This is a genomic window from Bradyrhizobium sp. USDA 4454 (genome assembly GCF_054822705.1).
This window is the reverse complement of sequence record NZ_JBTRCN010000001.1, coordinates 7,897,803-8,125,430: the sequence shown is the minus strand read 5'-3', so window position 1 is coordinate 8,125,430 and position 227,628 is coordinate 7,897,803. Positions and strand designations below refer to the sequence as shown.

The 227,628-nt window shown below is 64.6% G+C and carries 198 protein-coding genes, 1 tRNA gene, 1 other RNA gene, 10 pseudogenes and 1 riboswitch (2 of these 211 running past the window's edge); of the genes and pseudogenes, 109 read left to right on the top strand and 101 right to left on the bottom strand.

Features of this window, described 5'->3' with window-relative positions; genetic code table 11:
* Positions 1-717: the 3' portion of an aromatic amino acid exporter YddG gene (yddG, locus tag ACVIW0_RS37810; RefSeq protein ID WP_461356854.1), read on the top strand. Its footprint begins 150 nt before the window's first position; the window shows 717 of its 867 coding nt (coding positions 151-867); its start codon lies beyond the left edge, outside the window; the stop codon is at positions 715-717.
* Positions 718-838: 121 nt separating this feature from the next.
* On the opposite strand, the gene ACVIW0_RS37805 is transcribed toward yddG, so the two are convergent.
* Both ACVIW0_RS37805 and gloB read right to left on the bottom strand, forming a co-directional pair.
* The gene (locus ACVIW0_RS37805) at positions 839-1,270 is read right to left on the bottom strand and encodes a cupin domain-containing protein (protein ID WP_461357540.1); all 432 of its coding nucleotides are present in this window, start codon (positions 1,268-1,270) and stop codon (positions 839-841) included.
* On the bottom strand, positions 1,270-2,037 hold the full coding sequence (gene gloB / locus ACVIW0_RS37800) for a hydroxyacylglutathione hydrolase (protein ID WP_461356853.1): 768 nt from the start codon (positions 2,035-2,037) through the stop codon (positions 1,270-1,272). The genes ACVIW0_RS37805 and gloB overlap by 1 nt, the downstream gene beginning before the upstream one ends.
* A 186-nt stretch (positions 2,038-2,223) precedes the next feature.
* Here gloB and ACVIW0_RS37795 point away from each other — a divergent pair, with 186 nt between their 5' ends.
* On the top strand, positions 2,224-2,976 hold the full coding sequence (locus ACVIW0_RS37795; RefSeq protein WP_461356852.1) for a class I SAM-dependent methyltransferase: 753 nt from the start codon (positions 2,224-2,226) through the stop codon (positions 2,974-2,976).
* A gap of 65 nt (positions 2,977-3,041) precedes the next feature.
* Here ACVIW0_RS37795 and ACVIW0_RS37790 read toward each other — a convergent pair whose 3' ends face one another.
* The 5 genes from ACVIW0_RS37790 to ACVIW0_RS37770 all read right to left on the bottom strand — a co-directional run bounded on the left by ACVIW0_RS37790 (position 3,042) and on the right by ACVIW0_RS37770 (position 10,417).
* On the bottom strand, positions 3,042-3,833 hold the full coding sequence (locus tag ACVIW0_RS37790) for a DUF4167 domain-containing protein (RefSeq protein ID WP_461356851.1): 792 nt from the start codon (positions 3,831-3,833) through the stop codon (positions 3,042-3,044).
* Between the two features lie 465 nt (positions 3,834-4,298).
* Positions 4,299-5,195 (bottom strand): peptide chain release factor N(5)-glutamine methyltransferase, encoded by an 897-nt coding sequence (prmC, locus tag ACVIW0_RS37785; protein WP_461356850.1) that lies wholly within the window; start codon positions 5,193-5,195, stop codon positions 4,299-4,301.
* A 97-nt stretch (positions 5,196-5,292) separates the two neighbouring features.
* Complete coding sequence (prfA, locus tag ACVIW0_RS37780) at positions 5,293-6,372, bottom strand: peptide chain release factor 1 (protein ID WP_461356849.1); 1,080 nt, start codon at positions 6,370-6,372, stop codon at positions 5,293-5,295.
* Between the two features lie 57 nt (positions 6,373-6,429).
* Positions 6,430-8,697 carry a phosphoenolpyruvate--protein phosphotransferase gene (gene ptsP / locus ACVIW0_RS37775; protein WP_461356848.1) on the bottom strand — a complete coding sequence of 756 codons (2,268 nt, stop codon included), beginning with the start codon at positions 8,695-8,697 and terminating at the stop codon, positions 6,430-6,432.
* 463 nt (positions 8,698-9,160) lie between these two features.
* Complete coding sequence (locus ACVIW0_RS37770; protein ID WP_461356847.1) at positions 9,161-10,417, bottom strand: aspartate kinase; 1,257 nt, start codon at positions 10,415-10,417, stop codon at positions 9,161-9,163.
* A gap of 234 nt (positions 10,418-10,651) precedes the next feature.
* Here ACVIW0_RS37770 and ACVIW0_RS37765 point away from each other — a divergent pair, with 234 nt between their 5' ends.
* The 3 genes from ACVIW0_RS37765 (at position 10,652) to ACVIW0_RS37755 (ending at position 13,026) form a co-directional block, all read left to right on the top strand.
* The gene (locus ACVIW0_RS37765) at positions 10,652-11,119 is read left to right on the top strand and encodes a PH domain-containing protein (RefSeq protein WP_461356846.1); all 468 of its coding nucleotides are present in this window, start codon (positions 10,652-10,654) and stop codon (positions 11,117-11,119) included.
* 12 nt (positions 11,120-11,131) lie between these two features.
* A complete protein-coding gene (ubiG, locus tag ACVIW0_RS37760; RefSeq protein WP_461356845.1) occupies positions 11,132-11,890 on the top strand; it encodes a bifunctional 2-polyprenyl-6-hydroxyphenol methylase/3-demethylubiquinol 3-O-methyltransferase UbiG in 759 nt (252 codons plus the stop codon).
* 236 nt (positions 11,891-12,126) lie between these two features.
* A complete protein-coding gene (locus ACVIW0_RS37755) occupies positions 12,127-13,026 on the top strand; it encodes an EamA family transporter (RefSeq protein WP_461357539.1) in 900 nt (299 codons plus the stop codon).
* Here ACVIW0_RS37755 and ACVIW0_RS37750 read toward each other — a convergent pair whose 3' ends face one another.
* From ACVIW0_RS37750 to ACVIW0_RS37730, 5 genes are all read right to left on the bottom strand, one after another.
* A complete protein-coding gene (locus tag ACVIW0_RS37750; protein ID WP_461356844.1) occupies positions 13,027-13,467 on the bottom strand; it encodes an EamA family transporter in 441 nt (146 codons plus the stop codon).
* 124 nt (positions 13,468-13,591) lie between these two features.
* Positions 13,592-14,062: a DUF1178 family protein gene (locus ACVIW0_RS37745; RefSeq protein ID WP_461356843.1), complete on the bottom strand. Its 471-nt coding sequence runs from the start codon at positions 14,060-14,062 to the stop codon at positions 13,592-13,594.
* Positions 14,059-14,937, bottom strand: a complete 879-nt coding sequence (locus tag ACVIW0_RS37740) for a carbon-nitrogen hydrolase family protein (RefSeq protein WP_461356842.1) — start codon at positions 14,935-14,937, stop codon at positions 14,059-14,061. The genes ACVIW0_RS37745 and ACVIW0_RS37740 overlap by 4 nt, the downstream gene beginning before the upstream one ends.
* The gene (grxC, locus tag ACVIW0_RS37735; protein WP_212021057.1) at positions 14,937-15,209 is read right to left on the bottom strand and encodes a glutaredoxin 3; all 273 of its coding nucleotides are present in this window, start codon (positions 15,207-15,209) and stop codon (positions 14,937-14,939) included. The genes ACVIW0_RS37740 and grxC overlap by 1 nt, the downstream gene beginning before the upstream one ends.
* A 29-nt stretch (positions 15,210-15,238) precedes the next feature.
* Positions 15,239-16,048 carry a ComF family protein gene (locus tag ACVIW0_RS37730; RefSeq protein WP_461356841.1) on the bottom strand — a complete coding sequence of 270 codons (810 nt, stop codon included), beginning with the start codon at positions 16,046-16,048 and terminating at the stop codon, positions 15,239-15,241.
* Between the two features lie 79 nt (positions 16,049-16,127).
* On the opposite strand from ACVIW0_RS37730, the gene ACVIW0_RS37725 reads away from it, so the two are divergent.
* Positions 16,128-16,970: a methyltransferase domain-containing protein gene (locus ACVIW0_RS37725; RefSeq protein ID WP_461356840.1), complete on the top strand. Its 843-nt coding sequence runs from the start codon at positions 16,128-16,130 to the stop codon at positions 16,968-16,970.
* A gap of 406 nt (positions 16,971-17,376) precedes the next feature.
* Here the strand turns inward: ACVIW0_RS37725 and ACVIW0_RS37720 are convergent, their stop codons facing one another.
* Entirely contained in the window at positions 17,377-17,787 is a 411-nt protein-coding gene (locus ACVIW0_RS37720) for a (deoxy)nucleoside triphosphate pyrophosphohydrolase (protein ID WP_461356839.1), read from the bottom strand.
* 168 nt (positions 17,788-17,955) lie between these two features.
* Between ACVIW0_RS37720 and ACVIW0_RS37715 the strand changes: the two genes are divergently transcribed.
* Entirely contained in the window at positions 17,956-19,305 is a 1,350-nt protein-coding gene (locus ACVIW0_RS37715) for a TadE/TadG family type IV pilus assembly protein (RefSeq protein WP_461356838.1), read from the top strand.
* A 151-nt stretch (positions 19,306-19,456) separates the two neighbouring features.
* On the opposite strand, the gene argJ is transcribed toward ACVIW0_RS37715, so the two are convergent.
* Positions 19,457-20,701: a bifunctional glutamate N-acetyltransferase/amino-acid acetyltransferase ArgJ gene (gene argJ, locus ACVIW0_RS37710; protein WP_461356837.1), complete on the bottom strand. Its 1,245-nt coding sequence runs from the start codon at positions 20,699-20,701 to the stop codon at positions 19,457-19,459.
* A gap of 274 nt (positions 20,702-20,975) precedes the next feature.
* Positions 20,976-21,914, bottom strand: a complete 939-nt coding sequence (locus ACVIW0_RS37705) for a peptidylprolyl isomerase (RefSeq protein WP_461356836.1) — start codon at positions 21,912-21,914, stop codon at positions 20,976-20,978.
* A 366-nt stretch (positions 21,915-22,280) separates the two neighbouring features.
* Between ACVIW0_RS37705 and secA the strand changes: the two genes are divergently transcribed.
* Complete coding sequence (gene secA, locus ACVIW0_RS37700; RefSeq protein ID WP_461356835.1) at positions 22,281-25,145, top strand: preprotein translocase subunit SecA; 2,865 nt, start codon at positions 22,281-22,283, stop codon at positions 25,143-25,145.
* Positions 25,146-25,302: 157 nt separating this feature from the next.
* On the opposite strand, the gene ACVIW0_RS37695 is transcribed toward secA, so the two are convergent.
* Positions 25,303-25,737: a VOC family protein gene (locus ACVIW0_RS37695; RefSeq protein ID WP_461356834.1), complete on the bottom strand. Its 435-nt coding sequence runs from the start codon at positions 25,735-25,737 to the stop codon at positions 25,303-25,305.
* Positions 25,738-26,107: 370 nt separating this feature from the next.
* Here ACVIW0_RS37695 and ACVIW0_RS37690 point away from each other — a divergent pair, with 370 nt between their 5' ends.
* The gene (locus ACVIW0_RS37690) at positions 26,108-28,525 is read left to right on the top strand and encodes a spermidine synthase family protein (protein WP_461356833.1); all 2,418 of its coding nucleotides are present in this window, start codon (positions 26,108-26,110) and stop codon (positions 28,523-28,525) included.
* Positions 28,526-28,543: 18 nt separating this feature from the next.
* Here ACVIW0_RS37690 and ACVIW0_RS37685 read toward each other — a convergent pair whose 3' ends face one another.
* Positions 28,544-28,987, bottom strand: a complete 444-nt coding sequence (locus ACVIW0_RS37685) for a MarR family winged helix-turn-helix transcriptional regulator (protein ID WP_016847408.1) — start codon at positions 28,985-28,987, stop codon at positions 28,544-28,546.
* Between the two features lie 215 nt (positions 28,988-29,202).
* On the opposite strand from ACVIW0_RS37685, the gene ACVIW0_RS37680 reads away from it, so the two are divergent.
* The 9 genes from ACVIW0_RS37680 to ACVIW0_RS37640 all read left to right on the top strand — a co-directional run bounded on the left by ACVIW0_RS37680 (position 29,203) and on the right by ACVIW0_RS37640 (position 38,353).
* Positions 29,203-30,348 carry a substrate-binding domain-containing protein gene (locus ACVIW0_RS37680; protein ID WP_461357538.1) on the top strand — a complete coding sequence of 382 codons (1,146 nt, stop codon included), beginning with the start codon at positions 29,203-29,205 and terminating at the stop codon, positions 30,346-30,348.
* Positions 30,349-30,418: 70 nt separating this feature from the next.
* Complete coding sequence (locus ACVIW0_RS37675) at positions 30,419-31,621, top strand: substrate-binding domain-containing protein (RefSeq protein WP_461356832.1); 1,203 nt, start codon at positions 30,419-30,421, stop codon at positions 31,619-31,621.
* Between the two features lie 270 nt (positions 31,622-31,891).
* Complete coding sequence (locus ACVIW0_RS37670; RefSeq protein WP_461356831.1) at positions 31,892-33,406, top strand: amidase; 1,515 nt, start codon at positions 31,892-31,894, stop codon at positions 33,404-33,406.
* 42 nt (positions 33,407-33,448) lie between these two features.
* Positions 33,449-34,306 (top strand): branched-chain amino acid ABC transporter permease, encoded by an 858-nt coding sequence (locus ACVIW0_RS37665; RefSeq protein ID WP_461356830.1) that lies wholly within the window; start codon positions 33,449-33,451, stop codon positions 34,304-34,306.
* Between the two features lie 5 nt (positions 34,307-34,311).
* A complete protein-coding gene (locus ACVIW0_RS37660) occupies positions 34,312-35,532 on the top strand; it encodes a substrate-binding protein (RefSeq protein ID WP_461356829.1) in 1,221 nt (406 codons plus the stop codon).
* Between the two features lie 7 nt (positions 35,533-35,539).
* On the top strand, positions 35,540-36,643 hold the full coding sequence (locus ACVIW0_RS37655; RefSeq protein WP_461356828.1) for a branched-chain amino acid ABC transporter permease: 1,104 nt from the start codon (positions 35,540-35,542) through the stop codon (positions 36,641-36,643).
* Positions 36,630-37,364: an ABC transporter ATP-binding protein gene (locus tag ACVIW0_RS37650; RefSeq protein WP_461356827.1), complete on the top strand. Its 735-nt coding sequence runs from the start codon at positions 36,630-36,632 to the stop codon at positions 37,362-37,364. Before ACVIW0_RS37655 ends, ACVIW0_RS37650 begins: the two co-directional genes overlap by 14 nt.
* A complete protein-coding gene (locus ACVIW0_RS37645) occupies positions 37,357-38,058 on the top strand; it encodes a branched-chain amino acid ABC transporter ATP-binding protein (protein ID WP_461356826.1) in 702 nt (233 codons plus the stop codon). The genes ACVIW0_RS37650 and ACVIW0_RS37645 overlap by 8 nt, the downstream gene beginning before the upstream one ends.
* A gap of 64 nt (positions 38,059-38,122) precedes the next feature.
* On the top strand, positions 38,123-38,353 hold the full coding sequence (locus ACVIW0_RS37640; protein WP_461356825.1) for a cysteine rich repeat-containing protein: 231 nt from the start codon (positions 38,123-38,125) through the stop codon (positions 38,351-38,353).
* On the opposite strand, the gene ACVIW0_RS37635 is transcribed toward ACVIW0_RS37640, so the two are convergent.
* A complete protein-coding gene (locus ACVIW0_RS37635) occupies positions 38,341-38,787 on the bottom strand; it encodes a nuclear transport factor 2 family protein (RefSeq protein WP_461356824.1) in 447 nt (148 codons plus the stop codon). The genes ACVIW0_RS37640 and ACVIW0_RS37635 overlap by 13 nt on opposite strands.
* Before the next feature lie 210 nt (positions 38,788-38,997).
* Here ACVIW0_RS37635 and ACVIW0_RS37630 point away from each other — a divergent pair, with 210 nt between their 5' ends.
* Positions 38,998-39,300: a DUF6916 family protein gene (locus tag ACVIW0_RS37630; protein WP_461356823.1), complete on the top strand. Its 303-nt coding sequence runs from the start codon at positions 38,998-39,000 to the stop codon at positions 39,298-39,300.
* Here the strand turns inward: ACVIW0_RS37630 and ACVIW0_RS37625 are convergent.
* The 5 genes from ACVIW0_RS37625 to ACVIW0_RS37605 form a co-directional block, all read right to left on the bottom strand.
* Positions 39,282-39,833 carry a GNAT family N-acetyltransferase gene (locus tag ACVIW0_RS37625; protein ID WP_461356822.1) on the bottom strand — a complete coding sequence of 184 codons (552 nt, stop codon included), beginning with the start codon at positions 39,831-39,833 and terminating at the stop codon, positions 39,282-39,284. The two genes, ACVIW0_RS37630 and ACVIW0_RS37625, sit on opposite strands and share 19 nt — an antisense overlap.
* 7 nt (positions 39,834-39,840) lie before the next feature.
* Positions 39,841-40,374 carry a phage tail protein gene (locus ACVIW0_RS37620; RefSeq protein ID WP_461356821.1) on the bottom strand — a complete coding sequence of 178 codons (534 nt, stop codon included), beginning with the start codon at positions 40,372-40,374 and terminating at the stop codon, positions 39,841-39,843.
* 14 nt (positions 40,375-40,388) lie between these two features.
* The gene (locus ACVIW0_RS37615; RefSeq protein ID WP_461356820.1) at positions 40,389-40,913 is read right to left on the bottom strand and encodes a phage tail protein; all 525 of its coding nucleotides are present in this window, start codon (positions 40,911-40,913) and stop codon (positions 40,389-40,391) included.
* A 12-nt stretch (positions 40,914-40,925) separates the two neighbouring features.
* On the bottom strand, positions 40,926-41,426 hold the full coding sequence (locus tag ACVIW0_RS37610; protein WP_461356819.1) for a phage tail protein: 501 nt from the start codon (positions 41,424-41,426) through the stop codon (positions 40,926-40,928).
* A gap of 456 nt (positions 41,427-41,882) precedes the next feature.
* The gene (locus ACVIW0_RS37605) at positions 41,883-49,940 is read right to left on the bottom strand and encodes a cadherin domain-containing protein (protein ID WP_461356818.1); all 8,058 of its coding nucleotides are present in this window, start codon (positions 49,938-49,940) and stop codon (positions 41,883-41,885) included.
* A gap of 791 nt (positions 49,941-50,731) precedes the next feature.
* Here ACVIW0_RS37605 and ACVIW0_RS37600 point away from each other — a divergent pair.
* From ACVIW0_RS37600 to ACVIW0_RS37585, 4 genes are all read left to right on the top strand, one after another.
* Positions 50,732-51,961, top strand: a complete 1,230-nt coding sequence (locus ACVIW0_RS37600) for an efflux RND transporter periplasmic adaptor subunit (RefSeq protein WP_461357537.1) — start codon at positions 50,732-50,734, stop codon at positions 51,959-51,961.
* The gene (locus tag ACVIW0_RS37595) at positions 51,958-55,128 is read left to right on the top strand and encodes an efflux RND transporter permease subunit (protein WP_461356817.1); all 3,171 of its coding nucleotides are present in this window, start codon (positions 51,958-51,960) and stop codon (positions 55,126-55,128) included. The genes ACVIW0_RS37600 and ACVIW0_RS37595 overlap by 4 nt, the downstream gene beginning before the upstream one ends.
* A gap of 241 nt (positions 55,129-55,369) precedes the next feature.
* Positions 55,370-56,560, top strand: a complete 1,191-nt coding sequence (locus tag ACVIW0_RS37590) for an ABC transporter substrate-binding protein (RefSeq protein WP_461356816.1) — start codon at positions 55,370-55,372, stop codon at positions 56,558-56,560.
* 169 nt (positions 56,561-56,729) lie between these two features.
* Entirely contained in the window at positions 56,730-57,740 is a 1,011-nt protein-coding gene (locus ACVIW0_RS37585) for an IS30 family transposase (RefSeq protein ID WP_461356815.1), read from the top strand.
* A gap of 42 nt (positions 57,741-57,782) precedes the next feature.
* On the opposite strand, the gene ACVIW0_RS37580 is transcribed toward ACVIW0_RS37585, so the two are convergent.
* The 5 genes from ACVIW0_RS37580 to ACVIW0_RS37560 all read right to left on the bottom strand — a co-directional run bounded on the left by ACVIW0_RS37580 (position 57,783) and on the right by ACVIW0_RS37560 (position 63,274).
* On the bottom strand, positions 57,783-58,175 hold the full coding sequence (locus tag ACVIW0_RS37580; RefSeq protein ID WP_461356814.1) for an MAPEG family protein: 393 nt from the start codon (positions 58,173-58,175) through the stop codon (positions 57,783-57,785).
* Positions 58,176-58,290: 115 nt separating this feature from the next.
* Positions 58,291-59,376 (bottom strand): lipocalin-like domain-containing protein, encoded by a 1,086-nt coding sequence (locus tag ACVIW0_RS37575; RefSeq protein WP_461356813.1) that lies wholly within the window; start codon positions 59,374-59,376, stop codon positions 58,291-58,293.
* Entirely contained in the window at positions 59,366-61,825 is a 2,460-nt protein-coding gene (locus ACVIW0_RS37570; protein ID WP_461356812.1) for an ABC transporter permease, read from the bottom strand. The genes ACVIW0_RS37575 and ACVIW0_RS37570 overlap by 11 nt, the downstream gene beginning before the upstream one ends.
* On the bottom strand, positions 61,822-62,475 hold the full coding sequence (locus ACVIW0_RS37565; protein ID WP_461356811.1) for an ABC transporter ATP-binding protein: 654 nt from the start codon (positions 62,473-62,475) through the stop codon (positions 61,822-61,824). Before ACVIW0_RS37565 ends, ACVIW0_RS37570 begins: the two co-directional genes overlap by 4 nt.
* 40 nt (positions 62,476-62,515) lie before the next feature.
* Positions 62,516-63,274 (bottom strand): class I SAM-dependent methyltransferase, encoded by a 759-nt coding sequence (locus tag ACVIW0_RS37560; RefSeq protein WP_461356810.1) that lies wholly within the window; start codon positions 63,272-63,274, stop codon positions 62,516-62,518.
* Positions 63,275-63,507: 233 nt separating this feature from the next.
* Here ACVIW0_RS37560 and ACVIW0_RS37555 point away from each other — a divergent pair, with 233 nt between their 5' ends.
* Positions 63,508-64,821: an MFS transporter gene (locus tag ACVIW0_RS37555; RefSeq protein WP_461356809.1), complete on the top strand. Its 1,314-nt coding sequence runs from the start codon at positions 63,508-63,510 to the stop codon at positions 64,819-64,821.
* Positions 64,822-64,982: 161 nt separating this feature from the next.
* Here the strand turns inward: ACVIW0_RS37555 and ACVIW0_RS37550 are convergent, their stop codons facing one another.
* A complete protein-coding gene (locus ACVIW0_RS37550; RefSeq protein WP_461356808.1) occupies positions 64,983-66,701 on the bottom strand; it encodes an N-acyl-D-amino-acid deacylase family protein in 1,719 nt (572 codons plus the stop codon).
* Positions 66,702-67,028: 327 nt separating this feature from the next.
* Between ACVIW0_RS37550 and ACVIW0_RS37545 the strand changes: the two genes are divergently transcribed.
* A complete protein-coding gene (locus ACVIW0_RS37545; protein WP_461356807.1) occupies positions 67,029-68,618 on the top strand; it encodes a CYTH and CHAD domain-containing protein in 1,590 nt (529 codons plus the stop codon).
* A 3-nt stretch (positions 68,619-68,621) separates the two neighbouring features.
* Here the strand turns inward: ACVIW0_RS37545 and ACVIW0_RS37540 are convergent, their stop codons facing one another.
* Positions 68,622-69,854 (bottom strand): MFS transporter, encoded by a 1,233-nt coding sequence (locus tag ACVIW0_RS37540; RefSeq protein WP_461356806.1) that lies wholly within the window; start codon positions 69,852-69,854, stop codon positions 68,622-68,624.
* A gap of 173 nt (positions 69,855-70,027) precedes the next feature.
* On the opposite strand from ACVIW0_RS37540, the gene ACVIW0_RS37535 reads away from it, so the two are divergent.
* Complete coding sequence (locus tag ACVIW0_RS37535; RefSeq protein WP_461356805.1) at positions 70,028-71,275, top strand: hypothetical protein; 1,248 nt, start codon at positions 70,028-70,030, stop codon at positions 71,273-71,275.
* Positions 71,276-71,437: 162 nt separating this feature from the next.
* On the opposite strand, the gene ACVIW0_RS37530 is transcribed toward ACVIW0_RS37535, so the two are convergent.
* Both ACVIW0_RS37530 and ACVIW0_RS37525 read right to left on the bottom strand, forming a co-directional pair.
* Positions 71,438-71,611 (bottom strand): hypothetical protein, encoded by a 174-nt coding sequence (locus tag ACVIW0_RS37530; protein WP_461356804.1) that lies wholly within the window; start codon positions 71,609-71,611, stop codon positions 71,438-71,440.
* A 163-nt stretch (positions 71,612-71,774) separates the two neighbouring features.
* Positions 71,775-74,040 (bottom strand): annotated as a pseudogene (locus ACVIW0_RS37525) (TonB-dependent receptor).
* 109 nt (positions 74,041-74,149) lie between these two features.
* Positions 74,150-74,347, bottom strand: a riboswitch (cobalamin riboswitch).
* 112 nt (positions 74,348-74,459) lie between these two features.
* Here ACVIW0_RS37525 and ACVIW0_RS37520 point away from each other — a divergent pair.
* The 3 genes from ACVIW0_RS37520 to ACVIW0_RS37510 are packed head-to-tail and all read left to right on the top strand — an operon-like array spanning position 74,460 to position 77,109.
* Complete coding sequence (locus ACVIW0_RS37520; RefSeq protein ID WP_461356803.1) at positions 74,460-75,503, top strand: FecCD family ABC transporter permease; 1,044 nt, start codon at positions 74,460-74,462, stop codon at positions 75,501-75,503.
* Positions 75,500-76,273, top strand: coding sequence for an ABC transporter ATP-binding protein (locus ACVIW0_RS37515; RefSeq protein ID WP_461356802.1), 774 nt, complete (start codon positions 75,500-75,502; stop codon positions 76,271-76,273). Before ACVIW0_RS37520 ends, ACVIW0_RS37515 begins: the two co-directional genes overlap by 4 nt.
* Entirely contained in the window at positions 76,273-77,109 is an 837-nt protein-coding gene (locus ACVIW0_RS37510) for an ABC transporter substrate-binding protein (RefSeq protein ID WP_461356801.1), read from the top strand. Before ACVIW0_RS37515 ends, ACVIW0_RS37510 begins: the two co-directional genes overlap by 1 nt.
* Before the next feature lie 168 nt (positions 77,110-77,277).
* Here the strand turns inward: ACVIW0_RS37510 and ACVIW0_RS37505 are convergent, their stop codons facing one another.
* The 7 genes from ACVIW0_RS37505 to soxX form a co-directional block, all read right to left on the bottom strand.
* On the bottom strand, positions 77,278-78,318 hold the full coding sequence (locus ACVIW0_RS37505; protein ID WP_461356800.1) for an MBL fold metallo-hydrolase: 1,041 nt from the start codon (positions 78,316-78,318) through the stop codon (positions 77,278-77,280).
* Positions 78,319-78,670: 352 nt separating this feature from the next.
* The gene (soxB, locus tag ACVIW0_RS37500) at positions 78,671-80,419 is read right to left on the bottom strand and encodes a thiosulfohydrolase SoxB (protein WP_461356799.1); all 1,749 of its coding nucleotides are present in this window, start codon (positions 80,417-80,419) and stop codon (positions 78,671-78,673) included.
* Between the two features lie 33 nt (positions 80,420-80,452).
* The gene (locus tag ACVIW0_RS37495; protein ID WP_461356798.1) at positions 80,453-80,767 is read right to left on the bottom strand and encodes a hypothetical protein; all 315 of its coding nucleotides are present in this window, start codon (positions 80,765-80,767) and stop codon (positions 80,453-80,455) included.
* On the bottom strand, positions 80,764-81,585 hold the full coding sequence (gene soxA, locus ACVIW0_RS37490; RefSeq protein ID WP_461357536.1) for a sulfur oxidation c-type cytochrome SoxA: 822 nt from the start codon (positions 81,583-81,585) through the stop codon (positions 80,764-80,766). Before soxA ends, ACVIW0_RS37495 begins: the two co-directional genes overlap by 4 nt.
* Before the next feature lie 32 nt (positions 81,586-81,617).
* The gene (gene soxZ, locus ACVIW0_RS37485) at positions 81,618-81,929 is read right to left on the bottom strand and encodes a thiosulfate oxidation carrier complex protein SoxZ (protein WP_461356797.1); all 312 of its coding nucleotides are present in this window, start codon (positions 81,927-81,929) and stop codon (positions 81,618-81,620) included.
* Between the two features lie 22 nt (positions 81,930-81,951).
* Positions 81,952-82,446, bottom strand: a complete 495-nt coding sequence (gene soxY / locus ACVIW0_RS37480; RefSeq protein WP_461356796.1) for a thiosulfate oxidation carrier protein SoxY — start codon at positions 82,444-82,446, stop codon at positions 81,952-81,954.
* 28 nt (positions 82,447-82,474) lie between these two features.
* Complete coding sequence (gene soxX / locus ACVIW0_RS37475; protein ID WP_461357535.1) at positions 82,475-82,765, bottom strand: sulfur oxidation c-type cytochrome SoxX; 291 nt, start codon at positions 82,763-82,765, stop codon at positions 82,475-82,477.
* A gap of 410 nt (positions 82,766-83,175) precedes the next feature.
* Here soxX and ACVIW0_RS37470 point away from each other — a divergent pair, with 410 nt between their 5' ends.
* The 3 genes from ACVIW0_RS37470 (at position 83,176) to ACVIW0_RS37460 (ending at position 86,138) form a co-directional block, all read left to right on the top strand.
* Positions 83,176-83,850 (top strand): DUF938 domain-containing protein, encoded by a 675-nt coding sequence (locus ACVIW0_RS37470; RefSeq protein WP_461356795.1) that lies wholly within the window; start codon positions 83,176-83,178, stop codon positions 83,848-83,850.
* 209 nt (positions 83,851-84,059) lie between these two features.
* Positions 84,060-84,557, top strand: coding sequence for a type II toxin-antitoxin system HicB family antitoxin (locus ACVIW0_RS37465; RefSeq protein WP_461356794.1), 498 nt, complete (start codon positions 84,060-84,062; stop codon positions 84,555-84,557).
* 336 nt (positions 84,558-84,893) lie between these two features.
* Positions 84,894-86,138: an MFS transporter gene (locus tag ACVIW0_RS37460; RefSeq protein ID WP_461356793.1), complete on the top strand. Its 1,245-nt coding sequence runs from the start codon at positions 84,894-84,896 to the stop codon at positions 86,136-86,138.
* A 39-nt stretch (positions 86,139-86,177) separates the two neighbouring features.
* On the opposite strand, the gene ACVIW0_RS37455 is transcribed toward ACVIW0_RS37460, so the two are convergent.
* Positions 86,178-86,348 (bottom strand): hypothetical protein, encoded by a 171-nt coding sequence (locus ACVIW0_RS37455; RefSeq protein WP_461356792.1) that lies wholly within the window; start codon positions 86,346-86,348, stop codon positions 86,178-86,180.
* A gap of 208 nt (positions 86,349-86,556) precedes the next feature.
* On the opposite strand from ACVIW0_RS37455, the gene ACVIW0_RS37450 reads away from it, so the two are divergent.
* The gene (locus ACVIW0_RS37450) at positions 86,557-87,771 is read left to right on the top strand and encodes an MFS transporter (protein WP_461356791.1); all 1,215 of its coding nucleotides are present in this window, start codon (positions 86,557-86,559) and stop codon (positions 87,769-87,771) included.
* A 105-nt stretch (positions 87,772-87,876) separates the two neighbouring features.
* Here ACVIW0_RS37450 and ACVIW0_RS37445 read toward each other — a convergent pair whose 3' ends face one another.
* Both ACVIW0_RS37445 and ACVIW0_RS37440 read right to left on the bottom strand, forming a co-directional pair.
* Positions 87,877-88,371, bottom strand: coding sequence for a VOC family protein (locus tag ACVIW0_RS37445; RefSeq protein WP_461356790.1), 495 nt, complete (start codon positions 88,369-88,371; stop codon positions 87,877-87,879).
* Positions 88,372-88,534: 163 nt separating this feature from the next.
* On the bottom strand, positions 88,535-89,080 hold the full coding sequence (locus ACVIW0_RS37440) for a carboxymuconolactone decarboxylase family protein (protein ID WP_461356789.1): 546 nt from the start codon (positions 89,078-89,080) through the stop codon (positions 88,535-88,537).
* A 168-nt stretch (positions 89,081-89,248) separates the two neighbouring features.
* On the opposite strand from ACVIW0_RS37440, the gene ACVIW0_RS37435 reads away from it, so the two are divergent.
* The gene (locus tag ACVIW0_RS37435) at positions 89,249-90,433 is read left to right on the top strand and encodes an acyl-CoA dehydrogenase family protein (RefSeq protein WP_461356788.1); all 1,185 of its coding nucleotides are present in this window, start codon (positions 89,249-89,251) and stop codon (positions 90,431-90,433) included.
* 154 nt (positions 90,434-90,587) lie between these two features.
* The gene (locus tag ACVIW0_RS37430) at positions 90,588-91,727 is read left to right on the top strand and encodes an acyl-CoA dehydrogenase family protein (protein WP_461356787.1); all 1,140 of its coding nucleotides are present in this window, start codon (positions 90,588-90,590) and stop codon (positions 91,725-91,727) included.
* 116 nt (positions 91,728-91,843) lie between these two features.
* On the opposite strand, the gene ACVIW0_RS37425 is transcribed toward ACVIW0_RS37430, so the two are convergent.
* The 9 genes from ACVIW0_RS37425 to ACVIW0_RS37385 all read right to left on the bottom strand — a co-directional run bounded on the left by ACVIW0_RS37425 (position 91,844) and on the right by ACVIW0_RS37385 (position 99,974).
* Complete coding sequence (locus ACVIW0_RS37425) at positions 91,844-92,881, bottom strand: amino acid ABC transporter substrate-binding protein (protein WP_461356786.1); 1,038 nt, start codon at positions 92,879-92,881, stop codon at positions 91,844-91,846.
* Positions 92,882-92,947: 66 nt separating this feature from the next.
* Positions 92,948-93,541, bottom strand: coding sequence for a L,D-transpeptidase (locus ACVIW0_RS37420; protein ID WP_461356785.1), 594 nt, complete (start codon positions 93,539-93,541; stop codon positions 92,948-92,950).
* Between the two features lie 175 nt (positions 93,542-93,716).
* On the bottom strand, positions 93,717-93,845 hold the full coding sequence (locus ACVIW0_RS37415; protein WP_461356784.1) for a DUF2474 domain-containing protein: 129 nt from the start codon (positions 93,843-93,845) through the stop codon (positions 93,717-93,719).
* A complete protein-coding gene (gene cydB, locus ACVIW0_RS37410; protein WP_461356783.1) occupies positions 93,845-94,846 on the bottom strand; it encodes a cytochrome d ubiquinol oxidase subunit II in 1,002 nt (333 codons plus the stop codon). The genes ACVIW0_RS37415 and cydB overlap by 1 nt, the downstream gene beginning before the upstream one ends.
* A complete protein-coding gene (locus ACVIW0_RS37405; protein ID WP_461356782.1) occupies positions 94,843-96,249 on the bottom strand; it encodes a cytochrome ubiquinol oxidase subunit I in 1,407 nt (468 codons plus the stop codon). Before ACVIW0_RS37405 ends, cydB begins: the two co-directional genes overlap by 4 nt.
* A 77-nt stretch (positions 96,250-96,326) precedes the next feature.
* Positions 96,327-96,905, bottom strand: coding sequence for a thioredoxin family protein (locus ACVIW0_RS37400; RefSeq protein ID WP_461356781.1), 579 nt, complete (start codon positions 96,903-96,905; stop codon positions 96,327-96,329).
* 18 nt (positions 96,906-96,923) lie between these two features.
* Positions 96,924-97,622 carry a cytochrome c biogenesis CcdA family protein gene (locus ACVIW0_RS37395; RefSeq protein ID WP_461357534.1) on the bottom strand — a complete coding sequence of 233 codons (699 nt, stop codon included), beginning with the start codon at positions 97,620-97,622 and terminating at the stop codon, positions 96,924-96,926.
* A 413-nt stretch (positions 97,623-98,035) separates the two neighbouring features.
* Positions 98,036-98,647, bottom strand: coding sequence for a sigma-70 family RNA polymerase sigma factor (locus ACVIW0_RS37390; protein ID WP_461356780.1), 612 nt, complete (start codon positions 98,645-98,647; stop codon positions 98,036-98,038).
* A 235-nt stretch (positions 98,648-98,882) separates the two neighbouring features.
* Positions 98,883-99,974, bottom strand: coding sequence for an acyltransferase family protein (locus tag ACVIW0_RS37385; protein WP_461356779.1), 1,092 nt, complete (start codon positions 99,972-99,974; stop codon positions 98,883-98,885).
* Positions 99,975-100,216: 242 nt separating this feature from the next.
* On the opposite strand from ACVIW0_RS37385, the gene hrpB reads away from it, so the two are divergent.
* From hrpB to ACVIW0_RS37370, 3 genes are all read left to right on the top strand, one after another.
* A complete protein-coding gene (gene hrpB, locus ACVIW0_RS37380; protein WP_461356778.1) occupies positions 100,217-102,685 on the top strand; it encodes an ATP-dependent helicase HrpB in 2,469 nt (822 codons plus the stop codon).
* 177 nt (positions 102,686-102,862) lie between these two features.
* A complete protein-coding gene (locus ACVIW0_RS37375; RefSeq protein ID WP_461356777.1) occupies positions 102,863-104,329 on the top strand; it encodes an NCS1 family nucleobase:cation symporter-1 in 1,467 nt (488 codons plus the stop codon).
* Between the two features lie 323 nt (positions 104,330-104,652).
* Positions 104,653-105,165, top strand: coding sequence for a TIGR02281 family clan AA aspartic protease (locus ACVIW0_RS37370; protein ID WP_461356776.1), 513 nt, complete (start codon positions 104,653-104,655; stop codon positions 105,163-105,165).
* A gap of 234 nt (positions 105,166-105,399) precedes the next feature.
* Here ACVIW0_RS37370 and ACVIW0_RS37365 read toward each other — a convergent pair whose 3' ends face one another.
* The 3 genes and pseudogenes from ACVIW0_RS37365 to ACVIW0_RS37355 form a co-directional block, all read right to left on the bottom strand.
* Positions 105,400-105,792, bottom strand: a complete 393-nt coding sequence (locus ACVIW0_RS37365) for a hypothetical protein (RefSeq protein WP_461334026.1) — start codon at positions 105,790-105,792, stop codon at positions 105,400-105,402.
* 20 nt (positions 105,793-105,812) lie between these two features.
* Positions 105,813-105,960, bottom strand: a pseudogene (locus ACVIW0_RS37360) (IS701 family transposase); the annotation flags it as partial.
* Between the two features lie 21 nt (positions 105,961-105,981).
* Positions 105,982-106,635, bottom strand: a complete 654-nt coding sequence (locus ACVIW0_RS37355; protein ID WP_461356775.1) for a hypothetical protein — start codon at positions 106,633-106,635, stop codon at positions 105,982-105,984.
* A gap of 497 nt (positions 106,636-107,132) precedes the next feature.
* Here ACVIW0_RS37355 and ACVIW0_RS37350 point away from each other — a divergent pair, with 497 nt between their 5' ends.
* Complete coding sequence (locus tag ACVIW0_RS37350; RefSeq protein WP_461356774.1) at positions 107,133-108,632, top strand: phosphomannomutase/phosphoglucomutase; 1,500 nt, start codon at positions 107,133-107,135, stop codon at positions 108,630-108,632.
* Between the two features lie 165 nt (positions 108,633-108,797).
* Here the strand turns inward: ACVIW0_RS37350 and ACVIW0_RS37345 are convergent, their stop codons facing one another.
* From ACVIW0_RS37345 to ACVIW0_RS37320, 6 genes are all read right to left on the bottom strand, one after another.
* Positions 108,798-110,264 carry a methyl-accepting chemotaxis protein gene (locus ACVIW0_RS37345; RefSeq protein WP_461356773.1) on the bottom strand — a complete coding sequence of 489 codons (1,467 nt, stop codon included), beginning with the start codon at positions 110,262-110,264 and terminating at the stop codon, positions 108,798-108,800.
* On the bottom strand, positions 110,261-110,542 hold the full coding sequence (locus ACVIW0_RS37340) for a hypothetical protein (RefSeq protein ID WP_461356772.1): 282 nt from the start codon (positions 110,540-110,542) through the stop codon (positions 110,261-110,263). The genes ACVIW0_RS37345 and ACVIW0_RS37340 overlap by 4 nt, the downstream gene beginning before the upstream one ends.
* A 187-nt stretch (positions 110,543-110,729) precedes the next feature.
* Positions 110,730-111,230, bottom strand: a complete 501-nt coding sequence (locus ACVIW0_RS37335; protein ID WP_461356771.1) for an Lrp/AsnC family transcriptional regulator — start codon at positions 111,228-111,230, stop codon at positions 110,730-110,732.
* Between the two features lie 76 nt (positions 111,231-111,306).
* Positions 111,307-112,254, bottom strand: coding sequence for a sugar kinase (locus tag ACVIW0_RS37330; RefSeq protein WP_461356770.1), 948 nt, complete (start codon positions 112,252-112,254; stop codon positions 111,307-111,309).
* A gap of 79 nt (positions 112,255-112,333) precedes the next feature.
* A complete protein-coding gene (gene nudC, locus ACVIW0_RS37325; protein ID WP_461356769.1) occupies positions 112,334-113,284 on the bottom strand; it encodes an NAD(+) diphosphatase in 951 nt (316 codons plus the stop codon).
* A gap of 6 nt (positions 113,285-113,290) precedes the next feature.
* Positions 113,291-113,710, bottom strand: coding sequence for an HIT domain-containing protein (locus tag ACVIW0_RS37320; protein WP_212021210.1), 420 nt, complete (start codon positions 113,708-113,710; stop codon positions 113,291-113,293).
* 111 nt (positions 113,711-113,821) lie between these two features.
* Here ACVIW0_RS37320 and ffs point away from each other — a divergent pair.
* The 5 genes from ffs to ACVIW0_RS37295 all read left to right on the top strand — a co-directional run bounded on the left by ffs (position 113,822) and on the right by ACVIW0_RS37295 (position 117,431).
* Positions 113,822-113,918, top strand: an RNA gene (gene ffs / locus ACVIW0_RS37315) — signal recognition particle sRNA small type.
* Between the two features lie 109 nt (positions 113,919-114,027).
* A complete protein-coding gene (locus ACVIW0_RS37310) occupies positions 114,028-115,890 on the top strand; it encodes a DNA polymerase III subunit gamma/tau (protein ID WP_461356768.1) in 1,863 nt (620 codons plus the stop codon).
* Positions 115,891-115,913: 23 nt separating this feature from the next.
* Positions 115,914-116,234, top strand: coding sequence for a YbaB/EbfC family nucleoid-associated protein (locus ACVIW0_RS37305; RefSeq protein WP_018269493.1), 321 nt, complete (start codon positions 115,914-115,916; stop codon positions 116,232-116,234).
* Between the two features lies 1 nt (position 116,235).
* Positions 116,236-116,841: a recombination mediator RecR gene (gene recR / locus ACVIW0_RS37300; RefSeq protein WP_163160808.1), complete on the top strand. Its 606-nt coding sequence runs from the start codon at positions 116,236-116,238 to the stop codon at positions 116,839-116,841.
* Positions 116,842-116,987: 146 nt separating this feature from the next.
* Positions 116,988-117,431, top strand: coding sequence for a hypothetical protein (locus ACVIW0_RS37295; protein ID WP_461356767.1), 444 nt, complete (start codon positions 116,988-116,990; stop codon positions 117,429-117,431).
* 131 nt (positions 117,432-117,562) lie between these two features.
* Here ACVIW0_RS37295 and ACVIW0_RS37290 read toward each other — a convergent pair whose 3' ends face one another.
* The 3 genes and pseudogenes from ACVIW0_RS37290 to ACVIW0_RS37280 form a co-directional block, all read right to left on the bottom strand.
* Positions 117,563-118,930, bottom strand: coding sequence for an AmpG family muropeptide MFS transporter (locus ACVIW0_RS37290; protein WP_461356766.1), 1,368 nt, complete (start codon positions 118,928-118,930; stop codon positions 117,563-117,565).
* Positions 118,931-119,051: 121 nt separating this feature from the next.
* Positions 119,052-119,349, bottom strand: a pseudogene (locus ACVIW0_RS37285) (GIY-YIG nuclease family protein).
* An 86-nt stretch (positions 119,350-119,435) separates the two neighbouring features.
* Complete coding sequence (locus tag ACVIW0_RS37280; RefSeq protein WP_461356765.1) at positions 119,436-120,656, bottom strand: DNA recombination protein RmuC; 1,221 nt, start codon at positions 120,654-120,656, stop codon at positions 119,436-119,438.
* A gap of 170 nt (positions 120,657-120,826) precedes the next feature.
* Here ACVIW0_RS37280 and def point away from each other — a divergent pair, with 170 nt between their 5' ends.
* From def to truA, 3 genes are all read left to right on the top strand, one after another.
* Positions 120,827-121,354, top strand: coding sequence for a peptide deformylase (gene def / locus ACVIW0_RS37275; RefSeq protein WP_092122626.1), 528 nt, complete (start codon positions 120,827-120,829; stop codon positions 121,352-121,354).
* Between the two features lie 224 nt (positions 121,355-121,578).
* A complete protein-coding gene (gene fmt, locus ACVIW0_RS37270) occupies positions 121,579-122,514 on the top strand; it encodes a methionyl-tRNA formyltransferase (RefSeq protein ID WP_461356764.1) in 936 nt (311 codons plus the stop codon).
* Positions 122,514-123,254, top strand: coding sequence for a tRNA pseudouridine(38-40) synthase TruA (gene truA / locus ACVIW0_RS37265; RefSeq protein WP_461356763.1), 741 nt, complete (start codon positions 122,514-122,516; stop codon positions 123,252-123,254). Before fmt ends, truA begins: the two co-directional genes overlap by 1 nt.
* Before the next feature lie 202 nt (positions 123,255-123,456).
* On the opposite strand, the gene dapE is transcribed toward truA, so the two are convergent.
* From dapE to rpmH, 11 genes are all read right to left on the bottom strand, one after another.
* Positions 123,457-124,623 (bottom strand): succinyl-diaminopimelate desuccinylase, encoded by a 1,167-nt coding sequence (gene dapE, locus ACVIW0_RS37260; protein ID WP_461356762.1) that lies wholly within the window; start codon positions 124,621-124,623, stop codon positions 123,457-123,459.
* 17 nt (positions 124,624-124,640) lie between these two features.
* On the bottom strand, positions 124,641-125,261 hold the full coding sequence (locus ACVIW0_RS37255; protein WP_461356761.1) for a DUF805 domain-containing protein: 621 nt from the start codon (positions 125,259-125,261) through the stop codon (positions 124,641-124,643).
* A gap of 229 nt (positions 125,262-125,490) precedes the next feature.
* Complete coding sequence (dapD, locus tag ACVIW0_RS37250; protein ID WP_461356760.1) at positions 125,491-126,336, bottom strand: 2,3,4,5-tetrahydropyridine-2,6-dicarboxylate N-succinyltransferase; 846 nt, start codon at positions 126,334-126,336, stop codon at positions 125,491-125,493.
* A 157-nt stretch (positions 126,337-126,493) separates the two neighbouring features.
* Positions 126,494-127,186 carry a pyrimidine 5'-nucleotidase gene (locus ACVIW0_RS37245; RefSeq protein WP_461356759.1) on the bottom strand — a complete coding sequence of 231 codons (693 nt, stop codon included), beginning with the start codon at positions 127,184-127,186 and terminating at the stop codon, positions 126,494-126,496.
* Positions 127,187-127,369: 183 nt separating this feature from the next.
* Positions 127,370-128,356, bottom strand: a complete 987-nt coding sequence (locus tag ACVIW0_RS37240; protein WP_461356758.1) for a DUF1036 domain-containing protein — start codon at positions 128,354-128,356, stop codon at positions 127,370-127,372.
* A 59-nt stretch (positions 128,357-128,415) separates the two neighbouring features.
* Positions 128,416-129,309, bottom strand: a complete 894-nt coding sequence (argB, locus tag ACVIW0_RS37235; RefSeq protein ID WP_461356757.1) for an acetylglutamate kinase — start codon at positions 129,307-129,309, stop codon at positions 128,416-128,418.
* Between the two features lie 176 nt (positions 129,310-129,485).
* Positions 129,486-129,854 carry a DUF423 domain-containing protein gene (locus tag ACVIW0_RS37230; RefSeq protein WP_461356756.1) on the bottom strand — a complete coding sequence of 123 codons (369 nt, stop codon included), beginning with the start codon at positions 129,852-129,854 and terminating at the stop codon, positions 129,486-129,488.
* Positions 129,854-130,504, bottom strand: a complete 651-nt coding sequence (gene yihA / locus ACVIW0_RS37225; RefSeq protein WP_461356755.1) for a ribosome biogenesis GTP-binding protein YihA/YsxC — start codon at positions 130,502-130,504, stop codon at positions 129,854-129,856. The genes ACVIW0_RS37230 and yihA overlap by 1 nt, the downstream gene beginning before the upstream one ends.
* Before the next feature lie 117 nt (positions 130,505-130,621).
* Positions 130,622-132,481 (bottom strand): membrane protein insertase YidC, encoded by a 1,860-nt coding sequence (yidC, locus tag ACVIW0_RS37220; RefSeq protein ID WP_461356754.1) that lies wholly within the window; start codon positions 132,479-132,481, stop codon positions 130,622-130,624.
* A gap of 3 nt (positions 132,482-132,484) precedes the next feature.
* Complete coding sequence (rnpA, locus tag ACVIW0_RS37215; protein WP_461356753.1) at positions 132,485-132,895, bottom strand: ribonuclease P protein component; 411 nt, start codon at positions 132,893-132,895, stop codon at positions 132,485-132,487.
* A gap of 32 nt (positions 132,896-132,927) precedes the next feature.
* Positions 132,928-133,062, bottom strand: a complete 135-nt coding sequence (gene rpmH, locus ACVIW0_RS37210) for a 50S ribosomal protein L34 (protein ID WP_008542748.1) — start codon at positions 133,060-133,062, stop codon at positions 132,928-132,930.
* Positions 133,063-133,427: 365 nt separating this feature from the next.
* Between rpmH and ACVIW0_RS37205 the strand changes: the two genes are divergently transcribed.
* Positions 133,428-134,906, top strand: coding sequence for an ATP-binding protein (locus ACVIW0_RS37205; RefSeq protein ID WP_461356752.1), 1,479 nt, complete (start codon positions 133,428-133,430; stop codon positions 134,904-134,906).
* A 150-nt stretch (positions 134,907-135,056) separates the two neighbouring features.
* A tRNA-Arg gene (locus ACVIW0_RS37200) sits at positions 135,057-135,133 on the top strand.
* A 245-nt stretch (positions 135,134-135,378) separates the two neighbouring features.
* On the opposite strand, the gene ACVIW0_RS37195 is transcribed toward ACVIW0_RS37200, so the two are convergent.
* Positions 135,379-137,409: a YgiQ family radical SAM protein gene (locus tag ACVIW0_RS37195; RefSeq protein WP_461357533.1), complete on the bottom strand. Its 2,031-nt coding sequence runs from the start codon at positions 137,407-137,409 to the stop codon at positions 135,379-135,381.
* 394 nt (positions 137,410-137,803) lie between these two features.
* Here ACVIW0_RS37195 and ACVIW0_RS37190 point away from each other — a divergent pair, with 394 nt between their 5' ends.
* On the top strand, positions 137,804-138,184 hold the full coding sequence (locus ACVIW0_RS37190) for a hypothetical protein (protein WP_461356751.1): 381 nt from the start codon (positions 137,804-137,806) through the stop codon (positions 138,182-138,184).
* Between the two features lie 75 nt (positions 138,185-138,259).
* Here ACVIW0_RS37190 and ACVIW0_RS37185 read toward each other — a convergent pair whose 3' ends face one another.
* From ACVIW0_RS37185 to ACVIW0_RS37160, 6 genes are all read right to left on the bottom strand, one after another.
* Positions 138,260-139,756 carry a sugar ABC transporter ATP-binding protein gene (locus tag ACVIW0_RS37185; RefSeq protein WP_461356750.1) on the bottom strand — a complete coding sequence of 499 codons (1,497 nt, stop codon included), beginning with the start codon at positions 139,754-139,756 and terminating at the stop codon, positions 138,260-138,262.
* The gene (locus ACVIW0_RS37180; protein ID WP_461356749.1) at positions 139,753-140,850 is read right to left on the bottom strand and encodes a hypothetical protein; all 1,098 of its coding nucleotides are present in this window, start codon (positions 140,848-140,850) and stop codon (positions 139,753-139,755) included. Before ACVIW0_RS37180 ends, ACVIW0_RS37185 begins: the two co-directional genes overlap by 4 nt.
* Entirely contained in the window at positions 140,847-142,970 is a 2,124-nt protein-coding gene (locus ACVIW0_RS37175; protein ID WP_461356748.1) for an ABC transporter permease, read from the bottom strand. Before ACVIW0_RS37175 ends, ACVIW0_RS37180 begins: the two co-directional genes overlap by 4 nt.
* A 78-nt stretch (positions 142,971-143,048) precedes the next feature.
* Complete coding sequence (locus tag ACVIW0_RS37170) at positions 143,049-144,065, bottom strand: sugar ABC transporter substrate-binding protein (RefSeq protein WP_092122674.1); 1,017 nt, start codon at positions 144,063-144,065, stop codon at positions 143,049-143,051.
* Positions 144,066-144,103: 38 nt separating this feature from the next.
* Complete coding sequence (locus ACVIW0_RS37165) at positions 144,104-145,075, bottom strand: ABC transporter permease (protein ID WP_461356747.1); 972 nt, start codon at positions 145,073-145,075, stop codon at positions 144,104-144,106.
* Between the two features lie 15 nt (positions 145,076-145,090).
* Positions 145,091-145,798, bottom strand: a complete 708-nt coding sequence (locus ACVIW0_RS37160) for a TetR/AcrR family transcriptional regulator (protein ID WP_461356746.1) — start codon at positions 145,796-145,798, stop codon at positions 145,091-145,093.
* Between the two features lie 370 nt (positions 145,799-146,168).
* Between ACVIW0_RS37160 and ACVIW0_RS37155 the strand changes: the two genes are divergently transcribed.
* Positions 146,169-146,345, top strand: coding sequence for a hypothetical protein (locus tag ACVIW0_RS37155; RefSeq protein WP_461356745.1), 177 nt, complete (start codon positions 146,169-146,171; stop codon positions 146,343-146,345).
* Between the two features lie 148 nt (positions 146,346-146,493).
* Here ACVIW0_RS37155 and ACVIW0_RS37150 read toward each other — a convergent pair whose 3' ends face one another.
* From ACVIW0_RS37150 to ACVIW0_RS37130, 5 genes and pseudogenes are all read right to left on the bottom strand, one after another.
* Positions 146,494-147,756, bottom strand: coding sequence for an MFS transporter (locus ACVIW0_RS37150; protein ID WP_461356744.1), 1,263 nt, complete (start codon positions 147,754-147,756; stop codon positions 146,494-146,496).
* Entirely contained in the window at positions 147,753-148,082 is a 330-nt protein-coding gene (locus ACVIW0_RS37145; RefSeq protein ID WP_461356743.1) for a hypothetical protein, read from the bottom strand. Before ACVIW0_RS37145 ends, ACVIW0_RS37150 begins: the two co-directional genes overlap by 4 nt.
* Positions 148,069-148,644, bottom strand: coding sequence for an isochorismatase family protein (locus ACVIW0_RS37140; protein ID WP_461356742.1), 576 nt, complete (start codon positions 148,642-148,644; stop codon positions 148,069-148,071). Before ACVIW0_RS37140 ends, ACVIW0_RS37145 begins: the two co-directional genes overlap by 14 nt.
* 53 nt (positions 148,645-148,697) lie before the next feature.
* The gene (locus ACVIW0_RS37135; RefSeq protein WP_461356741.1) at positions 148,698-149,150 is read right to left on the bottom strand and encodes a MarR family winged helix-turn-helix transcriptional regulator; all 453 of its coding nucleotides are present in this window, start codon (positions 149,148-149,150) and stop codon (positions 148,698-148,700) included.
* 46 nt (positions 149,151-149,196) lie between these two features.
* A pseudogene (locus ACVIW0_RS37130) lies at positions 149,197-150,161 on the bottom strand (LysR substrate-binding domain-containing protein).
* On the opposite strand from ACVIW0_RS37130, the gene ACVIW0_RS37125 reads away from it, so the two are divergent.
* From ACVIW0_RS37125 to ACVIW0_RS37080, 10 genes and pseudogenes are all read left to right on the top strand, one after another.
* Positions 150,070-150,291, top strand: a complete 222-nt coding sequence (locus ACVIW0_RS37125; protein WP_461357566.1) for a hypothetical protein — start codon at positions 150,070-150,072, stop codon at positions 150,289-150,291. The pseudogene ACVIW0_RS37130 and the gene ACVIW0_RS37125 sit on opposite strands and share 92 nt — an antisense overlap.
* Positions 150,292-150,427: 136 nt before the next feature.
* Complete coding sequence (locus ACVIW0_RS37120) at positions 150,428-151,465, top strand: ABC transporter substrate-binding protein (protein ID WP_461356740.1); 1,038 nt, start codon at positions 150,428-150,430, stop codon at positions 151,463-151,465.
* Positions 151,466-151,534: 69 nt separating this feature from the next.
* Positions 151,535-152,579 (top strand): annotated as a pseudogene (locus tag ACVIW0_RS37115) (ABC transporter ATP-binding protein).
* A 59-nt stretch (positions 152,580-152,638) separates the two neighbouring features.
* On the top strand, positions 152,639-153,481 hold the full coding sequence (locus ACVIW0_RS37110; RefSeq protein WP_461357532.1) for an ABC transporter permease: 843 nt from the start codon (positions 152,639-152,641) through the stop codon (positions 153,479-153,481).
* Positions 153,478-154,284, top strand: coding sequence for an ABC transporter permease (locus tag ACVIW0_RS37105; protein WP_461356739.1), 807 nt, complete (start codon positions 153,478-153,480; stop codon positions 154,282-154,284). The genes ACVIW0_RS37110 and ACVIW0_RS37105 overlap by 4 nt, the downstream gene beginning before the upstream one ends.
* Before the next feature lie 8 nt (positions 154,285-154,292).
* Complete coding sequence (locus ACVIW0_RS37100; protein WP_461356738.1) at positions 154,293-155,417, top strand: NAD(P)/FAD-dependent oxidoreductase; 1,125 nt, start codon at positions 154,293-154,295, stop codon at positions 155,415-155,417.
* An 11-nt stretch (positions 155,418-155,428) separates the two neighbouring features.
* Positions 155,429-155,725: a (2Fe-2S)-binding protein gene (locus ACVIW0_RS37095; protein WP_461356737.1), complete on the top strand. Its 297-nt coding sequence runs from the start codon at positions 155,429-155,431 to the stop codon at positions 155,723-155,725.
* Positions 155,722-157,140, top strand: a complete 1,419-nt coding sequence (locus ACVIW0_RS37090) for an FAD/NAD(P)-dependent oxidoreductase (RefSeq protein WP_461356736.1) — start codon at positions 155,722-155,724, stop codon at positions 157,138-157,140. The genes ACVIW0_RS37095 and ACVIW0_RS37090 overlap by 4 nt, the downstream gene beginning before the upstream one ends.
* Positions 157,137-158,264, top strand: coding sequence for an NAD(P)/FAD-dependent oxidoreductase (locus tag ACVIW0_RS37085; RefSeq protein ID WP_461356735.1), 1,128 nt, complete (start codon positions 157,137-157,139; stop codon positions 158,262-158,264). The genes ACVIW0_RS37090 and ACVIW0_RS37085 overlap by 4 nt, the downstream gene beginning before the upstream one ends.
* A 7-nt stretch (positions 158,265-158,271) precedes the next feature.
* A complete protein-coding gene (locus tag ACVIW0_RS37080) occupies positions 158,272-158,619 on the top strand; it encodes a RidA family protein (protein ID WP_461356734.1) in 348 nt (115 codons plus the stop codon).
* 39 nt (positions 158,620-158,658) lie between these two features.
* Here the strand turns inward: ACVIW0_RS37080 and ACVIW0_RS37075 are convergent, their stop codons facing one another.
* The gene (locus ACVIW0_RS37075) at positions 158,659-159,150 is read right to left on the bottom strand and encodes a hypothetical protein (RefSeq protein WP_461356733.1); all 492 of its coding nucleotides are present in this window, start codon (positions 159,148-159,150) and stop codon (positions 158,659-158,661) included.
* 64 nt (positions 159,151-159,214) lie between these two features.
* Between ACVIW0_RS37075 and ACVIW0_RS37070 the strand changes: the two genes are divergently transcribed.
* The 10 genes from ACVIW0_RS37070 (at position 159,215) to ACVIW0_RS37025 (ending at position 168,018) form a co-directional block, all read left to right on the top strand.
* Entirely contained in the window at positions 159,215-160,285 is a 1,071-nt protein-coding gene (locus ACVIW0_RS37070; protein WP_461356732.1) for a sensor histidine kinase, read from the top strand.
* 56 nt (positions 160,286-160,341) lie between these two features.
* Entirely contained in the window at positions 160,342-160,998 is a 657-nt protein-coding gene (locus ACVIW0_RS37065; RefSeq protein ID WP_461356731.1) for a response regulator transcription factor, read from the top strand.
* 160 nt (positions 160,999-161,158) lie between these two features.
* Positions 161,159-161,521, top strand: coding sequence for a hypothetical protein (locus ACVIW0_RS37060; protein ID WP_461356730.1), 363 nt, complete (start codon positions 161,159-161,161; stop codon positions 161,519-161,521).
* A 2-nt stretch (positions 161,522-161,523) separates the two neighbouring features.
* Positions 161,524-163,266, top strand: coding sequence for an OmpA family protein (locus ACVIW0_RS37055; protein WP_461356729.1), 1,743 nt, complete (start codon positions 161,524-161,526; stop codon positions 163,264-163,266).
* Positions 163,266-163,766 carry a Rab family GTPase gene (locus ACVIW0_RS37050; protein ID WP_461356728.1) on the top strand — a complete coding sequence of 167 codons (501 nt, stop codon included), beginning with the start codon at positions 163,266-163,268 and terminating at the stop codon, positions 163,764-163,766. The genes ACVIW0_RS37055 and ACVIW0_RS37050 overlap by 1 nt, the downstream gene beginning before the upstream one ends.
* A gap of 281 nt (positions 163,767-164,047) precedes the next feature.
* Positions 164,048-164,458: a DUF3597 domain-containing protein gene (locus tag ACVIW0_RS37045; RefSeq protein WP_461356727.1), complete on the top strand. Its 411-nt coding sequence runs from the start codon at positions 164,048-164,050 to the stop codon at positions 164,456-164,458.
* 165 nt (positions 164,459-164,623) lie between these two features.
* Complete coding sequence (locus tag ACVIW0_RS37040; protein ID WP_461356726.1) at positions 164,624-164,902, top strand: hypothetical protein; 279 nt, start codon at positions 164,624-164,626, stop codon at positions 164,900-164,902.
* 73 nt (positions 164,903-164,975) lie between these two features.
* Positions 164,976-165,395: a large conductance mechanosensitive channel protein MscL gene (gene mscL / locus ACVIW0_RS37035; protein WP_461356725.1), complete on the top strand. Its 420-nt coding sequence runs from the start codon at positions 164,976-164,978 to the stop codon at positions 165,393-165,395.
* 47 nt (positions 165,396-165,442) lie between these two features.
* Entirely contained in the window at positions 165,443-165,610 is a 168-nt protein-coding gene (locus tag ACVIW0_RS37030) for a hypothetical protein (RefSeq protein ID WP_461356724.1), read from the top strand.
* Between the two features lie 317 nt (positions 165,611-165,927).
* Positions 165,928-168,018 (top strand): tetratricopeptide repeat protein, encoded by a 2,091-nt coding sequence (locus ACVIW0_RS37025; protein ID WP_461357531.1) that lies wholly within the window; start codon positions 165,928-165,930, stop codon positions 168,016-168,018.
* A gap of 7 nt (positions 168,019-168,025) precedes the next feature.
* Here ACVIW0_RS37025 and ACVIW0_RS37020 read toward each other — a convergent pair whose 3' ends face one another.
* Positions 168,026-169,756 carry an ATP-dependent Clp protease adaptor ClpS gene (locus tag ACVIW0_RS37020; RefSeq protein ID WP_461356723.1) on the bottom strand — a complete coding sequence of 577 codons (1,731 nt, stop codon included), beginning with the start codon at positions 169,754-169,756 and terminating at the stop codon, positions 168,026-168,028.
* Positions 169,757-170,080: 324 nt separating this feature from the next.
* Between ACVIW0_RS37020 and ACVIW0_RS37015 the strand changes: the two genes are divergently transcribed.
* From ACVIW0_RS37015 to ACVIW0_RS36995, 5 genes are all read left to right on the top strand, one after another.
* Positions 170,081-172,435 (top strand): mechanosensitive ion channel family protein, encoded by a 2,355-nt coding sequence (locus ACVIW0_RS37015; protein ID WP_461356722.1) that lies wholly within the window; start codon positions 170,081-170,083, stop codon positions 172,433-172,435.
* Between the two features lie 183 nt (positions 172,436-172,618).
* Positions 172,619-173,827, top strand: a complete 1,209-nt coding sequence (locus tag ACVIW0_RS37010) for a helix-turn-helix transcriptional regulator (protein ID WP_461356721.1) — start codon at positions 172,619-172,621, stop codon at positions 173,825-173,827.
* Positions 173,828-174,421: 594 nt separating this feature from the next.
* Positions 174,422-175,522 (top strand): LLM class flavin-dependent oxidoreductase, encoded by a 1,101-nt coding sequence (locus ACVIW0_RS37005; RefSeq protein WP_461356720.1) that lies wholly within the window; start codon positions 174,422-174,424, stop codon positions 175,520-175,522.
* Between the two features lie 78 nt (positions 175,523-175,600).
* On the top strand, positions 175,601-176,155 hold the full coding sequence (locus tag ACVIW0_RS37000) for a flavin reductase family protein (RefSeq protein WP_461356719.1): 555 nt from the start codon (positions 175,601-175,603) through the stop codon (positions 176,153-176,155).
* A gap of 176 nt (positions 176,156-176,331) precedes the next feature.
* The gene (locus ACVIW0_RS36995; RefSeq protein ID WP_461356718.1) at positions 176,332-177,087 is read left to right on the top strand and encodes an SDR family oxidoreductase; all 756 of its coding nucleotides are present in this window, start codon (positions 176,332-176,334) and stop codon (positions 177,085-177,087) included.
* 9 nt (positions 177,088-177,096) lie between these two features.
* On the opposite strand, the gene ACVIW0_RS36990 is transcribed toward ACVIW0_RS36995, so the two are convergent.
* From ACVIW0_RS36990 to ACVIW0_RS36965, 6 genes are all read right to left on the bottom strand, one after another.
* Positions 177,097-177,501, bottom strand: coding sequence for a hypothetical protein (locus ACVIW0_RS36990; protein WP_461356717.1), 405 nt, complete (start codon positions 177,499-177,501; stop codon positions 177,097-177,099).
* Complete coding sequence (locus ACVIW0_RS36985) at positions 177,501-179,084, bottom strand: hypothetical protein (protein WP_461356716.1); 1,584 nt, start codon at positions 179,082-179,084, stop codon at positions 177,501-177,503. Before ACVIW0_RS36985 ends, ACVIW0_RS36990 begins: the two co-directional genes overlap by 1 nt.
* 133 nt (positions 179,085-179,217) lie before the next feature.
* Positions 179,218-181,083, bottom strand: a complete 1,866-nt coding sequence (locus tag ACVIW0_RS36980; protein ID WP_461356715.1) for a sigma-54-dependent Fis family transcriptional regulator — start codon at positions 181,081-181,083, stop codon at positions 179,218-179,220.
* A gap of 242 nt (positions 181,084-181,325) precedes the next feature.
* Entirely contained in the window at positions 181,326-183,440 is a 2,115-nt protein-coding gene (gene glgX / locus ACVIW0_RS36975) for a glycogen debranching protein GlgX (protein WP_461356714.1), read from the bottom strand.
* Between the two features lie 266 nt (positions 183,441-183,706).
* A complete protein-coding gene (locus ACVIW0_RS36970; RefSeq protein WP_461356713.1) occupies positions 183,707-185,068 on the bottom strand; it encodes a tetratricopeptide repeat protein in 1,362 nt (453 codons plus the stop codon).
* Between the two features lie 53 nt (positions 185,069-185,121).
* Positions 185,122-185,340 carry a JAB domain-containing protein gene (locus tag ACVIW0_RS36965; RefSeq protein WP_461357530.1) on the bottom strand — a complete coding sequence of 73 codons (219 nt, stop codon included), beginning with the start codon at positions 185,338-185,340 and terminating at the stop codon, positions 185,122-185,124.
* 551 nt (positions 185,341-185,891) lie between these two features.
* On the opposite strand from ACVIW0_RS36965, the gene ACVIW0_RS36960 reads away from it, so the two are divergent.
* The 4 genes from ACVIW0_RS36960 to ACVIW0_RS36945 all read left to right on the top strand — a co-directional run bounded on the left by ACVIW0_RS36960 (position 185,892) and on the right by ACVIW0_RS36945 (position 189,185).
* Positions 185,892-186,290 carry a hypothetical protein gene (locus tag ACVIW0_RS36960; RefSeq protein ID WP_461356712.1) on the top strand — a complete coding sequence of 133 codons (399 nt, stop codon included), beginning with the start codon at positions 185,892-185,894 and terminating at the stop codon, positions 186,288-186,290.
* Positions 186,291-187,316: 1,026 nt separating this feature from the next.
* The gene (locus tag ACVIW0_RS36955; RefSeq protein ID WP_456854626.1) at positions 187,317-188,048 is read left to right on the top strand and encodes a reverse transcriptase domain-containing protein; all 732 of its coding nucleotides are present in this window, start codon (positions 187,317-187,319) and stop codon (positions 188,046-188,048) included.
* Positions 188,049-188,229: 181 nt separating this feature from the next.
* Positions 188,230-188,727, top strand: coding sequence for a GIY-YIG nuclease family protein (locus ACVIW0_RS36950; protein WP_456854628.1), 498 nt, complete (start codon positions 188,230-188,232; stop codon positions 188,725-188,727).
* Positions 188,724-189,185: a hypothetical protein gene (locus ACVIW0_RS36945; RefSeq protein WP_461356711.1), complete on the top strand. Its 462-nt coding sequence runs from the start codon at positions 188,724-188,726 to the stop codon at positions 189,183-189,185. Before ACVIW0_RS36950 ends, ACVIW0_RS36945 begins: the two co-directional genes overlap by 4 nt.
* A gap of 324 nt (positions 189,186-189,509) precedes the next feature.
* On the opposite strand, the gene ACVIW0_RS36940 is transcribed toward ACVIW0_RS36945, so the two are convergent.
* Both ACVIW0_RS36940 and ACVIW0_RS36935 read right to left on the bottom strand, forming a co-directional pair.
* Positions 189,510-189,725, bottom strand: a complete 216-nt coding sequence (locus ACVIW0_RS36940) for a helix-turn-helix domain-containing protein (RefSeq protein ID WP_456854631.1) — start codon at positions 189,723-189,725, stop codon at positions 189,510-189,512.
* A gap of 274 nt (positions 189,726-189,999) precedes the next feature.
* Positions 190,000-190,197 (bottom strand): hypothetical protein, encoded by a 198-nt coding sequence (locus ACVIW0_RS36935; RefSeq protein WP_461356710.1) that lies wholly within the window; start codon positions 190,195-190,197, stop codon positions 190,000-190,002.
* A gap of 365 nt (positions 190,198-190,562) precedes the next feature.
* Between ACVIW0_RS36935 and ACVIW0_RS36930 the strand changes: the two genes are divergently transcribed.
* The 9 genes and pseudogenes from ACVIW0_RS36930 to ACVIW0_RS36890 all read left to right on the top strand — a co-directional run bounded on the left by ACVIW0_RS36930 (position 190,563) and on the right by ACVIW0_RS36890 (position 203,379).
* The gene (locus ACVIW0_RS36930) at positions 190,563-191,759 is read left to right on the top strand and encodes a DUF932 domain-containing protein (RefSeq protein ID WP_456854633.1); all 1,197 of its coding nucleotides are present in this window, start codon (positions 190,563-190,565) and stop codon (positions 191,757-191,759) included.
* A gap of 172 nt (positions 191,760-191,931) precedes the next feature.
* Complete coding sequence (locus ACVIW0_RS36925) at positions 191,932-194,076, top strand: ParB/RepB/Spo0J family partition protein (protein ID WP_461356709.1); 2,145 nt, start codon at positions 191,932-191,934, stop codon at positions 194,074-194,076.
* A gap of 102 nt (positions 194,077-194,178) precedes the next feature.
* Entirely contained in the window at positions 194,179-194,592 is a 414-nt protein-coding gene (locus tag ACVIW0_RS36920; protein ID WP_456856729.1) for a hypothetical protein, read from the top strand.
* A gap of 276 nt (positions 194,593-194,868) precedes the next feature.
* A pseudogene (locus tag ACVIW0_RS36915) lies at positions 194,869-199,203 on the top strand (strawberry notch-like NTP hydrolase domain-containing protein).
* Positions 199,203-200,264, top strand: a complete 1,062-nt coding sequence (locus ACVIW0_RS36910) for a DUF7146 domain-containing protein (RefSeq protein WP_461356708.1) — start codon at positions 199,203-199,205, stop codon at positions 200,262-200,264. The pseudogene ACVIW0_RS36915 and the gene ACVIW0_RS36910 overlap by 1 nt, the downstream one beginning before the upstream one ends.
* Before the next feature lie 326 nt (positions 200,265-200,590).
* Positions 200,591-201,520 (top strand): DUF2493 domain-containing protein, encoded by a 930-nt coding sequence (locus tag ACVIW0_RS36905; protein ID WP_461356707.1) that lies wholly within the window; start codon positions 200,591-200,593, stop codon positions 201,518-201,520.
* Positions 201,521-202,087: 567 nt separating this feature from the next.
* Positions 202,088-202,384, top strand: a complete 297-nt coding sequence (locus ACVIW0_RS36900) for a hypothetical protein (protein WP_461356706.1) — start codon at positions 202,088-202,090, stop codon at positions 202,382-202,384.
* Positions 202,385-202,990: 606 nt separating this feature from the next.
* Positions 202,991-203,314 carry a P-loop NTPase family protein gene (locus ACVIW0_RS36895; RefSeq protein ID WP_461356705.1) on the top strand — a complete coding sequence of 108 codons (324 nt, stop codon included), beginning with the start codon at positions 202,991-202,993 and terminating at the stop codon, positions 203,312-203,314.
* Positions 203,278-203,379 carry a hypothetical protein gene (locus ACVIW0_RS36890; protein ID WP_461356704.1) on the top strand — a complete coding sequence of 34 codons (102 nt, stop codon included), beginning with the start codon at positions 203,278-203,280 and terminating at the stop codon, positions 203,377-203,379. The genes ACVIW0_RS36895 and ACVIW0_RS36890 overlap by 37 nt, the downstream gene beginning before the upstream one ends.
* A 298-nt stretch (positions 203,380-203,677) precedes the next feature.
* Here ACVIW0_RS36890 and ACVIW0_RS36885 read toward each other — a convergent pair whose 3' ends face one another.
* Positions 203,678-205,420, bottom strand: a complete 1,743-nt coding sequence (locus ACVIW0_RS36885) for a hypothetical protein (RefSeq protein ID WP_461356703.1) — start codon at positions 205,418-205,420, stop codon at positions 203,678-203,680.
* A 1,698-nt stretch (positions 205,421-207,118) separates the two neighbouring features.
* Between ACVIW0_RS36885 and ACVIW0_RS36880 the strand changes: the two genes are divergently transcribed.
* Complete coding sequence (locus ACVIW0_RS36880) at positions 207,119-207,445, top strand: DUF736 domain-containing protein (RefSeq protein WP_461346202.1); 327 nt, start codon at positions 207,119-207,121, stop codon at positions 207,443-207,445.
* Between the two features lie 138 nt (positions 207,446-207,583).
* On the opposite strand, the pseudogene ACVIW0_RS36875 reads toward ACVIW0_RS36880, so the two are convergent.
* Positions 207,584-208,908 (bottom strand): annotated as a pseudogene (locus tag ACVIW0_RS36875) (DUF3422 family protein).
* A 1,294-nt stretch (positions 208,909-210,202) separates the two neighbouring features.
* On the opposite strand from ACVIW0_RS36875, the gene ACVIW0_RS36870 reads away from it, so the two are divergent.
* Positions 210,203-210,529: a DUF736 domain-containing protein gene (locus ACVIW0_RS36870; RefSeq protein ID WP_461346202.1), complete on the top strand. Its 327-nt coding sequence runs from the start codon at positions 210,203-210,205 to the stop codon at positions 210,527-210,529.
* Between the two features lie 115 nt (positions 210,530-210,644).
* Here the strand turns inward: ACVIW0_RS36870 and ACVIW0_RS36865 are convergent, their stop codons facing one another.
* Both ACVIW0_RS36865 and ACVIW0_RS36860 read right to left on the bottom strand, forming a co-directional pair.
* A complete protein-coding gene (locus tag ACVIW0_RS36865) occupies positions 210,645-211,058 on the bottom strand; it encodes a hypothetical protein (protein ID WP_461346203.1) in 414 nt (137 codons plus the stop codon).
* A 154-nt stretch (positions 211,059-211,212) separates the two neighbouring features.
* On the bottom strand, positions 211,213-211,446 hold the full coding sequence (locus ACVIW0_RS36860) for a helix-turn-helix domain-containing protein (RefSeq protein ID WP_456854653.1): 234 nt from the start codon (positions 211,444-211,446) through the stop codon (positions 211,213-211,215).
* Positions 211,447-211,673: 227 nt separating this feature from the next.
* On the opposite strand from ACVIW0_RS36860, the gene ACVIW0_RS36855 reads away from it, so the two are divergent.
* From ACVIW0_RS36855 to ACVIW0_RS36785, 15 genes are all read left to right on the top strand, one after another.
* Positions 211,674-211,937 (top strand): DNA -binding domain-containing protein, encoded by a 264-nt coding sequence (locus ACVIW0_RS36855; RefSeq protein WP_456854654.1) that lies wholly within the window; start codon positions 211,674-211,676, stop codon positions 211,935-211,937.
* A gap of 135 nt (positions 211,938-212,072) precedes the next feature.
* Entirely contained in the window at positions 212,073-212,282 is a 210-nt protein-coding gene (locus tag ACVIW0_RS36850) for a transcriptional regulator domain-containing protein (protein WP_456854655.1), read from the top strand.
* Entirely contained in the window at positions 212,221-212,859 is a 639-nt protein-coding gene (locus ACVIW0_RS36845) for a DUF2285 domain-containing protein (RefSeq protein WP_456854656.1), read from the top strand. The genes ACVIW0_RS36850 and ACVIW0_RS36845 overlap by 62 nt, the downstream gene beginning before the upstream one ends.
* A 208-nt stretch (positions 212,860-213,067) precedes the next feature.
* Positions 213,068-213,319 carry a helix-turn-helix transcriptional regulator gene (locus ACVIW0_RS36840; RefSeq protein ID WP_253639140.1) on the top strand — a complete coding sequence of 84 codons (252 nt, stop codon included), beginning with the start codon at positions 213,068-213,070 and terminating at the stop codon, positions 213,317-213,319.
* A 13-nt stretch (positions 213,320-213,332) separates the two neighbouring features.
* A complete protein-coding gene (locus ACVIW0_RS36835; RefSeq protein WP_461346204.1) occupies positions 213,333-214,418 on the top strand; it encodes a replication initiator protein A in 1,086 nt (361 codons plus the stop codon).
* A complete protein-coding gene (gene parA / locus ACVIW0_RS36830) occupies positions 214,415-215,053 on the top strand; it encodes a ParA family partition ATPase (protein WP_456779635.1) in 639 nt (212 codons plus the stop codon). The genes ACVIW0_RS36835 and parA overlap by 4 nt, the downstream gene beginning before the upstream one ends.
* Positions 215,050-215,313, top strand: coding sequence for a ribbon-helix-helix protein (locus ACVIW0_RS36825; RefSeq protein ID WP_456854660.1), 264 nt, complete (start codon positions 215,050-215,052; stop codon positions 215,311-215,313). Before parA ends, ACVIW0_RS36825 begins: the two co-directional genes overlap by 4 nt.
* Positions 215,300-215,818, top strand: coding sequence for a DUF2840 domain-containing protein (locus ACVIW0_RS36820; protein WP_461346205.1), 519 nt, complete (start codon positions 215,300-215,302; stop codon positions 215,816-215,818). The genes ACVIW0_RS36825 and ACVIW0_RS36820 overlap by 14 nt, the downstream gene beginning before the upstream one ends.
* Positions 215,815-216,360, top strand: coding sequence for a S26 family signal peptidase (locus ACVIW0_RS36815; protein WP_461346206.1), 546 nt, complete (start codon positions 215,815-215,817; stop codon positions 216,358-216,360). The genes ACVIW0_RS36820 and ACVIW0_RS36815 overlap by 4 nt, the downstream gene beginning before the upstream one ends.
* 35 nt (positions 216,361-216,395) lie before the next feature.
* Positions 216,396-216,731 carry a DUF736 domain-containing protein gene (locus ACVIW0_RS36810; RefSeq protein ID WP_461346207.1) on the top strand — a complete coding sequence of 112 codons (336 nt, stop codon included), beginning with the start codon at positions 216,396-216,398 and terminating at the stop codon, positions 216,729-216,731.
* Positions 216,732-216,735: 4 nt separating this feature from the next.
* Positions 216,736-217,644, top strand: a complete 909-nt coding sequence (locus ACVIW0_RS36805; protein WP_461346208.1) for a lytic transglycosylase domain-containing protein — start codon at positions 216,736-216,738, stop codon at positions 217,642-217,644.
* Between the two features lie 354 nt (positions 217,645-217,998).
* Positions 217,999-219,738 (top strand): relaxase/mobilization nuclease domain-containing protein, encoded by a 1,740-nt coding sequence (locus ACVIW0_RS36800; protein WP_461346209.1) that lies wholly within the window; start codon positions 217,999-218,001, stop codon positions 219,736-219,738.
* Between the two features lie 41 nt (positions 219,739-219,779).
* Entirely contained in the window at positions 219,780-221,762 is a 1,983-nt protein-coding gene (locus ACVIW0_RS36795) for a conjugal transfer protein TraG (RefSeq protein ID WP_461346210.1), read from the top strand.
* A 7-nt stretch (positions 221,763-221,769) separates the two neighbouring features.
* A complete protein-coding gene (locus tag ACVIW0_RS36790) occupies positions 221,770-222,225 on the top strand; it encodes a CopG family transcriptional regulator (protein ID WP_461346211.1) in 456 nt (151 codons plus the stop codon).
* A 756-nt stretch (positions 222,226-222,981) separates the two neighbouring features.
* Positions 222,982-223,920: a class I SAM-dependent methyltransferase gene (locus ACVIW0_RS36785; RefSeq protein ID WP_461356702.1), complete on the top strand. Its 939-nt coding sequence runs from the start codon at positions 222,982-222,984 to the stop codon at positions 223,918-223,920.
* Positions 223,921-224,119: 199 nt separating this feature from the next.
* Here the strand turns inward: ACVIW0_RS36785 and ACVIW0_RS36780 are convergent.
* A pseudogene (locus tag ACVIW0_RS36780) lies at positions 224,120-224,674 on the bottom strand (IS6 family transposase); the annotation flags it as partial.
* Between the two features lie 564 nt (positions 224,675-225,238).
* Between ACVIW0_RS36780 and ACVIW0_RS36775 the strand changes: the two are divergent.
* From ACVIW0_RS36775 to trbB, 3 genes and pseudogenes are all read left to right on the top strand, one after another.
* Positions 225,239-226,120 (top strand): annotated as a pseudogene (locus ACVIW0_RS36775) (PAS domain-containing protein); the annotation flags it as partial.
* 9 nt (positions 226,121-226,129) lie between these two features.
* A pseudogene (locus ACVIW0_RS36770) lies at positions 226,130-226,504 on the top strand (IS5/IS1182 family transposase); the annotation flags it as partial.
* A 509-nt stretch (positions 226,505-227,013) separates the two neighbouring features.
* Positions 227,014-227,628: the 5' portion of a P-type conjugative transfer ATPase TrbB gene (gene trbB, locus ACVIW0_RS36765; protein ID WP_461346213.1), read on the top strand. 384 nt of this gene lie beyond the right edge of the window; the window shows 615 of its 999 coding nt (coding positions 1-615); its start codon is at positions 227,014-227,016; the stop codon falls past the right edge of the window.

Below are 227,628 nucleotides of genomic sequence, written 5' to 3'. Positions count from 1 at the left end.
TTCCTGCTGCGGCCGTCTGCCTTCGGCGCCTTGAAGCAGCCGCTGATCGCCTGGGTCGTCGGCATCGGCGGGCTGTTCGGCTATCACGCGCTGTATTTCCTCGCGCTGCGCTTCGCGCCGCCGGCCGAGGCCGGCCTGCTCAATTATCTCTGGCCGCTCTTGATCGTGCTGTTCTCCTCGCTGCTGCCGGGCGAGCGGCTGGCGATCCATCACATCGTCGGCGCGCTGCTCGGCCTTGTCGGCACCGTGCTGCTGTTTGCCGGCAACACCGGCAGCTTCACAGCAGCGCAGATTCCAGGCTTCGCGGCGGCCTTCGTCGCGGCGTTCGTCTGGGCGTCCTATTCGGTGATGTCGCGCCGGCTCAAGGCGGTGCCGACCGATGCGGTGGCGGGCTTCTGCCTTGCGACGGCGGTGCTCGCCGCGCTGGTGCACATGATGGTGGAGACCACGGTGTGGCCCGCGACACCGCTGCAATGGCTCGCCGTCGCCGCGCTCGGCGTCGGTCCGGTGGGGGCTGCGTTCTTTGCCTGGGATATCGGCATGAAGCGCGGCGACATCCGCGTGCTCGGCGCGGCCTCCTACGCCACGCCGCTGCTCTCGACCGCGTTCCTGATTCTTGCGGGCTTTGCCAGGCCGAGCGCCAACATCGCCATCGCCGCGATCCTGATTGCCGGCGGTGGGCTGATCGCGGCGAAGGACATGGTGTGGAAGCGCTGAGGGTTATCAACTCGTCATTCCGGGATGCGCCACTTGGCGCAGGCCCGGAATCCATTTCACCGCTTGCACCTGCGGCCCAATGGATTCCGGGCTCGCGCTCCGCGCGCCCCGGAATGACGAACTAAGCCGGCTCCCAGCCTTTCGGCGCCAGCTCGAACGTCGCGAACTCGAATCCCGGTGCGACGGTGCAGCCGACCAGCGTCCAGTCGCCGCTGCTCTCCGCGGCCTGCCAGGCGCCAGCCGGCACGATCACCTGCGGCTGCTCGCCGCCGATGACGTCAGGCCCGAGCGCGATCGCGTGCTGTTGCTCGCCTTCCGGCGCGATCCGCAGCGTCAGCGGCGCGCCGGCGTAATAGTGCCACGTCTCGACGGCGTCGATGCGATGCCAGTGCGAGCGCTCGCCGCGCGCCAGCAGGAAATAGATCGCGGTCGAATGCGAACGGCCATCGGCATCGCGGCGTTCGTCGCGAAACGTCTCGCGATAATGCCCGCCTTCGGGATGCGGCTTCAGGTCGAGCCGCGCGACGATGTCGGCAGCCGAGAGCTGTGACATCACGACTTGTTCTTGCGCTCGCGGAGCTCGCCGAACACCTGGGCCGGGTCGGCGCCCTTCATGTGCAGCTTGGCTGCGACAACGGGCTCGTCGGCGCGCAGGAACACGTTGGCCTTCTTCTCGTCGCCGAGCAGCACGGGGATCGTCGGCTTGTTCTCGGCTCGCAGCTTCGTGACTTCCGCCGCGCGCGCCTGTAGCGCCGGATTATCGGGCTCGATGGTCAGCGCGAACTTCACGTTGGAAGCGGTGTATTCATGGCCGCAATAGAGACGGAAGTCGTCCGGCAGCGAACGCAGCTTCAAAAGCGAATCCCACATCATCGGATAGCTGCCCTCGAACACCCGGCCGCAGCCGATCGAGAACAGCGTGTCGGCGGCGAACACCGCCTTCTCGCCGTCGAACACGTAGGAGATATGGTCGAGGGTATGGCCGGGCGTTTCGACCACGCGGGCCAGGAGGCTGCCGACCTTGATGACGTCGGCATTGGCGGCGCGCAGATCGACATTGGCGATCTTCGCCGACTGGTCGTGCGGGGCGACGACTCGGCAGCCATATTTCTGCTTCAGCTCGGCGACGCCGCCGACATGGTCGCCATGGTGATGGGTGATCAGGATGTCGGTCAGCGTCCAGCCTTCGCGCTCCAGCGCCTTGATGATCGGACCGGCCTCCGGCGCGTCGATCGACGCCGTTGCGCCGGTCGCGGGATCGTGGATCAGGTACCCGAAATTGTCGGTGAGGCAGCTGAAGGTACGAATCTCGGCGGTCATGATATCTCCACGAACAAACGGGACGGACATTTCAGGGCATGATCGTCTGGGAAAAAACCGGTCGCAACTTTCCCGGGTCATGCTCTTAACGCGCCCAATATGGGTGTGAAATATGGCGTTAACGCTCCGGCGGCAACGCAATTTTCCGCGCAGCCGGCTAGCTGCCGGCATGTTAGGCTAGCAACCATGGACGTCATCGACCTCCGCGACTTCTATTCGCAGCGCCTCGGCATCGTGGCGCGGCAGCTCATCAACCGCGGCATCCGCGCACGATGGCCGAACGCGGACGGCCAGCGTGTGCTCGGGCTCGGCTATCCAACGCCCTATCTCGGCCTGTTCCGCGAGACCTGCGAGCGCTGCATTGCCTTCATGCCGGCGGCCCAGGGCGTGCTGAAATGGCCGACCGGCCGGCCGGCGCTGGCGACCCTGATCGACGAATTCTCGATGCCGCTGCCCGATGCCGCGGTCGACCGCGTGCTGCTGGTGCATGCGCTGGAGATGTCGGATGATCCCGAGCGGCTGCTGCGCGAGGTGTGGCGGGTGCTGTCGCCGTCGGGGCGGCTGATCGCGATCATTCCGAACCGGCGCGGCGTCTGGACCCGCACCGATGCCACGCCGTTCGGCCATGGCCGGCCCTATTCGCGGGCGCAAATTACCCAGCTGTTGCGGCAGACCTGGTTCACGCCGGCGTCATGGGGCGAGGCGCTGTTCATGCCGCCGGTGCAGGGCAGCTGGTTCCTGCGCTCGGCCATGGCGTGGGAGCGCGTCGGCGCCGCGCTGTCGATGCCGTTCGCCGGCGTCCATATTGTGGAGGCCAGCAAGCAGGTCTATCGCGCGATCCCGGCGCGCCGCGAGCGCACCCAGCTGATCCCGTCATTGCGTCCGGTGCTGGTGCCGTCCTCGACGGCAACGCGCAAATCGACGCACTCGGAGTCGTAAAACGACGCAGGCGTGACACGGACCGGCCACCCTCCAGTGGAGGGTGGCCGCAAAGATGCGTTGCGTTACTCGTTGCCCGGATTGAAGTCGTCGCCGCTCGGCGCGGGCTGCGCCGCCATGTCGGGACGCGGGCCGTGCGGACGGCGGCGGCGGCGCGGGAAGCGCTCGCTGCGTTCGCCGCGCTCTGCTGCGCCGCCATTGTTGCCTTCATAGGCCCCATTGACCTGCGGCTGCGCGCCGCCGGTGATGAACGAGGGCAGGCGATCGACGCCGCCGGCATCGGCCATCGCGGGCTGCGGCTGGTTCTGCGGTTGCGGCTGGTATTGCGGCTGCGGACGATGCTCGCGCTCGCGATGTTCGCGCGGTTGGTGCTCACGCGGCTGCTGGTCCCGTTCGCGATGCTCGCGCGGCTGCTGCTGATCGCGCTGGTACGGCTGCTGGCCGACCTCGCGCAGGAAGGGTTGCTGCTGCTGCGGCACGAAGCCCGGCTCCTGGCCGAAGCTCGAATAGCCGTCATTGTCGTCGTCGCCGTCTTCGGTCACGGCCGGCTCGGCGTCGGGACGCGGCTGCTGCTGATTCTGCCGGAACTGCTCCTGCGCAGCCGCGATGATCCGGTAGTAGTGCTCGGCGTGCTGATAGTAGTTCTCGGCTGCCACCGGGTCGCCGGAGGAGCGTGCATCGCGCGCCAGCTGGACGTATTTCTCGGCGACGTGGGAGGCCGTGCCGCGGATCTTGATGTCGGGTCCGTTCGATTCGTATACCCGTGTCAGGGGATTCTGGCCGCGCCGGTTATTGTTGTTGTTATTGTTGTTGTTATTCCGGTTGCGCATCCGCTTGTTGTTCTGACCGTTTCTCATCTGTCGCCTTTTATTCCAGCCCTGAAGTGATTGCAGTCCGTCGTGTTCGATCCGTCATGTCCGATTCGGCGCGCGCCTAGGCACACGGAATCGCAATACCGTTCGAAGTGGCATCGATGTCGCCGACCATTTCGTTCAGCAAAGTCGCGTTCAGCAAAGACGCGTTCCCCAACCGCCGGCAACGCCCGCCAGCGACCAAATCATTCCGCCCGTTGAGACAGGCCCAGTTCTCGTGCGTAAGTCTTCAAGCGCAATTACAGGCTTTCGTTCGCTTGGCGGTCAGAGCAGCACAGCTTCGGCTATTGCGCTCAATAGACCTGCGTTCCTGGAACCTTTCGATCGGCGGGCTCTGCTGAACCCTGGTCATCACCCGTAACGATTACGGGGCCAGCACCGATGTTGTGCCCGGAACGTAGTCGTTCCCGGGGGATAATCCAAGAGGTTTTTTTGCGTTCCAATAGGACTTTATCGGGGCAGCCGGCGGGCTGAAACGGCCCTCGGAATGCCTCCGAGATCGGCCCTCGGTGAGCCTGTTGGGGATAACCCGGACGCCGTCATCAGCGCTTCAACGGCGCCCCCTTGGCCCTGTCCAATTTCCACAATCAGAAATCCACCCGATACCAAAATACCCGCAGATTGCGAAATCAGCGCGCGGTAGGCATCGAGTCCGTCGGAACCACCGTCCAGCGCCGCGCGCGGGTCGTGCGCACGCACCTCGATGTCGAGACCGGCGATGTCGGCCGAGGGAATGTAGGGCGGGTTGGACACGATCAGGTCGAACGTGCCGGTCAGGGCGCTGGCATAGTCGCATTCGATCCATGTCGTGCGCGCGGCGAGTCCGAGCTCGGCGGCATTCCACTTCGCGGTCTGCAATGCCTCGGCCGAGATGTCGGTGGCGAAGCCATGCGCGTTCGGCAGTTCCGAGAGCAGCGCCAGCAGGATCGCGCCGGAACCGGTGCCGAGATCGGCGATCCGCAAGGCGCGATTCTCCGCGCCGTCGCCGCGCAGCAGGTCTAGCGCGCGCTCGACCACGGTCTCGGTGTCGGGGCGCGGCACCAGCGTCGCGGCGGAGAGGCGCAGCGGCAGGCCCCAAAACTCCTTGACGCCGAGAATGCGCGCGACCGGTTCGCCGGCGAGGCGGCGTTGTGCGAGGGATTCGAGCTGATCGGCTTCGGTTGCGGTCAGCGCGCGATGCGCCGCGGTGATCATGCCGGTCAGGTCAAGGCCGAGCGCGGCACCGACCAAGAGCCGTGCGTCGAGCTCGGCGGAGTCATTGCCGGCGGTTGCCAATCGCGTCGTAAGCGCGCGCCGCGCCGCATCGATCGTCTGGCCAGTGAACTGGTTCACGGACGACACCACCATCCGGTAGCCCGGATGGAGCGAAGCGCAATCCGGGGCAGGGTCACCCGCGCGCAGGATTCCCGGATTTCGCTTCGCTTCATCCGGGCTACGGGCGCGGTCACGCCGCCGCGCCCTGTGCGGCGAGCTGCGCGGCCTGGTGTTCGGTGGTCAGCGCATCGATCAGTTCGCTTAAGCTTTCGCCGGCGATCACCTGCGGCAGCTTGTAGAGCGTCAGATTGATGCGATGGTCGGTGACGCGCCCTTGCGGGAAATTATAGGTCCGGATGCGCTCGGAGCGATCGCCGGAGCCGACCTTCTCCTTGCGATCGGCGGAGCGCGCGGCCTCGACGCGCTGGCGTTCGGCATCATAGATGCGCGAGCGCAGGATGTTCATCGCCGACGCCCGGTTTTTGTGCTGCGAGCGGCTGTCCTGCATCATCACCACGATGCCGGTCGGCAGATGAGTGATGCGGATCGCCGATTCGGTCTTGTTGACGTGCTGACCGCCGGCGCCGCCGGCGCGCATGGTCTCGATCCTCAAGTCGGTGTCCTTGATGTCGACGTCGACGTCCTCAACCTCGGGCAGCACGGCAACAGTGGCGGCCGAGGTGTGGATGCGGCCCTGGGTTTCGGTGTCGGGCACGCGCTGCACCCGGTGCACGCCGGATTCGAATTTCAGCTTGGCGAACGCGCCGCGGCCCTGCACCTCGGCGATGATTTCCTTGAAGCCGCCTACGGTGCCTTCGCTGGCCGAGATCACCTCGACCTTCCAGCCCTGCAAGGCGGCGAAGCGCTCATACATCCGGAACAGGTCGCCGGCAAACAGCGAGGCCTCGTCGCCGCCGGTACCGGCGCGGATTTCCAGAACCACGTTGCGGTCGTCCATCGCGTCCTTGGGCAACAGCGCAACGCGGATCTTCTGCTCGAGATCGCCGATCCGCGCCTGCAGCGTGTCCAGCTCGGCTTCTGCCATGCTGCGCATCTCGGGATCGGTACCGGAATCCGCCAGCATCGCCTCTGTGTCGGTGAGCTCGGTTCGGGCCGACCGATACGTCTTCACCGCGTCGATCAGCGGATTGAGCTCGGCAAGCTCGCGCGTGATGGCAACATAGCGGTCGGACTTGACCTCGCCGAGCAGCTCGGCCTCGAGCGAGGCGTGATGAGCGAGCAGGACGTCGAGTTTGGCTTCGGGTAGCATGACGGTATCTCGAATTTGCGGAAGGCGCGAAGGGTGGCAACAGCGATGACAGCGTCGCTACAAGGCCAGCCCCTCGGTCTCCGCAAACTTGGTCAGAGCCTCGCGGATCGATACGCTGCCGACGGGGGCGTCCAGCAGCGGATTGATCATCGCCTCCGCTTTTGTGGCGTCGAGGTCGAGGATCAGCGCCTTGACCGGGCCATGCGCGGTCGCCGACAGCGACAGCGAGCGATAACCGAGCGCGATCAGCGCCAGCGCGCCGATCGGCTTCGACGCCATCTCGCCGCACAGCGAGGCGGTCTTCTTCGCGGCCTTGGCCTTGCGCACGATGTCGCGCAGCGCGCGCAGGATCGGCGCCGACAGGATGTCGAAGCGTTCCGAGACCTTGGCGTTGCCGCGGTCGACCGCGAACAGGAACTGGAACAGGTCGTTGGAGCCGACCGAGACGAAGTCGACCTTCTTCAAGAGCTCGTCGAGCTGGTAGAGCAGCGCCGGCACCTCGACCATGGTGCCGATATCGATCCGCTCGGGCAGCGAGTGGCCGTGCTGGCGCAGATAGGTCAGCTCGCGCTCGACGATCGCCTTGGCCTGGTCGAATTCGGCGATGTCGGAGATCATCGGGAACATGATCTTCAGCGCGCGGCCGCCGCCGGCGCGCAGCAGTGCGCGGATCTGGCCGCGCAGCAGGCCGGGGCGATCGAGGCCGAGTCGGATCGCGCGCCAGCCGAGCGCCGGATTTTCCTCGACCACGGTCTCCATATAGGGCAGCGCCTTGTCGCCGCCGATATCGAGCGTGCGGAAGGTGACCGGCTTTGCCCCCGCGGCATCGAGCACGGTGCGGTAAAGCGCGAGCTGGTCGCTCGAACGCGGCAGGTTCGGGCTCACCATGAACTGCAATTCGGTGCGAAACAGGCCGATGCCGGCGCTGCCGGTTTCCTCGATATGCGGCAGGTCGATGGTCAGGCCGGCATTGATCAGGAGCTCGATCGGCTGGCCGTCCTTGGTCACGCAAGGCTTGTCGCGTAGCGCCGAATACTGCGCCTGCCGCCGCGCCCGGAACCGGACCCGCTCGGCATAGGCCGATTCGATCTCGGCGGAGGGGCGGACATAGATCTCGCCGGAAATGCCGTCGACGATGATGGCGTCGCCGGGATCGGCGATGCCGGGCGCGTTCGGCACTTCGCCGACCGCGGGAATGCCGAGCGCGCGCGCCACGATCGAGACGTGGGAATTCGCGGTGCCTTCCTCCAGCACCAGGCCGCGCAGCCGCTTGCGGTCATAGTCGAGCAGCGCCGCGGGGCCCATCGCGCGGGCGATCAGGATGGCGTTGTCGGGCAGTTGCTCGCGCGACGGCGCATGGTCCTGGCCGACCAGTTGCCGCATCAGGCGATGGCCGAGATCCTCGAGGTCGTGCAGCCGGTCGCGCAGATAGGGATCGGTCGAGCGCAGCATGCGCGCGCGGGTGTCGGACTGCACGCGCTCGACGGCGGCCTCCGCGGTGAGGCCGGTGGCGACGGCTTCATGCAGCTTGTGCGACCAGCCCTGGTCGTTGGCGAACATGCGATAGGCTTCCAGCACCTCGCGGTGCTCGCCGCCGTCGGCGACGTCGCCGCGCTCCAGCATGCGGTCGAGATCGGCGCGCAAATTGGCCAGCGCGGTGTCGAGCCGCTTGACCTCCTTCGGCAGGTCTTCGGCGATGTAATTGGTGATGACGACGCGCGGCTCGTGCAGCACGACATGGCCGAGCGCGATGCCGTCGGACAGCACGGCGCCGGTCTTGTGCAGCGAGTGCCGCGCGGCGGGCTCGGCGCCGGGCTGGGCCAGCGCGGCGAGCTCGCCGGAGGCGATCATTTCCGCCAGCACCATGGCGGTGGTCTGCAGCGCCTCGACCTCTTCCTCAACATATGTGCGCTTGGCGCGATTCTGCACCACCAGCACGCCGAGCGTGTTTCCGGCGCGCAGGATCGGCACGCCAAGGAACGAGTGGTAGATCTCTTCGCCGGTCTCCGGGCGGTAGGCGAAGGCCGGATGGCTCTGCGCATCGGACAGGTTGAGCGGCGTCGCCTCGCTGGCGACGAGGCCGACCAGGCCTTCATGCGCGCTCAGCACGGTGCGGTGCACGGCGTCGCGGTTCAGACCTTCGGTGGCGTAGAGCTCGAGCGTGTTGTCGACGCGCAGCACGTAGCAGGAGCAGACCTCGGCCACCATGTTGGCCGCGATCAGCACCACGATCTTGTCGAGGCGCTCCTGGGCGGAGACTTGCTCCGCCATGGTTTCGCGGAGCCGTCTCAACAGGATGCGTGGGCCTCCCGACGCGCTCCGCATGTGCTTCAGTCCCTCCCCACGAGGCCGGCGCACCGGGCCGGCCGGCCGCTGGCGCAAAACTCGTCAAACACAACAATTTTAGTCATTCGGTGTCGCCGCTCGCGCCAGTCCCCGCCGATTCGGGATCGCTCAAACTGTGCCACAGTTTGCGACAGCCTACCTGACTGGGCCGTATAGCCAATCGAGGCTGGCTTTGCCAAGCAAAACGCCTGCCAGTAGCAAATAACGCCTGCGTCAGCCCTATGCTGCGCCCGCTAAGAGAAATTCTAACTCCGGGGTGGGGTGGGTAGAGGCGGCTAGTTCCGATTGCGAGGGACTGGATCTATCCCCTCGTCATTCCGGGGCGCGCCACTTGGCGCGAGCCCGGAATCCATTGGGCCGCAATCCGAGTGGTGGAATGGATTCCGGGCTCGACGCTTCGCGCCGCCCCGGAATGACAGGGTGTCCCGCCTGCCGGTCAGCCCTACGCCTGATCCAGTCCGTACAGCGTGTGCAGCGTGCGCACCGCGAGTTCGGTGTAGGCGGCGTCGATCAGCACCGAGAACTTGATCTCGGAGGTGGTGATGGCGCGGATGTTGATGTTGCGGTCGGCCAGCGCCTTGAACGCCTTGGCGGCGACGCCGGCGTGGCTGCGCATGCCGCTGCCGATCACCGAGACCTTGGCGACGTCGGTCGCGCTGTCGAGCCTGGCATAGCCGATCTTGGCCTTGGCGGAGGTAATCGTGTCCTTGGCGCGGTTGTAGTCGCTCGCCGGAACCGTGAAGGTGAGGTCGGTGGTCTTGCCGTCCTCCGACACGTTCTGCACGATCATGTCGACATTGATGTTGGCATCCGCGAGCGGCCCGAAGATCGCCGCGGCGACGCCCGGCTTGTCCTCGATCTGGCGCACGGAAATCTGGGCTTCGTCCTTGGAGAAGGCGATGCCGGTGACGACGTGCATTTCCATGATTTCCTCCTCGCTGCAGATCAGCGTGCCCGGCGGCTGGTTGGCGTGCGGGTCGATGTCCTCTGGCTTGTCGAAGCTGGAGCGCACGAAGATCGGCATGTTGTGCACCATGCCGAGTTCCACCGAGCGAACCTGCAGCACCTTGGCGCCCTGCGAGGCCAGCTCCAGCATGTCCTCGAATGCGATCTTGTCGAGCCGGCGCGCCTTCGGCACCACGCGGGGATCGGTGGTGTAGACGCCGTCGACATCGGTGTAGATGTCGCAGCGGTCGGCCTTCAGCGCGGCTGCGATCGCCACCGCCGAGGTGTCCGAACCGCCGCGGCCGAGCGTGGTGATGCGGCCAGTGTCGGGATTGATGCCCTGGAAGCCGGCGATCACGGCGACTTCCTTGCGCTCCTTGAAGCGGGTGATGATCTCGGTGCCGTCGATATCGAGGATCCGCGCCGAGGCGTGCGCGTCCGAGGTCTTGATCGGGATCTGCCAGCCCTGCCAGGAGCGGGCCTGGATGCCGATGCCCTGCAGCACGATCGCGAGCAGGCCCGAGGTGACCTGTTCGCCGGAGGCGACCACCGCGTCATATTCGCGGGCGTCGTGCATCGGCGAGGCGTCGGTGCACCAGGCCACCAGCTCGTTGGTCTTGCCGGACATCGCGGAGACGACCACGGCGACCTCGTGGCCCGCGTCGACTTCGCGCTTCACGTGCTGCGCGACGTTGCGGATACGATCGATATTGGCGACGGACGTACCGCCGAATTTCATCACGAGGCGGCCCATGACGACGCGTCTATTCCTTTAAGAGGATAAGTAGGTTAACCCACGCCGAAAACCGCAAGCATGGGGACCGAAAGGCGCGTATACATAGCGCCGCGCCCGGGGGCAAGCCGGTTGGTAGGGCTCTCTTGAGGTCCTTGAGGGGTGTTTTTGCCGGTTGCGGGCGGGCTGTGGCGCAAGGGTGACTCAAGGGTGACTCGCTGGGGGTGACCGGGGCGCAATGCGAAGGCGGATCGGATGGGACGTTACATCGACGATATCCTGCAGCCCGGCGAGAAGGTGCTGTATTCCACCAATGCGCACTGGATCTTCTACTGGCAGGCGATCCTGGCCTGGATCGTCGCGCTGGCGCTGCTGATCGCCTCGCGCATGACGACGGTCGACGGCCTCACTCTGGCCTGCCTGGCGGCCGCCGCCGTTGTCGCGGTCGCGGCGCTCTACTGGACTGCTGCTGCCTGGTTCCACCGCTGGACCACCGAGACCGACGTCACCAATCTCCGCGTCGTGCACAAGACCGGCTTCATCAAGCGGCGCACCTTCGAGATGAGCCTCGACAAGGTCGAGAGCGTCGACGTCAACCAGAGCATCATGGGGCGGCTGCTCAATTATGGCGACGTCACCATCCGCGGCGTCGGCGAGGGCATCGAGACCATCAAGACCATCGCCGCGCCGCTGTCGTTCCGCAATTCGATCACCGCGCGATAGGGGCGCGCATCCATGGCCGCACAATCAACTCTGTCCAATGCCTCCTCCGGTTCGGTCGATCCGGCCGAGGTCGCGAAATTCTCGAAGCTGTCGGATGAATGGTGGGACCCGCGGGGCAAGATGGCGCCGCTGCACAAGATCAATCCGCTGCGCCTGACCTATATCCGCGACGCTGCCTGCCGCAAGTTCGAGCGCAACGCCAAGAGCCTGAACTGCCTGTCCGGCCTGCGCCTGCTCGACATCGGCTGCGGCGCCGGGCTGCTGTGCGAACCGTTCACCCGGCTCGGTGCCCAGGTGATCGGGATCGATCCGTCTGCCACCAATATCTCGGCCGCAAAACTGCACGCCGACAAGGGCCATCTGTCGATTGACTACCGCTGCACTACGGTGGAGGAGATGGACGCGCGCGAGCGCTTCGACATCGTGCTGGCGATGGAGGTGGTCGAGCACGTCAACGACGTCGGCGCCTTCATCAAGCGCTGCGCTGTCATGCTCAAGCCCGGCGGGCTGATGGTGGTCTCGACCCTGAACCGCAACTGGAAGAGCTTTGCGCTGGCGATCGTCGGCGCCGAATACGTGCTGCGCTGGCTGCCGCGCGGCACCCATGAGTGGAGCAAGTTCGTCACCCCCGCCGAGCTCGAGCGCTATCTCGGCGACGTCAACCTCACCGTCACCGAGCAGGCCGGCGTGGTCTACAACCCGCTCGCCGACAAATGGACGGTCTCGACCGACATGGACGTCAACTACATGGTGGTGGCGGAAGAGGTGTGAGCAAGTCCCCGATCGTGGTCACACGATAGCTTGCGCAGCCCGGATGGATCGAAAGCGTAATCCGGGGCCGATTTGTCCGCGGTAGGGGTTCCCCCGGATTGCGCTGCGCTCCATCCGGGCTACGGCAGATCGCGGCGCGATCGCAGCCCTGTCATGCGCCGGCTCCGTTGACCGCATCATCCGCAATCGGCACGCTGCGCGTGTACTCCCGCCCCGGCACGCCTTCCTCATCGCGCATGTTCACGATCGCCTCGCTCTGGATCCCCTTCACCATCGTCGCTGCGTTCGGGCAGGTGGCGCGCAATGCGATGCAGCGGCATCTGACCGCGCCGCTCGGCACCTGGGGCGCGACCAATATCCGCTTCCTGTTCGGCCTGCCGTTCGCGGTAGTGTTCTTTGCGCTGGCGGTGCTCTTGACCGGCGATCGCGTGCCGTGGCCGGCGGCCTCGTTCTGGCCGTGGCTGGTGTCCGGCGCGCTGAGCCAGATCGTCGGCACCGGCTTCATGCTGCTCGCAATGAACGACCGCTCCTTTGTGGTGACCACGGCCTATATGAAGACCGAGGCGATCCAGACCGCGATCTTCGGCTTCATCTTCCTTGGCGATCATCTCACGACATCAAAGGTGATCGCGATCGTGATCGCCACGGTTGGCGTCGTCATCACGGCGCTCAGGCCCGGCGGGCAAAAGAGCTTTGCCGATTTGCGCCCGACCGTGCTCGGTCTCGGCGCCGCCGCTGTGTTCGCGATCTCGGCGGTGAGCTTTCGTGGCGCCATCATTGCCGTACCCGGCGTGTCGTTCGTGACCGCGGCGTCCTGCACGCTGATGTGGAGCCTGTTCGTCCAGACGCTGATCCTGTCGGTCTATTTGTTGCTACGCGCGCCCGATGTGCTGCGGAAGATCCTCGGCCTGTGGCGGCCCTCGCTGTTCGCGGGCTTCATGGGCGCGTTTTCGTCGCAATTCTGGTTCCTGGCGTTCGCGCTCACCGCCGCCGCCAATGTGCGCACGCTGGCGCTGATCGAGGTGCTGTTCGCGCAGGGCGTGGCGTATTTTTCGCTCAAGCAGCCGTTCTCGCTGCGTGAGGTGTTCGGCATCGTCCTGATCGTGATCGGCGTCGCGCTCTTGATCGCGGCCTAATTACCCCTTCACCGCAATCAACACCGCGCCGGCCGAGATCAGTGCGATCCCGATCCAGCCATAGGCCGAGGGGCGCTCGCCGAGAAAGACGGCGCCGAACAGCGCCACCAGCACCACGCTGAGCTTGTCGATCGGGGCGACCAGGGTGGCCGGCCCGAGCTTGAGCGCGCGGAAATAGCAAATCCACGACGCGCCGGTGCCGAGCCCGGACATCAAGAGGAACAGCCAGCTTTTGGCCGAGATCGGTCCGGCCTGGGTGAATTGCCCGGTCGCGAACAGGATCGCCGACAGCGTGATCAGCACGATCACGGTACGGATCAGGGTGGCGAGATCGGAGTTGATGCCCTCGACGCCGACCTTGGCGAAGATCGCGGTCAGCGCCGCGAACACGGCGGACAGGAACGCCCAGACCTGCCAGGAAGAGAAGGTTTCGGGGATCATGTCGCTCTCTTCCGTCATTCCGGGGCGCGCGAAGCGCGAGCCCGGAATCCATTCCAACGCTGGGTTTGCGGCCCGATGGATTCCGGGTTCTCGCTTCGCGAGCCCCGGAATGACGAAAGGGGATTCAATTCCGGTCTTCCGGCAGCGTCGGCAGCGGGGAGACCTCGACGCCCTCGTCGATCAGCGCGCGGGCTTCCTCGGGCGAGGCCTCGCCGTAGATCGGCCGGTGCTCGATATCGCCGTAATGCATCTTGCGCGCCTCGTTGGGGAAGCGGTCGCCGACATTGTCGGCGTTCTTCACGATGTGGTCGCGCAGCTCCTTCAGCTTGCTGCGCAGCTCGCGCTCCTGCGCCATCAGCAGCGAGGTCGATTCGGTGGACGCTGCTTCGACAGGCGCCGCGGGCGCAGGCCGGGCCGGCTCGCGGCCCTTCTTGCTGACGACCCGGGGCGCCATGATGGCGCGCTCGACCTTATCAGAGCCGCAGGACGGACAATCGATCAGGTGACGCCGCTCTTGCGATTCATAGGCCGAAGAGCTCTGGAACCAGCTCTCGAACTGATGGCCGCGCTCGCAGCGCAGCGTGTAGCGGATCATGCCGAACCCCGGACCAGATGCAGATGCTCCGGGCCGGCCTTGGGGTCGGCGATGCCGAAACGCCTGCCATGCTGCAACGACGGAATCGTCTTGCGCGCGGTCTCGACCTTGGCGGGATCGATCTCGGCCAGGAATACGCCCGGCTCGACGCCGCCCTCGGCGAGGATCTCGCCCCAGGGATCGATGATCAGCGAATGGCCGAAGGTCTCGCGCTTGTTCTCATGCAGCCCGGCCTGCGCGGCTGCGAACACGAAGCAGCCGGTCTCGATGGCGCGGGCGCGCAGCAGCGTGTGCCAATGCGCCTCGCCGGTCTTGCGGGTGAAGGCCGACGGCACGGTGAGGAACGACGCACCGGCTTCGGCGAGGGCGCGGTACAGTGCCGGGAAGCGCACGTCGTAGCAGATCGTGAGGCCAATCCGGCCCCAGGGCAGGTCGGAGATCACCGCGGTCTCGCCGGGCTGGTAATTGGCCGATTCGCGGTAGCTCTCGCCGCCCGGCAGGTCGATGTCGAACATATGGATTTTGTCGTAGCTCGCGAGCACGTTGCCCTCGGGCCCGATCAGGAACGAGCGGTTGACTGCCTTCTCCGGCGAATAGCGCAGCGCCAGCGAGCCGACATGCAGATGGATCTTCAGTTCGGCCGCGAGCGCGCGGTACGTCTTCAGCGACTTGTCGTCCTCTTCGCTGGCCAGATGCTCGAACAGCGCCTTGCGGTTCAGCTGCATCATGTTGCTGACCTCAGGCGTCAGCACATATTTCGCGCCCTGCGCCGCCGCTTCGCGGATCAGCCGCGTGCCCTGCTCGAGGCTCGGCTCCGGCAGCAATCCGGTGCGCATCTGCACCATGGCCGCGGTGAAAATATTGTCCGTGCTCATCAGGCGCCGCCTCCGTTGCTGAGCAGGCCGTCGAGCTTGCCCTCGCGGTCGAGCGCGTAGAGCTCGTCGCAGCCGCCGACATGGGTCTTGCCGATGAAGATCTGCGGGAAGGTCGTCCCGGCGCCGGCGCGGCTGTACATCTCGTCGCGATAGGCCGGGTTGCTGGCGACGCTCAATTCGGTGAACGCCGCGTTCTTGCGCGTCAGCAGCGATTTGGCCGCGGTGCAATAACCGCAGCCCGGGCGGGTGTAGATTTCAATGGCAGCGGTCATGGTGTGCTCGGTTGAACCAGAATACCGGATTATATGGGAGCGCCGTGCTGGTCGACAACCCGGGCGAACACCAGCACGTCGACCTGCGCGGCCTTGGCGCGCAGCAAGGCCCGTGCGCAGGCATCCACTGTGGCGCCCGAGGTCAGGACGTCGTCGACCAGGATCACACGGCGGCCCTGGATTTCAGCCTTGCGTTCATCGGCGACCCCGAATGCGCCCTGCACATTGCTGGCGCGATCCTTGCGCGACAGCCCGATCTGCTGCTCGGTAGCGCGGGTCCGCCGCAGCGCCTCGGAGACCATTTTGACGCCGCTCTGGCGCGCGATCACCGTGGCGAGCGCGCCGGACTGGTTGTAGCGACGGCTCCAGCCGCGCCGCCAGTGCAGCGGAACCGGAACCAGCATGTCGGCGCCATCTAGCAATTCCTTCCCCGCCCGGGCCATCCAACGACCCATTGTCGGCGCCAGATCGGTGCGGTCCTGGTATTTTAATGCGTGCACCAGCGTGCGCGCGACGTCGTCATAGCGCACCGCGGCGCGGGCGCGCTGGTAGGCCGGTGGATTGGCGATCGCCTCCATCGACAAGAGCTCGGGCCCGGGATCGTAGACGAAGGGAATGCCGAGCCGCGGGCAGAATGGCGGCGCGATGAACGACAATTTGGCCCAGCAGGCCGCGCAGACGCCCTCGCCGTGAACCGGCTCGCGGCAGGACACGCACAGCGTCGGCAGCGCGATGTCGAGTGCAAGCCGCGCGGTGCGCAGCCATGCACCGGAGATCACGCCGAGCGCGCGCTGAAAATGACCGGAAATCGAGCGTGTCGGTGATGTCTCGGCGCTCATGGCGGGCGAGGCTAGCGTTTGAGCCGCACGGGCTCAAGGCGCATTGCCTGCGGCGGCGCTCCGGCGTAACCAACCCGCCATGGCAACGACACCGCCCGCAGCCCCCATCCTGTTCGATCGCGCCTTGCTCGGCGCGCGGCTGGCGCGTGCGCGGGCCGCGGGGGCGGCGACGTTCCTGCTCGAGCGCGCCACCGAGGACATGGCGGACCGCTTGCAGGCGGTGTCGCGCCGCTTTTCGGCGGCGGCCGATGTCTGGACGCCGGGTGACGGGCTCGCGGAGGCGCTGCGCGGGCGGGTCGCCGCGGTCGATGCGATCGGTTTTGCCGAGAGGGAAGCGCTCGGCCTGCCGCCGGAGTCGCTCGATCTCGTGGTCTCCGCGCTGGCCTTCCAGTTCGTCAACGATCTGCCCGGCGTGCTGGCGCAAATCCGCCGCGCGCTGAAGCCTGACGGATTGTTGCTGGCGGCGATGCTCGGCGGCGATACGCTGACCGAACTCAGGCAAAGCTTCGCCGCGGCGGAGGCGGAGTGCGAGGGCGGCGTCTCGCCGCGGGTCGCGCCGTTCGTCGATCTGCGCGACATCGGCGCGCTGTTGCAGCGGGCCGGCTTCGCGCTGCCGGTCACCGATGTCGACCGCGTCGTGGTGCGCTATGCAAGCGCGTTCGCGCTGATGGCTGACCTCAGGCGCATGGGCGCGACCAACGTGCTGCGCGAGCGCCGCCACGCCCCGACCCGCCGCGCCACCATGCTGCGCATGGCGCAGATCTACGGCGAGCGCTTCGCCGATCCCGACGGTCGCATCCGCGCCACCTTCGACATCGTCTGGCTCTCCGGCTGGGCGCCGCATGAAAGCCAGCAAAAGCCGCTCAAGCCAGGCTCGGCGAAGGCGAGTTTGGAGGCGGCGGTGAAGCAGGCGAAGCGCTGAAGCGTGAGGTGAGCACGCCGCTCAGGCTCCCTCCCCCCCCTTGCGGGGGAGGGTCGGGGAGAGGGGTGGCCCCGGGCGAGATACTGGTGTGATCATCGCTTTTGCAATTCTGCGCGCGTCTTCGCAATGCACGCTGAGAGAGCGCGCCGTGTGGCACCCCTCTCCCCAGCCCTCCCCCGCAAGGGGGAGGGAGCCGGTCCACCGTGCGTCCCTTACCGTCGGCGCCTTATCAGCGAGCAAGGGGCGAGAGACGCTTCCACAATTTCGGAATAATGGAATTATGCCGGTGAGTTGCCCGACGTGTCAAGTCGCTTAGTCGAGCGCGGCCACTGCCGGCTCGTTTGCATGGGGTTGTTTCGATGTTTTTTGCCGCCGCGCCTCCCCGCGCGTGGGGAGCGGCCGAAGGTCACAGCAAGAGATCCATCAGATGCGGCAGCAGCGGGATGTCCGCCGGCGGCATCGGGTAGTCGCGCAGTCTGCCCGCGCGCACCCAGGCGAGGTTCTGGCCCTCGCGCGCCATCGCCATGCCTTCCCAGCGGCGGCAGATGTAGAGCGGCATCAAGAGATGGAAGGTCTCATAGGCGTGGCTGGCGAAGGTCAGCGGCGCGAGGCAGGGCTCGCTCACGGTGATGCCGATCTCCTCGTGCAGCTCGCGGATCAGGGTCTGCTCCGGCCGCTCGCCGGGCTCGATCTTGCCGCCGGGGAATTCCCACAGCCCCGCCAGCGCCTTGCCTGCGGGGCGCTGCGCCAGCAGCACGCGCTTGTCGGCATCGACCAGCGCGCAGGCGACGACGAGGGTCAGCTTGATGTCAGCCATGCGGTCCGGATGTCCTTGCAATCTTCAAGATTTCATTAACCAGCAAAGCTCCCGCCGCCAAACGATTTGTCGCCGCGCACTTTTTCTTCATTCGCGATAAGCCCGCCTTAATCCGCAGCCGGCAGGGTAAAGCTGTTGATCGACCCATCATATTCTCTGCCGATATAAATGAGCACCTTGATACGGACCATCAGCCGTTTCCGCCGCGATCGCTCCGGCAACATCGCGATGACCTTCGGACTCGCTTTGCTGCCACTCGTCATCGCGGTCGGATGCGCGGTCGACTATTCCCGCGCCAATCAGATTCGCAGCAAGCTGATCTCCGCCGCCGACGCGGCGAGCGTCGGGTCGGTGGCCAAGCAATCGCCCGGCTTCATTGCCGCCGGCGCCATGACTTTGGACGGTGAGATTCCGGCCGGCGAGGCCGATGCGAAGAAGATCTTCAACGGCAACATCTTCAACCAGAACGGCTTCACGCTGACCAGCGTGACGCCGACGATGACCAAGACCGGCGGCACGATCACCTCGACCGTCAAATTCACCGCCGACGTCCCGACCATGTTCCTCGGCGTGATCGGCCAGAGCAAGATGTCGGTGTCGGGCTCGTCGACCTCGACCGCGAACATGCCGCTCTATATCGACTTCTACCTGCTGCTCGACAACTCGCCGTCGATGGGCGTCGGCGCCACGCCGACGGACGTCGCCAAGCTGGTCAATGCCACCACCGGCAACAGCTTCAAGCCGAACGACCAATGCGCCTTCGCCTGCCACGACTACAACGACCCCAACAACTACTACAATCTGGCGAAATCGCTTGGCGTGACGACGCGGATCGACGTGCTGCGCAGCGCGACCCAGCAATTGATGGACACCGCGGCGACGACCCAGACCTATTCGAGTCAGTTCCGCATGGCGATCTACGACTTCGGCGCGTCCTCGGCGAGCTATGGCCTGCGCAGCCTGTTCACCCTGTCGTCGAGCCTGCCGAGTGCAAAGTCGGCCGCCGGCAACATCGATCTGATGGGCGTTTACGGCAACAACGATGCCTACACCGCGGACAAGGACAGCCAGTTCACGACCATCTTCCCGCAGATCAACAACGAGATCGGAAACCCGGGCGCCGGGACGTCGTCGGCGCCGATGAAGTATCTGTTCTTCGTGTCCGACGGCGTGGCCGACGAGCCCAATTCAAGCTGCCTGAAGCCGATCACCGGCAGCAATCGCTGCCAGTCGCCGATCAATCCGGCGCTGTGTGATGTGATCAAGAAGCGCAACATCAAGATCGCGGTGCTCTACACCACCTATCTGCAGCTGCCGACCAACAACTGGTACATGACCTGGATCGATCCGTTCAACCAGGGCCCGTTCGGCCCGTCGCCGAACAGCCAGATCGCGCAGAACATGCAGGCCTGCGCCTCGCCGGGCTTCTATTTCGAGGTCAGCCCGACCCAGGGCATCGCGGACGCAATGAACGCGTTGTTCAAGAAGGCCGTCGCCGACGCGCGGATCAGCAGCTAGGCCGCGCGTCCTATCTCTCCCGTCACCCTGAGGAGGCCGCGAAGCGGCCGTCTCGAAGGGTCACGGCCCGGCCCCCTCCACGCGGAGCCATCTGGGCCGTGCATCCTTAGAGACGCGCGTGCCGCGCTCCTCAGGCTGACGGGATAATACTCTACGACCGGTAATCGCCGTTGATCGCGACGTATTCCTTGGTGAGGTCGCAGGTCAGGACGCGGTCCTTGGCCTTGCCGAGGCCGAGCGCGACCTTGATCTGGATCTTCGGCGCCTTCATCGCCTCCGACACCTCTTTCTCGTTGTAGGACGGATCGCGCGCGCCGCTCTTGGCGACGCGGATGCCGTTGAACGAGATCGAGAGCTTGTCGCGGTTGGCCGGCTCGCCGGCCTTGCCGACCGCCATCACCACGCGGCCCCAATTGGCGTCCTCGCCGGCGATCGCGGTCTTCACCAGCGGTGAATTGGCGATCGACATCGCGATCTTGCGCGCCGACGGCTTTGTCGTCGCGCCCTCGACCACGACCTCGACCAGCTTGCGCGCGCCTTCGCCGTCGCGGGCCACCTGCTCGGACAGATCAGCGAGGATCTGCTGGAATGCCTTGGCGAAGGCCTTCAGGCGCGGGTCGCTGGCGCGCGAGATTTTTGGCGCGCCGTTGGCCGCCGCCGCTCCGGTCGCGAACGCCAGCAGCGTGTCCGAGGTCGAGGTGTCGCCGTCGATGGTCAGCGCATTGAAAGTGTCTTCCACGCCGGTCTTGAGCAGCGCTTGCAGCACGCCGCCCGATAGCGGCGCGTCGGTGAAGATGAAGGACAGCATGGTCGCCATGTCGGGCATGATCATGCCGGCGCCCTTGGCCATGCCGTTGATCGTCACCTTGGCCTTGCCGAGCTTGACGGTCGCGGTGGCGACCTTCGGGAAGGTGTCGGTGGTCATGATCGCCTTCGCTGCGTCCATCCAGAGATCCGGCGTCGCGTTCGCGGCGAGCTGCGCCAGCACGCCGTCGAATTTGGTGGCGTCGAGCGGTTCGCCGATCACGCCGGTGGAGGCGAGGAACACGTCCGACGTCGAGCAGCCGACCGCCTTCGCGGCGATCTGCGCGGTCAGCGCGGTGGAGGCCTTGCCGGTTTTGCCGGTGAAGGCGTTGGCGTTGCCGGAATTGACCACCAGCGCGCGGGCGCTACCGCCGCCCTTCAGCTTGGCGCGGCACCATTCGACCGGCGCCGACGGGCATTTCGACTTGGTGAAGACGCCGGCCACCGTGGTGCCCTTGTCCAGCAGTGCGAGCAGCACGTCGGTACGCCCCTTGTAGCGGATGCCGGCGGCAGCGGTCGCAAGCCGCACCCCCGCGATCACGGGCATCTTGGGAACGTCAGGCGGGGCGAGGGGGGAGACGGCGGTGGACATCGGCAAGCTTCCGGCTACGGGGAGGGAAGCGCTGCATATCACCTCGCAGTGAGAAGCGGGAGAGGGCTGTGACCCGAACGCGCTGTCATGAATCGTTCAAGAGCGATGACCCGTAGCCCGGATGGAGCGAAGCGCAATCCGGGAAAGTCTCTCCGCGTTGAAAGGCGGCGACCCGGATTACGCTTCGCTTCATCCGGGCTACGAAGCACCTCAAAACGCAAATGGCCGGGACGAGCCCGGCCATCGCGTATTCAAGCTGTCGGCGTTGCGAAGCTTACTTCTTCGCCGGCGCCATCTTGGTGTCGGCGGGCTTCGGCGCGTCCTTGGCCGCATCCGCCGGCGCGCTCGCATCCTTGGCAGCATCGGCCGGCTTGTCCATGCGCTCGACCTTGGCGGCCTCGCGCAGCTTGGCGACATAGTCGGCCTGGGCCTTGCGGGTCACATAGGTCTCGATCTGGGCCTTCACCTGCTCGAAGTCGGGCGCCTTGCGGTTGCGCTTTTCCTCGACCTTGATGATGTGCCATCCGAACTGCGACTTGACCGGGTCGGAGATCTTGCCCGGCTCGAGCGAGAAGGCGACGGCGGAGAATTCCGGCACCATCTGCTCCTTGGTGAAGAAGCCGAGGTCGCCGCCGTCGGAGGCGCCGGGGTCCTTGGACTTCTTCTTGGCGAGCTCGGCGAAATCCGCGCCCTTGTCGAGCTCGGCCTTGATCGCCTTGGCCTCGTCCTCGGTCTCGACCAGGATGTGGCGGGCGCGCACTTCCTGCTCGCCGGTGATCTGCTTGGCGGCCTCGTCGTAGACCTTCTTCATGGCGTCGTCGGTGGTCGCGGCCTTGCCCTCGCTGGCGAGCAGGCTGTCCATCAACAGGCGGTTGCGGGTGAAGGCGAGCCGCTTCTTGAAGTCGTCATTGTTCTCGATCTTCTTGTCCTCGGCGGCCTTGGACACGATCTTCATGTCGATCAGGAAGGACAGCACGTTGTCCTTGCGGGTCGCGGGGTCCATCTGCTGCAGGCTCGGGCCGAGTTCCTCCTCGGCGAGCGCCACGTCGCTGGCATGGATATCGGAACCGTTGACCTTCGCCAGCACCGGGTCGGACTCCGCGGCGCGGACCGGAAGGCCGGCGGCCAGCACTGCGACAAGACAGCCCGTGGCGGCCAGGGTGGCAAGGCCGAGGCGCAGGCCGGTCTTGGATTCCGGGGGCGAGGTGGTCATGCAAAATCCTTGGTCTAAAGGGGGGAAGCTCGAGCGGGGCGGACACTCGCCCAATCGTGTTACATTGGCAACGCGAAAGTCGTGTCAAAATGATGAATTCCTTGACATCTTACCGGCGTTGACAACCCCCCGACCGGGCCATATCTCTGGCCAACCGTGTCGGCGGTGAGAGCGCTTATTTTGCTGCGTTTTTCGCCGTTGAACCCAGGTTGGCCTGTTTCCCACTCAATTGGCGAGGGAGCCCCGGGCCGGGGCTCGCGCCGTAGCGCGTCACGGTGAGTTGATAGGCGAGCCGTTGGACCATCTCAGGCTGCATTCCAAGACCGAACCAAGACCGAACTCGAGACCGAAGAACAGGAATTTCGCATGATCGGCGCGCTCGCCCGCAAGTTTTTCGGCTCCGCCAACGACCGTCGGGTCAAGGGCTATCAGTCCCGCGTCAGCGCCATCAATGCGCTGGAGCCCGAGCTCATCAAGCTCTCCGACGACGAGCTCAAGGCCCGCACCGCCGAATTCAAGCAGCAGCTCGCCAATGGCAAGACGCTGGACGATCTCCTGGTCCCGGCCTTCGCCACGGTGCGCGAGGCGGCCAAGCGGACGCTCGGCCAGCGCCATTTCGACGTTCAGCTGATCGGCGGCATGGTGCTGCATGAGGGCGACATCGCCGAGATGAAGACCGGTGAAGGCAAGACGCTGGTCGCGACGCTGGCGGTCTACCTCAACGCGCTCGCCGGTAAGGGCGTCCACGTCGTCACCGTCAACGATTACCTCGCCCGCCGCGACTCCGGCTGGATGGGCCAGATCTACGCGTTCCTCGGGCTGACCACCGGCGTGATCGTGCACGGCCTCGACGATGCCGAGCGCAAGGCAGCCTATGCCTGCGACATCACCTATGGCACCAACAACGAATACGGCTTCGACTATCTGCGCGACAACATGAAGTATCGCCTGGAGGACATGGTCCAGCGCGAGCATTTCTACGCGATCGTCGACGAAGTCGACTCGATCCTGATCGACGAAGCGCGCACCCCGCTGATCATCTCCGGCCCGCTCGACGACCGCTCGGATTTCTACAACACCATCGACACCTTCATGCCGAAGCTGGTCAAGAAGGACGACTACGAGGTCGACGAGAAGCAGCGCACGGTGACCTTGACCGAAGCCGGCATGGAGAAGCTCGAGAACCTGCTGCGCGATGCCGGCCAGCTCAAGGGCGATTCGCTGTACGACGTCGAGAACGTCTCCGTCGTGCATCACGTCAACCAGGCGCTGCGAGCCCACACGCTGTTCACCCGCGACAAGGACTACATCGTCCGCGACGACGAGGTCGTCATCATCGACGAGTTCACCGGCCGCATGATGCAGGGCCGGCGCTATTCGGAAGGCCTGCACCAGGCGCTGGAAGCCAAGGAGCACGTCACGGTCCAGCCCGAGAACCAGACGCTGGCCTCGATCACCTTCCAGAACTATTTCCGGATGTACCAGAAGCTGTCCGGCATGACCGGCACGGCGCTGACCGAAGCCGACGAGCTGTTCGACATCTACAAGCTCGAGGTCGTGGAGATCCCGACCAATCTGCCGGTGGCGCGTCTCGACGAGGACGACGAGGTCTACCGCACCCAGAACGAGAAATACGCCGCGATCCTTGCCGAGATCGAGCGCGCCAACAAGCGGCTGCAGCCGGTGCTGGTCGGCACCGCGTCGATCGAGAAGTCGGAAGTGCTGGCCGATTACCTGAAGAAGCACGGCTACAAGCAGATCGACTTCACCTCCGAATCCGGCATGGAGAAGCTCTATGCCGCAGCGCGCGCCGGCAAGCCGGCCAAGCTGTTCGCGGTGCTGAACGCGCGCTTCCACGAGCAGGAAGCCTATATCGTCGCTGAAGCCGGCGTGCCCGGCGCGATCACGATCGCCACCAACATGGCCGGCCGCGGCACCGACATCAAGCTCGGCGGCTCGCTCGAGATGCGGATCCAGCAGGAGACCGCAGGGATCACCGACGAGGCGGAGAAGGCGAAGAAGATCGAGCAGATCAAGGCCGACATCGAGCGCTTCCGCGAGATCGTGCTGAAGGCGGAAGAGGATTTCGAAGTCGAGCCCGCCAAGGGCAACAAGCCGGCCAAGACCGTAAAGAAGCCGGGCGGCCTCTACATCATCGGCTCAGAGCGCCACGAATCCCGCCGCATCGACAACCAGCTGCGCGGCCGTTCCGGCCGTCAGGGCGATCCCGGCCGCTCGAAATTCTTCCTGTCGCTGGAAGACGATCTGATGCGCATCTTCGGCTCCGACCGGCTCGACAGCATGCTGCAACGGCTCGGCCTCCAGGAAGGCGAAGCCATCATCCATCCCTGGATCAACAAGGCACTGGAGAAGGCGCAGCAGAAGGTCGAGGCGCGCAACTTCGACATCCGCAAGAACCTGCTCAAATTCGACAACGTCCAGAACGACCAGCGCAAGGTGATCTTCGACCAGCGCGTCGACCTGATGAAGGACGACAGCGTGGTCGAGACCGTGACCGACATGCGCCATGCCTTCGTCGAGGACGTCGTCGCCAAGCACATCCCCGAGCACGCCTATGCCGAGCAGTGGGACACCGCGGGGCTGAAGGAAGAGCTGAAGCGCGTGCTCGATATCGATCTGCCGGTCGATGAATGGGCCAAGGAAGAGGGCATCGCCGACGAGGAGCTGCTCACCCGCATCGAGAACCATGTCGACGAGCGGATGGCGGCCAAGGTCGCGCAATGGGGCCCCGACGTGATGCGCTACGTCGAGAAGACCATCCTGCTGCAGACGCTCGACCATCTCTGGCGCGAGCATCTCATCATGCTCGACCATCTGCGCCAGGTGATCGGCCTGCGCGGCTACGGCCAGCGCGATCCGTTGCAGGAGTACAAGACCGAGGCCTTCAACCTGTTCCAGGAGATGAGCGCGCACCTGCGCGAGGCGGTCACCGCGCAGCTGATGCGGGTCGAGATCGTGCCGCCGGAGGAGCCGCCGCAGCCATTGCCGCTGATGGAGGCGCACAAGCTCGATCCCAACACCGGCGAGGACGAGTTCGCCCGCGCCAGCCTGAGCGAAGCCACCTACGCCCAGGCCTCGCTGGCGCCTGCCATGTCGGCCGCCGACCGCAATCCGAACGACCCGACGAGTTGGGGCAAGGTCGGCCGCAACGAGGACTGCCCGTGCGGAAGCGGCAAGAAGTACAAGCACTGCCATGGGCGCTACGCGTAAGCAGCCGCGATTGTCGCGATTGTAAGGATGGCCCGCTTCCGCCTTCGCTCTTCGAGCTACGGCGGACAAGTCGCTTTGCCCACCCTACGGTCTTCCGCGACAGGTATGCGTCAGCCGCTGCTAGCCGTGACGTGCCGCTATCGCAGCTGCGTCGCCATCACCCCACATGCGCCTTGTCGAGATCGGCGATCACGATCTTCTGCATCTTCAGCATCGCCTGCATGACGCGGTCGGCCTTGGCGCGGTCGGGGTCGCTGAGGTAGCGGCTCAGCGCGGTCGGGATCACCTGCCAGGACAGGCCGAAACGGTCCTTGAGCCAGCCACAGCGCGATTCCTGGCCGCCGTCGGTGAGCTTCTCCCAGAAGTAGTCGACCTGCTGCTGGGTCTCGACGCTGAGGAAGAACGACACCGCCTCGTTGAACTTGTGCTGCGGCCCGCCATTGAGCGCGTAGAACCGCTGCCCTTCGAGCGTGAAGCTCGCCATGAAGTCGCTGACGGTCTCGATCTTGGCGTTCGGAAACACCGATTTGTAGAACGCGACGGCATCGCGGACGTTGTTGTCAAGCCACAGGAACGGCGTGATCGATGTCATGGGGAGAGAATCCTTGTGATCGAGGGAGAGGAAAGCCGGAAACGCGCGCAAGCGAGCGCATCCGGAGGACGAGCGGGCGGCGGGCACCCCGACATATCGGCCGGACTTTTGTTGGAACCCTCGCACGGCCGTCTGGCGGCGACGGGCCGGCGGTATTTTCCGCGAATTCGGGTTCCTGCTAACCCGGCGCTAAGCCCAGCGGCGGATGCATCTGCCACCCAAAGGCGATGTTAGGCTTTCGATCAACCACTTGTTAGTGCTCTGTATCCCAATATTGCCGGGCGTGTTGGACGAGCCGTCAAGCGCATCAAGGCCTCTCCTTGGTCAAGGCTCGATCGGGGAGGCCCGCGCTTTGCAGACCGTGACGACAATGCCCGGCCGTTACTATCCGGCGATCTTCGTGCTGGCGTCGGCCACCCTGGCCTATCAGATCCTGATCACCCGTTTCTTCAGCGTGATGGTGCATTACCATTTCGCGTTCGGCGCCATCGCGCTTGCGATGTTCGGGCTGACGCGCGGTGCGATGCGGGTTTATGAGGATCCCGAACGCTATGCGCCCGGGCGTGTGGGGCCGGAGTTCGCCCGCCATGCCGCGCGGTTCGCGATCAGCGGCGTCGCCGTGATGTGCGCTTTCCTGTCCGTGCCGATGGTCGCGCCTGGCAATTACGCCATGGCCGCGCTCGGTGTGGTGGCGCTGGGCTTCACCATTCCGTTCGCCGAGGGTGGCATCTGCATCACGCTGCTGCTGACCCGGCTGCCCTATGTCGGCGGCTGGCTTTACGCCGCCGATCTGGTCGGTGCCGCGACCGGATGCCTCGGCATCATCTTCGTGCTGCTGGTGATCGATCCGGTCAGCGCGACGCTGTGGATCGGCGCCGGCGCCGCGGCCGCCGGCTGGTTCGTGGTCCGTCACGGCGAAGGCCGAAGCAGCCTGCGCCTGAGCCGCAACACCGCGCTGGGCCTCGCCGCACTGGCCGCGGTCCACACCGCGCTTGCCGCAACCGGCAGCAGCCATCTCGGCGTGACCTGGGCCAAGGGCACGCCGCAGACCGGAACGCTGTTCGAACGCTGGAACACCTATTCGCGCATCCGCGTCACCGATCTCGGGCTCTCGATCCCGTTCGGGTGGAGCTTCGCGCGCGCCCCGGATGCCAAGATCGAGCAGCTCTATCTCGACATCGATGCCGATGCGGGAACGCCGATCACCCGTTTCTCCGGCGATCTTGCCAAGGTGTCCTACCTCAAGCACGACGTCATCAACGCGCCCTATCTGGTGCAGCAACGGCCGGATGACGTCGCCGTGGTCGGCGTCGGCGGCGGCCGTGACGTGCTCTCCGCGCTCTATTTCGGCGCGCAGCGGATTCGCGGCATCGAGATCAATCCCGCGATCTTCGAGGTGCTGACGAACAAGTTCGCGGATTATTCGGGTCACCTCGATCGCCAGCCCGGCGTGTCGCTGGTCAATGCCGAAGCGCGCAGCTACATCAACCATTCGCCCGATCGCTACGACCTGATCCAGATCTCGCTGATCGACACCTGGGCCACCACCGCGGCCGGTGGGCTGACATTGACCGAGAACCGGCTCTACACGGTGGAGGCGTGGGACGATTTCTTCCGCGCGCTGAAGCCGGGCGGCATGCTCTCGGTGTCGCGCTGGTACCAGCCGACGGTCTATCGCGGCGAGTTCTATCGCCTGATTGCGATCGCCACTGAGGCGTTGCAGCACCAGGGCGTGCCGGCGACCGAGCTGTCGCAGCATGTGATTGCAGCGAATGTCGGCGACATCGTCACGGTGATGATCCGTCCCGAGGCGTTCACGGCGGCGCAATGGCAGGGCGCCCGCGACCGGTTGGTCGCGGAGGGCTTCAAGCTGCTGCTTGGGCCCGGCATCGGCTACGACGCCGTCACCTCGACCCTGCTGTCCGGCAAGGCCGACCAGCGTTTCCTGGATTCATTGCCGCAAAACATCGCCGGTTCGACCGACGACAAGCCGTTCTTCTTCTATACCGTGCGGCTCGCCGATCTGTTCAGCAAAAGCGGCTTCGAGCTGCAGAACAATGCTGCGATCAGCGTCATCAAATGGGTGCTCGTGTTCCAGATCGGCATCTGCATCTGCTACATCGGCATTCCCTTCATGCGCCTAGCGCGGCGGACGGCGGTGGCGACGCTGGCGCCGCCGGTGGCCTATTTTGCCGCAATCGGCTTCGGCTTCATGCTGATCGAAATTTCGCAGATGCAACGGCTGATGGTGTTCCTCGGCCACCCCGTCTACGGGCTCAGCGTCGTGCTGTTCACGATCCTGCTGTTCGGCGGCGTCGGCAGCGCCACGGTGGGCGCAGCGTCTGCGCGGCCGGCCGTGTTGATAGTCCGCCTCGTGGCGCTGGTCGCGACGCTGGTGGCCGCAGGCCTGCTGACGCCTGCGGTCACCGCCTGGTCGCGCGCGGCACCGACCGACATCCGTATCCTGGTATCGATCGCCTTGCTGGCGCCACCGGCGTTCTGCATGGGCATGATGTTCCCGCTAGGCCTCGGCATCTGGCGGCGGCATGAGGGGCTGTTGCCGTTCTTCTGGAGCACCAACGGCATCACCTCGATGCTCGCCTCCGTGCTCGGCATGGCGCTGTCGATCCAGTTCGGCATCACCGCGACATTCGCGCTCGGCGTCGGCTGCTATGTGGTGTGCGCGATCATGATCCTCGGCAACCGCCTGAGCGATTCAATCGCTGACACAGCCCTCAAGCCGGTCCGGACGCCCGGTCTGGTGGCACGGGACGAGGCGGCGTCGTAGCGGCGGGCCGGGACCGTCCTAGTTGGCGCTGCCGATCAGGCTTTCCAAGAGGCGCTTGAGCTCGGTGGTCGACTTGTCGCCATAGCTCTCGACGATGTGCTCCTCCTGGCTCACCGCCAGCGAGTTCAGCCGCCGGCACAGCGCCTTGCCGCGGTCGGAGACGAACATCAGCACCTTGCGGCGATCCTTTGGGTCCTGCACGCGATAGACCAGCGCGTCCGATACCATGCGGTCGATCATCTTGGTCAGCGTCGGATGGTTGAGCAGCACGGCATCGGCAAGCTCGCCCATCGAGTGGCCGTTGCCGTCGGACAGCACTTTGAGGATGCGCCACTGCTCGACCGGCACGCCTTCCTTGGCCAGCCGCGTCTCCAACTGCCGGTTAATCTCCCGGTTGGCTTGCGCGAGCAGGTAGGCGAGGTGTTCGGTGATCGGGGAATTTTCTTTCGGCGGTTTAGCCACGGTGTGAGACCTGGTTCCTGACCCGGTGAATGAATGTCCGGCAACGCATGCCGTTTCTATATGCACTTCAATTGTTGAATATTCAATATTTTCCCTTAGGATATTCCCCCAACCAAAGGGCGGATGCCGCGACCGCCCCGCTGGCTGCGTTGCGTACTGCTTCCCAGACAGGAGTTGGCGTGCTCTCGACGGTCTTTTCCCAGGCACATGGCGGCATGCCCGTCCCGCCGCCGCACCTGTTTCGAACTCCGTCGTCCTGCGCGGCCGATGTCGCTTTGACCGTCAAGCCGGGCTCCTCGCGCCGCGGCGGCACCGACAGCAAGCTTCGGATTGCCAATTTCATCACCTTTTCCGGGGCCCCCGGGATCTGGGGTCCGATCTCCGCCAACAGCGTCATGCTCGCGGTCGCCGAGATCAACCGGCGCGGCGGTATCCGCGGCCGCGAGATCGAATTGTCGATGTACGACGCCGGCGGTCCGATCGAGGAGGTGGTGCGCCGCGCCGAGCAGGCGATCGCCTTCGACGAGATCGACGTGATCATGGGCTCGCATATCTCGGCGGTCCGCCTTGCGCTGCGCAAGGTCACCGCCGGCCGCATCCCCTATGTCTACACGCCGGTCTATGAGGGCGGCGAGCGGACGCCCGGCGTGATGGCGATCGGCGAGACGCCGCGCGCCGAAAGCCGGCCGGCGATCCACTGGCTCACCGAGGTCAAGAAGGCGCAGCGCTGGTACCTGATCGGCAGCGACTATGTCTGGCCCTGGCAATCGCACCGCGCGGTGAAGCGCTACATCAAGGAGGCCGGCGGCCAGGTGGTCGGCGAGGAATTCGTCCCGCTCGGCGAGGACGATCACGAGCCGCATCTGGCGCGGATCCGCGCCGCCAAGCCCGATGTCGTGCTGATCTCGCTGATCGGCACCGACAGCATCACCTTCAACCGCGCCTTCGCCGCGGCGGGGCTCGCCGCCACCACGCTGCGCTATGCCGGCGCGATGGACGAGACCGTGCTGCTCGGCATCGGGCCGGACGCGACCGAGAACCTGTTCTGTGCCTCCGGCTATTTCAGCTGTGTCGATTCCCGCGCCAATGACGATTTCCGGACCAGCTACCGCGCGATGTTCGGGGCGCATGCGCCGCCGATCGGCTCGGTCGGGCAGTCCAATTATGAGGGGATGCGGTTTCTCGAGGCGGCGGCCAACCGGGCCCGCTCGCTGTCTACGGGGCCATTGTCCGCCGCGGCGCGCAACCTGGTCTATGGTGGCGGCCGCGGCGCCGTCACGATTCGCGACGGCCGCGCCGAGATGCCGATCTATCTTGCCGAAGCCGACGGTCTCGACTTCAATGTGATCAAGACGATCTAGCTTGGCACCGTCGTCCGCAAGCGCGATGCCGCGTTCGCCCAGGGCGTACCGGTGCCAGACAGGAGCAGCTGTGCATTCGACGCGCAACGTCAGGACCGGAAGCCTGAACAGCAGGAATGGCGGCCCCCCGTTCCCGCCATCCCTGCTGTTCAGGAACCTGGCGCCGGTGTCCGATCGGGTGTTTTCGCCGATGGACCGCAGCGGGTTCGGTCCGCGCGGCGCGCGCAACCGGCTGCGGGTCGCAGGCTTCGTCTGCTGCACCGGTTCGCCCGGAATGTGGGGGCCGGCTGCGACCTCGAGTGCGCAGCTTGCGGTCGCCGACATCAACCGTCGCGGCGGCATCCTCGGTCGCGAGATCGAGCTCTCGGTCTATGACGCCGGCGGGCCGATCGAGGACGTCCGCGACCGCGCCGAGCAGGCGATCGCGTCCGACGACGTCGATCTCATCATGGGCATGCACACCAGCGCGGTGCGCGTCGCGTTGCGCAACCTGATCACCCGCAGCAAGATCCCCTACATCTACACGCCGGTCTACGAGGGCGGCGAACGGACACCGGGCCTGATTGCGATCGGCGAGACGCCGCGCTGGCAGATGCGGCCGTCGATCCACTGGCTGGCCGAGGCCAAGCGCGCCGCGCGCTGGTACCTGATCGGCAGCGACTATGTCTGGCCATGGCAGTCGCACCGCGCGGTCAAGCGCTACATCAAGGAAACCGGCGGCCTCGTGGTCGGCGAGGAGTTCGTGCCGGTCGGCGAGGACGATCACGCGGCGCAGCTGGAGCGGATCCGCGCCGCGAAGCCCGATGTGGTGCTGATCTCGCTGATCGGCACCGACAGCGTGACCTTCAACCGCGCCTTCGCTGATGCCGGGCTCGCCGCCACCACGCTGCGCCTTGCCGGCTGCGTCGACGAAACGGTGCTGCTCGGCATCGGTGCCGACGGAACCGAGAACCTGTTCTGCGCCTCCGGCTATTTTCCGGGTGTCGGCTCGCCCGCCGGCGACGATTTCCGCGACCGCTATCGCGCGATGTTCGGTGCGTTCGCGCCGCCGGTTGGATCGTGCGGCGAGTCGGCCTATGAAGGCTTCTGCCTGCTGGAGGCTGCCGCCAACCGCGCCGGCACGCTGGAGACGCGGCCGCTGCTCGCGGCGGCCGACAACCTGGTCTATCGCGGCCCGCGCGGTCCGGTCACGGTGCGCAGCGGCCATGCCAGGATGCCGATGTATCTTGCGGAAGCCGACGGCCTCGACTTCAGGGTGATCAAGTCGATCTGAGGCTTTCTTCACCTCTCCCGCTTGCGGGAAGGTCGCATCGCATCGAAGATGCAAAGCGGGTGGGGCTCTCCCCACGCTACGATTCGGGGGTAGCATCCCACCCGACCCTCCCCGCAAGCGGGAGAGGGAGCGTTGCGAAATAATACTTGAAAAGGAAAATATTTCCGTTTTCAATACAACGGGCGGGGTGGGCGGTTCGCGCAGGACATTGCGCAGCCGCTGCTCCGTGCCGAGGGAACATCCAAAGATCAAAAGCTTCAGGAGAGCGCCGTGACCGTCGTCCTTCCCACGCCAACGCAACTTCGTGCCGTCGCCGAGCAGTGTGGCCTGTCCCTGACCGAAGAGGACGTGGCCTCGTTCCGAGGCCTGATGCAGGGCTCGATCGAGGCCTACAACCTCGTCGCCCAGATGCCGGACGAGGTCCCCGAAGTGAAATATCCGCGCACGCCCGGCATTCGCCCGGCGCCGGAGGACAACAAGCACAACGCCTGGTACTGCAAGTCGACGGTGAAGGGCGCGGCCTCCGGCAAGCTCAAGGGCAAGACGGTGGCGCTGAAGGACAACATCATGCTGGCCGGCGTGCCGATGACCAACGGCTCGTCGACGCTGGAAGGCTTTATTCCCGATTTCGACGCCACCATCGTCACCCGCATGCTGGATGCCGGCGCCGAGATCAAAGGCAAGACGCATTGCGAGCATTTCTGCCTGTCCGGCGGCAGCCACACCGGCTCCTACGGGCCGGTGCACAATCCGCACAAAATGGGCTATTCGGCCGGCGGCTCGTCGTCGGGATCGGGTGTCGTGGTGGCACTCGGCGAGGTCGACATGGCGATCGGCGGCGACCAGGGCGGCTCGATCCGCATGCCGTCCTCGTTCTGCGGCACCTACGGCATGAAGCCGACCTGGGGCCTCGTGCCCTACACCGGCATCATGCCGATCGAGATCTACGTCGACCACACCGGCCCGATGACCGCGAGCGTCGAAGACAACGCGCTGCTGCTGGAAGTGCTGGCAGGCGACGACGGCTATGATCCGCGCATCAAGGCGCCGAAGGTCGAGGAGTACACCAAGGCACTCGGCAAGGGCGTCAAGGGTATGAAGATCGGTATCCTCAAGGAAGGTTTTGAGCAGCCGACCGCGGAAGCCGCCGTCAACGAAAGCGTGCGCGAGGCGGCGAAGCGCTTCAAGGATCTCGGCGCCAGCGTCGAAACCGTATCGATCCCGATGCACATGGCCGGCGGCGCGATCTGGACCCCGATCGGCACCGAAGGCCTGACCCAGACCATGATGTTCGGCGACGGCTACGGCCTCAGCCGCGGCGATCTCTATTCGACCGCGCTGATGGATCACCATCGCGGCTGGCGCCGGCAGGCGGATTCGCTGTCCGAGACCACCAAACTGTTCATGATGCTCGGCACCTACATCAACAACAATTTCGGTCCGCGCTTCTACGGTAAGGCGCTCAACATCTCCCGTCGTCTCGCCGCGGCTTACGACAAGGCCCTCAAGGATTACGATCTCCTGCTGATGCCGACCACGCCGATGAAGGCGACGAAGTTGCCCGAGGTCAATGCCAGCCGCGAGGAATATGTCGCGCGCGCGCTGGAGATGATCTCCAACACCGCGCCATTCGACATCACCCATCACCCGGCGATGTCGCTGCCCTGCGGCATGGTCGATGGTCTGCCGGTCGGGCTGATGCTGGTCGGGCGGATGTTCGAGGAGAGCACGATCTACCGCGCCGCGCATGCCTTCGAGCAGGCCGGCGACTGGAAGAAGATGTGAGGCGCCGCTTGTCGCAGACGCAAGGTCGACGGATGGAACACCATGGCTAGCACCTTTGCCGCGGTGTTCGAGATCGTGAGCTTCGGCGCCATCATCGTGCTGGTGGTGCTCGGGCTCGGCATCATCGCCAGCATGATGGGCATCTTCAACTTCGCGCAGGGCGAATTCGTCCTGCTCGGGGCCTATGTCACCTATCTGGCCTACGCCCATGGCGCGCCGGTCTGGGTCGGCATGGTCGCCGCGCCGTTCGCGGTCGGCGCGCTCGGCTTCGTGCTGGAGGCGCTGATCATCCGGCGTTTCTACGCGGCGCCGATCGTGGCGATGCTCGGCACCTATGCGCTCGGCCTGATCATCCGCGAGAGCGTGCGCGGCCTGATCGGCGGCTTCTATCTGACGGTGCCGGAGCCGATCGGCGGTTCGATCGACCTCGGCTCGGTCCACATCTCGGCCTGGCGCTTCACCATCATCGTGATCACGCTGCTAGTGATGGGCGGCTGCTATCTCTTGCTGGCGCACACCTCGTTCGGGCTGCGCGTCCGCGCCACGCTGGAGAACCCGGCGCTGGCGCGCGCGTCGGGCATCTCGACGCCGCTGATCTATGGCGCGACCTTCGCGTTCGGCGCGGCGCTGGCCGGGCTTGCCGGCGCGCTGATCGTGCCCGTGTTCAGCCTGTTTGCCGATCTTGGCATCCGCTTCCTGATCCAGGGCTTCGTCGCCGTGATGGTCGGCGGGGTCGGCTCCTTCATCGGTCCGGTCGCCGGCGCCGGCGTGATCGGCACGCTCAGCGCGGCGCTGCCATGGGTCATGTCGCCCGTCGTCGCCGACGTCCTCGTCTTCGTGCTCGCCATCGCCTTCATCAAATTCCGGCCGCAAGGCCTCATTGCTGGGAAAGGGGTCTAATCACCATGTCGAATGAACGCATGAATCTGACGCGCCGCCGCTTCATGAGCAATTTCGCCTTCGCGACCGGCGCGCTCGCGACCGGGGTCGGCAGCTGGGTGGTGAGGCCCGATTGGGCCAACGCCGCCGAGGGTCCGATCAAGGTCGGCATCGCGACCGACCTGACCGGCCCGATCGCCTATGCCGGCAATGCCGACGCCAACGTCGCCAAGATGGTGATCAAGGAGATCAACGCCGGCGGCGGCCTGCTCGGCCGGCCGCTCGAGCTCTACATCGAGGACACCGCCTCGAACGAATCGGTCGCGGTCGGCAATGTCCGCAAGCTGATCCAGCGCGACAAGGTCGACATGGTGCTGGGCGGCATCACCTCCTCGATGCGCAACGCGATCAAGGACCCGATCGTGGCGCGCGGCAAGACGCTCTACATCTATCCGCAGCTCTACGAGGGCAAGGAGTGCACGCCCTACCTGTTCTGCACCGGGCCGACGCCGGCGCAGCAATGCGACACCTTCATTCCCTGGCTGATCAAGAACGGCGGCAAGAAGTTCGCGCTGCCGAGCGCCAACTATGTCTGGCCGCACACGCTCAACATCTATGCCCGCAAGGTGATCGAGGACAATGGCGGCGAGGTCGTGTTCGAGGAATACTACCCGCTCGACCAGGTCGACTTCTCGGCGACCGTCAACCGCATCATCTCCAACAAGGTCGACGTGGTCTTCAACACCGTGATCCCGCCCGGCGTCGGCCCGTTCTTCAAGCAGCTCTATGAAGCGGGCTTCCTCAAGAGCGGCGGCCGGCTCGCCTGCGTCTACTATGACGAGAACACCCTTAACATCAATCAGGCCAACGAGATCGAAGGGCTGGCAAGCTGCCTCGACTATTTCAAGGTGCTGACCAAGGAGGATCCGTTCAACGCCAAGCTTCAGGCGGCGTATGAGAAGGATTTCCCCGGCAACTTCCTGTTCGCGGCCGGCAGCGCCGCCACCGGAACCTATCGCGGCCTCAAACTGTGGGAGGCGGCGGTCAAGGAGGCCGGCAAGGTCGACCGTGACTCGGTTGCGGCCGCGCTCGATCACGCCAAGATCGCCGAAGGGCCCGGCGGACCGGCCGAAATGGTGCCGGGCAAGCGTCACTGCAAGATGAAGATGTACACCGCTGTTGCCAAAGGCGGGAACTATGAGATCGTGGCGCGCAGCGACGGTCTTGTTGATCCCAAGGAATGCTGAGCGATCAATGAGTGGAGCAAGAGAGGCCGTCGCACGCATCAGCGAGGATGTCGTGACGGGTGAGGGTACACCGGCCGCAAGCGCGCCGGCGGGACAGGCATCGGCAGGATGGAAGGTCCTGCCGATCGTGGAAGGACTGGTGCTGCTGATCGCGCTGGTCCTGCCATGGGTTCTGCAGGACTATCTGACGGTGTTCGCCACCCGCGTGGTGATCCTCGCGCTGTTCGCGCTGTCGTTCGACCTGGTGTGGGGCTACGCCGGCATCATGAGCTTCGGCCAGGCGCTGTTCTTCGGCGCCGCCGGCTACGGTGTGGCGTTGCTGGCTCGCGATCTCAACGTCACCTCGATCCTGCTGGTCCTGCCCGCCGGCACCTTGATCGGCCTTGCCGCGGCGCTGCTGCTCGGCGGCTTCCTGCTGCTCGGGCGCTATCCCTCCAGCGTGATCTTCGTCTCGCTCGGTACGCTCACGGGCTCCTACGCCGCGGACCGGCTGGCGCGCGGCTGGTACTATCTCGGCGGCCAGAACGGCATCCCGTCGATCCCGCCGCTCACCCTCGGCAGCTACGAGTTCGAGGAAGGGCCGATCTACTATTACATGGTGCTCGGCATCCTGGTGGTGGTCTATCTGCTATGCCGCTTCCTGGTGCGTTCGCAGTTCGGCCTCGCGCTCGCCGGCCTGCGCGAGAACGAGCAGCGCATCGCCTTCTTCGGCTACAAGGCGCAGCATCTGAAGGCGATCATTTTCGCGATCGGCGGCACCATCGCCGGCCTGGCCGGCAGTCTCTATGCTTTCCACGAGGGCTTCGTCTGGCCCAACATGCTGGGCGTCGTGTTCTCGACCCAGGTCGTGCTCTACGTTCTGTTCGGCGGCTCCGGCACGCTGATCGGCGCCGTGATCGGCACCGTGATCATCGAGGGCGTCTCGTTCTGGTTGTCGGACAATTACCGCGATGTCTGGCCGATCATTCTCGGCGTGCTGCTCTTGCTCGTGATCATGTTCCGCCCGCTCGGACTGATCTCATTCGTGCTCGGCGAGCGAGAGCGGGTCGGCAGTTTCGGCAAGGGACCCAACAAGGCAGCAAAAAAGGAGACCGGCAATGCCGCTCCTTGAGGCCTCGGGGATCAGCAAGGTGTTCGGCAAGCTCACCGCGCTCGACGGCGCGGCGCTGACCGTCGGCGAGAACGAGTTTCACGGCCTGATCGGCCCCAACGGCTCGGGCAAGAGCACGCTGATGAAATGCGTCGCCGGCGCAGAAGTCCCCACGACCGGCAAGGTCTCCTTCATCAACACCGACATCACGGCGTTCACGCCGACCGAGCGCGCCCGCGCCGGCATGAGCCTGAAATTCCAGATCACCTCGGTGCTGCCGACGCTGACGCTGTACGACAATATCCTGCTGGCGTTGCAGGCGCACTCCTCGCTGTTCGACCTCGTGCTCTCGCGCACCCGCAAGAAATTGCACGATCAGGTGATGACGATGTTGACCCAGTTCCGTCTCGCCGATCGGGCGCATGATGCGGCGGCGGCGCTGTCGCACGGCCAGCAGCAATGGCTCGAGATCGCGATGGCGCTGGCCGGAAAGCCGCGGCTTCTGCTGCTGGACGAGCCGACCGGCGGCATGAGCCTCGAGGAGCGCCGCGTCACCGGCGAATTGTTGCAGCCGATCAAGCAGCATTGCTCGCTCGTCATCGTCGAACACGATCTCGATTTCATCCGCGATATCTGCGACCGCCTCACGGTGCTCGACCAGGGCAAGGTGCTGGCGTCGGGGACTGTCGCGGAAATCCAGGCCAACAGAAACGTCCAGGAGATCTATCTTCGCCGTGCCTGAGCAAACCTTCCTCGATATCAGGCATCTCGATGCCGGTTATGGCCGCAGTCAGGTCCTGTTCGATGTCAACATCGGCATTCCCTGGCGTGGCGGCGTCGCCGTGCTCGGCCGCAACGGTGCCGGCAAGACCACGCTGATGAAGACCATCGTCGGCGAGCTCGCAAGCTCGCAGGGCGAACTGTTCTTCGACGGTCGCGACATCACCCGACGCCGCACCGAGGAGCGGGTGCGCTCCGGCATCGGCTATGTGCCCCAGGAGCATTCGGTGTTCGCCCGCCTGTCGGTGCGCGACAACCTCGCGGTCGGCTCGCTGTTCAATTCCGACGCCGGTGCGGTCGATCGCGTGCTGGAGATCTTCCCGAAGCTCGGCCAGCGCCTCGACCAGCCGGCCGGCACGCTGTCCGGCGGCGAGCGCAAGATGCTGGCGATCGGCCGCGCCATGCTCGGCAATCCGAAGCTGCTGCTGCTGGACGAACCGACCGAGGGGGTCTGGATCGGCGTCATCGAGGAGATCACCGAGCGGCTGATCGAGCTCGCGAAGGATATTTCCGTCGTGATCGTCGAGCAGCATCTCGACCTCGCGCTGCGCGTCGCCGACTACGCCTATGTGCTGGACCGCGGCCGCGTCGCGCTGCAGGGCGAGGCGGGGAAGGTGCGGAGCGATCCGGAATTGTTGCGCTATCTGGCGCCATAGAATCCCGGGTTCCCGCAGGAACGAAGGGCTCTTCCTGCCGTTAGGCCGCGGGAGGACTTCACCGATGCGCTATTTTTCGATCGCAGCCCTTTTCGTCGCTGCCGTGATGAGCAGCGGTGCCGCACTGGCACAGCACTCCGGCACCAAAGCGGAACAATCCGCATGCTCGCGCGATGCGCAGCGCTTCTGCCGCAAAGATCTCGGCAATGACGGTGCCGTGCAGAACTGTCTTCAGACCAATCGCGACGGCCTGAGCCGAAACTGCAAGAAGGTGTTTGAGAGTCACGGCATGTAGCCGTCACTTGCCGGTCGCAGCGGCAACTCCTTGTCGGTCTGGCGCGGCGACGTTCCGTCGATGCGCTCGACGAGGTGTGCCCGCGAGGGCGCAGGGTCAAACCGATCAGCGAAGTACTGCGTCTCGTGGATCACCTGTCCGTCGCGGAATTCCATGATGCTCACCACGTAGGACGGCCGGTCGTCATAGGTGAGGATGTATTGGGTGATCCAGACATCGCCGCCGCCGATCATGCGCCGGATCGCGAAGCGCTTCTTGTTCGGCTGAACCCTGCGGCTCTCCTGGATGTTGCGCCGACCCCGGATCCGCTCGCCCGATTGCGGATAGTCAAGCACGGCATCCGTGGCATAGATCTCATGCTCGCGCTCGAAATCGCTCGCGTCCGAAGCCTCCCAATGGCGCTCCAGCGCCGCGCGTACGGCTCGATCGTCCATCGCAACCTCCCGGCTTTGCCCGCGTGCATCATCTCACGACCATCCAGGTGCAGTTGGCAAGAGTTCTTATCATTCTCGGGAGCCCAATTGTGCATCGGGATGACGAAGGAAACAGGCGAGGTCCCTTGCATCCGAGTTGCCCGTCGGCTCATTTTGCCGCGCGGCGTCGCGTGCGGCGTGCTACAGCTTCGGGATCAACAGGGGCATCGCATGACATCGACCGTCGACCTCGCGAAACTGCACATTGATGACTTCACGCCACATCAGGGTGCGGAGTTCGAGATGCAGGCGGCCGATCGCGTCGTAGTGCTGAAGCTGGCCAAGGTCGAGCCCGCCGGCAACAGCGGCCGGCCGGGCGGCGCGTTCTCGCTGCTGTTTGCGGGGCCGAAGGGTGCATGGCTGCCGCAGGCGATCTATCCGGTGCGGCATCCGGCATTGGGCGTGATCGAGATCTTCCTGGTGCCGATCGGTCCGACTGCGGACGGCAACGGCTATCAGGCGATCTTCACCTGACCATCTGCCGCGCGCCAGCGCATCAGATCATAGACGCCCTTGTCTTCCTCGGTGACGAAACCGAGCCGGCGATAGAGCCGCATCGCCGGATTGAATTTCTCGACATGGATCGAGACGTCCTTGCCGGCGGCCGCCGCCTCGTCCATCGCATCGCGCAGCAGCGCCGCGCCGTAGCCCTTGCCGCGATGCGCCGGCATGAAGGCGATGTCGATGATCCGGTGCTGGCTCGGCCAGCGCTCGATATAGATCCGGCCGATGTCCTCGTCGCCATGCGTGATCACGAGCCAGTCGGCGTCCGGATAGTATCGCTGGTAATGCGCGTGCTGGGCGCGGAATTGCTGATCGAGAAAGGCTGCCTTGTCCGCCTCGCTCCACGGCACCGGCGCCAGCTCCTCGGCGCGGGTCGAGGCATAGAGCCGGCCGACGAACGGCAGATCCGCCTCCGCCAGACGGCGAAAGCGGCAACCGGAAGCCGCCGCGCGCCTCCAGCCGAACGCTGGTGCGGGCGCGGTGTCTGGTCCGTCGAGACCCAAAACGACCTCAGCTGCGCGGCGGGAAAACGCCTTGCAGCGCGATGCAGAAGTTCAGCGTGAGGTAAGGCTGCATGTTGTTGTGCGGAAGGCTACCGCCCGTCATGCCGATCATGGCGACGTTCATCTGCGTCAAGGGCGGCGACGAACTGCCGGGCACATAGGCGAAGGCGTTGGCCGATTTGCCCAGGATGCGGGTCGGGCTCGGAACCTGGACGTCGGCGACGTCCTGCGTACCCACGTTCACAAGGTGATTGTGAAGCGGTATCTCGGATTGCAGCAGCGTCACATTGGGAGAGCCGGTGGTCTCTCCGAGGTCATACGGCGACAGCCCGGGGCCCTGTCCGGGCGCCAACGGTGCGTTGCCCTGCATGTTGGGAAGCGCGAAGGTCGCCTTGCCGTCGCCGCCATAGGTGGTGCCGAGCAGCGAAAACAGCGCCGTATTCTGCGAGATCGGCATGACCTGACCGCTGCAAAAGGCCCAGCCGGTGGGGGCGAAGTTGAACGGAAAGATGCGGATCTCGGCGACAAACTGGTCGGACATGTTGTCACGCGCTCCTAGCTCTGGCTCGGGAAGATGCCGAACAGCGAGATGATGAAGCCGACGCAAAGGAGCGGCTGCAAATTGTTGTGCGGCTGGCTTCCGCCGGTATTCGTCAGCATTCCGCTCGCCATCGGGCCATCGGGCGGCTGGCCGTCGATATACATGGCGATCGTGCCGGTGGTCTGATCGAGAATGTTTCCTTGCGGGTTCGACCCCGTGCCGGTCGCCTTCGAGGCGATGAAGGCGTGCGAATGCTGCGGGATCGTTTGTGTCGTGAGCGTTACGTTTTCGACGCCGCCCGTCTGTCCGATGACATAGCCCGTGCCGCTGCTGCCGGTGCCCATATGGAGCGGCAAACGGCCGCGCAGATCGGGGACTGCAAAGGTCGATTGGCCATCGCCGCCATAGGTGGTGCCGATCAGATTGAACAGCGTGTCGTAACCGGAGATCGGCAACAGGCTGCCGTCACAGAAATTCCAGCCTACCGGGGCAAAATTGCCGCCGAACATGCGGATTTCGCCTACAAAAGGTTGTGGCATCGGCGCTTCTCGTTAGTTCTGCGAGGGGAAAATGCCCTGGAGGGCAATGCTGAAATTGAGCGTCAGGTACGGTTGCATGTTTTGATGGGCCTGGCTGCCGCCGACATTGCCCACGGTTTGGGGATTGAGCGGGGTGACGTCGGTCGTCGAGGTGCTGTAGCCGTTGTTGAAGGCTCCGAGATAGGCGCCCGAATCGATCGGCTGGCTACCGTTGCTGTTGGTGGCGTTGGCCAAATGATTGTGCTGCGGCATCTCGCCGATCGTGAGCGTGTGGCTCTCCTCGCCGCCGCGTTGGCCGAGCGGGTAGCCGGCGCCGATGCTGATCGGCACCCGGCCGCGAAGGTCAGGCAAGCCAAAGGTGGTGCGCCCATCCCCGCCATAGGTCGTGCCCAGCAACGAAAACAGCGCCTGGCTCTGGTTGATCGGCATCAACTGGCCGTTGCAGAGCGCCCAGCCCTTTGCGGCAAAGTTGAACGACATCATGCGGATTTCGGAAAGATATGGATCGGCCATCGGTTCTCCGCGAATACGTCGTAAGATTTGTGAAAAATACGAGACAATGATGCAGCGTCGACAACATGTGCACGATAACGTGTTTTCCACGGAGTGCAACCTCAACGATTGTGCCGCGTCGGCAATTTTCTTCAATCGCCGGTCGAGCGTGGCGTTCGAGCCGCGATCGCTGGCGCCGAATTCTTCTCGGCTGAGCTCCACGTCATGAAATCGACATCCGAGAGCGCCTCCCGCGCGACGATCGGAGTTGTCCGCTAGAGCATGATCCGGAAAAGTGCGGAGTGGTTTCCGAACGGACCATGCTCAACCAGCGAGTTGAAGCGCGACGACGCTTCAACCTGATCTCATCGCGCATTGCGCAATCCGGATTCGATCGCGCTGAAGCAACAACGCCTGCCGTCGCGATTCGGCAGGCCTTCCCTTGATCGATGTTGTCCTGGTCGATACGGCGTCCGATCAGACGATCAGATCATGATGCAACTGGGTCTGGACGTGATTGTCGATCGGTGTGCCACCCATCGCAGCCAACACTGTCTCGTGACCGGCCCATGGGTTGCCGGCATCGGAATGCCCGCTGAACAGATCCGACAGCACCTGCGCGTTCATCCCGTGGCTTGGGTCGGCCTGCGCCTGGGCGAATGCCGAGAAGTTGAAGCTCTGGCCCACCGCCGTGCCGGCAATCGGCGTGCTGGCCTGCTGCTCGCTCGGCGCCACGGTGCTCGACGCGAACACGAAGTTCTGCTGGGTCCCGCCGGGGTCCATGCTGTGGTCCTTCGGGAGGTCGGCCACGGTCGGCAGCCGGCGCTCGCCGTCGGCGAGATCGATATACATCAGGTCGTTGGTATCGGATGACGACGTCAGGTCGGGGAGACCGAGCACGTGTCCCAATTCATGGACCACGGCGGTCAGCAGATCGAGATGACCCGCTGCCGCCGTCGACGGATCGGTTTGCAAATTGGAGCCGGACGCATTGAGCGCGTGGGTGAACTCCGAATTGTCCGACGGTGTTGGATCGACGAACCAGCCGTGGCCGGCGGCATCGGTATCGATCGTAATATGGCCGGCGCTTTCCAGGCCGACGATCTGGCCGGCGAGGTCGGCGACGCTGAAGGTGACGGCATGCAGCGCGGCGAGCTGACCCGCGCCGGCCCCTGCCTTCGCCCATAGCGCAATGGCTGCCGATACGACCGAGTCGAGCTCGCCCTGCGTCAGATGGGTTTCGCCGGCGGTCGCGACAGCGGCCTGCACGCCGCCGTCCGCAGCGAGGATAGGCGATGCGCCGAACCCGTTGGTGCTGCCTGCCGTGACGCTGAAGGTCGGTGCCGTGGCGACCGTGTTATGCGCCAGCACATAGGCCGAGATCGCGGCGGTATCGGTCGAGCCGCCGCCGTAGGACGAACCGTCGCCCGCGTGCAGGCCGACGGTGGTGTCGAAGCGATCGCGCAGCCGGATATCGGTGCCGCCATTCGCGCCCGAACCGAGGAACTGATTCTCCTGGGCGCCGGTGCCGCCCAGCGTCAGCGACACGCTCTGCGCGTCGCCCGCAGTCGTGCCCGCATTCAGCTCGAAGCCATGATTGCCGAACGTGCCGGGGTTGGACGCTGTGTTGCCCATGACGATCGCGGTCAATCTGGCGTTGCCACCGTCGACCGCGTCGCCGGTCTGCAACTCGATGCCGTCGTTGTTGTACTGATACAGATGGTTGTTGGTGATCGTGACGCTGGAATTGGCTCCGCCCATGGTGACGAAGCCGATGTCGCTGCCCTGCACGGAGCCGCTGTTGGCTACGCCCGCGACGCCGATCGTGTTGGAATCGATCGTGCCGGTAAACGAGCTTGCACCCGATCCCGTGCTGATGCCGAGCGCCGTGCCGACAGCATCGCGCATGGTGTTGTTGGCGATGTTGAAGGTCAGGTTGGCGTGGTCGTTGGTCCCGCCGGAACTGATGGTGATGCCGCCGCCACCCGAAGTGATGTTCTGGTTGTTGTTCGAGAAGCTGTTGCCGAGCGCGGCGGTCGCGCCGCCCAGCACGAGGTCCGAGCTGACGCCGCCGTGCAGATCGAGCTGGAACAGGTCGCCGCGCGCCGAGGTGAAAGTGTTGCCCTGAATCGTGGCGTTGAACGTTCCGTCCGTGGCCTGGAACAGCAGGGCATCGCCCGACGAATTTCCGGCCGCGGAATTGGTGGCAAAAGTCGAGCCGGTGATGGTGATGCGGTTGAGCGTCTGACCGCTGTTATTGAAGACATGGAACGCATCGAGTGCCGCGCCCGTGAAGGTCGAGTTCGTCACCGAGGCCGTACCGGACAGGCCGGTGAAATAGACGTCGCCTTCGCCGATGCCGCTGACGCTGGTGCCGTTGGTGCCGGTCACCGTCGTGTTGCCGAGCGTAAAGCCGGTGACATTGGTGCCGACGATGCCGTAGTTCTGGAAGTCGTGCATCGCCAGGTAGGAGACCTCAACGTCCTTGGTGTTGTTCAGGTAGATGCCGCTGCCCTGCGTCGTGCTGCCGTCGGCGCCGGTCTTGTTGGCGATGGTGCCGCCGCTGCCCGCGGTCGAGCCGTCGCCGGTGACATGCAGGCCGCCATTGCCGGCGGCCGTGCCGGTATTGGAGAGGATGATGCCGTTGCTGGACCCGCCACTCGATGTGATGCTCCGGAAGGTGATGTTGCCCGAGCCGATATTGGTGTTCTCGACGTCGAGCGCGGTGCCGGTGCCTGATGTGATGGAGTTGGCGGTGCCGGTTAGCGTGATGGTGCCGCCATGGGTGAAGCTCATGCCGGTGCCGCTCGAGGTCTTGACCGTGATGTCGGACATCGTGAGGGTGCCGACATTGTTGCCGTCGTCGCTGATGCCGATGCCGGAGCCGGCCGAGGTGTCGATGCTGACGCCGGTGATGGTATGGCCCGTCGTGCCGAGCAGGTCGATGCCGTTGTCGGCGCCGGTGACATGGATCACCGGATCGCTGCCGGAACCGGTGTTGGCGGTGACCACTTGGCCGGTCACCGGATTGGTGAACTGCAAAGTATGGCTGCCGCCGATCAGGTTGACGCCGTTGGCGAGGTTGATGCCGTTGGCTTCGGAGTAGGTGCCGGTGCCGTGCTCGAGCACGACGTAGTCGCCGGAGCCTGCCGGATTCGCCGCGTTGAAGGCCGCGATCGAGGTGTAGGGATCGTGCTGGGTACCGAGGTTGAGGCTGGTGCCGCCGGTCGAATTGTCGATGTAGAACACCTGCGGGACGACGCCGACATGGAAGGTCTGGGCGCCCGATGAGAGCGGTCCGCCGGTGCCGGTGTGGCCGTTGTCGCTGACGTTCAGCGTCACCGTGTCGGTGCCGGTGAAGCCGTCGTCGCTGTTGTAGGTCAGCGTCGCCAGCGCAGTGTTGACCTGCGCGGCGGTTCCCGTGAGCGTGACGGTGTGGCTGCTGTTGTTGGTGAAGCTCGCAAGACCTGTGGTGTCGAACGTCAACGCCGCATGGCCAGAGCTGATCGTGGCCGTGACGGTGCTGGGGTCGGAATCGACGTCGGCGACGGACAGGCCGGAGATCGCGAGATTGGTGTGCGAGAATGCGGTGCCGATCGAACTGTCAGTCGGAACCGACGCGGTGGGCGCGTCGTCCACCGCAGTGACGCTTCCCGTCGTCGATGCGGTCCCGGTGTTGTTGCCGCCGTTCGCGGTGCCGCCGTCGTCGTGCACGGTCAGCGTATAGGATCGCGCGGTGGTGTCGGGATTTTCGCTGGTGTTGTTGAACTGGATCAGGTCGAGCGCCGCATTGTAGTGCGCAAGCGTGTCGGTACCGGTGAAGCTGATCGTTTCGGTGCCGGCGGTGCTGGTGATATCGAAGTGGATCCCACCGATATCGCCGCTGGTGCCGGCATGACCTGCGATCGAGAGCGCGTCCGACGGCTTCAGATTGTTCAGCACGAAGGTCGCGTCGGTAACGTTGTTGCCTTCGGCGTCCGTGATGGTCAGGTTCGGCGTGATCGTGACCGGCGTCGAGTTCGCCGCCGGCGTGCCGTTCGGCGGCTCGGTGAAGCCGGCGATGGCGCCGAAGCTGATCACCGGCGCGTCGTTGACCGGCGTGACGTGGATGGTCGAGGTCGAAATGTTGCTGTTGGCCGAACCGTCATTGACCGTGAAGCTGACGGTGCGGTCCGCGCCGGACGGGTTGTCGCTTGAGTTGAAATAGGTGATGGAATCGAGCGCGGCCTTGTAGTTGGCGACGCTGGAGGATCCGGTCAATGTCAGCACGCCGGTCGCAGCGTTGTAAGATCCAGTGATGCCGTTCTGGTTGACGAACCCCAGCACATCCTGGCCGGCGGCGAAGCCGCCGGTGATCGCAATCGTCGCGCCGGTCAGGTTGGCGCTGTCGACATCGGTCACGTTGACCGAGGCGTCGATCACGGCCGCAGCCTGGTTTTCAATATAGTTCAGCGTGCCGCCGGCTGACGTGACCGGCGGGTCGTTGACCGGGGTGACGTTGATGGTGTCGGTGACCGGCGTGGAGTTCGCGGCGCCGTCATTGGCGATGATCGTGACGGTGCGTGCGACGCCAGACGGGTTGTCGCTGGTGTTGAAATAGGTCACCGAGGCCAGCGCGGCCTGGTAGGCGGCGACCGTGTCGGTTCCGGTCAAGGTGAGCGTGCCGGTCGCTGCATCGAACGTGCCCGTGATATTGGCGGTGTTGACGAAAGCGAGGATATCCTGGCCGTTGGCGTAGTTGCCGGTGATCTGCACCGTCGCGCCGGCCAGCGTGGTGTTGTCGACGTCGGAGACGGCAATCGCCGGGTCGAATGCGGTCGCGGCCTGGTTCTCGGTGTAGTTCAGGGTGTGGCCGGCGGTGACCACGGGCGGGTCGTTGACCGGGGTGACGTTGATGGTGTCGGTGACGGCCACGCTGTCGAGCGTGCCGTCATTCGCGGTGATGGTGACGGTGCGCGCCAGCCCGGACGGATTGTCGCTGGTGTTGTGATAGGTCACCGAAGCGAGCGCGGCCTGGTAGTTCGCGACGCTGGAGGAGCCGGTCAGCGTCAGCGTCCCGGTTGCGGCATCGAACGAGCCGGTGATGCCATTCTGGCTGGTGAAGGCGAGCACATCCTCGCCATTGACGTAGTTGCCGGTGATCTGCACCTTTGCGGACAGCAGATTGGCGTCATCGCCGTCGGACACGGTGATCGCCGGGTCGAATGCGATCGCGGCCTGGTTCTCGGTGTAATTCAGCGTGTGGCCGGCGGTGACGACCGGCGCCTGGTCGACGACCACGCCGATGGTGAAGGTCTGCTGGCTGTGCAGCGTGCCGTCGCTGGCGTCGACCGTGATGTCATAGGATGAATCGGCAACGTTGATCTTGCTGGGATCGGTAACCGTGACCTTGCCGGTGGTAGGGTCAATGGCAAAGGCGCCGCCGGAGGTGTCGCTGCCTGCCACGATGGAATAGGTCACCGGGGGTCCGTTGACGTCGGTCGAGGATGCCGTCAGGTTGACATAGCTGCCGACCGGGGCGCCGACCGCGACCCGGTTGGCGCCGGGGTCGCTGTCGCTCGGCGTCGATGGCGGAACATCGATCACGGCGATGGTGAAGGTCTGCGTGCTGGTGCCTCCGGCACCGTCGCTGGCCTGCGCGGTGATGGTGTAGCTGCCGCCCGAGCTTTCGAAATCGATCTTGGTGGAATCGGCGACGGTGACGACGCCGGTGGTGGCATTGATGGTGAAACCGCCGCCGGAGGTGTCGCCGACCAGCGAATAGGTCACGGCCGGGCCGTTGACGTCGATCGAAGACGCAGTGATACCGACCGTCGAGCCGGCGGCCGCGCCTTCGGCGATCGAATTCGCGGTGAGGTCGGCATCGACCGGCACTGGCGGCGGGGCGTCGTCGACGGCGATGGTAAAGGTCTGCGAGGTCGCCAGCGTCCCGTCGCTGGCCTGCGCGGTCACCGTGTAGGAATGGGTCGGGCCGCTGCTCTCGTAGTCGATCTTGGTGGGATCGGAGACGGTGATGACACCGGTTGTCGCATTGATGGTGAAGCCGCCGCCGGAGGTGTCGCCGATCAACGAATAGGTGACGGGCGGGCCGTTGACGTCGGCCGACGATGCGGTCACGCCGACCGTGGTGCCGGCGGTGGCACCTTCGACGACGTGGTTAGCGGTGGCGTCGCTGTCGACCGGGACCGAGGGAGCGACGTCGCTAACGGCGATAGTGAAGGTCTGTGAACTCGACAACGTGCCGTCGCTGGCGGTCGCCGTCACCGTGTAGGAATGGGTCGGGCCGCTGGTCTCGTAGTCGATCTTGGTCGGATCGGAGACGGTGACGACGCCGGTGGTGGCATTGATGGTGAAGCCGCCGCCGGAAGTGTCGCCGGTCAGCGAATAAGTCACGGCCGGGCCGTTGATGTCGGTTGCGGACGCGATGATGCCGACGGTGGTGCCGGCGGCCGCGCCTTCGGTGACGCTGTTGGCGGTGAGGTCGCTGTCGACCGGCGTCGACGGTGCGACGTCGGTGACCGCGATGGTGAAGGTCTGCGAACTCGCGACCAAGCCATCGCTGGCCTGCGCCGTCACCGTGTAGGCATGGCTCGGGCCGCTGCTTTCATAGTCGATCTTGGTGGGATCGAAGACGGTGATGACGCCGGTCGCGGCATTGATGGTGAAGCCGCCGCCGGAGGTGTCGCCGATCAGCGAATAGGTCACCGGCGGGCCGTTGACGTCGGTCGACGACGCGGTGACGCCGACCGTGGTGCCGACAGCCGCGCTTTCGGCTACCGCGTTGACCGTTGCGTCGGTGTCGACCGGGGTCGCCGGCGGTGCGTCGGTGACGGCGATGGTGAAGGTCTGCGAGGTTGCGAGCGTGCCGTCGCTGGCCTGTGCGGTCACGGTGTAGGAATGCCCCGGGGCACTGGCCTCAAAGTCGATTTTGGTGGGATCGGCGACGGTGATGACGCCGGTCGCGGCATTGATGGTGAAGCCGCCGCCGGAACTGTCGCCGATCAGCGAATAGGTCACGGCGGGGCCGTTAACGTCGGTCGACGACGCGGTGATTCCGACCGTGGTGCCTACGGCCGCGCCTTCGACGACGTGGTTGGCGGTGGCGTCGCTATCGACCGGCGTCGATGGCGCGACGTCGGTGACGCCGATGGTGAAGGTCTGCGTGCTGGTCATCGTGCCGTCGCTGGCCGCGGCGGTGATGGTGTAGGCGTGGCCGGGTGCGGTCTCGTAATCGATCTTGGAAGGATCGGCGACGCTGATGACGCCGGTCGTGGCATTGATGGTGAAGCCGTGGGCATCGCCGACCAGCGAATAGGTCACGTTGCCGCCATTGATATCGGTGGCGTGCGCGGTAATCCCGACGGTGGTGCCGATGGCCGCGCCTTCGCCCACCGAGTTGGTGGTGGCGTCGGTGTCGGTCGGCGCCGATGGCGGGGCGTCGGTAACGGCGATGGTGAAGGTCTGCGTCGACGAGGTCGCGCCGGCGGTCGCGTGAACCGTGATGGTGTAGGCGTGGCCGGGCGCGCTCTCGAAGTCGATCTTGGTCGGATCGGCGACCGTGACGACGCCGGTATTGGGATCGATCTTGAAGCCGCCGACGGAGGAATCCGATGTCAGCGAGTAGACGGTCGGGGGGCCGTTCGGATCGACCGCCGAGGCGGTGATGCCGACCAGCGTGTTGGCGGCGGCGCCCTCGACGATGCTGTTAGCGGCGGAATTTGTGTCGACCGGCGTAGACACCGGAAGGTCATTGATGTTGATCGTGAAGCTCTGCGAGCTGACGCCGCCATGGCCGTCGCTGGCCTGCACCGTGATGGTGTAGGCGTGGCCCGGCGCGGTCTCGAAGTCGATCTTGGTGGAATTGGCGACGGTGACGATGCCGGTATTGGGATCGATCTTGAAGCCGCCATTGGAGGAGTCGGCTGTCAGCGAATAGGTAACGCCTGGGCCGTTGACGTCGGCAGACGATGCGGTGATGCCGACCAGGGTGTTGACGGCCGCGCCTTCATTGACGGCGTTGGCGGTGGCATTGCTGTCGACCGGCGTCGATGGCGGCGCGTTGCTGACCGCGATCACGAAGCTCTGCGAGGAGACGAAGACGCCGTCGGTGGCCTGCACATTGACGACATAGCTGCCGCCGGAGCTCTCGAAATCGACCTTGGTGGGATCGGCGACCGTGACAACGCCGGTGTTGGGGTCGACCTTGAAGCCGCCATGCGAAGAATCCGAAGTCAGCGTATAGGTGACGGGAAAGCCGATCAGGCTGTCGCTGTGCGCAGTGACGCCGACCGAGGTGTTGACCGCTGCGCCTTCAACGACGGTGTTGGCGCCGGAATTGGTATCAGTCGGCGGCGCCAGGAAGCCCGAGACCGGCGGCCACGGCGTGCCAGGAGGGCACCCGAGGTAGAGATATTGCAGACCATACGTGTTTGCGAATGCCTGCGCGGCCGGATCCAGCACGATATTGCCGCTCGGATCGAGGTGAAGTTCCGGGCGCGTTAAACCCCCGATTGTATAAGCAGGTATGGTCGTCATGAGCACTCCCGCGACCGGCCGGAAAGCCAATCAGTATTTACAATTGTTGGGGACGATGACGTGTGAAGCCGTTCACACGCTGAAGTTGATCACCCGCGACAGGCGGTCGCGCCGAGCCGCCTGCAATTCGGGAAAACCGCGGTGTTCGCGGAGCCCTGATGTCAGCAAGGACAAATGCGCTTGCCATTTACGTAGTCGCCTTCACACACTCGCGCCGCGACAAAACACAATGAATGTCGGAGAAAAATGCGGCCGGCCAACAAAATTCATGTTTTGGCAACCATGACCGTATTGACGATGTTTCCGGGTGTCAATGTGTGCCGCCGTGACAATCGTGCCGTTAACCACGATTCCGGTGTGCAGCGGGAGGTAGAGTGTCGGGATCTGAGCCGGTCCTGCCGTCCGTGCACCCAAGGTTGCTGCGCCAAAAGTCGAAGCGGTCGTGGTGTGACGAGTTTTGTGGACGCAAGTTCGCGCCAGGATTGAATCAGAGCATGTGTCCGTGACCTCGCGGTTCCGATAGGCCAGTCAAACTGCCCCTTCTCGTCGTCACGGTTTTGCGAGCGCGTCGTAAGGCTTTCGGACTACGCAACTATTTGCTTGATCCGGCGGCCATCTTGAACAGACTGGGGTGCGGCTACATCTGTGACGTCCGCCGCCGCGGTATCGCGGTGGTCCATCCACGCAAAATCACAGCAATTTCAATTGCGACTTTGGTAGCCCTGCTTGGTCGTCGTGCTTTCGTTGTTCTGGGGGAGAAGGAATTGGGTTCGATTGACAAAGCGGAGCGCATGGCTCCGGTGACCGGCGTCGAGCGTCATTCGCTTTGCGGCCAAGGATTCATCACGGCGCGCCGGCTCGGCCTCGCGCCGATCGGGCTGTTGGTCGCGCTAGTGGTCGGCGGCTGCGACGACAAGAGCGCGCAATCGCAGGCCGCGCCGCCGGCACCGCCGGTGACCGTTGCGCAGCCGGTCAAGCGCACCGTCACCGACTGGGACGAGTTTACCGGCCGCTTCGAGGCGATCGAGGAGGTGCAGGTCCGCGCCCGCGTCGGCGGCTTCGTCAACAGCGTCGAGTTCAAGGACGGTGCGATCGTCCACGCCGGCGATCTGCTCTACATCATCGACCCGCGGCCGTTCGAGGCGGTGGTGCTGCAGGCCGAAGGCCAGCTCGCCGACGCGCGCGCCAAGGGCGAGCTTGCCAAGCGCGATCTCGAGCGCGGGCTGAACCTGGTGCAGACCAGCGCGGTCTCGGAGCAGGTCGTCGACCAGCGCCGTCAGGCATTGCAGGCGGCGCGTGCCGCCGAGACCCAGGCCGAGGGCTCGCTGAAGGCCGCGCAGCTCAACGTCGAATTCACCCACGTGCTGGCGCCGATCACCGGTCGCGTGAGCCGGCATCTGGTGACCCCCGGCAACCTCGTGCAGGGCAGCGAGGGCGGCGCGACGCTGCTGACCTCGATCGTGTCGCTCGACCCGATCTACATCTATTTCGACGTCGACGAGGCGACCTACCAGCGCAACAGCAAGCTGTGGTTCGAAGGAAGGCGGCCGAGCTCGCGCGACACCGCGAACCCGGTGCAGGTGGCGCTGACCGGCGAGACCAAGCCCTCGCATGAAGGCAAGATGGACTTCCTCGACAATCGCCTCGATGTCTCGACCGCGACGCTGCGCAGCCGCGCGGTGATTCCGAACAAGGATCTGTCGATCCTGCCCGGCCAGTTCGGCCGCGTCCGCCTGATCGGCTCCTCGCCCTATGAGGCGCTGCTGATCCCGGATGCCGCTGTCGCCACCGACCAGTCGCGCAAGATCGTGTTCGTGGTCAAGGACGACAACACGGTGGAAGCCCGTGCGGTCACGCTTGGGCCACTGGATGAAGGCCTGCGCGTGATCCGCGAGGGCCTCAAGCCGGAAGACCACGTGATCGTCGATGGACTGCAGCGCGCCCGCGTCGGCGCCAAGGTGACGCCGAAAATGGCGCAGGTCCCGGCGGGTGACCAGCCCGCGGCAGGTGCCAAGCCATGAATCTCGGCAGGCTTTCCATCAACCAGCCCATCCTCGCGATGGTGCTGTCGATCGTGCTGCTGATCGTCGGCGCGATCGCCTATCCGACGCTGCCGGTCTCGGAATATCCGCAGGTCGTGCCGCCCACCGTCACCGTCACCACGCAGTATCCTGGCGCCTCGGCGCAGACCGTGTCCGACACCGTCGCAGCTCCGATCGAGCAGGAGATCAACGGCGTCGAGGACATGCTGTATCTCTACAGCCAGGCGACCTCGAACGGCCAGCTCACCATCACGGCAACCTTCAAGCTCGGCACCGACCTCGACAAGGCCCAGGTGCTGGTGCAGAACCGCGTCGCGATCGCGCAGCCGCGGCTGCCCGAGGAGGTGCAGCGCAACGGCGTCGTCACCCGCAAGAACTCGCCCGACATCCTGATGGTCGTGTTCATGCTGTCGCCCGACGACACCTTCGACCAGCTCTACATCTCCAACTATGCGCTGCTGCAGGTCCGCGACCAGCTGCTGCGGCTGGACGGCGTCGGCGACATCCAGATGTTCGGCGCCCGCGACTACTCGATGCGGCTGTGGCTCGATCCCGACCGAATCGCCAATCTCGGCCTGACCTCGACCGAGGTGCTGGCGGCGATCCGGGCGCAGAATTTGCAGATCGCCGGCGGCCAGATCGCCGAACCGCCGATCGCCGATCGCGCCTTCCAGCCCAACCTCGTGTTTACCGGCCGCCTCAAGGATATCCGGCAGTTCGAGGACATCGTGGTGAAGGCCGGCTCCGACGGCCGCACCGTGCGGCTGCGCGACGTCGCCCGTGTCGAGCTCGGCGCGCTGTCCTATGCCACTAACAGCTTCCTGCTGCGCAAATCCGCGGTCGCGCTGCTGGTGACGCAACGGCCCGGATCGAATGCGCTTGCGACCGCCAAGAGCATCTCCGACACCATGGAGCGGATGAAGGCGACGTTCCCCAAGGGGCTCGACTACAATATCGGCTACAACCCGACCGAGTTCATCGCCCAATCGGTGCATGAGCTGATAAAGACGATCTACGAGGCGATGGCGCTCGTGGTCATCGTGGTGCTGGTGTTCCTGCAGGGCTGGCGGCCTGCGATCATCCCGATCATCGCGATCCCGGTGTCGCTGGTCGGCACCTTCGCGGTGATGGCCGCGCTCGGCTTCTCGATCAACAATCTGACGCTGTTCGGCCTCGTGCTCGCGGTCGGCATCGTGGTCGACGACGCCATCGTCGTGGTCGAGAATGTCGAGCGGCATCTCGAGCACGGCATGTCCAGGCGCGACGCCGCACTCAAGACCATGGAGGAGGTCGGCGGCGCGCTGGTCTCGATCGCGCTGGTGCTGTGCGCCGTGTTCGTGCCGACCGCGTTCCTCGGCGGCATCTCCGGGCAGTTCTTCCAGCAATTCGCCGTGACCATTGCGGTCGCGACCGCGATCTCCTGCTTCTGCTCGCTGACGCTGTCGCCGGCGCTGGCCTCGCAGATCCTGGTCCCGCATGAGGACAAGCGCCCGTCGGCGCGCTGGAACATCATCGCGCGCGGCTGGGGCAGCTTCACCGCGCTGTTCAACCGCGTGTTCGACCGGCTGGCGCACGGCTATGCCGGTGTCGCCGACTTCGTGATCCGGCACACCGTGGTGATGGTCGTGATCTATCTCGCGCTGATCGGCAGCGCCGGCTGGCTGCTTGCGACCACCTCGCAGGGCTTCATTCCGGCGCAGGACCGCGGCTACGTCATCATCTCGGCGCAGCTGCCGGGCGCCGCCTCGCTGGCGCGAACCACGGCCGTGGTGCGTGAGATCGAACGAATTGCGCTCGATACGCCGGGCATCGTTCGCGTCGCGGCCTTCGCCGGCTTCTCCGGCGCGACGCGCACCCAGGCAGGCAACGCCGCGGCGCTGTTCCCGGTGTTCGAGGAGCCGGAGGCACGACTGAAGAAGGGGTTGACGGCAAACGCGATCACGGCCGAATTGCGCAAGCGTCTGTCGGTGATTCAGGGCGCCTTCATCATCGTGATTCCGCCGCCGGCCGTGCCCGGCATCGGCACCGGCGGTGGCTTCACCATCCGCGTCCAGGACCGCCAGGGGCGTGGGCCGGAACTGCTGGCGTCCGCGACCGACGAACTGGTGCAGGCCGCGCGCAAATCGCCGAGCCTCACGTCGGTGTTCTCGCCGTATTCTGCGAACACGCCGCAGCTGTTCGTCGACATCGATCGCGTCAAGGCGCAGAAACTCGGCGTTCCCATCGCCAACATCACCGACACGATCGAGACCTATTTCGGCTCGACCTATGTCAACGACTTCAACCTGTTCGGGCGCACCTACCACGTCACCGCGCAGGCCGACCTGCCGTTCCGCAAGGAGACCACCGATCTTTCGCGGCTGCGGACCCGTAACGCCAATGGCGACATGGTGATGCTCGGCAGCATTGTGGACTTCAAGGACATTTCGGGCCCCGACCGCGTCGCGCGCTACAATCTGTACTCGGCGTCGGAACTGCAGGGCGAGCCGGCACCGGGCGTCAGCTCGACCACGGCGCTCAACACCATCAAGAAAATCGCCGACGACACCCTGCCGAGCGGCTTCTCGTTCGAATGGACCGACCTGTCCTACCAGCAGGTCAACGGCGCCAATGCCGGCCTCTACGTGTTCCCGATCTGCGTGCTGTTCGTCTATCTGGTGCTGGCCGCGCAATATGGCAGCTGGACGCTGCCATTCGCGGTGATCCTGATCGTGCCGATGTGCCTGTTCGCTGCGACTATCGGCGTGCGGATCATGGGCCAGGACGTCAACATCCTGACTCAGATCGGCTTCGTGGTGCTGGTGGGATTGGCCGCCAAGAACGCGATCCTGATCGTCGAGTTCGCGCGCGACATCGAGCTCGAGGGCCGGCCACGGCTGGAGGCAGTGATCGAGGCGTGTCGTCTGCGGCTGCGGCCGATCCTGATGACGTCGTTCGCCTTCATCCTCGGCGTGCTGCCGCTGGTGGTGTCGACCGGCTCCGGCTCGGAGATGCGGCAGGCGGTCGGTGTCGCCGTGTTCTTCGGCATGCTCGGCGTCACGCTGTTCGGCCTGGTGTTCACGCCGATCTTCTACATGGTGGTGCGCAACCTCGCGGAAGGAAAGAACGAGGGCAAGCCGGCGGAGCCTGCGGCTGTAGCGGGATGAGCCTTGCCCCCTCCGTCGTCATTCCGGGGCGCCGCGAAGCGGCGAGCCCGGAATCCATCGGGCCGCATGTCCAGGAGGAGAAATGGATTCCGGGCTCATCGCTTCGCGATGCCCCGGAATGACGGGAAGAGATCGACGCAAGCCCATACTATTGGCTGAACCGAAAGAGATGGGCAGGCGCGCGGTTATAAAATAATGTCGCGCCGATTTTTCCTGATAGAAACCGCTGGGAGAGCATAAAATGAAGTCGGGATTTTTGGCTGCAGTTGCGGCGTGCAGCCTGGTAATTGCGGCGCCGGGGATGGCGCAGGGCGTCAAGATCGGCATCCTGAACGACCAGTCCGGCGTCTATGCCGATTACGGCGGCAAATATTCACTCGAAGCGGCGCGGATGGCGGTCGAGGATTTCGGCGGCGAGGTGCTGGGACAGAAGATCGAGATCGTTACCGCCGACCATCAGAACAAGCCGGACCTTGCGACCGCGATTGCGCGGCGCTGGTACGAGGTCGAGAACGTCGACATGATCACCGAGCTCACCACCTCCTCGGTCGCGCTCGCGGTGCAGGAGCTGTCGAAGGAAAAGAAGAAGATCGACATCGTGGTCGGTGCGGCGACTTCGCGCATCACGGGCGATGCCTGCTCGCCCTATGGCTTTCACTGGGCCTATGACACCCGTGCGCTCGCGGTCGGCACCGGCGGCGCGCTGACCGAAGCGGGCGGCGACAGCTGGTTCTTCCTGACCGCCGACTACGCTTTCGGCTACGCGCTGGAAAAGGACACCAGCGACATCGTCACGTCGAAAGGCGGCAAGGTGGTCGGCTCGGTCCGCGTGCCGCTCAACTCGTCGGACTTCTCCTCCTTCCTGCTGCAGGCGCAGAGTTCGAAGGCCAAGATCATCGGGCTTGCCAATGCCGGGCTCGACACCACCAACTCGATCAAGCAGGCGGCAGAGTTCGGCATCGTGCGCGGCGGCCAGAAGCTCGCCGGCCTGCTGATGACGCTGTCGGAGGTGCATGGTCTCGGGCTCGAGGCGGCACAAGGGCTGGTCCTCACCGAGGGCTTCTACTGGGATCACGACGACGCCTCGCGCGCCTTCGGCGAGCGCTTCATCAAGCGCACTGGCCATATGCCGAGCATGATCCATGCCGGCACCTATTCGGCGACACTGAGCTATTTGAAGGCCGTGAAGGCCGCCGGAACCAAGGACACTGAAGCAGTCGCCGCGAAGCTGAAGGAACTGCCGGTCGACGACGCCTTCGCCAAGGGCAAGGTGCTCGCGAACGGCCGCATGGTCCATGACCTCTATCTGTTCGAGGTCAAGAAACCGTCGGAATCGAAGAAGCCGTGGGACTACTACAAGCAGATCGCGGTGGTGCCCGGTGACAAGGCCTTCTTCACCGCCAAGGACAGCGGCTGCCCGCTGACGAAGTGACGTGCATATCCAAAGGTGGTGTCGTCCTGGCGAAAGCCAGGACCCATTACCCCGACTAGTTGTTGTTGCACGACGCCGTGGCCATCAGATCGCCCATAACCACGCCCTGTGGTTATGGGTCCCCTGAGTTCACAAACGAAGTGCAACACTTCCGACTGGAGGTGTTGCGATGGGCCGGACTTACAAGCAGCTGTCACTGGACGAGCGATGCGAGATTGCCAGACTTTCGGCCAATGGGGCCTCGATCCGGCAAATCGCTGCAGCTTTGGATCGCCCGCCATCAACGATCTCTCGGGAGATGAACCGTAATCATGGCGTTCAGGCCGGCTACAAGGCCGACTATGCCCAGCAACGGATGCGAGCGCGGCGCTGGACGGGCGGACGCCTCGAACGGGAGCCCGTCCTGCGCCGCGCGGTGTTGGATGGCCTTCGCCGTGGCTGGTCGCCCGAACAGGTCGCCGGCCGGCTGGCCATCGAGCATGGACGCAAGGTGATCTCCTACGAGAGCATCTACCGCTTCATCTATGCCCAGATCAGACGCACCACGGACGGCAGCTGGCGGCACTATCTGCCACGCGCCAAGAGCAAGCGCGGCCGCCGTGGCAAGCGGGGCGGAAGTCCCGCAAGCTTCATCGAAGGCCGTGTTTCCTTGGATAAACGGCCCGTCGAGGTCGCCGATCGCAACACTCCCGGCCATTGGGAGGCCGATCTGATGATGTTCTCCAAATACCGTCAGCAGATCCTGGCCGTGCACGAGCGCACCTCCCGCCTGCTGCTCGGCGTCCGCCTCCCAAGCAAGCTCGCTTCCGGTGTCGCAAGCTATCTCGTGCGTCTGTTCAAGGCGCTGCCAGAGCAGATGCGCCAGACCGTCACCTTCGACAACGGTACCGAGTTCGCATCTCACCTTTCCTTGCAAAGCCTCTTGATGAAGACCTTCTTCTGCGATCCGCACGCCCCCTGGCAGAAAGGTGGCATCGAGAACGCCATCGGTCGCATGCGACGCTTCATCCCGCGCAAAACCGATCTCGACAAGCTCCCAACCCGACGCCTCAGCAAGTTCATCGCCGCATACAACAACACCCCGCGCAAATGCCTTGACTTCAGGACCCCAGCGGAGACCTTTGCTGCTCAAGTGTTGCATTTCGAGTGTGAATCCACCTCCTGGCTTTCGCCAGGATGACGCGGAGTATGCGGGCTTGCTCGTTGCAAATCGTTTGCGGCATCATCCGTGCGCCAGCCGCCACACCGCGCCGCTGATCGCGCCGACCCACAGGATGATCGAGGCCATGGCCTGGATGGCAAATCCGGGGCTGCGTTTCGCCACCGCCTCGCGATAGCCGATGAAATAGACGATGCGGCCGATCACCCAGATCGCGCCGATCACGGCGGCGGTGCGATCGCCGATGTAAATCGCGAACAGCCAGAGCGACGGCAGGAAGATCGGCATCCACTCCAGCGTGTTCATCTGGATGCGGAAGATGCGCTCGAAATCCGGATGGCCCGTGATAGCCGGCAGTTTGACGCCATAGGCGACGCGGGCGCGCGCGACCTGTGTTGAGGTGAAGAAGTAGAACGCGACGGCAAGGCAGGTGACGATGGCCGTGTCATGGTACATGGCAGGCGTTTCCTCTGGTTCTGTTGGCCCCGATGTCATGACGCAGCGGCAGGAGCCGCTGTGACAGGCCGGGTCTTCTTTTTGGGCTTCGCGGCGCAGTTTTCGTGCGGCTTGCTTAGTATCCCGTCAGCTCAAGATAGCCGATTCCGGCGTGGCTTCCCGCAAAGCGGATCGGGCCTTCCCAATAGGGGAAGCTGGTTCCCATCCAGGCCTGCGGATTAAGCGGCGCGGTCTCGATGGCGAGCCCGTGCGCGGGTAGGGTGACGCGCCATGATGTCGGCAGCCTGCGGCCGTCGATCTCGGTGGTTGCGACCGGCGTGATGCTGTTGCCGGTGGCAGCGATTTCGGTCGTGCGGCCGTCCGGCGTGATCCAGTTGCCGAACAGGTTCTCGCGGCCGTCCTTCTGGCGCAGCCGGTACAGCATCAGCTTCTCGTCGCCGGGCAGATGCAGTGAGAACCAGTCCCAGCCGGTCTGGTCCGATGCCAACGGCTGGCTGCTCCATTCGCGGTCCATCCAGGCCGTGCCGGTGACGTCGACTGGTTTGTCGTCGATCACGATGCGGCCGGACGCCTGGTAGAACGGCTGGCTGTAGTAGTAGGAGGCCTGTCCGCGATCCGATTTGCGGCTATAGCCGCGGTCGCCTTGCAGCGCCAGCGGACGGTCGGCGGCGAGAAGCAACGTGGTGCTGAAGTCGGCGGCGGAGGCCTTCAGCTCGAGCGGCGCGATGCGTTGCGCGTCGAACGGATCGAGTCCGCGGAGCTCCCAGGCATCGATCCAGGCGTGGAACGGTGCCGCCTCGACGCCGGCCTGCCCGACGCCGCCGCGCGCAAAGGTCTCGCTGAAGCGATGCGTGGTGGCGCTGGTCACCGCGGCATGACCCATCCAGACCTGCTGGTTGGCCCAGCCCTCGCTGGGGCCGCCCGGCTTCATCGCTTGGCGGAACAGCGTCCATTGCGCGCCATAGACCGCGCCGCTCGTGTCGGACAGATTAGCGGTGACGTACCACCACTCGATCCGGAATTCCGGATGCGGGCCGTGATCGGCGGGGAAAACGAATGGCTTGGCCGGTATGACGGCGGCAAATCCCTCGGCGTTCTCGCCGAGCCCGGCAAAGCCCTGCGCAAACGTCTTGCTGCCGAGCGCCAGTGCGAGCGCGCTGCCGGCAAAGGCACGACGCGTGATCGTGCGACTAGCGCTCATTGGCGAAGGTCCGGATCAGGGTAGCCGGCTGCATGCGTGCCAGCCTGGCGACCGGCAACGCCGCGGCACAGAGCGCGGCGGCCATTGCGACGGCAAGCAGCTCGATGAGCTGCAGCGGGAAGACATGGAACGGCAGCCGCCAGCCGAAGGCTTTCACGTTGACGATCGCAAGCAGGCACCACGCCACCAGCAGGCCGAGCGGCAGCGCGAACAACGCGGTGATCAGTGCCACCGCCATCGTCTTCAACAGTTCGAGCGCCGCGAGTCGCCGTCGCGTCAGCCCAATCGCCCACAGCGGCGCAAGCTGCGGCAGCCGCGAATTGGCGAGCGTCAGCAGGCTGGTCAACAGCGCGATGCCGGCGACGCCGAGCGTGAAGGCGTTGAGCGCCGCGGTCACCGAGAAGGTGCGATTGAACACCCGCTTCGATTCCCGCTTCATCGTCGCCTGGTCGGCGACGTTGCGGTCGTCGAGACCGAATTTCTCCTGCAACGCGGCGATCAGCGGCCCGATGCGAGCGGGCGCGACGCGCAGCCCAAGCCGGGTCTGCGGCGTCTGCGGGAAGCGCCGCGTCAGCGCGGCGAAATTAACCGCAATCTGGCCCTTGGGGTTGCCGTAATCGGCATAGATGCCGACGATCTCGAGCGGCCAGCTGCCGCCGGGCGCGGGCACCTCGATATGGTCGCCTAGGTCAAGCTTCATCCGCCGCGACAGCTGCTCGCTGACGAGGCAGGTGTCGCCGGGGCGCAATCTGGTCCACGCATTCGCAATGCTCTCGAGCAACGGCCAGTTGTCGCGATAGGTCGCGTGGTCGGGCAGGCCGAGCACCTCGATCGGCGCGCCGCCGAACTGGGTGTCGGCGCGGCCGCCGGGTAGAATCGCGTGAACCTCCGGCCGCTCGCGCAGCCAGGCCTTGATCTCCTTTGCCTGCGCATCGCTGGCGGCGTTGACATAGACGTCGGCGGCGAGCCTTCCGTCGAGCCAGGCCAGGAAGGTGCGGCTAAAGCTTTCCACCATGGTGCCGACGCCGACATTGACGGCGAGCGCGAGCAGCAGCGCCATCAGCGCCAGCGACAGACCGGAGAGCTGCTGGCGGCTGTCGGCCCAGAACCAGATGCCGACCGGCGCCCGCGTGCTGCGCTGGCCGAATGCCAGCGCGATCTGCAGCACCATCGGCAGGATCAGGGCCGCGCCGAGCATCAGCGCAGCCAGCACCGCAAAGCCCGCGATCAGCGAATCGCCGAACCGGATCAGCGCTGCTGCGATCGCGAACACCGCGAGTGCCGCCGCGCTTTGCAGCGTCAGCCAGCGCCGCTGCGCCTGCTGCCAGGCCTGCGGCTGCGCCGTAGCCAGCACCGGCATCCGGATCGCCTTGGCGAGGCTCGCGGCGGCCGCGGCAAGCGCGCCCAGGATGCTGATGGCAATGCCGGCGAACCACCAGACCGGTTTCAGCGAAAGCTGGCCGGGGATCTGCGCGCCGTAGAGCCCGCGCAAGGAGGCCGCGACGTCGGGCAGCAAGGCCGCCGCGATGAAATAGCCGCAGACCAGGCCAATGAGGCCGGCGAGCAGCGCCAGCGACACCAGCTCGACGACCAGCACGGTGTTGAGCATCCGCGCCGATACGCCGCAAGCGCGCAATGTGCGCAGCATCGGCAGCCGCTGCTCGAAGGCGAGCCCGATCGCGGAGTTGACGATGAACAGGCCGACGAAGAACGACAGCAGGCCGAACGCGGTGAGGTTGAGATGGAAACTGTCGGTCAGTCGTTCGAGGTCGCTCTCGGCACTTGGCGCGACCAGCCGGAGCTTGTCGCCTGCCACGCTTTCCAGCGTTGCGTGCGGTGCTTTGGACTTGCCGACCAGCAGGCGCGAGACTTGACGCGGCATTTTCAGGATATCCTGCGCGATGCCGATATCGACGATCAGCGCGCCAGGCGCGAGCTCGGCCTGCACGCGCAGCGGCGGCAGGCTGATGCCGTTGGCCTGCGGCCGCTCGCCATCCTTGAGGCCGAGGTCGCGCAGCGTTTCCGGCGCCACCAGCATTTCGCCTGGCGGCGTCAGGAAGGCTTGCAGGCTGCCGCGGCCGACCGCCGGTGCATTGCCGACCTCGGACGGCAAGGTCACCGGCTCGACGCCGAGCAGGCGGAAGCTGCGTCCCTCGATCTGGACGCGGCCCTCCAGCATCGGCGACACCGGCCAGCCGGCGCGGCGCAAATCGACGAACAGTTGTTGCGGGAAGCTCGCGCTATCCTTGCTCACCAGCATTGCGGCGCGCGCGCCGCCGAAGGTCGCGGCGGCGCGGTCGTAGGCGATGCGAGCCTGCTGGTTCAGCGCCTGCACGCCGCTCCACAGCGCCGTCGCCGAGATCAGCCCGATCAAGAGCGTCGCAAGCTGCATCGGGTGCCGGCGCCAGTGGCTGAGCAGCACGGCGAGGATCCAGAGTGGGCGCTTCACGCAATGACTCCGGCATGCAAGGTGACCTGGCGGTCGAGCGCCGCGGCGAGCCGCGCGCTGTGCGTGACCATCAGGAAGCCGCAGCCGGTGCGCGCGACCAGATCGCGCGCCAGCGTCAGCACCTCATCGGCAGTGTCCTCGTCGAGGTTGCCGGTCGGCTCGTCGGCGAGCAGCAATAGCGGCTTCGGCGCCAGCGCCCGGCCGATCGCGACGCGCTGCTGCTGGCCGCCGGACAATTGCTCGGGATAGCGCTTCAGCAGGTTTTTCAGTCCGAGCCGCTCGACAAGTTCATCGTGCCACGCCGTATCGTGCCGGCCGGCGATGCGCGACTGGAACACGAGATTGTCCGCCACCGAGAGACTCGGGATCAGATTGAACTGCTGAAACACGAGGCCAAGCCTGTCACGACGCAGTTCGGCGCGCCCGGCATCGTTGAGTCCGGAGACGTTGGTATCGGCGAGGATAATCTCGCCGCTATCGGCGGCATCGAGTCCGGCGATCAGATGCAGCAGCGTGCTCTTGCCGCTGCCGGATTCGCCCGTCAGCGCGACGCTCTCGCCGGTTGCAACAGCGAGGTCGACGCCGCGCAGCACCGCGACGTCTTCACCGGCAGAGCGGTAACTCTTGGTCAGGCCGGTGACGCGAAGCACCGCGGCGGTCTGGTCAGGTGGAGCGATGGCCGTGCCTCGTTCAAGGCTTCTGATATTTCAGGACGAACTCGTCGATCGGCACCGGAGCCTTGAAGACGGGAATGTCCCTAGGGTCCTCCGCATGATGCAGGAAATCGCCCTCCGCGACCAGCTTGAAACCGGCGGCCCCGATCTCCTGTTTCAGGGTGCTCTCCTCGATCCGGTGCAGCGTCTTGGCGACGCTGGTGCCTTCGCCCGGCTTGGCCGAATGGTCCGCGATCACGAGATAGCCGCCGGGCTTGAGCGCGGCGAACATCTTCTTGTTCATCGCGGCGCGATCGACCGGCAGATAGCTGATGTCGTGGTAGAAAAAGAAGAAGGTGATCATGTCGAGGTCCTTGACCTCGGGCGGGATCGGGTCGTCATAGTCCCGCACCACATGGACGACGTTCTTCATCGCGGGCGACTTGGCGCGGGTGTCGAACTTGTCCTTGACGAAGCGCTCGAGCACGCTCGCCGAATCCTGCGCGTAGACCTTGCCCGACGGAGCGACTGTGCGCGCCAGGAGTTCGGTGCTGTAGCCGGCACTCGCCGCCATGTCGAGGATGGTCATGCCGGGCTTGACGCCGGCAAAGGCCAGCATCTTGGCCGGCTCGCGGCGCTTGTCGACCTGGCGATCCGCGTCGCTGCGATCGGGAGCGGCGACGATCGCCGCATAGTCGGGGCTTGTCGCATCCTGGGCGCTGGCGTGAGCGACGGCGAGCAGCGCGGTGGACACCAGGGCAATGCAGGCCGCCGCGCGCAAGATCGATCTGTTCATGAGATAACCCAACCTTCGACAAGCTCGGCTCTTCGTTGGCCCGAACATAGCAGCCGGTCCATGACAGATCACCGCTTCGCGGCCGCGACGACGCGATCGTGATCGGCCGTTACAGAGCGCGGGGCGTACACCCCCGGGAAAATGCGCTGTTGCGTTGCACGGCGAGCCGTGGCTAGCATCGTCAGTTAGGGCCGATCTTACGAAGCCAAAAACGAAACGACGGGGAGCCAGACATGACGACGCAACCGACGTCCAAGAGGACGTCTCAGGGGACGCCCAAAGGCGCCTGGCAGATCACCTTCCTTCTCTTCCTGTTCATGGTGGTGAACTTTGCGGACAAGATCGTGGTCGGGCTGGCCGGCGTCCCGATCAAGAAGGATCTGGGCCTCACGCCTGAGCAGTTTGGTACCCTCGGATCGTCGTTCTTCTACTTGTTCTCGATCTCGGCTATCGTGATCGGCTTCGTCGCCAACCGTGCGTCAACGCGTTGGATTCTGCTGATCCTGGCGCTGATCTGGGCGGTGACGCAGTTTCCGATGGTCGGGACTGTCGACTTCACGACGCTGATGATCTGTCGCATCATCCTCGGCGCCGGCGAAGGACCGGCGGCGGCGGTTGCCATTCATGCGATCTACAAGTGGTTCCCCGACGAGAAGCGCACGCTGCCGACCGCGATCCTGTCGCAAGGCTCGGCGTTCGGCGTGATCCTGACGATGCCGGCGCTGGGCGCGATCATCAACACTTATAGCTGGCATCTCGCTTTCGGCGTGCTCGGTGTTGTCAGCCTGCTCTGGGCCGTCGCCTGGCTTGCGCTCGGCAAGGAAGGGCCGCTGGCGTCGACGTCAGCTGTCGTCGCCGACGAGCAACGGATCCCCTACTGGAGGCTCTTGACGTCGCGCACTTTCATCGGCTGCGTTGCCGCGACGTTCGGCGCCTATTGGGCGCTGTCGCTCGGGCTCACCTGGTTCACGTCGTTCATCATCGAAGGGCTGGGCTATACCCAGAAGCAGGCCAATTTCATCTCGATCCTGCCGTGGGTCTTCGGCGCGGTTGTCGTGATCCTGTCCGGTTGGATCTCGCAGCTGATGTTGGCGCGTGGCTTCACCACGCGTGGCGCGCGCGGCGTGCTCGGTTCGGTGCCCTTGATCGTCGGCGGCTGCATCCTCGCCACGCTGCCCTACGTTCCGACAGGTTGGCTGATGCCGCTGCTGGTGATCGGCTCCGGCCTGTGCGGCGCGATCTACGTGGTGTGTCCCGCGATGCTCGGCGAGTTTACGCCGGTGTCGCAGCGGGGCGCGATGATCGCGATCTATGGTGCGCTGTACACCTTGTCGGGCATTCTGGCGCCGCAGGTGATGGGCAATGTAATTCAGCACGCGACCACGCCGATGGCCGGCTACATGGGCGGTTTCACCATCAACGCCGCGATCATGGCGGGCTCGGGCGTGCTCGGCTTGCTGCTGCTGTGGCCGAACACCGAGCGTGCGCGCTTGACCGGCACGTCGCAGCCGGCGGGCGCGATCAAGGGCGCGATGTCGACGACATAAGCGGCGCGGCTTCCACCTCCAGAGGAGGGTGAAGCGCCCGCAGCTGGCGTCAATATCGAGTGCTTGTAGCCCGGATGCAGCGCAGCGAAATCCGGGGCGGTTTCTCCGCGCAGAGCATTTCCCGGATTGCGCTTCGCTTCATCCGGGCTACGGCTCCGCGCTCAATTCAAACCCTGCGCGCCACGCACCAGCCGGCCTGGACGCGCGCCGGTGGCCTTGCCTGCGCGCTGCGTCACCACGCCCGAGACGATCGTCGCGTCGTAGCCGTCGACCTGCTGCAGCAGGCGGCGGCCGCCGACCGGGAGGTCGTAATGCACCTTCGGCGGATGCAGATGCAGCCGGTCGTAGTCGATCACGTTGACGTCGGCCTTGAAGCCCGGTGCGATCACGCCGCGATCGGTGAGGCCGACCGACAGCGCGGTCTTGCGCGACTGTGCCGCGATCACGAACGGGATCGAGAGCTTCTCGCCGCGGCTGCGGTCGCGGGTCCAGTGCGTCAACAGATAGGTCGGAAAGCTGGCATCGCAGATGATGCCGCAATGCGCACCGCCATCGGACAGGCCGGGCACGGCGCTCGGCTCGCGCAGCATCTCGTGCACGGCATCGAGATTGCCGTCGGCATAGTTGAGGAACGGCACGTAGAGCATGCCGCGGCCCTCGTCGGTCAGCATCGCGTCATAGGCGAGCTCTTCCGGCTGCCGGCCCTGGCGCCGCGCCTGCGGGCCGAGCGCGTTCTCCGGCGGCTGCTCGTAGTTCGGCGGATTGCCCAAGAGATACATCTTGTCGTAGTTCGGCCGGAAGAACAGTGGATCGTCGGTCGCCGTGGCACTCTCGCTCAGGATCGCCGCGCGCACCTCGGGCCGCCGCAGATGTGCGAGCCGCTCGGCCAGCGGCAACTTCGCGATCTCGCGATAGCTCGGATGGGTCTGGAACGGATTGCGCGACAATTCGAGCCCGAGCAGCAGCCCGACCGGGCGTGCCGCGATCTGGGTGGTGATCGACAGGCCGCGGGCGGCGGCTTCATTGATGGTGTCCATGGTCTGCCGCCAGCGCCGCGGCGCCTTGTCGGCCTGCGCGACCGAGAACGAGATCGGGCATCTGGTATTCTCGGCGACCCGCAGCATCATCGGCAGGTCTTCGTGGACGGTGCTCTGGTCGAGCACGAATTGCAGCACGCTGCGGCCGACGCCGTGCATCGCGCCGGCGATCGCGGTCAACTCATCCTCGCCGGCCTTCAGCGTCGGCGTGTAGTCGCCGGTCGAGGTACGGTGATTGAGCGTGCGCGAGGTCGAGAAGCCCAGCGCGCCCGCGCGTACGGCGTCACCGGCGAGCGCCGCCATCTGCTTGTTGTCCTCAGGCGTTGCGGGATCGCGGCGCGCGCCGCGCTCGCCCATCACATAGACCCGTAGCGCCGCGTGCGGCAGTTGCGCGCCGATATCCATGTCGAAGCTGCGCTTCGACAGCCATTGCATGTAGTCGGGGAAGCTCTCCCAAGCCCAGGGAATGCCGGCCGAGAGCACCGGCTCCGGAATGTCCTCGACACCCTCCATCAGCTGGATCAGCCTGTTGTGGTCGCTCGGCCGGCACGGCGCGAAGCCGACGCCGCAATTGCCCATGATCGCTGTCGTGACGCCGTTCTGCGACGACGGCGTGATGTCCTGGCTCCAGGTCACCTGGCCGTCGTAATGGGTGTGGACGTCGACGAAGCCGGGCGCGACGAGCTTGCCGCGGGCGTCGATCTCGTCCTTGCCCTTCGCCGAGACCTTGCCGACTTCGGCGATCTTGCCGCCTGCGATCGCGATATCGGCTTCATAGAGATCGCCGCCCTTGCCGTCGGCGACGGTGCCACCGCGGATCACGAGGTCTGGGGTCGAGGTCATGGCGTTTTATCCCGAGGCTGTTCTTGGTTATGCGGCATCATGGGTGAGCCCTAGATGCTGTCAACCAGCGCCGGTGAGGCCCCGGGATGCGCTGGCTCCGATTTTGCCAGCGAGGACCGAGCGTTGCCGCCGGGCGGAAATTTGTTCCGCCTGACAAACCGCGTGGCGCGCACCCGCGACCGGCACCAGCCAGCAAGCCGGCGGCGGTTACGTACAACTCCACCGCGTGGATTTAAGCTACAATGCGCGGCCAATGCACGCCGCAATACAATGGATACGCCTTGTCTTTGTCGTGAAATCTTCATACACCACACCGGAGCGATATCATTGAATGAGCGGCGACCGGTCGTGATCGATGCGGGCACTGCCATTGCCGTCGGGCATGGCGATCAGGCGGAAGTCGAGCTCAAGCTGCTTGCGCCGCAAGGAAGCCTCGAAAAACTGCGCGAGGCACCCTGCATCGTTCAGCATGCGCGCAATCGCGGCGCATTTCACCGGCTGGAAACGGTGTATTACGACACCGCGGAGCGTCTGCTGTTTCAGCATGGCATGTCATTGCGCGTGCGACGCAACGGCAAGACCTTCACCCAGACGCTGAAACTTGCATCGAACAGTGCGCAGCCTTTGATGCGCCGCCAATGGGAGATGCAGGTTGAAGGCATCGTCCCCGATCTGAGGCGGTTTCCGGCCGACGAGGTCGGCGATCCCGTGGCGACGCTCGGCAACGACGCGCTGGTGCCGGTTTTCGCGACAAGGGTACGCCGCCACGCCCGGCAGCTCGATCTGCCCGATGCCTCGGTGGAAGTCGTCTTCGACGAGGGAACCATCGAGGCCGATGCGCGGCAGGAGGTTCTGTCGGAAATCGAGCTTGAACTGAAGAGCGGCAATGCCGGCGTCCTGTTCGATTTGGGAACGCAGTTGCTCGACGCGGCGCCGCTTCAGATCGGCACGCGCAGCAAGGCGGAACGCGGCTACTCCCTCGCGTTTGATGTCGCGCCGTCGGCGGCGAAGGCCGAGTCGTCAGGCATCAGCGCGGATCTTGTGGTCGACGACGTCATCGCCCGGCTGGTCGGCTCCTGCTGGCATCATCTCTTGAAGAATCACGCGGTGGCCGAGCAGGGAACCGACCCCGAAGGCGTGCACCAGATGCGGGTCGCGTTGCGGCGCCTGCGCACGATCTGTGCGCTGTTCCGGCGCGACATTCCATCGCCGGCCTTTGTGACGCTCAACGGCGAAGCGAGATGGCTGATGCGGCAACTCGGCAAGGCCCGGGATTGGGATGTGTTTGCCGAAACGACGATCACCCGCCTGGTCACCGCGGTTCCGGATATCGACCTCGATGGCCTCCGCAAGGCGGTCGAGCAGCGGCAGAAGTCGAGCTACGGCGCCTTGCATGGCGTTCTGGCCGACCCCCGTTGCAGCCGCTTCCTGCTCTCGTTGGGGCAGTTGGTGGAGCGCCGCAGCTGGCGCAACGAGATCGACAGCGACGCGCTGGCGATCCTGTCGCAACCGATGCCGCTGCTTGCCGATCGAATTCTGCAACGCTTGCATCGCAAGACGCTGAAGCGTGGTGCGGGCTTCCGCCGGCTCGATATCCATGCGCAGCACAATCTCAGGATCAACCTCAAGAAGCTGCGCTATGCGGCGGAGTTCTTCCTGCCGCTTTATGCCGTCCACGCGCCGGCCAAGCGCTACGTGAAACGGCTCGCCCGGCTGCAGAACAGCCTCGGGCGGGTGTGCGACATCGGCAGCACGCGCGTGCTGCTCCACACCATCGCGCAGGACGATCAGCCCGCGCTTCATCTCGGCATCGGCGCGATGGCCGGCTGGCTGGCGCGCGATCAGATCGCGGTGACAAAAGCGCTGCGCAAGAGCTGGCGACGCTTCAAGGCGACGCCGGTGTTTTGGGACCGGTGAGCTCTAATGCGGCCGCGCCTGGACCGCCATCGCGGAGGCCTGCGGCTTGCGCTCGGTCGCCAGCGCGAGCAGCACGGTCAGCACCATGAAGCCGACGGAGGCGCCGAACACCCAGTGCGGCATATGCTGGTCCATGATCCAGCCGAACAGCAGCGGGCTGACGATGCCGCCGAAGTTGAAGCCGGTGGAGACGATGCCGAAGGCGCGGCCGGAGGCGCCGGGCGGTGCCGCGTTGCGCACCATCATGTCGCGCGACGGCGCGATCACGCCGCCGAGGAATCCGGCGAGCCCCATCGCCAGCGTCAGCGCCACCGGCGGCAGGTTCATCAGCGCGATCAGCAGCACCAGCACGGCATTGACCGCGAAACAGGCCGCGGCGAACTGGCTGTGGCGATGGGTCCAGTCGGCGAGATAGCCGCCGGCGAGCACGCCCGCCGCGCTGGCGCCGAGGAACGCGGTCAGCGCAACGTTGGCGGTAGAAAACGATGCGCCGTAGCCGCCCATCAGCGCGACCACGCCGAAATTGTTGATGCCCGAGGTCGACAGGCTGAGCAGCGTGAAGAACGCGGTCAGCACCATCAGCGCCGGGGTGATCACGCTGGCTTTTGGCGCCGCATCATCCTTTGACTTGTTCTTGTTGGCGCCGGCATCGGGAATGCCGAGCACGATCAGGAACAGCGCCACCAGCGGTCCCACTGCGCCGGCCACGATCAGCGCGCCGAGGCCGCCGGCCGAGGCGACGAGGGCCGCCATGATCGCGGGCGCCACCGCGCCGCCGAGGAAGCCGGCAAAGGTGTGGATCGAGAAGGCGCGGCCCATCCGCGTCTCGTCCATATGCGCCGAGAGGATGGCGTAGTCGGCCGGATGATAGACGCTGTTGGCAAGCCCGAGCAGCACGGCGCAGGCGATCAGCGAGGTGTAGCTGAGATGCAGGCCGAGCCCGATCAGCGCACAGCCGCCGACGGTCAGCCCGATCAGCAGGATCTTGCGCGCGCCGATATGGTCGGCGAGGTAGCCGATCGGCGCCTGGGTCAGTCCGGAGACCACCGCGAACACCGTCAGCGCCAGGCCAAGTTCGACATAGCCGACGCCGAGCTGCTGCTTCAGGAACGGGAACAGCATCGGCAACACGAAGATGTGGAAATGGCTGACCCAATGGGCGACCGAAATCCCGGTCAGCGTGCGCAGCGCGCCGTCGGCCTTCGCTTGCTGCGGTGCGGCCAAAATGTCGACCATGTCTGTGACAACCCCACTTTTTCCAAAGCCCGGCAGGGCCGGCCGAAAATAGAGACTGGCCGCTAATTGTCCATGAACGCAGGCGCATGGCTGCCCCCGGCGCGGGCGTGCCGGATCGACACATGCGGCATTAAAGGCGGCGACAAAGTGCGGCGGCGCGGTGATGATCGGCCATGATCGACGCCAAAAAGCCGCTCCGCGTGCTGGTGTCGGAGGGCTCCAGCACCTCCGGCCGCGAGGCGATCACGATCCTGGGACTGGCCGGCCATCACGTCGAGGTCTGCGACCCCTCGCGCTGGTGCCTGGCGCGCTATTCCCGCTTTGTCCGCAAATATCACCATTGTCCGCCGCTGCGGTCGGATCCGGCCGGTTATCTCGGCTTCGTCGAGCGCCTGTTGGCGTCGCAGCATTTCGACGTGCTGCTGCCGACCCATGAACAGGGCTTCTTGTACGCCCGCGCCGCGCCCCGGCTGACGTCGCATACCGGCCTCGCACTGCCGGACTTCGCCAGTTATCGTGCCGTGCACAGCAAGGCCGGCTTCAGCCGCCTGCTCGACCAACTCGGCCTGCCGCAGCCGCCGACCCGGATCGTGAACTCGGCCGACGAGCTGCGCGACGGCCTGCGGTTTCCGTCTGTGGTCAAGACGTCGGTCGGCACCGCGAGCCGCGGCATCTGGTTCGTGCGCGACGCCGGTGATCTCAACCGCGCGCTCTACGATCTCGACTCCGCCGGCGACTTTGCCGGCGAGGTGCTGGCGCAGGATCTCATCACCGGCACTGTCGAGAAGGCGCAGTCGGTCTTCTCGCGCGGCATGCTGGTCGGCTTCCACGCTTACCGGCAAATCGCGGCCGGGGTCGGCGGCGGCGAGGCGATCAAGGAGAGCGTGAGCCGGCCGGCGATCCGCGCCGCGCTCGAGAGCATCGGTGCGCATCTCGGCTGGCACGGCGCGCTCTCGGTCGACGTCATCATGCCGCTCGACAGCGCGGCGCCGCTGTTGATCGACTGCAACCCGCGGCTGGTTGAGCCCATGAACGCGTACCGGTCGGGCACCGATCTGGTCGATCTGCTGCTGCGCGTCTCGCTCGGTGAGACGCCGGCGCCGCTGGCCGAAAGCCGCGCCGGGGTGCGCACGCATCTCGCCATGCAGGCGCTGCTCGGCAGCGCATCGCGCGACGGCACCCGGCGCGACCTGATCCGGGAATGCGGCCGCATCGCCGCGGGCGGGGGCCTCTACCGGGCAAGCACCGAGGAATTGACGCCGGTGCGGCTCGATTGGCTCAGCGCCCTGCCGCTGGCGATGACCACCGCCCTGCTGCTGGCCTCGCCGCCGATCGCCTCATCGCTGGCGCGCGGCGGCTTCGGCGCGCATCTGCTCGATCGCGGGAGTATTGCAAAGATAGAGAGCGAGGATTTCGCGTAACCCTATCCCCACGTCGTCCCGGGCAAGCGAAGCGCGACCCGGGACCCATAACCACCAGCGGTGATTGTTACGACGCGCAGGGGCCACAGCGCGCTTCAACATTTCGATCCTGTGGTTATGGGTCCCGGCCTTCGCCGGGATGCGACATATATCGCTTATCCCTCACAACGGCTCGTCATCGTTGCCGTAGCGGTCGAGTTTCGGCGTGGCGATGTCGCCATCCTCGTAATACTCGTCGTCCTGCTTCGATACAGGCGGCGGAGGCACCTTCGACTTGTCGTCAGTCTTCTCTTTGCTCTTGGCGCCGTCCTTGCTCATCCTTCCGGCCTTGGCCATCGGTTTCCCCTGCGCGGATCAAATCTTGTGCCGGAATTCTATCCCAGTTTGCGGGCACTCGTCATGTGAGGAAAGGGTGTGGTGGGCTCACATCCCGCCACACTCTCTCTTGTTTAAGCATGATCTTTTCGGAAAACCGGTCCCCACTTTTCCGGATCATGCTTTAAAACGTCGCGCCGGCCCTGACCATGTAGGTGCGGCCGGGCAGCGGGTAGGCCGAGAAGCGGCCTTCCGTGAACGTGCTTGCGATGGCGTAGTCGTAATACAGCGCGTTGAACAGGTTGTTGACGCTGAGTGACCAGAAGAAGCGGTCGACCTGTCCGCTCAGCTTGATATCGGCGGTGGCGTTGCCGGGGATTTTTGCTCTGGGTGTTGGCCTGGTCGTTGTCCATGATGCGCGAGCTCCAGGCCCGCACCGTAGCGTCGAACACCAGATAATTCTGCCAGATATTCCAGGTCACGCCGAGATTGCCGGTCGTGCGTGACACCAGCGGCACGTCGTTGCCGGCCCAGATGCCTTCGCGAAACACCGCGCGGGCGATCGCCATGCCGCCGCGCAAGGTGACGGTGTCGCTAACCTTGAGTGACGTGCTGGTCTCGGAGCCGTAGCGGCGGGTCGGATCGAGGTTGACGTTGTAGAACAGCACCGGATTGAAATGGATCTCGTTATCGAGATCCATCAGATAGATGCTGGTCTGGACCTGAAAGCGATCGGTCTTGACCCGGAAGCCGGCTTCGACGTCTTCAGATGTTTGCGTCTTGAGCTGAAAATTCTGCGGGATCGGGGCGAATGTCACCGGATCGAAGGCCGGCCCCGACGCAACGCGCTCGTCGACATCGGGCGTGCGGAAGGCGCGCGCAGCGCGGCCGAACACCGAGAAAATATTGGTGAAGCGATGCTCGACGCCGACATGCAATGCGTATTGCGTCTCGTTGCTGTCGAAGGGCGCGGCCTGGGTGTCGAAGGCGAACGGCGCATTCGGATCGTAGCGATCGCGCGCCGAGACGCTGGTATTCTGCACGCGCGCGCCATAGGAAAAATCGGTGGTCGGCAGCAGGCCGAGCGTGTGCTGCCAATAGCCGGCCACGCTCTGCTGCCCGATGTTGTAGACGTGGGTGGGGTCGACGCCCTGATAGGCGCCGCGGGCCTCGCGGAATGTCGAATCGTAGTAGTCGATGCCGGTCAGGATCGTGGACGGCATGCCCAGCATCATGGTCTTGGCGCTGAGCCGCGGGGTCAGCGACCAGGTCTGCAACGCCGCGTCATTGTAGGTCGAGGCGAAGCTGATGGTCGGCACTGTGCCGAAGAAGCCGCTCTGCGTCTCGCGCTGCCGCCAGCCGCCGTCGACGATCAGGTCGACGCCGTTCACCAGTGTTTTGGTGAAGCCGGTCGTGACGCTCGCGGTTTGCTGGTTGGCGTAGTCGAACGGCGTCGCCGCGCCGCGACGATCGGTCAGCAGCTCGTTGACGCCGATCGACGGATCGACCAGCCGTCCGCCGGGCAGGCCGAGCTTCTGGTCGCTCCCGGTGACGGTGAGGAAGGCGGTCAAATCTGATGCCGTGTAGTTGACGGTGCCGATGGCGTTGCGCTGATCGAGCGCATTGTTGACGCGGTAGCCGTCGGACTTGATGCCGTTGCCGTAGAACGAGGTCGACCATGGCCCTGCACTCAGCGCGGCGGAGACCGCGGCCATCCGGGTGTTGAACGAGCCAACTCCGGCTTCGGCGCGCATCGTGGCCGGCGGACCACCGGCGCCGGTTTTGGTGATGATGTTGACCACGCCGCCAACTGCGTTGTCACCGTACAGCACTGCGCCGCTGTTGCCGCGCGTGATCTCGATCCGCTCGATCGAATCGAGCGGGATCGTGGTGAGATCGAAGCCGGCCTTGTCCACGTCGTTGAGGCGGCGGCCGTTGAGCAGGAACAGCGTGTTGTCGGTCGCAAACGCGCCGAAGCCGCGCAGGTCGACCGAGGTCTTGGCGCCGTTCGGCCCGCCATAGGGGGTTTGCAACTGCACGCCCGGCACCTGCGCGAGGATCTCGGGCAGCGATTGCGACGGCGAATGCGCGATGTCATCGGCCGTGATCACGGTCGAGGAGGAGCCGACGATGCCGGCGAATTGGCGGCCGCCGCTGCTGCCGCCGGTGCCTGTGGCCGTGCCGGCTCCAGCCGAGCTCGATCCGGCGCCGCTACCCGCATGGCTGCTCTGGGTGGTGCCCGGCGCCGGGCGCCGCGGGGCCGGGGTCTCGTCAGCGGGCGGTTTGGCGCGGGTAACGTTCTGGTCACCGGATCGGCTGACTTCGATCGCCGGCAGCTGATCGGGAACGGGCGCCTGCTGCGCCCGCGCCGTTGAGACGATGATCGTCGGCAAGATCATCGTCGACGCGAGCAGAAGCGCGCGGCGCCGATCGGGTGGGAAGGAAAACATGGACGAGACCTCGGCAACGTCAGTGGCACGTCACCGCGAAGCAGCCTCACCGTCGTGCTTGCCGCATCAGGTGAAGCTCATGCCTGTACTCCCCGACCGGCATCCTCGCGTGTGACCACGGCTGACGGCAGGTCTCCTGGCTCGCGGGTCGTTACCCTTCGTCGCCTTCCCAGGACCGAGATTCCCAGTGGCCTGTGACGAAGGATTCACCGCATACAGTTGCGGGGGCAGCCGCGGCGTTGGGGAAGTTTCCCCGTACCGCATTCCCTTTTCATCTCATGAAAGAACCGTCATGGTCATCTAGGGTTCGGCTGCGCAGCAAAGTCAATCCGGCGGAAGTCGGGCACCGGCCGCACGGCCACGGTTTTTGTCGGGTGTCGCTTGTCTGCCACGGCGATCGCTGTAAGAGCATGGATGAGATGAGCGTGCAGGATTTTGCCTTGGCGGCCGAGGTCGCGGCGCGGCGGCGGTGGGGCGCCACCGCGGCGCTGCTCGCGCTCGTGCTGCTGCTGTGCGTGGTCTCGCTCGGCATCGGGCCGGTGCGGCTGCCGCCGCTCGCGGTGATCGAGGCGCTGTTCGGGGGCGACAGCGACGTCGCGCAGGTGATCGTGCGCGAGATCCGGCTGCCGCGCACCATTCTGGCATTCGCGATCGGCGGCATTCTCGGACTGTCGGGCGCGGCGCTGCAGGGCCTGCTGCGCAATCCGCTGGCCTCGCCGTCGCTGTTCGGCGCGCCGCAATCGGCGGCGTTCGGCGCGGTGCTGGTGATCGCGCTCGGCCTCGCCGATGTGCGGTCCTACGCGCTGCCGGTGGTGGCGATCATCGCCGCCTTCGGCTCGGTTTTCGCGCTGCTCGCGATCGCCGGCCGCAATGCCGGGCTGTTGATCCTGATTCTTGCCGGGCTTGCGATCTCGAGCTTCGCGGGAGCTGCGACCGCGCTGGTGATGAATCTCTCCAGCAATCCCTTCGTGGTGCTGGAGATCGCGTTCTGGCTGCTCGGCTCGCTGGAGGACCGCAGCTTCCAGCATGTCACGCTGGCGCTGCCCTTCATCGTCGCGGGCGCGGCGATCCTGCTCAGCCAGGCGAGCGCCTTCCGCGCGCTGACGCTCGGCGAGGAGGCCGCGCAGAGCCTCGGCCTCGATGTCGGACGGCTGCGGCTCTTGGTGATCACGGGCGTGGCGCTCGGTGTCGGCGGCGCGGTCGCGGTGACCGGCACGATCGGCTTCATCGGCCTCGTCGCGCCGCATCTGATGCGCCCCGTGATCGGGCACGATCCGGCGCGGCTCTTGGTACCGAGCGCGCTGACCGGCTCGGCGCTGCTGCTCGCGGCCGATATCGCGGTGCGCATGATCCCCTCGACCACGGATATCAAGGTTGGCGTGCTGACCTCGATCATTGGCGTGCCGTTCTTCCTTTACCTGATCATGCGCGAGCGCCGCGCGCTCGGTGGAGGCGTGGCATGACGCTGCTCTCCGCCACCGCGCTCAATGCCTCGCTCGGCAGCCGCAAGGTGCTGCACGATATCTCGCTGTCGCTCGCTGCCGGCCATCTGGTCGCGCTGGTTGGACCGAACGGCGCCGGCAAGACCACGCTGCTGCGCGCGCTCGCCGGACTGATTCCATCCGACGGCGAGATCCGGATCGGCGGCGATGCGCTGGCCTCGCTGCCGCTGCGCGAGCGGGCGAAACGTTTTGCGTATCTGCCGCAGGGACACATGGTGCACTGGCCGTTGCCGGCGCGCGATATCGTCGCGCTCGGCCGCTATCCGCATGGCGCGACCGATCCGGCGCGGCTGTCACCGAAGGATATGGAGGCGGTGCTGCGGGCGATGCAGGCGGTCGACGTCACGGAGTTCAGTGATCGCCGCGTCACCGAGCTCTCCGGCGGCGAGCGCAGCCGCGTCGCGCTGGCGCGCGTGCTCGCGGTCGAGGCGCCGGTGATTCTCGCCGACGAGCCGACCGCCTCGCTCGATCCGCGCCACCAGATCGACGTGATGCAGAAGCTGCGCGACGTCGCCGACACCGGCGTGCTTGTCATCGTGGTGACGCATGACCTCGGCCTGGCCGCGCGCTTTGCCGATCATGTGCTGGTGCTGTCGGAGGGGCGGCTGGCGGCACAAGGCGCGCCGGTGGAAGCGTTGTCCGGGAGCGTCCTCGCGAGCGTGTTCCGGATCAGTGCCTACCGCGCTGAATTCGAGCGCGAGGCGGTCATCGTGCCCTGGGCCGACGTCTGATGCGCGCGTGGCGTCTCGCAGCCTTGGCCGCGGCGGCATGGATCGTGTCGTGTGGTGCCGTGTCCGCCGCCGGACCGCGCATCGTCTCGATGAATGTTTGCAGCGACCAGCTCGTGCTGTCGCTGGCCGACCCGGACCAGATCATTGGCCTGAGCCGCTTTTCGCGCGATGCCTGGCAATCCTGGGCTGCCGAGCAGGCGCGACACTTTCCGCTTCTGTCCGGCGGCGCCGAAGACGTGCTGCTGCTCAAACCCGACATCGTCGTCGTCAGCCTGTTCGACAAACGCGCGACGCGTGACTTGCTCAAGGCCAACGGGCTGCATCTCGTCGAATTCACCGTGCCGCGCACGCTGGACGAGGTGAGGGACCAGATCCGCGCGATGGGCGATGTGGTGCGGCATCCGGATCGTGCCGAGGTGGAGATCGCGCGCCTCGATGCGGCGATCGCGCGGGCGAGGATGGTGGCGGGCGCGCATCATTATCGCGTGCTGCCGCTGGAGCGGCGCGGCTTCGTGCCGGGCGACCAGAGCCTCATCAACGCGCTGCTGGCGGCAACCGGCCTGACCAATGCGGCGGGTGAACTCGGCCTCGGTGCAGGCGGATTTGCCTCGCTCGAGGCCATCGTGAAGTTGCAGCCGGATTTCATCCTGGTGTCGGAGGCCGGCGATCGCGCCGAGGATGAGGGCCGCGCCTTCCTGCTGCATCCGGCGCTGGAGCGCCTCTATCCGGAGCGCAAGCGCATCGTGCTGCCGGAGCGGCTCACGGTGTGCGGCGGCGTGATGTTGGCGGACGCGCTGGACCGGCTGACGGAAGAATTGCAGCGCGTGACGCGGTGACTCCCCGCTTTCCGTCATCCTGAGGTGCGAGCGGAGCGAGCCTCGAAGGATGCACGGCCCGGATGCATCCTGGTGTTCGCGGAGGAAGTGGGGCCGTCGCCCTTCGAGGCTCGCCGAAGAGGCTCGCACCTCAGGGTGACGGTGAAATACTTTCCTGCGGCTACAGAATCATCCCATCACCACCGGCCCGCCGGCCTTCTTCCAGGCATCGATGCCGCCCTCGATATGGGCGGTGTTCGCCAGTCCCGCCTTCTTCGCAGCGGCCACCGCCATCGCCGAACGTTCGCCGAAGGCGCAGAAGAACACGACGCGGCGGCCGGTCGCGGCCGCCACTTCGCGCAGCATGCCGCCGGGCAGCAGGCCGGCGCCGATTCCCGGATAGGGCGCGTGCAGCGCGCCGGCGAGCGTGCCGTGCTTGGCGCGTTCGGCGCTCTCGCGCAGATCGACCAGCAGGATATCGGGTCGGCCGAGGCTTGCGATCGCGTCGCGCGCGCTGAGTGAGAGGCCTTCCTTGGCAAGCTCGTCCTGGTGCAGGCCGACATGCATGTTGGCGGGCACCACGACGTCCATCAGCTTCGGGTTCGGCAAATTGAGGTTGTTCATCAGCTCGACATAATCGTCGATCGATTTGACTTGCAGCCGCGGATTGTAGCGCTTCTCCTCGCCGATGGTGGAGACGGTGTCGCCCTTGTAGTCGTGCGCGGGGAACACCATGGTTTCCTCCGGCAGCTTGAGCAGGCGGTTGAAGATCGAATCATATTGCGCCCGCGCGCTGCCGTTCTGGAAATCGGTGCGGCCGGTGCCGCGGATCAACAGCGTGTCGCCGGTGAAGACGCGGTCGCCCATCAAGTAACTATAGGAATCGTCTGTGTGGCCGGGCGTGTACATCGCCTCGAGGCAGAGGCCCTCGATCGTCACCCTGTCGCCATCGGCAACGCGCATCGAGACCACATCGGCCTTGCTCTGCTCGCCCATGATGGTGATGCACTGGGTGCGGTCGCGCAGTTCGCCGAGGCCGGTGACGTGATCGGCGTGCAGGTGGGTATCGACGGCTTTCACCAGGCGGAGATCGAGTTCCTGCAACAGCTTGCAGTAGCGATCGGCTTTCTCCAGCACCGGATCGAGGATCAGCGCCTCGCCGCCGGCACGGCTCGCGAGCAGATAGCTGTAGGTGCCGGACACGCTGTCGAAGAGCTGGCGAAAGATCATGACGGCTTACCCATTCTCCGGTGCGAGTCATGGAGAGGATATTATTCCATGGATTTGGTCTGTTCAAAGCAAATCCATCCCCTGAGTTCAATCTCTGACCGTCACCCTGAGGAGCCGCGAAGCGGCGTCTCGAAGGGTCGACGGCCCGGCTCCTTCCGCGAGGCATATTGGCACGCGGAAACATTGGGGCCGTGCATCCTTCGAGACGCCCGCTACGCGGGCCCTCCAGCGACAACGGCAAAGCCGTTGCACGGGGGTGACGGTTGTATGGTGTGCGAATGGCGGCGGCAGGCGGGCGGCGCCGCCAGCGCGATCACAGCACAGCCGAGCGCCGCGAGGAGCGTGCGCCGCATCATCCGCGCCTCGCGATGCCCGGATTGTCCTCGACGCCTTTCAGCGTCACGCCGGGCTCGTTGCGGTTCGGCGGCCGGCCGGCGCGCAGATGTCTGGCAACAACATCCCAGATCGGCGCACCGCTCTGCTGGTTGACCGACGCCCAGCCCGCGACCTTGTAGTGCTTGCCGGCTTCGAGATGCTTGCCGTTGCCGAGCTTCAGCTCGGAGGTGCGCTTGCCGACGCTCTCGCCGGGCGTGCAGGTGTAAGCGAGGCCGCCGACGCGGACCATGTCGCCGCCCTGCTGATAATAGGGATCGGTATTGAACAGATTGTCGCAGACGTCTTCCAGCACGTCCTTGATCTGGCTGCCGGTCATGGTCGCGACGTAAGTCTCGGGATAGGTGATTGCGGTTTCCGATAGCACGTCTTCCATCGTGACCGGCTGACCTGCCAGCGTGGTGAGGCCCCAGCGGAAGCCGGGCGACAGCGCAATCTCGGCGTCGAGCTCGTTCAAGAGCGCATCGCAGATCAACTGGTCGACGGTGCCGGAGAAATTACCGCGGCGGTAAAGCAGGCGATCGGCGGTCCCGAGCTTGTCGCTCCAGTCATCGACATGCGGTTCGCGCATCTTGTCGATCAGCGCCTGCATCGCGGGATCGGGCTTCAACAGCTCGGCGAAAACCGGCAGCAGCCGGTAGCGGACATTGGCGACCTTGCCCTTGGCGAGATCGAGATCGAGCACGCCGAGGAACTTGCCGTTGGAGCCGGCATTGGTGACCAGCGTGACGCCGCCGGCATTGGTCACGGTGATCGGGATCGGGATCGCGTCGTGGGTGTGACCGCCGAGGATGACGTCGATGCCGGTGACGCGGCTGGCGAGCTTGAGGTCGACATCCATGCCGTTATGCGACAGCAGGATCACCGCCTCGACCTTGTCGTCGTTGCGATGGCCGTCGACGAGCTTTTGCAGCTCCTCGTCGCGGATGCCGAACTTCCAGTCCGGCGTGAAGCGCTTGGGATGGGCGATCGGCACGTAGGGGAAGGCCTGGCCGATGATCGCGACGCGATGGCCGCCGATCTCCTTGATGACGGACGGCTTGAACACCCGCCCCGAGGCTGGATCGAACGCCTTGGCGTCGTTGAACGCGGCTTCCTCGGTCAGGAACACGTTCTGCGCCAAAAACTCGCCCTTGAAGCGGGAGAGATTGTCGCGCAGCACCTGCTCGCCATAGGTGAACTCCCAATGCCCGGTCATCGCCTCGATGCCGAGCAGGTTGGCGGCCTCGACCATGTCGGCGCCGTTCATGGCGTTGGCGAGGCCCGTGCCCTGCCAGAGGTCGCCCCCGTCGAGCAGGATCGAGCGCTTGTCGCCGACGTCGGCGCGCAGCTTGTCGACCAAGGTCTTCAGATGCGCAAAGCCGCCGAGCCGGCCGAAGCGGCCGGCGGCCTTCTCGAACTCGACGCAGGTGAAGGCATAGGCGTCGGCGCTGTCGGGCCGGATGCCGAAGCGGTCGAGGAACGCCTTGCCGACCAGGTGCGGCGGCTGGCCGGCCATCGCGCCGACCCCGATATTGACGCTGGATTCGCGGAAGAACACCGGCTTCAGCTGCGCATGGGTGTCGGTCATGTGCACGATGCGGGCGTTGCCGAAGCGTTCGAGGTCGTAGACGCTGGCGGTATCCGCGCCGCGCGCAAAGCGGGGCAGGCCGGCCACAAGCGTCGCGGCGACTGACCCTCTCAAGAAATCCCGGCGGCGGATGATCATCGCTCTCTCCGCGCGGCCCCTGGCAGCGCGCCTTTAACGAACTTCCATGTCCTTCCAGCGTTCCTTTTCGCTGGTGGCCTGGAAGATCGATGCCTTTGCCAGCGCCTCGGCCTCCTTGGCCAGGGCGACTGCGGTGTCGAAATCACCAGCCTCACCGGCCTTTTTTGCGGCTGATAGCGTCGCGGCCGTCGTGGTCCACTGGTTGCGCAGGGAGCCTGCTTGCTTGTTGGCGGCCTCAGCCGCGGCATAGGCCGCCTGGTAGTCGGCCTCGGAGGCGGCGAGGGCGCCGGATGCCGCTGCAATCAGCAGGGCTGACGCCGCGACGACCGCTCGGACGGCTGCGCTCATGGCCGTGCTCCCGGCCCCGAGATCGGCAGGCCATTGCTGACATAGGACAGATAGTATTCGAGGTTGCGGTACTCGTCGTCCTGCGGATTGAGCGGCACGCCGCGGATCTGGCTGTTGCAGGTGGTGAAGCGGCGGCTGGTGGTGCCCATGCCCGACCATTCCGAGCGGTAGATCGGCATCGCGTTCAAAATGCCGAGCGCCGGCGCCAGCACCTCGGCGCGGATCCGCTCGCCCGGGCTCTGGATGTGGCAGGTGGCGCAGGAGAAATTAAGCTGGCCGCGGCGGGTGTAGAAATACTCCTTGCCCTTCTGGTAGGCCTCCAGCGCGCGCGGATCGTTCGGGATCTTGATGTCCATCGGCTTGCCGCGCGAGGTGAAGGCCATGTAGGCGGTCAGCGCCGCCATGTCGTCCTTCACATAGGAGAACGGCGCCTCGCCATTGGCCTCGCGGCAGCGGTTGAGCGCGAGCTCGAGCGTGACGACCTTGCCTTCCTTCTCGTCGAAATAGGGATAGTTCTGGCGGATGCCGATGCCCTTGTTCGGAAAGCAGTCGGCGTAGCTCTTGCCGTTCTTGAACGGCGTCGCGAACATCTCCTTGCCGGCCTCGAGCGAGAACTCGTAGGGCGGAAACTGCTCCTTCTCTTCCCACTGCCTGTGCAGGTCCTCATTCATCGAATACGGACCGTTGACGAAATCCTCCAGCTTCAGCTTGGGGAATTTGCTGGTGAAGAATTTCTGGAACGCGGCCTTGTCGGCGGCGGGATCGACGCTGTCGGCCGCGCGCGCCGGCGAACAAGCCAGCACGCCAAGCGCGAGCATGGCCGTTGCTGCGCGGATTGCGAGGCGCCCCGTCATTGAATCTTCGCCGTGGCGGTGTCGGTTGCGCCCTTGTTGTCGACCCAGCTGACCTTCAGGTCGTCGCCCTTCTTGCCGCCCTTGAAGGCGAACTTGACGTAGGGGTCCTTCGACACGCCGCCGCCCCAGTGGGCGACGAACACCGGCTTGCCGTCATATTCGAAGGTCAGCACCTGGATGAAGTGCGGCGGGATGATCTCGCCCTTGGCGTCCTTGACGAAGCCGGAATCCATCGGATGCTGGATCAGCGCCTGCACCTCGGTGGTGTCGCCGTTTGACGTGGCGCGCACGCGAATGCTCGATGCCATCTTGACTGTTCCTCGATTGAACTCAGCCGCCGCAGCCGCCGACGGTGACCTTGATTTCCTTGCTTGCGCTGTAGAGCTTGCCGCCGGCCTCGACGATCACGGTGACGTTGCTGGTCTTGGCCATCTTGATGCGGTTGGCGACGCTCGGCAGCGTGCCGGCCGGAATCTTGTAAGAGGCGACCAGCGAGATCGGGTTCTCGCTCACCAGGAACGAGATCGAGGTGACGTCTGCCAGCGTCGTGGTGGCGGAGATCGGCACCACGGCGCCGTTCTCGGCGATCTCGGGCGCGTCCATCTTGACCTTGTCGGAGGGCTCGGCGGTCTTGCCGTAGAGCGCCTTGATCGCGTCGGCCTCGGTCTTCTGCTTGAACGCCTCTTCCGGATATTTGTCGTTGGCGGCGGCCAGCGCCCGCGGCACGTCGTACGGAATGACGCCGAGGCCGATCAGCGCGGCGACGCCCGCGCCCTTCAGCAGCAGGCGGCGTGTTCCGGAAAATTCACTGGTCGTGATGTTCATCGAAAAACTCTCCTCAAGCGGTACGGCGTCACAAGGTTTGCAGGAAGTCCACCACCGCGTTGATTTCCTTTTCGCTCAAAATCCGATTTCGGCCGAACGGCGGCATCACGGTCTGCGGGTTGCGCTTGGTCTCGTCGGTCACGATCGCGATCAACTCGTCGCGGCTGTACTTGGCCTTGAGGCCGGTCAGCTCGGGGCCGATCGTGCCGGGCAGGTCGCCGCCCTTGATGACATGGCAGGTCAGGCAATTGCCCTTGCCGCGGTCGAAGGCGAGCTTTTGGCCCTCGGCGGCGGATTGCGCCTGCGCGGGCGCGGCCATGGCGATGCCTGCCAGCAATGCCAGGACGAAGGCTGACTTGACGAAAGTGGCGATCAAGGACGTTTCCCGGGCTTCAATCTCGATGATCCCATCGCAATATAAAGAGTGCAAAGCACAAAGGCCATCGGCTGGCAATGTGGAGAATAGGCGTGTTGCGACGGGGTTAATGACAGAGCGACAGTGCACATAGGTTAGACCCGTCACCCTGAGGAGCGCGCTCTTGCGCGCGTCTCGAAGGGTCGACGGCCCGACTGTGGCCGTGCATCCTTCGAGGCTCGCAAGAGCTCGCACCTCCAGCGACAAAGGCGAAGCCTTTGCGCGGGGATGACGGGTTGGATGGTATGCGATGCGGGTTCCGCTTTTGCGGGTTGCGGCTCAACTGTCTATGTACGGCTAGCAGGAGAAGCGTCGTGGCGGAGTTCGTGGTGGAGTTCGGCAAGGACGGCAGGCCGGTCGAGGCCGACGGGCGGCTCGACGCGGCAGCATTCCATCGCAATCACCAGCCGATCTGGGCGGTCCTGAAGCATTACCTCGCCGGCCAATCCGGCGACGTGCTGGAGGTCGGTAGCGGCACCGGCCAGCATGTCGTCTATTTCGCCGGCCAGACGCCCGACATCATCTGGTGGCCGAGCGATCTCCACGCCGCGCATCTGCGCAGCATCGAGGCCTGGCGCGTGCATGCCGGCTTACCCAACATCAAGCCGCCGCAGCCGATCGATCTGTCCGACCCGGCCTGGTCGCCGGCCGCGTCGGACGGCAAAGGTCCGGACAAGCTGCTCGCGATCTTCTGCGCCAATGTGATTCATATCGCGCCGTGGCGCGTCGCCGAGGGCCTGTTCGCCGGCGCCGGGCGGCATCTGCGCGCCGATGGCCGGCTGTTCCTCTACGGCCCGTTCAAGCGCGGTGGCAAGCACACCGCGCTCAGCAATGCCGTGTTCGATACATCCTTGCGCGAACGCGATGCCGAGTGGGGCGTGCGCGATATTGCCGATGTCGAGGCGCTGGCGGAGCGCGTCGGCCTGAAGCTCGGCGGCAGCTTCGAGATGCCGGCCAACAACATGATCCTGATGTTCGTCCGACCGTAGATCGTAGGTGGATTAGCGAAGCGCAATCCACCATCTTGCGATCTCCAATGGGAGCAATGGCGGGTTACGCTTACGCTAACCCGCCCTACGCATCTCCGCTCAATCGTGGCACTAGCCGTCCCTGCGGCTGCATAGTCGCGCGTTCCGTTGTTGTGTGATTTGACACACCGAGGTGTGTGAAATAGCATACATCGACGACGGAGGCCACGATGAAGAGACGGCTTTATCCGGCTGTGCTGGAGCGCGGGCCGCGCGGCGCGTTCGGAGCATGGTTTCCGGATTTTCCCGGCTGCGTTGCCGCGGGGCGATCGCAGGAGGAGGCGATCGAGCGCGCCGAGCATGCGCTGGCACAGGCGGTCGACGGTTGGGTCGAGCAGGGCAAGCCATTGCCGGAGCCGACGCCGATCGAGCGCATCGTGGCGCCGAAGGGCTCCGACGTCGCCGCCTTCTTCATGGTCGGCGTCGATCCGCCCGATCCGTCCGAGCGGGTCAATGTCTATCTGCCGAAAAGCCTGATCGCGCGGATCGACAAGCGGGCCGCCGAGCTCGGCATGAGCCGTTCGAGCTTCTTCGGCTTTGCGAGCTCGCTCGCGCTGGAATGGCCGGGCGGCTATCCGCGCGGCGCCCCGATCGCGCCGCGCTCCAAGGTGCACAAGACCGGCGCGCTGCGCGCCGAGAAGCGCCCGGGCAACAAGCCTGCGCGGTAGGAAGTAGCAATTGGGCGGCGCCAGCTTTTCCCCGTCACCCTGAGGAGGCCGCGCAGCGGCCGTCTCGAAGGGCCACGGCCCGGCTTGCTCCACGAGGGGTTCGTCAGTCGCTGAGACAGCGGGGCCGTGCATCCTTCGAGACGCCGCTCCGCGGCCCCTCAGGATGACGGGACCGATAGAAGTGTCGGCCTGTCATGGCGCGACATGAGAGCGCTACGGCCCCCGTGCGCCTCCCGCATGGCCTGCGTCCGTTTGCGCCGGTTGCTCGGCCTGCACCCGCTCTCCATAGTGGCGGCGATTGGAGGCTCCCGCCGGGGCTTCAGCGCGGGAATCCCGATGATCGACGTGACAGCTGCCGATGAGACGAGCGACGACGCGCGGGCGCGCAGCAATGTGTGGCGGCTTGCGGCGGCGCAGGCGCTGACCGGCGCCAATTCGGCGGTGATCTTCGCCACCGGCTCGATCGTTGGCGCGACGCTGGCGCCGAACGTCGCGCTCGCCACCGTGCCGCTCTCGATGTATGTGCTCGGCCTTGCCGCCGGCACGCTGCCGACCGGTGCGATCTCGCGCGCCTACGGCAGGCGCGTCGCCTTCATCGTCGGCACCTTCTGCGGCACGCTGACCGGCGCGCTCGGTGCCTGGGCGATCCTGCATTCCTCGTTCTGGCTATTCTGCGGCGCGACCTTTCTCGGCGGGCTCTACGGCGCCGTTGCGCAGTCCTATCGCTTCGCGGCGGCCGATGGCGCCAGCGTCGCGTTTCGGCCCAAGGCGGTGTCCTGGGTGATGGCCGGCGGCGTGTTCGCCGGCGTGCTCGGACCGCAGCTCGTGCAATGGACCATGGAGATCTGGCCGCCCTATCTGTTCGCGTTCTCCTTCGTGATGCAGGCGCTGGTCGCGCTGGTGGCGATGGCGGTGCTGTCGGGTGTCGATGCGCCGAAGCCCGCGGCGGCCGATCTGCATGGCGGCCGTCCGCTGCTCGAGATCGCCACGCAGCCGCGCTTCATTGCCGCAGCGCTGTGCGGCGTGATCGCCTATCCGATCATGAACCTGGTGATGACCTCGGCGCCGCTCGCGATGAAGATGTGCGGGCTGTCGGTCAGCGATTCCAATTTCGGTATTCAATGGCACATCGTGGCGATGTACGGCCCGAGCTTCTTCACGGGCTCGCTGATCGCGCGGTTCGGTGCGCCTCGCATCGTCGCGCTCGGGCTGGCGCTGGAGGCGGTGGCCGCGATGATCGGGCTGTCGGGGATCACGGCGCCGCACTTCTGGGCGACGCTGTTCGGGCTCGGGGTCGGCTGGAATTTTGCCTTCGTCGGCGCCTCTGCATTGGTGCTGGAAACGCACCGGCCGCAGGAGCGCAATAAGGTGCAGGCGTTCAACGATTTCCTCGTCTTCGGCATGATGGCGATCGGCTCGTTCTCGTCCGGCCAGCTGCTCGCGCATTACGGCTGGAATGCGGTCAACATGGTGGTGTTTCCGCCAGTGCTGCTCGGGCTTGCCGTGCTGTCGCTGGCCTCGTTCGCCCGGCGGCGGGCGAAATTGCGCGCGGTGGAAGAAATCCCGGGCCCGAGAATCTAAGCCGTAGGCTTAGAAACTTGCCGGAAGTGCACGGTCCGATCAGAAGCCATACTTCTTCGGGTTTGCGAGCACGGTGTCTGCAACGACATGCGGTTCACGAACCTCAACCCGCTCCAGCAGCTCGATCATCGTACGACGATCTCGCCGGCGTACCGCCTCATCCCACTGGTCAACAATGCCGACATGCGCAAGCCGCTCGTTGACCGTCATGCCCCCCAAACTGGGTCCGTCCCGCTCACTCATAACAGCAGCCTGGCACGACAAAGCCCGTTTCGCCAGATTTATGGGTTCGCGGCCCAATGCCCTGCTGCCAGTTGCTGACACTTCGACCTGTTTCGAAATGACTGGCTTGCACGGCTCCTTACATCGTGGGAACGGATCAATCCGGTCCTGACGATGTGAGAAGCAAGAGCAAGAAATGGACGCATCCTCGCCCATGCAAACAGACGAATCCTCGCTCGGTTATGAGGGCTGGCGCATTGTCGTGGTCTGCTTCCTGCTTGCGACCTTCGGCTGGGGATTGGGCTTCTACGGCCAGAGCGTCTATGTCGCCGAGCTGCAGCGGCTGCACGGCTGGCCGGCGTCGCTGATCTCGTCGGGCACCACTTTCTTCTATCTGTTCGGCGCCGCGCTGGTCGCCTTCGTCAGCGAGGCGATCAAGGCATTCGGCGCGCGCAGCTGCCTGATCGCCGGCACCTTGGCGATGGCGGTCGCGGCGGTTGCGATCGGCGAGGTGCGCGCGCCCTGGCAGCTCTACCTTGCCGATGCGCTGCTGGCGTTCGGCTGGGCCGGCACCAGCCTCGGCATCATCACCAACACGCTCGGCCTGTGGTTCGACAAGAAGCGCGGCATGGCGATCAGCCTGGCGCTGAACGGCGCCAGCTTCGGTGGCATCGTCGGCGTGCCGCTACTGGTCGCCGGGATCGGCGCGTTCGGCTTCTCCGGCGCGATGATCGCGGCGGCGGTGTTGCTTGTCGTGGTGATGGTGCCGGTCATCCTGATCTTCGTTGGCCAGCCGCCGGTTCATCTGCACGCGGTGACGTCAGCGGCCGCCGATGCGCCGTCGGCGACGCAGGTGCGCGGCAATGCGCTGCGCGACCTCCGCTTCCTCTCGGTCTCGATCGCGTTTGCGCTGGTGCTGTTCGCCCAGGTCGGCTTCATCGTCCACCTGATCGCCTATCTCGATCAGGTGATCGGCCGCGAGCGAGCGACGGTGGCGATGGCGTTGTTGACCGCAATGGCCGTGGTCGGCCGCGTCTCGTTTTCCTTTGTGATCGACCGGCTCAACCAGCGGCTGGCGTCGGCGCTGTCGTTCGTCAGCCAGGCGATCGCGCTCGCGCTCATCATCAACATGCACAATGATGGTGTGCAGATCGCCGCTTGCGCACTGTTCGGCTTCTCGGTCGGCAATCTGATCACGCTGCCGGCGCTGATCATGCAGCGCGAATTCGATCCGCGCGCATTCGGCGTGCTGGTCAGCCTGATCACCGCGATCAACCAGATCACCTACGCCTTCGGCCCCGGTGTGGTCGGGCTGCTGCACGACCTCTCCGGCAGCTACACGTTGCCGTTTTATGGCTGCGTTGGGCTGGAGCTGATCGCGGCAGCTACGATCATGATGAAAGCGAAGTAGCCCGGATGAAGCGCAGCGCAATCCGGGACCGCTCGCTCGATTGGCAAGAAGCCCCGGATTTCGCTTCGCTGCATCCGGGCTACGAATTCCTTCCGCGTTGCGGAATTACGCCACCCGCTGCTTCAGCAGATCCTCGAGATCCAGCCGCCGCGTGAACATCGAGAGCTTGCCGTCCGCGCCGCGCGGCCATTCGGCTTCGGGCCGGTCCCAATACAGCTCGACGCCGTTCTCGTCGGGATCGCGCAAATACAGCGCCTGGCTGACGCCGTGGTCGCTGGCGCCGTCGAGCTGGATGCCCGCCGAGATCACCCGGTGCAGCGCGTCGGCGAGCGCCGGGCGGGTCGGATAAAGAATGGCGGTGTGGAACAGGCCGGTGGTGCCCGGCGGCGGCGGGCGGCCGCCTTTGCTCTCCCAAGTGTTGAGGCCGATGTGGTGGTGATAGCCGCCGGCCGAGATGAAGGCTGCGTCCGCGCCCATGCGCTGCTGCAGCTCGAAGCCGAGCACCCCGCAATAGAAGCCGAGCGCGCGCTCGAGATCGGCCACCTTGAGGTGGACATGCCCGATCCGCGTGCCCGCGACGATAGGGGGATTTTCCGGCATGGCTTGGCTCCGTTGGCAACACTGCCTTGCCGTCAGGGGCAAGACTTCAGGGGCTAGACCTCAGGGGCAAGGCTTCGCCCGCCTGATATAGTCCGGATTTGCCGCGGCGGAGCGATCGATCCGGAAACCCAGCGTTTCCGGAACGCGCCACGGTATGTCTGACCTAGCAGAGCTCCGACAACTCGCCGCCGGGCAGTTGGAACTCGAACGTGTTCAGCGTCATCGACACCATGGTGTAGTAGCCGCACAGGCCGATCACCTCGACCAGGCCGCGCTGGCTCAGCACCTCGACCGCCTCGTCATACAGTGCCTTCGGCAGGCCGTGACCTTCGTGCAGTGCCTTGGCCACGTCGTAGATCACCCTGGCCTTGGGATCGTCGAAGGTCGGCGTCCGGCGCACGCGGATGTCGTCGATGATCTTCGGATCGAGGCCGCCCTTCAGCGCGAGGCGCTTGTGGGCATACCATTCGTAATGCGCGGTCCAGTGCCGTGCGGTGACGAGGATCGCGATCTCCGACAGCTTGGGCGGAAAGATCGTGTCAAAGCGCAGCACCTCGCCGAGCCGGGTCGCGTGCCGCGCCATCTCGGGGCTGTTCAGCCACGCCATCATCGGCGCCGGTGGCGCGCCGCGCTTGCCGGCGATCGACTCGTCGTAGATTTCTTTCTGGGCGGCGTTCATTTCGCTAGGCGAAAGCAGCTTCAGCCGCATGTCCGTTTCCTCTTGTTTTTCAATCGTTACCCCATCCCGGCGATACACCCGATCGCGCAAAGTGAGTAGCGACGCCAGAGCATGGCGCGGCCGCGAGGCATATTGAATTCGGCGGCGGCGTAGGTCTAAGGTCGAATCCAATTCGTCGAATTTGACCGGAAACGCACCATGGCTGACCTTGAGAAATTCCGCGCAGAGACCCGCGCCTGGCTGGAGCAGAACTGCCCGGCGGAGATGCGCAAGCCGATGACCTCGGATGGCGACACCTTCTGGGGCGGCCGCAACGCGAAATTCTCCTCCGAGGCGCAGCGGGTCTGGTTCGAGCGGATGCGCGACAAGGGCTGGACCGTGCCGCATTGGCCGAAGGAATATGGCGGCGGAGGCCTCGACGGCGAGGAGGCCAAGATCGTGCGCCAGGAGATGGCCGCGATCGGCGCTCGGGCGCCGCTGACCTCGTTCGGCATCTCGATGCTCGGACCGGCGCTTCTGAAATACGGCACCGAGGAGCAGAAGAAGGAGCATCTGCCGAAGATCACCGCGGGCCTGATCCGCTGGTGCCAGGGCTATTCCGAGCCGAATGCCGGCTCCGACCTCGCCTCGCTGCAGACCCGCGCGGTCGCCGACGGCGACGACTACATCATCAACGGCCAGAAGATCTGGACCTCCTATGCCAACTATGCCGACTGGATCTTCTGCCTGGTGCGCACCGATCCGGCGGCGAAGAAGCACGACGGCATCAGTTTTATTCTCTTCGACATGGCCTCGAAGGGTGTCTCGACCAAACCGATCCTGCTGATCTCGGGTTACTCGCCGTTCTGCGAAACCTTCTTCGACAATGTCCGCGTGCCGAAGTCACATGTGGTGGGCACTGTCAATCGCGGCTGGGATGTCGCGAAATATTTGCTGCAGCATGAGCGCGCGATGATCTCTGGCATGGGCGAGCGCGGCGTCGGCCGTCCGCTCGGCCAGATCGCCGCCGACTCGGTCGGCGCGGACGCGCAAGGCAGGCTCGACGACGCGCAGCTGCGCAGCCAGATCGCGAATTTCGAGGTCGATGAAGCGGCGCTGGCCGCTGCCGCCGAGCGCGCGGTCGATCTCGCCAAGGCCGGGCAGTCGCATCCGGCGTTCTCCTCGGCGATGAAATATTACGGCACCGAGCTCAACAAGCGCCGCTACGAGATCCTGATGTCGGCCGGCGGCATCGACGCGCTGGAATGGGAAAGCGACCGCTCCAAAGGCGGCGCCCGGCCGCGCGCCTGGCTGCGCACCAAGGCCAACTCGATCGAGGGCGGTACCTCGGAGGTGATGCTCGGCATCGTCGCCAAGCGCATCCTCGATCTGCCAGGGGCGTAGTTTGTTGCACCGTCGTTCCGGGGCGGCGCGAAGCGTCGAACCCTAATGCGCAGTTGCGCATTGTGAACCTCGAGGTTCCGGGTTCGATGCTGACGCATCGCCCCGGAATGACGAACTTAGATATCTCTGCTTAGAACGTTAGAACGGATTCTCCATGGCCCTCGTCCTCACCGAAGAACAATCCATGCTGCGCGACAGTGCGCGCGGTCTCATCAGCGACAAGGCGCCGGTGGCGCATCTGCGGTCCTTGCGCGATGCCAAGGACGCCACCGGCTTCTCGCGCGAGCTCTGGAAGACGTTCGCCGAGATGGGCTTCTCCGGCCTGCTGGTGCCGGACCAGTTCGGCGGCAGCGGGCTCGGCTGCGTCGAGGCCGGCATCGTCATGGAGGAGATCGGCCGCACCTTGATGCCGTCGCCGTTCCTTGCGACGTCGGTGCTTGCCGCCTCGGCGCTGTCGCGCGGCGGCAGCGAAGCCCAGAAGGCGCAGCATCTGCCCAAGATCGCCGACGGCTCGCTGCTCGCGGCGCTGGCGATCGATGAGGGCGCCAAGCATCGTCCGCTGCAGACCAAATTGCAGGCGACGCGCGCCGGCAACGGCTTCAGGCTGTCGGGCGACAAGGCCTTCGTGGTCGATGGCCACACCGCCGACCTCCTGATCGTTGCGGCGCGCTCGGCGGGCAGCGCCGGCGACAGCAACGGACTGACGCTGTTCCTAGTCGATCCGAAGGTGAAGGGTCTCGCGATCGAGCGCACCACGATGGTCGATTCGCACAATGCGGCGCGCATCGTGTTCGACAATGTCGAGGTCAATGCCGATCATGTGCTCGGCGAGGTCGATCAGGGTTTTGGGCTGCTCGAGGGCGTGCTCAATATCGGCCGCGGCGCGGTTGCGTCCGAAATGGTCGGCCTTTCGGATGAAGTGTTCGGCCGCACCGTGACGTATCTCAAGGAGCGAAAGCAGTTCGGCAAGGCGATCGGCGAATTCCAGGCGCTGCAGCATCGCGCCGCCCAGCTCTACATCGATATCGAGATCACCCGCGCCGCGGTTTTGAAGGCGCTGCAGGCGCTCGATGCCGATCTCGGCAAGGCGGGCACCGCGGTCGCGGTGGCAAAAGCGCGCGCCGGCACCACCGCGACGCTGGCGGTGCAGGAAGGCGTGCAGATGCATGGCGGCATGGGCATGACCGACCAGTTCGACATCGGCTTCTTCATGAAGCGTGCCCGGGTCTGCCAAGAGCTGTTCGGCGACAGCAATTTCCACACCGACCAGCTGGCGAGCGGCAAGGGGTACTAGCCGTCATTCCGGGGCGCGCGCAGCGCGAGCCCGGAATCCGTTCCACCACCGGTTTTGCGGCCCGATGGATTCCGGGCCTGCGCCTGTCGGCGCATCCCGGAATGACGAAAGCAGCCTCACCGGATCGGCGGGGCGTACTGCACGCCGCCGGCGTTCCAGAGCTGGTTCATGCCGCGCGGGATCTTCAGCTTGGAATCGGCGCCGACGTTGCGGTCGTAGACCTCGCCGTAATTGCCGACATGCCTGATGATGCGCACCGCCCAGTCCTTGGTCAGGCCGAGATCCTCGCCATAGGAGCCCTCGGTGCCGACCAGCCGCATCACTTCCGGCTTCTTCGACTTCAGCGCCTCGTCGATGTTCTTCGAGGTGATGCCGAGCTCTTCGGCATTGATCATCGCATAGAGCGTCCACTTCACGATCATCATCCAGTCGTCGTCACGCAGCCGCACCACCGGTGCCAGCGGCTCCTTGGAGATGATGTCGGCCAGGATCATGTGATCGCCTGGCTTGGAGAGGTTGAGCCGCAGCGCATAGAGCTGCGAGGCGTCCGAGGTCAGCGTGTCGCACTGCCCGGAATCATAGGCCTTCACGACATCGTCGAGCTTGTCGAACTTCATCTCCGTGTACTTCATGTTGTTGGCACGGAAATAGTCGGCGAGGTTGAGCTGCGTCGTGGTGTTGGCCTGCACGCAGACCTTGCTGCCGTTCAGATCGAGCGCGGAATCGATGTTGCGCGAGCGCGGGATCATGAAGCCCTGGCCGTCATAATAGGCGACCGCCGGGAAATAGAGATCGTAATTGGTCTCGCGCGACATGCTCCAGGTGGAGTTGCGCGACAGGATGTCGACCTTGCGGTTCTGCAGCTCCTTGAAGCGCTCGCTGGCGTCGAGCGGAACGAACTTCGCCTTTGTCGGGTCGTCGAAGATCGCCGAGGCGACCGCGCGGCAGAAGTCGACGTCGAAGCCGGTCCAGTTGCCCTTGTCGTCCGGGATCGAGAAGCCCGGCAGGCCCTTGTTGACGCCGCACAGCACTTCGCCGCGGCGGACGGTACGCTTCAGCGTGCGGGTGTCGTAGCGCTCATAGGTGATGGCGGCGGCCGCAACCAGCGCGGCGACCGCGAGCCCGATCGTCAGGCCGCCTCGAAATGTACGCATGGGTTCTCTCTCGCGAATGATCGGGGAAAATCAGGTCGGATATCGAAGGCGGGTAGGACGTAGAGATTATAGTTCGGGCTTCTGGCGGATGATCACCTTGGTACCGACGGGGACGCGGTTGTAGAGATCGGCGACGTCGGCGTTGACCAGACGGAAGCAGCCGGACGAGATCGCGGTGCCGATGGTGTCGGGCCGGTTGGTGCCGTGGATACGATACACCGTAGTGCCGAGATACATTGCGCGCGCGCCGAGCGGATTGCCCGGGCCGCCCGCCATGAAGCGCGGCAGATAGGGCTGGCGCGCGATCATTTCCGGCGGCGGGGTCCAATCCGGCCATTCGGCCTTGCGGGTGATCGTCACCAGCCCCTGCCACTGGAAACCGTCGCGGCCGACGCCGATGCCGTAGCGCAGCGCGCGGCCATTGCCTTGCACGAGATAGAGATGGCGTTCGGCGGTGGAGACGATGATGGTGCCCGGCGCCTCATTGGTCCGGTAATACACGACTTGCTTCTGCCATTCCGGGTCGAGCTCGTAATTGTCGTCGGCGATCAGGCCGGGCTCGTCGGCGTCCGGCCGGCTCTGGGCGAAGCCCTGCGACGTCGACAGCACGAGCGCGCCCGTGGCGATCAACATCCAGACCAGGTGACGAAGGTTCGTCATTGCAAGCTCTCTCCTTATTTGGCGCGCAGCCAATGGTTGCTCCACCCAAATCACGCTCGGAAGCATCAAATCTCAGCGGCAGCTTGATGGCAAGTTTAGGGCGGGCATCACACTATATCACTGTAATGCTTTTGTTTTTTGTCATTGAAAGCCGAGGCGCGCCACGGCTGACGCCTCATTTCGGCGCGATCCAGAGTCGCAACGCGAACGAGACCAGTGCCACCGTGCCGACGCCGCCGAGCCAGAGCGCTGCAAACCACAGCAGGCGCTGGCCGAGCGGCCGCTGACCAGGATCGGGCGGCATCAATGGTATCCGTGGCCGGGGCGCACCTTGCCGCGGAACACCCAATAGGCCCAGCCGGTGTAGCCGAGGATCAGCGGCACCAGGATCGCGACCCCGACCAGCATGAAGACCTGGCTGTTGGCCGGCGCCGCCGCCTGCCAGATCGTGATGCTCTGCGGCACGATGTAAGGATACATGCTGATGCCGAGCCCGGCATAGGACAGCGCGAACAGCGCCAGCGTCAGGAAGAACGGCTGGTGGTCGTTCTTGTTGCCGAGTGCACGCAGCAAGAGCGCGGTGACTGCGGCGACCGCGATCGGCACCGGCGCGGTGAGGATGATATTGGGCCAGGCGAACCAGCGCTGGGTGTACTGCACGGCCAGGAACGGCGTTGCGATGCTGACGGCGCCGATCGCGCACAGCATCGCGACCAGCAGGATCCAGCTCAGGTGATAGGCGCGGTCGCGCAGCCCGCCTTCGGTCTTCATCACCAGCCAGGTCGCGCCGAGCAGCGCATAGCCGATGACCAGCGCAATGCCGGTCAGGACGCTGAACGGTGTCAGCCAGTCCCACCAGCCGCCGGCATAGTGACGGCCGTCGACATGGATGCCCTGCAGGATGGCGCCGAGCGCAATCCCCTGCGCCAGGGTCGCGACCAGCGAGCCGCCGGCAAAGGCGAGATCCCATTTGTTGCGCGCCTTCTGGGTGCGCCAGCGGAATTCGAAGGCGACGCCGCGGAACACGAGGCCGAGCAGCATCGCGATCATCGGCGTGTAGAGCGCCGGCATCAGCACCGCATAGGCCAGCGGAAACGCCGCCATCATGCCGCCGCCGCCGAGCACCAGCCAGGTCTCGTTGCCGTCCCACACCGGCGCCACCGTGTTCATAATGACGTCGCGGTCGGCCTTTTGCGGAAACAGCGGAAACAGGATGCCGAGGCCGAGATCGAAGCCGTCCATCACGACATAGACGAACACGGCAAAGGCGATGATGAAGGCCCAGATGATGGCGAGATCGATCATCGCGCGGCCTCCACGGCTGCACCGGCTGCCGGCGTGATGCCGGCCGCGCGGGCGGGAAGATCCTTTGTCGGGCCCTGCTCGCCGGGATGCGGCGGCTGCGCCATCAGCCGCAGGATGTAGATCACCCCCGCGGTGAACACGGCGAAGTAGACGATGATGAAGGCGATCAGCGACGAGCCAACCGCCGGTGCCGCCAGCGGCGACACGGAATCGACGGTGCGCAGCAGCCCGTAGACCGTGAAGGGCTGCCGCCCGGTCTCGGTAGTGATCCAGCCCGCCAGCACCGCGATGAAGCCGGCCGGGCCCATCAGCACTGCGAAGCGATGCAGCAGCTGTGACTGGTACAGCATGCCGCGCCAGCGCATCAGCAGGCTGAACAGGCCGAGCCCCATGATCAGGAAGCCGAGCCCGACCATGATGCGGAACGCCCAGAAGGTGATCGGCACCGGCGGCCAGTTCTCGCGCGGCACGGTGTCGAGGCCGGCGAGCGGGGCGTCGAGCGAATGCTTCAGGATCAGCGACGACAGTTTCGGCACCTCGATCGCGTATTTCACCTTGGCATCTTTTTGGTCGGGCCAGCCGAACAGGATCAGCGGCGCGCCATCCTTGTGGCTCTGGAAGTGGCCTTCCATCGCCATCACCTTGGCCGGCTGGTGCTCCAGCGTGTTCAGCCCGTGCTGGTCGCCGGCGAGGATCTGGATCGGCGCCACCAGGGTTGCCATCCACATCGCCATCGAGAACATCACGCGTGCGCCCGCCAGATGCTGATCGCGCAGCAGATGCCAGGCGCCGACCGCGCCGACCACCAGCGAGGTGGTGAGGTAGGCCGCCAGCACCATGTGCACCAGGCGGTAGGGGAACGACGGATTGAAGATCACCTTGAGCCAGTCGGCGGCGACGAACTGGCCGTCGGCATTGACGGCCTGGCCGGCCGGCGTCTGCATCCAGGAATTGGCCGACAGGATCCAGAATGCCGAGATCAGCGTGCCGATCGCGACCATCAATGTCGCCAGGAAGTGCAGCCTGGGACCGACGCGCTCGAGCCCGAACAGCATCACGCCGAGGAAGCCGGCCTCGAGGAAGAACGCGGTCAAGACCTCGTAGGCCATCATCGGGCCGATCACCGGCCCGGTCTTGTCGGCAAACGACGACCAGTTGGTGCCGAACTGGTAGGACATCACGATGCCCGACACCACGCCCATGCCGAACGCGACCGCGAAGATCTTCAGCCAGTAATTGAACAGGTTGATGAAGACCTCGCGCCTGGTGATCAGCCACAGCGCCTCCAGCACCGCGAGATAGCTCGCGAGCCCGATCGAGAATGCGGGAAACACGATGTGGAACGACATCGTGAAAGCGAATTGCGCGCGGGCGAGTACGACCGCATCCCAGCCTTCGAACATGAATCCACCACCTGCCGTCGACCTGACGTGGAGCTTACCACGTCGGGTGTGATGGCAACACAGGGCGGATTGTCCGATCAGCTATTGGCGTTGAGCAGCCGGGCGACGGTGCGGTCGATCTCGTCGTACCGCCCCTCGCCGGCGTGCTGGAACACGATCTTGCCGTTCTGGTCGATGATGTATTGCGCCGGCCAATACTGATTGCCGTAGGCGTTCCAGGTCTGCGAATTGTTGTCCTGCGCCACCGGATAGAGGATGCCGTGCCGCTTCAGCGCCGCCTGCACATTGGTGGCCGAGTGCTCGAACGGGAATTCCGGCGTATGGACCCCGATCACGACGAGACCGCGATCCCGGTACTTTGAATAAAGTTGGGTGACGTGCGGCAGCGTGTTGACGCAATTGACGCAGCCATAGGTCCAGAAATCCACCAGCACGACCTTGCCGCGCAGATCGGCGAGCTTCAGCGGCTGCGAATTGAACCAGTTGCTGATCCCGGTGAATTCGGGCGCGGTCTGGCTCTGTTCGGTGGTCATGGCGACGGCCCTCGGCACCGGCACCGCTGGCGCGTCGGACTCGGTGCAGAGACCGGGGATGACGGCGCCGCCGAGACCAAGGCCCGCGACCACAGCGGATACAGCAATCAAGCGCAGGGACATCGCGTTCTCCTTATAAGCTCACAGGCCGATCTGGCCGTTGGGATAGAACTGGGTCAGCCACGCCACGATCAGCGTGTCGTATTGCAAATAGGACAAAGCGGCGAAGCCGATGATCACGACGCCGAAGCCTTGCTGCAGGCGCGGCGCGATCCGCGCCAGGCTGCGCACGCGCGTGGTGACGGCCTGCCCGCCATAGGCAATCGCCAGCATCGGGATCGCGGCGCCGATCGCGTAGGTGACGAGCTGCAGGCTCGCCCACGTGGTGTCCTTCGCGGTCGCGACGATGGTCAGGATCGAGCCGAGCACCGGACCCGCACAGGGTGTCCACACCAGGCCGAGCGTCGAGCCGAGCACAAAGCCGCCGAACAGGCTCGGCGAAGGCACTGCCTGGCCGAGATTGCCGGTCAGCCGGATCGACAGCCATTCGAACGGCGCCGGCCAGATCATCAAGAGGCCGAAGCCCGCGAGCAGGATTGCCGCACCGGTCCGCAGCAGGTTCGGATCGAAATCGAAGGCGCGCGTGATCGCGCTCAGCAGCAATGCCACCGCAGAGAATGACATCACGAAGCCGAGCGCGATCATCGCGGGCCGCGCCTTGCCGGTCTGGCCTATCGATACCCCGAGCAGGATCGGCAGCATCGGCAGGGTGCAGGGCGCGGCGACGGTGGCGACACCGGCGAGCAGGGCCAGGGTAAGGGCAGGGGCAAGGCTGAGCATCGTCATCCGTCCATCGGAAGTCCCGGCGCGCCAGATGGCCGTGCCGGGGTCGCCTGATGATCTTCGCGAGGACGCTCGCGCCGTTACGGCGGGCCGATTGTGGGCACCGTCACGTCTGTGTGAGACGAGGCGCGCTCGGCCTCACAACCGCGCGCCAAAAACAGAGCGACCCGGCTGGGGGGCATCCCGGCCGGGTCGTTGGAGGCTGACTTGGGAGGTTAGAACTAGAGAGGTATCGAAACTGAGTCAGTAACTTGGGTTGGGGTTGCGTCGTTGGATATGGGTATAGGGATCGCGTTTTTCCGGGTGATGTCGTCGATTGTTTCAATTGTTTCGTCGCCGGACTTTTTCGGCTTCGTGAACAATTGCCAGGATCGCGCCACTTGCCTCCAAGTATCTGAAACTTCGTTTGTTTATGCCGCGACGCTGTCCACGCCGGCAACCCGGAGGAGGTCGGCGAGCTGTTTGCGGGCATAGAACATGCGGGTCTTCACCGTGCTTTGCGGGATCCCGATGATCTGCCCGGCCTCCTCGACCGACTTCTCATGGTAGTAGACCAGGTTGATGATCTCGCGGTGCGCCGGCGACAGCTTGGCCACGCAGGCGCGCAGGATCTCGCTGGTGGTGGCGCGATCGAGCGAGGTTTCCGGCGTGTCGGCGCCATCGGGGATTTCCAGCACGTCTTCCTGGTCGATGTCCTCATGCTTGCGCTGGCGCAGCGCGGTCAGCGCCTTGAAGCGGGCGATCGACAGCAGCCAGGTCGAGACCTGCGAGCGGCCCTCGAACTGGGCCGCGGTGCGCCAGACGTCCAGGAACACCTGGCTGACCAGGTCCTCGGCCATCGTGGTGTCGCGCACCATGCGGAGCACGAAGCGGTAAACCCGGACGTTGTGACGGGCATAGAGCGTGTGCATCGAGGTGCGGTTATGCTTGGCGATACGCGCGAGCAGCATTTCATCCGAGGTCGCGCGGGCAGCATCGATATGCTTCGTGGCTGCAGCGTTGATGGCGATGACGTTCGGCATGACAGGCTCCCAGTTCGCCGTTAGGCGGCGGTTCGTTGGGAGAAAGCTAGTTACCGCCCGTTTCCGGATGTCTGCGCGAAAAGCGGAAAATGGTTTCGTGACCGGGAGAATTGTTTCGTCGCTGCCCGGACGACGAAACATTCGGGACCAAAAGGCTAGTGATTTCAACGTGTGGAAAATTCGAACGGCCTGAATTCGCCCCTGTGGGAACGATTCCGGACCGTGACTTTTGGCACTATTCGGCCGCTTGCAAAGCGGGCGCCGCCTTTTTTGGGACAATCCAGAATGCGTCAGGCCGTTCGAAGAGGAAATTGGCCCGGACCGCGAGCGCCAGCCGCCAGATCAGCAGCGAACCGGCGACGCCGGCCACGGTCACGATCAGCGAGATCAGCCCGATGTCAGGGATGACATCGAATCGCAGCAGCAGCGTGCGGGTCGCGGCCATCGGCAGGAAGAAGGCGAGGTAGATCACGATCGAATGCTCGCCGCAGTAGCGCAGCAAGCCGAGCCAATGCGCACGCGCCAGCAGCGTGCCGGTCACGATGATCGCGCAAGCGCCGGCAAAGCCGAGCGCCAGCGAGACAACAGGCCATTCGCTGACACCGCATGCAACCAGGCCGCCATTGACGAGCGCCCACAGCCCAAGCCCGAGCAGGGCAAGCGTCGGCCGCGACCGCGCACGGTCCGATAGCGCGAACACGTAATCAGCCAGGACATAGCCGGTGAGGAAATACACGAAGCGGGCGCTGAACTCGTCGATCACGTACCAGCCGGTCGCGATATGCGCTGACTCCAGAGCGGCTGCGATCAGCCAGATCGCGAGCGGATGGACGTTGCGGGTCAGCTTGGTGACGACGAAGAAGATCGGCAGCAGATAGATGAACCACAGCGTGCCGAACGGCTGGACGAAGGCTGTGAGGTATTGCCGCCCGATCTCGGCCCAACCGGCCTCGGCAGCCAGCGACGGCGCCTTGAAGCCGAACTGGATCGTTACCCACAGCACGTAGAAATAGGCGAAGTGCATCACCTTGCGGTCGAGATAGGTGCGCCAGTCGCGACCGATCACGACCGACAGGAACAGCCCCGAGATCATGAAGAAGTCCGGCATCCGGAACGGTTTGGCGAACATCACGACATAATGCATGAAGCCGATCTGCCCGGCGGCCTTCTCGACCCCCAGCACCGAATGCATCATCACCACCATGATGATGCAGATGCCCTTGGCATAGTCGACCCAATCGACGCGCGCGGCCGCGTTCCCGGGTGATTGATCAAGTGATCGATCAAGGGAACGATCTGTCGCAGCGATTGTGCCGTTTGTGGCCATCCTTGTCCTGTTTTGGCGTGATCGGGACCATCATCGGCCCGATCGGTTGCTTTCTCCTTTATCAGTACAAGGGGTGTGCCAGCTTAACCCGGGCCCTTTCCTGGTTCCCTGGACCCGGCGAATGGTCTAAGAGCCCAGGAAATCGCAACAAGAAATCTTAACAGGAAATCCTAAGAAGAATCCGACGCCCGTTAACCACAGGACGCTGGCTGGCCAAGGGCCGTGGCCTGCGATGAGACTGCTTGCGACACCAATTCGATAGCCCGCTGCCGATCGACGCCGTGCTCGACGAGCTCGACCGCACGCTCAATCGCCACAATGCCGCCGTGCTGGTGGCGCCGCCCGGCGCCGGCAAGACCACGCGCGTGCCGCTGGCGTTGCTCGATGCGCCCTGGGCCAGGGGCAAGAAGATCATCGTGCTGGAGCCGCGCCGCATCGCCGCGCGCGCCAGCGCCGATCGGATGGCGAAGACGCTTCGTGAGCGTCCCGGCGAGACCGTCGGCTATCGCGTGCGCTTCGGATCGAAGGTGTCGCGCGCGACGCGGATCGAGGTGGTCACCGAGGGCATCTTCTCGCGCCAGATCCTCGACGATCCCGAGCTCAACGGCGTCGCTGCGGTGCTGTTCGACGAATTCCACGAGCGCTCGCTCGATGCCGATCTCGGGCTGGCGCTGGCGCGCGATGCGCAGACCGGCCTGCGCGAGGATCTGCGCATCCTGGTGATGTCGGCGACGCTCGACGGCGCCCGCGTCGCGAAGTTGCTCGGCGATGCACCTGTGGTCGAGAGCGAGGGTCGCGCCTTTCCGGTCGAGACCCGCTATGTCGGCCGCAAGGTCGACGCGCCGGTGGAGCGGCAGATGGCCGAGACGATCGCGACCGCGCTGCGCGCCGATACCGGCTCGGTGCTCGCCTTCCTGCCCGGCGCGGCCGAGATCCGCCGCACCCAAACGTTCCTCGCCGAGCGCGTGCACGACGCCTCGGTCGAGATCGTGCCGCTGTTCGGCGCGCTCGATGCCAGCGTGCAGGATCGCGCCATCGCGCCGGCGCCGAAGGGCATCCGCAAGGTGGTGCTGGCGACCTCGATCGCCGAGACCTCGCTGACCATCGAGGGCGTCCGCATCGTGGTCGATTCCGGCCTGGCGCGGGTGCCGCGCTACGAGCCCGACATGGCACTGACCCGGCTCGAGACCGTGCGCGCCTCGCGCGCCTCGGTCGATCAGCGCCGCGGCCGCGCCGGCCGTATCGAGCCCGGCGTCTGCTACCGGCTCTGGGACGAGCCGCAGACCGCGTCGCTGGCAGCCTATACGGCGCCCGAGATTCTATCCGCCGATCTGTCCTCGCTGGTGCTCGACCTCGCGCAATGGGGCGTCAGCGATCCCGCAAGCCTTGCCTTTCTCGACCCGCCGCCGGGACCGGCACTGAAGGAAGCGAGATCGCTGCTGACCGAACTCGGCGCGCTCGACGCTGACGGTCGCATCACCGAGGAAGGCCAGAGCCTGCGCGCGCTGGCGCTGCCGCCGCGGCTGGCGCGCATGATCGTGGATTCCGCCCGCTTCGGCATGGGCGAAGAGGCGTCCGAGATCGCCGCCGTGCTGACCGAGCGCGGGCTCGGCGGCGACAGCGTCGATCTCGACCACAGGCTCGACCAGTTCCGCCGCGACCGCTCGCAGCGCGCGTCGAGCGCGCGCAGCATGGCCGCGCGCTGGGCCTCGCAAGTCAAGGTCGCGGCGAGTGAGCAGAAGGTGCTCTCCACCGGCGTCATGCTGGCCTTCGCATTCCCGGATCGCGTCGCCAGGAATCGCGGCAATGGCAGCTTCGTGCTGGCCAATGGCCGCGGCGCAGCGGTCGAGCAGACCGCGGCGTTGGCGCGGCTGCCTTACATTGCCGTCGCCGAGCTGACCGGCACGGCCGCGAGCGGCCGCATCCTGCTGGCGGCGCCGATCACCCAGGAGGAGATCGAGCAGCGTTTCGCCGACCAGATCGAGACGATCGAAGAGGTGACGTTCGATCGCGGCGCGATGGCGCTGCGCGCGCGGCGCCGCCGCTCGCTGCACGCGATCACGTTCTCGGAAGCGCCGATGTCGCTCACGCCATCGGCCGAGACCGCGCGCATCTTCGCCGACGGCCTGATCGCGGCGGGGCTCGACCGGTTGCCGTGGTCGAAGCAAGCGAAACAATGGCGCGACCGCGTCATGTTCCTGCGCAGGGCCGAGGACGACAGCTGGCCCGATCTGTCGGACACCGCGCTTGCCGCGCGGGCCGACGACTGGCTGGTGCCTGCACTCTACGACAAGACCGCGCTGAAGGATCTGTCCGCCGGCGATCTGTCGGACGCGCTGATGTCGCTGTTGCCGTGGGAATTGCGGGCGCGGCTCGATCGCGAGGCGCCGACGCATTTCGAGGCGCCGACCGGAACGCAGCTTGCGATCGATTACGAGGCCGAACAGGGCCCGACCATTGCGGTGCGGTTGCAGGAATTATTCGGGCTCAACAGCCATCCCTCGATCGCCAAGGGCGCGGTGCCGCTGGTGCTGGAACTGCTGTCGCCGGCACAGCGCCCCGTGCAGGTGACACGCGACCTGCCGGGCTTCTGGCGCGGCAGCTACGCCGCGGTGCGTTCCGATCTGCGCGGCCGCTATCCGCGCCACCCCTGGCCTGAAGATCCCGCCAGCGCGACGCCGACCAGACGCGTGAAGCCGCGCGGGACTTGATATCGGCACAAACGCTTCGCCTTGTTGCCCGAAGATCGCATTCTCTTTATTCGCCGGGACGACACCGAGCTCCTTTTCCGGGGCACGCCTGATCGGTTGCGCTGGCGAGTACCCGCAAACGGTGGTTAGATTTGCATACTGGGATGGATCACGGGCTCGCACATTGGGGAGGCCGCCATGAACTTCAAGAACCTGGAGATCAAGAACGCATCGCCGTCGCTGTACAATGAAGACCTCGCGCCGGCCAAGGAACGCAACTGGGGCGCCTTCAGCATCTTCAACGTCTGGACGTCGGACGTGCACAGCCTGTGGGGCTATTATCTCGCCGCCAGCCTGTTCCTGCTCTGCGGCAGCTTCGTCAACTTCATCCTCGCGATCGGCGTCGGCTCGCTGGTGATCTTCGTGCTGATGAGCCTGATCGGCAACGCCGGGGTCAGGACCGGCGTGCCCTATCCGGTGCTGGCGCGGGCCTCGTTCGGGGTCTGGGGCGCCAACATTCCGGCGTTGGTGCGCGCCATCGTCGCCTGCTTCTGGTACGGCGCACAGACCGCGGCGGCCTCGGGCGCGATCGTCGCGCTGCTGACGCGCATGGACGGATTCAAGGCGTTCCACCAGTCGAGCCACATGCTCGGCCATTCCACGCTCGAGGTGATCTGCTTCGTCGTGATCTGGGCATTGCAGCTTTTGATCATCCAGCGCGGCATGGAAACAGTGCGGCGCTTCCAGGACTGGGCGGGACCCGCGGTCTGGCTGATGATGCTGATCCTTGCGATCTATCTCTGCATCGCGGCCGGCGGCATCTCGTTGACCGCGCCGATCCCGCAGGACGTGCTGCTGGAGAAGACCAAGGAGGCCGGCGTGCCCGGTGTGCCCGGCTCGTTCCCGGCGCTGTGCGCGGTCGCCGCGACCTGGATCACCTATTTCGCCGCGCTCTATCTCAACTTCTGCGACTTCTCGCGCTACGCGCCCGACGTCAACGCGTTGCGCAAGGGCAATATCTGGGGCCTGCCGGTCAATCTGATCCTGTTCTCGCTGGTTGCCGGCGTCACCACGATCGCAGCCTTCAACGTCTATCACGAGGTGCTGCTGCATCCCGACCAGATCTCGGCGAAGTTCGACAGCTGGTTCCTGGCGCTGCTCGCCGCCGTCACCTTCGCGGTGGCGACGCTCGGCATCAACGTCGTCGCCAATTTCGTCTCGCCGGCGTTCGATTTCTCCAACGTGTTTCCGCGCCACATCGACTTCAAGAAGGGCGGCTACATCGCAGCATTGATCGCGCTTGTGCTGTACCCGTTCGCGCCCTGGGAGGGCAGCGCCGCGTCGTTCGTCGGACTGATCGGCGCGACCATGGGGCCGATCTACGGGATCATGATGGTCGACTATTACCTGATCGCGAAGGGTCGCGTGAACGTGCCGGCGCTCTACCAGGAGGACGGGGAATATCGCTTCCAGAACGGCTGGAACGTTAGCGCGCTGTTCGCGGCTGCCGTCGGCGCGCTGTTCTCGTCGGTGCTGCCGAACTTCACCTCGATCCTGCCGGACTGGTGGGCGGTCTATGGCTGGTTCTTCGGTGTCGCGATTGCGGGCGCGGTCTATTACGCGCTGCGCGCTGCGATGCCGAGCCCGGTGGCGAAAGCGGCCTGAGGGCGAGCCGCCGGAAAGTCCGTCAAAGCAGGATCCGTGTGGGTTGAATCGGGATCTGGGCTTACCTCTCCCCATTGGGGAGAGGTCGATTTGCGCAGCAAATCGGGTGAGGGGCCACGGCTCCAACGAGAGAGCGCTCCCCCTCACCCGGCGCTACGCGCCGACCTGTCCAAGGGAGAGGTGAACTTCCGCCGCCTCTGCTCGATCATCTTAACTCTTCGCTCATCCTTTTCGCCAAAATGGCAGGCTCGCGCTGCCGCGCTTGCTCGCGGCGGGGCGTGCGGCGTGGTGAAATTGCGTGTTCGGTTGTCCGAGTTGGTGTCATGCGTAACCTGATGATTTTCGCGGCGATCCTGATCGGGCTGGGCACCTTCATGGCCCAGATGGCCAGCAAGATGCCGCCCGCCGCCGCGACCACCACCAGGCAGACCATCGCCCCCGCCGTCACGGTGGCGCAGGCCAGCGCCCGCACGCTCAGCATCGCGCCCGATCCGCGCGGTCATTTCGCGACCGATGGCCGGATCGACGGCCAGCGCATCAATTTCATGGTCGACACCGGCGCCTCCGTGGTAGCCCTGAACGAGACCTCGGCGGCGCGCTTCGGCCTGCGTCCGGTGCCGGGCGACTACACCTCGCGCGTCACCACCGCCAACGGCACCATCAAGGCCGCCCGCGCCCGCATCGCGATGGTCGAGATCGGCGGCATCACCGTGCGCGACGTCGACGCCCTGGTGCTGCCGGATGAGGCGCTGTCGGAAAACCTGCTCGGCCTGTCCTTCCTGTCGAAGCTGAAGCGCTTCGAGTACGCCAACGGCAAATTGTTGCTGGAGCAATAAGGCCGATTGGCTGAGGCGCTTTCGCAGAGTGTCGAGCCGGTCGTCACCGGCCACGATTTCCGCGGCTATTCCGCCTCGATCAATACGCGCTGATCTCGGGCCCGAAGGCCGGGACCCATAACCACCGACCGTCTTTGGTGAGCAACGCCGGAACGACGAGTCCCGAACCCAACACCCGCTGCGGCGTATGGGTCTCGGCTTTCGCCGGGACTGGGCCAGCTTGGCATTTTTCGTCTATTGCGGAGTTACCTCCACGCACTGAGCGGGATCTGAAATACAGAACTCGGTTTTCCCGGTAGTCTGATCAATTTTCCAAGAGCCTAACACTGGCAATCCGCCAAAAATGTTTGAAATCCCTCCCTGTACGTTAGGTCCTTTGCCGGTCGGTTTCTCCGGAAAGCCGGGCCTCTCGGTGCATTGACCGGTCAGTTGCTTAGTCTCGGCGTCGAGGACTGCGGTGCAATGATGAAGCTTCTGGTTCTTGTGGTCGAGGCGTTCGACAGCATAATGGTTTACCCCAGTCTCTACAGTCGCAAATTCAGCGAAAATCTCGTAATCGGCAGCCAGCCCAACGGTCGCCGTCACGGTTAGCGAAAGTGCGAGTACCCCGGTCTTCAGAAGCTTCATAAGACCTCTCTGTGTCTTCCCCTGTGGTACGGACCACCAGTGGTGCGCACGCGAATCCACTGCGAACCGAGCTTCCAGCAGGCCCTTGGTCCCGTTTCGCCAACTCCCATTTTGCCACTTGGCATTGGCCAGCGTGTTTTCGGCCGCTGTCGACAATACATTGGCAATGCGCCCCTCGACCGCGGTTGTTCAGTAGCCCTTGTACTCTCTGACACTCAGGAGGTTCGGATTACCTTCAACCGGGGTCGCTACCAACAAACCTGGTGGGTCGGCAGCGGTGATTATTCTCAAATTACTGCTACCGGGTTCTGAGAACGTTAGCGTATGTCCATAAACCCCACCGAAATCCGTGGGTTTGGCGTTGTCAGTGGCCGTGATTGTGAGATTACGGTTGGCAGTCGTAACCTGAGGGCCTTCTGGCGGGGTGCCAGTCGAGTTTCTTGCGTAAAAGTAGCTGTCAACCTTGCCATTTTCAAGCAAGGGAATTGGGCCAGCGTCTGATGCAAGAGAGTCTGTTGGCGTCGGATTAGCGTGGCCGCTAAGCGGAGCAGCTTTGTCTGCGCCCTGATCCAAAGTCGGATTGGGGACACGACCAGCGGGGCCGATACCGCCGCCCACCGATCCGCTGGGATCACCGCCTGCAGCCGGCGCATCGGCATTGGGTTGACCGGCTCCCGTTGGTGGCTGTTGCTGCGGCAGGCCTTGCGGCTGGGCCTGAGCTTGTTGAACTTGCGCCTGTTGAGTTACGCCATCCGCGGCGAACGGATCGTGGTCCACCGGAACGAGCGAGTAGTCATCGAAATCCGGCTGATAGTCCACCGGCACCAGAGAGTAATTGGGCATTGATCATCACCTACAGGTATTGCGGACACCTTCGAGCGAGCGCATGCGTGGCCGCACCTCGCGGAGAGTGCTGGGTTGGCTTTATGTCGTTGAAGGCAAGTGCTTGAGTGATGGCTTGCGCGAGGGCGCGGAAGTGTCGCTTCCGGTTCGGCTTGCCGATCGTCTTTGCCGGGCGTCCGTCCGTTGGCGGGGTCGCCCCTGGCTGTCAGCCAGTTTGGTTCGCTGCGGCGGCCAATCTCGGCGCGCTCGGCAATGAATTGGCCGACAGCGGCCTGTCCGATTCAAAAAGCCCGCAGCGGATTTTCCGGTGCGGGCTCCAATGATTTCTGATTTTCAGATCATGCCAGCGAGTTGCCCGACGTGTCAACCGATATTTCGCCGACGCCAAATCTGTGGCAATTATTCGCCACAAGCCCTCAATCCTGCCTTCCGCTGCGGCGATGCATTCGCTAAAGCCAGCGGCATTGTTGCTCCGCATTCCCACGAGGCTATTCCTGATGTTTCCCAAGCCGAAATCCGCGCTGGTCCCGAACACCTATGCCTTCGAATCCGAGCCGATGGTGAAGCCGACCGGGTTTCGCGAATACGACGCGCGCTGGCTGTTCAACAAGGAAATCAACCTGATGGGCGTGCAGGCGCTGGGCATGGGGCTCGGCGCGCTGATCGCGGAACTCGGCGTCCGCCAGGAGATCGTCACCGGTCACGATTTCCGCGGCTATTCCGCCTCGATCAAATACGCGCTGATCTCGGGCCTGATGGCGGCGGGCTGCAAGGTGCATGACATCGGGCTCGCAGTGACGCCGATGGCCTATTTCGCGCAGTTCGATCTCGACGTGCCCTGCGTCGCCATGGTCACCGCCTCGCACAACGACAATGGCTGGACCGGCGTCAAGATGGGCGCCAACCGTCCGCTCACCTTCGGCCCCGACGAGATGACGCGGCTGAAGCAGATCGTGCTCAATGCCGCGTTCAACAACAAGGCCGGCGGCTCCTACCAGTTCCACGAGAATTATCCGGCGCGCTACATCGCCGACCTCACCAACCGGCCGAAGCTGAAGCGCAAGCTGAAGGTGGTGGCGGCCTGCGGCAACGGCACCGCGGGCGCGTTCGCGCCGCAGGTGCTGGAGGCGATCGGCTGCGAGGTGATCCCGCTCGACACCGAGCTCGATCACACCTTCCCGAAATACAATCCGAATCCGGAAGACATGGAGATGCTGCACGCGATCCGCGATGCGGTGCTGGCGCACAAGGCCGATGTCGGGCTTGGCTTCGACGGCGACGGCGACCGTTGCGGCGTGGTCGACAACACCGGCGAGGAGATCTTCGCCGACAAGGTCGGGGTCATGCTGGCGCGCGACATGTCGGCGATCAACGCCAACGCGCAGTTCGTGGTCGATGTGAAGTCGACCGGGCTGTTCGTGACCGATCCGGTGTTGCAGAAGCAGGGCGCCAACACGGTCTACTGGAAGACCGGCCATTCCTACATGAAGCGCCGCACCAATGAATTGGGCGCGCTCGCCGGCTTCGAGAAGTCCGGCCATTTCTTCTTCAACAAGCCGTTCGGCCGCGGCTATGACGACGGCCTGGTGTCGGCGATCGCGATCTGCGAGATGCTCGACCGCGCGCCGGGCAAGTCGATGGCCGATTTGAAGGACGCGCTGCCGAAGACCTGGTCGTCGCCGACCATGTCGCCGCACTGCGCCGACGAGGCGAAATACGGCGTGGTCGACGCGGTCGTGAAGCACTTCGAGACGCTGCAGCAGCAGGGCGCGCAGGTCGCGGGCGAGAGAATCCGCGATCTCGTCACCGTCAACGGCGTGCGCGTTACGGTCGCGGACGGCAGCTGGGGCCTGGTCCGCGCCTCCTCCAACAAGCCGGAGCTCGTGGTCGTGGTCGAGAGCCCGGTCAGCGAGCAGCGCATGCGCGACATGTTCGAGGCGATGGATTCGGTGCTGCGCACCCATCCCGAGGTCGGCGCATACAATCAGAAGATTTGAGCCACGTGCTCTGCTGTCATCACCCGCGAAAGCGGGTGATCCAGTACGCCGCGGCCTCTCCATTGAAAATGACTGTCTCTGGAATACTGGATCGCTCAGTCAAGCCGGGCGACGACAGTGAGGTAGGTCAATCGAGCCGGGCGATGACAGCTCGGGAGGTGGTGCTCACGCCGCCCGCAGTGAGGCCAGGAAGCGGTCGAGCTCGGTCTTCAGCCATTCCGACTGCGACGACAGGCCGTTGGCCGCATCGAGCAATTGCGCGGTCGCGCCGCCGGCCTGTTCGGAGGCGCGGTTGACGTTGAGGATGCCCTTGTTGACGTCCCTTGTGCGGTCGGCCGCCTGCTGCAGATTGCTGGAGATCTCGCGGGTCGCCGCGCCCTGCTGATCGACGGCGGCGGCGATCTCGCCGGAGACGTGATCGATTTCGGCGATGGTGGTCCCGATGGTCCCGATCGCGCTGACGGCCGCGCCGGTCGCGTTCTGGATATCCTGGATCTGAACCGCAATCTCCTCGGTCGCCTTGGCGGTCTGGTTGGCCAGCGCCTTGACCTCGCTCGCGACCACCGCAAAGCCGCGGCCATGCTCGCCGGCGCGCGCCGCTTCGATGGTTGCGTTCAGCGCGAGCAGATTGGTCTGGCTGGCGATGCTCTGGATCAGCGTCACCACCTCGCCGATCTTCTGCGTGCCCGCGGCAAGACCCTGCACGACGCTGTTGGTGCGGCGCGCCTCGTCGGCGGCCTTGGCGGCGATCCGAGCCGAGCGCGTCACCTGCTCGGCGATGCTGTTGATCGAGGCCGTCAGCTCCTCGGTCGCCGACGCCACGGTTTCGACGTTGCTCGACGCCAGCGTCGATGCGGAGGCCGCCGCCGTGGCCTGCCGCATGGTTTCCGCGTTGCTGCCGTTCATCGTTGCCGACAGGCCCTGCATCGCGTTCGCCGCCACCGCGACGGCCTCGACGACCTCGCCGATCTTGCGCTCGAAGCCTAAGGCCAGTTCGCGCCGCGCGGCATCGCGGTCGTGCTTGGCCCGTTCGGCCTCGATCCGCTCGGCATTGGCGCGCGCCTCGGCGGCACTGGCGGCCTCGGCCTCGGCCGCCTTCTGCGCCGACGTCCTGAACAATTCGGCGAGCGTGTGCGCGAGCCAGATCAACACGCCAGCCTCGATCAGCAGGATCACAGCATGGAGCACGACGCGGCCGAGATCGGCGCCGCCGGGATAGATCGCGGCCGGCAGGATGAAATTCAGCGTCAGGTGATGCAGGGCGACCACCACGGTGCCGGCGACGATCGGCCGGTAGTCGCAATAGGCGACCAGGCAGGCCAGCGCGGCGAAGAAGTACATGTGCATGTCGACCTGCCAGCGGTGGCCGGCGAATTGGTAGACCAGCATCGACACGCCGGCCATCAGGGCCACGGCAACGATCAGCTGCGTTGAGACGCCGTTGCCCGATATGCGCCACGACACCGTCGCGGCGAGCGCCATCGCGACCATGAAGCCGGCCGGGATCAGCCAGTCGGTGTGCAGCGACAGGCCGACGACGACCGCGATCGGAACGTGCAGCCAGAGCACCACGAGCAGGATCTTGCTGGCCGTCTCGCGCAGCGTGGCCATCTCATCGCCTTCGAAGGTCATTCCCAACCCCCAGATCGCCCAACCCCCAGATCGTCGTCCGCCTTGAAGCAGCCGGCGATCGCCTGCGGATCCATCGCCAGCAAGGCGCCGGCCTCGTACAGCCGGGTGAGCCCGCCATTGCGGTCAGGCCGCACCACCAGCAGGGCCGGGATCGCGGTCATCCTAACGATCGACGCGTTGGCGGATGCGGCGGCCGCCAGTGCGCGCTCGGCGCGCCACCACGGCGGAAAAGCCACGGCCACCACGTCGCTGCCCGCACGCACCTGCAACGACAGCATTGCGATCGCGATCCAGCTCGCAATCAGCAGTGCAGCCGCGCCTCGCCATGCGGGCCGTCGTCTCGCTGGGATGATCTCCCCCGGCACCATCGCAGCACAATGCCGCTGCCGGCGCTAACTTCAGGTAAATGCGATGTAGGCCGGCTACCTGGGGGCGTGTCGAATCTGATGGAGTCTGCGCCGGCGCTTATGCCGCCGGCACCGGCAGCGCCGTCACCGACTTGATCTTCTCCATCGCGAAGCGCGAGGTGACGTTCTTCAGCGGCACGGCACTGATCAGCTTCTTGTAGAACACGTCGTAGGCCTGCATGTCGGCGACCACGACGCGCAGCATGTAGTCGACGTCGCCGGCCATCCGGTAGAACTCCATCACCTCGGGCATGGCGCTGACCGCATCGGCGAATTTGCGCAGCCAGGCTTCCGAATGGTCCGCGCTCTCGACCGAGACGAACACCGAGATCCCGAGCCCGATCTTGTTCTGGTCGACCAGCGCCACGCGGCGCAGGATCACGCCGTCGGCCTCGAGCCGCTGGATGCGCTTCCAGCACGGCGTCGACGACAGCCCGACCCGGTCGCCGATCTCGGCGACGGAGAGCGAGGCGTCCTCCTGCAACACGGTCAGGATCTTGCGATCGATGGCGTCGAGGCGGCGATTATTGTCATGAATCTGAACGGCGAGTTCGGACATAGAAGAAAGTTCCATATGAAGGACCGATATCCCTCATATAGAGAAAAATCTTCTCGCGCAAGCGCCTCGTGGCCGATCAGGCCGGCCGGGTCTCGGCGTGTTCGCCCAAAAACGCTTCAACTTCAGCACGTTGCGGTGCGGCATAAGCTCCCCCGAAGCGGGTGCATTTCATCGCTGCGGCGGCGGACGCGAAGCGCAGCGCCTGCCGCAGCTCCTGCTTCTCGGTGATCGCCAGCGCAAACGCCCCGTGAAAGACGTCGCCGGCGCCGAGGGTGTCGACGGTATGGACCGGGAATGCAGGGGTCTCCTCGAGTTCGCCCTCCTCATTAAGCCAGATCGTGCCCATCGGGCCGCGGGTGCCGGCCAGGAACGAGGGGGTGAGCTTGGCGAGCTTGTGCAGCGCCTGGCCGTCGTCGGTGACGTCGGCGGTCTCCTGCAGCGGTTCGCTGGAAAACACCAGATGGGAGGAGGCGGTCAGCAGCCCTTCCCGCATCGACATCGCGCGGTCGACGTCGACCACCACGGGGATGCCGCGCTTGACGGCCTCGGCGCACAGCTCGGTGCAGAACGGCGCGCAGCGGCTCTCGGTCAGGATCGCCGCGCAATCCTCCAGCAGTAGATCGGTCGGCGGCAGCTTGACCTTCCACAGCTCCGGGTCGCGGAAGGTGACGATGGTGCGCTCGCCGGTGTCGTCGATCATGATCGCCGAAATCGGCGTCACCAGATCGGGCATGTGGATGAGATGGTTGGTCTCGATGCCTTCCTGACCGAGCTTGTCGAAGATGTAGCGGCTCGAGGTCTCCCGCGAATCGCCCATCGGACCGCAGATCGAGGCGCGGCCGCCCAGCCGGACGATGCCGATTGCGGCGTTCAGCGCGTTGCCGCCGCAGATCTCGTCGAAATGCGTCGCATTCTCCTTGGAGCCGCGTGCCGGGACATTGACCCGGAAGGTCAGGTCGCGCACCGGCAGGCCGATGCAGAGGATGCGGGGCGGGATTTTCGGGGCGCCGTCTTGAAAATTCATGCAGGGATCCGTCGCAATAGTTCCGTGAACTGGCACAACCTGTGACCAGTCTAATCGGCAGAACGATGTCCGGTTCCCGCTATTGGTCGAGCGGGTTTCGGTGGTGCACCCAGCGGCCGAGCAAATGATGGGCAATCGCAAACGGATGCGGACCGGCGAGGCCATCGGGATGCTGGCGCTTGAGCATCAGCGTCGCCTCGGCGTGGTCGAACCAGCGCGCATCCTCCAATTCGGTGCGGTCGACCATGATGTCCTCGTTAGTCGCCCGCGCGGTGCAGCCGATCATCAGCGATGACGGGTAGGGCCAGGGCTGCGTCATGTAGTAATTGACGTCGGTGCAGCGGATCCCGGCTTCCTCGAAGATCTCGCGCCGGACCGCGTCCTCGATGGTCTCGGCCGCCTCGACGAAGCCGGCGAGGCAGGAATACATCCCGGGCATGAACTGCTTCTGGCGGCCGAGCAGCACCTTGTCGCCCGAGGTGACCAGCATGATCACGACCGGATCGGTGCGCGGAAAATGCTCGGCCTTGCAGCTCGGGCATTCGCGCTTCCAGCCGCCGTCCTTCATTGCGGTGCGGGTGCCGCAGTTCGGGCAGAAGCCGTGGCGCTGATGCCAGGTCACCATCGATTTCGCCATCGCGATCGCCGACAGCTGCTCCGGCGGCACCACGCCCTGCATCGCCATGCCGCGCAATTCGGTGATCGCGACGTCGCTGCGGCCGACCAGCTTCTCGGCCGCCTGCGGCGCGATCCCCATGCCGAAGATCGGCGCGCTGTCGCGCAGGCCCAAGAAGATCGTGCCGGGATTGGCGCCGTAGCTGCGCGCCTCCTCCAGCGACAGCAGCGCGCGGGCGCCGTCCGCCTCCTGCTTCACCACCAGCGAGTCGCGATAGATCACGTAGGCGCGGGCTTCGCGGTGGCCCTCCAGCGCGAACAGTTTTTCCTCATTGCTGCGCAGATGCGCGGCGCGGTCCAGCACATGGGTGACGAAGGCCGGCTGGCCGAGCGGAAATGAATCGGATGCGGACATTGAATTTCAACCCAACCAGATCTTGCGGCGAAGCGCGCTGATGAAATTCTGCACTTCCTCGGCGTCATGCGCCAGCGGCGGCATCACGCCCCAGACGGGACGCGGCCATGCAGCGTCGCTGGTGCGGCGCGCGATGACATGGACGTGAAGCTGCGGGACCAGGTTGCCGAGCGCTGCGACGTTCAGCTTGTCGCATTTGGTGACCTCTTTGAGGGCCCGCGAGACGCGGGTGATCTCGGTCATCAGCTGCGCCTGCTCGACCTCGTCGAGGTCGATGATCTCGACCGCGCCGTCGCGCCGCGGCACCAGCAACAGCCAGGGATAATGCGCATCCTTGATGACCAGCACCTTGCACAGCGGCAGGTCGCCGATGTCGATGGTGTCTTTGTTGAGCTGCGAATGCAGCGACCAGTTGGAGGCGGGCATGACGGGCAAATAATGCCTTTCCGTGTTCCCAGACAAGCCCCGCAAAGCGGGCCTTACAAAGCCGGGTCAGGCCGCTTGCTTTCCGGCGGTTTTGGCCCCAAATAGGGACCGGGAGATTGGCGGTGGACGAGCCACTCGCCAACCGGGTCAGGTCCGGAAGGAAGCAGCCCTAACGAGGTCCGGATCGGGTCGCTCGTCAGTCTCCTACCTGTTTTTCCGAGCGAATCGCGCTGGAATGGCGGTCTCCGCGCCCGGCGCTTGATTTTGGCTCCCATCCGCACGCCGGCTGAAGAGACACCCAAGTTGCGGATCGACGCATGAACGACGACGCTGGCGCCCCCTCCCTACCGTCCGAAGGCGCGGGCAAAGGAAGCCCTGACGGCGGCTTTGATCTCGGCGGGGCGCCTGAGGCCGCCAACAAGCCGTACCGCGTTCTCGCCCGCAAATACCGTCCCTCCAGCTTCGAGGACCTGATCGGCCAGGAGGCCATGGTCCGCACCGTCTCGAACGCGTTCGAGACCGGGCGGATTCCGCAGGCCTGGATCCTCACCGGCGTCCGCGGGGTCGGCAAGACCACCACCGCCCGCATCCTCGCCCGCGCCCTGAACTACGCCAAGCCGGACGGCTCGGTGCAGGGGCCGACCATCCACATGCCCGACCTCGGCGTGCACTGCCAGGCGATCATGGAAAGCCGGCACATGGACGTGCTGGAGATGGACGCCGCATCCCACACCGGCGTCGACGATGTCCGCCAGATCAATGACAGTGTGCGCTATGCGCCGGCCAGCGCGCGCTACAAGGTCTACATCATCGATGAAGTCCATATGCTGTCGACGGCGGCGTTCAACGCCTTCCTGAAGACGCTGGAGGAGCCGCCGGAGCACGCCAAGTTCGTGTTCGCCACCACCGAAATCCGCAAGGTTCCGATCACGGTGCTGTCGCGCTGCCAGCGCTTCGACCTGCGCCGCGTCGAGGCCGACGTGCTGATGAAGCATCTCGGCAACATCGCGGCCAAGGAAGGCGTCGAGGTCGAGCCGGAGGCGCTCGGCATCATCGCGCGCGCCGCGGAGGGCTCGGTGCGCGATTCGCTGTCGCTGTTCGATCAGGCGATCGCGCATGCCGCAGGCCTCGTGAAGGCCGATGCGGTCAGGCAGATGCTCGGCCTTGCCGACCGGACCCGGGTCATCGATCTCTTCGATTCACTGGCGCGCGGCGATCTCGCCAGCGCTTTCACCGAATTCCGCGCGCAATACGATGTCGGCGCCGATCCTGTCGTGGTGCTGTCCGACCTTGCCGAGTTCGTTAATTTTGTCACCCGGGTGAAGGCCATCCCGGCAACTGCGGACAATGTCGCGTTCGGCGAGACCGAGCGGGTACGGGCGCGCGAATTCGCCGCCAAGCTGTCGATGCGGGTGCTGTCGCGGATGTGGCAGATGCTGCTCAAGGGCATTGCCGAGGTGCAGACCGCGACACGCCCGGCGGCCGCCGCCGAGATGGTGCTGGTGCGCATCGCCTATGTCGCCGACCTGCCGACGCCGGACGAGGCGATCCGGATGATGATCGAGCAAAACGGTGGCGGCGCGGCGCCGGCCACATCAGGCTCCGCCGCATCGTCCCCGTCACGCGGCGCACCTAGCTCGGCGATGTCTGCGATGCCGTCGGCGCCGGTGCGTGCACCGCAGGCCGCGCCGCGCGCCGATCTCGCTGCGCGCCCGCAGAGGGCGGCACCGGCCGGCAATGCCGCGCCGGCGCTGCGGATCTCGAGCTTCCCGCAGCTGATCGCGCTCGCCGGCGAGAAGCGCGACATCATGACCAAGAGCGCGCTGGAGGCCGATGTACGGCTGGTGCGCATCGAGGACGGCCAGCTCGAGATCGCACTGGAGCCGAAGGCGCGGCGCGCGCTCATCACCGACCTGTCGCGCAAGCTCGAATTGTGGACCGGGCGACGCTGGACCGTGATCATCTCGAATGAAGCCGGCCAGCCGACGGTGCGCTCGCAGAACGAGCAGGCCCGCAGCGAGCATCAGCGCACAGCCGAAGCCGATCCGCGGGTGCAGGAGGTGCTGGCACGCTTCCCTGGCACCAAGGTGGTCGAGGTCCGCCGCCTTGCCGCCGAGGTTCCGGTCGCGGATGCCACGGGCGAGGACCCGATTGAAACTTCCGACAGCGACGACGATTGATATTTGGCGATAGGAACGCAGGCATGGCTGATTTTCTCGGCATGATGAAGCAGGCAGCGCAGCTGCAGTCCAAGATGCAGGAGATGCAGGAGCAACTCGGCAATGTCGAGGTCGAAGGCATCTCCGGCGGCGGCCTGGTCGCGGTGCGCATGACCGCGAAGATGGAAGTGAAGGGCATCAAGATCGATCCGTCGCTGATGAAGCCGGAGGAGCGCGAGGTGCTCGAGGATTTGCTGGTCACCGCGCATGGCGATGCCCGCCGCAAGGCCGAGACCGCGATGCAGGAGAAGATGATGGCGCTGACCGGCGGGCTCGGCCTGCCGCCGGGATTCGGTCCCACTTAAAATGGCTGCAAGCGTTGCCGGTCCCGAGATTGAACGCCTGATCCAGTTGCTGGCGCGGCTGCCGGGCTTAGGTCCCCGTTCGGCGCGGCGCGCGGCGCTGCATCTGATCAAGAAGCGCGAAGCGCTGATGACGCCGCTGACCGCGGCGTTGCAGGTCGCGATCGACAAGATCCAGGTCTGCAAGACCTGCGGAAACATCGATACACAAAACCCCTGCACGGTGTGCACCGATCCGCGCCGCGATCCCGCGATCATCGTCGTGGTCGCCGACGTCGCCGATCTCTGGGCGCTGGAACGCGCCAATGCGACCAATGGCCGCTATCACGTGCTCGGCGCGACGCTGTCGCCGCTCGACGGCGTCGGTCCGCAGGATCTCACCATCGATCAGCTGGTGGCGCGCGCCCATGCGCCCGAAGTCAGTGAGATCATTCTCGCTTTGAATGCGACCGTCGATGGCCAGACCACCGCGCATTACATCACCGACCTGTTGTCGGAGGCCAATGTACGGGTGACGCGGCTGGCGCATGGCGTGCCTGTCGGCGGCGAGCTTGATTACCTCGATGAAGGTACGCTATCGGCTGCCATGCGGCAGCGGACGCTGTTCTAGCGCGCACTTGGAAGGCGGACGCGGCGGTATTCGCCAGGCGATCCGTCACAAGTCGAAAAGATCGCGCTGAGACAAAATGATAGGGTGGATGACGATTCGGGGACGGTCATTCACGCTCGGACGAATCAAATACGGAACCACCGCAAATGAAGACACACCGATTCGGCGTACGCTTGAGCTTTGCGTTCTTGGGCTTTGCGTTTCTCGCGGCGGCATTGGCCGCGCCCTGCGCGCTCGCACAGCAGAGCGACGCCCCGCAGAAGCCCGGCAAGATCATTCACGCCGGCGACGTGCTGTCGGGGGAACTCGGCGTCATGAAGGTGCGTGATGCCAAGAACCGCGGCAAGCGCGTCGCGACCTACCAGATCACCAGCGAGCCACGCCGCCTGCCGCCGCCGAATGGCCTGTGCAATCTCGAAACCGGACCGGAAACCTTCCAGCTCGTTCCGACCAACGACGCCCAGGCCGCGCAGCTCAAGAGCCTGTCCGGCAAGGCCATTTCGGTGAAGGTCGACGAGGTCGCCTGCGCCAAGGACGCCGGCGAGATCAGCGAAGCCATCGTCACCAAATGGAGCGTGGTGACGAAGTAAGATCGCGCCGCAATTGGGATGTCATCGCCCGGCTCGACCGGGCGATCCAGTACGCCGCGGCTTCTCCGCAGAATCACGAATGTCTCTGGAATACTGGATCACCCGCTTTCGCGGGTGATGACAGCGGAGGCTCAAACCCTCACCGGCCCGAGCTCATCAAAATGCCCGCGCCGTTGCAGCCAGGTGAGCAGGATCAGGCTCGGGATCGCGACCAGCACGCAGATCACGAAGAACACCTGCCAGCCGACCGCCTTGGCGACATAGCCCGCGCCCGACGACAGATAGGTGCGGCCGACCGCCGCGAGCGCCGTCAGCAGCGCGTACTGGGTCGCGGTGTGCAGCGGATTGCGGCACAGCGCCGAGAGATAGGCGACGAAGATCACGGTGCCGATCGCGCTGGTGAAGTTCTCCGCCGTGATCGCCAGCGCCAGCGCCCATTGATCGACCCCGACATGGGCGAGCCACGAGAACGACAGGTTGGCGACCGCCTGCAGCACGCCGCCGATCCACAGGCTCGACGCCAGCGAATAGCGCCGCGCCACGAAGCCGCCGGCAAAGCCGCCGATCAGGGTTGCGGCAAGGCCGACGCCCTTCACGATCGCCGCGTAATCGACCTTGGAGAAGCCGATGTCGATCACGAACGGCGCGGTCATGGTGCCTGAGAACGCGTCGGTGAACTTGAACAGCACCACAAAGGCGAGCGCCGCAAGTGCGTCCTTGCGGCTGAGGAACTCGGAGAACGCGCCAAGCGCCGCGTGAAACACCCGTTCGGCGGCGTTCTGCGCGTGCGTGGCGGCCTCGGCGCCTTTCGACTGCGCCGGCTCGGTCGCCGCAAGCGCGGTGACGATGCCGATCACCACCAGCGCGGCCATCACCACATAGCCCCACATCCACGCCGATGGCCGCGCGAGGCCTGCGGCCTCAAAGCCGCTGACGATGAACAGCGCGCCCGCGGTCGAGACCAGCATGCCGATGCGGTAGGCCGCGACATAGGATGCCATGCCGGCGGCCTGCTCGCTCTCCGGCAGGCTTTCGACGCGGAAGGCATCGACCACGATGTCCTGCGTCGACGACGCCGTTGCGACCAATAGCGCGGCAAACGCCGCGAACCACGGCGATCGCGCCGGATCGGCCACCGCCAGCAGCAGGATCGTCGCGATCAGCAGCAGCTGCGAGAACAGCAGCCAGCCGCGGCGGCGGCCGAACATCTGCGTGAACAGTGGCACGTGCAGCGCGTCGACCAGCGGCGCCCAGAGGAACTTCAGCGTGTAGGGCGTGCCGATCAGCGCCAGCAGCCCGATGGTGCCGAGATCGACCCCGGCCTCCTTCATCCACACCTGCAGCGTCGAGCCCGACAGCGCCAGCGGCAGGCCCGAGGAGAAGCCGAGCAGCAACACGATCAGCACCCGCGGCTGCAAGTACACCGCAAAACTGTCGCGCCAGGAAGTGGCGGCGGGGGTGGTTTTTTCCGGCATGGCTGTGGCGTCGGGGGCGGTCATCTATCCCATCGTGAGGTCATCGTCCGCGAAGGCGGACGATCCAGTACTCCGTGACGATTCCGTCCAGCCACCGTCGTCCCGGCGTACTGGATGCCCCGCCTTCGCGGGGCATGACGCACAGTTAGACACCTGCAATTCCCGGATACAAGTCTTCCCAATTTGGATTGTTCTTCGATCAGACGAACCTTCCAGGCTCGATTCCACTTCTTCAACCGCTTCTCGCGCTTGATCGCGTTCTCAGGATCATCGAACTGCTCGAAGTAGACAAGCTTCACCACATCGTATTTCTCGGTGAAGCTCTTGATGAGTTTCAGCTTGTGCTCGCCCACGCGGCGAATGAGGTCATTTGTCACACCGATATAGAGCGTGCCGCCGATGTGGCTGGCGAGGATGTAGACGTAGTAGCTGCGTGGCCCCAAACTGCCGCCTCTGGGACTGGATCGCCCGGTCAAGCCGGGCGATGACACCGATCGGGTGGCGCGAGTCCGTCAAACAAAGCCAACAATCACTCCCCCGCCTGCAGCTTGCGCGGGGCGGGGAATAGGTCGGTGGCGGCGGGCTTGACGAAACGCGGCACCTCGATCGGGGTCTCGGCCTTGCTGAAGTCGAGTTCCTCGATGCGGCCGGCGCGCTTCTCGATCTTGTCGGCGGAGATCAGGATCTGCCTGACGTCCTCATTCACCTGGCCGAAGTGATTTTGCAGCTTGAGCACGCGCTCGCGCAGCCGGCCGAGATCATCACCAAGGTGCATCACCTCGTTGCGGATCTGGTCGGCGGCGTCGCGGATGCGGGCGTCCTTCAGGATCTGCTGCATCACCTGGATCGCCAGCATCAACAGCGAAGGCGACACCAGCACGACGCGGGCGCGATAGGCCTTCTGGACCACATCGTCGAAACCGTCATGGATTTCGGCATAGACCGATTCCGACGGCACGAACATCAGCGCGGTGTCCTGGGTCTCGCCCGGGATCAGGTATTTCTCCGCGATGTCGCTGACATGCTTCAGCACGTCGGCGCGCAGCCGCTGGCTCGCGAATTTGCGTTCCTCGTCGCTGCGCGCATCGTGCAGCGCGGTCATCGCTTCCAGCGGAAATTTCGCGTCGATGCAGAGCGGGCGCTGGTCGGGCAGGAATACCACGCAATCCGGTCGCTTGCCTGACGACAGCGTGTACTGGAACTCGAACGAGCCCTTCGGCATGCCGTCCTGGACGATCGCCTCCATCCGCGCCTGGCCGAACGCGCCGCGCGACTGCTTGTTGGCGAGCACATCGCGCAAGGTCGTGACCTGGGTGGTGAGCTCGTTGAGGTTCTTGTGGGCGTGATCGATGATGCCGAGCCGCTCGTGCAGCACGCGCAGCGAATCCATGGTGTTGCGGGTCGATTGTTCCATCGACTGGCCGACCCGGTGGGTGACCGAGTCCAGCCGCTCGTTGACGGCGCGGGCCATCTCGGCCTGGCGGCCGGCCAGCGCCTGCGCGAAGGCATCAACCTTGGCGTCGACCCGACCGGAGGATTCGCTCTGGGCCCGCAGCATGTCGGCCAGCCGCTCCTCCAGCTCGTCGGCGCGGATGGCCTGGGCCATCGCCAGTTCCGCGCCGCGCCGGCTGGCGCGGGCGATCACCACGGCGATCGCGAACAGCAGGATCAGCGCCAGCGCGCCAAGGCCGATCAGCGCGTTGGAGACACGGACCGGAAGGTCGCCAATCATGAGCAGAATCTCGTTCATGCCGGCCGTTGTAGCCGATTCGCGGCCGGATGCGAACGAAGAGGGAACATTTATGGTCAGTGCTTCCCTGATTTTCTTGGTTAATCCGCAGTAAAGAAACGTGGTTAACGTTCTCCTAACGGGTTCCTAAGCGCATTGACCGCATCAGGCCCGCGGCTTAAATCGCCGCCATGGCATTACGAGAAATCATCATCCTGCCGGACAAGCAGTTGCGGCTGGTGTCGAAACCGATCGAGAAGGTGACGCCGGAGATCCGCAAGCTCGCCGACGACATGCTCGAGACCATGTACGACGCACCCGGCATCGGGCTCGCGGCGATCCAGGTCGCGCAACCTCTGCGGCTGATCACCATGGACCTCGCCAAGCGCGACGAGAACGGCGAGACCACGCCGCAGCCGCGGGTGTTCATCAATCCGGAGATCATCTCGCACTCGGACGAGCTATCGGTCTACGAAGAGGGCTGCCTGTCGATCCCCGAATATTACGAGGAGGTCGAGCGTCCGGCGCGGGTGCGCCTGCGCTTCACCGACCTCGACGGCAAGCTGCATGAGGAGGATGCCGAGGGCCTCTACGCCACCTGCATCCAGCACGAGATCGACCATCTCAACGGCGTGCTGTTCGTGGACTATCTGTCGAAGCTGAAGCGCGACCGCGTCTTCAAGAAATTCGAGAAGGCCGCCAAGCGCGCGGCGGAGTAGGATCGCCATCGGGACTTGACTCCCTCTCCCGCTTGCGGCGGAGGGTTTGGGTGGGGGTCTTTCCACGAGTCGTATCGCTGAGATAGCCCCCATCCGGATCGCATCTTCGATGCGATCCGGCCTCCGCCGCAAGCGGGAGAGGCCAACCGAATTCGCGGAAAGACCCGCGCGCTTCATATGCGATTCCTCTCCCCACAAGGGAAGGAACAGACCGAGTTCTCGTCATGCCTCTTCGCCTGATCTTCATGGGCACGCCCGATTTCGCGGTGCCGACGCTCCTGGAGCTCGTGGCCCATGGCCATGAGGTCGCAGCCGTCTACACCCGCGCGCCGAAGCCGGGCGGACGGCGCGGCCTGCAATTGCAGCCGACGCCGGTCGAGCAGGAGGCGCGCCGTCTCGGCATTCCCGTGCTGACGCCGAAGACGCTGAAGACAGACGAAGCGCTCGCGGAGTTTCGCGCCCACGAGGCGGACGCCGCCGTCGTCGTCGCCTATGGCATGATCCTGCCGCAGGCGATTCTCGACGCGCCGAAACTCGGCTGCTTCAACCTGCACGCTTCGCTGCTGCCGCGCTGGCGCGGCGCCGCGCCGATCAACCGAGCCATCATGGCCGGCGACGCCGAAAGCGGCGTGATGGTGATGAAGATGGATGTCGGCCTCGACACCGGCGACGTCGCGATGGCCGAACGGTTGCCGATCACGGACAGCATGACGGCGTCCGACCTGCACGACGCGTTGGCGCCGCTCGGCGCCGATCTGATGGTGCGCGCGATGGCCGGGCTCGAGCGCGGCGGGTTGCAGTTGACCAAGCAAAGCGCGGACGGCGTCACCTACGCCGGCAAGATCGAAAAGGCCGAGGCGCGGATCGACTGGACCCAGCCGGCGCACGCGGTGCTGCGGCACATTCATGGGCTGTCGCCATTCCCCGGCGCCTGGTGCGAACTTTCAGGCGAAGGCGAGCCCGTGCGGCTGAAGATCCTGCGCTGTGAGCTGGCCAAAGGTTCGGGCCAACCGGGCGATGTGCTCGACGACAATTTCGCGATCGCCTGCGGCGCCGGCGCGGTCCGGATCCTCGAATTGCAGCGCGCCGGCAAGACGCCGACCAAGGCAGCGGACTTTTTGCGCGGCACGCCGCTGAAGCCGCCCGCGCGGCTCAGCTGATGCCCCGCTACAAGCTCATCATCGAATATGACGGCACGCCGTTCTCCGGCTGGCAGATCCAGGACACCGCGCCGACCGTGCAGGGTGCGCTGGAGGCGGCGGTCAAGGCGATCTGCGGCGAGGACGTGCGGGTCCATGGCGCCGGGCGGACCGATGCCGGCGTGCATGCGCGCGGCCAGGTCGCGCATTGCGACATTGCGAAACATTTTCCGCCCGGCCGCTTTCGCGACGGGCTGAACGCGCATCTGCGTCCCCATCCGATCGCCGTGCACGCGGCCGATATCGTGCCCGACGATTTCGAGGCGCGGTTCTCGGCGACCAGGCGGCACTATCTCTATCGCATCACCAACACCCGCGCGAACCTCGCGCTCGACATCGGCAGGGTCTGGCGCGTGCCGCGCGCGCTCGATGCGGATGCGATGCACGCGGCCGCGCAGCGCCTGCTCGGCAAGCATGATTTCACCACCTTCCGCGACACCGAGTGCCAAGCCAAATCGCCGGAGAAGACGCTCGATCAGCTCGACGTCACGCGCGACGGCAATGCCGTTAACATCGTGACCTCGGCGCGCTCGTTCCTGCACAGCCAGGTGCGCTCGATGGTCGGCTCGCTGGTCTGGGTCGGCGAGGGCCGCTGGAGCGCGGACGATCTCTCTGGCGCACTCGCCGCCCGCAACCGCGCCGCCTGCGGCCCGGTGGCGCCGCCGGACGGGCTCTATCTGATGCGGGTGGATTACGAATGATCTCGTAGATCTCTTAGGATGGGTGGAGCGAAGCGATACCGATCACCTTGCCACGGATGCGATGGGTATCGCTCCACCCATCCTACGGTCGTAAGTCGACCCGAAATACCACGCTGTACCTGGTACGGTGGGTTGCTGGCGGCCCCAATCCCTACTGTGCATGGGGTTGTTCTTCACTATTTTGTCCAGCCAACCGGCTGGATCACGCAAAATACCGGTCCAGCACGCCGCGATAGATCTTCGTCAGCTGCTCCAGATCGGCCACCGGCGTACGCTCGTCGATCTGGTGCATGGTCTGGCCGACCAGGCCGAATTCGATCACCGGGCAATAGCCCGAGATGAAGCGCGCGTCGGATGTCCCGCCCGAGGTCGACAGTTCCGGCTTGCGGCCGGTGACCTCTTCGATCGCGGCGACCGCGAGATCGGTGAACGGGCCGGGCTGGGTGACGAATACGTTGGAGTTCGACGGCATCCAGTCGATGTGGGCGCGGATGCGGTTGCCGCAGGCTTTTGCCAGCCGCGCATCGACCAGCTGCCGCAGGCTCTCCTGGGTGTGGTTGTCGTTGTAGCGGATGTTGAACTTGGCCCGCGCCTGACCCGGGATCACATTGGTTGCGGTGTTGCCGACATCGACCGTGGTGAATTCGAGGTTGCTGGCCTGGAATTGCGCGCTGCCGTGATCGAGCGGCTCGTCGCTCAGCGCCACGATCAGCCGCGAGATATCCGGCACCGGATTTGAGGCGCGGTGCGGATAGGCGACATGGCCCTGCACGCCATCGACAATGAGCGTGCCGGACTGCGAGCCGCGGCGGCCGATCTTGATCATGTCGCCGAGCACCTCGACATTGGAGGGCTCGCCGAGCACGCAATGGTCGAATTTTTCGCCGCGCTCGGCACACCATTTCAACAGCTTGACGGTGCCGTTGATCGAGACGTCTTCTTCGTCGCCGGTGATCAGGAAGGAGATCGAGCCGCAGCCGTTCTCCTGTGCCTTGCCGCCATGGTCGCCGAGATATTGCAGCACGGCGGCGACGCTGCAGGCGATGCCGCCCTTCATGTCGACGGCGCCGCGGCCGTAGAGATAGCCGTCCTTCACCTCGCCTGAGAACGCACCGAGCGTCCACGCCGCTTCATCGCCGGGCGGCACCACGTCGGTATGGCCGGCAAAGGTGATGTGCGGCGCCGTGTTGCCGATGCGCGCATAGAGGTTGTCGACATCGGCGGTGCCGGGCTCGGAGAAGGTCACGCGGTGGACCTCGAAGCCTGCGGTTTTCAGCAAATTTTCGAGAACGCCAAGCGCGCCGGCGTCGGCCGGGGTGACGGAGGGGCAGCGAACCAGATCGCTGGTAATCGAGACGGCATCAGTCATGCGCCTCGCTTAACACGTCACAGCGCGGGTGGACCAGCTTTGTGCGGCACGATATCGAGCTCGCTTTGCTGATCCCAGCCCTGCGTCGAGCGCGACCCGGTGCCGCGGCTGCCTCCCCGGCTCACATGGGTTTTGCCCAGCGGATTGGGACCGTAGCGATTGGGGTAGGAGGTACCGCGCAGACAGGCGAGCTCGATGAAGCCCCAGACATAGAGCACGAACACGATCGCGCCCGCGGCCATCACCCAATAGGACTCGTCGGGAAGCCGGTCCGAGAATTGGCTCATGAGGCCGGGGATCGCGAAGAACGGGACCATCCACCAGCCGCTCTTGTCGCGGTCGTGCAGGCGCTTGATTGCGACAGCGATGTAGACCCAGACGAACAATGCGGTGCCGCTCGCCTTGACCAGCAGCACCGGCAATCCGGCCCAACTCAGCGATGTGTAGCTGTCCGGGTCGAACGCCCGGAAGATGTCGTCGACATTGAAGCCGAATGACCGATCCTTGCCTCCGAGGCCGGCCAAGACCACGAGCGCGGCCAGGACCATCATCCAGCAGACGATGATCAGCACTGCGAGCCAGAACTTGGCGCGGTTGACGCGGCCCTTGAAGCCGAACAGGTAATTGGCCCAGTCCATAAAAAACTCCGGGCGGCGGCAATGATTCACGGCCCGCAGTTTTGTCGGCGTCAGACGGAAATTGGTTCGATCCTCCTGGACCCGTCATCCTGTCCCCTGGACCCGTCATCCTGAGGAGGCCGCAACGCGGCCGTCTCGAAGGATGAATCGGCCACCAGGCCGTCGACCCTTCGAGACGGCCGCTTCGCGGCCTCCTCAGGGTGACGGTGACGGGTTCGCCGAGCGCTTCCTAGTCCCGCAGCAGCTCGTTGATGCTGGTCTTGGCGCGGGTGCGCTCGTCGACGCGCTTGACGATCACGGCGCAGGCGGTGGCGGGGCCGGGCTGGCCGTTCTTCAGCGGCTTGGCCGGCAGGGTGCCGGGCACCACGACGGCATATTCCGGGACCTCGCCGACGAAGATCTCGCCGGTCTCGCGGTCGACGATCTTGGTCGAGGCGCCGAGGAACACGCCCATCGACAGCACCGCGCCCTTGCGCACGATGACGCCCTCGGCGACCTCCGAGCGCGCGCCGATGAAGCAGTCGTCTTCGACGATCACTGGCTCGGCCTGCAGCGGCTCGAGCACGCCGCCGATACCGACGCCGCCGGAGATGTGCACGCGCTTGCCGATCTGGGCGCAGGAGCCGACCGTCGACCAGGTGTCGATCATGGTGGCTTCATCAACATAGGCGCCGAGATTGACGAAGGAGGGCATCAGTACGACGTTCCTGGCGATGAAGGCCGAGCGGCGCACGATCGCGCCGGGCACGGCGCGGAAGCCGGCGTCGCGGAAGCGGTTCTCGCCCCACCCCTCGAACTTCGAGGGCACCTTGTCCCACCACGAGGCCTTGCCGGGACCGCCGGCGATCTGGCCCATGTCGTTGAGGCGGAACGAGAGCAGCACCGCCTTCTTCAGCCACTGATTGACCTTCCACTTGCCGCCGGTCTCACGCTCTGCGACGCGGGCCTCACCCTTGTCGAGCAGCTCCAGCGCGTGATCGACAGCCTCGCGGACCTCACCCTTGGTCGAGGTCGAGATGCCTTCGCGGGCGTCGAACGCGGTGTTGACGGTGGTTTCGAGGGCGGACAGCGACATCGGGACAATCCTTGGGCGTATCGGGGATATGACGGGAATTTTGCAGGGCTTTGTCGGAATTTGAGGCCGCGGAGTCAAGGCAAAGTCGACCGTCGTTTTGCCGAGCGATCTCTCACCTCCGTCGTCCCGGCCTTCGCCGGGACGACGTTTGGACTGATCAGGGTTTCAGCCGCTGCAAGAACCCGGTCAGATCATCCGTGACATGGTCGACATGAGCGGCGTCGCGCCCCTCCAGCTCCCAGGTCTCGCGCACCACCTCCTGGCTGCCATCGGGCACGACAAGCACGGTGGTCATGCCGAGCTCATGCGGCACCACGAGGTTGCGCGCGAGGTCCTCGAACATCGCAGCCTTTGCCGGATCGACGTCGTGCAGCCTGAGGAACTTCTGGTAGGTCTGCGGCGCCGGTTTCGGCTCGAGGTCGGCGGCAATGATGTCGAACACGCCGTCGAAATGATGGCCGATGCCAAGCCGGCCGAGCACCGCATCGACATGGTCGACCGAACCGTTGGTCAGGATCAGCTTGCGCCCCGGCAGTTTTGCGATCGCAGCGCCCATCGCCGGATTCGGCTGCAACGGCGAGTGATCGATCTTGTGCACATAGGCGAGATAGTCGTCCGCCTGCACGCCGTGCTCGGTCATCATGCCGCGCATCGTGGTGCCGTAGCGCAGATAATAATCCTTTTGCAGCCGCCGCGCTTCCTCGGGCGAGATCTTCAGCCAGTTGCCGACAAACTCGCCGATCCGCGCATCGACCTGCTGCCACAGGTTGACGTGATGCGGGTACAGCGTGTTGTCGAGGTCGAACACCCAGGTCTCGACATGACCGAAGCTGCGGGGAGTTTTGGTCATGGCTATCTCAACGCGTCGTCCCGGCGAAGGCCGGCACCCATACGCCGCGGCGGCAATTGGGGCCGCGGCGCGCGTTCCTTTCGTTGTGGGGTTGTCGCCGGTGAACAGCACGTGGCGCGGTGGTTATGGGTCCCGGCCTGCGACGCCAAGACGACAGCGACGTTTGCGGCGTCATCATCTTCATCACGGCACAGCAAAGCGCAGCGTCTTGCCGCCGCTGGTCATGTCGACGGTGGTGAAGCCGAGTGCGGTGAGGCCACGGCTGGTGCAATCGCCCTGCTCGTTGACCTCGAACTTGCTGTCGCGGGTGCAGAGCGGCACCGCACCGCCCCAATTCAACGGCTTGTCCTTGATGCGGATGGTGCGGTTGTCGCCGTCGACCGCTTCGGCGAACGAATAGATCTGCTTCGGCGTGCCGGTGACATCGGGATGCAGGCATTTGCCGGGGTCGATGCGATACCAGCCGCGGCTGGTCACCGCCTTGCCGTCGTCGGTCGCGACCGCGGCCATCACCTTGTACTGGGTGTCGTTGCACCAGGTCAGTCCTGATGCGGACGGCTTCTGCACGGCGTCGACCATGGCCGTGAAGAAGTTCGGCGACTGCACGATGTCGCTAGCGAGCCCGCGGCTCCTGAGGAAGGCCGACAGCGCGCTCTGGGTCTTCGGTCCGTCGACGCCGTCGATCGGCGCGGCGTCGTAGCCTGCGATCACCAGCAGGCGCTGGATGCCGGCGAGCCGCGCCTGCTCGTCGTCATATTCGCTGTCCTCGGCGAGGTAGGCGACGAGATTGCCGTCATCGGTCTTCGTCGGCGTGATCTGGGTGAATTGCGCCGGCGTCTGGCCGGAGCGGCATTGCCGCGCGGCGGCGATCACGAAATTGTCCTGCGCGACGCACAACGTATCGGTGCCGTTCTGCGGGATCGGCGAGGCGCCATAGACGCCGAGCGCGCGGGCGTTGAGCAGCACGCGGTCGGCGGTCAGTGCGCCCTGCACCACGACCCGGCAGGTCGCGGGATCGATCCGGAACCAGCCGCGCGTCGCGGTGGCGGCCTTGTCATCGATGCCGATCGCGGCCTCGATCACATAGCTCATGCGGTTGCAGAGCTTGAGGTCGGCATGCGCCGGCGCCGACGAGAACAGGAACGACACCAGCGCAGCCGGCAGCGCCATCGCGAGCCGCGCCTCCGGTGACCGGCGAGGTTGCCTCGCCGTGTGTCCCGCGTCTGCCATTACTTATGGATCAGCGTGCCGGTGCCCTGGTTGGTGAAGAGCTCGAGCAGCACCGCGTGCTGCGTCTTGCCGTCGATGATCACGACGCCCTGCACGCCCTGTTCGAGCGCATAGATGCAGGTCTCGACCTTCGGGATCATGCCGCCGGAGATCGTGCCGTCGGCAATCAGCTTACGGGCTTCCTTGATCGACAGGTCCGGAATCAGCTTCTTGGACTTGTCGAGCACGCCGGGCACGTCGGTCAGCAGCAGCAGGCGCTTGGCCTTCAGCGCACCGGCGATCGCGCCGGCGAAAGTGTCGGCATTGATGTTCAGGGTCTGGCCGTCCTGTGAGGTCGCCAGCGGCGCCAGCACCGGGATCAGCTCGTAGCCGATCAGCTGATTGAGCAGCGTGAGGTCGACCTTTTCGGGGTCGCCGACGAAGCCGAGATCGATCGCCTTCTCGATGTTGGAATCGGGGTCGACCATGGTGCGCGTCGTCTTCGACGCCTTCACCATGTTGCCGTCCTTGCCGGAGAGACCGACGGCCTTGCCGCCGGCTTCATTGATATAGCCGACGATCTGCTTGTTGACCGAGCCGGCCAGCACCATCTCGACGATCTCGATGGTTGCGGCGTCGGTGATGCGCAGACCCGCCGCGAATTCCGACTGGATGCCGAGGCGCTTCAGCATGGTCGCGATCTGCGGGCCGCCGCCATGCACGACCACCGGATTGATCGCGGTCTGCTCGAGCAGCACGATGTCGCGCGCGAACGCCTTGGCGGTCTCCTCGGCGCCCATGGCATGGCCGCCGTACTTGATGACGATGGTTTCGTCGTCATATTCCTGCATGTGCGGCAGCGCCTCGGACAGGATGCGGGCCTGATCGAGCGGGCTGATGTGCTGGTCGGTCATGGGGCTGGTCTCATCGTCAGCGGAGGGACGGGCGCGGTTCTATCTGATTGCCGGGCAGGGCGCAAAGCGGGAGACGTATTCGTTGTATCTGTAGCCCGGATGAAGCGAAGCGCAATCCGGGATCGCCATCCGCGGCAAGATTCCCGGATTTCGCTGCGCTTCATCCGGGCAACGGATCAACGTCGCGGCCACGCTGCCGAAACCGCCAACACCAGCCAGCTCAGGATCAGCAATGTTCCGCCAGTCGGCGCCGCCATCGGAAACAAGCCATGACCGGCATACTGGCGCAGCACCAGGTCGCCCGCGAACAATGACGCCGCGATGACGAAGCCTGCCGCTGCCGCAACTCCGAGCCTGGCATGAATGACCGCGCGCTCGGCGACCGCAACCGCCGCGATCGCGGCGGTTGCGTGGAACAACAGCATCGATGACGCCGCCGCCAGCCGCGTGGCGTCAGGCAGATGTGCTGCGGCCGCCGCCAGCACCACGCCGCAGGCGCCCATGATCGCGGCAAGGCCGATCAGGAGGCGATGCACGCCGTTCATCAACCCCGCTCTTCGATCAGGCGCACCATGGCGGCGCGCAGCTCCGGCATGCCGTCGCCGGTGCGTGACGAGGTCACCAGCACGTCGGGAAACGCCGCGGGATGTTTGGCGAGCTTGGCGATGGTCTCAGTGGTGACGGTCTTGAGTTCGCCGGGCTTGACCTGGTCCGCCTTGGTCAGCACGACCTGATAGCTGACGGCGGACTTGTCCAGCGTCTTCAGCACGTCGAGATCGACGTCCTTGATGCCGTGGCGCGCGTCGATCAGCACATAGACCCGCGCCAGCGTCGCGCGCCCGAGCAGGAATTTGTGGATCAGCGCCGTCCACGACGCGACCTTGGTCTTCGGCGCCGAGGCGTAGCCGTAACCGGGCATGTCGACCAGGCGGAAGGCTGCCTTCTCCGGCCCCTCGAAGAAGATCAATTCCTGGGTGCGGCCGGGCGTGTGCGAGGTGCGCGCGAGGTTGCTGCGGCCGGTCAGCGCGTTGATCAGGCTCGACTTGCCGACATTGGAGCGGCCGGCAAACGCGACCTCGAGGCCGGCCATCGGCGGCAGCGTCTCGATCGAGGGCGAGGCCCAGATGAAGCGCCAGTCGCCGGCGAACAGCTTTCGCCCCTGCTCGATCAGCTCCGCATCGGGTTCGGTAGTCATGTGATGGTTCTCACGTCATTCCGGGGCGATGCGAAAGCAATCGAGCCCGGAATCTCGAGTTTCCGGGTTCGACGCTGCGGTTCAACGCTGCGCGTTGCCCCGGAATGACGACGCGCGTTACGTCGGCTTCTTGGCGAACGTCGACTTGAGATTGTCGAATAGCTCCACCTTTACGCCGTTGCGGCGCATGATGAAGCTCTGCTGCAGCACCGACAGCAGGTTGTTCCAGGCCCAGTAGATCACGAGACCCGCCGGGAAGCCGGCCAGCATGAAGGTGAAGATCAGCGGCATCCAGTCGAAGATGATCTTCTGGGTCGGATCCGGCGGCGCCGGGTTGAGCTTCATCTGGACCCACATCGTGATGCCCATGATGATCGGCCAGATGCCCATCACGAAATAGGACCCGATATGCGGTCCGAGCAGCGCGATCGGATCGAGCGGAATCAGGCCGAACAGCGTGAACAGGTTGGTCGGATCGGGCGCCGAGAGATCCTTGATCCAGCCGAAGAACGGTGCGTGCCGCATCTCAATGGTGATGAACAGCACCTTGTACAGCGAGAAGAACACCGGGATCTGCAAGGCGACGGGAAGACAACCGGCGATCGGGTTGATCTTCTCCTTCTTGTAGATCTCCATCATCTCCTGCTGCTGCTTCACGCGGTCATCGGGATAGCGTTCCTTCAGCGCCTGCAGCTGCGGCTGCACCGACTTCATCTTCGCCATCGAGGCGTAGGACTTGTTGGCGAGCGGGAAGAACAGCAGCTTCACGATCACGGTCACCAAGAGGATCGCGATGCCGAAATTGCCGACCAGGCGATAGAACCAGTCGAGCGCCAGGAACATCGGCTTGGTGATGAAGTAGAAGTGGCCCCAGTCGATCAAGAGATCGAAATGGTTGAGGCCGAGCTGCTTGTTGTAGCCGCCGAAGCCGACCAGCGGGAAGTTGAGGCCGACGGTGGCGGCCTCCTTGGCGCCGGCGAACAGCCGCGCATTGGCGACGCCGGTGCCGCCGATCGGAATGGTCTGCGCGCCGAGCATGTAGTCGGCCTGGTAGCGCTTGTCGCCGGTGGTGAAGCGGGCGCTGTCCAGCGTCGCATTGGTTTCCGGCAGCAGCGCGGTGGCCCAGTATTTGTCGGTGATGCCGAGCCAGCCGTCGGTGACCTTCGAGAACACGATGCCACGCGAATTTCCGCCGGTTGGGGTCTTGGCTTCGTCGAGGTTCTTGTAGGTGTATTCCTGCAGGCCCTGCTCGCCGAGATAGCCGATCGGGCCTTCGTGCAGGATCGCGTAGCCCGAGACCGGCGGCTTGCCGCCGCGCGAGATCAGGCCGAACGGATACAGCGTCACCGGCGCGCTTCCTTGATTGACGACCTCATCCTTGATGCTGAAGAGGTAGCGATCGTCGATCGAGATGGTGCGGCGGAAGGTCAGGCCCTGGCCGTTCTCGTATTTCAGAACCACCGGGGTGCTCGGCGACAGGCTGTTCGATCCCTCCTGCTGCCAGACGGTTTCGGCATCCGGCGCCTTCACCGACGAGCCGTTGGCGGTCAGCCACAGGAACTCGGCATAATAAGGCTCGGCCGTGCCGGACGGTGACAGCAGCACGACGGCCGGCGACTTGGGGTCGACGGTCTCGCGGAACTGGACCAGCGCCAGATCGTCGATCCGGGCACCCTTCAGCGCGATGCTGCCGATGACGCGCGGGGTCTCGATCTTGATGCGCGGGCCGGCTGCGAGCACGGTCTCGCGGCTCGCCACCGGAGCGTCGGCAGCAGGCGTGCCCGGTGCCTGAGAGGGCGTGGTCGAAGCGCCCGGCGCAGCCCCCGGAGTGGCTTGCGGCGACGGCTTCAGCAATTCGGCCTGCTTCTGCGCCTCGCGCTGCTTCTCCATCTGCGGCACGTTGTAGAAATATTGCCAGGCGATCAGGACGAGGCCGGACAGAATGACGGCAAGGATCGTGTTGCGGTTGTCGGACATCTCTTAGGGTCTCGTCATTCCATTCGGATTTGGCGCGCTTTTGTTACCCGCCCTGTTGTTACCCGCCTTGTCGTTACCCGTCTTGGGCGCAGGCCGGTCGAGGCGGCGCAGCGCCGACCGCAGGTCGTCAATCATGGTCGCAAAGTCGCGGGTCAGCGCGTCACGGCGGCCGACTAGCACATAATCATGGTGCGGCCGCATGAATACGGCATCGACCTGTCTCATCACTTCGCGAAGCCGGCGCCGAATGCGGTTGCGCTCGGTCGCGGTGCCGTTCTTCTTGGTGACGGTATAGCCGACGCGGATCGGGCCCTGGTCGTCGCGGCGGCGGCCCTGCAGCACAAAAGCTGCGGTATTCGCCCGTGCGCCATTGGCAACGGCGAGGAAATCCGCCCGCTGCCTCAGCCGATCCATAATGGGTATCTCCGGAGAGGAGACGTCCTGGCTCAGGCGCTCAGGCGCTTGCGGCCGCGCGCACGGCGCGCAGCGAGGACCTTGCGGCCGCCGGCCGTGGCGAGACGGGCGCGGAAGCCGTGACGGCGCTTGCGCACCAGTTTGCTGGGTTGATAAGTCCGCTTCACGGGTAATTCTCCGCTGACCGGGCAATTTGCCGTTGTATTGAGATGGAGTCCGGTGATGCTGGCGGGCTCAAACGAGCCGTTGTACGGCCCCAAAGAGCCGCCCCCGGTCAAGAACCGGGCCATCGCGGACAGTTGGCGCGGCTTATAAGGGAGCGCCCTGTTTTCGTCAATGTCGCAGGGCGTCGCAAAAAGGCTTCTTCGAAACGACGCAATTCGGGCGAATATGTCTGATTTCGCGGGGTATTTGTCGGTAAGGGGACGCTTTTGGGCGTTCGGGGAACCGCCCACATTAGCGATCCGTAATTTGACCGGCTTGGGGGCCGGGCCGCATCTTCCGACCCCTAAGCCAAACAAGGCTTTATCTTGTGGCTCTAACTGACGATCAGGCGACCGCGCAGACGCAGCGGCCCAAGCCGTCTCTTCGGCTCGGGCTGTCCGGCAAGCTGTTGCTGCTGACGATCCCCCTGGTGATGATCGCCGGGCTCCTGATCTACGTGCCGGCGATCGCCAACTTCCGGATGAACCGGCTCAATGACCGCCTGGCCGCCGCCAACACCGCGGCGCTGGTGCTGGACGCAGCCCCCTCCGGCCTGGTGCCGGATTCGCTGGCGCGGCAGATCCTGACCAGCATCGGTGCCCGCGCGGTCGCCATCAAGCTCGGCCAGCAGCGCCGCCTGCTCGCCAGCGCCGATTTGCCGGCCTCGATCGACCATGACGTCGACATGCGGGCCATGACGGTGTGGTCGGCGATCGTCGATGCCTTCGAGATCATGCTGGAGCACGGCGACCAGACCATCCGCGTGGTCGGGCCGGCGCCGGGCCAGGCCCAGTTCATCGAGGTGGTGATCGACGAGAAGCCGCTGCGGCAGGCGATGTACCGCTTCTCGCGCAACGTGCTGGTCGTCGCGCTGTTGATTGCCGGCCTGACCGCCGGCCTGGTCTATCTGGCGCTGCATTATCTGTTCGTGCGGCCGATGCGGCGGCTGACCGCGAGCCTGGTCGGCTTCCACGAAAATCCGGAGAGTTCGGCGCGAATCATCGTGCCCAGCCAGCGCGGCGACGAGATCGGCGTTGCCGAGCGCGAGCTGTCGGACATGCAGCGCGACCTCGTCTCGATGCTGCATCAGAAGAGCCGGCTCGCTGCGCTCGGCCTCGCCGTCTCCAAGATCAACCACGATCTGCGCAATCTGCTGGCGTCCTCGCAATTGCTGTCGGACCAGCTCGCCAGCGTGCCCGACCCGCGGGTGCAGCGCTTCGCGCCGAAACTGCTGCGCTCCCTGGAGCGGGCCATCGCGTTCTGCCAGTCGACACTTTCTTATGGCCGCGCGCAGGAGGCGGCACCCGACCGGCGTGTGATCATGGTCGAGCCCGCCGTTGCCGAGGTACGGGAATCCGCCGGGCTTGCGACCGATGCCTCGATCACCTGGATCAGCGCGATCGAGCGCGGCCTCACTATCGACGCCGATCCGGACCAGCTGTTCCGCGTGCTGCTCAATCTGGTGCGCAACGCGGCCCAGGCGCTGGAAAGCCGCTCCGACAGCGATGGCGGTGCCCAGCAGATTCGCATCACCGGCCGCCGCGAGGGGACGGTCGCGATCATCGAGGTCTCCGACACCGGCCCCGGCGTGCCGACCAAGGCGCGCGAGCATTTGTTCGAGGCATTCCAGACCTCCGGCCGCCCCGGCGGCAGCGGGCTTGGCCTGGCGATCGCCGCCGAGCTGATCCGCGCCCATGGCGGTCAAATCCATCTGGTCGAGGGCACCATCGGCGCAACCTTCCGGATCTCGATCCCGGATCGCCCGGTGGAACTGCTGTCGATCCGCAGCGAGCGGGCGCGGGCGTAAGGCCGCTCCGGTATTCCGGGGCGGCTGGAGCGCTCGGAAAATGGCGTTTCCAGAGCTTGCCAACCGGACCGGGAGCCTGTAGCTAGAGCGCTCTTTCGCGACGTTCCGGGGCTCCCGGAGCCATGCGGGCCCAGGCCCAACCGCGAAAATGCGCCCGTAGCTCAGCTGGATAGAGCATCAGACTACGAATCTGAGGGTCGGACGTTCGAATCGTTCCGGGCGCGCCACTTTCGTAGGATCGGCGGCTTTTCGAGTGCGTTCGGCGCTACTTTGCGGGCAGACGCAGGCTCGTGAGATCAGTCCCCACGATGATATTTCCAGTGAAGCCGCCGTCTTGCGCTGCTTTTTTATAACCCGCTTCCGTCAGTGGGCCGCCCGGAACCTTGAACGGATATTGCTGATCTGCGCCGAGTGGCGGGATCAAGTGGGTGAGTATGAGATGTTTCGCGCCGGAGCGCTGCGCGATGGCCTCTCACTTGCCCATCCGCAGGCCCTTGGTGGTGAAGCGCTGCGAGCGGCCGCCGTCGCGCAGCGGTCGCCGCGTGCCGGCGGCCTTGCCGGTGCCCGGCGGCTGGTGCGCCGGCACCAGCTGCTCGGGCCGCGAGCCGATCAGATCAGCGCGGCCCATCTGCTTCAGCGCTTCGCGCAGCAGCGGCCAGTTGTCCGGGTCGTGATAGCGCAAGAACGCCTTGTGCAGCCGGCGTTGCCGCAGGCCCTTGATCGCCTCGACCTTGTCGCTCGCCCCGCGGCGCACGCCGCGCAGCGGATTGACACCGGTGTGGTACATCGCGGTGGCGGTCGCCATCGGCGAGGGCAGGAAGGTCTGCACCTGATCGGCGCGGTAGCGGTTCTTCTTGAGCCACAGCGCGAGGTTCATCATGTCCTCATCGGTCGTGCCCGGATGCGCGGCGATGAAATACGGGATCAGGTAGTATTTCTTGCCGGCCTGCTCGGCCGCGGCATCGAACATCTTCTTGAAGCGGTTGTAGGCGCCGATGCCCGGCTTCATCATCTTGTCGAGCGGGCCGCGCTCGGTGTGCTCGGGTGCGATCTTCAGGTAGCCGCCGACGTGATGGGTGACGAGCTCCTTGATGTATTCGGGGCTCTCCACCGCGAGGTCGTAGCGCACGCCGGACGCCACCATCACCCGCTTGACGCCCTTCACCTCGCGCACCTTGCGATAGAGCCGGATCAGGTCGTCATGCGAGGTGTTGAGGTTCGGACAGATCTCGGGGAAGACGCAGGACGGCCGCCGGCATGCCGCCTCGATCTTCGGATCCTTGCACGCCATCCGGTACATGTTGGCGGTCGGCCCGCCGATGTCGGAGATCACGCCGGTGAAGCCCGGCGTCTTGTCGCGGATGCGCTCGATCTCGCGCAGGATCGAGCCCTCCGAGCGGTTCTGGATGATGCGGCCTTCGTGCTCGGTGATCGAGCAGAAGGTGCAGCCGCCGAAGCAGCCGCGCATGATCGTCACCGAGAAGCGGATCATCTCCCAGGCCGGGATCTTGGCGTCCTTGTAGGAGGGATGCGGCGCCCGCGCGTAGGGCAGGTCGTAGACGGCGTCCATCTCGGCCGTTGACAGCGGGATCGGCGGCGGATTCAGCCACAGATCGCGGTCGCCGTGGCGCTGCACCAGCGGCCGCGCATTGCCAGGATTGCTTTCCCGATGCAGCACGCGCGAGGCGCGGGCATAGGCATCGCGGTCCTGCTCGACCTGCTCGCAAGCCGGCAGGCGGATCACGACGTTGCCCGGCTGGCGCGCTGCGCCCTCATCGGCGGAGTCGAGATCGTCCGCATGCAGCTCGGCGTAATCCTCGGGCACGCGGCGGAACAGCGCGACGCCCCTGATCGAGTCGAGATCGCGCGGCGCTTCACCATTGGCGAGCCGGTGCGCCACCTCGACGACGGCACGTTCGGCGTTGCCGTAGAGCAGAAGATCGGCCTTGGCGTCGGCCAGCACCGAGCGGCGCACCTTGTCGGACCAATAGTCGTAGTGCGCGATGCGGCGCAGCGACGCCTCGATGCCGCCGAGCACGATCGGCACGTCCTTGAACGCTTCGCGGCAGCGCTGCGCATAGACGATGGTGCAGCGGTCCGGCCGACGGCCGCCTTCGCCGTTCGGCGTGTAGGCGTCATCATGGCGCAGCCGCCGGTCCGCCGTGTAGCGGTTGACCATCGAATCCATGTTGCCGCCGGTGACACCGAAGAACACGCGCGGCTTTCCAAGCGCCTTGAACGGTTCGGCCGACTGCCAGTCGGGCTGCGCGATGATGCCGACCCTGAAGCCCTGGGCCTCCAGCAACCTGCCGATGATCGCCATGCCGAAGCTCGGATGGTCGACATAGGCATCGCCCGTCACCAGCACGATATCGCATTGATCCCAGCCGAGCGCAGCCATCTCGGCGCGGTTCATCGGCAGGAATGGCGCGGGCTGGTCGGGGCGCGCCTGGTGGCGCGGCCATGACGTGAGGGACGGTTCGGCAGTGGCAAGGCTGTTCATGGCGACCACGCATAAGACTCCGGCGTCGTGAATTCAACCAATCAGCGTGCGGCCTGGCCAGGCCGCGTGTTGCGCTGCCCGACGGTTCCGGATCTGCCCAGGGTGACGGGAATGGCGGCGAGCAAATCATACCGATATCTCAATGGCATGAAAGGTAAGTGCCGGGCTATCCCTCAACCGTTCGGCCAGCCGATCGTGGCGCAGTTGCGGCGATGCCGTGGGCCGCATCCGGACCGGCGACATGGGTACCACATCGACGGCATGGAATGGCTCGGAAGGCCGCTCAGCGAGCGGGTGCAGTGAGCATGCAATCTCGGTCGCATCGGTAGAACCTGCTCGGCATGTCCGGCGACAAACAGCGGTGATCGCCATCAATGCGATCCGGGAGACTGAAATGATGTCGGACAGATCGGTGCTCGCCTGCGTCGTCTGCACGGCCGTGATGCTCGGTGCGCTCGGTGCATCCGTGCACGCGCAGACGCCGTCGAGTTGCAAGGAGCCGAAGACCGGCACCGATCGCGTCCCGATATTCTCGCCGCCGCTCGCCAACGTGGTGACGGGCAGCGGGCGGCTGCAATTCTACTCCGCGCCGAATCTGCACTGCCCGATCAAAGGGGTGTTCGTCATCCCGAACGACGAGCTCGTCGCCTATGCGCAAACCAATGATGGCTGGTCGTCGGTGATGTACCTCAATCCACGGGGCGGCGACGACGTCTCGGGCTGGGTCAGGTCGGCGAGATTGAAAGCGACGGGAACCGTCGGTCCAAAGCAGTAGCGGACGAACCAGGGTCGCGGCAGACACGGCTTCCATGGCGTGGCCGGCAGGCCACGACGCATGTCTCTTGCGGCATCAATGGATCGCCGCGTACATGATCTTTTCCTCGGTCGCTTCGAGCGCGGAGAACTCCTCGACCACCTTGCCCTGGCGCGAGACCAGGATGCGGTCGGACAGCGCCATGATCTCGGGCAGGTAGGATGAGATCACCACCACCGCCTTGCCCTCGTCGGCGAGCTGGTTGATCAGCTCGTGGATCTCGACGATGGCGCCGACGTCGACGCCGCGGGTCGGCTCGTCGAAGATGATCAGCTCGGGCTCCTGCACCAGCGACTTGGCGATCACGACCTTCTGCTGGTTGCCGCCCGATAGCTCGACCACCTTGGCCTCGTCGCCGATGGCGCGAACCTTTAGCCGCTGGGTCCAGGTCTTGCCCACTGTGTTGGCCTCGCGCCGCGACAGTAGCATCCGGCCGCCGGGAAACTTCGAGAGCAGGCCGAGATAGATGTTGCGGGCGATCGAGGCGGTCTCGAAGAAGCCTTCGACCTTGCGATCCTCGGTGACATAGGCGATGCCGGCCTTGACCGCCGGCGCCGGCACCCGGTAGCGCACCGGCTTGTCACGCAGCAGGATCTCGCCGCCGTGGAAGAAGTCGCGCTTCAAGACGCCGGAGACGATCTTGAAGGTTTCGGTGCGGCCCGCGCCGACCAGGCCGAACACGCCGGTGATCTGCCCGGCGAATACCGACAGCGAATTGTTCTTCACCATCGGCGCCATCTTGAGGTTCTGCACCGTGAGCACGCGCGCACCGGCCGGCCGGACGCTGGTCTTCCGCGCGCCGTACAGCGTGTTCGACAGATCGCGGCCGACCATCGCCTGCACGATCGCCGCCCGGTCGAATTTCGCGGCATCGTCGGTGATGACGTGCTTGCCGTCGCGCAGCACGGTGATCCGGTCCGCCAGCAGCAAGGCCTCTTCCAAAGCATGCGAGATGAAGACGATCGAGACACCGCGCTTCTTGAGGTCGCGCACCAGGTCGAAGAAATACTTCTTCTCCTCCGGCGTCAGCGACGCCGTGGGCTCGTCGAAGATGATGACCTTGGCCTTGTGCAGAACGGCGCGCGCGATCTCCACCATCTGCTTCTTGGCCGCGCCGAGCCCGCTGACGGTCGCGGTCGGCGTCACGTCGAAATTGAGCGATTGCAGGAATTGCTGGGCGGCGATGTAGATGCCGCGCAGCCGGTTGTAGAATTTCTCCTGCCCGAGAAACAGATTTTGCGCGACCGTCATGGTCGGCACCAGGCTGTTCTCCTGAAATACCATGGCGATGCCGAGATTACGCGCCTCGAGCGGCGTGCGAGGCGCGACCGCTGCGCCATCGATCGTCATGTCGCCCGAGGTCAGCGTAACGACGCCGGCCATCACCTTGGTCAGCGTCGACTTGCCGGCGCCGTTCTCGCCGACCAGCGCGTGGATTTCGCCGCGGCGCAGGTCGAAGTCGACGCCCTCGATGGCGGGCACCCCGGCATAGAGCTTGGTGGCCTTGCGCAGCGAAAGCACGGTGTCGCTCATGAGCCCGTCTCCTGGGCAAGCCCGGCGAGGGGCAGTTTCAGCACGCGGCCTGGTCCCTTGGCGATCAGCACGAGGTCGCTGCCCAGCTCGAGCGCAGCGACGACGCCGTGATTGACGCCGTCGACCCGGCTGTGCAGCGAATAGAGCGGCTTGCCGTCTTCGCCCAGCCGGATGACGAGGCCGTAGGAGCGTGGCGGCGCCCACGGCTTGATCACGCCCATCGTCTTGATGTGCGCGCCCTGCATCGGCTCCTTGAACGAAAAGCCCGAGCGCAGCCGCGGCGCCACCCAATAGGCCGGATCGATCTCGGCCATCATGCGGCGCCGGTAGGCCGGCTCGCGCAGCACGAACTCGATCAGCTGGGTGCGTGCGGTGAACGCGGTGAGCCAGTAGCCGCCGCCCGCGGCTTTCGACAGCCGCGACGGATAGACGGGCAGGTGGCCGAGCACGATCTGCGGCGCCTTGCCTTCCGCGACGAGCACGAGACGGTGTCGCCAGCTCTCGCTGACCAGCACGCCATCGCCGCGGGCGCAGGCGCCGAAAGCGTAGCCGAGTTTTGAGGCCAGTGGTTTCACCGACCTCGTCTTGGGATCGAGCCGGAACACGCGGCCGCTGCGGTTGAGCTCCATCAGGTCGCGCGCCCAGTCGTCGACACCGCAGGTCGCCGAACCATCGGTTGCGATCAAGGTCCCGTCACTCGCCGGCGCCAACGCGTTGATCGCATTGAAGGCGGCGTCGCCGAACGTCGCGCTCGGTTCGCCCGCTGAAGGATTGGCGTAGAGGTGTACCTCGCGGCCGCCAAGCGCGACGGCCATGCCGCCGTCGGCGAGCGCACACAGCGCCGAGATCGGCTGTTCGAAGCTGCGCAGCTCGGTCGCCGCGCTGCCGTCGAGCCGCAGCAGACGCCGGCCGTCGGCGACATAAAGATTGCGGCCGTCGGTTGCGAGGTCCTCGGGCGCCTCGCATTCCAGCAAGGCGGTCGCGGACTCCAGTTTCTGATTGGGCTTGAGTGCGCCGTCGAACGACGGCACCGTGATGGTGGCCTCGCCACGGCCGAGAAAGCGGTTGGCGAATTCCCTGACGGCCGCGATCACGACAGCTTCCCCCAGCGCTTGTCATACTGCACGAAGTTCGGATCGGCGTTCTCGAGCTTGTAGCGGCCGATCCGGTTGTTCATGATGCCGCCGAGATAGAGATAGCCGCGATGCTCGCGCATCGAGGTGATCATCGGATGGTTCTCGCCGCGCAGGTCCCAGAACGATTCGAGGATCTTGCCCTGCTCGTTGAACTTGACGACACAGCCGGTGTTGATGTTCGGGAACAGCCATTCGTCGACCGGGACGCGCTTGGCCATGCGGCGGCGGAAGCCCGGCATCTTCCAGGCAAGGTCGAGCGAAGGGCTGCGCATGCCGACCAGTGCCAGCCAGTAATTGCCGTCGGAGGCGAGATTGATGTTGTCGGGATAGCCCGGCAGATTGTCCATCACCACCTCCACCCGGCCCTTCTTCGGTCCGGCGAACCACAGCCGCTTGATCGAGCAGCCGAAGGTTTCGGCGAACAGGATCGACTGGCCGTCGCTGGCGACGCAGATGCCGTTGGGGAATTTGAGGCCGCGCAGCGCGGTGTGCGTGGCGCCGGTCTTGGTGTCGTAACAGATGATGCGGCCGTTGCCGCGCGCCTCGAGGCCGTCGATCGGCCATTCGTCCATCTCGTAGCGTACGGTCGCTTCCGAGAAGAAGATCAGGCCGTCATCGGTGATGTCGAGGTCGTCGGCCAGCCGCAGCCGGCTGTCGTCATTGACCGAATGCATGCTGCGGTTGGTCTCGTCGGTCGCCTTCTCCACGGTGCCGTCGGGCGTGATCCGATAAAGACCCATGCCGCCGATGCAGACATAGAGATTATCCTGACGATCGAAGGCCATGCCGAGCGGCTGGCCGCCGATATGGGCGAACACCTCCATCCGCTGATAGTCTGGCGCGAAGAAGCGGATGATGTCGCCATGGCGCGAGCCGGCGTAGAGATTGTTGTTGCGATCGAGGATCACGTCCTCCGGCGCCTCGATGCGGCCGAGGCCGATCAGTTCGACGTCGCGCAGCTTGTCGTTCTGCTCGAACGGGCCGCCCTGGCCGATCTCGGTGGCGGGCGGCGGCGGCAAGGCATGATAGGTCGGCGCGACATAGATCTTGCTGATAATGCGGGTGCGGTTCTTCTGCCAGCGAATGTCGACCATGGCGGCGACCAGCAGGATGCCCGCGAGCGCCATGCGGTTGATGCCGCCGCGCGCATTGAGCGTGGTCAGGCCGTTGGTGATGAGAAGCACGATCAGTACGCCGACCAGCGATTTGGCGACCGAGCCCTTGCCGCCGCCGAGCGTGATGCCGCCGAGCACGGTCGCGGTCAGCACGATCACTTCGAGGCCGACGCCGATGTCGCCGCCGACGGTGCCGAGCCGTGCTGCAAAGAACAGCGCGGCGATGCTGGTCAGCGCGCCGCTTGCGACATAGCAGAGCGCGATGGTGCGGCGGACCGGAATGCCCGAATTGTAAGCCGAGCGGCGCGAGCCACCGATCGCGGTGATGTGCCAACCCGGGCGCAGCCGGGTCATGAAGATATGGCCGAAGATCGCGATCGCGATATAGACCAGCGCGACGCTCGGAATGCCGAGCACGTCGCCGCCGCCGATGAAATTCCACGACGGGATGTCGGGAAAGGCCGCGGCGATCGAATTGGAGTAGCGCTGGATCAGGAGATCGAACGCCGAGCGGTAGATGATCAGGGTGATCAGCGTGGTGATGAAGGCGCGCAGCCGCAAATAGCCGATCAGCACGCCGTTGACGGCGCCGAGCAGTGCGCCGCAGGCGAGGGTCGCCACCACCACCGCAGGCACCGGCCAGTTCAGCACGTCGAGCAGATAGAGCGCGCAGAAATCCGTCAGCGCGAAGATCGAGCCGACCGAGAGGTCGATGCCGCCGACGATGACCACCAGCGCCATGCCGAGGCCGATGAAGCCGATCTCGCCGGCCTGCCGCGCGGTGTCAGCAAGGCTCGCCGGCGACAGGAAGTGATCGATGGCGCGGCTGAGCGCGAAGCCGACGATCAACAGCAGGATCACCGGGATTGCGGTTTCGGTCCAACGCTTGGACAGGATTTCGCCGAGGAGATGATCCGGCCAATAGCGGTAACGCAGGCTCGTCAAGGTGTCGCGCATCGGCATTCCAGCAAGGCGTTGGATTTCGGGGGATCGACGTCCCGGGCACGGTGTGCCCGGGACGTCGAGCGAGAATGGTTGTGGTTATTTCTTCAGGTCGCTGAGATTCCAGCACGCGGTCTGGCTGTCCGCGTTCTCCTTGGTGATCGGAATCAGCGTGGTGTATTCCGATCCCTTGATCGAGCCGGCCTTGGCGCCGGACGACAGCAGCCATTTGATGGTGCCGGCCATCTGCGCGGCCTGGGTCGGCACGTCGTAGCTCAGGTTGAGATCGAACGCGCCGGACTTCACCAGCTCGCAGGCGCCCTTGCGCTCGCCGCCGCCGGAGGTCGCGACGAACACCTTGCCGGTCAGGCCGGCCTCCTTCACCGCGGCCGCGGTGCCGATATCCATGCCGTCCCAGAAGCCTACGATGCCGCAGAGATCGGGGTTCTGCTTCAGCACCGTCTGGGTGATCGCCTTGGCCTTCGCGGCATCCCAGTCGGCGGCCTGGCTCGAGACCACCTTGATCTCGGGATGCTTGGCGAGCACGTTCTCGACGCCCTTGAGCGTGTAGGCGCTGGCCGCGGCCGAAAGCGCGCCCTGCACGATGGCGATCTTGTTCGACTTGCCCTGGCAGGCCTTGACCACGGCTTCGGTGTCCTTCTCGCCGATCTCGATCCAGTTGGCGCCGACAAAGGCCGAAGAGCGATAGGCCGATCCCATGTTGATCTGAATCACATAGATGCCTTCGTTCTCGGCGCGTTGCAGCAGCTTGGCGTAGGTCTGCACGTCCGGATTATGGATCACCATCACGGCGGGCTTCTCGGAGATCAACGAGGTCACCGCCTGCGCGCCGGCATTGGTGTTCCAGTTGGGATCGCGGATCTCGAACTTGACGCCGAGGGGCTCGAGCTCCTTCTTCATGCCGGCGTACCAGCCCTCGGTGAGGTCGAAGTTCATCGCGACCGGCACGTAGGCCACAGTCTTGCCGGCGAGCGCCTCCTTGAACGGCTTCTGGAACGGCTCGTCGAGGCCCTGCTGGGCCAGAGCCGGGGCGGCAATGGCCGCGAGCCCGAGCGCTGCGGCGATCACCTTTGCAGTCCTGACAGCGTATTTCATTGCTTCCTCCTTGGTCGTGTTGATCTTGTGTGGCTGATTCAGATGTCGCCCTGCTGTGCCGTTTCTTCGTTGCGCGGATTCAGGAACGAATCCGTGATGACGGCGAGCAGCAGGACGACACCCTTGACGAGGTTTTGTCCGGCGTAGGAAATGTCCATGATGGTCATGCCGTTTAGCATGGTGCCGATCAGCAGCGTGCCGATGATGACGTTCAGCACGCCGCCGCGGCCGCCCGACAGGCCGATGCCGCCGAGCACGACGACGAGGATGACGTCGTAGATCAGGGTCGAATTGAAGATGCGGGTTGGCATCGAGTTGACGGAGGCCGCCATCACCAGCCCCGCGAAGCAGCCGATCAGCGCCGCGACGATATATTGCAGCACGATGATCGGCCGCGAGGGGATGCCGGTGACGCGGGCCGCGTAGGGATTGTCGCCGATCGCGTAGATATAGGCGCCCCAGCGCGTCTGGCGCAGCAGGAACGCGACCACGATGCAGGCGATCGCGAACATCACGATCGAGGTCGGGATGCCGAGAATGGTGCCTTGTCCGAGCCGCTCAAAACCCTTCATGCCGTCGCTCCACTGCACGACGTCGAGCTGAAACAGCGCGGCCTGGCCGAGGCCGGCGAGCAGCAGGCCGGTTGCCAGCGTCGCAAACAGCGAAGGCACCTCGGCGTAGGCAATCAGCCAGCCATTGACCAGGCCGAAGGCGATCGTGAGCAGCACGGCCACGAGCAGCGAGGCCGGCAGCGAGTGGCCGTTCTGCACCATCTGCAGCACGAGCCCCGGAGGGACCGCGAGCGCTGCGATCAGCGAAATATCGATGCCGCGTCCGATCACGACGATCGCCATCGCAAGTCCGAGGATGCCGAGCACCGCGACGTTCTGTAGCAGCGTCAGCATGTTCTCGGGCGTCAGGAAGCCGCGCAGGAAAATCGAGAAGGCCAGGAACAGGACGGCAAAGACGGCGAAGACGATCTCCTGTTGATTGAATCGCAGCCGCTTCATTGCCTCGTCCTTCTTCTATGGGTGCGCCGTCTGCCTGGACTTCGCGCGGAGGCCGGTCGCGGGGCGGCCGGGCCGCGTTCTGGCCGCGACCGCGGCGTCGACGAACGCACCGACAGCGTTGATGTAGGCCTCGATCGAGGTGCCGCGTCTGCGGTACTTGGCGCGTTTGACGTACCAGTCCTGCAGCAGCGGTTTGATCAGCGAGGCGGTCAGCGTGATCTGATCGATCGCGAACACCCCGCTGGCGACGCCCTGCTTGAGGACGTCGGCGATGATCTTCTCGGTCATCACCTCCATCTCGATGGCGCGCTGGCGCTCCGCGGGCGGAAACGATTTCGCTTCCATGAAGGAGAACACGAACCAGGGCTGCATCGCCTCGCTCATCCGGACATGTGTCGCGATGATCCAGTGCAAATGCTTGCGCGCATCCTGTTTTACGCTGGCGGGCGGCGCGGTGAGGACCTCGGCCGCCGTCTCGGCGACCTCGCCGAGGATCATCGCCAGCAGCGTCGGCTTGCTGTCGAAATAGGTATAGAGCCCGCCCATGCTGAGGCCGGAGGCTTCGGCGAGCTGGCGCAGCGTGGTGGCGTGAAAGCCGTGCTTGTTGGAAAGCGTCAGCGTCGCGCCGATGATGCGCGTGAGGTTGGGAACGGCGAGATGCGATTTCTGGACCCGGATGGAATCGCGATGCCGTTCGAGGATGCGTGCGCAAAGCACGTCCATCGCAAACGCATTCGACCCCGGCCGTTGGCGCGCGAGACCCAAATTGCCTCCCTGGCTATGTCCCCGGACCATTTCATTTTGTTGCCGGTCCGGGTTGGGCTTGACGCCCTTGTTCAATTCCTAGCGCTCGGACCGCCTTCGGAAAAGGGGGATCGCGAAAATTTCTGAGAGAGCGCTCGCTCGTTTTTTCGCGCGCACGGTTGCGGCTTGCCTTGGCCTGCGCCTGGCTCTGGCGGCCGTCGGGAACTTTTCATGCTGAAAGCTCAGCACAAATTCCCGGCGGCGGAGGCAACACCATCACATTTCTGACGATGGGCATATGGAAAAATGAAGAGAGCAACGGCTTGCTGATTCGATGCGAAAATCTGACGTGACCTGTCCCCATTGCCAGGCCGGCTATCGCCGGATCGAGTTGACGTCGAACGGCGGCGTCGGCGGCGAGTTTCGCTGCCACGGTGTGCCACCATACGATGAGCTGATGGACGGCTCGACAGATGTTGCGTTTCGACTCACCGTGCAGCCCGGCAAGACGTCCTACGCTTATTAGACGAGCGACTCCATAAAGTGAGCTCATAGGGGCGCTCGTTAGTATCGTCATTCCGGGGCGATGCGAAACAGCGAACCCGGAATCTCGAGATTCCGGGTTCGCTTCGCGTCCCGGAATGATGATACCAGGCGGTTCGCGTGATGCTTCATCAAGGCTGCTGGGGCAGGTTGACTTCGCTCCGTCGCGCCTCCTGGCCGCGAAGTTTGCCTTGGCCGCCCGATCGCGACAGCATGCCGAGCGCGACCAGTGCTGCGGCAAAGCCGGCGGCGGCGCCAGCGCCGAGGGCCCAGCGCGGGCCGAGGTGATCGGCGACCCAGCCGACGATCGGTGCGCCGATCGGCGTGCCACCCAGCGCAACGCCGAGCCGCAGCGCCATCACGCGTCCGCGCATCGCCGGCTCGGTCGAGAGCTGCATCAGCGCATTCGACGTGTTCAAGATCGTCAACGAGGCGATACCGATCACGACGAGGGCGGCGGCAAACAGCCAGTAGTTCGGTGCCAGCGCGGCTAGCGTGCAGCCGACGCCGAAGATCGCAGAGCCCAGCATCAATGCGGCAAAGCGCGGCCGGTCGCGGGTCGCGGCCAACAACGCTCCCGACATTGTCCCGATCGCCATCATCGATGACAACAGGCCAAAGCCGCGCGCGTCGGTGTGAAACACGCCGACCGCCATGGTCGAGATGAAGATCGGAAAATTGAGCCCGAAGGTGCCGATCAGAAACAGCATGACCAGGGTCGCCCTGAGATCGGAGCGCGACCAGACATACTGAAAGCCTTCCGTGATGCCGCCCCTGGTACGGAGCGCACGCGCATTCGGCCGAAGCTCGGATTTGCGCAGCAGGCTCAGTGACGTGAGCACTGCCATGAACGACGCCCCGTTGAACAGGAACGCCCAGCCCGTGCCGACCGAGGCGATCAGCAGGCCGGCCATCGCGGGGCCGACCATGCGTGCGGCATTGAACGAGGTCGAGTTCAGCGCGATGGCGTTCGACAGGTCTCGATCGCCGACCAGCTCGGCGACGAAAGTCTGGCGGACCGGCGCGTCAAGCGCGGCGCTGCAGCCGAACAGAAACGCAAACACATAGACGTGCCAGAGCTGCACCAGCCCGGTGACGGTGAGGATGCCGAGGACGAGCGACAGCGTGCCCATCGTCGCCTGCGTCGCCATCAGAAGCCGCCGCTGATTGAAGCGATCGGCGGCGAGGCCGGACCAGGGCATCAGCAGCAACTGCGGGCCGAATTGCAGCGCCATCACGATGCCGACGGCGGAGGCGCTATGATCTGTCAGCTGGGTGAGGACGAGCCAGTCCTGGGCGGCGCGCTGCATCCAGGTGCCGATGTTGGACACCAGCGCGCCGGCCGCCCAGACCCGGTAGTTGAAGCTCGCCAGCGATCGAAAGACACGCCTCATGCTCGCTGCGGATCATTCCCGCCGTGAAACCGTCCGAACCGCCGCGCGAGGAAGAGACCGATCAGGAGGCCGCCAAGGCCGAGCGCTGCGACATCGCCGGTGGTTCTCAGCCCGAAGTCGCCGACGCGGCAGACCAGCAGATATCCGACCGCGAGGTTGAAGAAACCCCACACGATGTTGACCGTCGATGACGACAGGCCTTCGCCCGGCGGCTTGGCGAACGGGCTCTGGAACGGCTCGCCCATCATGCCGGCGACGACGTGCGGAATCGCATTGGTGAGGAAGGCGCCGCCGAAGAAATAGGCGACGAGATCAAGCCAGTTCATGCGTATGGGTCCTTTCAAGCAGATCGATGATCGCCTGCGTCGAGCCGGTTTCGCCGAGCCGCGGGAACACATGCTCGATGCTGTAGTCATGCGCGTGCGGCCGCGCATCGGTCATGGCGTCGATCGCGAGCGTCACGTTGAAGCCGGCCTCATAGGCCTGCCTTGCGGTCGATTCGACGCCGGTGGCGGTCGCAACGCCGGCGATCACGACATGGGTGACGCCGCGGGCGCGCAGCGCCTTCTCGAGATCGGTGCTGGCGAAAGCGCCCCATGTCCGCTTGGTGACGACGATGTCGCTCGCTTGCCGGCCGAGCTCCGGGATCAGGTCGGTCCAGCCGTCCGGAAATGCCGCGCCGAGGCGTGGCCGCTCGGTTCGTCCGGGTGCTGCGCCATCGACATTGACCAGCGCGACCGGCAGCCGGCGCCGTCGAAACGCGGTGAGCAGGGCGCAGGTGCGCGCCACGATTTCGGCGAACGGATGGATGAAGGGCGCGCCGACCAGGCCAGCTTGCAGATCGACAACGATGAGCGCGGTGATCGGATCGAGCGTCGTCAGGGCCATGATCGTTTCCTTTCAATCGAACCTTGCTCGCGACCATCGCGACGCAGCCGGCATCAATCCTCGACCAGCCGCTTCAGCAAGCCGACGGCGGCGGCGAGCTCGTCCTGCTCTCGCGCCGAGAGCCGCGCGGCGATGCTGCGCGACAGCCAGTCCTGCCGCGCGGCGCGGCCGGTGCGCAGCCGTTCGCGGCAGCTCTCGGTGAGCGACATGATGGTCTGCCGGCCGTCGTCCGGATCCGGCGCGCCGCGCACCAGGCCCGTGGCCTCGAGCGCCGATATCGCCGAGCTCATCGACTGCGGACGCATTCCCTCCGACCGCGCCAGACTGGACACGGTCGCGGGGCCGTCCTTTTCGAGGCGCAGCAGCACCGCGACCTGGGACGGCGGCAGGTCCTCACGCTGGCCCTGCTCGCGCAGCCGACGCTTCAGCTTTCCGATCAGCAGGCGGAGGTCTTCGGCGAGCGCGGAGGTGCGCGCCGAGCCAGTACGGGCGGGTGAACTGTTCATGCCGGCTGATTAGTAGATATGAAGGTAAACTGCAAAGACTAACTTATCAGCTTGGCTTCATAATTAGGTGATCGGCGTCCTGTCGCCCGGCGTCATGCTCCGGCCCGGCGCTGTCCTCGTCCAGCGCAACGAGCGCCTGCCGCAGCGTTTCCACCAGCTCCAGCGCGACCGGCGAGGGACGCCGCTGCGGCGGGAACACGGCGGCAAATTCGAAGTCGATCCGCGGCAGGAAGCGGCGTGCGACGACGCCACGGCTCTCGAACTCCCGCGCCGTGAATGGATCGCAGATCGCGACGCCAAGAACGGACGCGACCAGTCCGCACATGATCTCCGACAATGTGGCTTCGACGCGCAGAATCCGGTGCACATCGCTGCGGCTGAAGGCCTGGTCGATGAGATGTCGCCCGGTCGAGCCTGCCGACAGCGATATGAACGTTTCGTCCTCGAAATCATTCGGCTCGAGCGTGGTCTTGCTTGCGAGACGGTGGCCGGCGGGAAGAACGGCGACGCGCGGCAGCGCGGGCATCCGCACGCATGGCAGGCCGGAGTGCGCGATCGGTGCCTCGGCAAAGCCGATGTCGCATTGATTGTTCAACACCCAGTCGATCACGATCGGCGAGATCACCCCGAAGAACGCCAGGTTGAAATTGGGCCGCTGCTTCAGGAACTGCCCGGTGAGCTTCGGCAGGAAGCCGTTGGACAGGGCAGGCAGCGCGGCAATCCGTAGCGTGCCCGTGCGGCGGCTGCGGATCTCCTCGGCCGCTGCGGTGATGCGCTCGAGGCCGATGAAGGAGCGTTCGACTTCCATGTAAAGGGCCGTCGCCGCGGTGCTCGGCACGAGGCCGCTGCCCCGCCGCTGAACAGCTCCATCTTCAGCAGCGCCTGGAAATCACGGAGCAATCGGCTCACGGCAGGCTGGGTGACGGCCATCAGCTTGGCGGCCTCGGTCACGCTGCCGGTCAGCATCATCGCTCGGAAAGCCTCGACCTGCCGTGGATTGATCCGCGCCACCTTATCCGCCCTTCATAATATTTCGGCATATGGAGCCTGCCATTATTCATTGGACGGCGAAAGCGAGGGCTGCGATCTTTTTCATCAAGTCTGGATGTCGCATGTTTTTTCAGCAGATCCGAGTGACTGAGAAGCCTGTGACGGTCTTTAAATACCGTTTTGTGGCCCGGCCGGACTCTGGACGGGCGTAAGGCCAACCACTCGCGCCGGCCTCCCGGCCATCGACGGCCGGGACGCCGCCGCGTAGCGAAATGGGAGCTTGGACGATGACAACTCTTCGCCTGCTGTGCGCAGCCAGCCTCGCGGCGTTGATCTCGGCCTCATCGCAGGCCTCGGCCCAGCCGACGACGCTCTATGTCGCGGGATACGGCGGCTCTTACGAGAAGACGATGCGTGACGAGGTAATCCCTGCCTTCGAGCAGGCCAACGGCGTCAAGGTTCAATACGTCGCCGGCAACTCGACGGATACGCTCGCCAAGCTCCAGGCCCAGAAGGGCAACCAGCAGATCGACGTCGCGATCGTGGACGATGGTCCGATGTATCAGGCGATTCAGCTCGGCTTCTGCGGCAAGCTCGACGGCCTGTCGGGTATCGATCTCTATGACGCCGCCCGCTTCAAAGACGATCGCGCGGTGGCAATCGGCATCGTCGCGACCGGCCTGATGTACAACACGAAGGTCTTTGCCGAAAAGGGCTGGGCGCCGCCGACCTCCTGGAACGATCTGAAGGATCCGAAATACCGCCAGCAGTTGGTCGTTCCGCCGATCAACAACACCTATGGCCTCGAAGCGCTGCTGATGCTCGCGCGGATGAACGGCGGCAGCGAAGCCAATGTCGATGCCGGCTTCAAGATCTTCACGAGTGACATCAATCCGAACGTGCTCGCCTATGAGCCGTCGCCGGGCAAGATGACCGAGTTGTTCCAGTCGGGTCAGGCGGTGTTGGCGGTGTGGGGCACCGGCCGCGTGCAGAGTTTTGCAAACACCGGTTTTCCGGTCGACTTCGTTTATCCCAAGGAAGGCGCTGCCACGCTGCTCACGACGGCCTGTCCGATCGCCAAGCCGAACGCGTCGCCGCTGGCTGTGGCCTTCATCAAGATGTTGCTTGATCCGAAGATCCAGCTCGTGCTGCTGAAGGAATACGGCTACGGCCCCGTGCTGAAATCGCTGGTGATCCCCGAAGGTCTCGGCAAGATGGCGCCGATCGGCGAGCGCGCGGCGAAGCTCTACAACCCCGATTGGGCCGTCATCAACGACAAGCGCGAGGAATGGACCAAGCGGTGGAATCGCGAGGTCGAGCGCTGAGCTCGGGCGCAGGACGCGTTCGCGCCCGCACCGTCAATCTCGGCTCCTCCAATATCCGAAAGCACAACGATGTCCTTTCTCGAACTCGAGCACGTCGTAAAACAGTTCGATTCGAAAACCGTCGTCGACGATTTCAGTCTCGCAGTCAGGAAGGGTGAGTTCATCTCGTTTCTCGGTCCGTCCGGATGCGGAAAGACCACGACCTTGCAGATGATTGCGGGCTTTGTCGAGCCGTCACGGGGCGCTATCCGCCTCGAAGGGCGCGATCTCACCGCGGTGCATCCGGCGCGGCGCGGACTGGGCGTGGTGTTTCAGAGCTACGCGCTGTTTCCTCACATGACCGTGGCCGAGAACGTCGCCTTCGGGCTCGAGATGCGGCGCGTGCCGCGGAGCCAGCGCGCCGAGCGCGTCGCTGCCGCGCTCGAGATGGTCGGGCTCGCAGGTTTTGAGGAACGCTATCCGCGCCGGATGTCGGGCGGCCAGCAGCAGCGCGTGGCACTGGCCCGGGCGCTGGTGATCCAGCCGAGCGTGCTGCTGCTCGACGAGCCGCTGTCGAACCTCGACGCCAAGCTGCGCGAGGAGATGCAGATCGAGCTGCGCCAGATCCAGCGCACGCTGGGCACCACCACGATCCTGGTCACGCACGATCAGAACGAGGCGATGTCGCTGTCGGACCGCATCGTAGTGATGAGCCAGGGCCGGATCGAGCAGATCGGCACGCCGCAGCAGACCTATGAACGGCCAGCGTCGGCTTTCGTCGCGCAGTTTCTCGGCAAGACCAATGATTTCGCCGCGACCGTCGACCGGACCGCGACCCCGGCGCGGCTGGTTGCCGGCTCCTGGCATGCGCCGGCGCCTGCGGCAGTCGCCGGGCCGGTCACGATCAGCCTGCGCCCCGAACGCATCAGCTTTGCCGATGCGGGGCTCGCCGCCACCATCATCAGCCGGATTTTCCAGGGCAATCATTGGCTGTTCCAGTGCGAGACCGAATGCGGGCCCGCCGCTCGTGGTGCGTCAGAACGACGGCAAGCCGCAGCCGGCCGAGGGCGAGGCGGTTCGCCTTGCATGGCGGCCAGAGGACATGAGTGTGCGTCCGAACGGAGGCGCCGCATGAGCACCGTCGGCACCGCCTCGCAGAGCGTCGCAGCATCGTCCGGTCGGAATTCGTCACGCATGCCGTGGCTGCTCTCCGCGCCTGCGCTGATTCTGTTCGTCGGCGTGCTGGTGATTCCGCTCGCCATGACCATGATGCTCTCGTTTCACGACTGGGGCCAATACAAGGGCATCGAACCGGTCTTCATCCTGAAGAACTGGCGCGAAATCGCGAGCGATCCCTACTACGCCGAGATGTTCTGGCGGACGTTCCGGATCGCGCTGCTGGCGACGCTGATCACCGCCGTGTTCGGCGCGCCGGAGGCCTATATCCTCAACCGCATGAGCGGACGCTGGAAAGGCTTCTTCATGCTGCTGATCCTCGGGCCGCTGCTGATCTCGGTGGTGGCGCGCACGCTGGGTTGGGCGCTGCTGTTCGGCGGCAACAACGGGCTCGTGAACAAGCTCCTGATCTCGCTCGGGGTGATCAACGCGCCGCTGCCCTTCATGTTCACCGAACCCGGCATCGTCGTAGCACTCGCCCATGTCATGATGCCGTTCATGGTACTCTCGGTCTGGGTCGCCTTGCAGCGCGTCGACCCGCAGATCGAGAACGCCGCGATGTCACTCGGCGCCGGCGCCTTCACCATCGTTCGCCGCATCATCCTGCCGCAGATCATGCCCGGCGTGTTGTCGGGCGCGATCATCGTGTTCTCGCTGTCGGCTAGCGCATTCGCCACGCCCGCGATCATCGGCGGACGACGACTCAAAGTTGCGGCGACGCTGGCCTATGACGAATTCCTCAACACGCTGAACTGGCCGCTTGGTGCTGCGGTCGCGGTGCTGCTGCTGGTGGCGCTGGCGCTGATCGTCGTCGGCAGCAACGCGCTGATCGAGCGACGCTATGCCGAGGTGTTCCGATGAGAACCAACGGCCCGCTGGCGCTCGTATTCCACGCGATTTTCGTCACGGTGATGCTGGCGCCGATCGTCGTGGTCTGCCTGGTTGCCTTCACGCCCGACGGCTTCCTGTCGCTGCCGACCCACGGCTTCTCGCTGCGCTGGTTCAGGGAGATCGCGAACTATCCCGAATTCGTTCACGCCTTCTGGGTCAGCCTCGGGCTCGGCATGCTGTCCTCCCTTGTCGCGCTGCTGTTCGCGGTACCGGTAGCGCTAGCGATTGCCCGCTACCAGTTTCGCGGCCGCGACACGCTTATGGCCCTGTTCCTGTCACCATTGATGATCCCGCATGTCGTGCTCGGCATCGCGTTCCTGCGCTTCTTCACCTCGATCGGCTTGGGTGGCAGCTTCGCCGCGTTGCTGGTTGCCCATGTGATCGTGGTGTTTCCGTTCGCCTTGCGCCTGACATTGGCGGCGACGACCGGCATGGACCGCTCGATCGAGATGGCCGCGGTCTCGCTCGGTGCCGGCGGCTGGACGCTGTTTCACCGCGTCACGCTGCCGTTGATCCTGCCCGGCGTGATCAGCGGCTGGGCGCTCGCCTTCATCCAGTCCTTTGACGATCTGACCATGACCGTGTTCCTGGCCGCACCGGGCACCGAGACGCTGCCGGTCCGCATGTTCCTCTACATCCAGGACAACATCGATCCGCTGGTGACGTCGGTATCGGCGTGCGTGATCGCGATCACCATGACGGCGCTGATCCTGCTCGACAGCTTCTACGGGCTCGACCGCGTGCTCGCCGGCAAGAGCGATCCGGGGCGATAGGAGAACCCATGCACAAGGACTATGACGTCGCTGTCGTCGGCGGCGGCCTGCTCGGCTCCGCGATCGCCTGGGGGCTTGGCCGCCTCGGCAAGACGGTGGCCGTGCTTGACGAAGGCGACATCGCCAAGCGCGCCTCGCGCGCCAATTTCGCGCTGGTCTGGGTGCAGAGCAAGGGGCTCGGCATGCCGGCCTATACCGGCTGGACGGTGCGGGCTTCGGAAGCGTGGGGCAGGCTTGCGGCCGAATTGAAGGACCAGACCGGCCTCGACGTCGCCCTGCAGCAGAACGGCGGATTTCATCTGACGCTCGGCGAGGACGAGTTCGCACAGCGCGGTCAGCTCGTCACGCGCATGCATAACCAGGTCGGCGCGGCCGACTACAGGATGGAGATGCTGTCGGCATCGTCAATCAAGAAGATGCTGCCGCTGATCGGGCCCGAAGTCTCGGGCGGCAGCTTCTGTCCGCTCGACGGCCACGTCAATTCGCTGCGCACCTTCCGCGCCTTTCATACCGGCATGAAACTGTTCGGCGTCGATTATCTACCCGAGCGGCCGGTGTCCGCGATCGCCCATGATGGCGGCGAATTCAGGGTCACGACGCCGCAGGGCGAACTCCGTGCGGCGAAAATTGTGCTCGCAGCCGGCAACGCCAACCAGAATCTGGCGCCGATGGTCGGTCTCTTTGCTCCGATGGAGCCGACCCGCGGGCAGATTGTCGTGACCGAGCGCACCATGCCGTTCCTGCCGCATCCGCTGACCACCGTGCGCCAGACCGACGAGGGCACGGTGATGATCGGCGACAGCCGGGAGGAGCAGCTCGATGATCGCACGGTCAATCACGCCGTGAGCGCGGTAATGGCCGATCGCGCGCAGCGCATGTTCCCGCATCTCGCGCGCCTCAACGTCGTGCGCACCTGGGCCGGCATCCGCGTGATGACGCGGGACGGCTTTCCGATCTACGACCAGTCGGAGAGCGCGCCGGGCGCGTTCGTCGCCTGCTGCCATTCCGGCGTGACGCTGGCATCGAATCACGCCTTCGACGTCGCTCGCATGATCGACGCCGGTGCGCTCGAGCCCGATCTGGTGGGTGCATTCTCGGCCCGCCGCTTCGGCGCGCGCGCAGGCCAGAACTGAAGAGGCATCCAATGTTCAAACGATCCGATCAAGACAACCGGCCGCGCGTGCAGATCTTCGTCGACGGCGCGGCCGTCGAGGCGCGCGCCGGGGACACGGTGTCCGCGGCGCTATTGGTCTCCGGCCGCGACGTGCGGCGCGCCACCGCGGTCAGCGGCGCGCCGCGGCTGCCCTATTGCATGATGGGCGTGTGCTTCGACTGCCTCGTCACGATCGATGGCGTCGGCAATCGCCAGGGTTGCCTGGTGCCGGTCGCCGACGGCATGCAGATCGAAATCCAGAAAGGCAAGAGGGAGATCGGCCGATGACCATGCGCCCTGCTCGCGACAATTATGATGTCGTGGTGATCGGAGCGGGCCCGGCGGGGCTCGCCGCGGCGGCGATGGCCGGCGGAGCCGGCCTGTCGACGCTGTTGCTCGACGAGAATGCGGGGCCCGGTGGCCAGGTCTGGCGCAGCATCGCGTCGACGCCCGTGAAGGCGCCCGAGCAACTGGGCGCCGACTATTGGGCCGGCGCCGATCTCGTCCGCGAGCTGCAGTCAAGCGGAGTCGAGATTCTTCAGCGCGCGACGGTCTGGAGCCTCGATCGTCATCTCGAGATCGGCATCTCGGCCGGCGGCACATCGTGCTTCATCAGGGCGCGGCGGGTCATTCTCGCGACCGGTGCGCTGGAGCGGCCGTTTCCAATTCCCGGCTGGACGCTGCCGGGCGTGATGACCGCGGGCGCCGCCCAGACGATGTTGAAATCGTCGGGCCTGGTGCCCGATGGCCGCACCGTGATTGCAGGGCAGGGGCCGCTGCTGTGGCTGCTAGCGGCGCAGATCCTGCGGCTCGGCGGCCGGATCGATCGCATCCTCGATACCACGACGCGGGCGAACTATTTCGCGGCGCTGCCTTACGCCCTGGGATTCCTGACATCGCCCTATTTCGCCAAGGGCCTCGCGATGATGCGCGAGGTGAAGGCGAAGGTCCCCGTCGTGACCGGCGTCAACGAGCTCGCCGCGTCCGGCGACGGCCAGCTTGCACGCGTGAACTATGTCGCCGGCGGCCGGCGCGAGACGATCCCTGCCGAACTGTTGCTGCTGCATCAGGGCGTCGTACCAAACGTCAACCTGGCGATGGCGGCCGGAATCGAACATCGCTGGGATGACCGGCAACTCTGCTGGTCGCCGCTGCTCGATGCCGACGGCAGCACGTCGGTCGCAGGCATCGCCATCGCTGGTGACGGCGCCGGCATCGGCGGCGCCACCGTTGCGGTCGCGCGTGGCCGCATCGCCGCACGCGCCGCGATCGAAGCGCTGGCGCCTGCTGCCGCGGCGAAGCTCACGGCAGACAATGTGCTCAAGACGGCCCTGGCGCAGGCCGAACGCGGCCGCGCCTTCCTCGACGTGCTGTTCCGTCCGGCGCCGCAGTTTCGGATTCCGTCGGCGGAGACGATCGTCTGCCGCTGCGAGGAGGTGACGGCCGGGGATATTCTCGATGCCGTCGCCATCGGCGCGACCGGTCCGAACCAGCTCAAGGCCTATCGGCGCACCGGCATGGGCCCGTGCCAGGGGCGTCTTTGCGGTCTCACCGTCACCGAGCTGATGGCGCAGGCGCGCGGCAAGAGCCCGCAGGAGATCGGCTACTACCGGCTGCGCGCGCCGGTGAAGCCGATCACCCTGGCGGAACTCGCGTCGATGCCGCGAACCGAGGCCGACGTCAAAGCCGTGGTGCGTGGATGACGAAGCTTGCGGATGCCATCATCGTGGGTGGCGGCATCCACGGATGCTCGACCGCGCTTCATTTGTGCCTGGCAGGCATGAAGCCGGTGCTGATCGAGAAGGACTATGCCGGCCGGCACGCCTCCGGCGTCAACGCCGGCGGAGTCCGGCAACTCGCAAGGCATGTCCCCGAGATCCCGCTTTCGATTCGCTCGATGGGCATCTGGGAGCGGATCGAAGAGCTGGTTGACGACGATTGCAGCTTCGAGAGCCATGGCCAGGTGCTGGTCGCCGAGAACGACGCGGAGGTGGCAGCGTGCCGAGCCCGGGTCGCGGAGCTGAACGCGCTCGGCTTCACCCATGAGGAACTGATCGACGCGACCGAGCTTCGGCGGCTGGTGCCTGCCGTGGCCGAGACCTGTCCCGGTGGGGTGGTCTCACGGCGCGATGGCGCCGCCAATCCGGCGCAGGCGACCACGGCGTTCCGGCGCAAGGCCGCGATGCTCGGCGCCACGGTGTGCGAGGGCATCGCCGCCAGTAACATCCGGCAGCATGACGGGCTGTGGCAGGTCGATGTCGGTACCGACAGCTACGCCGCGCCAGTGCTGGTCAACGCCGCCGGCGCGTGGGCCGGGCGGATCGCCGCGAGCCTCGGTGAGTCGGTCCCGGTCGAGACCGTGGCGCCGATGCTGATGATCACCTCGCGCGTGCCGCATTTCATCGATCCCGTCGTGATCCTGCGTGGCCGCAAGCTGTCGTTCAAGCAATTCGCCAACGGAACCGTCCTGATCGGCGGTGGCCATCTGGCGACGCCGGATCAGGACCGCAACGAAACCGTGCTGGACTGGCACAGCCTTGCGGTGAGTGCGCGCACGGTGTTCGAGCTGTTCCCGGTGATGCGCGCCGCGACCATCGTGCGTGCCTGGGCCGGCATCGAGGCTCGCACCAAAGACGAGCTGCCGGTGCTCGGGCCGAGTGCCCGTCACAAGGGGCTCTATCACCAGTTCGGCTTTTCGCTCCACGGCTTTCAGCTCGGTCCCGCCGCCGGCGCTGTCATGGCGGAGCTGATCGTGAACGGCGGCACCCAAACCCGGATCGGCGGCCTCGGCGTCGAGCGATTCCACACCTCCCAACCACAACAATGAGGACATCATGACCATCACCCGCGGCATCCGCACGCCGATCATGCACCGCGCCGTCGAAGCCAACGGCTTTGTGTTCGTCGGCGGCACCATCGCCGACGACACCAGCGTCTCGATGGGTGAGCAGACCCGCAACATCCTCGGCAAGATTTCCGGCTATCTGAAGCAGGCCGGCACCGACATCTCGCGCGTCGTCAGTGCCTCGATCTTCGTGACCGACCTATCGAAGAAAAAGGAGATGGATGCCGTCTGGATCGACGTCTTCGCCGACGACCTGCCGGCGCGCGCGACGGTCGGCGTGGCCGATCTCGGCGGCGGCGCGCTGATCGAGGTGGTGGTGACCGCGCTCAAGGGCTAGTTGGGGCCGTCCAGCCCTGCGGGCGCGGAGCTTCCGGCGTCAGGCCTCTTGCTCCGCCGCCGGGGCCGCGTAGATCTCTCGTGCGCGCCGGGTCACGGCCGCGTAGCGCGCCGTCGCGCTGAGGCTCATCAGGCCGGCGCGGACCAGGCCGAGAATGGCGCGCCGCGAGTGGAACGGTCCGGTCTTGCTCGCGGCATATCCGCGCGGGTAGAGCTGCAGGCGGCCGGCCAGCGCTTCCTGCAACGCCAGCTTCTGGGTCGCACTCAGCCGCCGGCGCCGCGCGGGCTTCTCCGCTTCCGCCAACATGCGCAGCTCAATGCGCGACGATTTCCGTGGCGCAGCCTTCATTGTCAGCTCACGATCCGGTCGACTGGCGCGGCCTGCCGCAAAGCCCGGCGCACGGCCGGCATCGTCATGGACGCCGGCATGTGGCACAACATCGCTTGCGTTGTTGCTCATCCCCGAACAGAACCGCATTTCGAGCGGCAGCGGCATCTGACGAAGGTCAGGATCGGTTGTGACGAAAGTCATATTCGTTTGCGGCCGCTGGCGGCTTACGCCAGAGTGGGCTGCTCGCTGAGTTGATGGGCAACGCATGATCAATCTGGGCAACGATTTGCTTGCGGCCGCAGAAGCCGACGTCATCGGATTAGCCGTCATCGGTGCCGACCGGAGCATGCAGCGGAAAATCGGGCGGCTGGTCGAATGGCTTCCCGCGCCCGGCATAGATTGCTGCGAGTGCATGCTGCTGGTCGGCATGGAGGCCGAGCTGGCGGCGCTTGCGAGCGGCCAGCGGAACATGATCGCGCTGGCCGGCGTGCGCGGCGCGTCGCCCGACATCACCCAGCCGATGACGGCGGTCGTGCTGTGGAATGGCGTACAGTCGCATTACTTCGTCATCGCCACGCCGGATTTCTCCGGCTGCCAGGTCGAAACCTTGCTCGGCAGCGAGCGGCGGGCCCGGCGCCTGATGGAGCAGCAGCTCGAGGCGGCCAGCGCGGAGGTGCGCTTTGCCTCGCTGGCGCGGACAAGGCTGCGGCTGGCGCGCGATCTGCACGACACGCTGGTGCACTCGATCGTGGCGCTGCTGACCCAGATCCGGCTGATCAGGCACTATCTGACCGCCGATCCCGCACGCGTGGCGGACAGTCTCGCAACGGCGGAGGATGCAGCCGCAAGCGGCCTCAGTCGCGCCCGCGAGGCGATCGCGCGGCTACGGATGCCCGACGACTGGAAGCTCGATCCCGATGTCGAGGGGCAGCTCAGCGATTTCGCCACCCGCAGCGGCGTCAGGGTGTCGATCCAGATCGACGACGCGGCACGGGCCGGCTTGCGCGATTGCGGCTTGACCGTTCAGCGCATCCTCAGCGAGGCGCTGCGCAATGTTCAAACCCATGCGCAGGCACGGCGCGTCTCGTTTCACGCCTTCGACGAACCGGCCGCGGTCGGCCGCAAGCTCATCGTCGAGATCCGCGACGACGGCCGCGGTTTCGATCCAGCGGTGCCTACTCCCGGACATTTCGGATTGATCGGAATGGCCGAATTTGCTGAACTCATCGGCGGAAGCTGCGCGGTGGAGAGCGCGCCCGGACAGGGAACGCTGGTCCGGATATCGCTCCCCGTGGCGGTGCCGCCGGCAGCATCTGCCGGCGTGCTGGCCGATTGATGTGGTCGCCATGTTGGTCTGCGCCGTGCACACCTTCGAGAGGATGACGGAAGCCCGTGAGCAGGATTGAGAAGGTGCGGGTGCTGATCGCCGAGGATCAGACCCTGATCAGGGAAGGTATCGCCACACTGCTGGCCCAGCAGAACGACGATTTCGAGATCCTTCCTGGTGCTGCCGACGGCGAGCAGGCGATCGAGTTTGCGCGGCGCTATCGGCCTGATGTCATCCTGATGGATCTGCAGATGCCGCGTATCGACGGCATCGCGGCGACCCAACGGATTCTGCGCGAGCTGCCGCAGACCCATATCGTGGTGCTGACGACATTCGAGACCAACGATCTGATCTTCGAGGCGGTGAGCGCGGGCGCCAAGGCGTATCTGCTGAAGGATGCCAGGATGGAGGAGATCGCCTCGACCATCCGCGCCGTGATCAACGGCCAGTCCGGGCTGTCACCCAGCGTTGCCGCGCGCATCCTCGACGAATTCAAGCGGCTGCGCGGCCCGCGCGTCTCGGCGAAGCTGCCGGTGCGCGACGGGCTGACAGCGCGGGAGAATGAAATTCTCACGCTGATCGTCGAGGGCAAGAGCAACACCGAGATCGGCGAGCGGCTGCATTTGGCCGAGGGCACGGTGAAGAACTATGTCAGCACCATCCTGGAGAAATGCCAGGTCAAGAACCGTACGGAACTGGCAATAAAGGCAATCACTTATTAGAAATAATTGCCCTTGTCCGGACAACCAGACGGCTGATCTGGCTGAGATTGCTCGCCTTTCTCTGGGCCGCGCCCGCAAAATTGGCTATAGGGTTGTTTCGGATTTGCTTTTTGACACGGCAACTCCGGATTGCGCAGCTTTGAGTAAGCAGGAAAAGACCATGAAGGGTATCGAGCGCCAGACCAAGGATACCGATGGACCGGCAAACGCGGCGGCCGGCAACGGCGCGGATGCCGCAGCGCATGGCATGGCAGCGATCGATCAGGTCCGCGACCTCCTGTTCGGCGGCGCGCAACGCTCGCTGGAGACCAACCTCTCGGGCCTGCGCGAGGAGATGCAGTCGTCGCTGAAGCAGATGCAGGCGGACTTCACCAACGAGCTCACCGCGCTTTCTGCGCGGCTGTCCGACCTCGAGCGGGATACCGAGCAGAAGCGCTTGGACTCGCTGAAGGATGTCGGTGCGGCCATCACCCAGCTCGGTTCCGTCATCAGCGGATTGGGATCGGGCCGCACGGGCAAATAGCCATGGCAGCTGCTGCCGGCCAGAACCGCGAGATCGAGCAGCTCAAGACATTGCTGTTTCAGCCCGAGGCGACGCGTCTGACGTCGCTGGAGGCCGATCTCGACTCGCTACAGCGTTATGTCGGTAATTCCGATCGGCTGGAGACCGCCACCGCCGGCATCCTGGTCGAAGCGCTGGAGCGTGCCGAGGTCAACCGGCCGCGCGAGCTCGCCAGTGCGATCGCGCCGGTCGTGGTCTCCGCGATCCGCAATGAGATCAAGAATTCGCGCGAGCAGATGATCGAGGCGCTCTATCCGATCGTCGGCCGGCTGGTCAGCGCGGCGGTCGCCAATGCGTTCCGGGAACTGGTTGCCTCGCTCGAGCAGCGCATCAATGCCCTGACCTCGGCGCAGCTGTGGGTCGGGCGCGTCAAGTCGCTGGTGACCGGACGTCCGATCAGCGAGTTCGTGCTTGCGGATGCCCCGCCGCAGATCAACCGCCTGCTGATCATCGAACGCGGCAACGGCCGCCTGATCGCCGATTGGAAGCGCGAGGCGACCGCCGACGAGCGCGCCGATCTGCTCAGCGCGATGGTCGCGGCAATCCTCGAATTCTCGGTGCAGGCCCTGGCCGGTGAAGGCAATCTGCAAACGCTCGATTTCGGCGGACGGCAGCTCGCGTTGCGCGCCTCGCCGCGCTACATCCTGGCCGCGGAGTGCCTCGGCCCGCTGCGTCCTGCCGACAATGCCCGGATCAACTCACTGTTCTTCGATGCGATCGAACGCATCGACCGCGGCGCGGATTGCGATGGCCCGATGCTCGCCTCGCTCGCCGCTGCTATCGAAACCGACGACACGCCGCAGCGGATCGCAAGCCGGCGTGGCAAGGTGATCCTGTTTGCGCTGCTCGCGGCTGTGGCCGCGCTGTTGCTTTACCTTGCCGCGACCTCGGTGACGCGAGGCCTTTTGGAGCGGCGGACCCATGCTGCGCTGGCGCAGCTCGCCGCCAAGCAGCCATTGCTGGCCAGCTTCCCGCTGCGATTAGACTTCGATCACGGTGGTCGAAGCGTGGCCGTCTCGGGCATCGAGCCGAGCCAGTTGGAAACCGCGCCATTGATCGATGCGCTCGCTGCGGCTGCGGCGCCGTACAAGGTCGTCGACCGCATCGGGCTGGTGTCCGCGCCGGATCAGGTTGCGGCGTCGCAGGCCGGCATCGCCGAGAGCCTGAAGCGCCTGCAGGCGAGTCTCGACCAGATGCGCGAGGCAATGAATACACAGGCCAAATCGGGCGACCAGAAACTCGCCGCTCTCGCCGAGCAGTACGACAAGCTCGGCGAACAGTCCGCCAGACTGGGCGAGCAAGTTGCCAGGCTGCAAGCCGTCGCCGACGGTCCGGCGGCGCGGCTCGACCGCTTCATCGCCACGACCGCGATCTTCTTCGTCAACAATGCCGATGAATTCCTCGACAACGACCAGGCCGAGCAGCAGCTGCGCGAGCTCGCCGGACTGATGGCCAACAATGATCTCAGGCTGCGCATCGTCGGCTATGCCGATCAGAGCGGCACCGAGGGCACCAACAAGACGCTGGGGCGCAAGCGGGCGGAGCAGGTGCAGCGCAGGCTGACCGCGCTCGGGGTCGATCCGTCGCGGCTGATCCTGGTGTCGCGCGCCGCGACGATTCCGATCACCGACCGGCTCGATGCCACCGTCGGCGGCAACCGCCGCGTGGCGTTCGAGACGGTCTATCGAGGCGAAGTGGCCCGCTGATGCTCACCGCAAAAGTCATGCTGCTCGGCGACATGGGGGTCGGCAAGACGTCGATCCTCTATCGGCTGATCTACAACCGGTTCGAGGGCCAGTACAAATCGACGCTCGGCGTCGAGATCCTGAGCCATGACGTGACGCCGGCGGATGGCGGCGATCCGATGCGCCTCGTGCTGTGGGACACCGACGGCGATTTCGGCACGCAGATCTTCGACACCGTCTACGTCACCGGCGCGTCCGCGGCCATTATCGTGTCCGACGTGACGCGGCCGCAGACGGTGACGCGGATGGTCGAGCTGGCCCGCGGTTTCGAGGAGCGATTTCCGGGCCGGCCCTACCGGGCCCTGCTCAACAAGATCGATCTGCCGGAGGCCGCGGGAAGCGCCGGCCTGATCGCCGAGCTCGCGAAGTCGAGCGTGAAATCGGTCAGCGCCAAGACCGGCGTCGGCATTGCCGAGAGCTTTATCGACCTCGCCCAGACCATCCGTCGTCGTCAGTTCTAGTCCAGGAAACTGAGGCGCAGGTCGGTGTCAGCCGTCCCGACTTCTCGGGGCTGGCGAATCGGGCCGGGACGGCTGACTTCATCGCACGTGGGGCGTACGATGAAACGCGCGCGACGTGCGGCACACGACCGCACGAATCTCCCCCGACTGCACCACGCCGTCCCACACTCCGATAGTGACGATGGTCATCTTCCGCTCGGCCAATGGCCTGCCTATCGTCCGCCCCGTCACCGGAACCAGCCACGGGGCCGACGCTGTCTCGGGCATACGGAGTGAGAGACATGAGCATTTTTGGAAGCATCATGGGTGCAATCTTTGGCCACGGCGCCCAGGCCAAGACACCTGATGGCAAGACGGCTGAGACCACGAGGACGGCTGCGCCCGGCGCATCGCCTGCATCAACATCCACGGCGCCTACCACGCCCGCCGCGCAGACCGTCGACGTCGCCGCGATCGTCGACAAGGCGGCGGCTGCCACCGGCGAGAAGCTCGACTGGCGGACGTCGATTGTCGATCTGATGAAGGCGCTCGGCCTCGACTCGAGCCTTGCGGCGCGCAAGGAGCTCGCCAAGGAGCTGCACTACACCGGCGATACCAACAACACCGCCACCATGAATGTCTGGCTGCATCAGCAGGTGATGGCGAAGCTCGCCGCCAATGGCGGCAAGCTGCCGGCGGACATCAAGACCTGACGTCTGCTTCGCGCCGTGCGCGCGCTAAGCATGATCCGGAAAAGTGCCAAGCGGCTTTCCCTCGCGACAAACGCGGAGATCATGCTCAAGCACGAAGCTAAAGCGCGTCGCGCTTTAGCGGCCGCACGGCTCCGAACCAAATGTATTGCGTGAGGAGCAGTGGCGATGACCTCATCTCATCATGCCATCCTGAACAGGCGGCGTACTGGCGTCGCCGCCACGTCGATCGGTGTGGGGCTCGGGCTCGCAGCACTGGCGCTGGGCATCACCATCGCCATCGCCCGCGCCGATAATTCCGGCGACGAGCAGCATCCGGCGAATGCGAACGTGCAGCGCGCCGCGCAGCTCCCGCCGCCCGCGCGGGTCATCTTGCCCGCGCCGTGGGAGCAGGCGACGCCCGCTCAGCCGGTCGCGGCGCCGGCGAAGTCGGAAGTCCGCAAATAATCTTCGCACCTTTGCAGCGGCCGGCGATCCCGTCGCCGGGTCGCGCACACCCTTTTTGGAAACAGGATATCACATGCTGAAGGAATTCCAGGAATTCGCCATGAAGGGCAACGTCGTCGATCTCGCCGTCGGCGTGATCATCGGCGCGGCGTTCGGCGCGATCGTGTCGTCGATGGTGGCCGATATCATCATGCCGATCATCGGCGCGATCAGCGGCGGGCTCGACTTCTCCAACTATTTCACCGCGCTGACGAAGTCGGTGACGGCGACCAATTTGGCCGATGCCAAGAAGCAGGGCGCGGTGCTGGCCTGGGGTAACTTCCTAACGCTCACGCTCAACTTCCTGATCGTCGCCTTCGTGCTGTTCATCGTGGTCCGCCTCATGAACCAGCTCAAGCGCGAAGCGCCCGCAGCGCCGGCCGAGCCGCCGAAGCCGACCAAAGAGCAGGAGTTGCTCACCGAGATCCGCGATCTCCTCAAGTTGCGTGCGTAGCGATCGCCACTTGTATCGTGCGTACTGCCCAGCTCTGGAGTCTCGTCATGCCAGAACAGGTCAAACTGCCCCGAAAGTTGTCGCAAGAGCCCGGCGGTCCGTCCAGGCTACGGCCGAGCCATCGGCGGGTGATCGAGGAACTCGACAGCTGGGCCAACAGCCCCGGCCTGCAGCCGCCGAGTGACGCAGACGAGCGGGACGACAACAAGCGCTAAGACATGATCCGGAAAAACGCGAAGCGGTTTTAGTGCAGATCACATGCCGTCTCCGATCAGTTGAACGGCACGCGCGCCCTGGCCGTCGCTTTGCTCAGAGCAAAGCGGGTGGGCACCTGCTCTCTCCGCGGGCAGTGGCGCGTGCGGCTGACCCCCATCCCGACTTTCCCCCTTTCAGGCGGAAGGAGAACACATCCGCATCCGGATTGAGATTCTTCATCGGGATTTGCGCGCCGGATTTGGCGGAGCCGTTCGTTTAATCCCCGTCGGGGTCTTTTGGCGGGGGCGGTATCGTGGGCAGTGTGGCGGTCGACCGGATGTTGCAGGATGCGGTGGCGCATTATGGCGCGGGCCGTGCGACGGAGGCCGGCACCTTGTGCGGCGAAATCCTCACCGCCGATCCCGACCATGTTCCGGCATTGCATCTGTCCGCCGTGATCGCCTTCGTGACCGATCGCGCGGCCGAGGGTGCGGTGCTGCTGAACCGGGTGTTCAACCTCGATCCGCATCATGGACCGGCCTTCGCCACGCTCGGCGATGCGCTCGCGGTGAAAGGCAAGCATGAAGGCGCGGTGGCGGCGTTCCAGCGCGGCGTGACTCTGCGGCCGCAGGATGCCGGCCTGCAGGTCAAGCTCGGCGCCGCGTTGTGCGATCTGTCGCGCTTCGACGAAGCTGAAGCGGCATTTCGCCGCGCCATCACGCTCGATGGCGGCCTGACGCGGGCGCGCTTCAACCTTGCCGTTGCGCTGGGAGCGCAGCAGCGGCCGGTCGAGGCCGAGCAGGCCTATCGCGAGGTGATCGCGCGCGATCCGGCCTATCGTGGCGTCTGGCTCAACCTCGGCAACGCGTTGACCGATCAGAAAAAGCTCGACGCCGCCGTCACGGCCTATCGGCGCGGGCTTGCCGCCGAGCCCGACCATCCGGGGCTGCATAGCGGCCTTGGCGCGGCGCTCTACCGCCAGGGCCGGCTGGAGGACGCAGTCGCGCATTATCGCCGCGCGATCGCGCTCGATCCCGACAACCTCGCGCCGCAGCGGCTGCTCGCCATGGTGCTGCACGAGCTGGGCGAGCGCGAGCAGGCCGTCCGCATCTATCGGCAGGTTTCGGCCCGCGATCCATCCGACCACGTCATCCTCAACAATCTCGGCGCCGCCCTGTTCGAGCTCGGACAGGTCGACGACGCGATCGCCTGCGCCGAGCTCGCGCTGGCGCTCAAGCCGGACTACGCCGCCGCGCACACCAATCTCGGGATCATCTTCGAGGCGCAGAATCTGGTCGAGGCGGCAGTCGCGGCGCATCGACGCGCCATCGAGCTCGACCCGCTCTATGCCAAGGGCCACGGCAATCTTGCGGTCGCGCTACGCAATGCCGGCGACATCGACGCCGCGCTGGTAGCCTCGCGCCGGGCCATCACGCTCGATCCCACCCAGCCGCTGGCGCATTACAACCACGCCCATTTCCTGCTGATGAACGGCGAGTTCGAGGAGGGATTCGAAGAGTATCAGTGGCGGCGTAAATCCAAGGTGCTCAGCGACGGCGATCCGGTGTTCGACGAGCCGGAATGGCAGGGGGAACCGCTGGCCGGACGCACGCTGTTGCTGTTTGCCGAATACGGGCTCGGCGACGCCATCAATTTCGTCCGCTATGTGCCGATGCTGGCCGGCAGCGGCGGCCGGATCATCCTGCAGGTGCAGCCGGCGCTGGTCGCGCTGCTGCGGCCGATGCTACCCGATGTCGGGATATTCGCCCGCGGCGAGCCGCTGCCGCCGTTCGACCTGCAGCTGCCGCTGCTGAGCCTGCCGCGGATTTTCCGCACCACCGTCGAGACCATTCCGTCGGCGGTGTCCTATCTGCGGGCCGATGCCAACAAGCTCGCGCGCTGGCGCGAGGCGCTCAGCGGCGTTACCGCGCTGAAGGTCGGCGTGGTTTGGGCCGGCAATGCCAGGCACAAGGGCGACCGCCAGCGCTCGCTGCCGGCCGATGCCGTGCTGCCGCGGCTGGTGACGCCTGGCGTGCAGCTCTACAGCCTGCAGAAGGAGCCGCGGCCTGACGATGCGCCGGTGCTGCGGAGTCTCGGTGATGACGTGGTCGACCTCGCGCCGACGCTCGGCGATTTTGCCGACACCGCGGCCGCGGTCTGCGCGCTGGACCTCGTGATCGCCGTCGACACTTCGGTGGCGCATCTCGCCGGCGCGCTCGGCCGCCCGATCTGGATGCTGTGTCCCTACGCGCTCGACTGGCGCTGGCTGCGCGATCGTGCCGACACGCCGTGGTATCCGACCATGCGGCTGTTCCGTCAGGACAGGCCGCAAGCTTGGGAAAACGTGCTGGCGCGGATGTCGGACGAGCTTGCGCGGCTCGCCGGCGGCGAGCGGGAGTTGCTGCTGCCGGCGTCTTTGGCGCGCTGACCTGTCATCACCCCGCGCTCATTCCCTGTGCGCCGCCGAGCAGCTTGACGTTGAGCCGGCCGCCGTCGAACAGCATCTCGTTCAGTGCGCCGTCGATGTCTTCGGCGGTGACATCCTGGCCGCCGCCGCGGGCGATGCTGGCCTGGGCGATACGGCGCATCAGCTCCTTGATGAAGGCGGCGCTGACGCCTTCGGTGCGCTGCACCGCGGCATCGATGACCGGTGGTTCGAGCGGCAGGCCGCGGCCGTAGAGCCGGATCAGCTTGCCGCGGCCGGGCGCATCGGGCAGCGGCACCTCGATCGCCTGGTCGATGCGGCCGGGCCGGCCGGCCAGCGCGCCCTCCAGCTCCTCCGGACGGTTGGTGGTCAGCACGAACAGGATATCGCAATCCTCCTTCAGGCCGTCCATCTCGTTGAGCAGCTTGTTAAGCAGGGATTCCTCGCACGGCCCGCCCATCTCGTCGCGGTCGCGCGCGATCAGATCGACATCCTCGATCACGACCATGGTCGGCTGCAGCAGCCGCGCCAGGCTCATATAGGCGCCGAGCAGGCCGACCTGCTCGGCGGTGATGATCAGCGTGGTGTGGTTTGGCAGATTGGTGGCGAGATAGCGGACGGTGTGGGTCTTGCCGGTGCCGGGCGGGCCGTACAGCAGGATGCCCTTGCGGGTCGACTGGCCGAGCCCACGCAGCCGGTCGCGGCTTTCGACGAAGTCGAGCACGTTGCGGTCGAGCAGCCGCAGCGTCCGATCCGGCAGGATCACGTCATCGCGGGCGACGGTCGGCAGGCGATGCACGGTCACGCCGCGCGCGCGGCCGCGATAGTCGGCGGCATCTTCTAGCGACAGGATCTTGCCGCGATAGGATCGCGCCGCATGCACGGCAGCTTCCAGCTCCGCAAAGGTGCGCTGCACCAGGGCGTTTCCGGCGGCGCCTGCGGGCACCGCGAGCTCGATCCGCAAACCCGGTTCGGTCTGATAATCACGATGGTAGCTGAGCAGCACCGCGTAGCGCAGCTCTTCGGTTTTGCATAGCCACAAGCCATTGGTCAGGCATTTCACCGACTCGGGCTCGCCAACGTCGACGTCGTGATACTGCGGCGGCGCGATCGGCGGTGCGTTGCGGCTGTTCTCCATCAGCGAGGCAATCGCGAGGGTCTCATAGCGGTGTTCTTCATGAATGCCGAAGAAGTGGAGCGGCGCGTCGAACAACTTGTCGATCGCGATCTGAACGTCCGCTCGCATGTGACCGGGAAATTGCCGCGACCGGGTCATGATCTGATTGCGCGGCGTCCCGGCAAAATGCCAATCGAGCGCCATGAAGGCATATCTGAACTCTTCGCTCGGCAGGTTTTCCGAGCTTGCCCGCGCGGCGATCAGACAGTTGCCGCACAGGCAGACTGTCCGGCGGATGAGAAACACGTCCGTCACGGGCTCCAACGCGCCACAGAGATCGCACGGCCGGGCCGCGTCGGCGGCTGACGCGGTAATCAGCAATGGATGCCCATTGCTGCGGATCAGCTGTTTGGCGGACTCCAGCAGTGCTTTGGCCACCGTCGCGGGATAGGGGCCGCATGCGAACCCGTCCTGGGCCTCGATTCGCGCGGTGATGGCAATCGCTTCTTTCCGGGATTTGCCGAATACCGTGCGCAACAGGTTACGCACGAATTCCAGCGGCGTCTCATCGTCATCATGAATGAAGAGCCGGACCGGGCCGTCGTCGCTGAACACGTCGTGCATGATCACCTCAAAACGCAATCGGAACCAAAAGAACAAAATAAGAACATCATGGCCGGCCGCCTACGTCAAGCGAAAGATTCCGCCGGCTCACCTCTGACGTGTGGCGCCGATCGACCGGCTCAGCGGGGGAGCGCGTTGCATGCGTAAACGCCGCTCAACGCTTGTGACTTTTGTGTTGCGGCAAATGCCAAGACATGGCCGCCACAGCGGCAAACTTCCGACACATCATCGGGGCGAAAAGGAGCATCCGACATGGCGCGAGCGCGAGAGCTGATTCCTTTCGGGGATCAGCCGTGGCGCGATGACTTTTAATAAGAGGCCCTCGTGTCGCACAGATTTCGTTTTGCGATCCTCCTCGTCCTCACTTTGTTCGTCTCTCCCGCGCTGGCGCAGCCGGGCGCAAAGCCGGCGCCGCCGCAACCCATTGCCAGCGACAATCTGACGCCGGAGCAAGCCAAGCGCGCGCTCGAGACGCTGCAGGACGACAAGAAGCGCGGCGAGATCATCAACACGCTACGCGCCATCGCCAATGCTTCGCCGCAGGCTGCTGCCCAGCCGGCGGCCGCGGAGCCGGCGCCCGAGCAGCAATCGCCGATCCCGCTCACCGCCGACAGTCTCGGCGCGCAGCTCTTGCTGATGGTGTCGGAGCAGGTCGGCGAGATGTCGCGCGAGGTCGCCGACGTCGCGCGCACCCTGACGAATTTTTCGGCGTTCTATTACTGGTTCGTGCGCACCGCCAATGATCCGGCCGCCTATGGCCTCCTGATCGATATCGCCTGGAAGCTGGCGCTGGTGTTCGGTTGCGCGCTGGTCGCCGAATGGGTGGTGTTCCGCTTCATCAAGCGGCCGGTGGCGTTCCTGGAGCGGCGGCTGCCGCAGACCGCGCGCGTGCCGGTGCAGACGCTCGCGAGCGTCGATCCGCCATCGTCGGTTACCGATGTCACGCCGGAACCGGAATTGCATCGGCGCCGTCTCAGCCTGGCGCGGGCATGGCAGTCGCTGGTCCGGCTGCCCTTCGTGCTCGGCCGCCTGCTGCTCGAATTGCTGCCGGTCGTCGTGTTCGTCGGCATCGCTACCGCGCTGCTCGGCACCGAGATCGGCGATCAGCCGACCACGCGGCTGGTGATCCTTGCGGTCGTCAACGCCTATGCGTTCTCCCGCGCGCTGATCTGCGCGGTGCGCGCGCTGGCAGGGCCGTTCGGCCTGTTCCGGGTCCGTGCCGAGACCGCGGCCTATATCGAGATCTGGGCGCGGCGCATCGTCGCCGTCGGCGTCTCCGGCATCGCCTTTGCCAATGTCGCGCTGCTGCTCGGGCTGCATCGCGGCGGCTATGCGGCGCTGATCCGGCTGGTGATGCTGGTCGTGCACCTCTTTATCGTCGTCATCATCCTGCAATGCCGGCGCCAGGTCGCCGACGTCATCCGCGCGCCGGCCGATCGAACCGGGCTTGCGGCGCGCATGCGCAATCGCCTCGCCGCGCTCTGGCACGTGCTGGCGATCGCGCTCGACCTCGCGCTGTGGGCGGTGTGGGCGCTCAACATCCGCAACGGCTATTCGCTGCTGCTGCAATATTTCGTCGGCACCGTCGTGGTGCTCTTGGTCACCCGCCTCGCCACCATGGTGGTGCTAAGCCTGATCGACCGCGGCTTCCGTATCAGCCCGGACCTGAAGCAGCGCTTCCCCGGGCTGGAGACCCGCGCCAACCGCTATCTGCCGCTGCTGCGCAAGGTGGTGACCGCGGTGATCGCCTTCATTGGCTTCGTCGCGCTGCTCGAGGTCTGGGGCGTCGATGCCATCGTCTGGTTCTATGGCGGCCAGATCGGCTCGCGCCTGATCTCGGCGCTGGTGACGATCGGGGTTGCCGCGCTCGCCGCGGCCGTGATCTGGGAAGTCGCCAACGCGCTGATGGATCGCCAGATCGACGCGCTGTCGCGCGACGGGCACTACGCCCGCGCCGCGCGCTTGCGTACCTTCCAGCCGATGCTGCGCACCGCGCTGTTCTGCATGATCGTCGCAGTGGTCGGCCTCACCGCGCTCAGCGAGATCGGCGTCAATGTCGCGCCGCTGCTCGCCGGCGCCGGCATCGTCGGCATCGCGATCGGCTTCGGTTCGCAGAAGCTGGTGCAGGACCTCATCACCGGGCTGTTCCTCCTGATCGAGAATACCGTGCAGGTCGGCGACACCGTCACGGTGTCGGGCCTCTCGGGCGTGGTCGAAAACGTCTCGATCCGCACCATGCGGCTGCGCGCCGGCGACGGCTCGGTGCATGTGGTGCCGTTCAGCGCGGTCACCACGATCACCAATGCCAGCCGCGGCGCCGGCAATGCGGCGGTCAGCGTCAACGTCTCGTATAAGGAGGACACCGACCGCGCCGGCGAGGTGCTGAAGGACATCGTCGCGCAGATGCGTCAGGAGACGGCGTATCGCGCGCTGATCCGCGGCGATCTCGAATTGTGGGGCGTCGACAAGGTCGACGGCTCCGTCGTCACCATCGTCGGCCAGATCCGCTGCACCGACGGCGGCCGCTGGTCGGTGCAGCGTGAGTTCAACCGCCGCATGAAGCGGCGCTTCCAGGAGGAAGGCATCGAGATCGCCTCGATGGGCCAGACTATCCTGATGCAGCTCCCGCCGCCGTCGGAGCCGGACACCAATGCGAAGCCGCGCCGCGCGACGGGCTAAACTGCCATCGCGCGCGCCCAACCTGGCGCACCTCCTGATTCGGATTAGGGCTGTGGTTCCATGATCCATGCTGCATCAAGTTGAGGCAGGTCGTGCCTTTGCTTGCAGGTTCGACTTGACGAGAGTGTTCGAATGGCCCGAAATTTGCGTGTTGGTACACGTCGATTTCGATTGAATTGAACAATGCATGCTGCGGAGAATTTTCCCGAGCAGTTGCTCGACCTGATCTACGATGCAGCTACCGATGAGACGCTGTGGTCCGATGTGCTGGTGCGGATCGCCGAGCTTACGGCAAGCGTGAATGGTGTGTTGTTCGGCCAGGTCGTCGGCGACAGCAAGGTTTTCTTCAACCATCATACGCTGTCGCGTGAGGAATGCCTGCGTGCCTACCGCGAGCGGTACGTGAAGAATCCGTATGCGCTGCATATGGACAGGCAGCACAATGGGGCGATCGTCCGGTCGGACGAGATCGCACCGCTGTCCGAATTGAAGAAGACCGAATTCTACCACGATGTTCTCCGTCCGCAGCGCGTCGCTCATGCCGCCATGATCTCGTTGGCCAAGCGCAGCGGCTTCTCCGTCGTGTTCCATCTCTGCCGCGGCGAGCGGCAGGGGCCGTTCGAGGAGCCCCAGATCGGGATCCTGCGCCGCCTCCGGCCGCATCTGTGCCGCTCCATTGAGCTCGGCTTTCGCCTGGAAGCCTACAAGTCACTGCGAGAGACCAATGCGCAGGCGCTGGACTGCCTCGCAATCGGCGTCATCTTCCTGGACCGCTCGCGCCGGATCATTCTGGCAAACGAGGCGGCGCGGCTGTTTGGCGCGGCGGACGGTCCGCTGCGGCTGCGCAATGGCACAGTCTCGGCGTTTGCCGCGAGCTTCTCGCGTCGGCTCGACGACCTGGTGCAGGCGGTGCTGCGGGGCCTGCCGGCAGCTACCATGAGCATGCCCCATCCCGAGGACGGGCGGTTGATTAACTTGCTGGTTTCGTCAGTGCGCAGCCGCGACATCGACCGTTTGCAGCGCCTCCACCCGCAGCGGGCCGCGGCGATGATCTTCGTACTTGATCCCGCCGGGCCGGGCGAATTGCCGGCGACCTCGCTGATGGACATCTGGCAGTTGACACTGGCTGAGGCGAGGGCCGCACTTTGCGTGGCGCGCGGATGTTCGGTTGCTGAGATCGCGCGACGGCTCGGCGTCTCGCCGAACACGGTCAAAACTCATTTGCGGCGCGTCTTCGCCAAGACGGGCGTACGCAGCCAGGTCGAATTAGCCGGCCTCATCGCGCCGCTCAAGCTGTTGGGCGCCGGCCAATCGGAGACAGGTGACGGGATCGATGCAGGCAACCGCCGCTCATCATCTTTGCCGCTGCCATCTCGAGGACCGCGACGGTGACGCCGCCAACGTCGTCCTGACCGCAGTCGGACACACTCTCCGCGTCGTCCTCGCATGGCTCAACCTTCTATGCGTCTAATCCTGAACGGTTTGATCCGACTGCTCGCTGCCTCGCCCGCGCTCAAATCGGCTTCATAACGGACGACTAATTTCCGGCTTCGTCGGGCAGGCGATCCTGATGTCATCCTCCCAACGGGTGACGTGCCATCGCTCCATCTCTCCTAATTTCAAGTCCAAGAAATTGGTGGAGAGAACGATAGATGCAAACCCAATCTATTCATCGAAACCGAACTGCGGGAGGAAACGAGGCGTCCGCTCGCCCGCTCTGCGTAGCTCATCGCGTCCGGACCGCGCGCCGGCCAGCACGGCTTCTGACGGCGGTAGGTGCGTCTCACCGCTGCGACAGCGTCTCGCGACAGTGAGACTGTCCGCGCGTCGCCGATCCCAAATCGCGGCCGGCCGATGGCCGAAATCCGGCCGTTCCCGTCCATTCCCTGCGATTTCCTCACTGGCACAGCGCTTGCTGATTGTCGCGTGGAATGCGCGGCAAGACGCATTGCATGACTGAACCCAACGCGAAGGAAGGAAACGCACATGGAGCTTGGCTACTTCACCATGCCCTCGCACCCGCCGGAGTGCGGATTGAAGGAGGGCCACGACTGGGACCTGCAAACGCTGCGCTGGCTCGACGAGCTCGGCTATCAGGAAGCCTGGATCGGCGAGCATCACACCGCGCCGTGGGAGCCGCACCCGTCGCCTGATCTGCTGGTGGCGCAGGCGCTGCTGCAAACCAAGAATCTGCGCATCGGGCCCGGCGGCTTCCTGCTGCCGTATCATCACCCGGCCGAACTCGCCAACCGCGTCGCGATGCTCGATCATCTCTCGAACGGCCGATTGAACTTCGGCGTTGCTGCGTCCGGCCTGCCGAGCGACTGGGCGATGTTCAACGTCGACGGCATGTCCGGCCAGAACCGCGACATGACCCGCGAGGCGCTCGAGATCATCCTGAAGATGTGGTCGGAGCCGGGGCCGTGGACCCACAAGGGCAAGTTCTGGACGGTGTCGAAGCCGGACACGATGTTCGATTTCCTGAAACCCCACATCAAGCCGTTGCAGGGCCCGCATCCGCCGATCGGCGTTGCGGGGCTATCGAAGAACTCCGACACGCTGAAGCTTGCCGGCGAGCGCGGCTTCATTCCGATGAGCCTCAACCTCAACCCGGCCTATGTCGGCAGTCACTGGGAGTCGGTCGAGGCCGGCGCCGCCAAGACCGGCCGCAAGCCGAGCCGCAAGGACTGGCGGCTGGTGCGCGAGGTGTTCGTGGCGGAGACCGACGAAGAGGCCTGGAAGCTTTCGACCGGCGACATGATGGGCCGGATGATGAGCGAGTACTTCCTGCCGCTGCTCGGCCATTTCGGCTTCAAGGACTATCTGAAGCACGCGCCCGACGTGCCCGACAGCGACGTGACCGTCGAATATTGCGCACGCCGGAATTGGATCGTCGGCTCGCCCGCGACGGTTACCGAGAAAATCGAGACAATCTACCGGGAGGTCGGCGGCTTCGGCGTGCTCTGCGTGTTCGGCTTCGACTACAAGCACAGGCCCGAGGCCTGGCACAACTCGTTGCGGCTGCTGAAGCAGGAGGTGATGCCGCGGCTCAAGCATCTCGGCGCCGAGTTCGAGAAGGCTGCATGACAGCTGCGCGGGGTGCGGGCTTGCCTCGCCCCCCGCGTCGCATATGTTAAACCGAGTGTTTTTGACGAGGTTTGCGGCATGACGGTCGACGCACAAAGTTTCAAGCAGGCGATGCGCCATTGCGCCGGCGCGGTCGCGCTGGTGACGGTCGGCTCTGAGAATGGGCAGCGCACCGGCCTGACCGTGACCTCGGCCTGCTCGCTGTCGGACAATCCGCCGTCGGTGCTGGTCTGCGTAAACCGTAATGCCAGCGCACATGCCCGCATCCGCGAGGAGCGCCATTTCGTCATCAATTTCCTGAACGAGGACCACGCGCTGCTGGCGCTGACCTTCTCCGGCCAGAAGGGCGTCAACGGCGACGACCGTTTTGCGTTCGGCCGCTGGACCACCGGCGCGACCGGCGCCCCGGTGCTGGAAGATGCCGTCGCGGCGTTCGACTGCGTCTTGAGCCAGGAGCTCGAGACCAAGACCCATTCGATCTTCATCGGCGAGGTCCAGCACGTCCGCGCCGCGACCACGGTCGATCCGCTGATCTATCTGCGCTCCGGCTTCCAGAGCGTGCGCAACATCCACGATCCGATCACGCTCGGCGACGTCGACGCACGGCGCGTCAGCTGGAACGAGTTCTCCTGAGCGGCTGCCGGTTGGCACGCATCCAGTAGTCAATCAGCAATGCTGACCAATCCCGATCAACTTGACGCGCAATCATGCGCGGCAGTGGCATGCTATGAATGCCCCGGCGCTTTCGGTCGGCAGTTTGGGGCGCCGAGCGCATCTCGATCTCCAATCGTCGACGGGAGAGACCCATCATGAAGATTGTTGTGATCGGCGGCACCGGACTGATCGGCTCCAGGACCGTTGCCATTCTGCGTCAACGCGGCCACGACGTGCTCGCCGCTTCGCCCAAGAACGGCGTCAACACCATCACCGGCGAGGGACTGAAGGAAGCGATGGCCGGTGCGTCTGTCGTGATCGATCTCGCCAATTCGCCCTCATTCGAGAACAAGGCGGTGATGGAATTCTTCGAGACCTCCGGCCGCAATCTGTTGGCGGCGGAGAAGCCGGCCGGCGTCAAGCACCACGTCGCGTTGTCGATCGTCGGCACCGACCGTACGCCCGAGAACGGCTACTTCCGTGCCAAGATTGCCCAGGAGAAGCTGATTGAGACGTCCGGCATTCCCTACACCATCATCCGTGCGACCCAGTTCATGGAATTCGTCGGAGCGATCGCCGACGCGAGTACGGATGGAAAGACGGTCAGGCTCTCGCCCGGCCTGTTCCAGCCCATCGCGGCAGAGGACGTATCGGCGCTCGTTGCCGATGTCGCGCTCGAGCCGCCGCGCAACGGCATCGTCGAGATTGCCGGTCCGGATCGCGCGCCGTTCAACGATATCGTGGCCCGCTACCTGAAGGCAAAAGGCGATCCGCGTCAGGTGGTGAAGGACCCCGATGCGCTGTACTGGGGCGGCCGCGTCGAGGAACATTCGCTGGTGCCGCTGGGCGAGGCGCGCCTCGGCCGCATCGATCTGAACGAATGGCTGCGCCGCGCGCGACCGGCCGCGTAACGGTATCAGCTATTTGAGCCACACCAGCAGCGGCACGGGCGCGCGGCCCTCGCAGGACAGCGTGCCCTCGTAATTACGCGTCTTGCGGGCGCTGTAGGTGCAGGGCGCGCCGTCCAGCACCAGCTCGGCCGTCACCTGCGCATCCGCCCCCGAGATTTGCAGCTTGATCTCGCCGGCGCGTTCCTCCGGCCCGTCCTGCGCGCAGATTCCGACATGCTTCATCTTCAGCGGTCCGGAGAATTGCTTGCGTGCGTCCGGTCCGCTTTCGGTGAGATGTCCGGTCAGCTCCCATTCGCCGAGCACGCCGGCCTGACCGAGGATCTCCATCGCACCGAGCGGCGGTATTTGGCAGAGCCACAGCGCAACGGCGCCGAGCAAGGCGGCCGCGCCGTTGCGCCATGTCGTCAGCAGCATCACAGCTTGCTTCCGATTGTCTGTCGCAATTCGATCAGCTCCGGCCGCGATACATCGGAATCCGCGGTGAGCCGGGCGATCTGCGTCGCGCAGTCCTGGGTCTTGGCCTGATCTCCGGCCGCCTTCGCGCTCTTCATCATCCCGATATAGGCCGCCAGCCGGTTGGGCTCCTTCTTCAGCACGGCCTCGTAGGCAGCGAGTGCGTCGGCGGCCTTGCCGCGATCGAGCAGCATCGCTGCGTAGAGCTCTCGCGCCGGCGCCAGCGGTCCGGGGGTGACGGGATGCTTCTCGGTCTTGTCTTCGGCCTCCGCAGCGGCGTTCATCGCACTGAGCGCCTCGTCATATTTGGCTTCGGCGTACAGCACCCAGGCACTCGCGATCTGCCGCTGGATATCGACGATGTTGGACCAATAGGCGTCCTTGCCGTCCTTCAGCTTGTCGCGCAGCTCGACGAGCTTGGCGATATCGGGCTTGGCGGCCGCCGGATCACCGGAGCGCGCGGCGCCGACCGCGCGGGCAAAGTAGGTGATGGCATCCGCATAGGCGTATTTGGTCGGATGCACGTCAAGCGCGGCGGCGCCCTTCCAGTCGCCGCGCTCGAACACATAGCGGGCCTGGCTTGCCGCCACCGCGAAGGGGCCGGCGAACCGGTCCTGCTTGAACTGGAGCTGGCCGAGCTCGTCGACCACCGCCCGCGCCTCCTTGTCCTGGCCGAGCTGCAGATAGGCATAGACCAGGTAGTCCATCGCATGCGCCTGGTCCTGCTGTTCGCCGTCTGCCTTGGCGATGCGCGCGGATTCCTTGTTCGAGACGATCGATTCCTTCCAGTAGCCGACCCGCGTGAAGATGTGCGACGGCATGTGCTGGGCGTGGGGCGCGTGTTCGGCGATCTTGGCATAGCGCATCGCCGCGGGAAGACCCTTCTCCGCCAGCGCCGGATAGTCGTAGAGATGGATCAGATAATGGGCGATGCCCGGGTGCTCCGGCTGGCGCTGGAAGATCGGCTCGAGCAGCGCCGCGCCCTTCAGCTGGTTGGCATAGGTCTTGTCGGACGGCGATGCCGCGACATTGAGCGTGATCGCATAGGCGATCTGCGCCTCGTCGTCGTCGGCATAATGCGTCGCGACCTGCTCTTCGGCCGCGAGGAAGCGCTGCACCCGGGCGCGGTGATCGACCTTGTCATAGTCGACATACATCGCGGCGATCGCATCGATATATGCGCGCTCGCGCGGCGTGCCGGCATTCAACGCCTGGCCTTTCTTGGCGGCCTCAAGGCCGAGCGGAAGGTTCTCGGGCGGCGGCGGCGCGTGCGGATTGTAGAGGTAACTGAGCGCGATCCCCCAATAGGCGATGGCGCATTGCGGATCGGCCTCGAGCACCTCCTCGAAGGTGCGGCGCGATGCACTGTACCAGAACGAATGCTGATACAGCATGCCGCGATCAAACAGCTCCTGCGCCTCGGGCTTGCAGGACGTCGCAAAATGGACTTTGCCCAAACGTTGTTCAGTCGAATCCGAGGCGGCAGGCTGCGAAATGGTCGCGGCAACCAGGCCAACGACCACAGCGAGAGGAAACCGTGTCATGGGACCCGCTCCGTGGCGTTGAAGGCGAAAATCGTACGATACCACTTTTCCTGCACGGACTAAACACGACAGCCATTCTTACGGAGTACCCATGTCTGTAGTCCGAAACCGTTTCTCGAACGAAATATTTCGTCTAGCCGTCCGGCCCGATCTTCAACGCCTTGATCTTCCGATACAAGGTCGCGCGGCTGAGCTTGAGGGCCTTCGCCGCATGGTTCACCCGGCCGCCATTGGTGCGCAATGCGTCGACGATCGCGGCGCGCTCCGCGGCGGTGTGATCGGCTTCCACGTCGCGCACGCCGACTGGAGGCAGATCGAGATCGGCCGCGGTGATGACGCCGCCTTCGGCCATCGCGCCGGCGAGCCGCAGCACGTGGCGAAGCTGGCGCATGTTGCCGGGGAACGAATAGGCCATCAGCTGCGCCCAGGCTTCGGTTGAGATGCGGCAATGCGGCGCTTCCTCGTCGGCGATCTGCGCGATGACGTCCTTGCGGTCGGCGCGTTCGCGCAGCGCCGGCAGGCGGATCTCCATGCCGCGCAGCCGGTAATAGAGGTCTGAGCGGAAGCTGCCGTCTTCCGCCATCCGCGCCAGGTCGCGATGCGTGGCACTGATCAGGCGGATGTCGACCGGGACGGGCTTCAATGCGCCGAGCGGCCAGACCTCGCGATTTTCCAGCACGCGCAGCAGCCTTGTCTGCAGCGAAAGCGGCATGTCGCCGATCTCGTCGAGGAACAGCGTGCCGCCGCTTGCCTGCACGATCAGCCCCTTCGATCCCTCGCGCCGCGCGCCGGTGAAGGCGCCGGCCTCGTAGCCGAACAGCTCGGCGTCGATCAGGCTCTCCGGCATCGCCGCGCAGTTCAGCGCGACATAGTGGCGGGCCGCGCGATTGCTCGCGGTATGGATCGCGCGCGCGAACACGTCCTTGCCGGCGCCGGTCTCGCCATGCAGCAGGATCGGCAGATCGAGATTGCCGACCGTCATCAGCCGCTTGACGCCCTTGATCAACACGGGATCGCGGCCCGCCAGCCGGTGCAGGCCGGAAAACTGTCCGGACGGTTGTTCGCGCGCCGGTGCCGGCAATGGCCGCGGTGAGCGGGCGCGCACCGGCGGCGCCAAATGGCCGCGGCCCCATGGCGTGCCGTCGGCGCGGCGCAGCGTGACCGGCTCGTCGGCGGTCCGCGTCGCGCGATCGTCGAGTTGAATGAGATGCGACAGGTCGATGCCGTCGTCGATCATCGCATCCGTCAGGCCGAACACGCCGCGCGCGGTGCGGCAGGCGCCGACCACGCGGCGGTCGTCGTCATAGGCCAGCATGCCGTGCCCGTCGCCGGGCAGGGTTGCGATCCAGGACGCGCGGTAGCGGCGGCGGAAGAACGACTGCTCGATTCGCCGCGTCGCCTCCGTGGTGACGGCGAGCGCCAGTTCATGCGCGCTGCGGCCGAGATCGCTGCGGCACGAGGAGATGTTGACGGCACCCGCGAGCCGCCCGGCATGATCGAACAGCGGCGACACCGCGCAGGTGAACATGTGCCACTGCTCGCGGAAATGCTCGTCGCCATGCACGATGATCGGCCGCTGCTCGGCGAGCGCGGTGCCGAGCCCGTTGGTGCCCTCGAAGGTCTCGGCGAAGTTCGAGCCGGTGTAGATCTTCCACTCCAGGAACATCCGTTCGTAGTCCCCGCCGGGCAGCCGGCTCACCAGCATGGTGGCGTTGGGATCGGCGAGGTTGACGCAATAGCCGCTGTCGTGGAGCACGCGGGCAAGATCATCGATCTGCGGGATTGCGACCTGGATCAGGTCTTCCATCGGCTCGGCGATGTGCCGGAGCTCGGCTTCGGTCAGGGTCTGCGGCGGCCCGCGGCGGGCCGGATCGAGGTTGTGATTGACCACGCAGCGCCGCCACGACGCGGCAATCCGCGCCTCGGTGTCGACGCCGGCCAGCTGATGGGCCGCCGATAAAACACGGGCGACGTGATTTGAGGCCGATAGATTGGCCATCCAGAGGTCTCCACCCTGTATTTTCGGCGAAGTCTGGCAGCCCACGGCCGAATGTCAATTGGCCGGCGGGGTCGCGGGGAGGGGGCGTTGGGATGGGAGGCAGGGCACGACTTTCTCCGTCATTCCGGGGCGTGCGAAGCACGAGCCCGGAATCCATCGGGCCGAGGATTGTGCGGATGAATGGATTCCGGGCTCTCGCTCCGCGAGCCCCGGAATGACGTGGCGAGCGGTGTTCGGCCGGCCTACTTCACCTCGCCAGCCGTAAGCAGCACAAACGAACGCCCGGCCGCCTTGTACGTGCTCTCGAACGCGAACTGCTCTCCTGCCGCGTCCTCCGACTTATTCGTATCCACGAGCCGCGACCAATGCGGGCCGGCCGATGTCGCCGGCAGCTTGAAGTCGACCTCGCCCTCATAGCTGTTGAGGATGATGAGCACCGTGTCGTCCTCGCCCTCGCGCGCGATCGCGGTCTTGCGGGCGCGGCCGTCGAGCACGACGCCGAAACATTTGATCCAGCCGGTGGTCCAGTCGGCCTGCGTCATCTCGACGCCAGACGTGCTGATCCAGACCACGTCGCGGATCGCGAGCTGCGGATCGCGATCGCCGCTGAGGAAGCGGCTGCGCCGCAGGATCGGATAGTCGCGCCTGAGCTTGATCATCCGCTTGGTGAAGGCGAGCAGCTTCTCGGCATCGTCGGAAAATTTCCAGTCGAACCAGGAGATGTCGTTGTCCTGGCAATAGGCATTGTTGTTGCCGCGCTGGGTGCGGCCGAACTCGTCGCCGCCGAGCAGCATCGGCGTGCCCTGCGAGGCCAACAGTGTCGCCAGCATATTGCGCTTCTGGCGTTCGCGCAAAACGCGGATCTCGGGATTGTCGGTCGGGCCCTCGGCACCGCAATTCCAGGAATGGTTGTCCGACGAGCCGTCATTGTTGTTCTCGCCGTTGGCCTCGTTGTGCTTGTTGTTGTAGGTCGCCCAGTCGTTCAGCGTGAAGCCGTCATGGGCGGTGATGAAGTTGACGCTGGCCCAGGTGCGGCGGCCCTCGCGGTTGAACACGTCGTGCGAGCCGAGCAGCCGCGGCGCCAGGCTGCCCGGCGCCGCCTCGCCGCGCCAGAAATCCCGCACCGTGTTGCGATACTTGTCGTTCCACTCCGCCCATCCCGGCGGAAAGCCGCCGACCTGGTAGCCGCCGGGGCCGCAATCCCAGGGCTCGGCGATCAGCTTGACGGCCGCGAGCAGCGGGTCCTGATTCATCGCCTTCAGGAAGCCGGACTGCTCGTCGAAACCGTAGACCTCGCGCGCCAGGATGGTGCCGAGGTCGAAGCGGAAACCGTCGACATGCATATGGCCCGCCCAGTAGCGCAGGCTGTCCATCACCAGCTGGATCACCCGCGGATGCGACAGGTTCACCGTGTTGCCGGTACCGGTGTCGTTGATGTAGTAGCGGCGCTTGTCGGGCAGCAGGCGATAATAGCTCGCATTGTCGATGCCCTTGAACGACAGCGTCGGACCGCGTTCATTGCCTTCGGCGGTGTGATTGTAGACGACATCGAGAATCACCTCGAGCCCTGCGCCATGCAGCCGCGCCACCATCTCCTTGAATTCGCGCAGGCTGTTGGCGACGTCGGCGGCGTAGCGCGGATCCGGCGCGAAGAATCCGATCGTGTTGTAGCCCCAGTAGTTGGTGAGGTGCTTCTCCAGCAGATTGCTGTCGTTGACGAAGGAATGCACCGGCAACAGCTCGACCGAGGTGATGCCGAGCGCCTTCAGATAGTCGATCGCCGCGTTCGAGCCGAAGCCGGCGTAAGTGCCGCGCAGGTGCTCGTCGATGCCGGGGTGTTGCTTGGTAAAGCCCTTGACGTGGGTCTCGTAGACGATGGTCTCGTCCCAATGGGCTTCCTGCCGTTGCGGCTCCTGCGCCCAGTCGAAGTTGGGGTCGCACACCACGCATTTCGGCATGAACGGCGCGCTGTCGCGCTCGTCGAAAGTCAGGTCGTCGCCGCTCTCCATCTTGTAGCCGAACACCGCCGGATTCCAGGTGAGGCTGCCTGCATGGGCGCGGGCATAGGGATCGAGCAGCAGCTTGTTCGGGTTGAAGCGGTGGCCGCCGTCCGGCTGGTAGGGACCGTAGACCCGATAGCCGTAGAACGTGGCGGGCTGCACGCCATTGATGAAGCCGTGAAACACTTGGTCGGTATATTCCGGCAGCTCGAAGCGGTGCGTCTCGCGCTCGCCGTCGAACAGACAGACCTCGACCTTGGTGGCGTTGGCGGAAAACACCGCGAAATTGGTGCCGTGGCCGCTCCAATGGGCGCCCAGCGGATAGGGCAGCCCTTCCTCAATCACATAGTCGGACATCGGTCCCCCAAGCCTGGAACTGGCAAATCAACCAGCAACAAACGCCGCCGCGCGGAAAACGTTGCATAGGGTCAATTTAACGGCACGGGTTCATGTTCGTATGACACTGATCTCTCCATCGTCATTCCGGGGCTCGCGAAGCGAGAGCCCGGAATCCATTCCACCTCTTGTTATGCGGCCCAATGGATTCCGGGTTCGTGCTTCGCACGCCCCGGAATGACGAGGAAAAAATGTGGCAAACCATCCTCGGCTGAGCAGGAGCGCCCCTAGTTCTCCGTCAGCATCGCAAACCGCCGTCGGTCGATCCGCTCGCGAGCCGATTGTCCCGCGGCTGCGCAAAGATCGGGCGCATAGAGCTGGCAGCTTCCGCGTGCTTCGATTGCCTTATCGATCAGATCCAGCAGTCGCGCAGGCGCGATCTCGGGCGGCGCGGCAATGCGGCCGGTGACGACGTGCTTCTCCATCGTCTCGTGATCGGCGTGATCGATGTCGGGGTTGCGCCAGCAATTGGCGCACATGATCTTGAAGCTCTCCGAATGCGAATAGACGACGGCGTCGCCATCCAATTCCTCGCTGATGCCGGCCAATTGCCGTGCTGTCTCCTGGGTGCCCGCGAAATCGAAGAACTGGTAGTTCCGGCGCAGCAGCGTTGCCAGGTGGGGGAAGACCGGGATTTGCTCGTCACCATAGGTGTGATGCGTGATCGGCGCGCCGTCGATCAGGATGACGTCGCCATAGTCGATGCCGAGGTCGCCGTACAGCACGCTGCGGATGATGCCGTGGCACGGACTGAGCCGTTCGATCCATATCGTTTCCTCCTCGCCGGGATCGTCGAAGTCCGCGGTCCGCTCGGCAAGCGGCCGCTCGGCGAGCCTCACCTTGCAGGCCGGATATCCGCCTTCCGGCAGGCCGAACCGTCCGGGCCCGATTTTCTGTCCCATCCGCTGCCAGACGTCCAAGGCAGTGCCGGTATCCCCGGCGCCGGTGGCACAGATTCCAAGATTCCATTCGAAGCTGTCGACAACCTCTTGCGACAGGCTCGCCGCAGTCCGGTTTGCCGCCGCGCCTTCTGCGAACTTGCCCCGCGTCTTGTAGAAGAGGCCCAGATTGTAGTGGGGCGAGCTCTTCTGCGGACTGAGTTCGACCAGCTTTCGAAGGCTGTCCTCGGCGATCGTATCGTTCTGGCGGGCCATCATTCGCGCGGCCGTGGCGAGGCCGCGCAGGATCTGCTCCTGCTCAGACTGCCCTTCATGGAGCCGCGCCAAGCGGCCGAGCTTTTCGACCATCGCCTGAAATATCGGGTGTTCGGGCGGTGGCGCGTTCAAATCGTCAATGTCGCGGGCGGCTTCGAGGCATTGCCCAAGCGTCGAGAGGATACCGATGTCGTCGTCGTGGGCATCTGCGATCTCCGAAAGCAGGTCCGCCGCCTGTTCCGTTGCGAGGCCGCGTTCGTCGACGATCCATAGCAACGCTCTTGCAACCTCAGGCTGATGCCGTTGGGCCTTTCGCAGCGGCTGGATCTTCTGCCATGCAGCCTGCTTGCCGTCCGCCTGTCCTTCGGCCACGGCATTACGTGCAATCGCGGCGATTTCCTCGGAAGAGAGCATCGCACTTGGACCGTTCGACATCATCGTCTCCGTGGAGGCGCCTCGACGCAGGCGGTGGTATCACCGCAGCGGGATCATATCAGCCGCATGCCTTTGAAACTCGTATGCCCGTTCTTGCCGACGATGATGTGATCGTGCACCGCGATTCCGAGCGGCTTGGCGATGTCGACGATCGCCTTCGTCATCTGGATGTCGGCCTGCGACGGAGTCGGGTCGCCGGATGGGTGATTGTGCAGAAGCATGCTGCGCGTCGCATCTATTTGGATTGATTGTGCTTTTTGGTGAGGGGCCAAAGGCAGGGGGCGCGCAGTGGGGCCGGTACATCGTGAGCCAGCGTGATAATCACAGTCGCGCACGTACGATAATGGAGCACGGATTTCGAGCGCCTGCAATCACAAGGCAAGTGAGTATCGATAACTCGATGCTCTCCGCACTCGCTTCAATTGAAGAAGCAGGTCACAGACTTGGTCGCTGGCCGCACGCTCAAGCTACGCGTCCCAGCCCTGATAGCAACCTGGCTGTCAGCGTTCGTCGATTATAGACCCTATCTCGACCCCGGTGAGCGTGGCGTCGTTCAGGTCCTCGCCGCAGACCGTGATCAGGCGAAGATCATCCTGCGCTACACGAAGGCGTTCTTCTCCAAGGTGCCCATGCTATCGCGCATGGTGGAGCGTGAGACGCAGTTCGGCCTCGAATTGAGCAACAGCGTGGCGATCGAGGTCACGACTGCATCGTTCAGATCAGTCCGAGCCGCACGACGGTTGCTGCGCTCGCGGATGCGGTCCTCCGTGAGGCTGAGCCTATCAAGGCCAAGCCGAACAAGGGCGAGACACATCTTCAGGCCGTGCAACGGCTGCGCGCCCAGATCGCAAACCTGATCAACGAACGCAGTCGGATCGAAAGATCGGAGTCCACGACCAAGGAGAAGAAGGCGAAAGTCGCGAGCTTCGTGAAAGAGCTCGCGGCCAAAGGCACACCGCGCATTTTCGTCGGACACAATCGCGTCAGCGTGGAGTTCGGACGCGGCGTGACCGGCGAACTCGACCCGCCGCCCTTGGAAGTCCTGAGCTGGATCGATCCAGCCCTCGTCATCGAACGGCTCGAAGCTGCGATTGACGCCGAACACAAGTCGCCGAACCAGATGTCTGTTACAGATCGCGATCAACGGCTTGCCGAGATCAAGCTCGAACTGCACGAAGCCGAGCGGCAAGCGGTTCAACAACATTCGCGCAGCGGTCAATGACGGCCAATACATAGAGCACCGAGCGAACGTGAGCATCCCGGTGCTGATCGGTCTCGCTATCGAACCCAAGCCGAAGGCGAACGCGGCGTGATTGGTTCCCTACGCGTATTGCTCGTTCTCCGCGGAGGGCCTTAGCTCCGGTCAGCGTCCGTGACCGGGGGGCGGACAATTCGGTGAGTGTCCGACCTCATTGAAACAACCCCGACAGCCCGCGGTCAGGTATCCGCCTGACGCGGCGGGCATCATTTCGATCGCATCGCAGTCTCCGCGATCGATAACGGTCCCCGTCGTCGTTTCTTCCTGGGCGACGACGGGGGTTTCGTCCAAAGTAGCTTCAGGACGTAGGACTTAATATCGCCATCCCCCTCAGTAGACACCATCACACCTCTGGCGCGCTCGCATAGCGAGTACATCACGTGTTCTATTGGCATATCGAGCGGGACCATCAGTTTGACGACGTGATATCTCTCTCCATCCGTTGTTATTTCAAACGGCTTACGCTTCTTCATACTCATAGGTCGATGACCTCAACAAACGACCTGTGAACGTCACAGGCTCCGCTCCGCCCGAACGCCCGGGCACAGCATGTCAGTCATCATCAGGCCCACACCGAACCGCGCCGGCGCATCAGGGTCAACTGACGCTGGCCGGCAGCCCTAATCGAAGTTCGCGACCGCTCTACCGGATTAGTACTGCTTGACAGATCTCAGTCGGAACCCCAGCTTAGCATCCGCTGGCGATAGCCTACGACCTCCGGTCTGTAACGTAACGTAACGCTACGCTACATGACTTCAGACCCTAAAAGCCTTGACGTATCGTAATGATACCATGGGTAACTGTTGTCTCGGTTGACGGCTCCGTGTTCACGGGGTCGTAGTTCGCCAGCAGAGACAGGAGACGTGCAATGAGGAGAAAATCCAAATTCACGCGCCTTGCTCGCGAGATTCTCGGGCTCGCACTGTTGGCTGTAAAGCTGGCGGCGGCGATCTGGGACCTCGTGAGTAAGGCCGTTGACTGGACCGCGTCATGTATCGGAATTTCAAATGGACATGGGAACGCAAGGGCAAACATATCTTCGCCCCGTCCCCAGATGCGGATCGCCGCGGGGACAAGATCATTGATTTTTGCGACCGCGAGGTAGATTTCCCGCTTTGCTTCTACCATTACCGCAAAGGCGGTCATGTCACCGCCCTGCACGGCCACCTGCAGAACAGATTCTTTTTCAAAATCGATATCCAAAACTTTTTCTATTCGATCTCTCGCAACCGCATAGCTGCTGCGCTCCACTCGGCCGGCTTTCCATGGGCTCGCAATTTCGCCAAATGGTCGTCCGTTCGCAGCCCTTACGATCTGGGGCCGCGGTACTGCCTGCCGATCGGCTTCAAGCAGTCACCCGCACTTGCCAGCCTAGTTCTGATGCGCTCGCCCGTCATGGCAATGGTGGCGCAAGCTGAGCAAGCCGGAGCGTTCGTTTCAATCTACCTCGATGACCTCATTTGTTCTGCAAATGACGAGGCGCTGCTCGAAGCACTGTATGACGCATTTCTTGCGGCGTTCGCGGAAGCGAACCTAACGCCCAATCCGACCAAGCTCGTCCCACCCACGGACGCGCTTGTTGTGTTCAACTGCGATCTTCGACACGGGTTTGCGCAAGTGACGCCAGATCGCATCGCCGAATACTTCGCTGAACCGCGCTCGGCTGCATCGCTGACCTCGTTCGCGGCCTACTGCGCCAAAGTCTCGGAAGCGAACATCTAGAACGGCCTCGCACCGAGGCTGGCCAGTTCCCAACTTGGCACGCGTCCCCTGCGACTTCACAAATCCTCGCGATCCACAGGGAGATGTTCCGGCCTTGTATTGTGTGGAGGGCGCAAAGATCGGTGACCGAGACTCAGTCAAAGCCGTATACTCACTACCCGATTCGAAAAAGGACCCGATCATGGGCACGTTTCTTCGAACGAGTTTGGTGTCCAGTGCTGAATTTTGGGCAGCATTCCACGAAGGTGGAGCGATTTATTTTATCCGGGACGCGCAAGCCGACGCGATAAAGGTTGGACACTCACTCGATCCCAATAAGCGACTTTCAGATCTTCAAGCCGGCTGTAGCGGAAAGCTCGAACTGATCGGAGTGATCGCTGCCGCTAAAGAGATTGAGCGAATTGTTCATGGCCAACTTCGCGAAGGACACATTCGGGGAGAGTGGTTCCACGGCCGAGGGGTCACATCACAGTGGCTTCACGACATGACGCAGGGAGAGCCAATGTACAGACACGTCTGGAAGCTCGTGCCGGGACGCGAGTTGATCATGATGTGGGACCCCGTATCCAAAACTCACACCAAGCACATTTGGGAGCCAGCTTTGGAAGAATGGGTCCCTCCGTTTCCAAAAACGTCGGATGGCGCATCGTCGAGGCAAGCGGGAGAATTATTGTCATGATGATCTTTTTGGGCGAAGGATACGTCAACCTCGATCATGTAAGGAAGCTGCAATTCTCCTCGGATGGGACAACGGCGAACGTCCATTTTGCGGACGGTTCTTCCGAAACGCTCTCGTGTCATTCCACCACGCGTTGGACCGTCGACGAGTCTACCGTGATCCAGGCGAATCACGGCTTCTCACTTCTGTCGCTGCAGGACTTCGCAGGCAGAGGCCCCCTCGAATTGTCCGAGGAGGTGATAATCGCATTTCGAGTGCCCCGGTCAGGCTTCTATGCGGCCCCCATAACGATTCACGGCGAGGTCGAAAGAGATGCGACTCCTTGGCACTGGGCCATTAGGCGTCCGAACGGGACCGTGAGCTCGCCCCAAGGAGAGGATTTCAGCGACCGCGAAAAATACTTCGCGGAAATGCAGAGAAGGTGGCGCGAAAACTCGCCAAAACCCAAAGTCGCGTAGCCTGACGAAACGTCGGTCACGTCATATGTACTGCATACGCACAGAGAGAACAAAAATTGTCCAACCAAATCAACTGGATGACCCCAGTTGCATTATTGCTGATTGTAAACAGCAGATTCGAGCTTCCGAACTGGCGCTTCAGCGCGAGCAGAGCGTTGTGGCCGCCGCTAGGCGTGGCGGAGCGGAACATGAGCCTTCGCGGACCAAATGGGGTAGTTGTACATCAGACAATTCTTTAGCATCCAAAATATCTACGCTAACCAGCTCAATCAAAAATCTGGAGGCGGTAGTAGATGCTTTTCGTGGTCGCAGCCGTGCCCAACGCTAGCTCATGTCCAGTCCTTTCGACGCGCGACAAACCACAAGATTCCCTCTATCCCATGACTCAAGTTCGTCCACCGGATATAAGACGGCTTTGCCGATCTTGACATATGCGGGTCCGATTCGCATCGCGCGCCAGTTCCGCAGCGTGCCCACGGTGACCTCGCCACGGTATCGTGCAGACACTTCCTCGGGAGTAAGGAATTTGGCGTCCGCCATTCGTCTTCTCCATCACTCTACCGCATGAGACGTTACGGTAGAGATGGCTGCGATGTTGACATCCAGAATGAGGGAAGAAAACGATAATCTCGACGACCCCCGTGGCTCGCCTCAAACGCGGTCGGCTTGGAGCGTCGACAGTCGCAGGATGGCGTGACGGTGCGTAGTAAAAATACTTGCGCCTCGCGGTCGTAGGTACACGAGGTTTCGATGGCTGCGGGCCGCGTGCGCAAGGAAAACTATCAAGTGATACAAATGGCCGCGAGCCGGTCGCTCAAAGATGGCTGGGTTTCAGGATCTTGCTCGGAGACAAACCACCACCGACCAGCATGTCCGTTGCAGAAGCGTCCTCGTGCTTGCGGATCAGGAACGAGTCGATCGCAATTGAGATCAGTTCCTCAAAAACAACATACCGGTTCGAGCTAATCTCGTATTCTTGATGCTGCCGATATCGAGCGTCGTTTGGTTTCATCGCTGACGTGGTGATCTCTGAAGGGTAGTTCAGACGATGTGCGGGACATCAAGTCAAGCTGCGTATGGAAATGTTGGAAGTACCCGCAAACCGGGACCAGTTTTCCGTTCGCCTCGTTGGCGGTGCACTAAACTTTCCGAGCAGATCCATCGGGTTACGCGACCTGTTGCTCTGATGACATTCTGAACGCCGGGGGAAGACCCTTGAGGGGAAAGCCTTCCCCTGCGCCCGAGCCTGTGGTCTCGGTCGCGCCCTTGTGCGGGGAGAACCCCGCAACGCCCCCAGAGTGAGAGGGCGGACGGGCTTCGCCGTGACGGGTTGAAGAACGGAGGAGAGGCCTCCGGCGCCTGTCGTGGAGATGACCCATGACCCAAGTCGAAGTTTTGAGCGCCGGCCGCAATCGCGTGGGTGGCTACAAGGTGGACGTGACCCGCGGGACGCGCGTCGGCCGAGTATCGTCGGAATGGTTCTCGCGGCCAGCGGACGAGCGCTATCTGTCCCTGTCGGACCTCTATGCCGCTGTGCGTGGACGGACCGAGCGAAGCCGCACCCGAACGGTCGAGAGCGCTGCGATCCGGGTTGAGGCCAGCCGCGACGATGCCGAGCGCCTGGCTATGGTACTGCCCGGTTCAGACACGCCGATTTTACCGACGCACTGGAGTTTCGGCCAACTCGCCGGCCTGGTCGGAGCGCCGGCGGCCTACCTTCGTCAGCTTCCAGCGTCGCTGGCCGCCATCAACCTACAATACGGCTTGACCTCCCATTCCGCCGAGCAGGTGAAGACGCTCGAGATCGAAGACGGTCGCGTCGAGCTTCGCGCGGTTACGGGCCCCGAATATGGGCGCATCTTTGACGACGAACTCGTCGCGGCCGTTCAGCGCATCGCGGGCAACGGCACAGGCGACACGCGCTGGAAGGTGCCGGGCGTGCTCGACTGGTCGACCGGTGTCTATAACCCGCGCGTCGACATCACCCAGGACACAACGACCCTCTATGCTTCCGATCGGGACGTTTTCCTCTTTCTGGTCGACGACCTCAACCCGATCGAGGCTGGCCGGCTGCCGGATGGCTCGCCGGACCTCTACTTCCGCGGCTTCTACTGCTGGAATTCCGAGGTGGGTGCGAAGACGCTCGGCATGGCGAGCTTCTATCTCCGCGCCGTCTGCCAAAACCGCAATCTCTGGGGCGTCGAAGATTTTGAGGAGATCACCATCCGCCATTCCAAATACGCCGCCTCACGCTTTGCCCGCGAGGCGGCGCCGGCGCTGGCCAGCTTTGCAAATTCATCACCGATGCCCTTCGTCAACGGCATCAGGGCGGCGCGACAAACGATCGTTGCCCGCACCGACGACGATCGCAGCGAGTTTCTGCGCAAGCGCGGCTTCTCGAAGGCCGAGACAGCGAAGATCATCGAAAGGGTCCTATCGGAGGAAGGGCGCAAGCCCGAGAGCGTGTTCGATTTCGTGCAAGGCATCACGGCGGTTGCGCGGGGCAAGACCCATCAGGACACACGACTCGATCTGGAGACGCGCGCGAAGAAGCTACTCGACCGGGCAGCCTGATACCCGGAAAGCCGGAGATGCGGAACGGCGTGTCTCCGGCTTCGTGCCCTTCCGTCTTTCTTGATCGCCGGGTTGCGGCGCTGCCCTTGAGAGGAAGAGGGCGGCGCTGCGCTTCATGACGGGTTGGAGATCCAGGGAGAGACTTTGGGTCGCCCGTCGCGGAGTATCACCCATGGCTACTGCCGTTCAGAAGATCACCCTGTCGTCCTCGCGCGACATTCCCTTCAACAAGCTGGTGCTCAGCCAGTCGAACGTCCGGCGCGTGAAGGCCGGCCTCTCCATCGGGGAACTGGCCGAGGACATCGCCCGGCGTACCTTGCTCCAAAGCCTCAATGTCCGGCCGGTCCTCGACGCGGACGGCGCCGAGACCGGCATGTTCGAGATCCCGGCCGGCGGGCGCCGTTATCGGGCGTTGCAGCTGCTGGTGAAGCAGAAGCGCCTGGCCAAGACTGCGCCGGTGCCTTGCGTCGTACGCGATCCGGCGACTGACATTCTCGCCGAGGACGATTCGCTCGCCGAGAACGTCCAGCGCGCGTCGCTGCACCCGCTCGACCAATTCCGCGCCTTCGAGGCTCTGCGCGAGAAGGGTAAGAGCGAGGAGGACATCGCCGCTGCCTTCTTCACCTCGGTCAACGTCGTGAAGCAGCGCCTGCGCCTCGCCTCCGTCGCGCCCGCACTGCTCGACGTCTATGCCGACGATGGCATGTCGCTCGAGCAGTTGATGGCCTTCACCGTCACTGCAGATCACGGTCGCCAGGAGCAGGTCTGGCAGGCTATCTCCGGCTCCTGGCAGAAAGAACCCTATCAGATTCGCCGCATGCTGACGGAGAAGACGGTGCGCGCCTCCGACCGGCGCGCCGTGTTTGTTGGCCTCGACGCCTACGAGGCGGCCGGTGGCGGTGTGCTGCGCGACCTGTTCCAGTCCGACGATGGCGGTTGGCTTGAGGACGTCGCTCTGCTCGACCGTCTGGTCGCTGAGAAGCTGAAGACAGAGGCGAAAACAATTGCCGCCGAAGGTTGGAAGTGGATCGAGGTCGCCATTGACTTCCCCTACGGCCATACTCGCGGCTTGCGCGAACTGGACGGCATGGCTGCTGATCTTTCGGCCGAAGAGCAGGGGACCATCGAGGCGCTCAAGGCCGAATACGCCAGGCTCGAGGCCGATTACGACGGCGTGGATGAGCTGCCCGACGAGGTCGACCAGCGACTTGGCGAAATCGAGACGGCTCTCGCCACTTTCGACGATCGCCTGGTCATCTATCAGCCGGCCGACATCGCCCGCGCGGGCGTGTTCGTCGGCATCGATGCCGAAGGTGCGCTCTTGGTCGATCGCGGCTACATCCGGCCCGAGGACGAAGTGCCCGTGGCCGAGCCGGAGCAGAACAGCGATGGCGAACCCGCTACCGTGGCCGTGGACGGCGCCCAACCGTCAGCGGCGGCTGTCCAGCGCGCGGTCATTACTATCGGCGGCCAAGTCGCCGAGCCCGAGGACGAGGATGACGATGCGGTGAAGCCCCTGCCGGACCGCCTGCTGACCGAGCTCACGGCGGAGCGGACGCTGGCGCTACGCGACAAGCTGGCGATCACGCCTTCGGTCGCCTTCCAGGCGGTGCTGCACAAATTCTGCCTCGACGTCTTCTCCCGGTATTCGTCCTATGGAACGACGATGGAGATCTCCGTGCGTAGCGCAAGCTTCCCGGTTCAGGCGCAGGGGCTGAAGGACACGCCGGCAGCCAAGGCGATCGACGCGCGCCACAAGACATGGGAGGAGCGCTTGCCCAAGGACAGAACCGATCTCTGGGACTGGCTTACCGGTCTGACGGGCGACGAGCAGGCGGCGCTCTTTGCGCACTGCGCCTCGTTCGGCGTAAACGCGCTCTACGAGAAGGGCGACCGCTACGGCGGCGGCGCCACGCCGCACACGGTCGAGCAGCGCATTGTCGACGCCGATCGCATCGCAAGCGCCGTTGATCTCGACATGGTGGAAGCCGGCTGGCGTCCCACCGTCGAGAGTTATCTCGGCCGGGTGCCGAAGCGCCGCATCCTTGAGGCAGTGCGCGAGGGTGCCGGCGAGCGAGCCGCCCAGCTCATCGATCATCTGAAGAAAGGCGACATGGCCAAGGAGGCCGAACGGCTCCTGGCCGAGACCGGCTGGCTGCCCGAGCCCCTGCGCATGGCCGGCGTCGACCAGATGGCGATCGTCGACGCCGCGGAACCCGAGGGCGATAGCGAGGCGCTGCCGGAATTCCTCACCGGCGATGACAAGGAAACTCCGGCCGATGAAGCGGAGGAGCCGCAAATGGTCGCGGCCGAATAGCTCGAGCCCGCGGGCCGGCTTCCGCTGTCCCGCGTCTCTTCATTGCCAATCCACCCCAAAGCCCGGCTCCTGCCGGGCTTTTTGCATATTATGGAGGCTCTCGTGCCCCTCTTCACCATCGAGACGACCTATCGCCTGCCGATCTATCGACAGCGAACCTACGACGCCGAAACGCTCGACCAAGCCTGCGATCTCGCGATCGCCGACGAGGACTGGGACGACAAGAAGTCGGACGTCGAAACGTCCGGCGACACCTTTGTCACGGGCGTCTGGGAAGGCCGCGACGCGGCCTATATCGGCCGAGCCCTGCCGATCTCGTCACGTTTTGACGAGCTGGTCCAGCGCAAAGCGGGCCATTTCGAGTTGTTGCTCGGTCTGCTCAAGATTCTCGCCCACGTCCGTAATGACGGCTCAGCGGATGTCGAGCTTTGGCGCCGACGGGCGGACGCTGCCATCGCAAAGGCCGAGGCCATTCTCGCGGGCGAAAACGATCCAATTGAGGGTGCTGCGTCATGACGAAATACATCGTCACCGTCGTCGAAGGCGATGCGAGCTACCTTCGCGGAAGCGGTCGCCGACGCTGACGACGGCCAAGCCTGGCCATCTTGGCAGTTCGGATACTGACGAACGCTCTGTGCGCGGCGCGCCGCTACCGGTGGGGCGCCGTTTCTCATGTCGGGCACGGCCTTGATGCTGAGAGGGAGAGGTCGGCCGGAACGAGGTTGAGCCGGTACGGTCCGAGAGAGAGCGCCGGCCGGCTCGCCCGTTCCCGCTCTCCTTAAGGCTCCTTTCATGAATGACCTTTCTCCGATCGCGGCCGATCAGGCCGCGCCGACCTCGCCTGTTCGCGCTCCCGAGGGCGCCAGCGTCATCATCGCTGCGGCGGAGCAGCTCCTTCCGCATCTCGAGCGTGGCCGACGCATCGACACCGCAATCTTGCGCGCCGCGATGGAAGTGGCCTTCGGCGCATCCGATGCGACGGGCGCGTGGGATTGGAAGATGGCCTATGACGCTTGCGAGGTCGCCATCGTCCTGTTTTTGCGCAAATACGGAAAGGCGCTGTTCCGCAAAGCCGCTTCTCCGGCTTCACGACTTTCCGCCTTGGACAAGATCGCGGGGCTTCTGCCGACCCACACGCGCCGCTCCGCCGAGAGCGAGGCTTTCCAGCAATTCTCGACGCCGATTCCGCTCGGCCTGGCTGCGCTGACCGCGGCCGCCATTACGGCGGCGGATCGCGTGCTGGAGCCGTCCGCAGGCACCGGACTGCTTGCCATCCTCGCCGAGATCGCCGGCAGCGGCCTCGTGCTGAACGAACTGGCCGAGACCCGTGCCATGTTGCTCTCGTCCCTCTTTCCGGCCAATTCCGTCACGCGCTTCGACTCGGCCCAAATCGACGATCATCTCGATCCCGCCGTTGTCCCGAGCGTCGTGCTGATGAACCCACCGTTCTCGGTGATGGCGAAGGTCTCCGGCCGCATGGCCGACACGGCGTACCGTCACATCGCCTCGGCCCTGGCGCGTCTTGCCGATGGCGGCCGGCTGGTCACGATATCAGGCGCAAACTTCTCGCCCGAAGCCTCAGCCTGGCGCGACGCCTTCGCCCGATTGCAGGAACGCGGCCGCGTGGTGTTCACCGCGGCGATCGCCGGCGCCGTCTATGCCAAGCACGGCACCACGATCGAGACGCGCCTCACCGTCATCGACAAGGCGCCGGCCAATGACCCGAACGCGCTCCCGGAATCGCCGGGAATAGCGCCCGACGTCGCGACGCTGCTCCGCTGGATCGCCGAACACGTTCCGGCTCGCTTGCCAGTTGCCTCGACTGGCGTACCTCCCGTGTCTGCCTCCTCGCCGGCGCCTCGCACTGTGCGCGGCTATCTCGCACGGGCCGCCGCACAGTCGGTCAAGGCGTCGGTCGCCGATCCTGAAGCCGTCGACCTCGCCTATGAGACGATCGTTTGGACCCCGCCCGTGGGCGCGCGCCTGAGCGACGCCATCTACGAGGAATTCCGGCTTCAGTCGATCCGGATCCCCGGCGCGCAGGCGCACCCGACCAAGCTGGTGCAATCGGCCGCGATGGCCTCGGTCGCGCCGCCGAAGCCGAGCTATCGGCCCCGGCTGCCGGCCAGCCTCGTCGGCGACGGCCTTCTATCCGACGCCCAACTCGAGACGGTGATCTATGCCGGCGAGGCCCATGGCAACTATCTCGCCGGCGCCTGGACGGTCGACGAGACCTTCGACCTGGTCATCGCCGGGCGCGACGACGCACCGAACGCCGTCCGTTTCCGTCGCGGCTTCATGCTCGGCGACGGGACCGGCGCCGGCAAGGGTCGTCAGTCTGCCGGCATCATTCTCGACAACTGGCTGCAGGGCCGGCGCAAGGCAGTCTGGATCTCGAAGTCCGACAAACTGATCGAGGACGCGCAGCGCGACTGGTCGGCGCTCGGCATGGAGCGTCTGCTGGTTACGCCGCTCTCGCGCTTCCCTCAAGGACGGGAGATCCGGTTGGCGGAAGGTATCCTATTTTTAACCTACGCTACGCTGCGGTTCGACGACCGCGGCGAGAAGCTTTCGCGCGTCCGGCAGATTGTTCAATGGTTGGGCTCCGACTTCGACGGTGTCATCATTTTCGACGAAAGCCATGCCATGCAGAATGCCGGTGGCGGCAAGGGCGAGAGGGGCGATGTCGCGCCCTCGCAGCAGGGGCGTGCGGGCTTGCGCCTTCAGCATGCACTGCCCAATGCCCGCGTCGTCTATGTGTCGGCGACGGGCGCCACCACGGTCCACAACCTCGCCTACGCCCAGCGCCTCGGGCTCTGGGGCGGCGAGGATTTTCCGTTCGCCACACGCGCCGAGTTCGTTGAGGCGATCGAGGACGGCGGCGTCGCAGCGATGGAGGTGCTCTCGCGCGACCTTCGCTCGCTCGGCCTCTATACCGCTCGCTCGCTTTCCTATGACGGCGTCGAATACGAGCTCGTCGAGCATCAACTCACCGATGAGCAGCGGCGCATCTACGACGCCTACGCCGGTGCCTTCAGCGTGATCCACAATCGCCTCGATGCGGCGATGCAGGCCGCCAACATCACCGGAGAGACCGGCACGCTCAATCGTCAGGCGAAGGTGGCCGCGCGATCGGCCTTCGAATCCGCCAAGCAGCGCTTCTTCGGCCATCTGCTCACCAGCATGAAGACGCCGACTCTGGTCCGCTCGATCGAGCGGGACCTGGCCGAGGGCCACGCCGCCGTCATCCAGATCGTGTCGACCGGCGAGGCGCTGATGGAACGGCGGCTTGCCGAGATCCCGACCGAAGAATGGAACGACGTCCGCGTGGACATCACGCCGCGCGAGTACGTGCTCGATTACCTCGCCCATTCCTTCCCGGTGCAGCTCTATGAGCCCTTCACCGACAGCGAGGGCAATCTCTCGTCCCGGCCCGTCTTCCGCGACGGTCAGCCCGTCGAGAGCCGGGAGGCCGTTGCCCGCCGCAATGAGCTGGTCGAACGGCTCGCGTCGCTTCCGCCTGTTCCCGGCGCACTCGACCAGATCGTGCAGCGTTTCGGCACGGATATTGTGGCCGAAGTGACCGGACGTTCGCGGCGGGTGGTGCGCAGCGGTGACCGCCTTGCCGTCGAGAATCGTTCAGCCTCCGCTAATCTCGTCGAGACCGCCGCCTTCATGGATGACGTGAAGCGCGTCCTTGTCTTCTCGGAGGCCGGCGGCACGGGCCGCAGCTACCACGCCGAGCTATCGGCGCGAAATCACCGGCTTCGCGTCCATTATTTGCTCGAGCCGGGTTGGAAGGCCGATGCCGCAATCCAGGGGCTCGGTCGAACCAACCGTACCAACCAGGCGCAGCCACCTCTGTTTCGCCCCATCGCGACCGACGTGAAGGCGGAGAAGCGGTTCCTCTCGACCATTGCGCGACGGCTCGACACGCTGGGGGCCATCACGCGCGGCCAGCGACAGACCGGCGGGCAGGGTCTGTTCCGGCCTGAGGACAATCTTGAGAGCCACTACGCTCGCGATGCGCTGCGCTAGCTCTATCTGCTGCTCGTGCGCGGCAAGGTCGAAGGCTGCTCGCTCCAGATATTCGAAGAGGCCACGGGTCTGAAGCTCACGGACGCGAACGGCATCAAGGACGAGCTACCGCCGATCACCACGTTCCTGAACCGGTTACTCGCGCTCACCATCGAGCTGCAAGGTGTGCTGTTCACCGCCTTCGAGCAGTTGTTGAACGCCAAGGTCGAGGGCGCCATCGCCAGCGGCGTCTACGACATCGGCCTGGAGACGCTGCAGGCCGAGAGCTTCATCGTCACCGATCGGCGCCCGATCTACACCCACCCCGCGACCGGCGCAGAAACCCGGCTGCTCACCATCACCGAGCGCCGGCGCAATCGCCCTATGCCGCTGGATCGAGCGCTCGATTATCTCGCCGATGCTCACGCAGTGCTGCTAGTCAACGAGCGCTCGGGACGCGCCGCGCTGCAGATTCCGGCGCCAAGCCTCATGCACGATGACGGCGAGATCGAACGCCGCGTGCGGCTGATCCGCCCCATGGAGCACCATCATGCTTCGATGAAGATGATGGACGAGAGCCACTGGCAGCCGGCGCATCGCGAGGCATTCGCCGCGGCCTGGAACGGCGAAGTCGTCGACGTCCCTGAGTTCGCCGAGAGCACGCTCCACATCGTCGCCGGCCTGCTGCTGCCGATTTGGAAGCGGCTTCCGAACGAGTCGACCGGGGTCTATCGGCTTCAGACCGATGATGGCGAACGCATCATCGGCCGCAGGGTTTCGCTAGCCTGGGCGGCGAATGCTTGCGCGACCGGCGTCAGCAGCTTGACCCCACAGGAGGCTTTCTCGGCGCTTATGGAGGGACGCGCTGTCCTTGAGCTCGCCGAGGATCTGCAACTCCGTCGTGTCCGCGTGATGGGCGCCCATCGCGTCGAACTGTCCGGCTTCACCGATACGATGCGCGACCGGCTACGCGCCTACGGCCTCTTCAGCGAGATCATCTCGTGGAAGCTGCGTATGTTCGTGCCGACAGACGCGACCGGCGCCGGGGTATTGGCGAAGCTGATCGACCATTATCCGGTCGTGCGCATCGGCGAGCGGGAGGCCGCCTGATGGCTACCGATAGCGCCTCCGACCTGGCCCGCCGTCTCGCGCGTGACGCCGAGGCGGTGTGCCGCCACTATCTGTCCAACGGCCGGCGGCAGGGCCGCTACTGGATGGTGGGCGACGTCCGCAATACGCCTGGTCGCTCAATGTTCGTGCGACTCAAGGAATCGGTGAAGGGACCCGTGGGCAAATGGACCGATGCCGCCTCGGCCGAACATGGCGATCTCCTCGACGTGATCCGCGAGAGCTGCGGGTTCACTGACTTTCGCGACGTCGTCAATGAGGCACGGCGCTTTCTCAGTCTACCGCGTCGAGAACTGGAGCCAGAGCCAAATCACCACCGATCGAGAAAATCGCCGGTGCCCCTCGGATCGCCAGAGGCGGCGCGGCGACTGTTCGGCATGTCGCAGTCGATCGCAGGTACGCTCGTCGAAGCGTATCTCCGCAATCGCGGCATTACGGCTTTGCACGAAACCGGAAGCTTGCGCTTTCACCCGCGTTGCTACTATCGGCCCGACGACCACAGCCCGACCGAGACATGGCCCGCGATGATCGCAGCCGTCACCGATCTTTCCAGCCACCTGACCGGTGCGCATCGCACCTGGCTCGACCCCGACGGCTTCAGCGAGACAGCGCTCGGCAAGGCGCGGATCGACGCGCCGAAACGGGCGATGGGCGACCTGCTGGGTCACGCCGTTCGATTTGGCGTAGCTGGCGAAGTCATGGCGGCGGGCGAGGGCATCGAGACGATGCTGTCGCTCCGCAGCGTGCTGCCGACCATGCCGATGGTCGCGGCCCTCTCGGCGGCGCATCTCTCCGCCATCCTCTTCCCCGGCACGCTGCGTCGGCTTTACATCGCCCGCGACGACGATCCTGCCGGTGATGGCGCCATGGCGACCTTGATCGACCGGGCGCAGGAGGCCGGAATCGAGGCGATCGTGATCTCGCCACGGCTTGGCGACTTCAACGAGGATATTCGCCTGCTCGGAATTGACGCCCTTCGGGCCGCGAGCTGCGCGCAGATCGCGGCGCAGGATGTCGCGCGCTTTATGGAGTTGGCGGCATAGCCGGAACGGGGAGGGGGCGCGGCCGCTTCGTTCCCGCGAGGCCAGCGGTCATGCTTCCCTCGGCGCCGGAGAGGACCGCTCCAACGGCCTTCTTAAGAGGGCGATCGGGCGGCAAGCGGCCCGGACCGGCAACCTCGTGGGCCGACTATTTTCCGTCGGCGGCAGAGCCGCCTTTACATCGCGAGGCAAAATAGTCGGCCCCCTTCGGTCCTCCGCCAAGGCTCCGGCCCACAGCTAGCGCTGCGGGTGCAAGTCCGGTCCGCCTGCCGCCTTCGTCGCCATGAAGGCCGCGATGGGCGCGGTCGATCCGAGGAGGGAAAACCGCAATGACCACCGACCACAACAACGATGTCGAGCCGCACCACAGTTCATCCCCGACCAACCACGTCCTCCAGGAAATTCAGCTCTATGGCTACCGTCCCTTCCACGATGAGCCCGATCCGCGGCGGCTCCCCGAAGCGCGAGTCCTCGCCGGCAGCATCGCCGACATCTTCGATGCCCTGGTGGTGGCACTGTCCGATACCCGTCTCGAGCCCGACCTCGAAGACCTGCTCTGGTCGACCGTGAACGTCTTCCACCGCGCCACCGACAGGATCGAACGCGAACTCGACGACAACGAGCTGGCGCAGCAGCGCTCGCAGCGGGAGCAGGACGGCAGCGAGGTCAAATCCGTCGAGCTGGAGCGACTGACGGCAGAAGGGCAGACGCTGATCGAGCGACGAGGCGCCTTCGAGCTGATGCGCGACCAGGCCGCCGATGAGTTCGAACGCCACACCCACTCGACTTGGCGGCCGCGCAACGGATCCAAGGTCAACCATCGCAATCTGACCTCCGCGATGATCGACAGCCGCGATTTCCTGGCCGCGAAGAAGCGCGCTGATGATCAGGTGCTTCTGCCTGCAGGACCGAAGGTGGTGCTGACCGGTGGGCTCGGCTTCAATGATCACCGGTTGATCTGGACCAAACTTGACCAGGTGCACGCCAAGCATCCGGACATGGTGCTGCTGCACGGCGGGTCGCCCAAGGGGGCCGAGCTGATCGCCGCCAAATGGGCCGACAACCGCAAGGTCCCACAGATCGCCTTCAAGCCCGACTGGACGAAGCATGCGAAGGCCGCCCCGTTCAAACGCAACGACGCGATGCTGGAGACACTTCCCATCGGCGTGCTGCACTTCCCCGGCACCGGCATCCAGGACAACCTCGCCGACAAGGCCAAGAAGCTCGGTATCCCGGTCTGGAAATTCGGCGGCGCGTGAGCGCTGCCGCAAATTCTAATGACCAGAAGCTCTCCGGCTCACTCGATGCCGCTGATCGTGCGACCAGCCGCGGCCCGGGCGCGTTCGCCGCAGCCTTGCACCGGCTTCGCTCGGATCACACGAAAAACCCTGGCATGAAAGCCAGGGCTCGTGATGCCACGGCGTACATCCGGCCGCGACGATCAGGCGCCAATTAGCACGATGTTCTTGCATAAAATGTGACCTTCGCGCGTCTGTTACGTGAACGTCGCGCTGATCACTCGCCCCAACCGTCGATGCAACAGGACGTCTTGCGAGGCAGGCTAAATTTCTACGGTGCCGTCTCATCTCGCAATGAACTGTTGTTCGTCGTACGCCAGGCAGGCGCTTCTATCTATCGGACCAATCAAAACTTCCGCAGAAGATGAACGAAAGATGTGACAGGCCGTCTTTAAGGATGTGGGCGCCGTCATGTTTGCTTTTACATAGCCAAGCCGCAGTATGCTCGGTCATGGAACTAGGACCTAGCTCTGCGCCGACCTAATATGCTTTGATGTGTAGGGTGGAAATGAGACGCGTGGTGCTCCAATGTACATGGTCATTCGCAAGTACACCAAGGTTCGTTCGGTTGCGGATGCCGCCCGCCGCGCGAAAAGCGGCATCGGGCAGATCCTAAGGGAGTCGCATGGATTCAGATCGTACTATGTGCTGGATGGCGGTGAAGGCGTCGGTCTCGCTGTGATGATATTCGAGGATCGCGAAAGCGCCAATGCAGCGAACAAAAAGATCTTGGAGTTCGTTCAAGCGAGTCTGCATGACCTCAATCTTGGAGACCCCGAGATCGTCGCCGGAGAGATATTGGTGAATATCCAATCTGATCAGTAGCGCGCCGCTTTCCATGGAGCAATGCGTCGCGGCTCGGAACGATAAGTTCCGTATTGAGAGACCTACTTGAAAAACACAAGATCAATTTGGGCGCAGCTGGAATCCTCTACCTGGACGTAAATCATTGGAAGTGAACATGGGAAAAGCTACGCCTCGCTCACTGAGTGTACGAAGGTCAGCTATGAATTGATGACGAACCCCGGCAAACAAGCGGCAGAAAATCTTCCTCTCGGATAAGTCGCGGCTCCTGCTTCACGCAATGCTCGGCGCGAGAGCACGGAGTTGGGTTTCGACCGGCTTATTGAAATGCGTGGCGCTAGCTAGACGGGATGGCGAACTGCGGGTTTGAACCTCGGCATTCCCTGAGCTAGGCAGGATTCTCCGCTTCCGTCGGGACTTTTGGAATGGAATATATCCCAGTTGCTGCTCCAGGGCGGCCACCGTTACGCTGCAGAACTACGCCGATATCATCGTCCGCATGTTGGTCATCGGTCTGCTCGGGATGGGCCGCGCTGGCCGTTAACGCACTCTCCATCTCTCTTGGAGAGGGCAAGGGCTGCGTGTGAGACGGTTTGCGATCTCAATTCCACGATCGCCACGGCTGAGGTGGTCTGCATTCTCGGTCCGTCCGGCTGCGGCAAATCGACCTTACTCGGCGCGCTGGCAAGGCGACTGTGGACGATCGGCCGATCCTCGGTCCGAGCCCGGATCGGGAATCGTTTTTCAATAGCACGCCCTATTTCCCTGGAAACGGATCGGCGACAATGTCGCCTTCCAGCCGAAGATATGCGCGGCATCGGCAAGGCCGAGCGGTACCGTGCCGCGGACGAAATCTTGAAGCGCGTGGCCTTGAGGGTTTTGAAAACTTCTATCCCTCTCAGCTCTCCGGTGACATGCAGCAGCGAGTCGAGACCGCGCCGGTACTCATAAATCAGCCGCGGGTTCTGCTGATGGACGAGCCGTTCGACGCGCTCGATGCCCAGACCTTAGTCTGATGCAAGAGATGCGGTTCGATGTCTCGACCAAAATTTTGACGACGATGGTGTTCGTCACTCATGATATCGAGGAAGCCTCGTTTCTGGCCGATCGGATCATCGTTATGAGCGCGAGGCCGGGACGGGCGATCCAAGACATTTGCGCGACCGCGGTACGGTGAGCTTGTGACCGAAAGCGATTTTGTTCGTCTCAGACGGCGCGCGCTCCATCTGCTACGACAGCCGAGCGGGAAAAATGCCGCATCCGCACCGTCTAAGCCGCTGGTCCAAGTCCCGGATTCACTTCAAATTCATCTTGTCAGCCATTCGTAACAAGGGGCTTGCCCTCTAAGAGCTCAACGAGGGCTTGAGTGTCAGATACGGAGATCGTTGGAGATAGGTAAACGACAGGCTGCTTGGCGCGGATGTGGCGAGCAAGCAAGCCGTCCTCATTTCCACATACGACCACACTGCGTGCACCGGTTGATTCGAGGTGCTCTGCCAAATCAATTCCGATACAGATTTCATCTGGGGTTCGGCCGCTCGTAAGGCTGGCCGTGCCGTGCCAAGGAGTACGGTTCCTCGTTGGACTCACATGAACGGTAAAGTGACCAACAGATTCCGGTTTTTGGTGAATCGACATACGCAGCGCATTCGGAAACACCGCAGCGACATCATCGAAGCCCACCGGATTCTTCGAACCTGTGTTGGCCTCATATGCCGCGCAATATAGAGCGGCTCCCCGCAAGGATGCGTCGATTAACTGCCGACGCAGTCGCTCAACCTTCTCATCATCCTGAGGCAAGTATATTGTCTGCATGGCTTGGACATAGAGCCGCTGCTCGCTCAACCCGGTTTGGCGCGCAATATCAGATACACAAGAATGTTCGAGAGAAAATAAAATTGGCTCGAAGAGAGGCGTTAACACACCTTCCGGATCAATCTCGGATAGTTCTTTGCGCATCTCATCGCGTCCGCGGGTGGACCATATAGTAGGTAGAATTCTCTCTACATCAGATAGGAAGCCAGCTTTGCGTTTGGCGAAGTAATGCATGGCCTGTTTGTGACCAGGCGTGCCTTGCACGCTCTTCTTAATCTCGGCGTAATCAATAAGACGGAAGAATCGTTGATCAATGGAGAATGCCTCTACAGCATCAGATAGGACTGCGCGGTAGTTAGCGATTTGTTCCAATGAAACCGTGTCAAAACAGGGGTAGCGCCCAGCATCACGACATGCAAGGATTCGCACTGGTACGATTGGGGCGTCTTTAAACGCGAACCAACTACGTATTGGAATGGACGATGCCGCAAGCTCGACCAGTAGACGAACAAAAGTGGGCTTATCGTTTACTTGAAGCCTCGGAGGATTGGCTGCGCCCTTCCTTAGGAGCTTTCGAGTCGCCGCGCATTCCGTTGGGTTTTTGATGCGCTTCTCACATTCCTGTATAGCTGCTTCAAAAAGATGCTTTATGCCGCATTTCTCGTCCGTCGCAGTGGGTTGAGCGCATTCTCGGGCGCCATCTCCGACCCGTTTGGCAACGTCTTCGATCAGCGTGGCCATTTTTTTCTGCGCGACGTGGCACGCACGTGACAAACTGTAGAGCGATATCAGCGTATAAAACTCGCCCATGTCGGGAAGCGTTCCACGATTCTTCAAAGGCGTAGATGTGCGAAATGGGAGGAGCAGGATCGCGAACTCGACCTCGCCACTTTGTTTAATTGCATGAGAGATTTGGCAGGATCGCTCATATCGGCCCGCCTCACTGATGAAGCCTTTTCGGATTGATTTTTCGGTCATGACTTCGCAAATCAGCGCCGCGGGGCCAATCTCTCCCAGGCGGTCGTTCCGCAGGACGCGATTCACTGCCTTTGACGAAAGATTGGTTACCAGTCGGTCTCCGAAATCTTGCAATGACCTTATTATTGAGCGCTCGAACATCTTGGCATCAATCTTGAGAGATTCAGCATTAGAGTCGCCCCTACGGGCGAGGGCGTCAATTCGCGTCAAGCGCTCAAACGTGCTGCCAAGCGCATCAGTATTGTATTCGATTTTCCGGGACATCCTGGCGTCTGTACCTAGTGGAGCTTCTTCCATACTCTGTCGTCATCATTGCCAATCTGAAAACCCAGCGCGATATCTTCGCCTTTATTTAGGATTCCACAATCGAACAAGGCTCCGTTCCGCCCTGGGCTCCCCCGATCGAGATGGAGTTAAAAGGCGCCCAAGCCCGTATCTACGATGCAGCGACCGGACACCAATAGAGAACAGTCGCTACTGAAATGACCTCAGATCCCATCTCGGCGGCGCTCCAATAGTGAGAGCCCGCGTGTTAGATAAGTTGCCGCCGATCCGTTCCGGGACTTCGCAACACGATACCAGATCTCCTCCCTGGCTGGTAAAAACTGGAGCTTCCCTTGAGCGTTGCGCGCAAGTCGCAAGCTTCCCGTCGCGCTTAGCCTGTTCCAGAGCCCTGCGCTCCATCTTCGGTTCGTTCCATCGGACGCCTGTAATTCTGCCTCGGCGAAAGGACTCGAAGGCGACTCGGAAGGTCAGAGCAGGACCCGCGGCGGCCCGCGGCTCCAATTCTGGTGCGGTCGACCATCGCTGAAGAGTTTCGAGCTGCTCCAGTCCGACAAGCGCGAGAACGTCACTGTCCTTCAAAATTGAGATGTCGCGAATGCAACGCCCCCAAGTTGGGTGTCTAAGTCTTGTGATTCCAGCCAGCGGCTGATTGCGTCTAATGGAGACTTGGCCTCAGCACTCCTTCTCGCAGTCGTGGTTGGAGTCCTCGCGGCTGGCACAAGGGGGTGAATGCGATTTGGCCCCGAGAACGCTCCGTTGGTCAACTACAAGAACCTGCAGGTGACGGAACCGACTTGATCCAGGATGTCGTCCGACTAGTCGTGCGAATCCTAAGTTCGCCAGTTATGACCGCCCTGCGTGGGTGATCGCTCATGAGCGATAACCTGCGCGCGTAGTCGCGCCGGCCACGGTCGCTGGATAGAGCGCCACCACGGGATCGCGCAAATGGCGGTGCCATCTGCGACTGCGCAGCCGATCTTCTCGATAATCGGCGCCATTGCCGTCAGCATCACAGCGTTCGTCCGCTTCACGGCGATGACAACGCCGGAGTCAACCGAAGCAGGGCAGGGCGTGTGGCTGACAGCCCCCAAAGGGGCGGTCGTAGGGCCAGATTAGGGGCTAGGCTTCGCGATATGCGTCTCACGCCACGGCTGCGGTGGGGCTGATGAGCACGGTGAAGCTCGGATCGCACGCAAAGGTCCATCTTGATGCGCCCGTCGGTGCAATGGCAGGCGCCACGGCGAAACTCGGCACAACGCGGCCAACAAGTCCGGGACGACGGGCGCCTTGGCGAGCAGTCATTGTGGTGACCATTTCCGTCCTTCTCGAATAGAGAGTTTCACTCGCCGTGGAATCTCTCGCCGGTAGCCGAAGGCATCGCGACCGTCGCCATGTTCCCCTTGATGTCTGCTTTTTCGCACCGAACGGCCTCTCCGATCGGTGGATCTGGCCGAAGGGCGGCTAAAGCCTCGACCGCCTATGGCGCAATGGCGCCGATCGACTTTCTTCCCTTGCCGGCTGCGCCGTCATTCCTCGCGAAACAACAAAGTCGCCCGGCTGCCATCCTTCGCTGGCGCTTCGGCCCCTTCGGTGTGCGCCGTCGATCGCCTCCGGCCTGTCGATCACCATCGAGGCCGCAAGGTGCGGGCTCGGAAACCGAGATCAAGGAGAACTACCATGGCGACCATCGGCACCTTCAAGAAGACCGGCAACAACGAGCTCACCGGCGAGATCGTCACCCTCTCGCTCCAGGCCAGGAACGTCCGGATCGTCCCCGAAACCAACCGCTCCGGCGACAACGCACCGAGCCACCGCGTCTATGTCGGCCGAGTCGAGATCGGGGCCGGCTGGTCCAAGCGCTCCAACGAGGGCCGCGATTATCTGGGTCTCAAGCTCGACGATCCGAGCTTCACTGCTCCGATCTTCGCCAACCTCTTCGCCGACGAGGAAGGCGAGGGCTTCAGCCTGATCTGGTCCCGCCCCAGCCGTCGCAGCGGCGACTGACCCGAGCCACAATGCCTCGCCCGGCCTGGCCCGGGCGGGGCATTACCTTGCGCGGGAGCCGGCCGCGAACTTGCGGCAGCGTCGCACCACGACCATGCGAGCTTCGCAGGACGGACGCACCGATTCCCTCAAGGAGCTTTAGTCGCAAGTAACCGAGGGCGCGTCGTCGTGCTTGAGGTGTCGCTTTCGGACATTGTAACTCACCAGCCAGATGACGCCGACCGCGATTGGCACGAAGGCTGCGGTCAGGAACGAGGGCTCTACTCGCAGTCCGACATCATGCGCGCCCTTGGCAAGATAGCTAAACAGGCTGACCACATAATATCCTATCGCCCCGACCGACAATCCTTCGACCGTGCACTGCAGCCGAAGTTGCTGTCTCGCGCGCTCGTTGATGGCCTGCAACAGGTCACGGTTCTGTCGTTCGATTTCGACGTCGACCCGAGTTCGCAACAGATCGGCGGCACGCGCGAGCTTGACCGACAGAGTCGCCTGGCGATCCTCCACAGTCGCGCAGGTTCGCATCGCCGGCGCCATGCGGCGTGCCAGAAACGACGACCAGGTTGGATAGCCCGAGACATCGTTGCCTTCAATGATGGACAGTCGCGATTGGACCAGCTCGTTATAGGCCCTGCTGGCGCCGAAGCGAAACAGGCTGCCGGTCGCGCCTCTCTCGAAGGATGCGGCCAGCGCCGTCAGCTCGGCAAGCAGATGGTTGTTGAACTGCAGCCCCTCACCGCTTTGCATCTTCTCGAGCGCCTCAACAAGACGGCGGTCGATGCGATCAACAGATGGTGCAAGCTCAAGGGCCGCCGACAGGCCAAGCAGCGCCAATGGACGGTAGGTCTCGATTTCCAGGAGCCGTTGCACCAGCGCTCCGAGATCGTGCGACGTCAACCCGAGGTCGCTGACGAGGATTTTTGTGAAGCCTTTTTCGTCTACGCGGAAGTCTGAGGCGGCAACGCCTAAGCCGCTCTTTGTGGCAACCATGGCCAGGCTGTTCTTGTCAAAAATCTGTTCGGCCCGCTTGATCGGCGAGGTGTCCTGCTCCACTTCTAGCCTGATTGCGACCAGCAACTGTCCGGTCTGACGCAACGCGCGGATCAGCGATCGGACGGTACCCTCAACTTTGTCAAATTGGTCTGCGGCAGAACAATTCACGTTAGTCCAGATCCAGGTGAATGTTGTAAATTCCGAATGCTGCTCCCAGCGTAGCGTAGCGGGCCCGATGACAATCTGATGAAGTTTCGCCGATTGCTCAGGCGGCGGAAGATTGCGCTCGAGACAAAAATCGATAAAACGGCAACGATCGCTTGTGGCTGCCTCGCCCTGTGCAAGAAAAGCGAAGTGGATCACGCTGAGGGCGAAACAAGGCGCGTGAAAGGGCGCGCGTGCACTTCGCCGAGCACGGCGTCGCGTTGCGGATGTGGCGTGAAGGTTCGCAGATCCAGTTCATCGATCATGTATTGACGCCTCGCTTCAGAGCGAGCAAGCAGCCGTCAGCCTTAACGCGGTAGGCAATGGCGGTGCTGAAAAACGGTTTCGCCAGCAAGCCGTTTCGCGACCTTGGCCGTGGCGCGCGCACCTTCCGACGAATGCCCAGATTTACGTGGACATGGTTGTCTGTCTCCAAATCCCACCGACATCGCCCGCCACCGAAGGCTGCCGCGCGCAAGTGAAGATACGTCGGCCCTTTCTGAAAGCAGGTTTCCGGTGGCATGACCGATGCCGCGCGAGACCGTGGCAAGCAGGAGCGTCTTTCGTTCGCCCACCGTGGCGAAGGCAGGCGGCCTCCGGTGTGGCGACCGCATTATCGATTGACAGTTTGAGGCCCAAACGCGACTCCCATCTTGATGCCGCCCCAAAACTTCTTGGCGCGGAGAGGCGGTGCAGGATTTGGGCCAGCACTGTAGAAGGGACACGTCCACGTCTTTTTGGACGCAATGTGGCTTTCGAAAACAGTCGGAGACGGGTTTCAGACATGGAGCGCGCTTGTAATCTGACAGAATGCGCACGTGCGCAGGCCACAGGGAATTGCCTGTTTCGGCACGGTGATCGCTCGCTTGGCGGCCCCATTATCTGAGGCGCCATGCTGTGGTTGGATTTGTCCATGCAGAGGAGGCCGGCGCGTGACCGCGCCCGAAGCCGCCGGGTAAAGCTTGGCGATGGGCTGATAACGTCACGTCGAGTGAGGTTGATCACGCAGCCGGAGCGCTCGTCGTCCTCGTCTTTGAGGTGACGCTCAGGCAGTGCAAGCGTCGCGGCTCGACAGATTGTCGCAGTGAGGCAGATACGTGGCAATGTCGTGAGCGATCGACCAAATAGCGGCGGATCACAATACGGCCGACAACTCGACTCGTCGGGCGTATTGCTCGAGTGTGGTCACGGAGGCTTAGATCCGTCGTCGGCACGCGGCCGAGAGCCAATCTCCGTCGAACTCGCTGGCCGGTCTTTGCGGGACGCCAGGATCGCCATGTTCTCTTGATTTCAGCTCTGTTCGGATCGAGCGCATCAACGGCCTCTTCGATGGATTGATCTGCCCGAAGGACGGCTGACGCCTCGACCGCCTAAGGCGCAACAGCGGCGTCACAGCTTTCTTCCCCTGCCGGCTGCGCCGTCATTCCTCGCGCGAGCCAAGAAAGTTGCTCCTTTGCTGTCAGGCCCCTTCGGGGTGCGCCGTCGATCGCCTCCGGCCTGTCGATCACCATCGAGGCCGCAAGGTGCGGGCTCGGAAAACAGAGATCAAGGAGAACTACCATGGCGACCATCGGCACCTTCAAGAAGACCGGCAACAACGAGCTCACCGGCGAGATCGTCACCCTCTCGCTCCAGGCCAGGAACGTCCGGATCGTCCCCGAAACCAACCGCTCCGGCGACAACGCACCGAGCCACCGCGTCTATGTCGGCCGAGTCGAGATCGGGGCCGGCTGGTCCAAGCGCTCCAACGAGGGCCGCGATTATCTGGGTCTCAAGCTCGACGATCCGAGCTTCACTGCTCCGATCTTCGCCAACCTCTTCGCCGACGAGGAAGGCGAGGGCTTCAGCCTGATCTGGTCCCGCCCCAGCCGTCGCAGCGGCGACTGACCCGAGCCACAATGCCTCGCCCGGCCTGGTCCGGGCGGGGCATCACCGCGCTCGAGAATCGCGAAGGCACCTCGTCGGCCGTGCCGCAGCAAGCAGAGGGCGTAACAGATGGCGGTTAGCGCCCGCGTGCCGGTTTGATCGGCCGTCTTTGATGGGCCTCCGCCACGCTATCGACGATGTCATCCCAGTCGGGACAGATTGCGATGAGGCGGTCTATCACCGTAGGGTCTCGGTCGATCTGGCCGAGCGCCTGAGCGCGCCATTGGTCGTTGAAGCTTATGCTCATCAGCCCCAGGCATTCGACGACCGAACTGTGGGGCGGCAAATGCTCCAACGTCGCCGTCATGATGCCGGTCCATTCTTGTATCAGACGCCAGCGGTCCGACTCGGCGTTGGTGTCCAACTTTTCTTGGAGCAGATCAACTAGTGCGCGGAAGCGAATTGGCCAAGGTTGGGGCCTGAGTTCCGCAACGTAGGCATCCACCACTTCGCGGATGTCGTCTGGCAAGTGCTCGTATAGCGTCGTCATAGCGCAGGCTCCGCTCTGCCAACCGTTACCCTTCGGTCCTTCGAACAGAGCAACAACCGTCGGGCCAGAGCAGATCTACGCCCAAAGCCGATCATCTACCACGTTTAGGTGATTTCCAGCGCGCCGGTGCCGCGGCCTGGCATAAACGTACCTGTCATCGACCGTGAGTAGAATGAACCGTCGTCCGCTTAATCAGGTCGGTTGCTTCGACGCCCAGCGCCTTCGCGATCCGACCCAGCACCGTCACGCTGGCCGACACGTCTGCGCGTTCGATTGAGCCGATGTAACGGACGCTTAGTCCGGCGCTATCGGCCAATTCTTCCTGCGACATCTTCTTCACATGACGGATCCGACGCAGATTGATCGCCATGATCTCCTTGAGATCCATAGCGACAAGGGAACTCACATCGGAACGATCGTTCCAGGAACGATCGTTCCGATTCGTACAGCGCGATGTTATTCATAGGCTCTGTCCGGGGCCTGTTAGCCGTTTCCGGGGACCACCGCGATGCGGTCTCCGCATCGCGCAGCTAATCGTGTGACATTTCGCGGCTTGCCAAGTTCCACGGCAAGTGAATGTCTAAGGTTGTTTCGATCCTGAGGGGGACGATCGCAATGACCGAAGCGCCATTCCAGGAACAGCCGCCACAGACCGACCGTGTAAACGCCTACGACGAGCAACATCTCGCGATCTATGTTCAATTATTAATGGCTGAAGAAGAGGGCGCCGACTGGCGTGAGGTCGTGCAGGTGATCTTCGGTCTCGATCCTGCCCGAGAACCCGAGCGTGCCAAAATCGTCCACGAGAGCCATCTCGCGCGCGCCCGATGGATGACGGAAGCCGGATATCGGCATCTGTTGGACCCGCGAATGCAGTGACCGGGAGGCGACCGTCACACAAATTGTGGTCGTCGGTGATGCAACCTATGGGTCTAGTTTGCCGGACCGTCTTTCCTGATCGTGGTGTGTCCCTCCTTCGGGAGGACAGAACAAGAAAACGCAGGAGGACACACCATGCCCACACAGTATTGGCGCTCGCCGGAGACGATTGAGCGCCTGAAGCGGCTCGAGCGCCCGGGCTTCGCGCTTGAGTTCCTGCGCCGCAACGCTGAGTACCGCCGCGATTTCGCCCGCACACAGCGCCAGATCGCGCGCGACGGCGTTGATCCAGAGACCGTCCGTTCCAGCCTCGCACGTCGTTGGGGGTTGCGATTTCGCTCATGACCCAGCTTCCCCGGTTGGGCCCGAACCAACCATATGGCTGCCCGAGGCATCACCTGGAACCGTAATCCTCGAACCCGCGCCATCGGGCTTCAAAACCATCCATTCGATCGATCGCAATGCATTCGGACTGCCGCTCGTCGAGCGGACGGATGCTGACGGTCGCGAGCTGGTGATTGCGGACGGATCGGGTGAGCTTCATGTTCGTTTGCAAGACGAACAGGCCGCGCGACGTCCTGCCGTGCTTCTGCCGCTTGACAGCATGGCCGAGCTGCGGCTCGACGTCGCGCTATACTTCGTGCGCCATCTTGGTGACCACCGTCTGGGCCTTCTTCCAGCGGCTCTGCGGCTGACGCCCTTCAAGAAGCGGCGATTGATTCAGCTGCTTCACGCCTTCGACGTTCATGAATCTGGGGGCAGCCCCCGAGACGTGGCAGCAGAGGTGCTCGCTTCCGACCACGCCCAGCGTCGTTCGGTTGAGTGGAAAGATTCGCATGCCCGCCGTGCGGCGAACCGCCTCATCCATGATTCGACCGCCTTGGTCGAGCGGGGCTACCTGAAACTCCTGCGCGGCCTCTGACAGGCCCCTCGATCCCTCCACGCAATCCGCCGTGATGACGCTCACCCGCGCTCCGCTGGTAACGCCTCGGTTCGCCTGGTTACGCCCGTAGGGGGGACACGCATCTGCAAATATTTTCGTCCACCCCCAACGCCTGAACTCTCCGCCACTCTGGCCCCGACAAGCCGCGACTTGGCCGCGGCGCTTCGAGGCAAGACGGAGATCTCCCATGCTCGACCGGACCGCGCAGCTCACCACGCGCTACGTGCGCACCCCTGAGGCGGCGCGCCTCCTTGGCCTCTCGCCGCGCACCCTTGAGAAATACCGCTGCCATGGCAACGGCCCGACGTTCCGCAAGCTCGGAGGCCGCGTTGTCTACGCCGTTGGCGATCTAGAAGCCTGGGCAGATCAGGCTGCTTGCAGCTCGACCTCGGATCCTCGCTACGTCGAGGCCCGCGCAGCCGGCCACGCGCATCGCTAAGGCAACGCTCGCCATGCTGACGCGACGCCTCATCACGCCCAGCGAGCGAAGCAAGCTCGATCCGTTCGTTGTCGCCACTGGTGACGCCAGCCCGCGCGATCAGCGCGACCTGATGGAGCGGCCATTCTTCTCGCTTGCCAAGGCGAGGCGTACCCGGCCGATCCTCTACCAGGCCGGCGATGTACGCGTCGAAGTCCATGCAGTCCCTGAGCACGGTATGGCGACCATTTGGGACGCCGACGTGCTGATTTGGGCGGCGAGCCAGATTGTCGAGGCCGAGAACCTTGGTCTGAAGACCTCGCGCTTCCTGCGCTTCACGCCCTACCAGCTTCTGATCGCGGTCGGCCGACAGACCGGGGCGCGAGACTACAAGCTCTTGAAGGGGGCACTGGCCCGTCTGCAGGCAACCGTCATCCGCACCACCATCCGGCAGGGCGAGCATTGGCGACGCCACCAATTCTCCTGGATCAATGAATGGGAGGAATGCGCAAGGCGCGACGGTCGCGTGGAAGGCATGGAATTTGTCCTCCCCGACTGGTTCTACCGCGGCGTCATCGATCGCTCCCTCGTCCTTGCAATCGATCCGGCCTACTTCCGCCTGACCGGCGGGATCGAGCGCTGGCTCTACCGCGTCGCGCGCAAGCATGCCGGACGACAGCCACGAGGATGGCTGTTTGAGATCGCGCACCTCCACAAGAAATCCGGCAGCCTGGTGCGAGCCTCCGATTTCGCGCGGCAGATCCGGCTTATCGCCGCACGCCAACCACTCCCCGGCTACAGCTTGTACGTCGAACGCGAGGGCCGCCGTGAGCTGCTGCGCATTCTGCCGGCGAAGTTGTCCACCGCCCCTGTGGATGGCGCTGTGGACGAGCTCGGGACTTCGCACGCAATCCTTGTCGGGACTTCGCACGCAGCCCCATCGGGACTTCGCACGCATACATTAGAATCTAACTTAGAGTCTAACCTGGAATCTAACTGTTGTAGTGGGCTCGTGCGTCATGCGGATAACGCCGACGCGAGCGCTGAGCCGTCGTCAAATACGCCCCCAAGCCAACAATCGCTGCCGCTTCTCGATCACAAGACGGGAAGCAAGCGATGATTGTCGCACTGCTCAACCAGAAAGGCGGAGTCGGCAAGACGACGCTCGCGCTACACCTCGCCGGCGAATGGGCGCTCCGCGGAAAGCGTGTAACGCTGCTCGATGCCGACCCCCAAGGCTCGGCATTGGACTGGTCGCAGCAGCGGGCGCGGGAGAACGTCTCGCCGCTATTCGGCGTCATTGGCCTCGCGCGGGATACACTCCATCGCGAGGCGCCTGAGATCGCGCGCACTGCCGATCATGTCGTCATTGACGGGCCGCCGCGCGTCGCCCGATTGATACGATCGGCGCTGCTGGCCGCTGACCTGGTGCTGATTCCTGTGCAGCCGTCGCCATTCGACGGCTGGGCGTCGGCGGAGATGCTGGCTTTGCTGCGCGAGGCTCGCATCTACCATCCGAAGCTCGCCGCTCGCTTCGTGCTCAATCGCTGCGATACGCGCACAGGCATCGCCCGCGCGACAGCGGAGACGCTCGCCGATCACGATCCGCCAGTGCTCGCCACCACGATCGGACAGCGTGTCGTCTTCGCCGACGCCGCGCAGTCGGGTCGGCTCGTCTTCGAGTTTGCGGAGCAGAGCACCGCATCCGGCGAGATAACCGCGCTCGGCGCCGAAGTCGCGAGGCTCGCGCCATGAGCGGGCGCTCCTCCAAGCGCGGCTTCGCGTCGCGACCTGGCGATGCCGAAGGCTGGGTCAAGGCCAGCGATGCGTCGCGGCGTCGCACAGATAACACAGCAGCATTGACCGCGCGCCTGACAATCGACGTCTCGCCGGCGCTGCGCGGCCGCATCAAGGTCGCCGCATTCCAACGCGGCGTCACCGTCGCCGACATGCTGCGCGAATTGCTGGCGCGAGAATTCCCACTGAGACCGGAGAGCCGTCATGAACGACAATGAGGCCTTGCCGCCGCGCGCCGTGCCGCCCTCGCATCGGCGGAGCGTTGCGCTCACCCATGTCGAGCTGACCTGGATCGAGAAGAGGATCGAGCATTGGCTGCGCTTCGGCCGTCGCACGGAGGAAAAGATTCTCGATCGCCGCCGCAGTGTTTCAAGTTTTGCGCCTGGCAGCATCTTCGGCTTCGTTTGCTGGGCATCGAACGACTATGGCACCGTGGTCTCGCGGATGGACATCGTGCGCGCCGTGGAGGCGGGCCAGCGCTATCAGACGCTGCCATTCGTCCGGCCCGGCGGAGAGATCCTGCTGCGCGTCGATAGCTGGCCGAAGGTCGAGCTCGTGTTGCAGGCGATCGATGCCATCGAGGCGCTCGCCATCAATCCGGCCGATGCCGCGCCCGATTACTGGCGGCATCTCCACAACCGTCTCGCCGCCGACCACGTGCCGCGCGCCTACACGCGCGAGCAGCATGTCGCGTGGCTCAAGCGCCGGAGCGTCACGCCATGACCCGATTTGGCTATGTCGTGGTGACGTATATTGCCGTGCTCGCTGCCGGTGGCTTGGTGTTTTTTCATCCCGCGCCGAGGCTGGTTTGGAACGCCACCGCAAGCACGCCGACAGGGCTCTACACGCTGCATCCGGCAGGACGGCTGCATGCCCTCGAGCTGGTCCTGGTGCAGCTCCCGGAGCCGATCGCGAACTTCCTCGCCGATGGCGGCTTTCTGCCGAAAGGAGTGCCGTTGCTCAAGCATGTGATGGCGCTGCCGGGACAGACCGTATGCCGGTCCGGCGATGCCATCACGGTCGACGCGGTCGATGTCGGTACCGCACACGATCACGACCATCTCGGCCGACCGCTGCCGCATTGGAGCGGTTGCACCACTCTTCAGCCGGGTGAGGTCTTCCTCATGAACCCGACCGTCCCGGACAGCCTGGACGGCCGCTATTTCGGCTCACTGCCCGTCAGTTCGATCGTCGCACGCGCGATCCCGCTTTGGACCAATGAGGCCGCCGACGGCCGCTTCGTCTGGCGCGCCGCCACCCACTAGCTCGCTTCTCAACCCGCCAAGTAAGGAGGTTTCCCATGGCGCAAATCGGCCAGTTCACCCGCGATAAGTCCGGCTTCACCGGGCGCGTTGAAACGCTTTTCTTCGAGCGGATTCTCACCCTCGTCCCGGCCGAATCCTCGGAAGCCGAGAACGCGCCGGACTACCGCATCCGCCTCGGCGATGCTGACGGTCCGGAGATCGGCGCAGGCTGGAAACGCACCGGCGAGAAGGCTGGCGAGTACGTTTCGCTCATCATCGACGACCCGGCGCTGCCGCGGCCGATCCGCGCCAATCTCTTCCAGTCAGGCGACGACAAATCGGCCTGGACGCTGAACTGGAATCGGCCGCCCCAGCGCGCCGAGCGGGATTGATGGCATGCAGGGTCCCGTCACGCATGCTGCCGACAAGGCGCATCTAAGCTCGATCCCTTTGTTCGCGGCAAAGCCGTCTCATCCCTCCATTCCGCGCAACCGTCAGCCGGCCGCCGCGCACAGCGGTGGTGAAGCCGGTGGTCCGCGCGCACCGCTGCTAGGCAGCACGACGGCTTACCGTGATGGCGGAGCCACGGCGGGCCTTGCCGTTCTCCTCCTTACCGGCCTGCTGGTGATTGGCGGTTCAATGCCGGCGGCGTCAGCAGAGAAAGCGCCGGCGCGCGGTCAACCTACGAACGATCGCTATGCCACTCATGTGACGGAAGCCGCGCGGCGCTTCGGCGTTCCGGCAGCATGGATACACGCCGTCATGCGCATCGAGAGCCATGGCGAGCGGCGCGCGGTGTCACCCAAGGGCGCGCTCGGCCTGATGCAACTGATGCCCAAGACCTGGGCGGACATGCGCGTTCGCTACGGTCTCGGGCGCGATCCCTTCGATCCCCGTGACAACATCCTCGCTGGTGCCGCCTTCCTTCGCGAGCTCCTCGACCGCTACGGCTCGCCGGGCTTCCTTGCGGCCTACAATGCAGGGCCCGGCCGCTACGAGGCGTTTCGCGATAGACATCGTCCACTGCCGGCCGAGACCGTCGCCTACGTCGCGGCCATCGTCCCTTTTGTCGATGCGGAGAGGGCACCAGGACCTCTTCTCCTCGCGGCCTCTTCTCGTTCATCCTGGACGCGGGCGCCGCTCTTTTTCGACCACGCTGACGAGCGGTCGGCTGCCGCGCGAGCGACAGTCGATCGACCGGCGCACGACAAGTCGGCAGCAGTTCCCGTGCATGATCTCTCTGCGATTGCGCCGCAATCAGAAGGCCTGTTCGTCGCGCTCTCGACAACGGGACCATCGCAATGACGGCACGGCATCATCAACATCAGCGTCGAGTTCGACGCTCGCCTGCAGGCACCCATGTTGCGGAGATCTGGATATCCGCTGTGCGATGGCGGCTTGCTATCGCGATCGGTTGCGAATTCGTGCTCAGGCGTGCCTTAGCGCATCCCTGCGAGGGAGAAAGAGCAGGCGAGGGAGATGAGCAGGCAACGACCGAACGAGGGCGAGATAAAAGGCCGCAATGTGCGGCTCGATCGGTCGGTTGTTGTTGCTTGGCTTTTTCGCTGATCCAGCAACGTGCGCATCTAGCACGCAATGTGCGCTCCACCATCAACTCATTGCACGGATTCTCACTTTCGCACATTGCCGAGGCTGGCCATGGCTGAGGAGAAGGAATTTCGGCCGCGGCCTGGCCGCATCCGCTCCCCAAGGAGCCAGCGGGCCAAGCCTTTCATCGCCCAGGCGCTTGCCGCCACTCGGCGCGCCGGCGGCGTCGTTTCGCGAGCAGGCCGTCTCGCCAACCATCGTCATTCGCGCTTTGGTCGCGGCCGGGTTGCCAGCGAGCGGGCGAACCGTCTGCTCACCGGCCGCTCGCGTCTGGTGACGGTCAAGACCCGCGTCGTCCGTCATAGGACGAGATCAGCCCCGCTCGCCGCGCATCTCGACTATCTCCGGCGCGAGGGCGTCACCCGGGACGGGGAGAAGGCCCGTCTGTTCGGCCCCGATACCGACGATGCCGATCCTAAGGCGTTCGGTGAGCGCTGCCAGAATGACCGGCACCATTTCCGGTTCATCGTCTCGCCGGAGGATGCGGCCGATATGGCCGACCTCAAGGGCTTTGCGCGCGAACTGGTCGGCCAGATGGAGAAGGATCTCGGCACCAAACTCGATTGGGTCGCAGTCGATCACTGGAATACCCAGCACCCTCACGTCCACATTCTCGTGCGCGGTATCGCCGAGGATGGCCAGGATCTCGTGATCTCCCGCGACTATATCAAGGAAGGAATGCGTGCCCGCGCGCAGGACCTGGTCACACAGGAGCTCGGACTTCGCTCCGATCTCGACATTCGTCGCTCGCTCGAGAGCCAGGTCGAAGCCGAGCGCTGGACACAGCTCGATCGGCAGCTCGTTCGCGATGCGGGTCGCCACGGCGTCATCGACCTTGCACCCAATCCGTCGCAGCAGCCTGATCAGTTCCATGCGTTGAAGGTGGGTCGGCTGCGGCGCCTGGAGAGCCTTGGCCTTGCGCATCAGCTCGGGCCAGGCCAATGGGTCATGGACGAGGCCGCTGAGACGACGTTGCGCGAGCTTGGCGAGCGCGGTGACATCATCAAGCGCATTCACCGCAGCCTGACCGAACGCGGCATCGAGCGTGCGACCGCGAGCTACGTGCTATCAAGCGAAAGCCTCGACGTCCCCGTCATCGGACGCCTCGTCGACCGTGGTCTCGATGACGAACTCAAGGCGACCACCTATGCCGTGGTCGACGGCGTCGATGGCCGTACCCACCACATCAGGCTCCTCGACCTCGACGCCGCCGGCGACAGCACCCCAGGCTCGATTGTCGAGCTCCGCAAATTCGATGACGCGCGAGGACAGCGTCGCGTGGCGCTGGCCGTCCGCTCCGATCTCTCGATCGAAGCGCAGGTGACCGCAAGTGGCGCGACGTGGCTCGACCGGCAGGCGGTCGCCCGTGATCCGGTGGCGCTTGGCCATGCCGGTTTCGGCGGCGAGGTCCGTGAAGCCATGGAACGGCGGGCGGAACAGCTTGTCGAACAAGGTCTTGCCGAGCGCCAAGCGCGTGGAGTGGTGTTCGCGAAGAACCTCGTCGGCACACTGCGCCGCCGGGAGTTAGAGGCGCTCGGCCAGAAGCTCGCCGCCGAGACGGGCCAGCCGTTCAACCCGTCGGGCGCCGGCGAACATGTCACTGGGACCTATCGACAGCGCTTCGCGCTCGCCTCCGGCCGCTTCGTGATGATCGACGACGGTCTCGGCTTCCAGCTCGTGCCTTGGACCCCCTCACTCGAAAAGCAGCTCGGCCGCCATGTCTCTGGCGTCGCCCGTGATGACGGTGGCGTCGATTGGGGCTTTGGGCGCAACCGGGGGATCGGACTGTGAGCGATCCTTCCAATCACCGACGTTAGGAAAGGGCGGCGGAAATGTCCGCGACCAAAATACTCTGGGGACAGGTAATCACCGTCTTAGTGATCGTCATGCTGACGTTCTGGACCGCGACGGAATGGACCGCCTGGCGACTCGGCTTCCAGGCGCAACTGGGGCAGCCCTGGTTCAAGCTGTTCCACTTTCCATTCTACCTTCCACCCGCCTTCCTCTGGTGGTGGTACGCCTATGATGCTTATGCGCCACATATCTTCATCGAGGGCGCCTATATCGCGGCATCCGGCGGCGTCATCGCCGCAGCGGTCGCAATCGGCATGTCTGTCTGGCGCGCCCGGGAAACCAAGAATGCCGAGACCTATGGCTCGGCACGCTGGGCTGCGGCGAAGGAGATCGGGGAGGCTGGTCTGCTTGGGCCTGACGGCGTGGTGCTCGGCCGGTTCGAGCGGACCTATCTTCGCCATGATGGACCGGAGCATGTCCTCTGCTTTGCGCCGACCCGGAGCGGCAAGGGCGTTGGCCTTGTCATCCCGTCACTGCTGACCTGGCCTGGATCTGCGATCGTCCACGACATCAAGGGCGAAAACTGGCAGCTCACGGCCGGCTTCCGTGCTCGGCACGGCAGCGTTCTTCTGTTCGATCCCACCAATGCGAAGTCATCAGCCTACAACCCGTTGCTGGAAGTCCGGCACGGCGAGTGGGAGGTACGCGATGTTCAGAATATCGCCGACATTCTGGTCGACCCGGAGGGCAGTCTCGAGAAGCGGAACCACTGGGAGAAGACCAGTCACGCGCTCCTGGTCGGCGCGATCCTCCACGTCCTCTATGCCGAGGAGGACAAGACGCTTGCCGGCGTCGCAGCCTTCCTGTCCGACCCCAAGCGGCCGATCGAATCGACGCTCGCAGCGATGATGCGCACCGCACATCTCGGCGAGGCCGGCGTCCATCCGGTCGTTGCCTCCGCGGCGCGCGAACTGCTGAATAAGTCCGGCAACGAGCGCTCCGGTGTCTTGAGCACCGCGATGTCGTTCCTCGGCCTCTACCGAGATCCCGTGGTGGCCGAGGTGACGCGACGCTGCGACTGGCGGATTAGTGGCATCGTAGGCGGAGACCGAGCGACCACGCTCTACCTCGTCGTACCGCCATCGGACATTAACCGCACCAAGCCGCTGATCCGGCTGATCCTCAACCAGATCGGCCGCCGCCTGACCGAGGATCTCCAGGCCAAGGCCGGGCGCCGCCGGCTCCTCCTGATGCTCGACGAATTCCCTGCGCTCGGCCGGCTCGACTTCTTCGAGTCGGCGCTCGCCTTCATGGCCGGCTACGGCATCAAGAGTTTTCTGATCGCCCAGTCGTTGAACCAGATCGAAAAGGCCTACGGGCCAAACAACTCAATCCTCGACAACTGTCACGTTCGAGTCAGCTTCGCGACCAACGACGAAAGGACGGCCAAGCGGGTGTCCGACGCATTGGGCATGGCGACCGAGATGAAGGCGATGAAGAACTATGCCGGCAGCCGGCTGGCCCCTTGGCTCGGCCACCTCATGGTGTCGCGGTCGGAGACCGCCCGGCCGCTGCTGACGCCTGGCGAGATGATGCAGCTCCCCCCATCAGACGAGATCGTCATGATGTCGGGTCTGCATCCGATCCGCGCCAAGAAGGCGCGCTATTACGAGGACAGCCGTTTCCAGGAGCGCATCCTGGCACCGCCGACGCCGACCAAGCCCAACAACAACCGGCCGGACGATTGGAGTTCACGGCCACTGCCGCCTCGCCCCAAGGCACCGCCGGCGTCGACGGACGACCAGGCCGACGTAGAGGATCCGAAGACGGCTGACCGCCGGCAGCAGCCGGAACTGGATCGGGACACCGTGGAGAGGAAGGAACCGATCGACAACGAGTTCGCGCCCGATTTTGCCGACGAGCTCGATGAAGACGCTCCGCGAGTCAGGCGCATGAACGACATGATGCAGGGCGTCGCGCGCCAAGCATCACTCGATCCCGACGACGATCTCGGATTATGAGGCAGGCATGACCTCGCCGAAGAAGAAAGCCCAGATATCGGTCTATCTCGATCCAGACGTCATGAAGACGCTGTCGGCCTATGCCGCCCGGCGCGAGCAGTCGATGTCGCTCATCGCCGAAGCCGCGATCGCGTCCTTCCTGTCGCCGGACGCAGACGAACGGCGGGAGGCTGCCGTTGCCAAGCGACTTGATCGGGTCGATCGCCGCATGGCGCGGCTCGAACGCGACATGGGGATCTCGGTCGAGACCCTGGCGTTGTTCGTTCGCTTCTGGCTGACGACGACACCACCACTCCCCGAGCCGGCTGCAAAGGCGGCGAGGGCGCAGGCGGCCGCGCGCTACGACAATTTCGTCGCGGCGCTCGGGCGACGGCTCAGTCAAGGGCCGAAGCTGCGGCAGGAAATCCCAGAGGATATTCAGGACAGCGAGCCGACGGGAGGGGCGCCACTTATAGTCCGATGACCGCCTACCCGTGTGGACGAAAATCCAACCGCGGTGGCGATTCAAGTCCGTGCATCGCCAGCAGTTCCCGCGCGAGAACCGACAGTGCGCAGCCGATATCCTCAACGCACGCGGATGCGTCCTTTTCGATAGACTCCCGCTCAATCGCCTAGAGGCTTGTTCACATGTCGTAGTCGCCGCTGACGGCTCCTCGAAGACACGAAGTTCGGTAGGATCGAGCCCAGCAGATTGACGAAAGGGAGTAACTCCATGAACCAGTACGTTGGTTTGGGATCTCTATGGAAGACACCGGCATTTGCGTTTTGAACCAGAGCGGCGCTGCCACATTCAAAGGTTGCGTGTCTACCAATCCGGAGGCTATCGCTCAACTCTTGCGGCGTCATGCCGGCAGTCCGCGCCTGGCGCGCGCCGGGTCCCTTCGACCCCGCGCGCATTTTGGAGGGCTTCGCAAGCGTGTCGCGTCCGAGGGCGGGAGCTAGCCGTTCGAGCTCAATTTGTGGTCATTGCAATGGCGCCATTCGACATTCAAGAAGCCCTCAACGCCACAGCTTAAATGCCGAAGAATCTCGTGTCTGCTTTTGGAGCCACTTCATCTTCTCGTGCTCTGCAATAAAGAGGTTGCCCTCTGTTTCACGAAGCGAGCCTGAAAAAGCGCGCGATGGGGTTTATGCCTCGGCCAATCTCTGCGATAAGGCATCGAGTACTTGAAGGCAACAGCCGTCGAGTGGCTTGCAAAACGAAATGGGAGACATTGGGTTGCGAACAGATTTTTCGCGTATCAATCGGTCTAAAGCTATCTTCGATGATATTTATGCTTTGGATGATCCAAGGGCATATTTCTCTGTCCTGGGAGACTTGGATTATATGATCCCGGACGTGGCTGAGCCGGTTGTGCGCCAAATTCTGGCAGCGAAAGCTTCGGCAACCGGCCTTAAGCCGGTCGTGCTTGATGTTGGCTGTTCATACGGCATCAACGCAGCGGTGCATCGGTTTCCACTGACCTTTGGGGGCTTGCGTCACCGCTACGCCCGGCGCGAGATGAGGGCGATCAGTTCTGAGACACTGGTGCATCTCGATCGAAATTTTTATGCAGCTTGGCCTGATGTCGGTTTGGCGCGGTTTATCGGCCTCGATGTGTCGGCACCGGCTATCAGCTATGCAACGGATGTTGGTCTCCTGGAGCAGGGCATTGTCGCTGACCTTGAAAAGGAGGCGCTATCGACGGACAGCGCGCGCATTATCCGCTCCACGGATGTTATCATGTCGACGGGTTGCATCGGCTACGTTACCGAGAAAACGTTCAGCAAAATTCTCGATGCGACAGATCAGCGTCTATGGATCATCTCCTTCGTCCTACGAATGTTCCCATTTGATTCCTTGGCCGCGACGTTCGCGAGGCGTGGCCTTGTGACAGAACGTCTTGCGGGCGCGACGTTTGTCCAGCGTCGCTTCCGCGATGCTGACGAGTTTGAAAGTTGTTTGGCCAGCTTGGCGGCTCTTGGCGTCAATGCTACCGGTCTTGAATCAGAAGGGCTGTTTCACGCCGATCTGATCTTGTCCCGCCCTGAGGCGGATGCGCGCGCCACGCCTCTGGAAGACATTGTCACCGTCGCCAGCGGCAGGGGTCGGCCGATCGGGCCCCGTTATGTTCATGTTGAGGACAGCAAGGGCTTGCAGGTCGCGCTGGAGCCGTGACAGGTTCGTTTTCCGAAGATAGCCAGTGGGTGTGATCCAGCGATCTGTGCACCTTAGTGGATCACGCCCTCGCTCCCTGCACGGTTACGTTCGGTCCGGTCGGCAGGCTAGAGAGACGCCGTGCTCATGACAGCTTTGCCGATTTCGAATCCATCTGTTTCAGTGCCGTATGTCGAGATCGAGGCTGGGCATCGTCAACTTAATCGACCGCTGAGCCGAAGAAGGGGATTCTCAGAGGTTCGAGATTCGGCGATAGCGCTTGTCGTGGAGATCTCGCCCCAAGTCGCAAAGGCTCGCGCGAAGCACGACGGAAGTCGGCAGCGACGGCTCCGGGATAGGGGATGTTGAAAAGCTTCGCGACCTGATCGTGAACTGACAGAAACCGTTGAGTTTGGCGGGACGATTTGAAACGCTTCATGATCCGCTCGCGTCGCCGCGTCGGCCTGATGAGAATTCTCGGCCGATTGTTGGGAGCTTTGTGCTGACGATGTTCGACGTGAAAGCCCAGCTTCCCCCTCGCAGCGCCGTACAAACGGAGCTTGTCCGTGATCATCACGCGGCGGCGTACCGGCGGATTTCAAGAGCTTCTTCATGAGCTGCTCCGCGGCGCGCGAGTCTCTTCAGCGCTGGATCAAGACGTCGAGACGAAGCCATTCTGGTCGACAGCGCGCCAGAGCCAATGTTGTTCGCCCGCGAGCGAGATAACGACTTCGTCCAGATGCCATTTGTCGCCGCGAGCGGGAGCGCGCTGGCGCTGCCCGATGGCGTGTCCGGCTGTTCGCAGCTTCTGGAGACGTCTTTCATCGGCAGCATTAACTCTACGAGATGGCAGTCAATCTCTCTCAGTAGTCGCAATCTGGTGTCGCTTGATGTTCGCGCGGGCGAACTCGGCGACGCGTCACCGAAGCGGCGAGCAATCGATTCCATGTATGTTTACTTCTTACAGCTAATCAAACCTCGCAGTGCCGTGCTGCCCTCGGCGCTGCCTTGCAGCGGCCCTGTCGTGTTCTTGCACAGCAGGGCCGCTTGCTTGTGAATCAGCGACGCATTCCCAGTTGTCGCCTCGTTCTTGACTCGCATGCAGCCGGTCGAGTGGAGTGATCTTCGGTACCGCAGGCCGACAAAATCGCGTGCTCAAAAATCACAGCACGCCCGAAGTCGATAAACGTCGAGAGAAGATTGTACGATCAGTCCATTGAATTGAGGATGCTAACCATCTGCTGACTTAAAAAGCGAGCGCACGTCCGTTCCTTATATCGAATTAAACGGTCTGCATCGATACCACTCAGGTCAGAAGCGTGGGTTTCGGGAACGTGCCATGGGTGCTGCAAAGAAGCAGTCCGCAAAACCAAATAACGAGATATCCGAAGACGTGCAGATTCTGCAGCGCAGGTGGAGAGCTGCGGTCAGGACCGGCGCAAATCTTCCGAGCTATGAGGACGTGTTGCTCGGCAGCCTCGGGCGGCTCGCCGATCACATCGTTCTGCTCAAGTGCGAGATTGGTGCGTTCGCCGTCTCGCGTGCCGGCCGCTATGCGCGGGAATGGCTGGGCAATGAGGGCTGGGGCGTTCCGATGCCGGATTGCGCGACCGTCCTGAACGAAGCTGCCTCCAACGCTATTGCAAGCAATCGCCCCTATCTCACGACGGCCCATTGCGTGCGCGACGGCATAGTAAGGGCCTATGACGTTCTGGCGCTTCCGACATTGTCGCGCTGGGGCGGTATGCTGGTCGGCGTGTACGTCAACGAGCGTGGCACGCAATACAATCTTCTCGATGCGATGTTTTCCACGACCGGCGACGGCGTGATCGTACTATCACCGATTCGTGACGCGACGGGACGTCCGTCCGATTTTCAGATCGTACATCATAATCCGGCCGCGGCGAGACTGCTCAACGTCGCAGAAGGAATCCTGCAGTGGCAGCGTCTCAGCAATGGACGCCATCTGCTCTGTTTGGAAGCCGTAGTGGCGCGGCTGCACGCCGCACTCGCGAACAGCAAGCCCGATCAGTTCGAAATCGACAGCGACGGTAGCAGCCTGCGGCTTAGGATAACGCCCTTCGGCAACATCCTTTCGCTGGCTATTTCCGACATCACGACCTTGAAACGGCGAGAGGCGTCATTCCGGCTGCTGTTTGACAGCAACCCGATGCCGATGTGTGTGGTCGACCGCGCGACGATGGCAGTTCTGACCGTCAACGACGCGGCGCTCGGCCCCGTGATCGCCGACATGGAGAAGCTCACCGGCGTGGAGGCTCGCCGTATCCACGTCGATAAAGGGTATCGCGGCCACAATCATCCGCATCGGTTCAGATTCTGGATTTCGGGTCAGGTCCGCCGCGTCACAGCTCCCATCCGCCGCGAGATGAGGCGTCGCGCGGCTGTCGAGCCCGTCATCGGTCACATCAAGGCCGAGCACCGCATGGACCGCAACTATCTCAAAGGGCGTCCCGGCGACTGTATCGACGCTGTCCTCGCCGCCGCCGGCTACAACTTCGGCCTGCTCCTGCGATGGCTCTCAGAGCTCTTGCGTGCCATCATCCGAGCCTTCCTCCAGACCATCCCGGCGCCAAATATCGCCTGAGCCCGATGGCACGCCGGTTCTTCACGAACGACTATAGAAGAAGCGCCTGGTGAACTGTTCGTAGTCCTCCATGGTATGGGCGGTAACGTATAAGATAAAATCAGCAAAAGGGGGCTGAAGCCGGTTCTTTTTCAGATCATTCCAATCAAGATGGAGAGCGATCTCAGTCTGGAAAGTGACGCTCATAAAGGCGACCGTCGCCTACAGGGCAACAGCATCGCTTTCACAACTCGGCGCTCTCTTCCGATCTCGCCTGGGCAGCAGACGTAGGAGCCGAATTTCCGACTAGCTAGGGTGGGACTGCGCAGCCATAGCCTGTTGTCGCAAGATATTGCAAAGATTTGGCCTGGATCCGATCGGCACGCATTCGATACAGCAAGTATTTTCTCTCTACTCTACGCTGGCTCCCTACGACGGCTGAATACTTGTTGAACTGACCCATTTCCTGCCTTTTCTATCCATCCCCGTCACCGATCGCTTGTTGCGATTGGTGCTCGACGGGGGCGGGCGTGGCGGTCACTTCAATCCATTCAGAAGCCTTTTCGCGTGGCGCGCGCATGCTGCGCACCGCGCTGGGGCCTGCAATTGCGACGTTCCTCGAAGATCCCTCGATCGTCGAGGTGATGCTCAACCCCGATGGTCGGCTCTGGATCGACCGGCTGGCGGGCGGGCTGGAGGATAGCGGACGCACGATGTCCGCCGCCGACGGCGAGCGGATCGTACGCCTGGTTGCGCACCATGTCGGCGCTGAGGTGCATGGCGGCAGCCCCCGCGTGTCGGCTGAGCTTCCCGAGACGGGAGAGAGGTTCGAGGGGCTTCTCCCGCCCGTCGTTGCGGCGCCGGCCTTTGCGATCCGCAAGCCCGCGGTCGCGGTGTTCACGCTGGAGGATTACGTCGCCGCCGGCACGATGACCGCCGCTCAAGCGACGGCGCTGCGGGCTGCCGTCGCATCTCGTAAGAACATCCTGGTCGCCGGCGGCACTTCGACCGGCAAGACCACGCTCACCAACGCACTGCTCGCCGAAATCGCCGGCACCACCGATCGGGTGGTGCTGATCGAGGACACGCGCGAGCTGCAGTGCCGCGCTCCGAATTTGGTCGCGCTGCGCACCAAGGATGGCGTC

Excerpts from the sequence above, each read along its gene's own strand:
- soxX (WP_461357535.1), bottom strand. The coding sequence starts at position 82,765 with ATGGCCGCGCCCGCGCAGGCGCAATCCGCCGCCGAGGGCCAAAAGCTC.
- ACVIW0_RS37415 (WP_461356784.1), bottom strand. The coding sequence starts at position 93,845 with ATGCCGCCCGATCCTGGTCAGCGGCCGCTCGGCCAGCGCCTGCTGTGG.
- ACVIW0_RS36980 (WP_461356715.1), bottom strand. The coding sequence starts at position 181,083 with ATGGCCAATCTATCGGCCTCAAATCACGTCGCCCGTGTTTTATCGGCG.
- ACVIW0_RS37010 (WP_461356721.1), top strand. The coding sequence starts at position 172,619 with ATGCATGCTGCGGAGAATTTTCCCGAGCAGTTGCTCGACCTGATCTAC.
- ACVIW0_RS37310 (WP_461356768.1), top strand. The coding sequence starts at position 114,028 with ATGAACGACGACGCTGGCGCCCCCTCCCTACCGTCCGAAGGCGCGGGC.
- ACVIW0_RS37790 (WP_461356851.1), bottom strand. The coding sequence starts at position 3,833 with ATGAGAAACGGTCAGAACAACAAGCGGATGCGCAACCGGAATAACAAC.
- ACVIW0_RS37745 (WP_461356843.1), bottom strand. The coding sequence starts at position 14,062 with ATGATCCGCTACACGCTGCGCTGCGAGCGCGGCCATCAGTTCGAGAGC.
- cydB (WP_461356783.1), bottom strand. The coding sequence starts at position 94,846 with ATGATCGATCTCGCCATCATCTGGGCCTTCATCATCGCCTTTGCCGTG.
- recR (WP_163160808.1), top strand. The coding sequence starts at position 116,236 with ATGGCTGCAAGCGTTGCCGGTCCCGAGATTGAACGCCTGATCCAGTTG.
- ACVIW0_RS37185 (WP_461356750.1), bottom strand. The coding sequence starts at position 139,756 with ATGAGCGACACCGTGCTTTCGCTGCGCAAGGCCACCAAGCTCTATGCC.
- ACVIW0_RS37195 (WP_461357533.1), bottom strand. The coding sequence starts at position 137,409 with ATGAACAGCCTTGCCACTGCCGAACCGTCCCTCACGTCATGGCCGCGC.
- ACVIW0_RS37020 (WP_461356723.1), bottom strand. The coding sequence starts at position 169,756 with ATGCACGACGTGTTCAGCGACGACGGCCCGGTCCGGCTCTTCATTCAT.
- ACVIW0_RS36790 (WP_461346211.1), top strand. The coding sequence starts at position 221,770 with ATGACCTCGCCGAAGAAGAAAGCCCAGATATCGGTCTATCTCGATCCA.
- ACVIW0_RS37755 (WP_461357539.1), top strand. The coding sequence starts at position 12,127 with ATGTTCACGATCGCCTCGCTCTGGATCCCCTTCACCATCGTCGCTGCG.
- ACVIW0_RS37730 (WP_461356841.1), bottom strand. The coding sequence starts at position 16,048 with ATGAGCGCCGAGACATCACCGACACGCTCGATTTCCGGTCATTTTCAG.
- ACVIW0_RS36850 (WP_456854655.1), top strand. The coding sequence starts at position 212,073 with ATGCCCACACAGTATTGGCGCTCGCCGGAGACGATTGAGCGCCTGAAG.
- ACVIW0_RS37690 (WP_461356833.1), top strand. The coding sequence starts at position 26,108 with ATGCCCGGCCGTTACTATCCGGCGATCTTCGTGCTGGCGTCGGCCACC.
- soxA (WP_461357536.1), bottom strand. The coding sequence starts at position 81,585 with ATGCTCGCGCTTGGCGTGCTGGCTTGTTCGCCGGCGCGCGCGGCCGAC.
- ptsP (WP_461356848.1), bottom strand. The coding sequence starts at position 8,697 with ATGCGGAGCGCGTCGGGAGGCCCACGCATCCTGTTGAGACGGCTCCGC.
- ACVIW0_RS37055 (WP_461356729.1), top strand. The coding sequence starts at position 161,524 with ATGGCAGCTGCTGCCGGCCAGAACCGCGAGATCGAGCAGCTCAAGACA.
- dapD (WP_461356760.1), bottom strand. The coding sequence starts at position 126,336 with ATGTCGCTGTCCGCCCTCGAAACCACCGTCAACACCGCGTTCGACGCC.
- soxY (WP_461356796.1), bottom strand. The coding sequence starts at position 82,446 with ATGAACATCACGACCAGTGAATTTTCCGGAACACGCCGCCTGCTGCTG.
- ACVIW0_RS37365 (WP_461334026.1), bottom strand. The coding sequence starts at position 105,792 with ATGAAGCTTCTGAAGACCGGGGTACTCGCACTTTCGCTAACCGTGACG.
- ACVIW0_RS37530 (WP_461356804.1), bottom strand. The coding sequence starts at position 71,611 with ATGGCCAAGGCCGGAAGGATGAGCAAGGACGGCGCCAAGAGCAAAGAG.
- ACVIW0_RS37240 (WP_461356758.1), bottom strand. The coding sequence starts at position 128,356 with ATGGCGCTGCCGGCTGCGCTGGTGTCGTTCCTGTTCTCGTCGGCGCCG.
- grxC (WP_212021057.1), bottom strand. The coding sequence starts at position 15,209 with ATGACCGCTGCCATTGAAATCTACACCCGCCCGGGCTGCGGTTATTGC.
- ACVIW0_RS37435 (WP_461356788.1), top strand. The coding sequence starts at position 89,249 with ATGGCTGACCTTGAGAAATTCCGCGCAGAGACCCGCGCCTGGCTGGAG.
- ACVIW0_RS37595 (WP_461356817.1), top strand. The coding sequence starts at position 51,958 with ATGAATCTCGGCAGGCTTTCCATCAACCAGCCCATCCTCGCGATGGTG.
- ACVIW0_RS36810 (WP_461346207.1), top strand. The coding sequence starts at position 216,396 with ATGGCGCAAATCGGCCAGTTCACCCGCGATAAGTCCGGCTTCACCGGG.
- ACVIW0_RS37395 (WP_461357534.1), bottom strand. The coding sequence starts at position 97,622 with ATGCTCAGCCTTGCCCCTGCCCTTACCCTGGCCCTGCTCGCCGGTGTC.
- ACVIW0_RS36800 (WP_461346209.1), top strand. The coding sequence starts at position 217,999 with ATGGCTGAGGAGAAGGAATTTCGGCCGCGGCCTGGCCGCATCCGCTCC.
- ACVIW0_RS37320 (WP_212021210.1), bottom strand. The coding sequence starts at position 113,710 with ATGCCCGCCTCCAACTGGTCGCTGCATTCGCAGCTCAACAAAGACACC.
- argJ (WP_461356837.1), bottom strand. The coding sequence starts at position 20,701 with ATGTCCACCGCCGTCTCCCCCCTCGCCCCGCCTGACGTTCCCAAGATG.
- ACVIW0_RS36970 (WP_461356713.1), bottom strand. The coding sequence starts at position 185,068 with ATGTCGAACGGTCCAAGTGCGATGCTCTCTTCCGAGGAAATCGCCGCG.
- ACVIW0_RS37420 (WP_461356785.1), bottom strand. The coding sequence starts at position 93,541 with ATGACGAACCTTCGTCACCTGGTCTGGATGTTGATCGCCACGGGCGCG.
- dapE (WP_461356762.1), bottom strand. The coding sequence starts at position 124,623 with ATGACTGATGCCGTCTCGATTACCAGCGATCTGGTTCGCTGCCCCTCC.
- truA (WP_461356763.1), top strand. The coding sequence starts at position 122,514 with ATGCCCCGCTACAAGCTCATCATCGAATATGACGGCACGCCGTTCTCC.
- ACVIW0_RS37145 (WP_461356743.1), bottom strand. The coding sequence starts at position 148,082 with ATGAACTGGCTTGATCTCGTCGCCTATTTCTTCGGCGGCGCCTTCCTC.
- ACVIW0_RS37640 (WP_461356825.1), top strand. The coding sequence starts at position 38,123 with ATGCGCTATTTTTCGATCGCAGCCCTTTTCGTCGCTGCCGTGATGAGC.
- ACVIW0_RS36935 (WP_461356710.1), bottom strand. The coding sequence starts at position 190,197 with ATGAAACCAAACGACGCTCGATATCGGCAGCATCAAGAATACGAGATT.
- def (WP_092122626.1), top strand. The coding sequence starts at position 120,827 with ATGGCATTACGAGAAATCATCATCCTGCCGGACAAGCAGTTGCGGCTG.
- ACVIW0_RS36820 (WP_461346205.1), top strand. The coding sequence starts at position 215,300 with ATGAACGACAATGAGGCCTTGCCGCCGCGCGCCGTGCCGCCCTCGCAT.
- fmt (WP_461356764.1), top strand. The coding sequence starts at position 121,579 with ATGCCTCTTCGCCTGATCTTCATGGGCACGCCCGATTTCGCGGTGCCG.
- ACVIW0_RS37655 (WP_461356828.1), top strand. The coding sequence starts at position 35,540 with ATGAGTGGAGCAAGAGAGGCCGTCGCACGCATCAGCGAGGATGTCGTG.
- ACVIW0_RS36950 (WP_456854628.1), top strand. The coding sequence starts at position 188,230 with ATGGGCACGTTTCTTCGAACGAGTTTGGTGTCCAGTGCTGAATTTTGG.
- soxB (WP_461356799.1), bottom strand. The coding sequence starts at position 80,419 with ATGATCATCCGCCGCCGGGATTTCTTGAGAGGGTCAGTCGCCGCGACG.
- ACVIW0_RS37620 (WP_461356821.1), bottom strand. The coding sequence starts at position 40,374 with ATGTCCGACCAGTTTGTCGCCGAGATCCGCATCTTTCCGTTCAACTTC.
- ACVIW0_RS37430 (WP_461356787.1), top strand. The coding sequence starts at position 90,588 with ATGGCCCTCGTCCTCACCGAAGAACAATCCATGCTGCGCGACAGTGCG.
- ACVIW0_RS37230 (WP_461356756.1), bottom strand. The coding sequence starts at position 129,854 with ATGAACGGCGTGCATCGCCTCCTGATCGGCCTTGCCGCGATCATGGGC.
- ACVIW0_RS37720 (WP_461356839.1), bottom strand. The coding sequence starts at position 17,787 with ATGGCTGACATCAAGCTGACCCTCGTCGTCGCCTGCGCGCTGGTCGAT.
- ACVIW0_RS37280 (WP_461356765.1), bottom strand. The coding sequence starts at position 120,656 with ATGAACGAGATTCTGCTCATGATTGGCGACCTTCCGGTCCGTGTCTCC.
- ACVIW0_RS37575 (WP_461356813.1), bottom strand. The coding sequence starts at position 59,376 with ATGAGCGCTAGTCGCACGATCACGCGTCGTGCCTTTGCCGGCAGCGCG.
- ACVIW0_RS37555 (WP_461356809.1), top strand. The coding sequence starts at position 63,508 with ATGACGACGCAACCGACGTCCAAGAGGACGTCTCAGGGGACGCCCAAA.
- ACVIW0_RS37580 (WP_461356814.1), bottom strand. The coding sequence starts at position 58,175 with ATGTACCATGACACGGCCATCGTCACCTGCCTTGCCGTCGCGTTCTAC.
- ACVIW0_RS37805 (WP_461357540.1), bottom strand. The coding sequence starts at position 1,270 with ATGTCACAGCTCTCGGCTGCCGACATCGTCGCGCGGCTCGACCTGAAG.
- ACVIW0_RS37765 (WP_461356846.1), top strand. The coding sequence starts at position 10,652 with ATGGGACGTTACATCGACGATATCCTGCAGCCCGGCGAGAAGGTGCTG.
- ACVIW0_RS37045 (WP_461356727.1), top strand. The coding sequence starts at position 164,048 with ATGAGCATTTTTGGAAGCATCATGGGTGCAATCTTTGGCCACGGCGCC.
- ACVIW0_RS37075 (WP_461356733.1), bottom strand. The coding sequence starts at position 159,150 with ATGACTTTCGTCACAACCGATCCTGACCTTCGTCAGATGCCGCTGCCG.
- nudC (WP_461356769.1), bottom strand. The coding sequence starts at position 113,284 with ATGTCCGCATCCGATTCATTTCCGCTCGGCCAGCCGGCCTTCGTCACC.
- ACVIW0_RS37025 (WP_461357531.1), top strand. The coding sequence starts at position 165,928 with ATGTTGCAGGATGCGGTGGCGCATTATGGCGCGGGCCGTGCGACGGAG.
- ACVIW0_RS37095 (WP_461356737.1), top strand. The coding sequence starts at position 155,429 with ATGTTCAAACGATCCGATCAAGACAACCGGCCGCGCGTGCAGATCTTC.
- ACVIW0_RS37160 (WP_461356746.1), bottom strand. The coding sequence starts at position 145,798 with ATGGACGTGCTTTGCGCACGCATCCTCGAACGGCATCGCGATTCCATC.
- ACVIW0_RS37520 (WP_461356803.1), top strand. The coding sequence starts at position 74,460 with ATGAGCGTGCAGGATTTTGCCTTGGCGGCCGAGGTCGCGGCGCGGCGG.
- ACVIW0_RS37535 (WP_461356805.1), top strand. The coding sequence starts at position 70,028 with ATGATCGACGCCAAAAAGCCGCTCCGCGTGCTGGTGTCGGAGGGCTCC.
- ACVIW0_RS37170 (WP_092122674.1), bottom strand. The coding sequence starts at position 144,065 with ATGAAATACGCTGTCAGGACTGCAAAGGTGATCGCCGCAGCGCTCGGG.
- ACVIW0_RS37635 (WP_461356824.1), bottom strand. The coding sequence starts at position 38,787 with ATGGACGATCGAGCCGTACGCGCGGCGCTGGAGCGCCATTGGGAGGCT.
- ACVIW0_RS36905 (WP_461356707.1), top strand. The coding sequence starts at position 200,591 with ATGACCACCGACCACAACAACGATGTCGAGCCGCACCACAGTTCATCC.
- ACVIW0_RS37460 (WP_461356793.1), top strand. The coding sequence starts at position 84,894 with ATGATCGACGTGACAGCTGCCGATGAGACGAGCGACGACGCGCGGGCG.
- parA (WP_456779635.1), top strand. The coding sequence starts at position 214,415 with ATGATTGTCGCACTGCTCAACCAGAAAGGCGGAGTCGGCAAGACGACG.
- glgX (WP_461356714.1), bottom strand. The coding sequence starts at position 183,440 with ATGTCCGACTATGTGATTGAGGAAGGGCTGCCCTATCCGCTGGGCGCC.
- ACVIW0_RS36955 (WP_456854626.1), top strand. The coding sequence starts at position 187,317 with ATGTATCGGAATTTCAAATGGACATGGGAACGCAAGGGCAAACATATC.
- yihA (WP_461356755.1), bottom strand. The coding sequence starts at position 130,504 with ATGACTACCGAACCCGATGCGGAGCTGATCGAGCAGGGGCGAAAGCTG.
- ACVIW0_RS37140 (WP_461356742.1), bottom strand. The coding sequence starts at position 148,644 with ATGGCCCTGACGACGCTCGATCCGATCACCGCGCTCATCGTTGTCGAT.
- ACVIW0_RS36900 (WP_461356706.1), top strand. The coding sequence starts at position 202,088 with ATGTACATGGTCATTCGCAAGTACACCAAGGTTCGTTCGGTTGCGGAT.
- ACVIW0_RS37695 (WP_461356834.1), bottom strand. The coding sequence starts at position 25,737 with ATGACATCGATCACGCCGTTCCTGTGGCTTGACAACAACGTCCGCGAT.
- argB (WP_461356757.1), bottom strand. The coding sequence starts at position 129,309 with ATGACCGACCAGCACATCAGCCCGCTCGATCAGGCCCGCATCCTGTCC.
- ACVIW0_RS37510 (WP_461356801.1), top strand. The coding sequence starts at position 76,273 with ATGCGCGCGTGGCGTCTCGCAGCCTTGGCCGCGGCGGCATGGATCGTG.
- ACVIW0_RS36835 (WP_461346204.1), top strand. The coding sequence starts at position 213,333 with ATGCTGACGCGACGCCTCATCACGCCCAGCGAGCGAAGCAAGCTCGAT.
- ACVIW0_RS37600 (WP_461357537.1), top strand. The coding sequence starts at position 50,732 with ATGGCTCCGGTGACCGGCGTCGAGCGTCATTCGCTTTGCGGCCAAGGA.
- ACVIW0_RS37440 (WP_461356789.1), bottom strand. The coding sequence starts at position 89,080 with ATGCGGCTGAAGCTGCTTTCGCCTAGCGAAATGAACGCCGCCCAGAAA.
- ACVIW0_RS36795 (WP_461346210.1), top strand. The coding sequence starts at position 219,780 with ATGTCCGCGACCAAAATACTCTGGGGACAGGTAATCACCGTCTTAGTG.
- ACVIW0_RS37385 (WP_461356779.1), bottom strand. The coding sequence starts at position 99,974 with ATGGCCACAAACGGCACAATCGCTGCGACAGATCGTTCCCTTGATCGA.
- ACVIW0_RS37590 (WP_461356816.1), top strand. The coding sequence starts at position 55,370 with ATGAAGTCGGGATTTTTGGCTGCAGTTGCGGCGTGCAGCCTGGTAATT.
- ACVIW0_RS37335 (WP_461356771.1), bottom strand. The coding sequence starts at position 111,230 with ATGTCCGAACTCGCCGTTCAGATTCATGACAATAATCGCCGCCTCGAC.
- ACVIW0_RS37370 (WP_461356776.1), top strand. The coding sequence starts at position 104,653 with ATGCGTAACCTGATGATTTTCGCGGCGATCCTGATCGGGCTGGGCACC.
- ACVIW0_RS36930 (WP_456854633.1), top strand. The coding sequence starts at position 190,563 with ATGACCCAAGTCGAAGTTTTGAGCGCCGGCCGCAATCGCGTGGGTGGC.
- ACVIW0_RS37245 (WP_461356759.1), bottom strand. The coding sequence starts at position 127,186 with ATGACCAAAACTCCCCGCAGCTTCGGTCATGTCGAGACCTGGGTGTTC.
- ACVIW0_RS37340 (WP_461356772.1), bottom strand. The coding sequence starts at position 110,542 with ATGCTGTCGTTGCAGGTGCGTGCGGGCAGCGACGTGGTGGCCGTGGCT.
- ACVIW0_RS36985 (WP_461356716.1), bottom strand. The coding sequence starts at position 179,084 with ATGACACGGTTTCCTCTCGCTGTGGTCGTTGGCCTGGTTGCCGCGACC.
- ACVIW0_RS37070 (WP_461356732.1), top strand. The coding sequence starts at position 159,215 with ATGATCAATCTGGGCAACGATTTGCTTGCGGCCGCAGAAGCCGACGTC.
- ACVIW0_RS37665 (WP_461356830.1), top strand. The coding sequence starts at position 33,449 with ATGGCTAGCACCTTTGCCGCGGTGTTCGAGATCGTGAGCTTCGGCGCC.
- ACVIW0_RS37455 (WP_461356792.1), bottom strand. The coding sequence starts at position 86,348 with ATGACGGTCAACGAGCGGCTTGCGCATGTCGGCATTGTTGACCAGTGG.
- ACVIW0_RS37405 (WP_461356782.1), bottom strand. The coding sequence starts at position 96,249 with ATGTTCGAAGGCTGGGATGCGGTCGTACTCGCCCGCGCGCAATTCGCT.
- ACVIW0_RS37740 (WP_461356842.1), bottom strand. The coding sequence starts at position 14,937 with ATGAGCACGGACAATATTTTCACCGCGGCCATGGTGCAGATGCGCACC.
- ACVIW0_RS37795 (WP_461356852.1), top strand. The coding sequence starts at position 2,224 with ATGGACGTCATCGACCTCCGCGACTTCTATTCGCAGCGCCTCGGCATC.
- ACVIW0_RS37110 (WP_461357532.1), top strand. The coding sequence starts at position 152,639 with ATGCCGTGGCTGCTCTCCGCGCCTGCGCTGATTCTGTTCGTCGGCGTG.
- ACVIW0_RS37650 (WP_461356827.1), top strand. The coding sequence starts at position 36,630 with ATGCCGCTCCTTGAGGCCTCGGGGATCAGCAAGGTGTTCGGCAAGCTC.
- ACVIW0_RS37390 (WP_461356780.1), bottom strand. The coding sequence starts at position 98,647 with ATGCCGAACGTCATCGCCATCAACGCTGCAGCCACGAAGCATATCGAT.
- ACVIW0_RS36865 (WP_461346203.1), bottom strand. The coding sequence starts at position 211,058 with ATGACGACGCTATACGAGCACTTGCCAGACGACATCCGCGAAGTGGTG.
- yidC (WP_461356754.1), bottom strand. The coding sequence starts at position 132,481 with ATGTCCGACAACCGCAACACGATCCTTGCCGTCATTCTGTCCGGCCTC.
- ACVIW0_RS37305 (WP_018269493.1), top strand. The coding sequence starts at position 115,914 with ATGGCTGATTTTCTCGGCATGATGAAGCAGGCAGCGCAGCTGCAGTCC.
- ACVIW0_RS37255 (WP_461356761.1), bottom strand. The coding sequence starts at position 125,261 with ATGGACTGGGCCAATTACCTGTTCGGCTTCAAGGGCCGCGTCAACCGC.
- ACVIW0_RS37450 (WP_461356791.1), top strand. The coding sequence starts at position 86,557 with ATGGACGCATCCTCGCCCATGCAAACAGACGAATCCTCGCTCGGTTAT.
- ACVIW0_RS37630 (WP_461356823.1), top strand. The coding sequence starts at position 38,998 with ATGACATCGACCGTCGACCTCGCGAAACTGCACATTGATGACTTCACG.
- secA (WP_461356835.1), top strand. The coding sequence starts at position 22,281 with ATGATCGGCGCGCTCGCCCGCAAGTTTTTCGGCTCCGCCAACGACCGT.
- ACVIW0_RS37085 (WP_461356735.1), top strand. The coding sequence starts at position 157,137 with ATGACGAAGCTTGCGGATGCCATCATCGTGGGTGGCGGCATCCACGGA.
- ACVIW0_RS37560 (WP_461356810.1), bottom strand. The coding sequence starts at position 63,274 with ATGAACAGATCGATCTTGCGCGCGGCGGCCTGCATTGCCCTGGTGTCC.
- ACVIW0_RS37400 (WP_461356781.1), bottom strand. The coding sequence starts at position 96,905 with ATGTCCCTGCGCTTGATTGCTGTATCCGCTGTGGTCGCGGGCCTTGGT.
- ACVIW0_RS37295 (WP_461356767.1), top strand. The coding sequence starts at position 116,988 with ATGAAGACACACCGATTCGGCGTACGCTTGAGCTTTGCGTTCTTGGGC.
- ACVIW0_RS36825 (WP_456854660.1), top strand. The coding sequence starts at position 215,050 with ATGAGCGGGCGCTCCTCCAAGCGCGGCTTCGCGTCGCGACCTGGCGAT.
- ubiG (WP_461356845.1), top strand. The coding sequence starts at position 11,132 with ATGGCCGCACAATCAACTCTGTCCAATGCCTCCTCCGGTTCGGTCGAT.
- mscL (WP_461356725.1), top strand. The coding sequence starts at position 164,976 with ATGCTGAAGGAATTCCAGGAATTCGCCATGAAGGGCAACGTCGTCGAT.
- ACVIW0_RS37540 (WP_461356806.1), bottom strand. The coding sequence starts at position 69,854 with ATGGTCGACATTTTGGCCGCACCGCAGCAAGCGAAGGCCGACGGCGCG.
- ACVIW0_RS37135 (WP_461356741.1), bottom strand. The coding sequence starts at position 149,150 with ATGAACAGTTCACCCGCCCGTACTGGCTCGGCGCGCACCTCCGCGCTC.
- ACVIW0_RS37610 (WP_461356819.1), bottom strand. The coding sequence starts at position 41,426 with ATGGCCGATCCATATCTTTCCGAAATCCGCATGATGTCGTTCAACTTT.
- ACVIW0_RS37105 (WP_461356739.1), top strand. The coding sequence starts at position 153,478 with ATGAGAACCAACGGCCCGCTGGCGCTCGTATTCCACGCGATTTTCGTC.
- ACVIW0_RS37605 (WP_461356818.1), bottom strand. The coding sequence starts at position 49,940 with ATGACGACCATACCTGCTTATACAATCGGGGGTTTAACGCGCCCGGAA.
- ACVIW0_RS37345 (WP_461356773.1), bottom strand. The coding sequence starts at position 110,264 with ATGACCTTCGAAGGCGATGAGATGGCCACGCTGCGCGAGACGGCCAGC.
- ACVIW0_RS36880 (WP_461346202.1), top strand. The coding sequence starts at position 207,119 with ATGGCGACCATCGGCACCTTCAAGAAGACCGGCAACAACGAGCTCACC.
- gloB (WP_461356853.1), bottom strand. The coding sequence starts at position 2,037 with ATGACCGCCGAGATTCGTACCTTCAGCTGCCTCACCGACAATTTCGGG.
- prmC (WP_461356850.1), bottom strand. The coding sequence starts at position 5,195 with ATGGTGGTGTCGTCCGTGAACCAGTTCACTGGCCAGACGATCGATGCG.
- ACVIW0_RS37375 (WP_461356777.1), top strand. The coding sequence starts at position 102,863 with ATGAACTTCAAGAACCTGGAGATCAAGAACGCATCGCCGTCGCTGTAC.
- ACVIW0_RS37515 (WP_461356802.1), top strand. The coding sequence starts at position 75,500 with ATGACGCTGCTCTCCGCCACCGCGCTCAATGCCTCGCTCGGCAGCCGC.
- ACVIW0_RS37770 (WP_461356847.1), bottom strand. The coding sequence starts at position 10,417 with ATGGGCCGCCTCGTGATGAAATTCGGCGGTACGTCCGTCGCCAATATC.
- ACVIW0_RS37050 (WP_461356728.1), top strand. The coding sequence starts at position 163,266 with ATGCTCACCGCAAAAGTCATGCTGCTCGGCGACATGGGGGTCGGCAAG.
- ACVIW0_RS37350 (WP_461356774.1), top strand. The coding sequence starts at position 107,133 with ATGTTTCCCAAGCCGAAATCCGCGCTGGTCCCGAACACCTATGCCTTC.
- ACVIW0_RS36840 (WP_253639140.1), top strand. The coding sequence starts at position 213,068 with ATGCTCGACCGGACCGCGCAGCTCACCACGCGCTACGTGCGCACCCCT.
- ACVIW0_RS37080 (WP_461356734.1), top strand. The coding sequence starts at position 158,272 with ATGACCATCACCCGCGGCATCCGCACGCCGATCATGCACCGCGCCGTC.
- ACVIW0_RS36805 (WP_461346208.1), top strand. The coding sequence starts at position 216,736 with ATGCAGGGTCCCGTCACGCATGCTGCCGACAAGGCGCATCTAAGCTCG.
- ACVIW0_RS37040 (WP_461356726.1), top strand. The coding sequence starts at position 164,624 with ATGACCTCATCTCATCATGCCATCCTGAACAGGCGGCGTACTGGCGTC.
- ACVIW0_RS37175 (WP_461356748.1), bottom strand. The coding sequence starts at position 142,970 with ATGCCGATGCGCGACACCTTGACGAGCCTGCGTTACCGCTATTGGCCG.
- ACVIW0_RS37005 (WP_461356720.1), top strand. The coding sequence starts at position 174,422 with ATGGAGCTTGGCTACTTCACCATGCCCTCGCACCCGCCGGAGTGCGGA.
- ACVIW0_RS36870 (WP_461346202.1), top strand. The coding sequence starts at position 210,203 with ATGGCGACCATCGGCACCTTCAAGAAGACCGGCAACAACGAGCTCACC.
- ACVIW0_RS37445 (WP_461356790.1), bottom strand. The coding sequence starts at position 88,371 with ATGCCGGAAAATCCCCCTATCGTCGCGGGCACGCGGATCGGGCATGTC.
- ACVIW0_RS37465 (WP_461356794.1), top strand. The coding sequence starts at position 84,060 with ATGAAGAGACGGCTTTATCCGGCTGTGCTGGAGCGCGGGCCGCGCGGC.
- ACVIW0_RS37425 (WP_461356786.1), bottom strand. The coding sequence starts at position 92,881 with ATGCGTACATTTCGAGGCGGCCTGACGATCGGGCTCGCGGTCGCCGCG.
- rnpA (WP_461356753.1), bottom strand. The coding sequence starts at position 132,895 with ATGGATCGGCTGAGGCAGCGGGCGGATTTCCTCGCCGTTGCCAATGGC.
- ACVIW0_RS37660 (WP_461356829.1), top strand. The coding sequence starts at position 34,312 with ATGTCGAATGAACGCATGAATCTGACGCGCCGCCGCTTCATGAGCAAT.
- ACVIW0_RS37715 (WP_461356838.1), top strand. The coding sequence starts at position 17,956 with ATGAGCACCTTGATACGGACCATCAGCCGTTTCCGCCGCGATCGCTCC.
- ACVIW0_RS37165 (WP_461356747.1), bottom strand. The coding sequence starts at position 145,075 with ATGAAGCGGCTGCGATTCAATCAACAGGAGATCGTCTTCGCCGTCTTT.
- ACVIW0_RS36945 (WP_461356711.1), top strand. The coding sequence starts at position 188,724 with ATGATGATCTTTTTGGGCGAAGGATACGTCAACCTCGATCATGTAAGG.
- ACVIW0_RS37705 (WP_461356836.1), bottom strand. The coding sequence starts at position 21,914 with ATGACCACCTCGCCCCCGGAATCCAAGACCGGCCTGCGCCTCGGCCTT.
- ACVIW0_RS37030 (WP_461356724.1), top strand. The coding sequence starts at position 165,443 with ATGCCAGAACAGGTCAAACTGCCCCGAAAGTTGTCGCAAGAGCCCGGC.
- ACVIW0_RS36890 (WP_461356704.1), top strand. The coding sequence starts at position 203,278 with ATGCAGCAGCGAGTCGAGACCGCGCCGGTACTCATAAATCAGCCGCGG.
- ACVIW0_RS37190 (WP_461356751.1), top strand. The coding sequence starts at position 137,804 with ATGATGTCGGACAGATCGGTGCTCGCCTGCGTCGTCTGCACGGCCGTG.
- ACVIW0_RS37550 (WP_461356808.1), bottom strand. The coding sequence starts at position 66,701 with ATGACCTCGACCCCAGACCTCGTGATCCGCGGTGGCACCGTCGCCGAC.
- ACVIW0_RS37000 (WP_461356719.1), top strand. The coding sequence starts at position 175,601 with ATGACGGTCGACGCACAAAGTTTCAAGCAGGCGATGCGCCATTGCGCC.
- ACVIW0_RS37120 (WP_461356740.1), top strand. The coding sequence starts at position 150,428 with ATGACAACTCTTCGCCTGCTGTGCGCAGCCAGCCTCGCGGCGTTGATC.
- prfA (WP_461356849.1), bottom strand. The coding sequence starts at position 6,372 with ATGCTACCCGAAGCCAAACTCGACGTCCTGCTCGCTCATCACGCCTCG.
- ACVIW0_RS37750 (WP_461356844.1), bottom strand. The coding sequence starts at position 13,467 with ATGATCCCCGAAACCTTCTCTTCCTGGCAGGTCTGGGCGTTCCTGTCC.
- ACVIW0_RS37505 (WP_461356800.1), bottom strand. The coding sequence starts at position 78,318 with ATGATCTTTCGCCAGCTCTTCGACAGCGTGTCCGGCACCTACAGCTAT.
- ACVIW0_RS37100 (WP_461356738.1), top strand. The coding sequence starts at position 154,293 with ATGCACAAGGACTATGACGTCGCTGTCGTCGGCGGCGGCCTGCTCGGC.
- ACVIW0_RS36990 (WP_461356717.1), bottom strand. The coding sequence starts at position 177,501 with ATGCTGCTGACGACATGGCGCAACGGCGCGGCCGCCTTGCTCGGCGCC.
- ACVIW0_RS36940 (WP_456854631.1), bottom strand. The coding sequence starts at position 189,725 with ATGGCGGACGCCAAATTCCTTACTCCCGAGGAAGTGTCTGCACGATAC.
- ACVIW0_RS37615 (WP_461356820.1), bottom strand. The coding sequence starts at position 40,913 with ATGCCACAACCTTTTGTAGGCGAAATCCGCATGTTCGGCGGCAATTTT.
- ACVIW0_RS36995 (WP_461356718.1), top strand. The coding sequence starts at position 176,332 with ATGAAGATTGTTGTGATCGGCGGCACCGGACTGATCGGCTCCAGGACC.
- soxZ (WP_461356797.1), bottom strand. The coding sequence starts at position 81,929 with ATGGCATCGAGCATTCGCGTGCGCGCCACGTCAAACGGCGACACCACC.
- ACVIW0_RS36860 (WP_456854653.1), bottom strand. The coding sequence starts at position 211,446 with ATGGATCTCAAGGAGATCATGGCGATCAATCTGCGTCGGATCCGTCAT.
- ACVIW0_RS37290 (WP_461356766.1), bottom strand. The coding sequence starts at position 118,930 with ATGACCGCCCCCGACGCCACAGCCATGCCGGAAAAAACCACCCCCGCC.
- ACVIW0_RS37060 (WP_461356730.1), top strand. The coding sequence starts at position 161,159 with ATGAAGGGTATCGAGCGCCAGACCAAGGATACCGATGGACCGGCAAAC.
- ACVIW0_RS36855 (WP_456854654.1), top strand. The coding sequence starts at position 211,674 with ATGACCGAAGCGCCATTCCAGGAACAGCCGCCACAGACCGACCGTGTA.
- ACVIW0_RS36910 (WP_461356708.1), top strand. The coding sequence starts at position 199,203 with ATGGCTACCGATAGCGCCTCCGACCTGGCCCGCCGTCTCGCGCGTGAC.
- ACVIW0_RS36885 (WP_461356703.1), bottom strand. The coding sequence starts at position 205,420 with ATGTCCCGGAAAATCGAATACAATACTGATGCGCTTGGCAGCACGTTT.
- ACVIW0_RS36925 (WP_461356709.1), top strand. The coding sequence starts at position 191,932 with ATGGCTACTGCCGTTCAGAAGATCACCCTGTCGTCCTCGCGCGACATT.
- ACVIW0_RS36815 (WP_461346206.1), top strand. The coding sequence starts at position 215,815 with ATGACCCGATTTGGCTATGTCGTGGTGACGTATATTGCCGTGCTCGCT.
- ACVIW0_RS37330 (WP_461356770.1), bottom strand. The coding sequence starts at position 112,254 with ATGAATTTTCAAGACGGCGCCCCGAAAATCCCGCCCCGCATCCTCTGC.
- ACVIW0_RS37680 (WP_461357538.1), top strand. The coding sequence starts at position 29,203 with ATGCCCGTCCCGCCGCCGCACCTGTTTCGAACTCCGTCGTCCTGCGCG.
- ACVIW0_RS37355 (WP_461356775.1), bottom strand. The coding sequence starts at position 106,635 with ATGCCCAATTACTCTCTGGTGCCGGTGGACTATCAGCCGGATTTCGAT.
- ACVIW0_RS37150 (WP_461356744.1), bottom strand. The coding sequence starts at position 147,756 with ATGAGGCGTGTCTTTCGATCGCTGGCGAGCTTCAACTACCGGGTCTGG.
- ACVIW0_RS37585 (WP_461356815.1), top strand. The coding sequence starts at position 56,730 with ATGGGCCGGACTTACAAGCAGCTGTCACTGGACGAGCGATGCGAGATT.
- ACVIW0_RS37725 (WP_461356840.1), top strand. The coding sequence starts at position 16,128 with ATGGCAACGACACCGCCCGCAGCCCCCATCCTGTTCGATCGCGCCTTG.
- ACVIW0_RS37090 (WP_461356736.1), top strand. The coding sequence starts at position 155,722 with ATGACCATGCGCCCTGCTCGCGACAATTATGATGTCGTGGTGATCGGA.
- ACVIW0_RS37495 (WP_461356798.1), bottom strand. The coding sequence starts at position 80,767 with ATGAGCGCAGCCGTCCGAGCGGTCGTCGCGGCGTCAGCCCTGCTGATT.